Here is a 228,471-nt window from a genome sequence, read left to right as displayed (position 1 = left end):
GCGCGGCCGGAGGTTCCGGTGGTGGTTCCGGTGCCGGTGGCAGCGCGGCCGACGGCGGGGCGTCCGGTGGGGGAACGTCCGGCGGTGGGACGGCCGACGGCAAGGCGTCGGAGGAGGGCGCGCTCGCGGAGTTCTCCGAGGCCCTCGCCTCCGGCGACCCCGCGGCGATCCTCGATGCGCTGCTCGGCGACCGCGGCAGCCCGCTCCAGCAGGCGCTCGCCGAGCTCCTGGACACCCCGGAGGGCCAGGCGGGCCTGCTCGCGGGGCTGCTTGGCGGGCTCATCGGCTCCGCGCTGAGCGACATGCTCGGCGGAGGCATGGGCGGTGCGGGCGGCGAGGGACTGGACCTCGAGAGCTTCCTCGCGGGCGTGGGCGCCGGGATGGGGCTCGCGCAGCTCCTCTCCGGTGCGGGCGGCGGGCTCGGCAGTGATCTCGGGGCCGGGCTCGGGGCCGGGGACGCCCTGGGCATCGGCGACGAGCTCGGCGCCGGCGGGGGCGGCTGCACGGGCTCCGCGGGCGGCGGCTCTGCGGAGGGCTCCGCGGGCGGCGGCTCTGCGGAGGGCTCCGCCGGTGGGTCCTCGCAGGAGGGTGCGGGGTCCGAGGGATCCGGTGGCTCGGGCGGGGGCTCCGGTTCCGGTGGGGGCTCCGGCTCCTCCGGTGGTGGCTCGGGCGGCGGCTCCGGCTCCGGCGGTGCGGGCGACGGCGGCGGATCGGGCAGCGGGTCCGGCGGTGGCGCGTCCGGCGGCGCCGGCGGCGGAACCGCCGAGGGCGCCGGCCAGAGCGGCGGCAGCGTCGCCTCCCACGTCGGAGTCCGGACCGAGGAGGGCGGCATGAGCCTGCTCGAGCGGATCCTGCAGATGATGGGCGAGGCCATGGGCCCGGGCAGCTCCCGCGCCGGGGGCGCCGGGGCGGAGATCGGCCGCTCCTGAGCGTGCCCGGCCGGGTCTACCCTGGACCCGGCCGCGCGCACCCCCGCGGCCGCGCCGACAGGAGGAACCGATGACGTCCACGCCCGCCGTCCAGCCCGGCACCGACCAGGCCCGCCCCGAGGGCGCCGCACCCGCCCCGGTGCTGATCCTCGTCGAGGGCGCCTACGGTCCCGCCGCCGGCGGCGCACCGGACTTCCGCGAGGCGGACCCGTCGGCCGCGCAGCTCCTCATCACCGACTACGTCGCGACCCGCGGCGACGGGGTCTTCGAGACCCTCGGCGCTTTCGACGGCACCCTCGCGAACGTCGGCCCCCACCTGGACCGGCTCACCCGCAGCGCCGCCATGATCGACCTCGCGGGCCCCGACCACGACGTGCTCCGCGCCGCGCTCGAGGCGGCCGTCGCCGCCCACCCGCCGGTGCCCGAGCTGACCGTGCGCCTCTCGCTCACCCGCGGCGTCGAGGGCAGCGGCGTGCCCAGCTGCTGGATCCACGCCCGGGTCGCGGACGACTACGCCCCCGCCCGCGCCGGGCTGAGCGTCGTCTCCCTGGACCGCGGACTGCCCACCACCGCGCCGGCGTCGAGCCCCTGGCTGCTCGCGGGCGCCAAGACCCTCAGCTACGCGGTCAACATGGCCGTGCTGCGCGAGGCGCAGCGGCGCGGCGCGGAGGAGGTCCTCTTCGTCTCCTCCGAGGGCTACGCCCTCGAGGGGCCGACGTCGACCCTGCTCGTGCGACTCGGCGACCGCTACGTGACGACCCCGGTGGACGCGGGCGTGCTGCCCGGCACGAGCGTGGCCAGCGCGTTCGCCCTGCTGCGGGCCGAGGGCGCCGAGTGCGGCGAGGAGCTGCTGACCATCGAGCAGGTGCGCGAGGCCGACGGCGCCTGGCTGCTCTCCTCGGGCCGTCTCGCCGCGCCGATCACGCAGCTCGACGGCGTGGACCTGCCCGTGGACGCCGCGCTCACCGCCCGGCTCGGCGACGCGATCGCCGGCCGCGCCTGAGCGCGGAGGAGGAGGTCAGGCCCGCTCGAGCATCGCCCGGGCGAGGTCCGTGTCCACCACGAGCGTGTGGATCGCGCCAGAGCGCAGCACGCCGATGACACCCGGGGCCTTCTCCGCGCCCGCCGCGACCCCGAGCACCTCGGGGACCCGCAGCAGCTCGGAGAAGGTCACCGCGAGCACCCGCTGATCCGTGGGCGCGCCGAGCGGCACGCCGTCGCCGTCCACGAAGCGCCCGCACACGTCCCCCGCAGGGCGCTGGGCGAGGAAACGCTCGCGCTCCGCGGCGTCCAGGCGCATGAGCTCGACGATGTGCGGGGAGGAGTGCACCCCCGCGGAGCCGATGCCCACGAGGGCGAGCTCCACCTGCGCGGCCGCCTCGAGCACCGAGCCGATGCTCGACTCCCCGCGCAGCGTCGCGACCGCCGTCGCGGATTCGAGCACCGCCGGGGCGTAGAGCGTCTCCGCGCGGGCGCCGAGCCGCGAGGCGAGCGTGCGCAGCACCGACTCGCCCGCGTCGAGCTGGTCCAGGGCGCTGTGCCCGCCCACGAGCGGCAGCACCCGCGGGGCCGGCCGCAGGTGCAGGGACTCGAGCGCCGCGACGACGCTCTGGACCGTCTGCCCCCAGGAGACGCCGATGCTCCCCACCTGCGGCGCGCGCTGGGAGAGCAGCGCCGCGCCCTCGCGGGCCACCGCGTCGATCCCCGGGGTGCGGGGTGCGGAGACCACGTGCACCTCCCGCAGGGAGAACGCGGAGCGCAGCGCCGCCTCGAGCGTCTCGTCGCGGCGGGGCGGGCCGTCCGGGTCGTGGATCGTGATCTCGACGATCCCGCGGTCCCGCGCCTGCGTGAGGATGCGGGAGACGTTCGAGCGGGACAGCCCCAGCTCCTCCGCGACCTCCGTCTGCGAGCGGCCCAGCTCGTAGTAGAGGCGCGCCGCCCGGACGACGACGGCGGTGTCACGGGGCGCGGGCATCGGGGCTCCAGGGGATCGGCGCGGCGGGGACGGGCCCAGAGTACGCAGGGCTCCCCGTCGCGGCGCCGATGGTGCCAGAATCAGGGCACCGCCCGAGGCCAGACGAGGGAGAGCGATGCCGCCCACCGAACCGCGACCGGAACCCCCCGTGCCCGAGGGAGAGCTCGACATCGTCCTCGCGCTCAGCGGCCTGCGCGCCGCGGACGCCGAGGACGCCCTGCGCACCCTCGCCGCGCACCTGCTGGACGAGGGCTCCGTCGCCGAGGGCTTCCCCGCCGCGCTGCTCGAGCGGGAGCGCAGCTACCCCACGGGCCTGCCGACCCCGCTGCCCACCGCCATCCCGCACGCCGACCCGGCCTTCGTGCACCGGCCCGGCCTCGCGATCGCGACCCTCGCCGAGCCCGTCGACTTCGGCGAGATGGGCGGCGGCACGGGTGAGGACAGGGCGCCGCGCCGCCTGCCGGTGCGGCTGATCGCCATGCCGCTGCTCACCGACGCCCGCGCCCACCTGCGCGCCCTCCAGCACCTCATGGCGGTGCTGCGGGACGAGGCGCAGGTGACCCGGCTGCTCGACGCGGCCGACGACACCGATCTCGCCGGGCGCGCCTCGCGCCTGCTCGCCGGGGAGGAGGACGCATGAGCTCCCCGCGACTGGGCGTGAAGGCGCTCGTGGTCCGCGACGGCCACGTCCTCATGAACCAGGTCCTCACCACCGACGGCGAGGAGCTGTACGGGCCGCCCGGTGGCGGTCAGGAGCACGGCGAGACCCAGGAGCAGGCACTGCGGCGCGAGTGCCGCGAGGAGATCGGCGCCGACGTCGACGTCTTCCAGGTGGCCTGCGTGTACGAGGTGCAGCTGGGTCGGAGGATCGTCGACGGCGCCCCGATCCCGCCGTTCCACCAGGTCAACGTCGCCTACTGGTGCGGCCTCGCGGAGGGGGAGGAGCCGGGGCTGGGCACCGATCCCGATCCCGGCCAGGTGGGATCGGTGTGGCTGCCGATCGACCGGCTCCACGAGTACGACGTGCGCCCCCGGGAGCTGGGGGCCTGGCTGCAGGACGATCCCAGCAGCCGGCCCGTCGGCATCGGCCCCACCGCTCCCTGAGGACCGGACGGTCGGAGTTTCCTGGGAGCGTTCCCGCCGGCGTGGCTAGGGTGGATCCCGTACCTGCTGATCACCATCGACGTTCACGGAGGACACCCCCATGACCACGACGCCCCGCATCGATTTCCACGACGGCCGCTCCATCCCGCAGCTCGGCTTCGGCGTGTGGCAGGTGGGGAACGACGAGGCCGCCGAGGTGGTGGGCACCGCCCTCGAGACCGGGTTCCGCCACATCGACACCGCCCGCGGCTACAACAACGAGCAGGGCGTGGGCCGCGCGCTCGCCGCCTCCTCGCTGGCCCGCGACGACATCTTCGTGACCTCGAAGTGCCCCAACCAGGACCAGGGCCGCGACGCGACCCTGCGCTCCTTCGACGCGACCATGGCGGATCTGGGCCTCGACGAGCTTGACCTCTACCTCATCCACTGGCCCGCGCCCGGCAAGGGCCTCGCCGTGGAGACCTGGAAGGCCTTCGTCGAGCTCCACGAGCAGGGCCGCATCCGGTCGATCGGCGTCTCCAACTTCCGCGCCGAGGACCTCGAGAAGCTCGAGGCGGAGACCGGCGTGCTGCCCGTCCTCAACCAGATCGAGCTGCACCCCTACTTCACCCAGCCCGAGCTGCGCGAGCTGCACCGGAGCAAGGGCATCGTCACCGAGTCCTGGTCGCCGCTCGGCCAGGGCGGCGGCGAGCTCGAGGACCCGGTGATCGGCGCGATCGCCCAGGCGCACGGGGCGAGCCCGGCGCAGGTGATCCTCGCCTGGAACCTCGCGCTCGGGAACGTCGTCATCCCGAAGTCCGTCACCCCGGAGCGCATCGCCCAGAACCTCGCCTCCCTCGACGTGGAGCTCACCGAGGAGGAGATCGCGCAGATCAGCGCCCTCCACAAGGGCGAGGACGGCCGCCAGGGCCCGAACCCCAGCGAGTTCGGCGGCCACCAGGGCGCCTGAGCCGCGAGCAGCATCCGCAGCACCGAGAGCCAGGAGGATCAGATGAGCGAGAACCCGTACGACGAGGTCACCACCGACGGCGGCGAGGACCGTCCCGACGTCGACCGCGACTTCACCGGCCCCGACGGCGTCCAGGACGCCGACGCGATCCTCGAGCTCGAGCGCGAGCGGGACGCCGAGGAGCGCACCGACTCCGCCGCGGACTTCCCCGTCGAGCTCGGCGAGGAGGACGTGGCCGCCGCGGAGCAGGGCAACCGTGACGGCGACGAGATGGTCGCCGAGGGCGAGGACCCGCGCGAGGTCGCCGAGCTCGACGGCGACGACGAGGACGTCGACGCCTTCGAGGACGAGCCCTTCACCGAGGACGACCCGCTGCGCCGCGAGCGCTGAGCGGCCCTCGGCCACACCGATGGCACCCCAGGGAGCATGACCCGACCGGCATGCTCCCTGGGGTGCCATTTCTTCGCGGGTGCGGGCCCGTCGGCCGTAGGGTCGAGGCATGAGCGCCGAGGGAGCGGGAGAGCTGATCCATGTCGCGGCACCGCCGGGCACGGGCAAGAGCACCGTGCTTCCCCACCTCATCGCGCTGGCCCGAGGCTCCGCTGTCGTCGCCGACATCGACGAGGTGCTCGAGGACGGGGCCCTGCTGGGCGTCCGGATCGCCGACCCGTCCGCGGCACCGGTCTGGCCGGCCTACGACCGCCACTGGGAGCGGATCACCGCCCTGGTGACGCGCGCAGGGTTCGACATGGTGCTCCTCGTGCAGGTGCCGGACGAGCTCCCGCCGCCCGATCAGGTCACGGTCCTCGGCTGGGAGATCGACGACGCCGCCCGGGCATCCCGGCTCCGTGGCCGCGGCGAGCCGGAGTCGCTCGTCGCCGATGCGCTCTCGGACGCCGCCGCGCTCCGCGAGCTCCTGCCGCCGGCGTCGATCGTCCGCACCGAGGGTGACACGTCGCCGCAGGACTGCGCCCGCCTCCTCTGGGAACGGGTGGAGCGTCTTCTCCGCGGGCCCGTCGGCCGTAGGGTCGAGCCATGAGCGCCGAGCCCCTGCCCACCGCCGCCGCGAGCACCGAGGAGCACGTGGCCGTGTGCCTGCTGGACGGGGCGGGCCGCGTGCTGCACGAGCAGGATGCGGACCGTGCCTTCTACGCGGCGAGCACGATCAAGCTGCACGTCCTGCTCGCCGCGCTGCAGGCGGCGCAGGGCGGCGCGCTCGACCTCGACGACGAGGTCCCCGCGACGCGCGGCTTCGTCGGTGCCGACGGCCGCCCCTTCACCCTGGGCGGTGACCACCTCGACCCCACGCACCCGGCCGAGGGGGCGCCGATCGCGGTGCGGGAGCTGCTCGTGCGGATGATCGACCGCTCGAGCAACGAGGCGACGGACCACACCGTGGCCCTGCTCGGCGGCGGCGTCGGCGCACCCCCGGAACAGGGCCTCGCCGCTGTCGCCGGCACCATCGCGCGCCTGGGCCTCGCGGCGACGCGCGTGGAGCGGCTCATCGGGGACGCCTCCGCGATCACGGCGGGCGCCACGAACGAGACCTCCGCCCGGGACCTCGCCCGCACCGTGCACGCCCTCGCCGGGGACCCCGACCTGCTCGGCGACGACGCGCGCACGCTCGCGCTGGACGCCCTGCGCGCCCAGCGGATCCGCGTGATCACCACCGTGCTGCGGGACGGCGTGGACGCCGGCTCGAAGACGGGATGGGTGGAGGGCTACCGTCACGACGTCGCCGTGATCGGCGAGGCGGGCTCGCCCGAGCGGCGCGTGCTCGCCGTGCTCACCTCCGGGCTGCCGCAGGACGAGGCCGATGCACGGATCGTCGCAGCGGCGCGGGAGCTGTTGCCGCAGGACGTGCTGCGGCCCGCCTGACCAGGGGAACGGCGCTCTCAGCCCACGGTCGCGGCGGCGGCGATGTCGACGAGGTCCTGCTCCATGACCTTCCGCGTCGCGGCGAGACCGATCCGGCCGAGGAGACCGCTGATCAGCCCGCGCAGCCCCGGGCGCTCGGGAGCGTCCGCCCCGAAGACCATGGCCAGCTCGGTGCGGCCCCCGGGGCGCTCGGTGAGCGTGAAGACCGTGCGATAGGTGACCTCGCCCTGCTCGGCCGTCACGACGGTGCGCCGCTCGGGCCGCACCTCCGCCACGACCATCTCCTCGGTGGCGCGCATGCCGAGCATGCGGCGCGTCTCCCGCCAGCGCAGGCCCACCGCGTACGGGCCGGGGGTGAGCACCTCCACCGCCTCGATCCCGGAGAGGTGCGACGCGGCGCCCTCGATGTCCGTCAGCACCGCCCAGACCGCGGCGGGCGGCGCGTCGACGAGCTGGGTCAGGCGGATCTCCGGTGACGTCATGGGCGCCAGTGTAGGGACCGGACAGGGCCCGCGGACGGTCGATGACCGGCCACGGGCCCCGTGCGTCCCTGCCCCGGGTCAGCCGGCGAGCGGGACGCGGCGGGCGCCCGCGTACTCGCCGTCCGTGTCGTACTCCTCGAGGGACATGATCTCGACGCTGCGGGACGCGTTCGGCGCCTGCATGATCATCCCGTCGCCCACGTACATGGCGACGTGGCGGATCGAGGTCGCGCCCGGCTCCGTCAGGAAGAACACCAGGTCACCGCGCTGAAGATCCTCGCGGGCGACCTCCTCGAGGCCCGAGTCCTTCATCTGCGGCCCGGCATCGCGGTTCAGCGTGATGCCGTGGTGGTGGAAGAGCGTGTACGTGAACCCGGAGCAGTCGAAGCCCCACGCGCTCACGCCCGCCCACAGGTAGCGCAGGCCCAGGAACCGCTCACCGGTCGCGATGACCTCGTCGGCCGTGGGCAGCGGCGGCGTCTCGCCCGGCTCGCGGACGACGACGTCGGCCGCGGGGAGGTAGGCGGGCTCGCCGCCGGGGACGGCGACCTGCACCGCCTTCGCGGTGCGCTTCAGCACCGGCAGGACCGTGTCGAAGGAGACGGGGATCCCCGGGTGGTTGCCCGACGGGGTGCCGCTGAGGCGGCTGGTCAGCGCGGTCACGGTCGCCGTCGGCGCCGATGCGGCGAGCTCGAGGAACTCAGGATCGGGGACGAGCTGCGCGAGCGGCACCCAGCCGGGGTAGCCGCGCTCGTCGCGCGGGGTGGGCTGCGCGGTGACGACCACGTGCGCCCAGTCGTCGTCGACCTCGTCGACGATCACGCGGCTGCCGAGCACCGCCTGGGACTCGAGCTCGCCGGTGAGCCAGCGCCGCGTCTCCGTGTCCTGCATGTTCGCGTTCCACGCGTCGAGGTCCACGGGGTTCGTGAGGGACGGGTCGTCGATGCCGGGCCGGTTCGTGCGCGGATCGACCCAGAGCGTGGCCGCGGAGACTGCGACGACGGCCTCCTCCCCGGCGCGGGGAGCGCGGGTGGTGGTCGCCGACGGGGCCGTGGTGGCCGACGGGGCCGCGAGGGCGCTCGAGGCGCCGGCGGCGGTCGCGAGGCCGGCCGCGCCGAGGCCCGCGGCGCCGAGCGCGGCGGCGCGCAGACCGGCACGGCGGGAGAAGCCGGCGTCGGTGCCGGTCAGGGGACGGGTGCTGCGGGGAGTGCTGTCGTTCGGGGACATGAGAGGTCCTTCCGGTGAGGCCGCGGCGGGGGGTCCGCCGCGGCGGGGGTCGGGATGAGGTCCGGGTTCCAGGTCCTGCGGGAGGGGGTCAGTGCTCACCCCCGTCAGGGTCGCTCGACGGGTCCAGGAGGTCGAGGCCCAGCCCGGGGCCGCCCAGCAGGCGGAGACGAGCGCCGTCCTGGGCGTAGCCGCCGCCGGGCAGGGGGGAGGCGAACCAGGCGGGCGGGTCGAGGTCGATGAGCGTGATCGCCGGGTGCGCGACGGCGAGGTGCGCGGCCGCCGTGATCGAGATCCGCGGCTCCATCATCGCGCCGATCATGCAGGTCAGACCCGCCTCCTGGGCGACGTCGGCGATGGCGAGCGCCTCCCGGACCCCGCCCGTCTTCGCGAGCTTGATGTTGAGGAGGTCCGCGGCGCCCGCGTCGACGAGACGGCGCGCGTCGGCCGCCGTCCACACGGCCTCGTCGGCCATGATCGGCAGACCCACCGCGGCCCGCACCCGGGCGAGGCCGTCGACGTCCGCGGCCGGGACCGGCTGCTCGACGAGGTCGATGGGCAGGGCGTCCGCCTCGAGCCCGGTGAGGATGCGGATCGCCTCCTCGGGGCTCCAGCCCTGGTTCGCGTCCAGGCGCAGGCGCACCCCGGGAGCCGCCTCGAGGACCGCGTCGAGCCGCCGACGGTCCTCCTCCGGGTCGCGGCCCAGCTTGATCTTGAGGATCTGCTCGCCGGTGTCCACGGCCTCGCGGGCGCGCCGCGCCATGACCTCCGGCTCCTCGAGGGAGACGGTCATGTCGTTGAGCAGCTCGCCCTCCGTGGAGCCGCCCAGCAGCTCCACGAGCGGGACCCCGGCGGCGCGGGCGGCCGCGTCGTGCAGGGCGACGTCGAGCGCGGCCTTCGCGCTCGTGGCCCCGGCCACGCGCGACGGCCCCGTCGGGCCTGTCGTGTCCGTCGCCGCGATGAGCGCGGCGAGCTCCGGCAGGGTGCCGCGGGCCCCGGTGAGGGCCGCGCCGAGCGGGCCCGTGAGCGCCTCATGGATCGTGGCGGCGGACTCGCCCGTGACCGCGACGGTCTCCGCCGCGGAGCCCTGGCCGACGACGCCGCCGTCGAGCTCCACCTCCGCGACGACGAAGGCGACCGAGTCGGTGCGGCGGGCGGCGGTGACGAAGGGGCGCAGCAGCGGGGAGCGGTGGCGGTGCGCGCGCACCGCCACCACGTGCAGGGGAGCGGCGTGGGAGTGGTCGTCGATGCTCACAGCGCGGACATCACCTGCGCCGCGATGAGCCCCACGAAGGTGCCGATGAACGAGCCGATCAGCGCGAACAGCACGCCCACGGGCACCAGCTGCCGGTTGAAGGCGCTCGCCACGACCGGCGCGGAGGCGATGCCGCCGATGTTCGCCGTCGAGGCGACGGCGAGGGAGAACAGCTCGACCTTCGCGATCTTCGCGTAGACCAGCATGATCGCGATGTGCACGACGAGCACGAGGGCGCCCATCAGCAGGTACAGCGGCGCCTCGGTGATCGCGGAGAAGTCGGAGCCCGAGGCGATCTGGCCGATCACCACGAACAGCATGAGGCTCGCGATCTCGCTGGACCCGGCCGTCGTGCCGAGCGGCGTGAGCGCCACGACGAGGCCCAGCACGGAGACGATGAGGATCGACCAGGTGGTGCCGTTGACGACCGCGCCGAACTCCGGCAGCAGGCCGCCGATCCAGATCGAGAGCGTCGAGACGAAGATGGCGCCGAAGGCGACGATCGCGAGGGAGGTGCCGGTGATCGGCTTCTTCTCCTCCTCAGCGGCGCCCGCGTGCACGTCGAGGTAGGCGGTGTTCGCCTTCGTCCAGCGGTTGAAGCGCGGCGAGATCGCGACCGAGGCGAACATGAGCATGAGCCACACCGAGTACATGATCGTGTCGGTGATCAGGGCGTAGCCGAAGATGTTCTCCGGCGCCTGCAGGATGTCCTGCACGGCGACCATGTTGGCGCTGCCGCCGGTCCAGGAGGCCAGCAGCGCGCCCAGCACCTTCCACGCCTCGGGGTGCAGGGCTCCCTGGAACAGGGCGTACACGAGCACCATGCCGATGAACAGGGACGCGGAGGCGACGAACATCGTCAGCAGGAGCTTGGGGCCGAGCTTGATGATCTTGCGCAGGTCGCAGCCGAAGAGGAACAGGAAGATCATCGCCGGCAGCAGGACGTTCTTGACCTCGGTGATGGGGGCGCGGGTCGCCTCGTCCTGACCGAACACGCCGATCGAGTTGAGGGTGGCGCACAGCAGGTACATCAGCACCATGCCGGGGACGTACTTGAACAGCTTCCAGCCGGTGGTGCGTTCCAGGAAGATGAGCACGCACGACAGTCCGAGCAGGACGCCGAGCATGAGCAGGCCGTCGGTGATCACGGGGACTCCTCAGAGGGGGGAAGGGCTCCGACCGGTTCCGGGGACAAAAAAATCGGAAGCATCGCACAGGGCGCCGCGAGGGCGCGCTGCGGATGCTTCCGACGGGTTCCGGTTCGGTGAGGTCCCGGGCGGACGGAGCGGATATGCGGTTGTGGTCAGACGGAGGAGCCGGCCGCCAAGTCGCGGTACTTCGCTGCTGCGCTGCGCACGGAGGCGGCGAGCGCCCGCTGCGAGGAGCCGTGGTACCTGTCGGTGATGGTTCCCACCAGGGCGTCGTCGTCGAGGAGGGAGCGCCCCACCAGGAGCTCCCGCACGAACTCGATCGTCAGCGGGAGGGTGGCGGAGCAGTCCGCAGCTCGTATGACGTGGGTCTCAGTATCGACGACGAGGCCCACGAAGAACAAACCCCACTGCGTCGTGATCGGATTGTTGCTCGGCGCCTTGGCCTCGCCGGTCAGATAGATCGTGGTCCCCATCCCGCGAGTCTATGCAGGTCCGAGACTGTCCAGTCCTGTCCCGTCCCGTCCCGTCCCGGCTTCGCCTGGCCTCGCCTGGCCTCGCCCGCGTCGTCCCATGGCACCTCAGGAACTCTTGGCACCTGAGAGAGCATCAGCGGCTCAGGATGCTCTCTCAGGTGCCACGATCTCCGTGCCGCTCGCTCGCGCACCGGCGGGCAGGAGAGGGCGCGGGGTCGCCGGGGCACCGGGGCGCCGGGGTACCAGTTCAGCGAGGTGCTGGGTCGCCGTGACACCGGCTGCCAGCGCACCAGGGTGCCGGATCACCGGGGCAGCGGTGTGCCAGGACATCGGATCGCCGGGTTGTCCGGGGCCTGCGGGGGTGTTGTCGTGGCGTTCCAGGCGTGGCCGATTTTTGAGCCATAGCCCTGGCCCCCAGGCCCTTGGCTCGTTTTCAGGCCATCTCTGGAGCGTCCCGGCACAGGCACAGGCACAGGGCTCGGCGCCGACGGCGGCACGGGCATCAGCATCGGGCGCGGAAATCAACACTGGCTCTGGCTCTGGCTCTGGCTTTGGCTTTGGCTTTGGCTTTGGCTTTGGCTTTGGCTTTGGCTTTGGCTTTGGCTTTGGCTTTGGCTCAGGCACTGGCACTGGCACTGGCACTGGCACTGGCACTGGCACTGGCACTGGTGCTGGTGCTGGTGCTGGTGCTGGTGCTGGTGCTGGTGCTGGTGCTGGTGCCGGTGCTCGACCGTGCCCGGGAGTCCTGCCATGTCAACCGGCGCGGATCGCGCCGGCCGGACGTTCCAGCAGGACGGTGCGGAAGGTCGGGAAGTCCTTCGCGCCCACCTCGGTGAAGCCGAGCGGCAGGTAGTAGGGGAGGAGATGCGGCGCGCAGTCCAGGCGCAGCAGTCGTCGGGACCGACGCTCGGCCTCCGCCTCGGCGAGGTCGAGCACCAGTGCGCCCAGGCCTCGGCCGGAGGCAGCCGGATCGGTCATGAGCCCGTGCGCGTAGAGCGCGGGCTCCGCGGCGCGCTCGTGCTCGCCCCAGAACAGCGGGTCCGCGTCGACCAGGCGCACCGCGGCCTCGAACGCGCCGGGGCCCGTCGGCCCACCGGCGTCGAGGGCGTGCCACTCGGCGCGGCCCACCTCGGCATGGATCCGGGTGTCGTCGAGCGAGCCGACCGCCCACTGCACCACGCCCCGACGCTCCATCCACCGCTCCCGTGCACGACGCATCGCCGCGAGGCGAGGCACGTCGGCGGGGGAGCAGCGGCGCAGGGAGGCGGTCCTCTCCGCCGGCGTCACAGGGGCAGGCGCACGTAGGTCTTCTCGAGGTACTCGTCGAGCCCCTCGTGCGAGCCCTCACGGCCGAGGCCCGACTCCTTCACCCCGCCGAAGGGGGCGGCGGCGTCGGAGGCCACGCCGAGGTTCACGGCGACCATGCCGGACTCGATGCGGCCCGCGACCGCGGTGACCTCGGCGAGGTCGGAGCCGGCGACGTAGCTCATGAGCCCGAACTCGGTGCGGTTCGCGGCGCGGACCATCTCATCCACGTCGTCCATCACGGTGATCGGGGCGACCGGTCCGAAGATCTCCTCGCGGTGCACGCGCGCCTCGGGCGGGACGTCCGCGAGGACCGTCGGCAGGTAGTAGTAGCCGCCCTCGCAGCCCTCCGGCAGCTCCTCCGGGGTGGGGCGTCGGCCGCCCGCGAGGACCCGGGAGCCGCGGTCCACGGCGTCGGCGACGAGCTCCTCGATCTTCTCGAGCGCCTTCTCCTCGATCATCGGGCCCATCGTCGTGCCCTCCGCGATCCCCGGCCCCACCTGCAGGGCCGTCGTGCGCTCGGCGAGGCCCGCGGTGAACTCCTCCGCCACCGAGGAGTGCACGTAGAAGCGGTTCGCGGCCGTGCAGGCCTCACCGTTGTTGCGGAACTTCGCCGGCACGGCCGCCTCGAGCGCCGCCGCGGGATCCGCGGAGGGCAGCACGAGGAAGGGCGCGTTCCCGCCCAGCTCCATCGACGCCTTCAGCACGTGCTCCGCCGCCTGGCCCAGCAGGGTGCGGCCCACCCCCGTGGAGCCCGTGAAGGAGACCTTGCGCAGGCGCGGATCCGCCATGAGCGTGCTCGAGAGGCCCGTCGAGTCGGAGGTGACCACGGCGTTCACGGCACCGCGGGGCACGCCGGCGTCGGCGAGGATCTGCATCAGCGCGAGGCTCGTGAGCGGTGTGAGCGAGGCGGGCTTGAGCACGACGGTGCACCCGGCCGCGAGGGCCGGGGCGATCTTGCGGGTGCCCATCGAGAGCGGGAAGTTCCACGGCGTGATCGCGAGGACGGGGCCGACGGGCCGGACGGTCGTGAGGATCGCGTGGTCCGCGGCGGGCGCCCGACGGAACTCGCCGCCCGCGCGCACGGCCTCCTCCGCGAACCAGCGCAGGAACTCCGCCCCGTAGACGACCTCGCCGCGGGCCTCCGCGAGCGGCTTGCCCATCTCGAGGGTCATGAGCAGGGCGAGGTCCTCCGCCCGCTCGTGGCACAGCGTGTAGGCGCGCTGCAGGATCTCGGCGCGCTCGCGGGACGTGGTCGCGGCCCACTCCGCCTGGGCGGCGGCCGCGGCGTCGAGGGCGCGCAGGCCCACCGTGGGGGCGTCGGCATCGACGACCTGGGTGAGGGGGCGGCCGGTCGCGGGGTCGACGACGTCCAGCGCGGGCGTGCCGCCCAGGAACGCGCCGTCCACGAAGGAGCTGCGGGGCGTGCGCTCGAGGAGCTCGGCGATGCGGGCGGGGCTGACGGCGGTGGTCACGGTGCTCTCCTCCGGGACGGGATCGGGCGGACGCCTCCATCCTGCACCCATGACGGCCTGCGCGTCGGACCGCGTGGGAGGTCGGTGGTGCAGCGGGGCCGACGGGCCTGCGGGATGCGAGGGGAGGGATCAGGCGAGGGCCAGCCCTGTCGCGACGATCAGCGGGGCGAGGGTCACGGCGAGGATGAACATCCGCTCGCTCAGCCCGAAGCTGCGGGTGCGCAGGGGCGTCACGACGAGGGACACCACGAGGCACAGGAGCGCCACCGCGCCCACCGTGTGCAGCACCGCGAGCACGTGGAGGACGGCGGGGGCGGGGGACCCGGTGACCTCGGCGAGGAGGCGGGCGGAGGGACCCATCGTCGAGTACGCGATCGTGAACCAGGCGATCGCGAGCAGCAGGTGCAGCCGGCCGCGGGCGGTGGTGGGCTCGCCCGGGCCGTCCGTCGGCACCGCCGGCATGAGCGCGAGCACCGCGCCGAGCACCAGCAGCCATGTGCCGAGGCCCGTGTGCCCGCCGCCGGGGAGCGTGAGGACGGTGGCGCCGAGCAGCAGCCAGCCGCCCGCCGCGGACCACGACGCGACCGCGGCGAGGCGACGGGTCGCCGGGACCGTGGAGGCGGCGTAGTCGCTCACCGTGTGCCGCACGGGATCGATGCCGCCGGGCCGCACGTGCAGGGCGAGGAACAGGATGAGGCGCAGGGCGAGCAGGAGCGCGGCGACGAGGGCGAGGGCGGCGGGCACGGGAGGACCTCCGGGCGAGGAGCGGGATGCCCGGGTGACGTCCCCGAGCGCTGATGCCGGGAACGCTAGAGTCTCAAGCGGCTTGAAGGTCAAGCGGAACCCGGAGGACCGACCATGCGCATCGGCGAGCTCGCCCGGCTGACGGGCCTCGCGCCCTCGGCCATCCGCTACTACGAGGAGCGGGACATGTTCAGCGACGGCCAGGTGCGGCGCAGCCCCAACGGCTACCGCGACTACACGCCCGAGGCGCGGCAGCGGATCGAGCTGATCCTCGCCGGCCGCGCCGCCGGCTTCTCCCTGGACGACATGCGCCACCGCATGCAGCACTGGGCCACGATGGCCGACGCCGAGAGGATCGCGATCCTCACCGAGCAGCAGGACCTGCTCGACCAGCGCATCGCCGCCCTCACCCGCAGCCGTGAGGGGATCGCGCACGTGCTCGGCGTGCTCCGCGAGCGCGCCTGAGCGCGCCGGAGCACAGCGGCGCGCGGCCCCGCTCCCGGTGAGGGGAGCGGGGCCGCGCGGCGGGGGGACGGGTGTCGCGGAGGGGCGAGGGTCAGAGGGCGGCGATGTCCTTCTTGTCCTCGGCGCCCGGCTCGTTCTCCCGGACCACGATCCGGATCGGCTCGAGCTTCGCCCACAGCAGGAAGGCGGCGCCGACGACGGCCATGCCGATCCCGGCCCACAGGTTCGCGTTCATGCCGTCGGTCTTCGCGGACTCCGCCGGATCGAAGGCGAACAGCCCCATGAGCACCAGCACCACGCCGAAGATGCCGACGAGGAGGCCGATGAAGTTGCGGATGTCGAAGGCGCCGGCGGTCTGGACCGTCGCGTCGCCGGGGACGTCGGCCGTCGAGCCGTCGGCCGCGGCGGCGTCGGCCGCAGGGCTCGTGTCCTTGTGCGAGTTCATGTCAGGTTCTCCTTGGTCCGCGGTCACGCGAAGACGACGTTGAGGATGATGACGAGGACCAGGGCGATCCCGGCCATCGGCACCGGACGGCGGAAGAACGGCAGCGCCTTCTCGTCCGGGTCCACGAGATCGGCGCGCGGGGTCTCGGAGTAGACGAGGCCCTTGAGCTCGTGCGCCGGCTTCGGCGTCGTGAACTGGGTGACGATCACCGAGACCACGATGTCCACCACGAAGGCGGTCGCCGCGGAGAGGAACGCGAGGCCCTGGCCGGGCAGCGTGAACACCTCGAAGAAGGTCGAGCTCGCCCACAGCACGATCGCGGAGAGCGTGCCCGCCACGAGGCCCGCCCAACCGGCCGTCGGCGTCATCCGCTTCCAGAACATGCCGAGGATGAACGTCGCGAACAGCGGCGCGTTGAAGAACCCGAAGAGGGTCTGCAGGTAGTCCATGAGGTTCGAGAACTGCCCGGCGATGAGCGCCGTGAAGATCGCGACGATGCAGGCCACGAGCGTCGCGAGGCGACCGATCTTGATGTAGTGGCCGTCCGGCGCGTCCTTCTTCACGTACTGCTGGTAGAGGTCGTAGCTGACCACCGTGTTGAACGCCGAGATGTTCGCGGCCATGCCGGCCATGAACGCGGCGAGCAGGCCCGCGATCGCGACGCCCAGCAGACCGTTGGGGAGCACGTCCCGCATCAGCAGCAGCAGTGCGTCGTTGTAGGTGACGCCCGTGGCGGCGGCGCCCGCGGCGTCCTTCGCGAAGTCCATCTGCTTGAACTGGGCGAGGTCCGTGACCAGCACGCCGGCGATCATGCCCGGGATGATGACGATGAAGGGGATGAACATCTTGGGGAACGCGCCGAGGATCGGCGTCATCCGCGCGGCGGTGATCGACTTGCTGGCCATCGCGCGCTGGACCTCGACGAAGTTCGTCGTCCAGTAGCCGAAGGAGAGCACGAAGCCCAGACCGAACACGATGCCGACCACCGAGAGGATCGGGCTGTCGAAGCCGGAGAGCTGCTCACCGGGCCACGTGTGCAGCTCAGAGGAGCCGAGCATGCCGTTGCCGGCGACCTTCTCCGTCAGGCCCTTCCAGCCGCCCACGCGGTGCAGGCCGATCAGCGTCAGCGGCAGCAGCGCCGCGACGATCACGAAGAACTGCAGCACCTCGTTGTAGATCGCGGCGGAGAGCCCGCCGACGGTGATGTAGAAGAGCACGAACGCGGCGGCGAGGATCAGCCCCACCCACATCGGCCAGCCCAGCAGGCGGTTCACGATCGTCGCGAGCAGCGAGAGGTTCACACCCGCGATGAGCAGCTGGGCCACGGCGAAGCTGATCGAGTTCACGAGGTGGGCGCCGGTGCCGAAGCGCATGCGCATGAACTCGGGGACCGAGCGCACCTTCGAGCCGTAGTAGAAGGGCATCATCACGACGCCCAGGAACAGCATCGCCGGGATCGCGCCCACCCAGAAGTAATGCATGGTGGGCAGGCCGTACTGGGCGCCCGTCGCGGACATGCCCATGATCTCCACCGCGCCGAGGTTCGCGGAGATGAAGGCGAGGCCGGTGACCCAGGCGGGCAGCGAACGGCCGGAGAGGAAGAACTCGATGGAGTTGGAGACGCCGCGCTTGGCGAACCACCCCACACCGAGGACGAAGACGAAGTAGAGCGCGATGATCGCGTAATCGATCCACTGCGCGTCCAGGCGGACGTCGACCATGGGGACTGCTTTCGAGGGAAGGAATGGGGGAGCGCCCTGGGCTCGTGACGCGCTGTTGCGCCGGCCGCGGGGCGATGGCGGGGTGCCGCCGGGCGGCCACGCTACCACCGAGTTCGCTCACAGGGGAGAGTCACATGCGGAGAACGGGGGACACGGACGGGGTCGGGATGGTAGCGCGACGTCGGCCGGCGTCGGTCGACGTCGCGCGGGTTAGCCTGTCGACGGCCGCGATCCCCGGCGGCCGGTCGACGACGACCCCAGGAGGTCCCCCTTGTCCCCCGCTTCCCCCGGCCCCTCCTCTCACGCCGGCCCGCCGCCGGACGCCGCGCCCTCCCCGGGCGCCACGGCCACCGCCACCCCGCCGCCCGCCGCCGTGGACCCCGCCGCGCGCCGCGAGGAGCGCCGCTGGACCCCGCCGAAGATCGCCCTGTGGGTCGGCATCTCCCTCGTCGGCGCGCTCGGCTGGCTCATGCTCGCCCTCGCCCGCGGCGAGGCCGTCAACGCCATCTGGTTCGTCTTCGCCGCCGTCGCCACCTACCTCGTGGCCTACCGCTTCTACGCGAAGTTCATCCAGGACAAGCTCGTCCGGCCCGACGACACCCGCGCCACCCCCGCCGAGACCTCGTACGACGGCAAGGACTACGTCCCCACCGACCGTCGGATCCTCTTCGGCCACCACTTCGCGGCGATCGCCGGCGCCGGTCCCCTCGTGGGACCCGTGCTCGCCGCCCAGATGGGCTACCTCCCCGGCACCATCTGGATCATCGTCGGCGTCATCCTCGCCGGCGCCGTCCAGGACTTCCTCGTCCTCGTCATCTCCATGCGCCGCCACGGCCGCTCGCTGGGCCAGATGGCCCGGGACGAGCTCGGCATCGTCGGCGGCATCGCCGCGTTCATCGCGACCCTCACGATCATGCTGATCATCGTCGCGATCCTCGCGATGGTCGTCGTGAACTCCCTCGGCGAGAGCGCCTGGGGCGTCTACTCCGTGGGCCTCACCATCCCGATCGCCGTGTTCATGGGCATCTACCTGCGCTACCTGCGGCCCGGCAAGGTCTTCGAGGTCTCCATGATCGGCGTCGTGCTGCTGCTCGCCGCGATCGTCTCGGGCCGCTGGGTCGCCGAGAGCGACTGGGGCCAGGCGATCTTCCACCTGGACCGCCCGCTGCTCGCGGTGCTGATCATCGTCTACGGCTTCATCGCCGCCGTGCTGCCCGTGTGGGTGCTGCTCGCGCCCCGCGACTACCTCTCCACCTTCATGAAGATCGGCACGATCGTCATGCTCGCCGCGGCGATCGTCCTGGTGCGCCCGCAGATCGACACCCCCGCGATCTCCGAGTTCGCCTCCCGCACCGACGGCCCCGTCTTCACCGGCGCCCTGTTCCCCTTCCTCTTCGTCACCATCGCCTGCGGCGCCCTCTCCGGCTTCCACGCGATGATCGCCTCCGGCACCACCCCGAAGCTCGTCGAGAAGGAGTCGCAGACCCGGATGATCGGGTACGGCGGCATGCTCATGGAGTCCTTCGTCGCGATCATGGCGCTCGTCGCCGCCGTCTCCATCGACCGCGGCATCTACTTCGCCATGAACTCCTCCGCCGCCGCGACCGGCGGCACCGTCGAGGGCGCCGCCCAGTTCGTCAACTCCCTGGGCCTCATGGGCGTGAACCTCGACCCCGCGACCCTCGAGGAGACCGCGAAGCAGGTGGGGGAGGAGTCGATCGTCTCCCGCACCGGCGGCGCCCCCACCCTCGCCGTGGGCCTCGCCGGGATCATGCACCGCCTCATCGGCGGCCCCGGCATGATGGCGTTCTGGTACCACTTCGCGATCATGTTCGAGGCGCTGTTCATCCTCACCAGCGTCGACGCCGGCACCCGCGTCGCCCGCTTCATGCTCTCCGACGCCCTGGGCGGCATCAACCAGCGCTTCCGCGACCACTCGTGGCGGCTCGGCGCCTGGCTCACCACGGCGATCATGGTCGCCGGCTGGGGATCGATCCTGATGATGGGCGTGCTCGACCCGCTGGGCGGCATCAACACGCTGTTCCCGCTGTTCGGCATCGCCAACCAGCTGCTCGCCGCGATCGCCCTGTCGATCTGCCTCGTCGTCTTCGCCCGCAAGGGCCGGCGCCGCTCCCTGCTCGTGATCGCCGTGCCCCTGCTGTTCACCGCGATCGTCACGATCACCGGCTCGTTCCAGAAGATCTTCTCGACCGATCCGAAGGTCGGCTACTGGGCCAACCACGTGGCCTACCGCGACGCCCTCGCCGCCGGGAAGACCGAGCTGGGCCTCGCCAAGACGGTCGACGACATGCAGGCCGTCGTCTTCAACACCGCCGTGCAGGGCTCCCTCTCGATCCTGTTCGTGGTGTGCACGATCATCGTGCTGCTCGTGTCCCTGTGGCGCACCCTCCAGGCCCTGCGCGGCGTGAACCTGCTGGACACGGAGGCACCGTACGTGGAGTCCGAGTACTTCGCCCCCTCCGGCATGGTGCCGACGCCCGCGGAGAAGGAGCTCGGCGGGCAGTGGAAGGCGTACCTCGCCGAGCACCCGGAGAAGGACCTCGCCGGGGGAGGTCACTGATGAGCGGGGCCGGGGGCGAGGCGGGAGCCGGGACGACCGTGCCGGGTGCACCCGGGCCGACGGATGCCGCCCCGTCCCGGGGTGCCGCGCTGGTCGCGGCGCTGCGGGCGGTCCGACGGGTCGCGCGCGGGGTCCTCGGCTCCGACGCCTACGACCGCTACCTCCACCACCACCGCATCACCGGCTGCAACCACCCGCCGCTCACCGAGCGCGCGTTCTGGCGCGCGAAGTACGCCGAGCAGGACGCGAACCCCGGTGCCCGCTGCTGCTGAGCGGCGCGGCGTGAGGCCGGGCCGCAGCCGGTGGGCGGCGGGGCGCGGCGGGGCCGCTGAAGGCACGGGACGTCATCGCGCAGGTCCCCGCCCTGAGGGGCACATCTGCGCGAGGACGTCCCGTGGCCTCTGAAGCGGCCGGGGCTCTCGGCGTACGGGACGTCTTCGTACGGGTCCCCGCCCTGAGGGGCCGACCCGTACGAAGACGTCCCGTGGCCGGTGCGGCGGCGGGGAAGCCGGGGCCCGGGGCGGTCAGCGGAGCTCGGCGAGCACCTCGGGGAGCACGCGCCCCTCGTGGTCGAACATGGCCTGGTTCTCCCAGGCGTTGCCCGAGGCGGGGTCGTGCAGGTCCCAGCCGGCGCCCTCGACCGCGGTCCAGGCGGGCTCCCAGTAGACGGCGCCCCGGCCGTGGCCGCCCGCGGCGGAGACGGTCACGTCCTGCACCGCACGGAAGAACGCCGCCTGCCCCGACGGGGTCGCCGGATAGCCCTCCGGCAGCGGGGTCTCCTCGGTGACGATGTTCGGGTAGGGCACGCGCGGGTCGTCCTCGAGGGTGAACGGGTAGGCGGTCTCGACGACGATCACGTCCCGGTCGTACCGCGCGCCGAGCACGGCCACCGCCTCCTGCAGGTCGGCGAGCGTGCCGTGCCAGTAGGGGTAGTAGGAGAGGCCGATGAGGTCGAAGGGCACGCCGCGGCCCTGGGCCTCGTCGAGCCACCAGGTCAGGCCGTCGATGCCGTCGTGGATGTTGGTCAGGTGCAGCATCACGGCGGCGTCGGGGTACACCTCGGTGACGGCGCCGGAGCCGGCCGTGAGGAAGCGGGCGAGGTTCTCCCACTGGGCGCCCGCGACGCCGTCGGACTCGTCGACGTCCCAGGTCTGGCCGAGCGGCCACAGCATCCCGGGGTTGATCTCGTTGCCGACCTGCACCATCGCGACGTCGACCCCGGCCTCGCGCAGCAGGGTCAGGGTGCGGCGCGTGTGCTCGGCGACGGCGGTGACGAGACCGTCCGCATCGAGCCCCGCCCAGGCCGCGGGCACGTGCTGGGCTCCCGGGTCCGTCCACTCGTCGGAGTAGTGGAGGTCCACGAGCACGTCCATCCCCGCCGCGCGGATCCGGCGCGCCATCGCGAGCGTGTGCTCGGGGGTGCAGTAGCCGTCCGCCGGATCGACCCAGACCCGCAGCCGGCCCAGGTTCGCGCCGTGCGCACCGAGCACCTCGACCGGGTCCACCGCGGCGGAGCCGTCCGCCGTCGCGTACTCCGCGCCGTGGGCCTCGTTCTTCGGCACGCCGGAGAGGTCCACGCCGCGCACGGAGCGCTCGACGACGCCGGCCCCGAGCCCGAGGTCGTCGAACTCCGCCCATGCCCCGCCGCGGCCCGTGACGGTGAGGGACACCTCGAGGGTGCCGCGCGTCTCGGGAGCGCCCACGGCGAGGTCCAGCCAGAGGCCGTCGTCCCCGGTCACCGGCACGGAGGTGCGATGCACCCGGCCGCGCGTGCGCAGCTCGAGAGCGGCAGCGCCGCCCTCCCCGCCGGCGCGGACCCGGGCGCGCAGCACCGTGTCCCCGCCGCGGCCCGGCTGCACCCGCTGGCGGGCGGTGACCTCGGCGCCGTCGGCAGGCTCGAGGCGGAGCACGTCGGCCCGACGGTCGCCCGTCGGGCCGCCCGCGCCGACGGAGGCGGCCGACGGCGCGCCGGAGACGCTCCAGCCGGTGAGCCCCTCCGCGAACCCTGCGTTCACGAGGCCGGATCCGCCCCCGGGGCCGGGACGCACGGACGGGGGAGCGGCGAGGGCCGTGCCGTCGACAGCGGCCGTGGCGCCGATCGCCGCGGCGCCGCCGACGGCGAGCCGGGACAGGTCCCGGCGCGAGATCGAGGAGCCGGGGGAGCCGGTCGGGGTGCGGTGGGCGGGGTGCGGGGTGGACATCATCGTTCTCCCTCGGTGCGGTTCTGCGGTGGAGCGGTACAGGGCTGTCAGGCGCCCGCGGCGAGCCGTGCCGTGGCGACGCCGCCGGCAGGGACCTCGAGCCGGTCCCCGTCGCCGACGGGGATGCTCGCCGGCTGCGCGGTGTGGTTGATCGCGATGAGGTGGCGGGCGCCGTCCTCGTGGATGCGCTCGAGCAGCTCGACGTCCTCGGGGAGATCCCGCACGGTGAGGCCGGCGGCGGCGTAGGGCTCGCGCAGCACGGCCGCGAGGTCCTCGACGTCGACGTCCGAGGCCACGTACCAGGCGTGCCCCTCGCCATGGGCGTGGTGCGTCGCGGCGACGCCGCCGGGCACGGGGCCGTCGACGTAGGTGCCGACGGGCTCCGCCCCCTCCAGCTGCAGGTCCTCGCACCAGATCCGGGCGCGCAGCGGGCTCCCGTCGAGGACGATCCGTGCCTCGTCGCCCTCGCGCAGCGGGCAGAACTCGTGCACGGCGACCCCCAGCACGGGGGCGAGCGCGGCGTTGAGACCGCCGGCGCGCACGCCGTCCTCCGCGTCGACCACGCCGGAGAACGGGCCCACCACGAGGCGGCCGCCCTCGCGGACGTAGCGGTCGATGTTCGCCGCCGCGGCGTCGGTGAGCAGGTAGGAGGCGGGAGCGAGCACGAGGCGGTACCGGCTGAGGTCGTCCTCGGGGTGGGCGAAGTCGACCGCCAGGTGGTCGCGCCACAGCCGCTCGTACCAGGTCTGGATCTGCGCCCGGTGGCGGAGGGCGTCGGAGGGGCGCCAGGGGAGGTCCTGCGCCCAGTGCGACTCCCAGTCCCAGAGGATCGCGACATCGGCCTCGACTCGCGACCCGCGCAGATCGGCGAGCGCGTCGAGGGTCGCGCCGAGCTCGGTGACCTCGCGCCAGACCCGGCTGCCGGTCCCGGCGTGCGGGAGCATCGCCGAGTGGAACTTCTCGGCGCCCTTGCGGGAGGCGCGCCACTGGAAGAACATCACCGCGTCCGCACCGCGGCCCACGTGGGACAGCGAGTTGCGGGCCATCTCACCGGGGGACTTCGCGACGTTGCGGCCCTGCCAGTTCACCCCGGAGGTGGAGTGCTCCATGAGCATCCAGGGGCGCCCGCGGGACAGCGACCGGGTGAGGTCGGCGTCGAGGGCGAGCTCGACGAAGTTCCGCTCGTCGGCCGCGACGAGGTAGTGGTCGTTGGCGACGACGTCGACCTCGTCGGCCCACTTCCACAGGTCGATGCTGGGGCAGGTGTGCGCCATGAAGTTCGTGGTCACGGGCACGTGCGGGGTGACCTCCCGGAGCACGTCCCGCTCGGCGCGGAAGCAGTCGAGGATCTGCTCGGAGCTGAAGCGGCGCCAGTCGAGCTCGAGCGAGGGGTTCTGCATCGAGGGCGTGGGCAGCGGGGCGTGGAGGTCCTCGCGGGTGCCGAGCACCTGGCCCCAGAAGGCCGTGCCCCAGGCGGCGTTCACGGCGTCGAGGGAGCCGTGGCGGGCGAGCGCCCAGTCGCGGAAGGCCTCCTGCGCGGCGTCCGAGAAGCTCTCGCCGACGGGAGCGCCGTACTCGTTGTGGACGTGCCAGAGGGCGAGCGCCGGATGGTCGCCGTACCGCTCGGCCAGCGCACGGGTGATCCCGGTGGCCGCGGCGCGGTAGGCGGGGGAGGAGGGGCAGGCCATGCCGCGGGACCCCGGCCCGAGGGCCCGGCCCTCGCGGTCGATCACCCGCGCCTCCGGGTGGTCGCGGAAGAACCACGCGGGCGGGGCCGCGGTGGGGGTCCCGAGGTCGATGCGGATGCCCTGCGCGTGCAGCAGCGCGAACACCTCGTCGAGCCACTCCCAGTGGAACTCGCCGCGGCGGGGCTCGAGGGTCGCCCAGGAGAAGATCCCGACGCTCACGAGGTTCACGCCGGCCTCGCGCATGAGGCGGGCGTCCTCCGCCCAGGTCTCCCGGGGCCACTGCTCGGGGTTGTAGTCGCCTCCGTAGGCGAGACCGTCCAGGTCCAGCGGCCAGGAGGGGCGGGCGGGGTCGCGAAGGGCGCCGGCGGCGCTCGGCGTTCCGACGGGCGTCACGGGGGTCGTGGGGCCGTCGGACTGGAAACGATCACGGTACATGGTGCAGGACTGTGGCACGCGGCGGGTCATTAAGCAACCTCCACGCCTGCCGCTTGACTGTAAACGATCACAGTCCTACGCTTCCCGCCAGCGCCGCTCGATCCCGAGCGGTGCGCCCATCGCGAGGAGGCGACGATGACCAGTGCCCCACCACACCGGCCCGGCCGCGGCACGTCACGCCGCTCCCTGCTGACCGCGGGCGCCGCGCTCGCCGGGACCGCCGTCGGCGCCGCCGGGCTCGCCGGGTGCGGATCCGCATCCTCGGGCTCCGCCACCGAGCTCACCTTCTGGACCTGGGCGCCCGGCATCGAGGACGTCGTCGCGGTGTGGAACGCCGAGAACCCCGACCTGCAGGTCGTCGTGAGCCGGCAGGACGCGGGCGACGCCGCGGTCACCAAGCTGCTCACCGCCGTGCGCGCCGGCAACGGCGCCCCCGACCTCGTGCAGGCCGAGTACCAGGCCATCACCTCGCTCGTCTCCGCGAACGCCGTCGCGGACCTCTCCCGCGACCTCGCGCCGGGCACGGCCGGCCACTTCGCCGAGGGGATCTGGTCCTCCGTCCGGCTCCAGGGCGACAGCGTCTACGCGATCCCCCAGGACACCGGCCCCCTGCAGTTCTACTACCGGGCGGACGTCCTCGACGAGCTCGGACTCGCCGTCCCCACCACCTGGGACGAGTACGCCGAGACCGCGCGCGCGATCCACGACGCGGATCCGTCCCTGTCGCTGGGCACCTTCTCCTCGACCGACCCTGGGCTGTTCATGGGACTCGCCCAGCAGGCGGGCGCCTCCTGGTGGGAGATCGAGGACGACCGCTGGAAGGTGACCGTCGACTCCGAGCTCACCCGCCGCGTCGCCGAGTTCTGGGGCGGCCTCGTGGAGGAGGGCGTCATCGCCCGCGAGCCCATGTACACCCCGCAGTGGAACGCGGCCCTGAACAACGGGACGCAGGTCGGATGGGTCTCCGCGGCCTGGGCGCCCGGCGTGCTCGCCGGCAACGCCGGATCGACCGCGGGCGCCTGGCGCATGTCGACCCTCCCGCAGTGGGAGGCGGGGCAGACGGCCACCGGGAACTGGGGCGGCTCCACCACGGCCGTCACGGTGGACTCCCCGCACCGCGCGGAGGCCGTGCGCTTCGCCGAATGGATGAACACCTCGGCCGACGGGGTCCGCGCGCTCGTCGAGAGGAGCGGCGTGTTCCCCGCCGACCAGGTCGGCGCGGCGGACGCCCTCGCCGCGCCGCCCGAGTTCTTCGCCGAGCAGCCCGACTTCTACGAGCTCTCCACCGCGAACGCCGAAGGGGTCCGCCCCCCTCACCTTCGGCCCGAACGTCAACGTCGCCTACTCGATCTTCAACGACGCCTTCGGAGCCGCGACCCAGCAGGGGACCGCCGCCGCCTTCGTCGACGCGATCGCCACCATCCAGGCGGGCACCGTCGCCGACCTCGAGCACCAGGGGTACGACCTCGCATGAGCTCCACGAACGCCTCCACCCTGCGCCGACGCACGGACCGGTTCGGCTACGTCTTCGTCGCCCCCGCCGCGGTGTGCTTCCTCGCCTTCCTCGCCATCCCGATCCTCTACGCCCTCTACGTCAGCGTGCGCCGCGAGCAGGTCGTCGGCCTCGGCCTCGGCGAGGGCGGGCGCCACCAGGAATGGGCAGGGCTGCGCAACTACGCGCAGGTGCTCGCCGATCCCGAGTTCCTCGGCAGCGCCGGCCGCGTGCTCCTGTACGGCCTCGTGCTCGTGCCGGTCATGCTGGGCCTCGCCCTGCTCTTCGCCCTGCTGCTGGACTCGAGGCGGGCCCGGCTGCGGCGCATCGCCCGGATCGCGATCTTCCTGCCCTACGCCGTCCCCGCGGTGATCTCCTCGCTGCTGTGGGGCTTCCTCTACCTGCCCGGCACCAGCCCGTTCCACTTCGTCGCCGACGCCCTCGGCGGCAGCCTGCCGGACGTGCTCTCCCCGCAGCTCGTGCTGCTCGCGATCGCGAACATCGGGATCTGGGGCGGCACCGGCTTCAACATGGTCGTCCTCTACACCTCGCTGCGCTCCGTGCCCGGCGAGCTCTACGAGGCGGCGACGCTCGACGGCTGCACCGAGCTGCAGATCGCGCTGCGGGTCAAGGTGCCGATGATCCTGCCCTCGCTGATCATGACCTGCGTGTTCTCGATCATCGCGACGCTCCAGGTGTTCGCCGAGCCGATGCTGCTGCGCCCCCTGACGAGCTCGATCTCCACCACCTGGTCCCCGCTCATGCGGATCTACCGGGACGCCTTCACCGAGAACGACATCTACTCCGCCTCCGCGGGATCCGTGCTCGTGGCCCTCGCGACCTTCGTCATCTCCTTCGGCTTCCTCCGCCTCGTGCGCGGGCAGGCCTTCGCCCAGGAAGAGCGGTGAGCACTCCCATGAGCACCTCAGCCATCACCTCGACCGGCCCGTCGGCCGCCACGACCCCGTCCACCGCCGGGGGCGGATCACCGTCCCGCGGCGGGCGGCGCGCCCCCGCCCGCACCGCCCCCTCGGGCGGCGTCGGCGCCGAGCGCCCCTCGCTCCTCGCGACCGGGGTCCTCCTGCTGGGCGCCCTGTACTGCCTGCTGCCCGTCGTGTGGGTGCTCGTCGCCGCGTCCAAGAGCCCCGACGAGCTGTTCTCCACTTTCACGCTCGCCCCCTCGACCCACCTCGTCGAGAACCTCCGCGACCTCCTCGCCTATCGCGACGGCCTCTTCCTGCGCTGGGCCGGGAACACCGTCCTGTACGCGGTGGGCGGCGCGCTCGTCTCGACCGTGGTCTCCGCCGCCGCCGGCTACGGCCTCGCCCTGTTCGACTTCCGCGGCAAGAAGCTCTTCTTCAACGTCATCCTCGCCGGCGTGCTGCTCCCGGCCGTGATCCTCGCGGTCCCGCAGTACCTGCTGTTCGCGGAGGTGGGCCTCGCCAACACGTACTGGGCGGTGCTGCTGCCCAGCATCCTCAACCCCTACGGCATCTACCTCGCCCGCATCTACGCGGGGGCGTCGATCCCGCGGGAGATGATCGAGGCGGCCCGGACGGACGGCGCCGGGGAGCTGCGCATCTTCGCCCGGTTCGCCGTGCCGATGATGATGCCGGGCCTGGTCACCGTGTTCCTGTTCCAGTTCGTCGGCGTGTGGAACAACTACATGCTCCCGTACATCATGCTCGGCGACGACAGCCTGTTCCCGATCACGGTGGGCCTGTCCACGCTCATGAACCAGGGCGCCTCCCAGCCGGCGATGTACACGACGGTGGTCACCGGGGCGCTCGTCTCGATCCTGCCGCTGATCGCCCTGTTCCTCCTGCTGCAGCGCTACTGGCAGTCCGATCTCACCGGCGGCGCCGTCAAGGGCTGATCCGCGGGCGGCGCGCCGCTGGGCGATACTGGCGAGCGGACGCCGCCCTCCCCGCGGCACCCGCCCCGAGGAAGGAGCCACGTGGCCACCCCACGACCCAGCGGTTCGGGCAAGCGCCCGACGATCACCGAGGTCGCCCGTCGCGCCGGCGTCTCCACGGGCACCGTCTCCCGGCACCTCAACGGCGGGCACTGGGTGTCCCCGGACTCCGCCAAGGCCATCGCCCGGGCGATCCGCGAGACGGGCTACGTCGCGAACTCGACCGCGCGCCGGCTCCGCACCGGCCGCAGCGGCACCGTCGCTTTCGTGATCGACGAGCCGCCCGCGAGCTTCTTCGAGGACCCCACCTTCGAGTCCCTCGTGATCGAGGTGGGCCAGGCCCTCGCGGCCCGCGACCAGTCGATGGTGCTGCTCCTCGCGGGCGACGAGGACAGTGCCAAGCGAGCGGAGAACTTCCTGCTCACGAGTGGTGTCGACGGTGCCGTGACGGCCTCCGCGCAGCCGCAGCACCATCTCTTCGAGCGGATCCAGGCGGCCGGCATCCCGCTGGTCAACGTGGGCAGCCCGGCGGGCCTCGAGGACCGCGTCGCCTTCGTCGCCGCGGACGACCGCGAGGGCGCCCGAATGATGGCCCGGCACCTCCTGGAGCGCGGGGCGCGCCGTCTCGCCGTGATCGCCGGCCCTGCGCACACGCCCGGCGGCAGCCTGCGCCCCGAGGCGTTCGCCGACGCGGTCCGGGACGCCGGCGGGGCCGGCGGGCCCGGTGGGGCCGACGGGACGGGCACGGCCGATGGGTCCGAGGGGGCCGACGGGTCCGTCGCGGAGGGGGCCGCGGCGCGGATCGTCACCGTCCGCCACGGGGACTACTCGGAGCGCAGCGGAGAGGACTGCGCCGCCGAGATCCTCGCCGAGCACCCCGACGTCGAGGCGATCTTCGCCGCGAACGACCGCATGGCGCGCGGGGCGATCGCCGCCCTGCGCGCGGCGGGCCGTGCTGTGCCCGGCGACGTGCTCGTGGGCGGCTTCGACGACTCCGCCGGTGCCGTGGCGGAGGACCCGCCGCTCACCACCGTGCGTCAGGACTTCCGACGGATCGCCGTGGAGCTGGTGGACGCCCTCGGCAAGCAGATCGACGGTGGGGTGCGCGCGAACGTCGTGGTCCCGGTGCAGCTCGTGGTCCGCGACTCGACCTCGCCGGCCCGGCCCTGAGGGGCGCCTCCCTGGGCCCGGCCCGTCCCTGACGGGCGCGCCCCTGGGCCGGTGCACGGCCGCGCGTCTGGGCGCACGGGACCTCTTCGTACGGGTCCCCGCCCTGAGGGGACGACCCGTACGAAGAGGTCCGGTGGTCGATGGGGAAGCCGGGGGCGGCGCGGTCAGGCGCGGGCGGCGGCGAGGGCGTCGACCGCGCGCACCAGGCCCAGGTGGCTGAACGCCTGGGGGAAGTTCCCGGCCATGCGACCCGCGGTGACGTCGTACTCCTCGGCGAAGAGGTCCAGGTCGTTCCCGCAGGCCAGCAGGGTCTCCAGGAGTCGCTCCGCATCCTTCGTGCGGCCCGTCGCGGCGTACTGCTCGACGAGCCAGAAGCTGCACACGAGGAAGGGGTGCTCGTCCCCGGGCAGGCCGTCCTGGCCGCGGGTGCGGTAGCGCAGCAGGAGGCCGCGCTCCGCCGCCGCGCCGCCTGCCGGGCCCGCCGTCGGCCCCGTCATCAGCTCGGCCTCGAGACGGGCCACGGTCGCGAGCATGCGGGGATCGTCGGCCGCGACGAGGCCCGTGCGCGGGATCTGCAGGGCGGAGGCGTCCACCTCGGTGCTGCCGTAGGACTGGGTGAAGGCACCGTCCGGTCCCACGCCGCGCTCGAGGATCTCCGCGCGGAGGCGCTCCCGCAGCGACCGCCAGGTCTCGAGCTCCGCGGGATCCGCCGGGCAGCCGTCCCGCTCCACGGCGGTGATCGCACGGTCGAAGGTCGCCCAGACCATCGCGCGGCCGTGCGTGAAGAAGGCCGGCTCGCCGCGCATCTCCCAGATCCCCTGGTCCGGGGTGTCCACATGGGCGACCGTGAAGCGCACCAGGGCCCGCTGCAGCGGCCAGGACCAGGCGGACTCCTCGACCCCGGCGTCGCGCATCGCGGCGAGCGCGATCATCACCTCGCCCACGACGTCCGCCTGGTACTGGGCGGCGGCGCCGTTGCCGATCCGCACCGGAGCCGATCCCGCGAAGCCGGGCAGGTGCGGCAGCTCCCGCTCCACGAGGTCCCGGTCGCCGCTGACCGTGTACATGATCTGCAGGTCCTCGGGGTCCCCGGCGACCGCCCGCAGCAGCCACTCCCGCCAGGAGACGGCCGCATCGACGTGGCCGTGGGCGAGCAGCACCTCGAGGGAGAGGGCGGCGTCCCGCAGCCAGCAGTAGCGGTAGTCCCAGTTGCGCACCCCGCCGAAGTCCTCCGGAAGGCTCGTCGTCGCGGCGGCGATGATCCCGCCGGTGCCGCGATGGGTGAGGGCGCGCAGCACGAGCAGCGCCCGCTCCACCGGGCCCGCGTACTCCTTCGCGACCTGCACCTTCCCGAGCCAGCCGGACCACTGGGCGCTCGTGCGGGCGGTGATCGCGGGGACGTCCGGGGCGGTGGGCGGGGCCTCCCAGGAGGGGAACCGGGTGAGCACCCAGTCCGCACGGCCGCCCTCGCGCAGCACGTGCTCGCCGCGGTGGAGGCGCCCGTCGGCCCGCAGCGCCGGTCCGTGCAGGCAGACCCCGTCGCCGCCGGCGACCGCGAGGAGCACCTCCTGCCCCTCGGCGTCGCGGCCGCGACGCATCCAGGGCGTCGCGCGCCCGTACTCGAAGCGGATCCGCAGCTCGCTGAGCACCTCGACCTCGCCGGAGGTGCAGACGACGGAGCGGATCAGCTGCGCGCAGTCGTCGGGATCCGTGGCGACGCCGCCCGCCCCGCCGCCGTGGCTGTCGGTGCCGCGCAGGGGCATGAGCTCGGTGACGGTCGCGGTGCCCGCGGGCCCGCGCCAGGTCGTCTCGAGGATCATCGTGCCGGGGAGGTAGCGGCGGGAGAGCACCTCGCCGCCCGCGATCCGCAGCGACCAGCGGCCGTGCTCGGGCCGGCCCAGGAGCGAGGCGAACAGCGCCTCGTCGTCGAAGCGCGGCAGGCACAGCCAGTCGACGTCGCCCTCCCGGGTGACGAGCGCGGCGCCGCGCTGGTCGGAGAGCAGGGCGTGGTCCTCGATGCGGGCGCCGGATGCGGTGGGGCTCATGAGGAGGGTCTATCACCTCGGACCGGGGGAGGGCTCACGACGCCGTCGTGCGACGCCGCGGGGACGGTCGTGGCGCCCCGGGGTCGCGGATGCGGAGGCGCCGCGGAGGTGCCGTGCGCGCGTGGTGGAGCGATCGTGCGGAGCCGGCGCCGACCATGTGGACGTTCCGCCTGTGACGATGCTCATCGGCTGCATCGATGCAGGTCAAGGTGGTGATCGCAGGGCTGTCAGGGTTCTCTGAGGAAGGCTCTGGGGAACGCTGACGGAAGCGATCCACGGTGGTGGCATGTCCCCCTCCGTGCATCACCAGACGTCGCCCGCCGCGAGTTCCGAGTCCGCCCGGCCGCCCGCCATGGTGGTCGTCGGGCACGGGGATACGGCACGGGCCGGGACCGCCCACACCACCGGCGGGAGGCCGAGCGGCCCGCCTCCCGGGCACGGGGCGGGCGGGACGCCCGCACCCGACGGCGGCGACCGCAAGGAGCGCGACTCCGCGCTGCGCAGCCTCTCGCCCACGAGCCTGCTCGCGGGCGGCGCCGCCGCGGCCACGGCCTCCGTGGTGGGTGGCCACCTCGGGGTGGCCGGCACCGTCATCGGCGCGGCGCTCACGTCGGTGATCTCCGCCGGGGCCGTCGCGATCTACACGGACTCCGTCAAGCGCAGCGCGGCCGCGCTGAAGACCGTCCAGCGGGTGACGACCCGGCGGGGGCGACGGCAGAAGGGCGCTGCCGGGCCGACGGGCGGGACCGAGGCCGACTCCGCCGCCGGGGCGGCACCGACCGGCACGACCGACGCGTCCGAGAGGGAGCGCTCCTCGCGCAGCGCCGAGGACGGGCTCGCCGTCCTCGACGCCGACGGTCGCCCTGTCGAGGACGATGCCCGGAACGCGACCCGGTCGCCGCGCCGGCGCTGGACGACGATCGCCGCGACCACCCTCGCCATGGGGCTGATCGGTCTCGCCGCCGTCTTCGGCGTGCAGCGGGCGATCGGCGTCGAGCTCTCCCCGGGGACCGGCGAGATCCAGCGCTCCGTGACCGGCAGCGACGCCGTGCAGTCCCGCACGAGCAGCGACGACTCCGGCAGCACGGACGACTCGAGCGGCACCGGGGACGACGGCACGAGCACCGACGGCACGAGCACCGACGGGACCGATGAGGACTCCACGAGCACGGACTCGTCCACCACGGACGGCACGAGCACGGACGACCCGGGCTCGGGTTCCTCGACCGACGGCTCGAGCTCGGGCTCCTCGAGCACCGACGCCACCGGCACGGACGACTCGAGCTCCGGCTCCACGAGCACGGACGGCTCCGGCACGGGCGACTCGAGCTCCGACTCCTCGAGCGCCGACGGCTCGAGCACGGACAGCGGCTCGAGCACCGGGGACTCCGGCTCGTCGAGCTCGACCGACAGCGGCTCCGGCGCGGGCAGCAGCGGCTCGAGCTCCTCGAGCGGATCCGGCTCCTCGGGCAGCTCGAGCAGCGGCAGCACCCAGGATGGGTCGGCGACCGGGTCCGGCAGCAGCTCCGGGACCGCCGCGGACTGACCCGGCGAGGTGGCAGGATCAGCCGTCGACCCCGTCGACCCCGTCGGCCCGTCGGGCTGTTCGGATCAGGCGCCGACGGGCCCGCGGACGAGGTCCGCGAGGTGCTCCGAGAGCGCGAGGCGGCTCGGCTCGTGGCAGTACATCATGTGCCCGGCCTCGTAGTACTCGACGCGGATCCGCTGCTCGGCGACCTCGCGCGGGACCTGCAGATGCGCGAGCACGTGCTCGCTCGCATGGAACGGTGTCGCGGCGTCGTGGTAGCCGTGGGAGACGAGCACCCGGGTGTGCGGGCTGCGGCGCAGCAGTCGGGAGAGGTCCGTCGCGACCTCGACGGAGCGGCCCTCGAAGTCCTGGTAGCTCCACGGGTGCACGCGGCCGGCCATGATCTCGTAGACCACGTCGTCGCGGTAGCCGAGCTCGGTCGCGAGGTACTGGTTCAGCGCGCCCGTGTAGGCCGGGGCGAGCTGGTCGATCGACGGGTCCGTCTCCATCTGCGCGGCGTTGCGGTCCCCGGCGGGGGCGGTGAAGCGACCGTCGATCCGTCCCGTGACCAGGCCCTGGTCCCGCAGCAGCTCGGCGAGGAAGGCCATGTGCTCGACGCGCAGGTCCGCCTGCTCCACCCAGTCCGGGTCCACGCCGATCAGCGCGCCGATCCGGGCGGCGGCCTCGGCGACCTGCTCCGGGCCCAGGCGCAGGCCCGCCGCGAGCAGCGCGGGGTACTCCTGCTCCGCGAAGGCCTCCGCCTCGTCGACCACGTCCTGCAGCAGGCGGCCCTCGTGCTTGCCGTGCGCGTGCGCGATCGCGGCGTAGGTGGGCAGGTAGTGCACGAAGGGCCGGTCGTTCCCCGCCGTGAACTCGAGGGTTCCGAAGTCCAGCACCGGGGAGATCAGCGCGATGCCGGCGACCGCGACCCAGTACCGCTCGAACAGCCGGGCGGCGACCGCGGCGGCGCGTGTGGTCCCGTAGGACTCGCCGGCCAGGTGCACCGGCGAGCTCCAGCGGTCGTGCCGGGTCAGCCAGTCCACGACGAAGGAGGCGATGAGGTCGCGGTCCGCGGTGAGCCCGTGGTGGCGGTCGTGCTTCGCGCCGGGGACGGGGCGGGAGTAGCCCGTCGTCATCGCGTCGACCATGACGAGGTCCGCGTCGCGCAGCAGCGTCTCGGGATTGTCGACCAGGCCCCACGGCGGGCCGACGGGGGAGCCGGCGTCCCCGGCGACCACCCGGCGCGGGCCCAGCACGCCCAGGTGCAGCCACACGGTCGAGGCGCCCGGGCCGCCGTTGAAGGCGAAGACGACGGGCCGGGCGGCGTCGGCAACGGTGCCGTCGGCCCCGTCGGCCCCGTCGGCCGGCCGGGCGAGGTAGCTGACCGAGAACATCTCGGCGTAGGCGCTCGCGCGGCCGTACTCGCCGCCCTCGGGCTCCTCGCGCAGCACGACGGTGCCGGTCACGGCGCGATAGCGGAGGGGGCCGCCCGGGAGGTCGATGCTGTGCTCGGTCGTGACGAGGCGGTCGGCCGGGGTGCTGCGGTCGGTGCCCGACGTCGCGGCCGACGGACCCGTCGACGGGCCCGCGGAGGCCGAATCGGCTGTGCCGGGCGCGGCGGCGTCGCGGGAGGGAGCGGCGGGGGAGGCGTCCTCGGCGGGGGAGGGGGTGGCGGGCTCGACGTTCACGGGGCTCCTTCGCGCGGGTGGGTGCGGCTCGAGCCTACGACGGCCCGCGTCCCGGGTGCGGCGGGGCCGCGCTGCGACGGGCCCCGCGTGGTGAACGTTCCCGAACCGTGACTCGGGCCCGGCCGGGCAAATAGTGCATGCACACGGATTCGTGGGTAGGGTTGCCGCGACCTCGAGGACGAGGAATGAGAAGGAGAGCGATGAAGCCCCGTCTGACCCGGCGCTCCGCGCTGGTGGGAACAGGAGCGGCCCTGACGGCCGCCCTGGCCGCCTGCGCGCCGCCCAACCCCGGCGACGTCAACGCCGAATCCACCATCCCCGCGAGCGACGGCCCCGTCACCATCACCTACTGGGCCTGGCTGAAGGACCTCCAGAAGGTCGCGGACGTCTACAACGCGAGCCAGGACCGCATCCGCGTCGAGACGACCTGGATCCCCGGCGGCAACTCCGGCGGCTACGCCAAGATCCTCTCCGCGGTCTCCGCGGGCGGCGGTCCCGACATCGCCCAGGTCGAGCTGCGCTCGGTGCCCGAGTTCGCGCTCGCCGGCGCCCTCGTGAACCTCTCCCGGTACGGCTTCGACGACAAGCTCTCCGCCTTCGACCCCGGCGCGATCAGCCAGGCCAAGGTCGGCGACAACGTCTGGGGCGTCCCGCAGGACACCGGCCCCGTCGCGACCTTCTACAACCGCGAGGTCCTCGAGGGCGAGCTGGGCCTGAAGGCGCCCTCCACCTGGGACGAGTTCCGCGAGACCGCGGGCGCCGTCCAGGAGGCCGGGAAGACGCTCATCACGCTCGACCCCTCCGACGGCTCCCACCCCGTCGCCTGGGCCATGCAGTCCGGCGCCGTCTGGTACAGGCCCGAGGGTGACGGCTGGATCGTGAACATGGTCGACGACGCCTCCATGCGCGTCGCCGAGTTCTGGGACGGCATCCTCAAGGACAAGCTCGTCGGCACCGGCTACGGCGCCATGACCACCCCCTGGTACGCGGCGGCCGGCGACGACAAGGTGCTCGCCTCGATCTCCGGCTCGTGGTCCGACGCCCTCATCGAGACCGTCCCCGGCGGCTCCGGCAAGTGGGCCGTCGCCCCGATGCCCACCTGGGAGGACGGCTACGCCTCCGGCGCGCACGGCGGCTCCTCCGCCGCGGTGCTCTCCACCGCGAAGCACCCCGTCGAGGCGCTCGAGTTCCTCACCTGGATGTGCACCGACCCCGCCGGGATCGACGCGATGATCAAGTACTCCGGCATCGGCTGGTCCCCCGCGAAGGACTACATCGGCAAGATCCGCCAGGAGCCCTCCGAGTTCTTCTCCGGCCAGAACTACAACGAGGACGTCATCGTCCCCATGGCCGAGGGCCAGAACCTCGAATGGACCTGGGCGCCGCTCATGCAGCGCGCCATGGCGATCATCGGCGACGGCATGACGAACGCGGTCAGCGGCGAGGTGCCGCTCGTGGACATGCTCCCCGCCGCGCAGAAGGAGATCGTGGAGATCATGCAGGGCATGGGCCTGAACGCGGAGGAGGCACGATGAGGTCGAAGACCGCACCCTGGATCCTCATGGCACCGTTCCTGGTGCTCTTCATCGGCACCGTCGTGGTGCCGATCATCATGGCCGTCGGCTACAGCTTCACCACCGTGGAGCGCAGCGGGCTGCTGGGCGAGGACGGCGTCAAGAGCGTCTTCGCCGGCTTCGAGAACTACGCCGCGGCGCTGTCCAACGCGAACTTCATCGCCTCGATCGGGCGCATGATCCTGTTCGGCGTGGTGCAGGTGACCGTCATGATCGTCGCCGCGACCGTGCTCGCGCTGCTGCTCGAGAGCGCGAGCGCGAAGTGGCCGGGCTTCTTCCGCTCGACCTACTTCCTGCCCTACGGCATCCCGGGCGTCATCGCGACGATCCTGTGGTCCTTCCTCTACATCCCGGGCCTCAGCCCCATCGTGGACACCCTCGGGATCATCGGGATCGACGTCGACTTCCTCGCCCCGGGCGTGGTGCTGTGGTCGATCGCGAACATCGTGACCTGGACCTACACGGGCTACAACATGCTCATCATCATCGCGCAGCTGAAGGCGATCCCCGGTGAGCTCTACGAGGCGGCCCGCATCGACGGCGCCGGCACCTTCCGGGTGGTCAAGGACATCCAGCTGCCGCTGATCCGCCCGGCCCTCATGCTGACGATCATCTTCTCGATCATCGGCACTTTGCAGCTGTTCGCGGAGCCCCGCCTGCTGCAGACCATGAGCGCGGGCATCACCTCCGAGTACACGCCGAACATGTCGGCCTACGCCTACGCGTTCCAGTACAACGAGATCGGCATGGCGGCCGCGCAGGCCGTGATCATCGCCGTCTCCGCCTTCGTCCTCTCGGCCGTCGCCCTGGGGATCTCGCAGTGGATGGAGAAGCGCCGATGAGCACCACGACCAGCCCCCGTCCCGCGCAGAAGCCGGCCAAGCGCCGCACCCCCGCCGAGGACGGCCGCTCCGGCAGTCGCTCCGCGGGCCGCAGCCCGGCCGTCACGATCATCGTCACGGCGATCCTCGCGATCGTCGCGATCTACTTCCTGGTGCCCGTGTACTGGGTGATCGTCAACGCCACGAAGTCCACCGACGCCCTCTTCGGGACGAACGGCTTCTGGTTCGGCGGCGGCTTCCAGCTGTTCGAGAACCTCGGCAACGTGCTCACCGCCAACGGCGGGATCTTCCCCCGCTGGGCGCTGAACTCGCTGATCTACTCCGGCCTCGGCTCCGCGCTCGCGACCTACTTCGCGATCGCCGCCGGCTACGCCCTCGCGAAGTACGACTTCCGGGGCAAGAAGCTCGTCTACGCGATGGTGCTGGGCGGTGTGCTCGTGCCCGGCACGGCGACCGCGCTGCCGCTGTTCTTCCTGTTCAGCTCCGTGGGCCTGACCAACTCCTACTGGTCGGTGCTCATCCCCTCGCTCGTGAGCCCCTTCGGCCTGTTCCTCTCCTCCATCTACGCCAACGCGGCGGTGCCGGACGAGGTGCTCGAGGCCGGGCGGATCGACGGCGTGGGCGAGATCGCGCTGTTCCACCGGATCGCCCTGCCGCAGCTGGTGCCGGCGATCGTCACCGTGCTGCTCTTCCAGTTCGTGGGCATCTGGAACAACTACTTCCTGCCGCTGGTCATGCTCGCGGACGAGAAGCTGTACCCGATCACCCTGGGCCTGGACAACTGGCGCGCGCAGACGGACCGCCTGCCCGAGTTCTACCAGCTCACCGTGGGCGGCGCGCTGCTCTCGGTGATCCCGCTGGCGATCCTCATCCTGGTGCTGCAGCGCTTCTGGCGCGGCGGCCTCACGGAGGGCTCCGTCAAGGGCTGACGCCCCCGGAGCCGACGGGCAGCGCTGCGAGGCGGCGCCGCCCGTCGGCCCGCGCGCTGGGCGGCGCCGCCTCGACGCACACGAATTGGCGCCTGAGGGAGCATGATCCACGGATCATGCTCCCTCAGGTGCCAATTCTGTTGGAGGCAGCGGGAGGCGGCGGGAGGCAGCGGGAGGCCGCGGGGGCAACGGAGCCGCGGTGCCTGCGGGAGCACCGGGCGCTCCGGGAGGTCGCGGCGGCGTCGCGTATCCACCGCCCCGGCGCACGGGTGTGCGCGCCGGGGCGAGACGGGCAGGATGGGGGCATGGACGCCGCACTGCTGCCCTCCACCCGCCCCTCGCGCACACCGCTCGCGACGGCCCGACGGCGCAGCGTGCTCGGCGCCGGGCTCGTGCTCCCCGCCCTCGCGCTGGGCCTCGCGGCCTGCGGCGACGAGGGCTCCGCCGCCCAGCCGGACCTGCGCGCCGAGGTGGACCGCGAGGCGGCGGGCCCCGCGGAGGAGGTCGCGGCCGCTGTCCTCCCCTTCACCGCCCGGCTGCTCGCCGCGGCGGACCGCGAGGCCGTGAACCTCGTGTGCTCCCCGCTCTCCGCGCAGATCGCGCTCACCATGGCCGCGCTCGGCGCCGCGGGCAGCACCCGGGAGCAGACGGAGCAGGTGCTCGGCGGGGACGCCGAGACCATCGCCGCCGCCGCGAACACCCTCGACCAGGTGCTCGCCGCCGTGGGGGAGGAGGAGCGCGAGGAGGACGATCCGGACGCGGCGGAGCCCGCCGTGGCCTCCCTCGCCTGCGCCACCTGGGCGCAGGAGGGCTTCGACGCCGGGCAGGACTACCTCGACGCGCTCGCCCGCTGGTTCGGCAGCGGCGTCTGGACCGCGGACTTCACCGCCGACGGCCCCCGCGAGAAGGCCCGCACCCGCATCAACGACTGGGTCGAGGAGGAGACCGCGGGCCTCATCGAGGAGCTCGTGCCGCAGGGCATGCTCACCGAGGCCACCCGGCTCGTGCTCGTGAACACCCTGCACCTCAAGGCCGCCTGGCCCAGCCCGCTCACCCTCGAGGACGGTCCGTTCACCCTCGACGGCGGGGAGGAGGTGACGACGCCGATGCTCCACGGCGACGCGCGCGGCTGGTACGAGGACGAGCTCTGCACCGCGACCGCCCTGCCCACCGAGGGCGACGACCTCGGTCTCGCGCTCGTGCGACCCGCCGGCGCCGCGCAGGAGCTGCTCGACGCGTGGGCGGAGACGGCCGACGGCGCCGCGGATCCCACCGCCGAGGGGCTGGGCGCGGTGCTCGCCGGGATCCGCGGCACCTCGGACACGGTTGCCCTCACCGTCCCGACGATCGACCTCGGCTGGGACGGGGACCTCGTCCCGGTGCTGCAGGAGCTCGGCATGGAGGCGCCGTTCACCGATGACGCGGACTTCTCCGGCATCACGTCGGAGGAGCAGCTCCGGATATCCGGTGTGGTGCAGAAGGCCGTGATCACCGTCGACGAGGAGGGCATGGAGGCCGCCGCGGCGACGGCAGTGAGCGTCGGCGCGACCTCCGCGCCCGCCGAGCCGAAGGCGCTCGTGATCGACGCGCCCTACGTGCTCGTCGCCTTCGAGAGCTCGACCGGCGCGCCGCTCGTCGTCGGCCGGGTCGGGGACCCGCGCGCGACGCGCTGAGCGCCCCGTCCCCGCCGGGTCCCGTCGCCCGGTGCCGACGGGTGTCGGAAAAGCGGGAGCGTCCGTCGGCCCGCTGTGAGAGGTTCAGGCCGTGGGCATCTTCGCAGTGGGGGCATGGAGCATCCGGCAGGCGTGGGCGGCGGCGCCGCGCATGGTCGTGGGCGCGGTCGTGCTCGCCCTGCTCGTCGCCGCGGTGCCTTCCCTGCAGGTGCTGCTCATGGCGGACTTCGTGGGCGCACTCACCGGGGCCGACGCCTTCGCCGACGTCGCCGCGCCCTTCGCGGGCCTCGTGCTGCTCATCGCCTTCACCGGCCCCGTCGAGGCGATCGCCGGGACGCTCCAATGGCGGGTCGTGGACCTCATCGGCCTGCGCGCGAAGCGGGAGGTCGCCGCGACCCTCGCGACGCTCCCGCCCACCGTGCTCGCGGACCCGGCCGCGGCGGCGGAGATCGAGGCCGGCAACAAGGCCGCGGAGGACGAGATCTCCTTCCTCTACCCCTTCGTGCTGAGCCTCGTGCGGGACGTGCTCTCCGTGCTCGGCGTGTTCGTCACGCTCGCCACGATGAGCCCGCTCGCGGCGGTGTTCGTGCTGGTCTCGCTCGTCCCGATGCTCGTCGCCTCGCAGCGGATCACGCTCATCAGCTCCCGCATGTGGGACGACGTCGGCAAGCTGTACTGGCGCTCCCGCTACCTCCACCAGCACCTCGTCACGACCGCCTCCTCGATCGAGCTGACCTCGCTCGGCGCGAACGCGAAGATCTCCGCGCAGGTGGCGGGGACGGTGGGCCGCATCACCGCCCGCAAGGCGCAGACCTACCTGCCGATGCTCTCCTGGCGCCTGCTCGCGGGCCTCGCGACCTCGCTGCTGCTCGCCGGGGCGCTCGCCGCGCTCGTCGTCGGCGTGCACTACGGGCCCGCCGCGGCGGGCGGCGTCTACGGGGTCATGGCGGCGATGGGCGCCGTGGGGTCCCTCGGCCAGAACCTCGGCAACATCGTCGAGGGCGGCGCGCCGTTCGAGCGCTACCGCACCCTGCTCGCCATGCGGAGCGAGGAGCGCGCGCCCTCGGTCGCCCCGGAGGCGCGCTCGCTCGTGGTCCGCGGCGTCACCCACACCTACCCGGGGAAGGAGACGCCCGCGCTGCAGGGCCTGGACCTGCGGATCGACCGCGGGAGCATCGTCGCGCTCGTCGGCGTGAACGGCGCGGGGAAGACGACCGCTGTCGGCGCGATCGTCGGCACGATCGACCCGGAGTCGGGGGAGATCGAGATCGACGGCCGCCGCCGCGAGGACATGCCCTTCCAGGACTGGGTGGGGCACTTCGGCACGCTCACGCAGGAGTTCGGCCGCTACGAGCTGACGGTGCGGGAGTCGCTGGTGCTGGGCACGCCCCGCACCGACGTCACCGACGAGGAGCTCTGGGCGGCGCTCGAGGCGGCGAACTCCGCGAGCATGGTGCGGGGCTTCGAGGGCGGGCTGGACCAGCAGCTCGGCTCGCAGTGGGAGGGCGGCGTGGGCCTCTCCGGCGGGCAATGGCAGCGGCTCTCGCTCGCCCGGATCCACCTGCGCGCCGCCCCGATCTGGATCCTCGACGAGCCCACGAGCGCGATCGACGCGGAGGCCGAGCAGGAGATCTTCCGGGAGCTGCAGCGCAGCCGCTCCGAGCGCATCACGATCGTCGTCTCGCACCGCGCGTGGACCCTGCGCGGCATGGACGAGATCCTCGTGGTGGACGAGGGGCGGGTCGTCGAGCGGGGCCGCTACGACGAGCTGCTCGCGAGCGGCGGCCGCTTCGCGGAGATCTTCGCCGAACAGGCCGCCTGAGTCGAGCGCAGAGCGCTGACCTGGGTCGATGCAGGGCCACGGGTCGATGTACGGATGCCCCTTCCAGGCGGAGGGGCGGCCTGCTACGGTCCCGCAGCAAGCCGGTGACCGATGAGTAACGTGGCTCTCGGATGCTCCCGGCGGACCAGGAGATCACCATGACCGACCCGTCCCCGACCCTGCCCCGACCGCTGCTGCGACGGCGTCCCTCGCGCCCGCTGCTCGCCCTCCTCGCCGCGATCGTCGCCGTCCTCGCCCTCGCCGCCGCGCCGACGACGCGCGCCGACGCCCTCGGCATCAGCCCGCCCGGCGCGAACGACTGGGACTGCGTCCCCTCCGCCGAGCACCCCGAGCCCGTGGTCCTCGTCAACGGCACCTTCGAGACCATGGCGAAGAACTGGTGGACCCTCGCGCCCGTCCTCGCCGACGCCGGCTACTGCGTCTACGCCTTCGACTACGGTGTCACCCACGTCGTCCCTGCGACGGGCCCCGTGCGCGACTCCGCGACCGAGCTCGGCACCTTCGTGGACCGCGTGCTCGGCGCGACCGGCGCGCAGGAGGTGGACCTCGTGGGCCACAGCCAGGGCGGCATGATGCCCCGCTGGTACATCGGCTTCCAGGGCGGCGCCGCGAAGGTCGACGACCTCGTCGGCATCGCCCCCTCGAGCCACGGCACCCAGGGCCTGATCGTCCGCGACGACGACGGCGAGGGCAGCGCGCTCGCCCACGCCGACCAGGGCGTGGCCTACCGGACCTGCGCCGCCTGCATCGACCAGCAGGCCGGAAGCGCCTTCATGCAGGAGCTCGCCTCGATCCCGGACACCGTCCCCGGCGTCGACTACACCGTCATCTCCACCGAGCACGACGAGATCGTCACGCCCTACACGTCGCAGGCGCTCGACGGCCCCGAGGACCAGGTCACCAACCTCGTCCTCCAGGACCTCTGCCCGCGCGACCCCTTCGCGCACGACCAGAGCCCCAACGACCCCGTGGTGCACCAGATCGTGCTCGACGCCCTCGACCAGGACGGCCCCGCGAGCAAGGACGTGAGCCCCACCTGCTGAGCGTCATCGGTCGACGGGACCCCGCTCGTGCGGGGCCCCGTCGGCCGGTGGGTGAGGTCGCGGATCAGCCGAGCGTCGCGGGACGCTCCGTGTGCTCGCCGCGCACGTGCTCGTCGAGGAAGGCCAGGAAGGTCTCGTACCAGACCTGCGCATTGCCGCGGCCCAGCACCCAGTGGCCCTCGTCGGGGAAGTACAGGAACCGGTGGCGGGTGCGGCCGTGCTCGTCCTTGGGCGTTGCGGAGAAGGTGAGCAGGTCGTACCAGAGGGCGTGGCCCTGGGAGATCGGCACCCGGTAGTCCTTGTCGCCGTGGATGACGAGCATCGGCACCTCGATGTCGGCGACGCTCGCGCTCGGGTCGAAGCGGTCGTTCTGGGTGCGCATCGGCGGCTCCCAGCCCGCGTTGTCCGTGGTGCGGCCCATGACGCGGGTGTCCCACAGGGACGCGTGGGTGACGATGCAGCGGAAGCGGTCACCCGTGTGCCCGGCGACCCAGTTCGCCATGTAGCCGCCGTAGCTGCCGCCCGCGAAGGCGGTGCGCTCGGCGTCGACGTCCGCCCGGGCGATCGCGGCGTCGGTGAGCGCCATGACGTCCGTGAACGGGGCGCCGCCCAGCTCGTGCTGGCCGCGCTCGATCATCGACTGCCCGTAGCCGGTGGAGATGGCCGGGTCCGGCAGCAGCACCGCGTAGCCGGCGGCGACGAACGGGTCCGGGTTCCAGCGCCAGGTCCATGCGTTCCACGACCCCCAGGGGCCGCCGTGCGCGAAGACGACGAGCGGGTGCGGGCCCTCGCCCTCGGGGAGCCGCAGCCAGGCGCGCACGCCCGTGCCGTCCTCCCCGGTCGCGGTGACCTCGGTGAGCGTGCCGGGGGAGACGGGCTGCGGGGAGTGAGCGCCGGCGGGGTGGGGGAGCTCCGTGACCGCGCCGGTCGCGGGATCCACCCGCACGGGGCGCGGCGCGGAGGCGACCCCGGAGACGGAGGCGATGATCGCGCCGCCCGCCACCGAGATCCCTGCGGGGCTGAGGTCCTGGTCGGGGCCGAAGGCGAGCAGGCGCGGAGCGGCGTCCTCGAGGCCGCCGATCCACAGCGAGCCGCGGCCGGTGTCGTCGCTCTCCGCGACGAGGGTCGTGTCGTCCAGCCAGATCGGCTGCACCCAGCGGTCCAGCTCCGGCCAGAGCTCCGTGAGGTCCCCGGTCCCGAGGTCCAGCAGCAGGGGGCGCACGTCGAGGGAGGCGCTCCCGCTCCAGGTCTGCTCGCGGGAGACGACGGCGCGGCGGCCGTCCGGGCTGAAGGAGACGGGGGAGTGCTCGACCTCGGCGGTGCCAGGGACGATCAGGCGCGGCGCCTCGGCACCGGTGAGGTCCACGAGGTGCAGGTCCGGCACGCCCAGCAGCTCGCCCACGGAGTCCTGCATCGCGACGAGGGCGCGGGTGCCGGCGTCGTCCGCGACCCAGTCGACGAGGCGGCCCGGAGGGAGGGTCACGTGCCGGAAGCGCAGCACCGAGCGGGAGGTGTCCTTCTCGTCGGAGCCCTCGGCGTCCGTGTCGCCGTCCTCCTCGACCGCCGCGGCGGTCCAGAGGTCCCGGGGGAGCTCGGCGACGGCGAGCACCTCGCGCGCCGGGCCCAGGTCATCGCTCCAGTAGCGGGTGGGGAAGCCGTCGTGCAGTACGGCGGTGACCTTCGCGTCCTCGCGCCTGCTCGACAGCTCGCGGTGCTCGGCCTCGGTCGTGGCCTGGGAGTGCACGGAGAGCTGGGCGACGAGCGCGTCCTTGCCCAGGTGCAGGTCGCCGAAGCCTCCGGGTCGGGAGGCGAGCTCGCGGGCCTCGCCGCGCGGCGGCAGCGCCCACAGCTGGGCGTCCTCCGCCTCGGAGCCGTCCTCGCCGGTGCGCTTCGCGGTGAAGAAGGTGGTGCCGTCCTCCGCGAGGGCGACGGATCCCACGGAGGCGTCGCCGCGCGTGAGGGTGAGCAGGCCGGCGTCGGTGATCTCGACGAGCCCTGTGCGATAGGCGGTGCCCTTGGCGTCGGGGCGGGAGACCTTCGCGACGACCCTCCCGCCCCGGGTGGTGAGCAGCGCGCCCAGGCGGGCGGCATCGAGCAGAGCGGTGAGCGGGCTGGATGACATCGGGGGTGAGGACCTCTCCGGAGCGACGGCACTGACCCGTCGACACTACGACCGACGGCCCGGCGGGGTGCGGGCGCCCGGGGGACCGTAACCACTCCGGGACCTCGGGCGGTGGGGCCGACGGCGCGGCGGAGGGTCCCGGCCGGATCGCGTGGGCCCGCGAGCCTCGGGAGGATCCCGGCCGGATCCCTTGACCGCCCCCGGGAGCGCCGATAGCGTCGCGTGAAAGGTTTTGCGCCAGCCGGTGCGATCCGCCGTCGGACGCAGAGAAGGACCTCGCCATGACCCCGCTCGACCCCGCCGCCGCAGCCGAGCCCACTGAGGACCTGCGCATCGGCGTCATCGGATTCGGCATGCGCCACTCCGTCGCGCTCCACGCCCATCGACCGGGGGACGGGTCGCGGATCACCGTGGTCGCCGATCCCAGCGAGCGCGGCCGCGAGACCGCGCGGGAGGAGATCGGCGCCGAGGTCGCGACCGTCGGGAGCGTCGAGCAGCTGCTCGCCGAGCACGAGGTCGACGCGGTCATGATCCTCACCCCGGACTTCGCGCACGCCGAGGTCGCCCTCGCGACCCTCGGCGCGGGACTGCCCACCTTCTGCGAGAAGCCGCTCGCGATCCGGCTCGAGGACGCGGACGCGATGCTCGCGCTCGCCGCGGAGAAGCGCGCCCGGCTGTACATCGGCCACAACATGCGGCACATGCCCGTGGTGCGGCAGATGAAGGCGATCGTGGACTCGGGGCGGATCGGGCGGGTGCGCGCGATCTGGTGCCGCCACTTCGTGGGGACCGGCGGCGACTTCTACTTCAAGGACTGGCACGCCGAGCGGGCGAAGGCGACGAGCCTGCTGCTGCAGAAGGGCGCGCACGACATCGACGTCATCCACTGGCTCGCAGGCGGCTACACCCGCCGCGTCTCCGGCATCGGTGACCTCGCCGTGTACGGGGACGTCACGGACCGCCGCGACAACAGCGACCGCCGCATGTGGGACTGGTACGACGAGGACTCCTGGCCGCCCGCGGCGCAGAAGGAGCTGAACCCCGTGATCGACGTCGAGGACATCTCCATGCTGCAGATGACCCTGGACAACGGGGTGCTCGCCTCCTACCAGCAGTGCCACTTCACCCCGGACTACTGGCGGAACTACACGGTGATCGGGGACGCCGGGCGGATCGAGAACATGGGGGACGGCAGCGGCGACCAGATCCACATCTGGGAGTCCCGCCGCTCCGGGCCCGGCCGGCCGGACGCGGTCGAGGTCGTCGCACGGGCGGAGGACACCGACGGGGGCCACGGCGGCGCGGATCCGCGGCTGGTCGCCGAGTTCCTGCGCTTCGCCCGCAGCGGCGGCGCGACCGACGTCTCCGCCCTCGCGGCGCGCGAGGCCGTCGCGACGGGGATCCGCGGCGCGGAGTCGATCCGCAGCGGCGGCGTGCCGCTCGAGGTGCCGCCCGTGCCGGAGGAGCTCCGCGCCTACTTCGACGGCGGGCAGGCCTGAGCCGACGCCCGTGCGGTGAGGCCCGCTGACGTGCCCGCATGACGGGGTGCGTCACCCTGCCTTCAAGGTGGGCTTGGGGGAGTGCTAACGTGCGCTTCGGGCGACCGGGAGGTCGGCGACGGCGCTCCCGCCGCCCCGCCGTGACCGCACCCGGAAGGACCCGCCCCGTGACCGCACTCGACACCGAGCCCCGCAACGCCACCAGCGTCCCCCTCGCCCCGCTGCTCGCCGAGCGCTGGAGCCCCCGCGGGTTCGCGACCGGTCACGAGCTGAGCGACGACGAGCTCACGAGCCTCGTCGAGGCCGCCCGCTGGACGCCCTCCTACTTCAACCAGCAGCCCTGGCGCCTCGCGGCCGCCCGCCGCGGCACCGCGCTGTTCGACGGCATCGTCGCCACCCTCGCCGAGTTCAACCAGCTGTGGATGCGGCGCGTCTCCGCGCTCGTCGTGCTCGTGACCGAGACCGAGCGCGACGGCGAGGCGGTCCCCTACGCCCTCTACGACGCCGGCCAGGCCGCCGCGCACCTCAGCGTGCAGGCCGCCCACCTGGGCCTCTGGGCCCACCAGGCCGCCGGCTTCGACAAGGACGCGATCGCGACCCTGCTGGACCTCGACCCGGCCCAGCTCCCGCTGACGGTCATCGCGATCGGTGAGCACACCACCGCCGAGGACGTCCCCGAGAAGATCCGCGAGCGGGACGCCGCCCCGCGCGCCCGGCGCCCCCTCGACGAGGTCCTGCTGGCGCCGCTCGCCTGAGCTCAGACGCCTGCCGCGGCGCCGTCGGCCGCCTTCTCGTACCGGAACCACTTGCCGGTGACCGCCTCGACGGGGTCGATGCCCCTCTGCACCGCGTAGACGAGGCACATGCCGAGCACGTCGCCCACCTCGTCCCGCAGGGCCTGCTGCTTCGCCGCGTCGTCGAGCCCGCGCTCACGGCTCTGGCCGGAGGCGTTCAGGTGCGCCTGGGCGAGCTCCCCCACCTCCTCGGTGAGCTTGAGCAGCGCCCACTCGGCCGAGCGGTCGAAGCCGTGGACCTCCGCGTACTGGGTGGAGAGCTTCTCGATGCGGGCGGTGATCTCGTGGAGGTCCATGACCGGACCCTATGCCGGGCGCCCCCAGCACGGGCGACGGCGCCGCGGGCGGCCCGCCGTCAGCCCCGGAACCCGTAGGCCGTGAGCGCGGCGGTGACGTCGGAGGTCGCGGCGGCGCCCGCATGCAGCGGCCAGGCCGCCGCGACATAGCCGTCCGGCCGCACGAGGTACAGCGTGTAGGAGCGGAGCCGGCCTCGCGGATCCGCCGGGAAGGCGAGCGGGCCCTCCACGGCCTCCGGCACCGCAGGGCGCTCGGCGATCGCCCCGCCGTAGGTGTGCAGCTGCCAGCCGCCCGATCGCAGCGCCTCCCGGTTCACCGCGAGCACCGGCAGACGGCGCCCCACCGCGGGATCCGAGGCCCACTGCGGCAGCACCGCCCCGCGCGGCACCGGGTGGTAGTGGATCCGGTACTGGCCCAGCAGCCCGCCCAGCCACGGCCCCGCCGCCGAGCGCAGCACCCGCGGGGCGAGAACGGCGATCACGTCCCGCGCGCGCCGGCGCACGAAGGCGGTGCCCCTGCCCGGGCGTGCGATGAGGCCGAACGCGCGGTCCACGGCCGTGATGAGGGCGAGCGCGACCGGCCGGCGCTCCTGCTCGTAGCGCGCGAGCTGGGCGGGATCGCGCAGGCCGGAGGCGATATCCGCGAGCAGGTGCGCGAGATGGTGGGCGTCCTGCAGGCCCGTGTTCATGCCCTGCCCGCCCACGGGGGAGTGCACGTGCGCGGCGTCCCCGGCGAGGAACACGGGCCCCACGCGGAAGCGGCTCGCGAGGCGATGGTGCACCCGGTAGGCGGAGAACCAGTCCACGCGCCCGTAGCGGATCCCCAGGTCGTCGCGCGCCCCGGCGAGAGCCTCCTCCTGATCCGGATCGGTGCCGCCGTGCAGCCAGATCAGGCGCGCATGACCGCCCGGGCCCAGCGGGAACAGGATCGCGAAGCGCTGCTCACCGACGTGCGCGGAGAGCGCATCGTCCGGGGCGCCCTCCACGTCGTGGAGATCCGCGACGCAGAAGGTCGCCTCGTCGGTGTCGCCGTCGAAGGAGAGGCCCAGGTGGTGGCGCACAGGGGAGCTCGCGCCGTCCGCGCCGATCAGCCAGCGGGCGTGCACGCGCGTCGCCGTGCCGGTGGCATCGGTGGGGGAGGGGGCCAACCGCGCCTCGACGCCCTCCTCCGCGGGGCCGTCGGCCGTGAAGGACTCGAGCTCCACGCCGTAGCACACCGGGCAGCCCTCCGCGGCGAGCGCCTCGGAGAGCAGGGCCTCGGTGCGGGACTGCTCGAAGATGCGGGCGCCGGGGAAGAGGGTGTCCCGCTCCTGCGCACGGGCGAAGTCCGCCTCGACGGGACGGTCCCCGCCCTTGATGCGGAGGCGGCCGGCGAGCTGCGCGCTCTCGAGCACGGGGCCCGCGAGCCCCAGCTGGTCGAGGATCTCGACGCTGCGCGCCTGCACCACGATCGCGCGGGATTCCCGCGTGGGGCCCGGCTTCGGATCCACCACGAGCACGCGCAGGCCGCGGCGTTGCGCGACGAGCCCGGCCATGAGGCCGGTGGGCCCGGCGCCCGCGACGAGCACGTCGACCTCGGCGGGAATGGCGTCCGCGGTGCGCGTCATCGGGGCCTCGTCTCGGATGGAGCGGGTGATGCGTCCACGGTAGACCCCGGGGCGGGCCGACGTCGGCCCCGGTCGTGGGCCCGGCGCGACGGCCGGGCCCACGTCGGCAGGGCGTCAGCCCTTCTGGCGGCCCTTGAAGCGGGGCTCCTGCTTGTTGATGACGTAGAGGCGGCCGCGGCGTCGCACCACCTGCGCTCCCGGGCGCGCGGCCAGGGAGCGCAGGGAGCTGCGGACCTTCATCGGGCGCTCTGCCCGTAGCGGCGGCGGAACCGCTCCACGCGGCCGGCGGTGTCGAGCACCTTCGCCTGGCCCGTGTAGAACGGGTGCGAGGCGGAGGAGACCTCGACGTCGATCACGGGGTAGACTTTGCCGTCCTCCCAGGTGATCGTGCGCTCCGAGGTCGCGGTGGAGCGGGTGAGGAAGGCGAAGTCGGCGCTCGCGTCGCGGTAGACGACGGGCCGGTAGTCGGGGTGGATGGACTGCTGCATGGGGTGTCCTCCTGTGAGGGTGGGGTGAGCGGGGCTCACCAGCTGGACGTGGTGATTCCGGGCAGCTCGCCGCGGTGGGCGAGCTCCCGGAAGCGCACGCGGGAGAGGCCGAAGGTGCGCAGGTGGCCGCGGGGGCGGCCGTCGACCGCGTCGCGATTGCGCACCCGGGTGGGGCTCGCGTCCCGCGGGAGCCGCTGCAGCGCCCGCTGGGCGAGCAGCTTCTCCGCGAGGGGGACGGCGGGGTCCTTGATCGTGCGCTTGAGGGCGTCGCGCTGCTCGGCGTGCCGGGCGACGGTCGCGCGGCGGCGCTCGTTCGCCGCGATCTTCGAGGTCTTCGCCATCTCAGCGCTCCTCGCGGAACTCGACGACGGCCCGCACCCGCGGATCGAACTTGCGCATGGTGAGCCGGTCCGGGGTGTTCCGGCGGTTCTTGCTGGTCATGTAGGTGAATCCGGTGCCGGCGGTGGAGCGCAGCTTCACGGTGGTGCGCACGTCGTTCTTCCGGGCCATGGGGGCCTCCGTTCAGGGGTGGGGCGGGGTGTCAGATCTTCTCGCCGCGGGCGCGGATCCGGGCGACGACCGCCTCGATGCCGTGGCGGTCGATGGTGCGCAGGCCCTTGGCGGAGACCTGCAGGCGCACGGTGCGGCCCAGCGAGGGGACGTAGAACCGCTTGGACTGGATGTTGGGGTCGAAGCGCCGCGGGCTGCGGCGGTTCGAGTGGGAGACGGACCGGCCGAAGGTGGGGACCGCTCCCGTGACTTGACAGCGCATGGACATGACCCGGGATACTAGTAATGAGAATGATTATCGTCAAGCGAGGAGGTGCTCGGATGACCGGGAGCCAGAAGGACGGACGTCGGGCCGACGGGAGCCGGGCCGGGACGGGCCCGACCGATGGGGGACGGGCTGGCGGGGAGCGGGCCGAGGCGGGTCGCGAGGCCTGGACGTCGGCCGACGGGGCGGCGACCACAGGTCGCGAGATCCCCCAACGGTCCGCGGGCCCCGCGCATTCCCGGGACGGCGCCGCACCCACCCTGCCTGTCGCCGTCGTCACGGCGATCGACCCCGTGCTGCGCGGCGGGCTCGTCGCGAGCCTGCTGCTGGACGTGCCCGGCGCCGTCGAGCTGCGCTACACCGTGGACGCCGAGGCCGGCTCGCTGCGCCGGCTGATCGTCTCGGCGGCCGGCGTGATCGAGGAGCAGGAGGTCGAGCTGGACCACCCGTGCGTCTCCTGCGCCATGCGGGAGGACGCCGTCCCCGCGCTCGACCGCCTCGCCGGGGATCCGCGGATCCAGGCGGTGCTGCTCTCACCGCCGCTGAGCGCCGAGCCGGAGATCGTGGTCGGGACGCTCCTCGCCCACCAGCGCCGCTGGCACCTCTCCGGCGCCGCCGCCGTGCTCGCCGCCGCGAGCGCCCGCGAGGACCTCCTCGGCGACGACACCCTCGCCGAGCGCGGCGTGACCTGGGCGCTCGAGGACCATCGCAGCGTGGGAGAGGCGCTCGCCGCCCAGCTCGAGTACTCCCCGCTCATCGTCGCGGACATCGCCCCGAGCGCCGAGGCGGAGGCCGGGCTCGAGCTCGTCGAGCACCTCCGCGCCGCCGATCAGCTGCTCGTCACCGACCCCTACGCGGTGGATCCCGCCCTGCTGCTCGGCGGGCTGCTCGACCATGCCGCGGGGCTGCGCCGCCGTGACCCCCGCAGCGTCGAGTCCCACGGCGGGCCCACGGCGCACGGCACCTGGACCCTCGACCTCTCCTCCGAGCGCCCTTTCCACCCCGAGCGGCTGCTCGAGCACATCGAGGCCCTCGGCGGGGGAGCGCTGCGCAGCCGCGGGCGCTTCTGGGTGCCGGACCGTCCCGGCACCATCGCCCGCTGGGACGGCGCCGGCGGCCAGGTCTCCGTGGGCGCCCATGCCGACTCCGGCCGCGACCTGCCCACCACACGGCTCGTCGTCACCGGGGTGGTGCCGGCGGACGCCGACCGGGTCCACCGCGCCTTCGTGCGCAGTCTCGTCACCCCGGAGGAGTGGGCGCGCGGGCTCGCGCCCTGGATGGACCGGGAGGACGTGCTCGCCCCCTGGCTCGGGGAGCGCGGCGCCCGCGTCTGAGCGAGTGGCGCGGGGTGGGTGACGCCGGCCGTCGGCGCCCCCGCCCCGCCCTCGCGCGCCCGAATGTGACGGCGTGTGCACAGGTCCTCGCGGGATCCGTCGCGGCGCCCCTACTGTCTCTCTCGAACCACCACTTATGGCGCACATAAGCACACCTGCGGTGGCGAGCGGGGCCGGAGCGATCCGGCCGGAGACGGAAGGGGAGCACGATGCGATTCGTGGCCCGGCGCCTGCTGCACGGCGCCCTCGTGGTGTGGGCCGCCTACACCGTGACCTGGCTGCTGCTGTTCCTGCTGCCCAGCGACCCCGTCTCGATCATGCTCACCGGATCCGGGAACGCCTCCCCGGAGACCCGCGCCGCCCTCGAGGCCAAGTACGGCCTGGACCGGCCCCCGTTCCTGCAGTACCTCCTGCTGCTGGGCCGCGCCGCGACCGGTGACCTCGGCGACTCGATCGAGTACGGCCGCCCCGTCACCGACATCGTGCTCGGCGCCGTGCCCTACACCGTGCAGCTCGGCCTCGCCGCGCTCGCCGTGAGCATCGTCGTGGGCCTCGGCGTCGCCCTCCTCGCCAACACCGCCCGGGCCGCCTGGCTGCGCACGATCCTCTTCTCGCTGCCCTCGGTGTTCCTCTCCTTCCCCGTGTTCCTCACCGGCCTGCTGCTCGTGCAGGTCTTCGCCTTCTCCCTGCACCTCCTGCCCGCCGTGGGCACCACCGGCTGGAAGTCCCTGCTGCTGCCCGCGCTCACCTCCGGCATCCCCGCGAGCGCCGCGATCGCCCAGGTCACCACCGCCGCCATCCGCGACTACCTCGAGTCGCCGCAGGCCTCCTACCTGCGCGCCCGCGGTGTCACCCGGCCGCAGATCCTCCTCGCCCACGCCCTGCGCAACGCCCTCGTCCCCGCCATGACCATCCTCGGCATGCAGGTGGGCGGCATCCTCGCCGGCGCCGTCATCACCGAGACGGTCTTCTCCCGGCAGGGCCTGGGCCGTGTGCTCCAGGCGGGCGTGCTCAGCCAGGACATCCCGCTCGTGCAGGGCGTCGTCGTCCTCTCCGCGCTGCTGTTCGTGCTCAGCAGCCTCCTCGTGGACCTCGTCCACCCGCTCATCGACCCGCGCGTGAGGAAGGCCTGAGATGACCGAGCGCACCCTGCTCCTGGACGGCGAGGCCCTCGTCCCCGCGACCGAGGACCGCCTCCCGTCGGCACCGACGCGGACCGCCGCGACCGCCGCACCGGCCGGGGAGGCCTCGACCGCGTCGGCCCGTCGGCCCCGCGCCGACCCGACCCTGCGCCGCGAGCTGCGCTCCCCGAGCCTGCTCGCCGCCCTCGCACTCCTCGTCGCGATCCTCCTCGCGGCGATCTCCCCGGGGCTGTTCACCTCCCACGACCCGTACACGACGGACGTGCTGCACAAGTTCGGCGCCCCGAGCGCCGCGCACTGGTTCGGCACCGACGGCCTGGGCCGCGACCAGTTCTCCCGCTTCGTGCACGGCACGGCGAACACCCTGGTCGCCTCGATCGTCGCGGTCCTGATCGGGGTCGGCGTGAGCGCCGTGCTCGGCGTGCTCGCGGGCTACTTCCGCGGCGTGCTCGACGAGGGCGTCTCCCGCCTCGTGGACATCTTCCTCGCCGTGCCCGGCATGCTCGTCTCGCTGCTGCTGGTCACCGCGCTCGGCTTCGGCACCGCCCAGATCGCGATCGCGGTGGGCGTCGGCTCGATCGCCTCCTTCACCCGGATCCTGCGCTCCGAGGTGCTCGAGGTGAGCGGGCGGGACTTCGTCACCGCCTCGCGGGTCAACGGCCTGCCCTGGCGCCGCACGCTCACCCGCCACGTGCTGCCGCACTCCCTGGGACCGATCCTCGCGCTGGTCCCGCTGCAGTTCGGCGAGTCGGTGCTGCTGATCTCCTCGCTGAGCTTCCTCGGGTTCGGCGTCCAGCCGCCCGAGCCGGAGTGGGGCGTGATCGTGGCCGACGGTCGCACCTACCTCTCCACCGCTCCCTGGCTCGCGCTCATCCCCGGCGCGCTGATCGCGCTCGTGGTGCTCTCCGCCAACCGCCTCGGCGTCTTCCTGGGAAGGACCCTCCGGCCGTGACCACCACCGACGCGCCCCTCCTGCAGGTCCGTGACCTGCACGTCTCCTACCGTCGCCACGGGGTGGAGGTTCCCGCCGTGCGCGGCGTGGGCCTCGCGCTCGGGCGCGGCGAGCGGCTCGCCGTGATCGGCGAGTCCGGCTCCGGGAAGTCCACGCTCACCCAGGCGCTGCTCGGCATCCTCCCGCCGAGCGCCTCCGTGCACGCCGAGGCCGTGACCCTCGACGGCGTCACCGTGCAGGACGGCGAGCAGGGCCTCCCCGAGAAGGAGTGGCTGCCGCTGCGTCGCGGCCGCATCGCCTACGTCCCTCAGGACCCGAACATCGCCCTGAACCCGGTGGCGCGGATCGGCCGGCAGCTCGCCGAGGCGATCCGCCTGTGCGAGCCGGAGCTCGAGCGGGCCGCCCGGCCGCGCCGCGCGGTGCAGCTGCTCGAGGAGGTGGGGATCGAGGACGCCGCCCGTGTCCACGACGCCTACCCCCACCAGCTCTCCGGCGGGCAGCGCCAGCGGGTGCTGCTCGCGGCCGCGCTCGCCGGCGACCCGGTGCTGCTCGTCGCCGACGAGCCGACGAGCGGTCTCGACGTCGAGGTGCAGAAGCGCGTGCTCGATCTCCTCGACGAGATCGTCGAGCGCACGGGCGTGGGCGTCGTGCTCGTGACCCATGACCTCGCCGTCGCCGCCGGCCGCTCCGACCACCTCGTGGTGCTCGAGGGCGGGCGGATCGTCGAGCAGGGCCCCACCGCCCAGGTCGTCGCGGCCCCGCGGCATGCGACCACGCGCCTCCTCCTCGACGCCGTGCCGCGCCTGCGGGTGCACGAGCGGGACGCGGCGCCGGAGCCTGCCGGGGCCGACGGCGGCGCGGCTGCCGGCGGTGCCGGTGCGACGGTGCGCGTCGAGGGGCTCACCCGCACGTACCACGTGCGCGATCGCCGGGGCCGACGGGCCGTGCACGCGGTGCAGGGCGTCGACCTCGAGATCCCCGCGGGCACCACCTACGGGCTCGTGGGCCAGTCCGGCTCCGGGAAGTCGACCATCGGCCGCCTGCTCGCGGGCATCGACCGGCCCGACGCCGGCGACGTGCTCATCGGCGGTCGCGCCCTCACCCGTGGTCCCCGCGAGGAGCGGCGCGCCGCGGCCCGCGCGGTGCAGTACGTCTTCCAGAACCCCTACGGCTCCCTCGACCCGCGCCACACGATCCGGCGGATCCTCGCCGAGCCCCTCGAGGGCGCCGGCCTCCCGCACCGGGGTGCCGAGGCGGAGGCGCGGCTGCGCGAGGCGGTCGAGGCCGTCGCGCTCCCCACGGCGACGCTCGACCGCCGCCCCGGTGAGCTCTCCGGCGGGCAGCGCCAGCGCATCGCGATCGCCCGCGGCATCATCACCCGCCCGGCGCTGCTCGTGCTCGACGAGCCGGTCTCCGCCCTCGACGTCTCCGTCCAGGCGCAGGTCATCGAGGTAATCGGCCGGGTCCAGCAGGAGGTCGGCATGACCTGTCTGTTCATCTCCCACGACCTCGCGGTCATCAGCGAGATCTCCCACCGCGTGGGCGTGCTGCGCCGCGGCGAGCTCGTCGAGGAGGGCACCCCCGTCCAGCTCCTCACCGCCCCCGCGCACGAGTACACGCGCCGCCTCGTCGAGGCCGCGCCCGTGCTCGCCCCCGCCGTCTGACCCGACCCGCCCCGCACGTCCACCCCGCACGACCCACCGCATCCCCCTGCCCGGAAGGACCCCTCATGACCACCGATCGGCCCACCCCGCTCCGCCTGCCCCTGCTCACCCGCCGCGAGGCCGGCGGCCTCGGCGCCGCCGTGCTCGGCGCGCTCGGCCTCGCCGCCTGCAGCTCCTCGAGCGCGGAGGACGCGGCCGGCGCCTCCGAGTCCGATCGCGTCGACGGCGGCGACCTCACGATCTACCACGCGAACATCACGGTGCTCGACCCCCGCCAGAACCACGGCATCGTCGGCCGCGCCCTCGCGGACTCGCTCGTGGACGCGGATCCGGGGACCGGGGAGATCCTGCCCTGGCTCGCGACGGAGTGGACCACCTCCGAGGACGGCCTCACCTACACCTTCACCCTCCGCGACGACGTCACCTTCTCCGACGGCACCCCACTCACCGCCGAGGTCGTGAAGACGAACCTCGACCAGTCCGCCCAGCAGGTGACCGACGGTGAGGGCTGGTACTACCAGGGCCTCTTCGACCACTACACGGGCACCGAGGCGACCGGTGAGCACGAGGCCACCGTGACCTTCGAGAAGCCGAACCCCTCCTTCCTGCCCACCCTCGCGACCGGCCAGCTCGCGATCCTCGCGCCCTCCGCCTTCGACCTCACCTACGAGGAGCGGGACAACGGCGAGTACGTCGCCTCCGGCCCGTTCGTGCTGGACTCGTACACCCCCAACGAGGGCATCGTCCTGCGCCGCCGCGAGGACTACGCCTGGAACGCGGGCGGGGCGAGCCACGAGGGCGCCGCGAGCGTCGAGACGATCACGATCTCCTTCGTGGACGAGCAGAGCGTGCGCGAGAGCGCCCTCCAGGCGGGGGAGACGCTCATCGCCCAGAACCCCACGACCGCCGTCGCGGACCAGCTCGAGGCCTCCGGCTACGCCCTCACCTACCGGGCGCAGTCCGGCATCCCCTACAGCCTCGTGCTGAACCTCGCGACCCCGGCGCTGCAGGACATCGCCGTGCGCCGCGCGCTGAGCTCCGCGATCGACCGCGCCGCGATCGCCTCCGGCGTGACCGGGGAGCGCCAGCCCGCCTCGACGAGCGTGCTCACGCCGATCACCACCGGCCACGCGGACGTCTCCGACCTGCTCGGCTACGACCTCGAGGGCGCGAGCGCCCTGCTCGAGAAGGCCGGCTGGACCGCCGGGGCCGACGGCATCCGCGAGAAGGACGGGGAGCGGCTGAGCTTCGAGCTGATCCTGTGGTGGGAGCCGCAGGAGGTCTCCGATGCGCTCCAGCTCATCAAGGAGCAGGTCGCGAAGGCCGGCATCGAGATCACCGTGCGGGAGGACATCGGCGGCGCGGGCGGCTCCTGGCGCGACGGCAAGAGCCAGCTGCACCTGAACAACGCGACCCGCGCGGCCGGCGAGCTCGCCCTGTACTCGCAGTACACGAACGAGAACTTCGAGTCCGCGAGCCTCATCGAGGGGGTGGACTTCGGGCGCACGCTCGACGAGTTCACCGAGGCGGGGAACCTCAGCGAGCTCGTGACCAAGCAGGTCACCGAGGCGGATGAGGCCACCCGGGACGACCTGCTCGCGCAGGCGCAGCGGATCATCGTGGGCGACGCGATCCGCATCCCGCTGTTCGACAACATCAACAGCGAGTCCGGCTTCTTCGCCTCCGCGCCCACCGTGCACGGGCTCCGCTCGAGCACGCTCTCCGAGCTGGTCCTCGCCGACGTCTGGATCAGCGAGGGCTGAGCCCGGCGGGGCGCGTCAGCCCGGATGGGCGCGGCGCGCCTCGCGGTCGAAGACCATCACCACCTCGCAGGGGCGGGAGTCCGCGGCGCCCAGGGCGTGCGGGAGCATCGTCGGGAACTCGGCCACGTGGTCCCGCTCGACCCGCACGCTGCGGGTGCCCAGGTGCAGCAGCGCCGTGCCGGAGAGGACGAGCAGCCACTCCCGACCGGGGTGGGCGCGCTGGGCGGAGGTCATCGTGGCCGGTGCGCCGCTCGCGGCGCCCGGCGTCCCCGCGGGGGTGCCGGGCGGGGCGGTGAAGCGGCGGCGCAGCACCGTCGTGTCCGGGCTGTCGCGGAGCGTCCAGCGCAGCCCGCCGTCCTGGCCGTGGTCGCGCACGGGGGCGATGACGACGTCCTCCGCCTCCGTCGCGACGAGCTGGTCCAGGCTCGTGTCCAGGGCGCGGGAGAGCAGCACCAGCTGGTCCAGGGCCAGGCGGCGGGAGCCCGTCTCGAGGCGGGAGAGGGTCGCGGGGGAGAGGTGCGTGCGCTCGGCGAGGTCGCCGAGGCTCAGGCCGCGGGCGAGGCGCAGCGCCCGCAGGCGTTTGCGCACGAGGTCGTCGACGACCGAGGTCTCTTGCGTCATGCGCAAGAGCGTAGTCCTGTGGCGCAATCCGGGGCTAGCGTCGGAGCATCCGCCCGTCGCCTCAGGAGGCCACCATGACCGCACCCGTCCCCACCACCGCTCCCGCTCTGCCCGAGCTCGTCGACGTCGCCGTGATCGGCGGCGCCGCCGCCGGCCTCAACGCCGCCCTCATGCTGGGCCGCTCGCTGCGCAGCGTCGTCGTCCTCGACGCCGGCACCCCGCGCAACGCCCCCGCCGCCGGCGTGCACGGACTCCTGGGTCGCGAGGGCACGCCGCCACTCGAGCTGCTCGCCCGCGGCCGCGAGGAGGTGCGCTCTTACGGCGGCCTGATCCTCGAGGACGCCGTGCTCGCCGCCCGCCCCGCCGATCCCGTCGACGGCGACCTCCGCTTCGCTCTCGACCTCGCCTCCGGTGCCCGCCTCACGGCCCGCCGGATCATCGTCGCGACCGGCGTGCGCGACGAGCTCCCGGAGCTCCCCGGCCTCGCCGAGCACTGGGGCCACGGCCTCGTCCACTGCCCCTACTGCCACGGCTACGAGGTGCGCGACCGCGCGATCGGCATCGTGGGCGTCGGCCCCGGCTCCGTGCACCAGGCGCTCATGTTCCGCCAGCTCAGCGAGGACGTCGTCTACCTCGTGCGCGGCACCGAGCTGCCCGAGGACGGCCGCGCCCTGCTCGCCGCGCGCGGCGTGCGGATCCTCGAGGAGGACGTGGTCGAGGTGCTCGCCGCGGACGACGCCGACCCCGTCACGGGCTCCCGCGTCGCCGGGGTGCGCCTCGCGAGCGGGGAGACGCTCGCGCGCGAGGTGCTCGCCGTCGCGAGCCGCGTGCACCCCCGCCTCCACGGCCTCGAGGGCCTCGGCCTCGGGATCGAGGAGATGCCCGGCGGGTTCGGCGAGAAGGTCCCGACCGCCATGGCCGGCGTGACCGCGGTGCCGGGCGTCTGGGCCGCCGGCAACGTCGCCGAGCCGATGGCGCAGGTGGGCGCCTCCGCCGCGGGCGGCGCGCTCGCCGGCGCGCACGTGAACGGCGACCTCGTCATGGCCGAGGCGCAGGCCGCGGCGGTGTCCGCGCCCTCGGCGGCCTGAGGCGGTCGTCTCCGCCGACGACCTACTGGCCGGAGCCGGGCAGCGCGGCGATCAGCAGACCGATCGTCAGCGCCGTCCCGGCCAGCAGGTTGAGCACCAGGAAGCGACGCCAGGCGGCGTGGGCGCGCGGGCTCTCGGCATCGGGCAGCGACCGGAGCGGCCAGGCGCTCAGCGCGTAGGGGAGCACCAGCAGCGCGGAGAGCCGGAGCGGCCCCGGCAGGGTGACCAGCAGCGTTCCGGCCACGAGATACAGCGCGATCGCGCCGCGGACCGTCCAACGGGCGCCGAGGGCGGTCGCGACGGATCCGATCCCCGCCGACCGATCGGCGAGGACGTCCTGGACCGCGCCGAGGGCGTGGGAGGCCATGCCCCAGGCGAGGAACGCGGCGAGCACGACGAGCGCCGTCCGGCCGATGCCGCCGTCCGCCATCAGCAGGCCCACGAGCGCGGGTCCCACGAAGTGCACCGACGAGGTGAGCGAGTCGAGGACCGGCCGCTCCTTCAGGCGTACCTGCGGCGCCGAGTAGCCGACCACCGCCGCGAGCACCGCCACGAGGGCGAGGGACGACCACGGGTTCCCGACCGCGAGGAGAGCGAGGACGAAGGGGACGCAGACGAGGCCGGCGACCCAGAGCATCGTGCGATGCAGCCCGGGATCCAGGACGATCCCCTCGACCCCGCCCTTGCGAGGGTTGCGGAGGTCCGACTCGTGGTCGAAGACGTCGTTGACCCCGTACATGAGCAGGTTGTAGGGGAACAGGAAGAACAGGGTGCCGACGGCGAGCACCGCATCGACCCGGCCGCCCCCGGCCAGGTAGCCGAGCGCGAAGGGGTAGGCGGTGTTGACCCAGCTCAGAGGGCGGGACGAGGCGAGCAGCCGGAGGGCGGCACCGGGGGTGAGGGTGGTCGTCATGAATCCTCCGCGGGGGCGATCAGCAGGTGCAGGGCGGGCAGGAGCAGGCCGGCGGCGATCGGCCAGGCGAGGTCCTCGAGGGGCATGAGACCGATCCGGACCCCCAGAAGCAGCGAGGGCTCGAAGCGGAACAGATCGGCCGCGATCATGAGGTTGTCGAACACCGTGGTGAGCACGAGCAGGCCCATGATCGTCGCCGAGGTCGCGATCCACCACGACGCACCGGGACGACGTCGGTGCACGGCGAGGGCGAGCACCAGGAGCGGCGGCAGCAGGAAGCAACCGGCGAGGGCGGCGTAGGTCATCGCGCGGGGCTCGGTGCGCGCCGACGGGCGAGTGCACGCGCGACGAGGGCGTGCAGGACCAGCGTGGTGTAGGCGAGGACGACGACGAAGACGAGCTCCTCCACGGGCAGATGGGGTGCGAGCATCAGCCCGCTCAGGGCCGGGCTGCGCCCGAGCCCGTAATGGCCCGCGGCGATGGCCGCCAGGTCCCAGCTGAGGAAGTACACGGTGCCGACGGCGAGGACGGCGAGGGCGGGCCGCGCCGCGCGTCCCAGCACGAGGCGGTACCGCGCATCGAGGGTGCCCATGCCCAGCAGCGGCACGCACAGGCACAGAAGGTACAGCCCGCCGATCATCGTTCCCCCTCCTGTGCCGCGGCCGCGCCCGAGCCGGCCGCCCGGGGGGAGGGCTCCGGCAGCGGCGAGGCCGAACGGTCGCCCCGTACCCGTTTGACCACGAGCTCCGCGCTGATGAGGCACATCGGTACTCCGATCCCCGGGATGGTCGAGGACCCGGCGTACAGCAGCCCCTCGACCTTCCGAGAGGTGTTGCGTGCCCGGAACATGGCGCTCTGGCTGAGGGTGTGCGCGGGGCCCAGCATGCTGCCCCGCCAGGCGGAGAGGTCCGCGGCGTGGTCCCCCGGTCCCACCGTGCGTCGCACCACCACGCGTGAGGCCAGGTCCGGGATGCCTGCCCACGCGGACACCTGCGCGATCGCGTCGTCCGCGATCGCCTCGATGCGCGGATCACCCCCGCCGTCGATGCCGCCGTGGCCCAGCTCGGCATCGGCGGGCACGGGGACCAGCACGAACAGGTTCTCGTGCCCGGTGGGCGCGACCTCGGGATCAGTGGCCGAAGGACGGCACACGTAGCTCGAGGCGGGATCGGGGACACGCCCCTGCGCGATCGCCCCGAAGTTCTCCGCCCAGTCGCGGGTGAAGAAGAGGCTGTGGTGGGCGAGCTGCGGGAGCGCCCCGCGCACGCCGAGCATGACGAGCACGGCGCCCGGCCCCGGTGTGCGGCGGCGCCACCAGCGCTCGGGATAGGTGCGCAGCGCAGGGGGCAGGAGGGCGGTCTCCACGTGGTGGAGGTCAGCGGCGGCCACGACGAGGTCCGCGGGGATCTGCTCGGTGCCGCCCTCGGCATCCACCTGCACGCCGGTCACGCGAGGTCGTCGCCGGGTCCTCGCGTCGACGAGGATCTGCTGCGCGCGAGCGCCCGTGCGCAGGTCCACCCCCTCCTTCCTCGCGAGCGAGGTCATCGCCTCCACGACGTGAGCGAAGCCCCCGAGGGGGTACTGGACCCCACCGGTGAGGTCGAGGGCGCTCATGAGGTGGTACATGCTGGGCGCGCGGTCGGGGGAGGTCCCCAGGAAGACGGCGGGATATCCCAGCACCTGACGGAGGCGTCGGTCCTGGAACCGCCGCCCGACCAGGGAGTCCAGCGGCTCCACGAGCAGACGCACCAGGGTCGGCGCATGCCGCAGCACCTCGGGGTGAGCGAGGGACACGGGGGAGTCGAACGAGGTGTAGAGGAACCGTCGCAGCGCCATGTCGTAGGTGCGTCGGGCCGAGGTGAGATGGCGGTCCAGGGCTCGTCCCGCTCCCGGCTCCCTCCGCTCGAACGCCTCGGCATTGCGCGCCGCGGAGCGGCTCACGTCCAACGGCTCCTCCTCGCCCTCGAAGCGCACGCGGAAGGCGGGCTCGGGATGGCGGAGCTCCAGCTGCTCGGCGGCGGAGGTGCCCAGCAGGCGGAAGTAGTGGTCGAACACCTCGGGCATGAGATACCAGGAGGGGCCGGTGTCGAAGCGGAACCCGCCCTGCTCCCACGTGCCCGCGCGCCCGCCCAGCTCCTCGCGGGCCTCGAGCAGGGTGACCCGGTGCCCGTCCCGCGCGAGCAGCGTCGCGGTGGCGAGTCCCGAGACGCCCCCGCCGATGACGGCCACGCGGCGCGCGCCGGGCAGCTCCCCCCGTGCGCTCATCGGCCACCGTCCAGGAGCGCGGCGGCGAGCACGCGGGCCTTGACAGGGCCCGGGACGCGCACGCGCCGCACCCGGATCTGTGCGGAGGGGGTGCGTCGCAGTCGGAGCGCCAGCTCGCGATACAGGCCGTGCGCGGCGGCGACGGCACGGCGGCTGCTCGGGGGGAGCTGCGGAATCCCCTGGGCGGCGGATCGGAGGTCGGCGTCGACCTGGTCGAGGACCGCGTCGCGTCGGGCGTCGTCGAACACGTCGAGGTCCAGCTCGGGCCCGTACGTGCGGCCCAGGTGGGAATGGTCCTCGGAGAGGTCGCGCAGGAAGTTGACCTTCTGGAAGGCGGCGGCCAGATGCACCGCCGGGTCACGGAGCCGGGTGTAGGAGCTCTCGTCGCCGTCCACGAAGACGCGCAGGCACATGAGTCCCACCACCTCCGCGGAGCCGTGGATGTAGGTGTCCAGACTCGCAGCATCGTGCGCGGTCACGGTGAGGTCCGCCCGCATCGAGCGGAAGAACGGGTCCACGAGCTCCGCATCGATGCCGTGCTCCCGGGCCGCGAGGGCGAAGGCGTGGACCACGAGGTTGGTGCTGCGCTCGCCGGCGAGGGCGGCACCGGTCTGCTGCTCGAGCTCCGCGAGGAGACGGGAGCGGTCCTCCGGCCGGAGCCGTGGATCCGGGTCGTCCACGATCTCGTCCGCGAGGCGCACGAGGGCGTAGATGCTCCGCACGTCGGTGCGGACGGGCTCGTCGAGCAGGCGACTCGCCCAGCCGAAGCTCGTGGAGTAGCCGGCGATGACCCGGGACGCGCTGTCCTGCGCCACCCGGTCGTAGAGCGTGCCGGGTGCGGCATCGGGTGAGCTCATGACGCGTTCCGGATCGCGCGGATCCGCTCCTGTGCCGTGGTGATCCCGGCGATGACCAGCCCTGCGGCAGCGACGGCGGCCGTCCCGCCGACGAGCGTGGAGGCGGGCTCACCGGCCAGGCGCCCCACGGCGATCCAACCGAGCCCCCACCCCACCGCCAGGACGGCGGCGAGCGGGGCGAGTGTGCCGGCGGAGCGGCGGCCGGAGAGCGCCAGGCCCATACCCACGGCGGCCGCGACGATCACCACGCCGACGGCGAGCGGGCCGGGTGATCCTGCACCCGTCGTGGAGAAGCCGCGGAAGCCCGCTCCGAGCAGGGCCGCGGCGATGTTCGCGCAGGTCGCCACGCACACCCATCCGAGGTAGAGGCCGAAGGTGCCGTGCAGGGCGACCGCCTCGACGGGCCCGCGGGGAGCGCTCGCGGTGAGGCGGCGGACGATCACCGCGAGGACCGTGAGCAGCACGACGATGACGAGGACGGACAGGGAGAGCATGCCCCCCTGCACGACGAGGATCCACAGGGCGTTCAGCAGCATCGAGAGGATCGCCGCGACCCGGATCCGGTGCCGGTCCGTCGGGTCCCACCACTGGACGATCGTGTAGGCGGCGAGGCCCAGGTAGATCAGCGACCAGATGGAGAAGGCGCCGCCGGCGGGCGCGAGCGGGGTCGCGTCGGCCGAGAGCAGCCCGCCTCCGGCGCCCTGGACCGGCGTGCCGCCGAACGCGCCGACACCCACGGCGGTGCCGACGACCGTGAGGGCGAGCGCCGCGGTGGTGGCGAGGCGGGGGAGGACGCCGTGCGGGCGGGGAGCGCGTGGCGCCGTGGACGTGGTCATGAGCGGTCCTCCGCGAGGGAGAGGGGACGGGGGTGGCGATCGTGCGGGGTCATGCGCCGACCTCCCGCACGCCCACGAGCTGTGCGTGCGCCGTCTCGAGCATCCGGCGGCGCGTCGCGTCCAGCACGACGACGAGCCCGTCCGGCACGCCGCTGGAGATGGCGAGCTCGACGGCGAGGTCCAGCTGCTCCTCGGCGAGAGCCTCGGTGCGCGCGCGGGCCCCGCAGTCCTCGAGCAGTCGGCGCGCCTCCTGCAGGGAGCTCTCGTCCGCATCGGGGTCCCCGATGAGGGGGAGGAGCAGCGGCCAGGCGTCCGTCGGCTCCGCATGGGCGATCAGACCCGTGCGCGCCCCGTCCCGGAGGTCGGAGAGCGCGCTCTTGCCGGTGCGGGACTCGTCACCGAAGATGCCGACGAGGTCGTCGAGCAGCTGGAAGCCGATGCCGAGCGGGCGGCCGACGGCGGCGAGCGCCTCGTCGACCTGCTCGTCGGCTCCGGCGAGCACGGCTCCGGCGCGCAGCGGCAGCTCGGTCGTGTAAGCGGAGGTCTTGAGGGCGGCGACCCGCACGGAGGCGGTGACCGGGGTGGGCGAGGGCCCGCCGGCAGGCGCGACGGCCGTCGGCGCGACGTCGGCGAGCTCGCCCGCGGCGCTCGCGTGCACCGCGCTCTCCAGGAGATCGACGAGACGGTCGACCGTCGTCGCGGGAGCGCCGCAGCGCAGGACGGCCGTGAGCGCGGTGATCAGCCCGAGGTCCCCGGCGAGGGTCCCTCCGGCGTCGCCGTAGCGTCGGGCGCTGCGCAGGGGAGCGCCCTCGGCGAGAGCGGCGGTCGTCAGCGCGGCGTGCGCCGTGGGGGCCCCGCGGCGGACGGGATCGGCGTCGATGACGTCGTCCTGGAGGACGAAGGCGGCGTGGAGGATCTCGATCGCGGCGGCGACGCGGAGGGCGGGGCCGTCGGGATCGCCGCCGAGGGCTCGGCAGGTGTCCAGCAGGAGGTGCGGGCGGAGCCGGCCGCCGCCGCTGCACGCGTGGGACAGAGCGGCCATGAGCGCGACGTGCTCGTGGTCGGATCCGGGGGCGGCGCGTCGGGCCGTGGCGGTGAGGGTCTCGGCGATGGTGGCGTCGAGAGAGGGTCGCTGCGACCGCGCGTCCGTGCTCATCGATCGGTCCCGGAGGCGGTAAGGTGCGCACCGAGCAGCGGGACCTGGGCGGCGCACCAGGGGCTGAGGGTCCAGGGCGCGGTCCGCACGAGCTGGTGGAGCTCGCCCGGAGTGACCCAGCGCAGGTCCATCACCTCCTCGGGGCGGGGGTCGGGTGCGGTCGCGCAGCGTGCCACGGCGACCGGGCAGAACTCGTTCTCGACGATGCCGGAGGCATCGGTGGCGACGTAGTGGAAGTCGGGGAGGACCGTCCTCGGCGAGTGCAGCGCCATGCCGAGCTCGTCCTCGGCCCGTCGGGCGATGGCGTCGGGGAGCGACTCGCCAAGACGCGGATGGCCGCAGAGGGAGTTCGTCCACACGCCCGGCCAGGTGCGCTTGCCCAGGGCGCGTCGCGTGAGCAGCACTCGGCCGTCGTCGCCGATCACGTAGCAGGAGAAGCCGAGGTGGCGCGGGGTGCTGGTCGAGTGCACCTCTGCGCGAAGCGCGAGCTCCCCCGTGGGACGCCCGTCCACATCGACCAGGACGACGTGGTCGTGAGTTGCGGTGACGGTCATGATGTCTCCTCTCCGATCGGATCCGACCTCGGTCGAGATGGGCAGAATAGATAGCCTGGCTATGTAAATGGAGCGTAGCATCGGTCGTCATGGATGCGCGCACGATCGCCGGCGGCCCTCGCGGCGCCGGCTACTGGTACGACGACGAAGGAGACGCCTCTGCGGTCGCGATGCTCGCTGCGGTCCGCCGTCTCCGCCACGCCGATCATGAGATGCGTCGACGCATCAGCGCGGGCATGGACATGAACACCACGGACCTTGAGGCGCTCCGACACGTCATCGCCCACGAGTCCGTTGAGGACCCCCTGACGCTGCTGCGTCTCGCTCGGCTCCTCGGCATCTCCGGGGCCTCCACCACCAAGCTGCTGGACCGCCTCTCCCGCTCGGGGCATCTGCGTCGCGCCCCTCATCCCACCGACCGTCGTGCGCTCGTCGTGCGTGCGACGGATCATGCCCACGAGGAGGTCCGCGACCGCCTCGCCGTCATGCACGAGCGCATGCTCGAGGTGGCCCAGCAGGTCCCCCTGCACTCACGCCGCGCGGTGGCGGAGTTCCTCGACGCCCTCGCCGAGCATCTCGATGAACAAGCGGCTCCCGACCCCTTGACCCCGGCGCCGCGCCGCTGACCTTGGCCTCCCCAGCTCATTTCGGCGCCGCGCCGCCGGGGATCGGTGGGTGAGCAGATCGCGAGGGCGGCCCCGCCGTGCGGGACCGCCCTCGCGATGAACCGGCGCGAGCGCTGGCAGAGCTGGTTCGTCAGTCGTTCTTCAGGCCCTTGAGGGCGCCGGTGACGGAGTCCTTCGCGTCCTGGAGCTTGTCCTTCAGACCGGCCTTGGTCTGGTCGACCTGGCCCTCGGCCTCGAGCTCCTTGTCCCCGCTCAGCTTGCCCAGGCCCTCCTTGGCCTGGCCACCCAGCTTCTCGCCCGCGTTCTCGAACTTGTCCTCGGTGCTCATGACTGCCTCCTCGACGTGGTCCACCGCCGGGTCCGGCGGTGCTGCGAGTGTAGACACGAGAGGACGGGACGTGCAGTGCTCATGACGCACTGCGACCGGGCGGTCGAGGCCTCGCCGTCCACGCTCTCACAGGTGCTCAGGTGCCCACGCTCGCGTCGGGGCGTCGAGGGAAAGGGATGCTCGCCACGTCCGGGGGCCATCCCCGTGGTCGAGCGTCCGGGAGCGGGCGTACATTCTCAGAGGCACCCGCGCCGGGCGCCCCCAGCACGTCCCCCGGAGGTCCCCATGGCCGAAGCCGCCCCGTCCGTCGCCGAGTCCGGGCAGGCGGAGCGCGACCCGCGCCTGGACCGGCCCTGGCCCGCCCTGTGGTCGATCGTCCTGGGGTTCTTCATGATCCTCGTGGACACCACGATCGTCACCGTCGCGATCCCCCGCATGCAGGAGGACCTCGACACCGAGCTCTCGAGCCTGCTGTGGGTCACGAGCGCGTACCTGCTCGCCTACGCCGTGCCGCTGCTCATCACCGGCCGCCTCGGCGACCGGCTCGGCATGAAGACGATGTACATGGCCGGCCTCGCCGTCTTCACCCTCTCGAGCCTGTGGTGCGGCCTCGCCGGCAGCGTCGAGATCCTCATCCTCGCCCGCGTGGTGCAGGGCCTCGGCGCCGGCATGATGACACCGCAGACGATGTCCATGATCACCCGCATGTTCGCCCCCAAGGACCGTCCTCAGGCGATGGCCCTGTGGGGCGCCACAGCGGGTGTCGCGACGCTCGTGGGCCCGCTCGCCGGGGGCCTGCTCGTCGACGGCCCCGGCTGGGAGTGGATCTTCTTCGTCAACGTGCCCGTCGGGATCATCGGCCTGCTGCTCGCCGCCCGCAACGTGCCCCGCTTCTCCCGCCGCGCCCACTCCTTCGACTGGCTCGGCGTGGTGCTCTCCGCCGCGGGTCTGTTCATGCTGGTCTTCGGCATCCAGGAGGGGGACACCTACGACTGGGGCACCATCACCGACTCGCTCGTCATCGCGGGCGTCGACACCCACCTCCCGATCTCCGTGGCCGGGCTGATCATCGCGGGCGCCGTCGTCATGGTCGCCTTCATCGTGTGGCAGGCCGTGAACCGCCGTGAGCCGCTCGTGCCGCTGCGCCTGTTCCGCGACCGCAACTTCTCCGTCGCCAACATCGCGATCGCGATGATGGGCGCGACCGTGCTCACCCTGTCCATCCCGATCACCCTGTACTTCCAGCAGGTGCTCGGCATGGACCCCACGCAGGCCGCCCTCATGACCGTGCCGATGGCGCTCGTCTCCGGCGCGCTCGCGCCCTTCGTGGGCCGCTGGATGAACCGCGTGAACCCGCGCTGGCTCGCCGTGGGCGGCTTCGCCTCGCTCGCAGCGGGCCTCGGCTGGCTCGCCCTGATCATGGAGCCCGGCACCGCGATCTGGCTGCTCCTGCTGCCCTTCGTGCTCGTGGGCCTCGGCAACGCCCTCATCTGGGGCCCGCTGTCGATGACCGCGACCCGCAACCTGCCGCCGTCGCTCGCGGGCGCCGGCTCCGGCGTCTACAACGAGACGCGGCAGATCGGCTCCGTGCTGGGATCCGCCGCGATCGCGACCCTCATGAGCACGCGCATCGCGGACCGCATCGGCGAGGTCGCCGGCGGCGCCAGCGGCGAGGGCGGGGCGGGGGCCACGGCCGAGGGCGCGCAGACGGGCTCCCTGCCCGAGTTCCTCCACGCCCCCTTCGCGCAGGCGATGGCCGACTCCCTGCTGCTGCCCGTGCTGCTCTCCCTCGTGGGCGTCGTCGCCGCGCTGTTCATCGGCAAGCCCGTCGAGACCGGGGCCTGGGAGCAGGACGAGTAGGGACACCGCACCCACGGGGGGAGTGAGCGGTCCGCCCGGGGGTGGACCGTCGGTCTGCCCGACGGGCCCGGCGTGGGACGCCTGGTCAGGGCGCTGACCGGGAGCATCGAACGCATGACCGGCCACCCCACTCATCCCACCGTCCCCGCCTCGTCCCCGGCCGTCGCCGACGACGCCGTGGTCACCCCACCGCGGGAGCGGATGCTCGTGCTCGACGTGGTGCGCGGTTTCGCCCTGTGCGGGATCCTCGTCGCCAACGTCGGCCCGCTGCTCGGGGTGGTCGTTCCGTGGGTCGACGGCGCCCCGCCGACGACCAGCGTGCTCGAGCAGCTGCTCGTCCAGCAGCGGTTCTTCCCGATCTTCTCGCTGCTCTTCGGCGTGGGCTTCGGCATGCTGTGGGCCTCCGCCTCCCGGCGCGCGGTGCGGCCGCGCGTGGTGCTTCTGCGGCGCCTGGTCGCGCTCGTGCTGCTCGGCGCGCTGCACCAGCTGCTGCAGGCGGGGGAGGCGCTGCTGCCCTACGCGATCGTCGGGACCCTGTTCCTCCTCCCGCTGACCTTCCTCCCGGAGCGGGCGCGCACCGTGGTCGCAGGGATCGGGGGAGCGGCGCTCACCGTCGTCGGCGCCTCGTACGGCGGGCTGATGCTCGTGCCCGGCATGTTCCTGCTCGGCTTCGCCGCGGCCGCGATCGACCTGCCGCGACGGTTCGAGCGCTCAGCCCGGCCCGGTCTCGTGCTCGCCGCCGTCGCGGCCGTGGTCGCCGTGCCGGCGGTGCTCCTCCAGCTGCGCAGTCCCGCCGCGGCGGGCTTCGACACGGTCAGCGCCGTGGCCGGTCTCGCGAGCGGCATGGCCCTCGTGGGCGTGATCGCCGCCCTGCTGCACACCCCGCTGCGCCCCCTGCTCGCGGCGGTCCTCGCGCCGCTCGGCCGGATGGCGCTCACGAACTACGTCTCCGCGACCCTCGTGGTCGTGGGGGCCGGCCTGGCCTTCTCCGTGCCGCCGCAGCTCGTGCGGGGCGAGGCCGCGCTCGTGCTCGACGACGCCGGGATGGCCGCGATCTGGGGTGGCTGCGCGCTCCTGCTCGTACTCCAGGTGCTCGTCGCCCGCGCCTGGCTGGCGCGCACGGCCCAGGGCCCGCTCGAGCGGCTGTGGCGCTTCGCGACCTGGCACGGGGAGCCGCGCCGGGTCGCGGGTCAGTAGATCCCGTCGTGGGTGGGGGTGAAGTCCTTCGCGACGCTCGACCAGATGCCGGCGCCGCAGGAGATCGGCGTGCGCGTGTAGCCGGAGGTCGTCGAGAACCGGGTCGTGGTCACGGCGGTCGCGACCTCCCAGCGGATGTTGGGGCTGCAGCCCTCGCCGTTCGCGTACCACCGCGCCACCCTCGAGGAGTAGTGCGCGTAGGCGCTCGCGCACTCGGCGCTCGAGGCGGCGGTCAGCTCGCTCCACTGCGGGGCGGCCATGCCCAGCGGCACGAGCCGCACCGCGTTCGTGAGGCGACCGGAGGAGGTGCGGCCGTCCTGCCAGGAGATCTGCAGGTCCATGTCCTCCCCGGCGTCCACCGAGCTCGCGCGCACCACGTTCCAGCGGGTCGAGTAGACGGTGCGGGAGGCGCCCGCGACGGTCTCCGTCCCGGCGGCCTCCCAGGTGCTCTCCGTCTTCACACCAGCGGTGCGCACGCCCGGCTGGCTGAGCCGGCTGAGGTAGCCGTAGCTGTTGGTCGCCGTGAGGCTGCGCTGGAGCGTGGTCGCGCCGTTCGGGTTCCGGTCCGGGCCGGAGAGGTTCGCGATGTCGAGGCGGAACGCGAGCGGGTAGGCGGTCGTGTCGATCGCGCAGGGGTTCTGGTTGCGCACGTTGATCGTGGAGGTCTGCAGGTACCCGTTGAGGCCGCCGGGGCCGTCGTACCAGATCGTGAAGGTGGGGCGGGTGGTGCCGGAGCAGCCGTCGTACGCGGCGACCTCCTGCGTGCGGGCCGCGAACAGCGCGTCGATCGCGGCGGTCGAGGGGCAGGCGGCGCTCGCCGCGACGGCGGGGGCGGCCGTGGCGACGACGGCGGTGGGGAGGGTCCAGGCGGGCGCCGCGCACGAGGGCGCGGCGGGACAGCGAGGCGGTGCTCATGGGGTTCGATTCCGTCGAGGAGTGGTCGGAAGAAGGAGCCCGTTCGTGCAACGCCGACGTTCAACCAGGGGACCCGGTGACCGTAGGGGCGCGCACAGCAGTACCGCCCCAGGAATGGCCTCCCGGGGCGGTGAAAAGTGTGAGTCACGGGTTGTCGGGGTGAACGTGCAGGTCAGCGCCTGGTGAGCTGCGGCGCACCGACCGCTTGTGCGGTGAGCGGGGTCTCCTGCCCTGCCCTGGGTGCGACCCCCGCGGAGCTGACTCAGCAGGCCGCGGGCACCGGGGCGTCCTCCACCACGGTCGCCGCGACGGCGCGGCGGTGCACCAGCAGCGACGCGCCCGCGATCCCGAGGCCCAGCACCGCGAGGACCACCCCGGTCCACGCCGGGGCGAGCAGGCCCCATCCGGCGGCGAGCACCGCCGCGCCCAGCGCCGCCCCGAGCGAGTTGCCGATGTTCAGCGCGGAATGATGCAGGGCCGCCGCGAGCGAGGGGGCGTCCGGGGAGGCGTCGAGCAGGAACAGCTGCAGCGAGGGGCCCATGAGCTGCGAGGTCACCGCGATCGCGAACAGCAGCGCCATCCCGGCGATCGCGTGCTGGGCGACCAGCGCGAAGATCGCGAGCGTGATCGCCATGCCCACGAGGCCCATGAGGATCGTCCCGTAGATGCTGCGGTCCGCGAGCCGGCCCGCGATCACATTGCCCACCGTCATGCCCACGCCGAACACGAACAGCGCGACCGGCACGGCGCGCTCGCCGAGGCCCATCACGCCCGGCACGATCTCGCCCACGTAGCTGTACACCGCGAACATGCCGCCGAACCCGATCGCACCGATCCCGAGCCCGAACCACACCTGGCCGCGGCGCAGCGCCCCCAGCTCACCGCGGATCGAGCCGGTGCCCGTGGAGCCCTCCGGCTCCGGCACCAGGCGCCAGATCGCGAGGGTCGACGCCGCTGCGAGCACCACGACGATCACGTACGCCGAGCGCCAGCCCACCGACTGCCCGAGCGCTGTCGACGCCGGCACGCCGAGCATCGTCGCGATCGTCAGGCCCAGCATCACGAGGGACACCGAGCGGGCGCGCCGCCCCGGCGGGGACAGGCGCGAGGCGACGAGCGCCGAGACCCCGAAGAACGCGCCGTGCGGCAGCCCCGCCACGAAGCGGGCGAGGGCGAGCACCGTGAAGCTCGGCGCGATCGCCGAGGCCAGGTTCCCGAGGCCGATCAGCGCGATGAGCACCACCAGGAGCCTCGCCCGCGGCACGCGCACCGCGGCGATCGTCACGAGCGGCGCCCCGATCACCACGCCCAGCGCGTAGAGCGTGATGAGCATGCCCGCCTGCGGCACGCTCACCTCGAGCGAGCGCGCGATCTGCGGCAGCAGACCCATCGACGCGAACTCGGTGGTGCCGATCGCGAAGGCGCCGAGCGCCATCGCGAGGATGACCAGCCGCAGCCGGCCCGGGGGCAGGGGAGCGGGGGCCGCAGGCGGCAGGGTGGTGGTCGAGGTGCTCAACAGGGGCTCCAGCGCGGGGTGGTTCAGGGCATCGCTGCCGACGCTGGCACCGGTGGGGACCCCTCGATCCTACGGGCGAGCGGGCACCGATGGGGAGGGCAGGTACACCGTGCCGCCCTGCTCGCGGAACTCCCGGGACTTCGCCTCCATGCCCGCGAGCGCGATCCGCTCCTGGGCGGGCATGTCCCCGTAGGTGTCGCGGATGTCCTGCGAGATCCGCATCGAGCAGAACTTCGGCCCGCACATCGAGCAGAAGTGCGCCGTCTTCGCGGGCTCCGCGGGGAGCGTCTCGTCGTGGTACTGCTCCGCGAGCTGCGGGTCCAGGGACAGACCGAACTGGTCCCGCCAGCGGAACTCGAAGCGGGCCTTCGAGAGCGCGTCGTCGCGGTCGCGGGCGCCGGGGTGGCCCTTGGCGACGTCCGCCGCGTGGGCGGCGATCTTGTAGGTGATCACGCCGGTCTTCACGTCGTCGCGGTCGGGGAGGCCCAGGTGCTCCTTGGGCGTCACGTAGCAGAGCATCGCCGTGCCGTAGCGGGCGATCTCGGTGGCGCCGATCGCGGAGGTGATGTGGTCGTACGCGGGGGCGATGTCCGTGACGAGCGGGCCCAGCGTGTAGAACGGGGCGCCGTGGCACAGCTCCTGCTGGCGCTCCACGTTCTCCCGCACGAGGTGCAGCGGCACGTGCCCCGGCCCCTCGACCATGACCTGCACGTCGTGCTCCCAGGCGCGGGCGGTGAGCTCCGCGAGCGTGTCGAGCTCCGCGAACTGGGCGGCGTCGTTCGCGTCCGCGAGGGAGCCGGGACGCAGCCCGTCACCGAGGGAGAAGGAGACGTCGTAGCGGGCGAAGATCGCGCACAGCTCGTCGAAGTGCTCGTAGAGGAAGTTCTCGCGGTGGTGGGCGAGGCACCAGCCGGCGAGGATCGAGCCGCCGCGGGAGACGATCCCCGTGACCCGCTCCGCCGTGAGCGGCACGTGCCGCAGCAGCACGCCCGCGTGGATCGTCATGTAGTCCACGCCCTGCTCGCACTGCTCGATCACCGTGTCCCGGAAGATCTCCCAGGTCAGGGCGTTCGCATCCCCGCCCACCTTCTCGAGCGCCTGGTAGATGGGGACCGTGCCGATCGGCACGGGGGAGTTGCGCAGGATCCACTCGCGGGTGGTGTGGATGTCCTCCCCGGTGGAGAGGTCCATGACGGTGTCCGCACCCCAGCGGGTCGCCCACTCGAGCTTCGCGACCTCCTCCGCGATCGACGAGGTCACCGCCGAGTTGCCGATGTTCGCGTTGACCTTCACGAGGAACGCGCGGCCGATGATCATCGGCTCCGCCTCCGGGTGGTTCACGTTCGCGGGGATGATCGCGCGGCCCGCCGCGAGCTCGCTGCGCACGAGCTCCACGTCGCAGCCCTCGCGCAGCGCCACGTACCGCATCTCCGCGGTGATCTCCCCGCGGCGGGCGTAGTGCATCTGCGTGACCCGTCGGCCCTCGAGGCCGCGCAGCGGCTCCCGCCGCGCACCCCGCCACTCCGCGCTCGCCTCCCCGCGGCGCACGGCGCTGCGGCCGTCGTCCTCGAGGCTCCGACCGCGGCCCGTGTAGTCCTCGACGTCGCCGCGGCCGCGGATCCAGTCCGCGCGCAGCGGGGCGAGTCCCTCCTCCGGCTCGCAGCCGGGGCCCGCGGTGCGGTAGACGGTCACGGGCGGGTTCTCCGCGCCGCTCGGGGCGGGGTCCTGGGAGATCCGGGTGACGGGCACGCGGATGCCGTGCTCGGGATCCTCGAGGTGGTCGAGGGTGTGGGTGGGGTAGTTCTCAGGGCGTGCGGACATGCAGTCGCTCTCCTTCTTCCTTCGCCGGCATGACCCGGGCAGGTTCGGTCGGTACTCGGACCGCGACAGTCCGATCTCAGCCCGTTGCGACGGGCACCCGAGGGATCGGCGAGCACCGTACCCCAGGAGCGGGAGGGCCGGCGGCGCCGTCCGTCGGCGGGGCCGACGGGCCGGTCTGATCGCGACGGACCTGCGGGCCGACGGGCCGACGAACCTGCCCGATCGGCTGTGCTCCGCGACCGCGGCGCCTACAGTGGGCCCCTGCCACCGCGGGACCACCAGGAGCGACGATGACCCAGCCCCAGCCCGGCCTCCCCGAGCCCCGGCCCGGCTTCCACGGGCCGCAGTTCGGCGCGCCCGTGCCCGCCCCGGACCGTCGCGAACGGCGGGACGGAGCCCGCTACGGCATGGCCCTCGTCGCGACCGTGATCGGCTCCTACCTGCTCGCGCAATGGTCCCCGGTCGGGTTCGTCGGCTTCGACGACCCGCTGCTGAGGCTCCAGGGCATCGGCCAGCTCGGGATCGGCCTGCTCGTGCTCGCGGGCGGCCTCGCCCTCGCGCCCACCGCCCTGTGGCGGGCGGCGCTCGCCGTGCTGGTCGTCGTCGTGCCCGTCCTGCTCGGGACGGTCCTCGTGATCCCGTACCTCCGGGGCGACCTGGACATGCCGCAGCCCTTCCCGCGGATGCTGGACCTCTCGATCCTGGGCCCGGCCGTGGGGCTGCTGGGCTGGCTGATCGTGCGCGGACGCAGCCCCGTGACGTACGTGCTCGTGCTGGGCTTCCTGCTGATCCTCCCCGCGCAGTGGGCGGTCATGTTCTACGGGATCCCGAGCCCTGTGCTGTGGGGCGTCGAGCTCGTACTCGCCGCGGTGATCGGGATCGGCGCGGCGTGGCTCGCGGCGCTCGGCTCGCGATGGCTGCTGGGGACCGTGCGGCGGTGACCTGCCGGAGCGGGCCGCTCAGGGGCGCGTGACGAACCCCTGCTCGACCATGAAGTCGAAGGCGACGTCCGCCGGGAGCTCGCCGCCCTCGTCGACCCGCAGGTTCAGCGCCCGCAGGGCGTCGTCCGTGATGGCGGGGGAGATCTGGTCGAAGACGTCCGCGAGCTCGGGGTGCTTCTCGAGCGTCGCGGTGCTGAGCACCGGGGCGACGTTGTAGGCGGGGAAGTAGCCCTTGTCGTCCTCGAGGATCGTGAGGTCCAGGCTCTCGATGCGGCCGTCGGTCGTGAAGACCTCGCCGAAGTTGCAGGCGCCGCGGGCGGTCGCGGTGTAGACGGCGCCCGTGTCGTAGATCGAGATGTTCTCCTCGGGGACGCCGTCGGCGGCGTCGCGGGGGATGCCGTAGTCCTCCAGCAGCGGGATCAGGCCGTCGGCGCGGGAGTTGAACTCGGGCTCCACGCAGATCGTGCGGTCCTCGACGGGGAGGTCAGCGATCTCGCTCAGGGAGCTGATCCCGCCCAGCTCCTCGACGGCGTCGGAGCGCACGGCGAGGGCGTAGGTGTTGTTCAGCGGAGCGGGCGGCAGCCAGGTGAGCCCGTTGGCGACGTCGGCGTCGCGCACGGCCTCCCACTGCGCCTGCTTGTCCGGGATGCCCTCGGTCTCGCCCATGTAGGTGAGCCAGGCGGTGCCCGTGTACTCCCAGGTCATGTCCGCGTCGCCGGAGGTCATGAGCTCGCGCACGGGGACGGAGCCGGGGACGTTGGTGAGGTCGTCGACCTGGAACCCGGCGGCCCGGGCGGCGATCACGCCGATCTTGCCGAGGATGAGCTGCTCGGTGAAGTTCTTGCCGGTGACCGTGAGCGAGGCGTCGGCGGGGAGGCCCTCGATGGGGGTGATCGAGCCGGGGGCGACGTCCGGCGTGTAGGCGGTCGCGGGGCGCAGGCCGCAGCCGGCGATGGGCAGCAGGGCGAGGCCCGCGAGGGCGCCGAGGTGCCGGCGGGAGATGCCGCCGGGGTGCGGCGCGGAGGGGGCCGCGGGGGTGGAGATGCGGGGCATGGTCACAGTCCCTTCGGCCGGGCGATGTGCTCGACGACCCGGCCCACCCAGTCCACGATCAGGGCGAGCAGGGCGATGAGCAGGGCGCCCGCGATGAGCACCGTGAACAGGTAGAGGTTCACGCCGGTGGTGATGAGCAGGCCCAGGCCGCCGCCGTTCACGAAGGCGGCGAGGGAGGCGGTGCCGACCAGCAGCACGAGGGCGGTGCGCACGCCGGAGAGCATGACGGGCACGGCGAGCGGGAGCTCCACGCGGAGCAGCACGGACAGCGCCGTCATCCCCATCCCTCGGCCGGCCTCGACGAGCCGCTGGTCCACGCCGCGGATCCCGATCATGGTGTTCCGCAGCACGGGGAGCACGGCGTAGAGCACGAGCGCGATCACCGCGGCGCGGAACCCGTCCGGCACGAGCGCGGCGATCAGCACGATGAGGCCCACGGCCGGTGCCGCCTGCCCGAAGTTCACGACCGCGAGGATCGGCTCGGCGACCCGCCGGAACGGCTTGCGCGTGAGCAGGACCCCGAGGGGGATCGCGATGACCAGCACCAGCACGGTCGAGACGAGGGTGAGCGCGAGGTGCTGGCCCGTGAGGTTCAGCAGCGTCGCCGGGTTCAGGGTGTTGCGCTCGGTGTCGCTCAGCGGGGCCACGGCGAGCCAGACGGCGAAGCCCGCGAGGATCGCGAGCAGCACCGCGATCTGCACGCCGAGGGCGCGCCATCCGCGCCGGGTCTCCTCCGCCGCGGCGGAGGTCCCGGTGGCGGCGGAGGCGTCCGACGGGACCGGGGCCGCGGGAGCCGTGCTCGTGGCGGTCTCAGACATCGGAGGCCGCCTCGCGGCTCTCGTCCGGCTCGTCGTCCGGAACGGCCTCGACGGCCCCGGTGTTGGTGCCGACGGGCGCATCGCTGGGGCGCTCGGCCGCGGCGTCGCGGGCCGCGGAGATCGCGGCCATCACCGTCTCGACGTCGACGACGCCCTCGAAGACGCCGCCGCGCCCGGTGACCAGGGTCGCGCCCGCGCTCGAGACGAGCATCGTGTCCAGGGCGTCGTTGAGCGTCGCGCCGGAGCCCACCACGGGCAGCGCCGGGTCGAGCTCGGTGGGCAGCGTCGTCATGCGCGAGAGCGCACGGCGGTGGGGCCAGGCGATCGGCCGGCCGCGGAAGTCGGTGACCACGACGTGACCGTGCCCGGCCTCCTCCGCGCGCCGCAGGGCCGCGGCGGCGTCCCCGCCGGCGTCGGCGACGACGGCGTCGGCCACCTGCACCTCGCGCACACGTCGCAGCGCGAGCTGCTTGAGGGCGGCGCCGGAGCCGATGAAGTTCTCGACGAACTCGTCCGCCGGCTCGGCGAGGATCCGCTCGGGCGTGTCGTACTGGACGATCTGCGCGCCCTCCCGGAAGACGACGATCCAGTCGCCGAGCTTCACCGCCTCGTCGAAGTCGTGCGTGACGATGACCATCGTCTTGCGCACCTCCTGCTGGATGCGGATCAGCTCGTCCTGCAGGCGCTGGCGGGTGATCGGGTCCACGGCGCCGAAGGGCTCGTCCATGAGCAGCACCGGCGGATCCGCGGCGAGCGCCCGCGCCACGCCCACACGCTGCTGCTGGCCGCCGGAGAGCTCCTTGGGGTAGCGGTCGCGGTACACCGCGGGCTCGAGGCCCACGAGGTCCAGCAGCTCGTCGATGCGGGCGCTGATCCGCTCCTTGTCCCACTTGAGCATCTTGGGGACGATCGCGATGTTCTGGGCGACGCTCATGTGCGGGAACAGTCCGCCGGCCTGGATGACGTAGCCGATGCGGCGGCGCAGCTCGTCGCCGTCGATGCCGGTGACGTCCTCGTCGCCCAGCAGGATCCGGCCCTCGGTGGGCTCGATCAGGCGGTTGATCATCTTGAGCGTGGTCGTCTTGCCGCAGCCCGAGGGGCCCACGAGCATGACGACCTGGCCCTCGGGGATCTCGAGGGTCACGCCGTCCACGGCGGGCCTCTCCTGCCCGGGGTAGCGCTTGGTGACGGCGTCGAGGTGGATGGACCGTCCGGTGATCGGGCGGTCCTCCGGTGCGGGGTCGACGGCGGGGGCGGTGGTGCGGGCGATGTCAGACACGGATGCCCTTCGAGGTGGTGAGCCGGCCGATGCCGAGCAGGACGAGGTCGAGGACGAATGCGAGGAGGATGACGCCGACGGTGCCGGTGATGACCGACTCGAGCGCGCCGGCCCCTCCGAGCCGGGAGAGGCCCTGGAAGATGAAGCCGCCGAGGCCGGGGCCGAGCACGAAGGCCGCGACGGCGGCGACGCCCATGACCATCTGGGCGGAGACCCGCACCCCCGAGAGGATCACGGGCCAGGCGAGCGGCAGCTCGACGCGCAGGAAGGTGCCGAGGCGGCTCATGCCGATGCCGCGGGCGGACTCGACGAGGGCCGGGTCGACACCGCCGAGGCCGACGATCGCGTTGCGCAGGATCGGCAGCATCGCGAAGAACACGACGACGATCACCGAGGGGAGCACGCCGAAGCCGAACGGGGCGACCATGAGCCCGATGAGGGCGAAGGAGGGGATCGTCAGACCGATCGCGCTGACGGAGTTCGCGGCGCCCCGGGCGGCGGGGCTGCGGTGCACGAGGGCGGCGATGAGCACGGCGAGGACCGTGGCGAGGACGACCGATTGGACCACGAGGCTCAGGTGCTGGAAGGAGGCGAAGAGGATCTCGCCGGATCGCGATCGGACGAAGTCGCCGATGTTCACTGAATCGCCTCAGACATGGTCGCGGGTGATGGCCGTGTGCTCGCTCGTGGAGCAGTTCCGGCGATCTCCCGTCGGGCCCCTGGCTGCGTCGACGCTAGGCGGGACGCCGGGTGAGGGCAAGCCGACGGTGCTGGTCGCGGGGCCTGTCAGCCACATGGAGGGAAAATCGCCCCCCACCGGGATCGGCGCATCGGTGCAGGTCAGGTGCCTGCTGTCGAGGGGCCGTCCCGGAGGGGGTCACGAAGGCGTAACGAAGCGGGGGTGCCGGGCCGCGGGCGTCGTCAGCCCTCGATGGGGAGCGCGTTCGCACGGGCGATGCCGCCGTACCAGCGGGCGCTCGGCTTCACGGTCCGCTCGAAGGTCTCGGGGTCCCAGCTGACGAGCCCGAAGGTGGGCCGGTAGCCGCTCGCCCACTCGTAGTTGTCCAGCAGCGACCAGTACTGGAAGCCGCGCACGTCGATCCCGTCGGAGATCGCACGGTGGATGCCCTCGAGAGAGCCCTGGACGTAGGCGCGGCGGCGGGTGTCGTCCCCGGTCGCGATGCCGTTCTCGGTGACCATGAGCGGCACGTGCCCGCTCAGCTCCCAGGCGCTGCGCAGCCCGAGCTCCGCGGCCTCGGGGAAGAACTCCCAGCCGGTGAGCGTGGTCTCCACGTCCTCCTCGACAGGGAGCGGGCCGTCGGGGCCGATGAACGTGCGGGTGTACGCCTGGACGCCGAGGAAGTCGTCGCCCCGCGCGTTCTCGAGGTACCAGAAGTCCCGCGGGTAGCCGTACTCACGGAGCATCTCCTCGCTGCCCGGCTCGCCGGTCGCGTGGAAGGCCTGGGTGGCGATCGTCCAGCCGGAGAGGATCTCGGGGCGGCGCGCGAGCACGGCGCGGGACGCCTGGTGCGCGGCGAGGAGCTGATCGGCGACCTGCAGGTCCGGGGCGGGCAGGCCGTGGGCGACGAGGTTCTCCGCGTTCTCCCCGCCCGCGAGCATCGCGGCGATGTTGGGCTCGTTGATCGTGCACACGTAGCGCACGCCGTCGAGGATCGGCAGCACCGTCTCCGTGTAGCGGGCGAAGAGCGCAGGGGCGTCCTCCGCGCGCCAGAAGCCGTCCCGCTCGAACCAGCGCGGCACCGTGAAGTGCATGAGCGTGACGACGGGTTCGACGTCGTGCGCGAGGCACGCCTCGATCATGCGCCGGTAGTGCGCGAGCTCGGCGCGGGAGACGAATCCGCGCTCGGGCTCGATGCGCGCCCACTCGATGCTGAAGCGGTAGGTGTTCAGCCCGAGCTCCGCGAGGATCCGGATGTCCTCCTCGAAGCGGTGGTAGCTGTCCGCGGCGTCGCCGCTCGGCTCGACGACGGGGGAGTCGGGGCGGTGCTCCATCTCCCACCAGTTCGCGTTCACGTTGTTGCCCTCGATCTGGTGGGCGGCGGTCGCCGCGCCCCAGAGGAACCCGTCGGGGAAGGGCAGAGAGTCTGGTGAGGTCACGGGAGGTCTCCTGGGTCGGGTCGGGCGCCGTGCACGCGCGCCGGGTCGGGGATCGCGTCGAGCAGACGGATCGTGTACTCGTCCTGCGGATGCCGCATGACCTGGGCGGTGGGGCCGGACTCGACGACGCGGCCGTCGTGCAGGACGAGGATGTCGTCGGTGATCAGCCGGGCGCTGAGCAGGTCGTGCGTGATGTAGAGCAGGGACATGCCGGTGCGCTCGCGCAGGTCCCGCAGCAGGGCCAGCACCCCGGCGCGCAGGGACACGTCGAGCATCGAGACGGGCTCGTCGGCGATGATCACCTGCGGGTCCGCGGCGAGCGCCCGCGCGATGACGACGCGCTGCCGCTGCCCGCCGGAGAGCTGGTGGGGCAGCTTCGCGGCGAACTGCGCGGCGGGGCTGAGGCCCACCGTCTCGAGCAGCTCGTGCAGGCGCTTCCGCAGGGCGCCGCCCCGCAGGTCGGTGAGGTTCGTCAGCGCCCGGGTGAGCGTGTACTCGACGGTGCTGAGCGGGTTCAGCGCCGCGTACGGGTCCTGGAACACCATCTGCACGCGGCGGCGGAGGTCCCGCAGCTCCTTGCGGCGCAGGCTCCCCACCTCCGCGTCGCCGAGGTGGATCGTGCCGGCGGTGGGCTTCTCGACGCCCGTGATGAGCTTCGCGAGCGTCGACTTCCCGCTGCCGGACTGGCCGACGAGCGCGGTCGCCCCGCCGGCGGCGAGGGTGAAGCTGACGTCGTCGACGGCGAGCACGGGCTGCGCCCCGCGGCGCGGTGCGCCGAAGGACTTGCTGACGCCCTGGACCCGCAGCTCGAGCCCGCGCGAGGGGGCGGGGGAGGCGGCCGACGGGGCCGACGTGCCCGGGGCCGTCGGCACCTCCGAGGATCCCGCCCCCGTCGGCGCGGCGGGCGTCGCAGTCCCGGGGACAGGCGCCTCGAGGCCGGGGAGCGCGACGTGCTCGGCTCGGGGATCCGCGAAGTGGCTCAGCAGCATGCGGGTGTACTCGTGCTGCGGGCGGCGCAGGATGTCCTCGCTCGGGGCGTCCTCGACGACCCGGCCGTCGTGCATCACCATCACGCGGTGCGCGGACTCGAGCACCACGCCCAGGTCGTGGCTGATGAGGATCGCCGTGAAGCCCTCCTGCGCCTGCAGCTCGCGGATCGTGTCCATCACCGCGTGCTGGACGAGGACGTCGAGCGCGGTGGTGGGCTCGTCGAACACCATCAGCTGCGGCTCGAGGGAGAGCGCGAGCGCGATCGTCACGCGCTGGCGCATGCCTCCGGAGAGCTCGAAGGGATAGCGGTCCAGGACCTCCGGGCCCAGGGACACGCGGCCCACGAGCTCCGCGGCGCGGTCGTCCCGATCGGCGGGGGCGACGTGCCGGTGGGCGGCGAAGATGTCGTGGAAGTGCTTCCGGATCGTGCGCACGGGGCTGAGCGTGTTCATGCCCGCCTGCAGGACCATGGCGAAGCCGCCCTGGCGCTGGGTGCGCAGCTCCTCCGCGCTCATCGAGGCGATGTCGACGTCGCCGAAGAGGATGCTGCCGGACTCGATGCGGGCCGGCGGCTTCGAGAGCGCGGTGAGCGCGAACCCGAGGGTGGACTTCCCGGAGCCGGACTCGCCCACGAGGCCCACGAACTCGCCGCGGCCCACCTCGAAGGAGACCTCGCGGACGGCCCGGGTGGCGGGCGCCCCGACCGGCTCGTAGACGACGGAGAGGTCCTGGACCCGCAGCAGCGGCTCCTCCGCTCCGGGGGTGGACGGGGTGGTGCGGTGCGTGGCGGTGCTCATCGGCCGGTGCTCCCTTCCCGCAGACGGGGATTGCTGATCCCGTCGATGCCGAAGTTGATGAGGGTCAGCGAGGTGGCGAGCAGGGCGATGCACAGGCCGGGCGCGAACAGCAGCGCCCACTGGCCGGTGAGGAGCGCGTTGGAGTTCTGCGCCCAATAGATCATCGTCCCCCAGCTGATGACGGTGGAGTCGCCGAGGCCCAGGTACTCCAGGCCCGCCTCGGCGAGGATCGCGGCGGTCGCCGAGCCGAAGAACCCGCCCGCGATGAGCGAGGTCATGTTCGGCAGGATCTCGCGGAAGACGATCCGCGGCGCGCGCTCGCCGGAGAACCGCGCGGCCTCCACGAAGTCGCGCCCGCGCAGGGTCCGGGTCTGGCTGCGCAGCACGCGCGCGCCCCAGGCCCAGCCGGTGATCGCGATGACGGCGACGATCACGGAGATGCCGCCGTTGCTGAGGTACGTGGCGACCACGATCATCAGCGGCAGGCCCGGGATCACCAGGAACATGTTGACGACGAAGTTGATGACGTCGCCGAGCCAACCGCGCACGTAGCCCCAGCTGAGGCCCACGAGCACGGAGATCACGGTGGCGATGCCGCCCGCGCCGAAGCCCACGAGCAGGGAGATGCGGGAGCCGAAGATCAGCTGGCTCAGCACGTCCTCGCCGGCGGCGGTGGTGCCCAGCCAGTGCGCGGCGGAGGCGCCCTGGTTGCGCTCGAAGCCGTTGTCCTCGGGGCCGTAGGGCGCGACGAGCGGGGCGAGCACCGCGAGCACGACGAACAGCCCGAGGATGATCAGGCCGATCCGTGCCTTGCGGTTGCCCCAGACGGTGCGGATCGAGGCGGTGAAGGTGGTGGTCAGGGCAGTGCTCATCGCGCTCATCGCCTCGTCCTCGGGTCGAGAATGCCGTACATGATGTCCACGAGCAGGTTCGCGACCAGGACGCTCACGGTGATCATCAGGAAGATCGCCTGCATCAGCGGGTAGTCCTGGCCGGTGACGGCGTTGAACAGCAGGAAGCCGATGCCCGGGTAGCCGAAGACCTGCTCGACGAGCACGGAGCCGCCGACCACGCCGCCGAGCGCCATGCCGAAGCCGGTGAGGTTCGGGAGGATCGCGTTGCGCGCCGCGTACTTCAGGGCGACGGTGCGACCGGGGATGCCGTTGGCCTCCGCGAAGGTCACGTGGTCCTCGCCGAGGGTCGTGATCATCGCGTTGCGCATGCCGATGATCCAGCCGCCGAGGGAGGTGACCAGCATCGTCGTCGCGGGGAGCGCCGCGTGGTAGAGCGCGTCCTTGAGGAAGGCCCAGCTGAGCCCGGGGACCGTGGTCGCCGAGTAGGCGCCGAAGGTGGGGAACAGGTGGCCGACGTAGCCGAGGAAGAACAGCAGCAGCAGGGCGGTCCAGAAGTAGGGGAAGGTCCCCAGGAAGCTGCCGCCCACGGCGGGCAGGGCGTCCATCCAGGTGCCCCGCTTCCAGGCGGCGAGCACGCCCAGCAGGGTGCCGATCACGAACGCCGCGATCGTCACGAGCCCCACGAGGATGAGCGTGTAGGGCAGGGCCTGGAGGACGAGGCCCGTCACGGGCTCGGGGTAGAAGGCGTAGGAGACGCCGAAGTCGAGCGTGATGACCTGGTGGAGGTAGTCGAGGTACTGCTGGAGCAGGTTGCCGTCGGGCACGCCGAGCTGCGCCTCGACGGCCTTGCGGGTCTGCTCGGTGACGGGGCCGTTCTGCGCGAGCTTCGCGAGGGCGGCGTCCGCCGGGGAGCCGGGCATCATGCGCGGCAGCAGGAAGTTCAGGGTGATCGCCGCCCAGAGGGTCAGCAGGAACCACCCCGCGCGCTGGAGCATGTACCTCATGAGGCGCCTCCGTTCTGGACGCGGCGCACCCGGGTGAGGACGCGCAGCGGAGAGGACTGGTAGGTCTGCAGGGGCGCGTAGGGGTCCTCCGCGCTGGGCCAGCCGGTGAAGCGGCCGTCGTTGTACAGGCCCCAGAGGCCGCCGTAGTAGAGGGCGATGACGGGGAGGTCGTCGTAGAAGATCTTCTCGAGCCGCTGCAGGATGCGGCCCTGCTCCTCCTCGTCGACGCTCGCGCGGTAGTCGCCGATGAGCTGGTCGACCTCGTCGTTGCGGTAGCGGATCCGGTTGTTCTGGTTCGCCTCGCCGATGGGGGCGTAGTACTCGCCCCACAGGAGGTTGGAGTAGCCCTGGAAGGCGTCGGACCCGTTGGAGGAGCCCATCGCGACGGCGAAGTCGCCGCTGGTCAGGTTCGCCTCGTAGGCCGCGGGCTGCGGGGTCTCGATGGTCGCCTCGATGCCGACGCCGCGCAGCTGGCGCTGGACCTCCTGGGCCGCGCGCAGCCAGTCGGTGTAGCCGTTCGCGGTCGTGATGGCGAAGGTGAAGGGTTCGCCGTCGGCCGTGCGCAGGGTCGCGCCGTCGTGCCGGAAGCCGGCCTTCTCGAAGGCGGCGATCGCGGCGTCGACGTCCTGGGCGATGATGCCGCGGTCCGGGATCTCCGGGTTCAGGAGGTCCTCCTGGTTGGGCAGGAGCAGGCCAGACTGGCTGGCCTCGTCCATGTAGCCCTCCGCGGCGACCTCGCCCACCTGCTTGCCGTCGAGCGCGAGGGACAGCCCGCGGCGCACGTCGAGGTCGTCGAAGGGGGCGACGTCGTGGTTGAGGTGGAGGCCGATGATGCCGCCCGGCGGGAACCAGTACCTGTTGTGCGGGTTCGCGGCGACCCAGGTGTTCTCGACGTCGCTCATGTAGGCGTACGCCCAGTCGTAGCCCTTCGTGACCAGGTCCATCTCCTCGCTCGCGGCGGGGTAGACGAGATGCTCGACGTCGATCTGGTCCGCCTGCCAGTAGCCCGCGTAGCGGTCGAGCGTGTACTGGAGGGAGGTGAAGTTGCCGAGCTGGAACGGGCCGGAGCCGATGGGCTCCTCGTTGCGCCAGGTCGAGGGGTCCTCGACTCTGGACCAGATGTGCTCGGGGACGATGAGCATGGCGCCGATGACGGGTAGGGCGGGGGAGTCCGGGGCGAGCAGCGTGATCTCGACGGTGGAGTCCGTCGTCCCGACGGTGTCGACGCGGCTCCAGACGCCGCCGGTGTCGTTGGCGGGGTGCTCCTTGAGCATCCGGAAGGTGTAGTCGACGTCCCCGGTGGTGAGCGGGGTGCCGTCGTGCCAGGTGGCGTCGCTGCGCAGCGTCAGCACGATCTTCTGCGGGTCCGGCTGCTCCCAGCTCTCGGCGAGCCACGGCACGAGCGTGCCGTCCAGGGGGTTGATCCAGATCAGGGGCTCGTAGACGATCGCGGCGGCCTTGCGGGCGTTCGCGTTGAAGGGGTTGAAGTTCGCGGTGAACGTGGGTGTGCCCTTGTCCCCGGCGATCAGCAGGGTGTCGTCACCGATCGTGGGATCGGGCTTGCTGGTGATCTGCAGGCTGCAGCCGCTCGCGAGGAGCCCGGCCGCGAGCGCGGTGCCGCCCAGGAGGGTGCGGCGGCGCAGCGGTGCCGCGTGGTCGAGGGGGCCCGGCAGGCCGGGCCGGGGTGGTGGTGTGGAAGCCACGGGGTGTCACGTCCTCACGCCGTCGTATGAACCTGCCGCCGGTCGGCGGCCGAGGCGCCGGCGTCGCGGGCTCCTGGGATCGGGGTCCGGCGGACGGCGCCCGACGAGTGTATGCGCTTACATCGAGAGCGCAACTCAGGGAGCCGAGGCGTGGACGAGACGTATCGACGACGAGGTCGCGCGCAGGGGGAGCGTTCACGCGACGGGCCTGCGGATCCGGCGGATCCAGCGCAGCGGGGGCGTCCCCACGCGGGACGGACCGGCGGTCGTGCCGGGCGCGACGGTCGAGGGGAGGTGCGCCTCAGCGGTGCGGGCCGCAGCTGTGCCGCAGCAGCACGTCCACCGGCAGCAGGAGCTCCGTCGACGGCGCCCCCGGATCGGCGATGCGGCGCAGCAGCAGCTCCACCGCCCGCACGCCCAGGTCGAGCATCGGCTGGCGCACCGTGGTGAGCGCGGGCGTGCTCCACCGCGACTCGTCGATGCCGTCGAAGCCCGTCACCACGCAGGTGCCGGGCACGTCCACTCCGCCCTCGCGCAGTGCCGCGAGCGCGCCCAGGGCGCTCTGGTCGTTCGCGGCGATCACCGCGGCGGGGGTGTCCTGCTCGAGGTGCGCGGCGACGGCGTCATGGCCGCCCTGCCAGGTGAAGTCGCCGAGCGCCTCGGACCAGGCGGTCCCGTCCCGGCCGGTGACGTCGCTGCCGGCACCGTCCCCGCCGATCGCGTCCCGGAACCCCGCGGCGCGGCCGGTGGCGTCGGGGGAGTCTGGTGGGCCGGCGAGGTAGAGCACCGGCCCCGGCGGCTTCACGGCGAGCACGTGCTCCACGAGCGCGCGCATGCCGCCGCGGTTGTCCACGCGCACGGCGTCGGCCGTGGTGCCGACGGCGCCCCGGGGCCCCACGCCGTCCACGGCCCCGTCGGTTCCGTCGGCCCCCTCGGCTCCGCCTGCTCCCTCGCTGCCGCCGTCGGCCCCGTCGCCGTCGGCCGTGCTGTGCCCGGCCACCAGCACGAGCGGCGTGCGGCCGATGCTCGTGCGCAGCAGCTCGTCCGGCACCGTGCGGGAGACGGCGGCGAGCCCGTCGACCCGGCCCGCGAGATCGTGCATGACCACCTCGCGGCCCATGTCCCGGCCGGCCGCGACCATGAGCGCATAGCCCTCGCGCCAGGCGGCGGCCTCGGCCCCGCGCACGAGCTGCTCGAAGTAGCGGTTGCGGTACGGATCCGCGGCGGAGCCGTCCCGGTCGTCGATGAAGGCGACCTCGCCGGTGACGGAGCGGGCGTCCTCTCGGTCGCTCGTGGTGGGCAGGTCGTGGCCCGGGATGAGCAGGCCGAGCACGCCGGTGCGGCGCCCCGCGAGGCCGCGCGCGCTCGCATTGGGGACGTAGCCGAGCTCCTGCACCGCGGCCATCACGCGCTCGCGGGTCGCGGCGGCGACCTTGTCCGGCCGCCGCAGCACGCGGGAGACCGTCGCGATCGAGACCTCGGCCTGGCGCGCGACGTCGTAGACGGTCGGGGACTTGCTCTCGGGCACGCCGGGCATCGCCTTTCGCTGAGGAGCCGTACGGGGAGGGGCACGGGTCGGGCTAGGGCACCGTACCTGACCAGGCGTCCACGGGTCCCGGGTCGGATGGTCGGGACATGCGCCGCGGACCCGACCGGGTCTGCGGTGCGGTCCTGCCGCTCCCGGGCGGATCCGCCGCCCCGTCGTGCAGGTCCCGTCCAGCGCTCCCGCGCCGTGACCGCTACGCTGGGGCGACCGCCGATTCCCACGTGCTAAGGATGCTCCGCCATGACGACGCCCGCCGCCGCCCATCCCCGCCCCACCCTGCGCCGCGAGGCCTGGACGGACCTCGACGGCGCGTGGGGCTTCGCCCATGACGACGAGGACCGCGGCCTCGCCGAGCGCTGGTACGCCCCCGAGGCCGCCGGCCGCTTCGACCGCGAGATCACCGTGCCCTTCGTGCCGGAGAGCGAGGCCTCCGGCATCCATGACACGGCCTTCCACCCCGTGCTCTGGTACCGCCGCACGATCACCGCCGCCGCCCGGCCCGGGCACCGCACCCTCCTCCACCTCGGCGCGGTCGACCACACGGCGGACGTCTGGGTCGACGGCCACCACGCGGGCCGCCACGTCGGCGGGCAGACGTCCTTCACCCTCGACCTCACCGACCTGCTCGATGCGGGGGAGGAGCACGTGCTCGTGGTGCGCGCGCTCGACGACCCGCTCGACCCCGAGCAGCCGCGCGGCAAGCAGGACTGGCGCGAGGAGCCGCACGGCATCTGGTACCACCGCTCCACCGGCATCTGGCGCTCCGTGTGGCTCGAGGAGGTCGCCGCGCAGCACATCACCGCCGTGCACAGCACCTTCGACATGCGGCGCGCCCGCGTCGAGCTGAGCGTTCGCCTCGCCCGCCGCCCCGCTCCGGGCACGACCGTGCGGGCGTCCCTGCGCGCAGGGGAGGAGGCGCTCGGGAGCGTCGAGGTGAGCGCGCACGAGACCCGCATCGAGCTCGTGGTCGACGTGCCCGCCGTGCGCAACACGCAGGACCGCGACCGCCTGCTGTGGAGCCCCGAGCACCCTGCGCTCGTGGACATGGACCTGCAGGTGCTCGAGGGCGGCGAGGTGCGCGACGAGGCCGCGAGCTACCTGGGCCTGCGCACCACGGGGATCGACCGCGGGCACTTCCTGCTCAACGGCGAGCCCTACTACGTGCGCTCCGTGCTCGAGCAGGGCTACTGGCCCACCTCCCACCTCACCGCGCCCAGCGAGGACGCCCGGCGCCGCGAGGTGGAGCTCATCAAGGAGCTCGGCTTCAACGCCGCCCGCATCCACCAGAAGGTCGAGGACCCGCGGTTCCTGCGCTGGGCGGACGAGCTGGGCCTGCTGATCTGGGGCGAGACCGCGAACGCCTACGCCTACAGCCCGCGCGCGGCGGCCCTGATCACCGCGGAGTGGTCGGAGATCGTGGAGCAGTGCCGGTCGCATCCGAGCGTCGTCACCTGGGTGCCGGTCAACGAGTCCTGGGGCGTGCGGGACCTCGCCGACTCGCTCCCGCAGCGCCAGCTCACCGTCGCCCTGACCGCACTCACGAAGGCCCTGGACCCGAGCCGGCCTGTCGTCTCCAACGACGGCTACGAGCTCATGGGCGGGGACGTCATCGCCCTGCACGACTACACGACCGACGCCGACGCCCTGCGCCGCTCCTGGGCGAGCGAGGACTCCGCCGCCGCGCTCATCGCCGGCCGCGGCCCGCAGCGCCGCCGACCGATCGACGACGCCGCCGTGGACCTCCACGAGGGCGCCCCGGTCATGGTCACCGAGTTCGGCGGCATCGCCTACGCCGCCCAGGGCACCTGGGGCTACGCGACGGTCTCGTCGCCGGAGGAGTACCAGGAGAAGGTCGCCTCCCTCTTCGACGCGCTCCACGCGAGCGAGGTCGTCACCGGGTTCTGCTACACCCAGCTCACCGACACCCTGCAGGAGGCGAACGGCCTCGCCGACGCCGACCGCAAGCCGAAGCTCGACCCGGCCGTGATCAGGGCGTTCGTGACGGGTCACCGGGAGGGCTGAGAAGAGCGGGCCGGGGCCGACGGGGCCGACGGGGGCTCAGGGCCCCGCGGTCGTTCCTCCCCAGCGGGGCGGGGTCCACATTCCGCGGCGCCCGCTGGCCCGCCGGCGCGGGCGGGGCGAGGGTCTCGGCATGACTCTCATCGACCATTCCGACGGCGCCCCCGTCGCCGACGCCCCCCGTCCCGCCCCGCGCCCCTGGTTCCTGGGCGACGTCCCCGTCCCCGAGGCCGTCGACCCCGACGACCCCGAGGGGCGGGCGCTCCTGCGCAGCCAGCTGCCCGCCTTCGACTGGCCCGGCCACCTGCAGGACCTGCTCGACTTCGTGGGGGAGGGGCGCCGCGTCACCCGCACCGGCACCTTCTACGTCGCGGACGTCCGCACGTACCGCCGCGGCGGCGGGTCCCCGGCCCGTCGCCGCGACCGCTGGAGCACCTGGGACCCCGCCCCGGGGCTCGACGAGCGGGCCCGGATGCTGCGGGGCCTGGGCTGGGTGGAGATCGTCGACCACGTCCTGCAGCCCACTGCGCTCTGCCCCGACCGGGAGGCTCTCCGCGACGCGGCCGGGACGGCCATGCTCCAGGCGATGCGCGACGGTCTCGCCGCGATCCTCGCCCAGCGCCTGCAGCGCCAGGGCCACGACCTGTGGCTGCGCGCCGAGGACTCCCCGCGCGAGCCCCTCACCGAGGCGCTGCTCCTCGCCACCCGGCCCGAGGGACTGCTGCTGCCGTGGGCGCCGATGGACGGCGACCTCGACCACTGCCGCCAGGTGTGCGAGTACCTCGCCGGCCTGCTCCAGCACCCCGCCATCCGCTCCGTGCCGCTGGACCCGTACACGGGGCACCCCCACCCGGCCGCGCTGCGGGAGCTCGCGCACCTCGGCGCGGTGCTCGAGGACCTCGTGCGCTGGGGCGTGCTCAGCGCGGAGGGCGGCGACCCCGAGCTCGACCGCTCCGTGCGCGCCGGCATCGCCACCCGCTTCCGGGCGCCGATGGTGCTGCGCGCCGCGATCGCGGAGGTCGAGGCAGGGATGTGGTGAGGCGGCGGTGCCCCGTCAGCCGTCGGCCTGCAGGCCCGTGCCGAAGGGCGCTGCGGGATCCGCGATGGCGACGGCGAGGGTCGTGTCCGACTGCCCGTAGTAGGCGAACCACCTGCCGCGGAACTTCACGAGCCCTTCGACGAAGGTGACGTTGGAGACCAGGCCGTGGGTGTCCTCGTAGGTCTGCGGGCGCAGCCACGGGTCCTGCAGGCGGGCGAGGACCTTGGTGGGCTCGGCGGGGTCGATCGCGATCTGGCCGCAGCGGTAGTCGACCTCGACGGTGCCGTCCTCGTGGACGGTGCGGGTCGCGCCGTTGGTGAGCATGACGAGCAGCCCGTTGTCCGTGAGCACGGGGGAGGTGCCGATCTCCACGAGCGCCTCGTCGAAGGTGCCGGGCGTGGGCGAGTACATCGGCTCGCGGTCGCTCGTGCCGGGCGTCCAGTGGATCAGGTCATCGCTGGTCGCCCAGTAGATCGATCCCTCACCGAAGTACATCCACCACGTCCCCTGGATCTGCTGGGGGACGATGACGCCGGCCTTGGACCAGGTGCGCCCGCGCGGGTTCGTCGTGGTCGCGAAGGTGTCGAAGTCCTCGAAGAGCGGGCCGTGCTTGGTCCAGGAGCGCAGGTCGGTCGAGGTGGCGAGGCACAGCTGGGCGCTCGTGCGATCCCAGCCGGTGTAGGTGAGGTAGTAGGTGCCCTCGATGAACGCGATCCGCGGGTCCTCGCAGCCGAACCTCTCGTAGTCGTGCTCGGGGGAGAGGATCGGGGCGTCCTCCCGCTCGAAGGTGACGCCGTCGTCGGAGAACGCGATGCCGATGTGGGACACGATGTCCTCCGCATGGGCGCGGTAGAGCAGCACCACCCGGTCGTCGACGACGAGCGCGGCGGGGTTGTAGAGGTTCGCGGACTCCCACGAGTCGCCCTTGGGGCGCAGGATCGGGTTGCTCTCGTGGGGGACGAACGGGCCGAGGGGGAAGCTGGCGCCGCCGAAGAGGGACACGGTGGACATGGTTCTCCTAGGGGTAGGGCGTCGAGGGTGGGGCGTCGGGTCGAGGTCGGGCGGATCGGGGACGGGCAGGCGCGGGAAGGCGTCAGCCCTTGATGCCGGCGCCGATGTCGGAGGGCCGGAAGTACTTCTGGAACAGGCAGAACAGGAGGACGACGGGGAGCGCGAGCGTGCAGGCGCCGGCGAGGATGACCCCGTTGGGGTTGGCCTCGGAGCGCGCGGCGTTGGAGATGAAGTTCGCCAGCGCCACCGCGAGCGGCTGCATCGAGGCGTCCTTGGTGACGAGGAAGGGCCAGAGGAACTCGTTCCAGGGGCCGATGAAGGTGATCAGCACGACCGTGGCGATCGCCGGCTTCACCATGGGGATCGCGACCGACCACAGCACCCGCAGCTCGCTCGCCCCGTCGATGCGCGCCGCCTCGAAGATCGACTCCGGGAGCGAGCGGAAGAACTGCCGGAAGATGAACACCGCGGTGGTGTTGATGAGGAACGGCAGGATCATCCCCAGGTACGTGTCGCCGAGCCGGTAGTACGACGCGACCTGCACGTACAGCGGGATCATGAGCAGCTGGAAGGGGACCATCTGCACGCCGAGCATCACCACGAACAGGCTCGTGCGTCCCCGCCACCGCAGGCGGGCGAGGGAGTAGCCGGCGAGCAGCCCGAAGGTCAGCGTGCCGACGAGCACCCCGAGCGCGAAGACGAGCGAGTTGACCAGGGAGCGCAGCAGGGAGATCCGCTCGTTGATGTCCCCGAAGTTCTGCAGCGTCCAGCCGTCGGTGGGGACCATGCCCGCCGGGCTGTTGGTCGGGTTCTCCTGGAAGGCGCCGACCAGCATGAAATAGAAGGGGGCGAGGAAGGCCAGGGCCATGAGCGCCAGCACCACGTACAGCGCGACACGTCGGAGGGTGCGAGGCATGTCAGGACTCCTTCGTGAGACGGGCGGAGAGCAGGGAGAGCAGCCCCACCCCGATCACCAGGAGCACACCGATCGCCGAGGCGACGTCCGGGTTCCCCTGCTGGATGCCCTTCTGGTAGATCATCAGGACGGGGGAGCTCGACGCGCCGTCGGGCCCGCCGCCGTTGGTGAGCAGGTACGGCTCGGTGAAGAGGTTCGCGCCGGTGATGATCGACAGGATGAGGACGATCAGGGTCGTGGAGCGCAGGCTCGGGACGGTGATGTGCCGGAACCTCGTGACCGCGCCGGCGCCGTCCATCGAGGCGGATTCGTAGAGCTCCCGCGGCACCGACTGGAGCGCGGCGAGGTAGAGCAGGACGTAGAACCCCAGCTGCTTCCAGGTCACGTAGAGCGCGATCGACGGCATCGCCAGGGCGCTGTTCGTCAGCCACGACGGTGACGGCGCGAGCGGGCCGAGGACGGTGTTGACCAGCCCCTCCTCGGAGAAGAGCAGCATCCACACACCGATCAGGGACACGCTGGCGGTGACATAGGGGACGTAGAACGCGACGCGGAAGGCGGCGGCCCAGCGGGTGATCGAGTTCAGCGCCGAGGCGAGCACCATCGACAGCAGCACCGTGAGCGGGACGTTGATCAGGAGGAACACGGCGATGTTCACGAAGGACTGGCGCACCCGCGGGTCGCTGATCGCGGCGCGGTAGTTCGCGAGGCCCACGAACTCGTGGTCGAGGCCCATGCCGGGCGCCGCGAAGACGTAGTCGTAGAAGGAGATCCACACGGCGTAGGCCAGCGGGTAGGCGAACACCACCGCGAGGAAGACGATGTAGGGCACGGCGAGCAGCAGCCCGAGCGGCTGGCGGCCGAGGAGGCGAGTGATCATGATCCGGCTCCCAGCAGGTCGTCGATGTCGTGGGCGACGGAGGAGAACTCCTCGCTGACGCCCCGCTTGCCGAGGATCACCGAGGCGACGTACGCGTCCCGGAACCGCTGCCAGATCTCGATCGACCCGCGGGCGGTGGGGACGTCCGCGACGCGCGAGGCCTGCTCCGCGAAGACGCGGTAGGCCGGGTTCTCCTCGAAGTACTGCGGGTGCACGTCGAGCAGGCCGGTGCGCATCGGCATCTGGCCGGTGAGGTCCAGGAGGGTGCGGTCCTGCTCGACGGCGGTGGCGAAGCGGAGCACGTCCCAGGCGGTCCGCTGGTGGCGGCTGGAGGTGAAGATCGCGGCGTTCTTCGCGTCGGCGAAGGTCGTGATCTCCTCGGCCGGGCGGCCGTCCTGCGTGGGGATCGGCATGATCCCGAAGTCGATGGTGCCCTGGTAGGAGGCGATCGCCCAGGGGCCCGCCATCTGCATCGCGGTGGTGCCGACGGCCATGGCGTTGTCCGTGGAGGTCTCCTGCGGGGCGAGGCGCCGCGCGTAGATCTCCGCCCAGAACTCCCCGGCCGCGACGCCCTCCGGCTCGTCGAAGGTGGTCGTCCCGTCCTCGATGAGCCGGGTGCCGCCGGTCTGGGCGAGCTGCAGCGGGTAGAAGTCGAACCAGGACTGGAAGAACTCGGCCGTGGGCGCGGGCCAGATCGCAGAGCGCGAAGCCCCCGAGTCGACGATCTTCTGCGCGCCCTCGAGGAACGACGCGTAGGTCTCCATGCCGGGGTCGTCGGGGTCGATGCCCGCGGCCTCGAACAGCTCCCGGTTGTACATGATCATCACGGGGTTCGACTTCCACGGCACCTGGTAGTAGTCGCCGTCCTCGTGGGCGTAGCCGGAGGCCGGCTCGCCCACGCGCTCCTCGATGTACGCGGCGCCGTCCTCGAAGTCCGAGAGGTTCACGAGCCCGCCCTGGCGCACCCAGTCGGTGGTCGCCGCGGGGGAGACGGCGAACAGCAGGTCCGGGGTCGTCCCGGCCACGATCGCCGCGGTGATGGCCTCCTCGGTGCTCGCTCCGGCCGGGACCTCCTGGAGGCTCACCTGCTCGTCGGGTTGCTCGGCGTTCCAGGCCTCGGCGATGGCGCGGCCCCAGGCGAGCTCCTGCTCGTTGTTCGAGGTCCACATGGTCACGGGGCCGCGGGACTCCCGGGCGGCGGCCTGGTCCGCGACGACGGGCCGGGAGCAGGCGGCGGTGGTGGCGAGCGCGGTGAGCCCGGTGAGGGCGAGCGCGCCGCGGGCGACGCTGCGGCGGCTGGGGCGCGGGGGACGGAGGGACGTCATCGTTCTCCTCGGGGGTGGTCCCGGCGAGCGGGACGGCGGTGGGGTCAGAGGGTCTGCGGGGGCGGTCCGACGGTCTCGCGACGGACGACGACGGGGGCGTCGGAGCGGACGGCGGTCGGGGCGTCCCCGGCCAGGACCGCGAGCAGCGTGCGCACGGTCATCGCCCCGGCGGCCTGGGCGCCGGTGGAGACGCTGGTGAGCCGGGGGGAGAGGTGGGCGGCGAGATCGGAGTCGTCGAAGCCGGTGAGGGAGAGGTCCTCGGGGATGCGGAGCCCCTGGCTGCGGGCATGGGAGAGTCCGGCGATGGCCATGACGTCGTTCGCGTAGAGGATCGCCGTGGGGCGCGGCGTCATCCGCAGCAGCTCGGCGGTCCGCTCGCGGCCGGAGGCGGCGGTGAAGTCGCCCTCGACGATCATCGAGGGGTCCAGCCCCTGGGCCGTCATCGCGGCGATGAAGGCGTCCCGGCGGTCGACGCCGTGGACGTACTGCAGCGGGCCGGAGACGTGGGCGATGCGGCGGTGGCCGGCCTCGACGAGCAGGTCGACGAGCTCGTGGACCGCGGAGGCGTTCTCGGCATGGACGGCGGGGATGATCGCGGCGGCGTCGGGCTCGGGGGAGTCCGCGTCGGAGAAGGAGCCCGGTGCGGCGGGGGAGGCCGAGGGGTCGAGCCGGACGGCGGGCAGCCCCAGCTCGGCCATGAGCCGGGGGCGGCGGTCGTCGACCTCGAGGTCGAGCAGGATCACCCCGTCGACCCGGCCGGCGGCGTAGCGGCGGTAGGCGGCGGTCTCGTCCTCCTCGGAGGCGACGACGCTGAGCAGGAGGCTCATGCCGACCTCCGCGAGCACGGTCTCGCAGCCGGCGATGAACCGGGGGAAGAACGGGTCGGTGGAGATGATCTCCGGCGGCCGGGCGATGACGAGGCCGATGGCCCCGGTGCGCGAGGTGGCCAGGGCGCGGGCGCTCTCGCTCGCCGTCCAGTCGAGCGCGGCGGCGGCCTCGAAGATGCGGCGGCGGGTCTCCTCGGAGACGGGCCGCTTGCCGGAGTAGGCGAGGGAGACGGTGGCCTTGGAGACGCAGGCGCGCTCGGCGACGTCGCCGATGGTGGCCTTGCGATGCTGCGTCATCGCGGCGGTCCTCCTCGTGGGTGTTCCCGGAGGGGCCGACGGGCGCAAACCGGTTTGACGAGGTGCCATCAAACCGGTTTGCGGAGGGTGTGTCAAGAGGCTGCGGTCAGGAGGGGTGGCGCCCGGGGGAGGCCGCGACCGCGGATGCCGCCGGTCGCGCCGGTGCTGCGGAGGAGGGAGTGGTGCTGGTCAGCGATCGGTGCGGCGGACGGCCGCGTGGACCACGGGCTCCGCCTCCTGGCCGACCACGACGACGAAGGCCGTGGAGCCCTCGACGCCCTCGGCCAGGCGATCGCCCTTCTTCTGCACACCCTCGCCGAGCCGCTCGACCGCCACGGCGAGGTCGTCCTTGTACGCCTTCGACTCGATGCCGCCGGGGAAGCTCGCCTCGACCCAGGCCTCGATCTGCTCGGCGCTGCCGGAGAAGGTGACGACCTTGCTCCACGCCTCGTCGCCTTTGAGGACCCCGTCCTCGACGCTCGCCTCGGTCTCGGGAGCGGCGAGTGCGGCGGCGGCCAGGATCTGCTCGGCATCCATGGGGGTCTCCTCAGCGTCGGTGTCGTCGCAGGCGCTCAGCAGCGCCCCGGCGAGGGTGAAAGTGGCCAGGTGCAGGATTCCGCGTCGGTTCACGGGACCGTCCCTTCGGTGTGCTGCGAGGAGGACTCCCCCACGAGGTTGTACTCCCGCGCGATGCCTCCGCGATGGAGAGCGGCCAGGGTCTCGTCGGAGACCGTGAACGGGCCGATCTGGGTCTGCTTGCCGCCATCCCAGTTGTAGCGATCGCGGAAGTTGACCTGTGAATCGACCTCGTAGCGCCAGTCAGGATGATCGGCGTCGGGGGGATAGGCGGTGACCGTCCCCGTCTGGTTGTGGTTGAAGCTCCCGGAGGCGTAGAACCAGTCGCCGTCAGCGGTGTAGTCGCTCCACGGAGTGCTCAGCGGGTAGGTGACGGGACCCGTCGCGCCGTCCGCCTGTGCTCGGGCGACCGCATCGGCGCCGGCCTGATGGCGCCGGTCCTCCGCCTGGGTGGCGAACCCCGGCTGGTCCTGGATCATGCTGTCGACGTCCGCCGGGTAGTCCTCGCCGGTGTTGTCGAGGAAGTGGTCGAGGTGCTCGGACGCGTTGGGCCAGTCCCCACGCTTGATGTCCGCGGCCTCCCGGGCCAAGGAATGGGCGGAGTGGTCGATGGGGCCGGCGATCTCCGAGTCGTACTCACCGGCGCCGTCCGGCGGGGGAGTCCATCCCGGAGGTGCGGGGCTGTCCGCATCCGTGCCGGGGACGCCGGTACCGAGGCCGCTCTCGCCTGGGGGTGTGGCCTCGGGGCCGGGAGTCGAGTACTGCGCGTTGGGATTCTCCGCGTCAGGATCGTAGGAGTCGTCACCGTCGGTGCGAGGGGTGTTCTCCCTCCCCTGGCCCCGTCGAGCGCTCCGTTCGTCGCCGCGGTTGTCCCAGAAGCCGAGTGACGCGGAGGCCGAGGGTGCTCCTCCTGCGAGCGCGGCCTGCGGACCCGGGAGGAAGTCGCTCGTGCCGAGCGGACCTCCGCCGTGGTCGGCGCCGTCGGTGGAGGATGCGGTGTCCTGCTGTTCCGCTTCCGCGGCGAGCGTGGTTGCGAGAGCGCTGAGGGCGGAGGCGGCGGACCTGATCCGAGGGCTCACAGAATTCATGTAGGTGTCACGGAAGGCGTCGGCGTCGGGGCCGGTCCACGAGCCCTCCTGCAGCACGAGGGGGTCGAGCGCCGAGAGAAGATCGCCGATGCGTGAGGCGTCGGACGTCATGCTGGATCCGAGTCGGCGCACCTGATCCGTCTGTGATCCCCAGAATCCTGTCATCGTCCCTGCTCCAGCCGTCGTCCTACCGCGCATTCAGCACGGTAGAGGAAAGCTGCAGGCCGATGCCATGGGGAGAACTGCCCTGTGGACGGAGTCGGACGGCCGTCGGCCCCGTCGCTCAGCCCCGCTGCCGGCGGTACTCGCGCGGGGTCGTGCCGCACGCGGCGGTGACGTGCTCGTAGAAGCTGCTGAGGGAGCCGAAGCCGGCGGAGTCCGCGATCTCGGTGGTGGTCATCGCGGTGGTGAGCAGCAGGCGCTGCGCGGTCCCCACCCTGGTCATCGTCACGTACTGGCCCAGCGTCACGCCGGTCGCGGAGCGGAACACGGTCATCGCGTGGGAGGGGGTGAGGTGTACGGCGGCGGCGATGTCCGCGACGGCGAGCGGGCCGCGGTGGTGGTCCATGACGTGCTGGGCCATGGCGGAGACCTGCCGCAGCCGCCCCGCGGGCACGGCGCCGGCGCCGGGGAGCGCGGCGCCCGCGCCGGGCGGGGCGGCGGCGTCGGGGCGGGTGCCCACGCGGAGGATGCGGCGCACGGCCGCGCGGATCTCGAGCTGGGCGATCTCCGCGTCGCCGCTGTCCTCGTGGTCGTCCTCGGCGTCCGGGACGGCGCCGGGGATCTCGTGCACCCAGCGCTCGGCGAGGTGCGCGACCCGCTCGGCGAGGCCGGGCGCGCGGGTGATGAGCGGGCGGGCGCTCAGCAGCGGGGCGGTCTCCGCCTCGGGCAGGCCCCAGCCGAGCATCGTCGCGAAGGGCACGTGGATCCAGCAGGCGTCGCCCGGGTTCGCGCCCACGAGCCCGTGCGGCTGCGCCGCCCAGAACACGGCGATCTCGCCCGCGTTCACGGTGAGCGGCCGGCCCGCGAAGAGGTAGTGCATGCTGCCGCGCAGCACGAGGTTGATCTCCACGTCGTCGTGGCGGTGCAGGGCGCCCATGTGCGGCGGGGCGCCGCGGCGGATCCACAGGCCCGCGCGCTGCTCCTCGACCATCCCGTCGGCGTCCCACCCGATCGTCTCCGTCATCGCGCCAGCGTAGTCACGGATCGAAGGATCCTGGAACAACCACCGAGGATCCCGGGAGACCTCCGGGACGGTGCGCCCCTAGCGTGGCGGCATGGCAACGACGCACCTCAAGAACCCCAAGATCACCCTCATCGGCGCCGGCGGATTCGTGTTCCCCTTCCGGCTCGTTGGCGACATCCTCAGCTTCCCCGCCCTGCAGGGCGCGACCCTCTGCCTCATGGACGTGAACCCCGAGAAGCTCGGCCCCGTCGCCGCCGCGACCCGCGAGCTCGTGGCCCACCACGGCCTGCCCACCACGGTCGAGGAGACCACCGATCGCCGCGCCGCCCTCGAGGGCGCGGACATCGTCATCATCACCTTCCAGGTGGGCGGCGTGGAGTCCTACCGCCACGACGTCGAGATCCCCCGGAAGTACGGCATCGACCAGACCGTCGGCGACACCGTCGGCCCCGGCGGCGTGTTCCGCTTCCTGCGCTCCGTCACCGCCTACGACGAGATCGCCGCCGACGCCCTCGAGGTGTGCCCCGACGCGACCTTCATCAACTACGCGAACCCGATGGCCATGGCGACCGCGTACCTGAACGCGAAGGGCCTGCGCACCGTGGGTCTCTGCCACAGCGTGCAGGGCACCACCCGCATGCTCGCCCGCACCCTCGACGTGCCCTACGACGAGGTCTCCTACCGCTGCGCCGGCATCAACCACCAGGCCTGGATCCTCGAGTTCATGCGCGGCGACGAGGACCTCTACCCGCAGGTGCGGGAGGTCATGGCCGCGAAGCACCAGGTGGGCCGTGGCGCCCAGGACCTCGCCGGGGACGACGGCGACCACTCCGGGGCGGCCGACGCCGCGAGCACGTACGAGGGCGGCAACGAGCAGGTGCGCACCGCCATCATGAACGCCTTCGGCTACTTCCAGACCGAGTCCAGCCACCACGCCTCGGAGTACCTGCCCTACTTCCGCAAGACCCCCGAGCTGGTGGAGCAGTACATCCCCGAGCGCTGGGACTACTACGAGATCTGCGTGGCCCACGACGACCAGGGCGACATCGACACCCAGCTCGAGAAGCTCAAGGGCGAGCTCGCCCCGAGCGTCGAGTACGGCGCGAGCATCGCCAACTCGATCGTCTCCGGCACCCCGTCGGTCGTCCACGGCAACGTCCCCAACGGCGGCGCCCTCATCACGAACCTGCCAGACGACGCCTGCGTCGAGGTGCCCTGCCTCGTCGACGCCCGCGGCGTGCAGCCCACCGCGATCGGCGACCTGCCCCCGCAGCTCGCCGCGCTGAACCGCACGAACGTCAACGTGCAGACCCTCGCCGTGCGCGCCGCGCTCACCGGCGACGTCGAGAACGTGCGCCATGCCGTCGCGCTCGACCCGCTCACGGCCGCGCTGCTCACCCTCGAGGACGCCCGCGCCATGACCGACGAGCTGCTCGCCGCGCACGCGGACCGCCTGCCGGAGCGGCTGCAGCAGGGCTGACGCCCCCGCCGCCCCCGCCCGTCGCATCGCTCAAAGGAGAGTGATCCCGTGAGACCCCCTGCCCCCACGCGCCGCCAGATCCTGGCGGTGGCCGGCATCTCGGTTTCCGGTGCCCTGGCCGCCTGCAGCGGTCAGGACACCGGCACCCAGCACCTGCGGCTGTCCTCCTGGAACATCCCGACCGACCTCGCGGCGTACCAGACGATCGCGGACCGCTTCGTCGCGGAGCATCCCGGGACGTCGGTCGCGGTGGAGGTGACCACCGGCTCCTTCCACCAGTGGTTCATCACCCGCCTCGCCGCGGACCTCGCCCCGGACATCATCCGGATCACCCCGCAGCAGATCGGGCGCTACGCCGCCAACGGCAGCCTCGTGGACCTCAGCGGGGCGATCCCGGCGGACTACCAGGAGGACTGGAGCGAGCCGTTCTGGGCGATCGGCCAGCGGGAGAGCGGCGTCTTCGGGATCTTCCAGCACACCGACAACTTCATCACCTTCTACGACAAGGAGGTCATGGAGAGGATCGGGGTCACCCCGCCCACCGCCCTCGCCGACGCGTGGACCTGGGACCAGTTCCTCGAGATCAGCGCGGAGGTCAAGAAGGCGACCGGCAACTACGCCTTCTCCTACGGCTGGAGCGGGGCGGACACCGCCTACCGCTGGATGCCGCTGATCTACCAGAACGGCGGCGCGTTCCTCGGCGAGGACGGCCTGACCCCGTCCATGGACTCCGACGCCGCGATCGAGGCGCTCGCCTTCGGCCGCCGCTGGTACGAGGACGGCCTCGTCAGCCCCAGCAACATGAGCAAGTCCGGGGGAGGGCACGTCGACTTCGACCTGTTCACCACCGGGCAGGTGGGGATGGCGCTCACGAACCCCGAGGCGATCGCCGCCTTCGAGGAGGCCATGCCGGACCGGTGGGGCACCGCGCCGATGATCCGCAACGTCGGCGAGGCCTCGGACCTCGGCGGCAACGCGCTCGCCGTGACCCGCTCCTCGACGCACCCGGAGCTCGCCGCGGAGCTCGTCGCCTACCTGACCAGCCGCGAGAACATCCAGGAGTTCTGCCACGAGGGTAACTGGATCCCCTCGCGCAGCTCGCTCAGCGCGGAGGACGTCGGCTACGCCGCCCACTCCGACGTCATGCAGCAGTTCATCGACCAGGGGACGACGATCCCGCTGTCGATGGTGAAGGCGCAGTCCGGGGAGTTCTTCAGCTCCCTGAACGCCGTCTTCGCGGACTACCTCGACCTGTGCCTCCTGGGGCAGCTGTCCCCGCAGGAGGCCTCCGCCCAGATGATGGAGGCGATGCTCAGTGTCACGTCCCGCTGAGAGCACCGCGCGGAGGCCCGGCACCGGGCGCCGCCTCACCCCCTACGTGTTCATCGGCCCCGCGGCCCTGCTGTTCGCAGCGTTCTCGCTGATCCCGATCGTCATCGCGATCACGCTGAGCTTCCAGGACACCCAGACCCTCGGCGAGGGCCGCTGGGTGGGCGTGGACAACTTCGCCTCGATGGGATCGGACCGCCTGTTCCGCACCGCGCTCGTGAACACGGTGCTGTTCACCGTGGGCACCGTCCCCACCGCGATGGCGATCGGCCTCGCGCTCGCCGTGGCCCTGAACCGGCCGCTGCCCGGCCGGGGCGTGCTGCGCGCGATGTTCTTCGTGCCGATGGTCGCCGCGGGCGTCGTCGTCGGCGTGATCATGTCCTGGATCTTCAACGTCGACTACGGCGTCGCGAACAACGCGCTCGCCGTGCTCGGGATCGGCCGCCTCCCGTGGCTGACCTCCCCGAACCTCGCGATGATCACGCTGATCATCGTCGTGGTGTGGACCCGGATCGGGTTCTGCATGGTCATCTACCTCGGTGCGCTGCAGTCGATCCCCGCGGAGCTCAAGGAGGCCGCCGCGATCGACGGCGCCGGCCGCTGGGCGCGGTTCCGCTCGATCACCCTCCCGATGCTCACCCCGACCACGTCGATCCTGCTGATCCTCAACGTCGTGTTCTCGCTGCAGGCCTTCGACGTCATCTACGTGATGACCGGCGGCGGCCCCGGCTTCTCCACGACCGTCCTCATCCAGTACGTGTTCCGCTCCGCCTTCCAGGACGGCCAGATGGGCTACGCCGCCGCCCTGGGCCTGGTGCTCGTGGGGATCCTGCTGGTCTTCACCCTGCTGCGGCAGGGCGCCTCGAAGCGAGCGGAGAGCTACCTATGAGCACCGTCCGGACCACCCGCCCCGCCCCTGCCGAGGCCCCGCCGGCCGCGGAACGTCGGCCCCGCCGGAGGCAGTCCCCGCGCCGCTGGCTGCTGCTCGCCGGCCTCGCGATCCTCGCCGTGCTCATGGTGTTCCCGCTGTACTGGATGGTGGTCTCCGCGCTCACGCCCGGCGGCCAGTCCCAGAGCTCGCAGTTCTACCTGTGGCCCGCGGAGCCGACGCTCGCGAACTTCAGCGAGGTGTTCTCCACCCAGCCCGTGTGGCGATGGATCGGGAACTCGCTGCTCATCTCCGTGGTGACCACCGCGATCTCGGTGTGCGTGTCCCTCGGCGCCGGCTACGCCCTCGCGAAGTTCTCCTTCTTCGGGAAGGGCCTGCTGTACACGGCGTTCCTCGTGACGATCATGATCCCGATCCAGGTGACCCTCGTGCCCTCGTTCCTCGTGGTCGCGCGGCTGGGCCTCGTCGACTCGCCGTGGGCGGTCATCCTGCCCACCGCGTTCGACGTGGTCGGCATCTTCATCGCCCGCCAGTTCATGCTCTCCGTCCCCAACGCCCTCGTCGAGGCCGCGCGGGTGGACGGCGCCGGCGAGTTCCGCGCCTTCTTCCAGGTGGTGCTGCCCACCTGCGGCCCGCTCGTGGGGGTGCTCGTGATCCTCGCGTTCATGGCCCGCTGGAACGACTTCCTGTGGCCGATGGTCGTGCTGCAGGGCAACGAGAACCTCACGGTGCCCGTCGCCCTGTCCACCCTCACCAACAACCCGGCCTTCGCCTCCCCGTGGGGTGCGGTGATGGCCGTCGCGACCGTGACGGTGCTGCCGATCCTCGTGGTGTTCCTGGCCTTCCAGCGGCAGTTCGTGCAGGGCATCTCGAGCACCGGGATCAAGTGACGGCGGGGCCGACGGGGGCGCGTGATCCGCGCGCCCTCGTCGGCCTCTGACCGCCCGGCTCAGCCCTGCGCCAGCTCCTCCCGCGCCGTGCGCAGCACCGCCTCGGTGAGCGCCTCGAGCAGGGCCGACGGCGCCTTAGCGACCTGCCAGAACAGGGGAGTGGTGACGGGCTCCCCGCCGAGGTCCACGAGGTCGCCGCGAGCGAGCAGGGGCTCCGCCTGCATGGTCAGCAGCATCGCCCAGCCGAGGCCCTCGACGACGGCGTCCGCGAGCTCATGGGTCGAGGGCACGAGGTGCCGCGGGGCGAGGGCGGGATCCACGCCGCGGGCGCGCAGCCAGTCGGCCTGGAGATCGTCGGAGGCGTCGTAGTCGATGCGCGGGGCACGGGCGAGCACCTCGGGCGTCACGGCGCCGCCGCCGTCGGACCCGGCCCAGCGCCGGATCCAGACGGGCGCGGCGACGGCCCGGTAGACGAGGCTCCCGAGCGGCAGGGAGCGGTAGCCGGGCGGCGCGACCGGCGCGGAGGTGACCGCCGCGAGCGCCGCCCCGCTCGTGAGGAGGCGCGCGGTGACGTCCTGGTCCTCGCGCTGCAGCTCGAGCTGGGCGTCGTGCTCGCGGGTGAAGGCGGCGAGCGCGGGGACGAACCAGGTGGCGAGCGAGTCGGAGCTGACGGCGATCCCGATCCGCGGGTGCTCGCCCTGTGCGTCGAGGCCCAGCTCCGCGAGCGCCTCCTGCTCGATGAGCGCCTGTGCGCGGGCGAGGCGCACCACCACCTCGCCGGGCGCGGTGAGCCGCACGGGCTTCGCGCGCACGAGCAGCCGCTGCCCCACGGACCGCTCGAGCTGCTTCACCCGCTGGCTCACGGCCGACGGCGTCATGTGCTGGCGGCGGGCGGCGGCCTCGAGGGTGCCCTCCTCCGCGACGATCCGCAGGGTCCGGGCGAGGGACGGGTCGATCGACATGGGCCGAGCCTAGATGAAGCGCTGCTTCAGGAGCGTGAGGAATCCTTGCTGGTGCTTCACTCCGTGCCGCCCTAGCGTCGGGCAGATGACCCCCGCGCTTCACGGCTTCCTCTCCGGCCTCTCCCTCATCCTCGCCATCGGCTCCCAGAACGTCTTCGTGCTGCGCCAGGGCATCCGCCGTGAGCACGTGCTCGCCGTGGTGCTCGTCTGCATCCTCTCCGACGCCGTGCTCATCAGCGCCGGCGCGGGCGGACTCGGCGCCCTCGTGCGCGCCGCACCGGAGGTCGTCGTCGTGGCCCGCTGCGCCGGGGTCGTCTTCCTGCTCGCCTACGCGGCCCTCGCCGCGCGTCGTGCGATCCGCGGCGGGGAGTCGATGCAGATCGAGGCGGGAGGGAGCCGCGGCAGCGCCCTCGCCCCCGTGCTCGCCACGACCCTCGCGCTGACCTGGCTGAACCCGCACGTCTACCTCGACACCGTGCTCCTGCTCGGCTCGATCGCCGCGACCCACGGCGGGCAGGCGTGGCTCTTCGCGATCGGCGCCGTGGCCGGCAGCACCGTCTGGTTCACGGCGCTCGGCGTGGGCGCGCGGCGCCTGGGCCGGCTGTTCTCGAGCCCGCGCTCGTGGCGGGTGCTCGACGGGGTCGTCGCCGTGACGATGGTCGTGGTCGCGGGGATGCTCGCGCTGGGCTGATTCCCCCTGCGCGCCTCAGCCCATGAGCTGCGGCGCCGCCGCGTAGCTGATCACCGTGACCGAGTTGTTGACGGCATGGACCACGACGCCCGGCCACACGGAACCGCTGCGCCGGCGCAGCTCCGCCGTGATCACGCCGACCACGAGCGCCGCCGGGAGCACGAAGTTGATGCCGTGCGCGAGCGCGAAGACGACCGCGCTGCCCAGCGTCGCGACGATCGGCGCGAACCGCATGAGCCAGCTCGTGACCACGCCGCGGAAGAACAGCTCCTCGCCGATGGGCGTCAGGATCACCAGACCGATCGCGGTGAGGACGAGGGCGCCGATGCTCCCGCTGGCGCCCGCCACGTAGGAGTCCTGCATGGAGGTCTCGAGACCGAAGAGGCTCATGGTCAGCGGCACGATGAGGATCTTCGCGAGCATCCCCACCACGCCGCCGGCGACGCCGATCAGCAGCAACCGGGGCCGGACCGCGCGCACGCCGAACGGACCCCAGGCGCGCAGCCGAATCGAGGCGGCCGCGGCGAAGGCCGCCGCACCGGCGATCCCGGAGAGGAGGGATGCCGCGACGCCGACGCCCTGCAGGTCGCTCACGAGATGCGGGAGCACGAGCCGGGGGACGGCGACGGTGAACAGGATCAGCACCGCGAGCCCGACGAGCACCTCGGGCAGGCCGGGGAGAACGGACGATGGTCGCTCCCCGCTCCCGGGCGGAGTCTCCGTGCTCGTGCGGGGGGTGTCCATCCGTCTCTCCTGTCGTCGACCGTCAGGGACCCGTCCCGCCTCCACCGGATCATCCGTCCCGGACGCCTGTCAACGGGTGCGGGCGCGGCCCGTCACCGCTCGTCGCGCCCGTGGTGCCAGGCCTCCCAGAGCACGGCGAAAGGACCGTCGCCGCGCACGAGCGCGCCGGGGGTGCCGGTCTCGACCGCGCGGCCGTCCTCCATCACCACCACGAGATCCGCCTGCTCGGCATGGCGCAGACGGTGCGCGACGACGACCGCGGTGCGGCCCGCGGTCACGGCGGCCACGGCCCGGTCCAGGGTGCCGTCGGCGCCGGCCTCCGCCGTCGCCTCGTCGAGGACCACCACCGCGGGATCGGCGAGGAGCACCCGGGCGAGCGCGATCTGCTGGATCCGCGCCTCGTCGAGATCGGCGGGCGGCGGGCCGGAGAGGTCGCCGACGTCGCCGTCACCCAGCGCCCAGCGGGCGCCGACGGCCGCGAGCGCGCCCCGCAGCTCCTCCGGTGAGGCCTCGGGCCGCGCGAGGCGCAGGTTCTCCGCGATCGAGCCCGTGAACAGGTGCGCCTCCTGGCTGACGAGCAGGACGGCGGGCCGCCCGCGATGGCGCGCCGCGCGGGCGTCCTGGCCGCCGATCCGCACGGTCCCCGCCTCGGCGTCGAGCGAGCCCGCCACGATCCGTGCGAGGGTTGACTTCCCGGAGCCGGAGGCCCCCACGAGCACGGTCGTCGAGCCGGCCGGGAGGTCGAGGTCCACGCCGTCGAGGGCGCGGCGGTGCCCGGGCGTCCCGGCCGGGCCCGCCCCCGGGTAGCTGAACGCGAGAGCGGAGACCTCCACGCGGGCGCCCTCGATCTCGCGGCCCGCCGGGCGGTCCGGTCGCGCCGCGAGCACGCCCACCAGGCGCTCGAGCCCCGCCTGCGCGCGCTGGAGGTCGTCGATGCTGGTGAGGAGCGAGCCGATGGGGCCGAACAGCCGATGGAAGAACAGTGCGGCCGCGGTCACGGCGCCCACGGTGATCCCGTCGGGCCCCACCCTCAGGAAGCCGGCGGCGAGGACCGCCGCGAGGCCGATCAGCTCCGCCGCGTTGAGGCCCGCGTAGAAGCGGTTGCGCGCCGAGGCCTGCTCGAGACCGGTCCGCACGGCGGCGATGCTGCGATCGGCGATGAGCTGGAGGCGGTCCTCGGCGTGGTCGTGGGCGCGCACGGTCCAGGAGCCGGCGACGGTCTCGATGATCGCCTGCCCGCGGGCGGCCTCCTCGTGCCGGATCCGCACGTACAGGGGGCGTGAACGGCGGAGGAAGCCGCGGGTCGTGAGCACCTGCAACGGCACGGCGAGCAGCGCGGCCCCCGCGAGCCACGGGTCCAGGGCCGCGAGCCCCACGGCGGTCAGCGCGATCGTGAAGGCGGCGCCGATCACGCGGGGCAGCACCCCGGAGGCGGCCTCGGTCACCGCCTCGACGTCCCCGGTCACGCGGGAGACCACGTCGGAGCTGCCCGCACCCTCGACTCTGCCCGCGTCGAGGCCGAGGGCCGCTTCCATGACCTCCTCGCGGAGCTCGGCGAGGGCGTCCTGGAGGCACGCGACGAGCAGCCGGCCTCCCCACCAGGTCGCCGCGGCGGCCACGAGTCCCGCGGCGAGCACGAGCAGGCACACGAGGAGCACGGGGCGCAGGCCCTGCCCCTCGGCGGCGAGGTCCACGATCCTGCCCAGCGCGGGCGGGATCACGAGCGACGCGGAGGCGCCGGCGAGCAGCAGCACCGTCGTCCCCGCCAGGGGGAGGCGCCGCCGGCCGAGCAGCCGGGCGGCCGTGCGCGCGGTCTCCCGTCGGCCCGCGATCGGGAGCGAGGCGGCGGCCTGCGGCGCGGTCTCCGCTGCGGGGACGGTCGTCGCGGCGCTCATCGCACGGCCTCCGCGGGCTGCGGGGCGCGACCCGCGGTTCCCATCCCGGCCGCGGCCGGGCGGAGGTCCACCACCTCGTGGCAGGCGGCGAGCAGCGGCGGCTCGCCGGTCACCAGGAGCAGCGTGCGGCCCAGGCCGCGCACGCCGGCGGCGACGCGGCGGGCGGTGAGGGGGTCCAGCGCGGTGGTCGGCTCGTCGAGGACGACGAGCGCGGCGTCGTCGTGGAGGGCGCGGGCGAGCAGCAGCCGCTGGCGCTGCCCTCCGGAGAGCCGGCGCCCGCCCTCGCCCACGGGGGCGTCCGGGGAGCCGAGGTGCGCGATGACGTCATCGAGGGCGGTCGCGGCGACCACCTGCGCGTCGAGGGGACCGTCGCCGAGGGTGACGTTCTCGCGGAGCGTCCCCGTGAAGACGGTCGCGTCATGCGGCGGGGCGAGGATCCGCGTGCGATAGCCCTCCGGGCCCAGGTCCAAGGCGTCCGCGCCGTGCACGCGCAGCTCGCCGCGCGCGGGGGCGGTGCGGAGGGCGAGCCGTGCGGTGACGGCGCGGGCCTGCGCGGCGCCCTCGACGTGGAGGCCGATCATCCGCCCGGCGGGGACGTGCACGGCGGGTCCGTGCTCGGGGCGCCACTGCAGCGGCGCCGCCTCCGGGGAGGGGGAGCCGGCCTCGGCCGTGCCGGCGGGGAGCAGGAAGTCCTCCGCGACGAGGCCGTGGAGCCGGCGGGCGGAGGCCCGCTTGTGCGACCAGTTCGCGCCGAAGGTGCCGATGTGCGCGAGCGATCCCTGCAGGAACTGCGCGAGCCCCACCACGGTCACGAGCTCGCCGGGGGTGATGCGCCCCGTGACGGCCATCGCGCCGGCCGCGAGGGTCAGCAGGGTCATGGCGAGCACGGAGACGGCGCTGCTCACCGCCTGGTAGGTGAGCAGCGAGCGGGCGGCGGCGACGGCCCCGTCGCGGGAGGCGGCGCTCGCCGTGCGGTAGCGGCGCAGCATCTCCTGCTGCGCGCCGAGGCCGTGGAGCACGCGCAGCCCGGCGATGGCGTCGGTCGCGACCTCGCTCGCGGAGGCGACGGAGGCCTGCTCCGTCATGCCGAGCCGCTCGAGGGGGCGGGCGAGGGCGCGCATCCCCCACAGCACCGCCGCGGCGCCGAGGAGCACGCCGAGGCCGAGCGGCACCGAGATCACCAGCAGGGCGATGCTGCTGGTGAGGAGGGCCATGACGGTCGAGGCCTGCTGGGCGATGGTCCAGGCGACCCCGGCCACCCGATAGGTGTCCGAGGTCGTGACGGAGAGGATCTCCCCGGTGGGGCGCGGGGTGTGCGCGCGGTGGTGGAGCACCCGCTGGGCGACCAGCTGGCGGAGGTCGTGCTCGCCGTGCCCGTAGACCGCGACCATGCCGCGCGAGGCCCGCTGGTAGCTGAGGGACAGCACGACGAACACGGCGGCGAGCACGCCCAGCCACAGGGCGAGGGCGGAGGCGTCCCGGGGGAGCACGGCGCGATCGATCACGACGCCGATGAGGATCGGGACCGCGGCCTCCGCGGCCTGGTGGAGCATGAGCCCCGCGGTGCTCAGGGCGAGGAGGCGGCCGCGGCGGTCGCGCGTGAGCGCGAGGCGGAGGACGCCGCCGACGCTCAGCGACGGGGGAGAGGCGGGGAGGAGGGTCACCCCGACGACGCTAGGCGTGTCCGGTGCGGGGTGGAGGACGAGCGGTGTCGTGCAGCGGACACGAGCAGGTTAGGGTGGCCTCACCGTTTTACGCAGCGGCCGCCTTGCGAAGAAGAGCGGCCGGATCCGATACGGGAGAGACGATGACCGCCCTGCTCGCACGCCCCCTCCCCTCGGCGCCGGGGGAGGCCGACGGCCCCGCGATGCGCCCGCCTCAGGGCGGCGTGATCCCGGAGGGCGGGTACCTCCTCACCACGCGCTTCCTGCGGTACGTCTACATGGACGACGACGCCTCCTCGTGCGTCGACGTCCCGCACGTGCACCGCGAGCACGTCGTGCTGTGGTCCGCGCGAGGCACGCACGACGACCTCGAGGCGGAGGGCGAACCGCGCCGGCTCGCCCCGGGCCAGGGCCTGTTCGTGCCCGCCGGGGTCCCGCACGCGGCGAGCCGGGCCGCGACGACGCCCCTCGCCGCGGTGTTCGTGGACCCGGCGCGCTGGGAGCAGGCGCCGCCGGGGGTGGCCGCGGTCGTGGTCAACGACGCCGTGCGGGAGCTGCTCACCCACCTCCACGTGCACGCGATGCCCAAGGATCAGCGGCTGCGCGCGCAGCGGGTGTGCCTCGAGCTCATGACGGAGGCGCCCGCCCCGAGCCTCTCGCTGCCCGTGCCGCGCGATCCGCGCATCGCGCCCGTCGCCCGCGCGATCCTCGCCGACCCGTCGGACGACCGCTCCCTCGAGGACTGGGCGTTCCGCACCTCGGTGAGCACCCGCACCCTGGTGCGCGCGTTCCGGGCGGAGACGGGGATGACCTTCGCGCAGTGGCGGGCGGCGGCGCGGATGTCCGCCGCGGTGCGCCTGCTCGGGGACGGGGTGCCCGTGGGCACCGTCGCGCGGCGCGTCGGCTATGCGACGACGAGCGCCTTCAGTGCGGCCTTCCATCGGATGCTCGGCCGGCCGCCGCACCGCTTCCTCCCGGGGAGCGGCCCCCTCGCGTGACCGCGCCGGCCGGCCCGCCGCGGAGGGCGTGACCGACGCCACGCCCTCCGCGGGGCCGATGTCCGCTGCGCGACACGAGGTGTCCGCCCGCCGACTGCGACCCTTCCTACGCTGAGTAAGGGTTGCCTGGCCTTACCCGGATCGTCCCGGGTCGAGCCGGCCACGGAGCCCGCCCCCACGTCCCCTCACGTCGCCCGCGCCCGCACCACCGGGCCGCCGCCGAAAGGTCCACCACATGGCCGCCCTGCGCCGCTCCACTTTCCTCCTCGGCCTCGCCGCCTCCCCGCTCCTCGCCGCCTGCGCGACGAGCACGGGGGCGAGCAGCACCGACGCCGCCGGCAGCTCCGACGCGGGCGGGGCCGACGCCTTCCCGGTGACCCTCGAGCACGTCTACGGCGAGACCGAGATCCCCGCGGCCCCGGCCCGCGTCGTGACGATCGGATGGATGACCCACGACATCGTCGCCGCCCTCGGCGTCGCCCCCGTGGGTGTGAGCACCAGCTGGGGCGGGGACGAGGACGGCTTCACCCCCTGGTTCCGCAGCCAGGTCGAGGAGACCCTCGGCGCGGAGCTGCCCACGGTCCTCACCGAGGAGGACGGCCCCGACTACGAGCAGATCCTCTCACTCGCCCCGGACGCGATCCTCGCCCCGCACTCCGGCATCACCGAGGTGCAGTACCAGCGCCTCACGGAGATCGCGCCGACCGTCGCCTTCCGCGAGGGGGCGTGGTCCTCCGGCACCTGGCAGGAGCTCACCGGCATCGTCGCGACGTCCCTGGGCCGGAGCGACGCCGGTGACACGCTCATCGCGCAGACCGAGAAGGCCCTCGCCGACGAGACCTCCCGGTACCCCCACCTCGAGGGAGCGCGCTTCGCGTACACCACCACCCTCTCCGCGTCCGACGGCGGCACCGAGCTGGCCCTCTACGTCACCGGCGACCCCCGCGTCGCACTGCTGCACGAGCTCGGGATGGTCGACACCCCGGCGCTCGCCGAGCTCAGCGAGGGACTCGACGTGGACGCCTTCTACACCGGGGTGAGCCTCGAGCAGCTCGACACCGTCGAGGCGGACGTGGTCGTCGCCTGGTCCAACAGCGCCGAGGACACCGCGTACACGCTCGAGCACCCCCTCTTCTCCCGCTGGGCGCCGATCGCGGAGGGCGGTTACTGCATCGCCGAGGACGCGACCCTCGGCATGGCCACCTCCGGCCCCTCGGTGCTCAGCATCCCGTGGGCCATCGAGAAGGGTTACGTGAGCGGCATCGCCGACGCGATCGACGGCACCCCCACCGTGCGGCCGGCCGCATGAGCGCGGGCACGGAGCAGTACACGCCGCGGATCCACGCCGCCGAGGTCACCGCCGTGCGGCGGATCGGACCGGGGATGGTCCGGATCACGCTGGGCGGTGCGGACATGCACGACTACCCGACGACCGGCGTGGGCGACGAGTACGTGCGGCTCTTCCTCCCCGACGAGCCCGAGGGCGAGGTGCGGATGCCCTTCATCACCGAGCGCGGCTGGGACTTCCCCGAGGGCGTGGAGCCCGCCCAGATGCGCACCTACACGATCCGTGAGCACCGCGCGGGCGAGGTCGACATCGACTTCGTCGTCCACGAGGGCGGCATCGCCGCGGCCTGGGCGCTGCAGGCGCGGCCCGGGCTGCGGGTCGCCCTGAACCCGCCGCGCGAGCTGTACGACCGCCCCCCGAGCGCCCGACGGCAGCTGCTCGTCGCGGACGAGCCCGCGCTCCCCGCCGCGCTGCGCATCGCCGAGCTCACCGCCGGCGAGGTCGAGACGACGCTGCTGGTGGAGATCCACGGCCGCGGCCATGAGCTCGTCATCGAGCGCGAGGGCGAGGACCCGTGCACCTACCGCTGGCTGCGCGGCACCGGCAACGGCATCGCCCCCAGCGAGCTGATCACCGCGCTGCGCCGCGAGACGCTCGCGGGGCACACCTACGTGTGGGTCGCGGCCGAGACCCGCCTGACCCGCCAGGCCCGCTCCTACCTGCGGCACGATCTGGGCCTCCCCGCCGAGGCCTACAAGTGCGTGGGGTACTGGACGGACCGGGCCGAGCAGTGGCGCGCCCGCTACGAGGAGCTCGGCGAGGACTTCCAGCAGCAGGTCGACGCGCTCTACGCGAGCGAGCGGGACATCGAGGAGATCGTCGACGAGGTGCAGCGGCTCTTCCAGGAGGCCGGTCTGTGAGCGGGGCGCGGCGCCCGGGACGGGGGACCCGCCGGTGACGGCGGCAGGGCCGACGACGGGCCCGGCGCCGGCGGCGGCCGCGGCGTCGGCGGCGGCGCCGGCCCGGATGACGACCCCGGGACCGGCGACCTCCGTCTCCCAGGAGCAGGAGGGCGCGACCGCCGGCCTCGCCCGCACCACCGCCCGCCGCACCCTGGGCCTCCTGCTCGCCGTGATCGCGCTGCTGGCGATCACCGTCGCGAGCATCGCGGTGGGTGCCCGCGGCATCGGCCTGTCGACGATCCTCGACGCGCTGTTCGCCTTCGACCCGGAGCTCGACGAGCACCTCATGATCCGCGAGCTGCGGGTGCCGCGCACCGTCGTCGGCCTCGTCGTGGGCCCCGCGCTGGGGCTGTGCGGCGCCCTCATCCAGGCGTTCACCCGCAACCCCCTCGCCGATCCCGGCATCCTCGGCGTCAACGCGGGCGCCACCTTCGCCGTCACCCTGGCCGTCGGCCTCCTCGGGCTCACCTCGCCGCTCGGCTACATCTGGTTCGCCCTCGCCGGGGCGGGCGCGGTGACCGTGCTCGTGGCCCTGCTCGGCTCGATCGGCGGCGGCCGGGCGACCCCCGCGAAGATGACCCTCGCCGGGGTCGCGCTCAGCGCCGTGCTCGGCGGGCTCACGAGCGCGATCGTGCTCGCGGACCGCGAGGCCTTCGACGACCTGCGGTTCTGGGGCGTCGGCTCGATCGGCGGGCGGCAGCTCGACGTGGTGCTGTCCTTCGCGCCGCTCATCGCCGCCGGGGTGGTCATCGCCCTCGCGGTCGCGCGCCCGCTGAACGCCCTCGCCCTCGGCGACGAGCTCGCCGCCTCGCTCGGCGTGCGGATCGGCCTCGTGCGCGGCGCCGTGATCCTCGCCGTCACCCTGCTCGCCGGGACCGCCACCGCGCTCGCCGGCCCGATCGGCTTCCTGGGGCTCATGGTGCCGCACGCGGTGCGCTGGATCGTGGGACCGGACCAGCGCTGGATCCTCGCCTACACGCTCGTCCTCGCCCCCGCGCTGCTGCTCCTCGCGGACGTCCTCGGCCGGCTGATCCTGCCCAGCGGCGAGCTGCGCGTGGGCCTCGTGACCGCCGTCGTCGGCGCCCCCGTGCTCCTCCTGCTCGCCCGCCGACGGACGGTGAGCGGGCTGTGACCGCCGCGCCCCGCCTCGACCACGGGTACCGCGCGCTCACCCCGCGCCGCGGAAGGGTCTCCGCCCTCGTGCCCGTGCGCTCCGCCGTGGTCTGCGCGCTGCTGCTGCTCGTCACGGCCGCGCTCGGGATCGTCTCGCTGGGCCTCGGCAGCTTCCCGCTGAGCGTCCCCGAGGTGATCGACGCCCTGCTGGGCCGCTCCGACGCGCAGGCGCGCCTGCTCGTCGTGGGCTGGCGGCTCCCGCGGATGCTCGTCGCCGTCCTCTGCGGCGGGGCGCTCGCCCTCTCCGGCGCGGTCTTCCAGTCGCTCACCCGGAACCCGCTGGGCTCGCCGGACATCATCGGCTTCTCCTCCGGCTCCTACACCGGGGCGATCGTCGTCATGCTGCTGCTGGGCTCGAACCGCTATCTCGACGTGGCGGCCGGCGCGCTGACCGGCGGCGCCGTCACCGCGGCCGTCGTGTACCTGCTGGCGCTCAGCCGCGGGTCCGTGCAGTCGTTCCGGCTGATCATCATGGGCATCGGCGTGGGCGCGCTGCTGTCCTCCCTGAACTCCGGGCTCATGCTCATGGTCGACGTGGACACGGCGATGCTCGCCGCGGTGTGGGGCGCCGGCTCCCTCAACGCGCTGGGGCACGAGCAGCTGCGGCCGCTCGCCCTCGTGCTGCTCGTCCTCGTGGTGCTGCTCGCCGCGGTCACCGCCCCGCTGCGCCAGCTCGAGCTCGGGGACGACGCGGCCCGTGCGCTGGGCCTGCGGGCGAACCGGGTGCGGGCGGTCGCCGTCGTGCTCGGCGTCGCGCTCACGGCGCTCGTGACCGCCGCCGCCGGACCGATCGCCTTCGTCGCCCTCGCCGCCCCGCAGATCGCGCGCCGCCTGGTGCGCGGATCGGGGCTGCTGCTGGTGCCCTCCGCGCTCACGGGCGCCCTCGTGCTGCTGGCCTCCGACGTCCTCGCCCAGCGCCTCGGGCTCCCGGTGGGCGTCGTGACCGTGTCCCTGGGCGGCGGCTACCTCGCCTGGCTCCTCGCCGCCGAGTTCCGGAGCCGGCGATGAGCCGGCAGGCCCGACCCCGCCCCGTCGCGGGCACGACCGACCACCCCCCGGGAGGGACCACGATGACAGTGACCGCGGGCGAGGCCGCCCTGAGCACCCGCTCGCTGCGGGTCGGGTACGAGCAGCGGGTGGTCTGCGAGGGGGTGGACCTGCGGATCGAGCGCGGCTCGTACACCGCGATCATCGGCCCCAACGCGTGCGGGAAGTCCACGCTGCTGCGGGCCGCGGCGCGTGTGCTCCCCGCGATGTCCGGCTCCGTGCTGCTCGACGGGACGGACATCCGCACGGTGCCCACGCGGCGGCTCGCGACCCGCCTGGGCCTGCTCCCGCAGACCTCCCTCGCGCCGGACGGCATCCGGGTCGCGGATCTCGTGGCCCGCGGCCGCTACCCCCATCAGGGCATGTTCGACCGGTGGTCCGCGACCGACGAGGCCGCCGTCGTCGCCGCCCTCGAGGCGACCGGCACCGGCGACCTCGCCGGGCGCCTCGTCGACGAGCTGTCCGGTGGCCAGCGGCAGCGGGTGTGGGTCGCGATGGCCCTCGCCCAGGAGACGCCGGTCCTGCTGCTGGACGAGCCCACCACCTTCCTCGACATCACGCACCAGTACGGGCTGCTCGAGCTGTTCGAGCGGCTCCGCTCCGAGCTGGACCGCACCGTCGTCGTGGTCCTCCACGACCTCAACCAGGCGGCCCGCTTCGCGGACCATCTCGTGGTCATGAAGGACGGCGCGGTCGTCGCGGCCGGGCCGCCGGGGGAGGTGCTCACCGCCGAGCTCGTCGAGGAGGTCTACGACCTGCCGTGCCGGGTCATGCCCGATCCGGAGACCGGGGCGCCGCTGGTGATCCCGCGGGCGGCGGTCGGCGTGCGCTGACGCGGCCGGGCGGTCCGGTTGTTCTGCCGGATTCCGCCCGCTCCCGGTACTGTGGAAGAGCCGGTCGCAGCCGCCCGGCGGGCGCGCCCGGCCAGCGGCGCGCTCCCGATCTCGACCCGTGGGGACTGAAGTTGGAACAGATCACCGTCGCCGGACATCCCGAGCCCGTGCCCGCCTCCGAGGTCGCTGCACGGCTTCTCCGGCAGCGCCTGGACTCCGTGCGCGACGAGCGCGGCGACGCCGCTGCGGACAAGCTCGAGAAGCTCGTCGGCCACCGGATCGGCAGCATGCTCGAGGCGGGCACGCCCAGCATCGACGTCGCGACGATGCGCGCGATCGTCGACTACGTGGAGCTCCCCTCGGAGGACGAGGCGGAGCCGACGGGCCTGGGGAGGACCATCCGCGGCATCAAGGACAAGCTCGCCCAGCGGGGCGGCCCCGCGCGCTGACCCGGGCACGCACCCACCTGGAGGCGCAGCGCCGCGCCGAGGAGCTCATACCATGAGGCCGAACGTCCTGCTCATCTCCACCGACCAGCAGCGCTTCGACATGGTCGGCGCCGCCGGGAACCCGGCCGTGAGCACCCCGCACCTGGACCGCCTCGCCGCGCAGGGTGCCCTGTTCGAGAACTGCTACGTGCAGAACCCCGTGTGCTCACCCTCGCGCGCGAGCCTCATGACGAGCAGCTACGTCTCCGCCCACGGCCTGTACGAGAACGGCGTGGACATCGCGCCGGGGACGCGCCTGGTCTCCGCCGAGCTCGCCGAGGCCGGCTACGACTGCGGCCTCGTGGGGAAGCTCCATCTGCATTCCTGCTTCCACGGGCGCACCGAGCCGCGGGTGGTGGACGGGTTCCGCGTGTTCCGCTGGGCGCACGATCCCTACCCCGGCTCGAGCGAGAACGCGTACCACCGCTGGCTGCGGGCCGCGCATCCGGACCTGTACGCGCACGCCCTCGAGGACAACGACCGCTTCGATGCGCTGCCCACGGAGGCCCACTACAGCCACTGGATCGCGGAGGAGACGATCTCCTTCCTCCGCACGGACCGCCGGTCGGATGAGCCGTTCCTCTTCGTCGCGAACTTCTTCGACCCGCACCACGGCTTCGGCGCGCCGGAGGAGTACCTGCGCCGCTACGACGACGTCGAGCTGCCGCCCGTGAACACCCGCGACGGGGAGCTCGAGAGCAAGCCGGAGATCCAGCGCTGGACGTCACTCCACGGGGGAGGAGGCATGCCGAGCTTCGCGGATCTCGACGAGGCGGGGCTCGACGAGGTGCGCCGGGCGTACTACGCGATGGTGACCCTCGTGGACGACGAGGTGGGGCGGATCCTCGCCGCGCTCGAGGAGGAGGGCCTCGCGGAGTGCACGATCGTCGTGTTCACGAGCGACCACGGCGAGCTGCTGGGCGATCACCAGATGCTGCGCAAGGGCCCCTTCCTCTACGACTGCTCGGTGAAGGTGCCGCTGATCGTCCGCTGGCCCGGGGTGGTCCCCGCGGGCCTGCGTCGGAGCGAGCTCGTGCAGTGGGTGGATCTCGCGCCCACCTTCCTCGAGGCCGCCGGGGTGGAGCGGCCCCGCTCCTACCAGGGGGAGAGCCTCGTGCCGCTGCTGCGCGGCGAGGAGGGGGCGTGGCGGGACTGGGCGCTCAGCCAGTACCGCTCGAGCGGGGACCCCGCGAACCCCTCGGCGCACCTGACGATGCTGCGCCGCGGCAGCTGGAAGCTCATCGCCCACCATGCGGCGGAGGGTCGCGAGCGCACGGGGGAGCTGTACGACCTCGAGGCCGATCCGGGGGAGCTCGTGAACCTGTGGGCCAGCGCCGCGCATCGCGAGGTGCGCCTCGAGCTCGCCGAGACGATGCTCGACGTTCTCGCCGCCGTCGAGGACCGGAGGGGCGTGCAGCTCGCCCCCTGGTGAGCCCGCGGGCGGCGGCGGGGCGTCGGGGCCGCGATGGGGCGGGGGCCTCCCGCGAAAACCCGTTACATCATGTACATGATGTAACGGGTTTTCGAGAGACGTACCGTCCTCCGCCGGGGCCGCCGGGGCCGCCGGGGCCGCCGGGGCCGCCGGGGCCGCCGGAGCCGCGGGGGCCGCTGGGGCCGCTGGGGCCGCCGGGGCCGTCGGGGCCGTCGGGCGGCAGGCTCGTCGGAGGTCGAGACCCGGGTCAGCGGGCGGTGTCGACGAGGTGGTCGTGGCCCGTGCCGTCGGAGATGTCCACGCCGATGGTGAGCTCGTCGCCCGTCTCGGTGTTCAGGTAGCTCACGTATACGTGGCCGGCCGCGCCCTCGGCGGAGGTGCGCTGCCAGTGCTTGGCGCCTCCCTCGTGGGCGATGATCGTGCGGCGGGCGTCGGCCGTCGTGTATGTCGCGAGGTCGATGTCGTCGCCGGCGCCGAACGCGCGGATCGTGCGATCGGCGTAGCCGACGGGGCTGATGGCGGTGGTCGTGGCGGCCGTGCTCGAGGCGGTGGTGCTCTGGCTCGCGGCGGGCGCGGTGGCCGGCTCGAGGGCGAGGGCCGACGGGGCGACGGCGGTCCCGGCCAGGCCGATGGCGGCGACGGCGGCGAGATGACGGATGCGGGTCATGGACGATCGGTCCTTCCTCAGTGCCCCGGATCCGTCGGCGCACGCGGCAGCAACCCCCACGTCCGCCAGGCGCTCGAGGCGTCGATGGCTTCCGTTGACCCACTCTTTGCCTGTTGATGGCCATGTGTCAAGGAGCGGGCGGACGCTGATCGGACCGCGCAGGCCCGGCCGCTGGTCGGCGTCAGGCGCCGCCCTCGGTGAGGCTCGCGGAGGGCAGCCAGTCCGCGCCGAGCAGCTGGACGACGCCCTCGAGGCTCTCGGTGTCCCCGCCCACGGTGTCCGAGGCTGCGGCGATCCGCTCCACCATCACCTTGCTGACCTGCTCCTCGACGGTTCCCTGCGCGTAGGCGATGTGCCAGGGGGAGACCTGGTGGTCGCGATGCGTGCGGCCCGTGACCTGCCGGCCCGCGATGCCGGAGAACCGCGCCTGGTGGAAGACGCCCACGCGCGGATCGGTGCTCGCCGACTCCCCGCCGGGCAGCGTCTCCCCGGCGTGCAGACTGATCGAGGCGACCGTCGTGAACACGCAGACGCTCGCCTCGCCCCGCTGGAATCGCAGCCGCTCCGCCTCGACGTCGAAGCGGTCCCGGCCGTAGATCGAGGCGACCTCGAGCCCCGCGTCCCGCAGCCGGTCCGCGATCGGATCCGCCGCCGTCGTCACGAACTCGACCGAGCACGCCACCTGGCGGCCCGCCTCGACCTGCTGACCGATCCACGCGACCGTCGAGTCCACGCGGATCAGGCCCGCCTTCTGCCGGAACCGCAGCAGCGCCGCCCGGCCCTTCGCCGTGTTCCGGCCGCGCCGGGCCACGTCCATCTCGCGGCAGAACTCGCCCCACTCGGCCTCGTAAGCAGAGCGCTCCGCAGGCGTGAGCGTCACCGGCATGCCCGAGATCGGCACCGGCCCCCAGGGCGCCGCGCGGTGCAGCATCGCCGTCGGCCGGGCGTCGGCGAGCCAGCCGCGCACGCGGGCGAGGTCCTCCGAGCGGCGGGTCGCGTCGGCCGTCCACGTCGCCCCGTAGCGGCCCTTCTCCAGCGCGATGCCGTGCCGCTCGAGGGCATCGGCGAAATCCGCCGCCGGCTGCTTCACCGAGGTCCACTCCTTCATCGGCTCCCCGTGCACCTGCGCGTAGGCGGGGGCGAGGTAGGGCAGCTCGAGCGGCGTGTGGCCGGGCGTCGCGGTCGTGACGATGACGAACGGCGCATTCTCGTGCGCGGCGCCATGACCCGAGATCTTCGCCCACAGCTTCCAGCGCTTCGTCGTGGTGCGGCGCAGGGCGTGCGCCTCGTCGGCGATGATCACGTCCCAGTCGTATCCGGCGACCTTCTCCAGCCGGTCCCAGGTGATCACCACCCACTCCAGGCCGCTGTCGCCGAGCGCCGTGATCGTGCGGCACCAGTGGCCGATGGTGATCGCCGCCGGGCGGTCCGCGACCACGAGCACCCGCTCCGCGCCCCGCAGGTCACCCACCGCGCTCGCGCCGAGCACCGCGGAGATCGTCTTGCCGACGCCCGGCTCGTCCGCCAGCAGGAACTGCCGGCCGCCCGCCGCGGCGCGCTCCGCGATCGCATCGGCCGCCTCGTACTGGTTCAGCCGCGGCTCGAAGTCCTCCTCCGGCTCCGGGATCGGCGTGGGGGAATCGGGGTTGAGCTGGTTCTCGAGGAAGCGGCCCAGGGTGTGCGGGCCCGGCGCATAGGGCGCGAGGTGCGCGGGCAGGGTGCGGCCCACGTGCAGGTGCATCCTCACCGCGGGATGCCAGGTGGCGCCCTCGACCTGCGTGCCGTACGGGACGTCGAGCACCCACAGCCGCTCACCCGGGCCCGCGAAGGGCAGCGGCCGGGTCGAGGAGCTCGATCCGCCGCGACGGGAGGGCCGACGGCGGCGGGTGCTGGAACGGCGGGAAGGGGGCACCGTGCGAGGTTACCCGTGCACGCTCTCTAGACTGCGAGCGCCCCTCCGCCCTCGGACCCGGGAGGCCGCATGATCCTCGCCCTCCATGCCGCCGCCCGACGGAGCCGCACATGAGCGCCCCGGCGCCCCGCCGGAAGGTCAGCATCTGGGAGCTGATCGGGCTCCTCGTCGACCGGACGTTTCTCCAGCTGCTGCGCGGTGCTGCTCTCCGGGAGCTGAACCGCGCGGACGTCCGGGTCGCCATGAGGCGGGCGTGGGGTCGGCTCAGTGACCGTAGCCGCCGCTCTCGCCGGCATCGGTGTCCTGTGCTTCGGCAGGCCCGTCGTGCTGGGCGGCTTCGTCCTCGGAGAGACGCTTGGTCTCCTCGTCCACCGGATCGCCGGTGCTGTGCTTGTCGTGGTGGGCTCTGCCCTGGTCCTCCGGGACGGGCTGGGTGTCGTCATCGGGGTGATGCATGGGGGTGCTGGTCATGGTGATCCTCCTGTGGTGAGTTCTTCATGGGCCTGCGAGTCCTCGTCGCCGTCGGATCCGCAGCGAGCGAGGCCGTCTGCGTGCTCGACGTTCGACGAGAACCGTTTCGCCAGGCGTGCTCAGGGGCTCGGGGTTCCCCCGTTCACATTGAGAGTCTCGCCGATGACGTAGCTGGACTCCGGCGAGGTGAGGAAGACGTAGGCGGGCGCGAGCTCGGTGGGCTGTCCGGCCCGGCCCAGGGGGGTGCTCTTCCCGAAGTCGGGAAGTGCGTCCTTGGGCTGGCCGTCAGAGACCTGCAGAGGGGTCCAGATGGGTCCGGGGGCGACGGCGTTGACCCGGATCCCCCGAGGTGCGAGCTGCTGCCCGAGACCCTTGGTGAAGTTGTTGATCGCCGCCTTGGTCGAGGCGTAGTCGAGAAGATGAGGTGAGGGGTTGTAGGCCTGGATCGAGGTCGAGTTGACGATCGTCGATCCCGGTTCCAGGTGTCGCAGCGCCGCTTTCGAGACCCGGTAGATCGCCCGGATGTTCACCTCGAAGGTCGACGTCCACTGCTCGTCGTCGAGATCCTCGACGCGCTCGACCGAGATCTGTCGGCCCGCGTTGTTCACGAGTGCGTCGAGGCCGCCGAGCCCGGCGGCCGCCTCGTCGACCACGGCTCGGCAGTACTCGGGGTCCGCGAGGTCGCCGGGCAGCCGGAGAGCCGTGCGGCCGCTCTCCTCGATGACACGACTGATGTACTGCGCGTCCTCCTCTTCCGCAGGCAGGTAGGACAGCGCGACGTCAGCACCTTCGCGGGCGAAGGCGATGGCGACCGCTGCTCCGATGCCGGAGTCCGCTCCCGTGATCAGCGCACGCCGACCCTCGAGACGTCCGGTGCCGCGGTAGGAGTGCTCCCCGCGATCGGTCTGGGGCACGAGCGCCGCATCGAGGCCCGGCTCGGGCTGGTCCTGCTCCGGAGGGGTGATCTCCGGGAAGCGCTCGACCGGATTCTGGAAGGTCAGCTGGTCTGATGCCATGGTCATTCCTCTCTTCGACGATTCCCGTGAGGCCACGAGCTGTGGTCAGCGACGTCCGGGGTCCAGCACGACCTTGATGCAGCCGTCGTGCTTCTTCTGGAACAGCGCGTACGCAGCAGATGCCTCCTCGAGAGGCAGGCGATGGGTGACGAGGTCCGTCACTCCCAGCGGATCGTCGGCGTCCTCCACGAGAGGGAGGAGGTCCTCGGTCCACGAGCGGACGTTGCACTGGCCCATCCGGAGCTGGATCTGCTTGTCGAACATCGACAGCAGCGGCATCGGGCTCGCGGTACCACCGTAGACGCCGCTGAGCGACACCGTCCCGCCTCGGCGCACCAGGTCGATGCTCGTATGCAGCGCCGCGAGACGGTCCACCCCGACGGTCTCCATCGCCTTCCTGCCCGCCGCCTTCGGCAGGTGGCCCACGATCTGGTGTGCGGTACGCGCGATCGGGCTGCCATGGGCCTCCATACCGACGGCGTCGACCACGGCATCCGGCCCTCGTCCCGCGGTGGCCTCCCGGATGGCCTCGATCCCCTCCGGGCCTTCATCGACGACCTCCACCCCGTGACGCGCCGCCATCTCGCGGCGTTCGGGGACTGGATCGATGGCGAGCACCCGGCTCCCGAGGTGCACTCCGATCCGCGCGGCGAACTGTCCCACGGGGCCGAGGCCGAGAACGGCGAGCGTTCCTCCCTCGGGCACATCGGCATACATCACCCCCTGCCAGGCGGTGGGAAGGATGTCGCTGAGGAAGAGATACCGTTCATCGGGGAGGTCGGCGCCGACGGTGATCAGGCCATAGTCCGCGTGAGGGACCCTCAGGTACTCGGCCTGGCCGCCGGGGACCTGTCCGTAGAGCTTCGAGAACCCGAACAGGGCTGCGCCTGATCCGTGGTCGGTGACCTGAGTGGTCTCGCACTGGGACTGGAGCCCGCGGGTGCACATCCAGCACTCTCCGCACGAGATGGTGAAGGGGACGACGACGCGATCGCCGGGGCGCACGCGCGTCACCCCCGGGCCGACCTCCTCGACGATCCCCATCGCCTCGTGCCCGAGGACGTCGCCCGCCGTCATGTACGGGCCGAGAACCTCGTACAGGTGCAGATCCGAGCCGCAGATCGCCGTCGACGTGATCCTGACGATCGCATCCCCCGGCGCCTGGAGCGCAGGATCAGGGACGTCCTCGACGCTCACCTCGGTCGTCCCCTGCCATGTCACTGCTCTCACGGGAGATCCCTCCTGGTTCGCGGTTCCCCAACGTAACGGGGATCACCCGTAAGGGCCAAGGGTGCGTCCGACCGGTCGGTACCACGGCTCTTGCGGGGGCATCTCCGGCGGAGGACTCCGGCAGGGCCTATCCGGATCTCTTCGAGGAGCGTGTCGTCGTCGAGCCCTTCTTCCCCGACGACCTCTTCTTCGTCGTCGAGCCCTTCTTCGTCGTCGGGGACTCCTTCTTCTCCGTCGCACCCCGCCGTCTCTGCACGCTGCGCTCGAGGGCGTCCATCAGGCTGATGACCTTCCCGTCGTCCGCGTCGTCGTCGGAGGTGTCCTCGCCGAACGTCGCCTCGGTGTCGACGGAGTCGCCCTCCTCGAGCTTGGCGTCGACCAGCTCGCGCAGCTGCTCCTGGTACTCGTCGGTGAACTGCGCGGGGTCGAAGTCCCCGCTGAACTGCTCGACCAATGCGGCGGACATCTTCCGCTCCTTCGCACTGATCGTGGTCCGGGACGGGCCGAATTCGACGTCCTTCAGGTCGGTCGGCCAGCGCAGCGTCTGCAGGGCGAGCAGGTCCTCGTGCACCCGCAGCACCCCCAGGCGGGTCTTGGAGCGCAGGGTGAAGGTGACCACGGCCGTGCGCTCGGTGTCCTCGAGGGTGCGGCGCAGCAGCACGTACGCCTTCGAGGAGCGGCCCACGGGCTCGAGGAAGTAGGAGGTCCCCAGCAGGATCGGGTCCACCTGGTCACCGGGGACGAACTGGACGACGTCGATCTCGTCGTTGTCCTCTGCCGGCAGGTCCGCGAGCTCCTCGTCGGTGAGCACGACGGTCTTGTCCCCGTCGTCATAGGCCTTGTCGATGTGCTCGTAGTCGATCTCGCGCCCGCAGACCTCGCAGGTGCGCTGGTACCGGATGCGTCCCTGGTCCTCGTCGTGGACCTGGTGGAAGGAGAGGTCGTGCGACCGGGTCGCCCCGTAGAGCTTCACGGGGACGTTGACGAGCCCGAACGTGATCTCACCGCTCCATATCGCGCGCATGCTCCATGGCACCACGTCTCGCGTCGCCTGGCCAGTGGTGCGGGGCCGAGGGGGAGGGGACCCGTGACGGATCGCCGGGGGAGGGGCACAGTGGAGGCATGGCTATCGGTGAGCAGAAGGTCGAGGTCGGCGGTCGCCCGCTGAGGGTCTCGCACCTCGAGAAGGTCTTCTACCCCTCCACGGGCACCACCAAGGGCGAGGTGCTGGACTACTACCGGCGCGTCGCCGGGGTGATGATCCCGCAGGCCGCCCGCCGCCCCGCCACCCGCAAGCGCTGGGTCGACGGCGTGGGCACCGCCGAGCATCCCGGGAAGGTCTTCTTCCGCAAGGACCTCGAGGACCACGCCCCGGACTGGGTGCCGCGCGCGGACATCGAGCACCGGGACGGCACCTCGACCTACCCCCTGGTCGACGAGCCGGCCGTGCTCGTATGGCTCGCGCAGCTGGCAGCCCTCGAGATCCACACCCCGCAGTGGCGCTTCGACGCGGATCTCGCACCGTCGGACCCCGACCGACTCGTGCTGGACCTCGACCCGGGCGAGGGCGCGGGGTTGGCGGACTGCGCCCGTCGCCCGCTGGTGCCGCGAGATCCTCGACGGCATGGGGATGGCGTCCTTCCCGGTCACCTCCGGCTCGAAGGGCATCCACCTGTATGCGCCCCTGGACGGCTCCGCGGCGGCTGAGGAGGTCGCCCGGGTGGCCCACGAGCTCGCCCGGTCCCTCGAGGAGGATCACCCCGACGAGGTCCTCAGCGACATGACGAGGTCGCGGCGCGCGGGCAAGGTGCTCGTGGACTGGTCCCAGAACAACGGCCACAAGACCACCGTGTGCCCGTACTCGCTGCGGGGGCGTCTGCGGCCCACGGTCGCCGCGCCCCGCACCTGGGAGGAGATCGAGGACCCGGAGCTCGAGCAGCTGGAGCTCGAGGAGGTCCTGCGGCGCGTCGAGGACGGCGTCGATCCGATCTCCGGCCTGGGACTGACCGGCGACGGCTCGCACGCCGACGAGGATCGTGGCACGCGGGACCGCCTGGAGGTCTACCGCTCCAAGCGCGACGCCGCTCGGACTCCCGAGCCCGTCCCCGAGCACGGGCCGGGCACCGAGGCCGCGCAGCACGCGCTCGATGCGGAGGAGCCGATGTTCGTGATCCAGGAGCATCACGCCTCGAGCCTGCACTGGGACGTGCGCCTCGAGCACGACGGCGTGCTGGTCTCCTGGGCCGTGCCCAAGGGGCCGCCGCTGGATGTGGACGTGAACCGCCTGGCCGTGCAGACGGAGGACCATCCGCTCGAGTACGGCACCTTCGAGGGCAGCATCCCGAAGGACGAGTACGGGGGCGGCGATGTCACCATCTGGGACACCGGCACCGTCGAGATCGAGAAATGGCGCGAGGGGGAGGAGATCATCGCCGTCTGCCACGGCCGCGAGGACGGCGGGCTCGGCGGGGTGCCGCGCCGCTTCACGTTCGTGCACACCGGCGGCATGGGTGGGAAGGGGACGAGCCGGGCGGCGAAGGAGAAGGCGCGCGCCCAGTGGCTGCTACACCTCATGAAGGACCAGCCCGGGGCCGAACCCGCCCGCGCCGCGTCCCCCGATGCGGCATCCGACGAGGGAGCCGGTGCGGTGACGATGGGGGAGCCGATCTCTCCGATGCTCGCCACCCTGGGCAGCCGCGAGGACATCCGCGACCAGGACGACTGGGCCTTCGAGATGAAGTGGGACGGCGTGCGCGTCATCGCGACCGTCACGGCCGGCGCCGTGCGTCTCACCAGCCGCGCCGGCACGGACCTGACCGCGATTTTCCCCGAGCTCGCCGAGCTGGAGGGCGTGATCGACCCCGATGCGCTCGCGGCCGGCGAGACCGTGCTCGACGGGGAGATCGTCGCGCTCGACGCCCGCGACCGGCCGTCCTTCCCTCGCCTCCAGCAGCGCCTGGGCCTGACCCGTCCACGGGACGTGGAGCGGGCCCGCCAGGACGTGGAGGTCCATGTGATGCTCTTCGACCTGCTCGTGCGCGGCGGGGACTCGCTGCTGCGCACCCCGTACCGCGAGCGCCGGGACGCCCTGTTCGACCTGGCCGAGCCGAGCGGGCACGTGCAGCTGCCGCACGCGGACCACGGCGACGTCGACCATGCGATCGCGCTCTCGAAGGAGCTGCAGCTCGAAGGTGTCATGGCGAAGAGGGAGACGAGCGTGTACCGGCCCGGCAAGCGCAGCCGCACCTGGATCAAGATCAAGAACGCCCGGCACCAGGAAGTGGTCGTCATCGGCTGGCGGCACGGCAAGGGCAGCCGGGCCGGCGGCATCGGCTCCCTGCTGCTGGCCGTCCCCGACTTGGACGGCGAGCTGCGCTACGCCGGACGCGTGGGCACCGGATTCAGCGATCGCGAACTCGAGCAGATCGCCGCCACGCTCTCCTCCCGGACTCGGAAGACGCCTCCGGTCGATGACGTGCCCTCTGCGGACCGGCGCGACGCCGAGTGGGTGCGCGCGGACCTCGTGGCCGAGGTCCAGCACACCGAGCGCACGGCCGACGGCCGCCTCCGCCACCCCGTCTGGCGCGGGTGGCGGGAGGACAAGACCGCGGGCGAGGTGCGCTGGGAGGAGTGAGGCGAGGCCGACCGGCGCTGAGCCTGCTCGACTGATCGCTTCGTGCATCACGAAGAGGTCACGGTCTGCGGGACCGCTTCCCTGCACACGTTTGCATGGGACTGTCGCCCCCATCACATCGCAGATGAGAGATGAGGGAGCACCATGGCTGTCCTGGACTGGTTCGTCATCGCCGCGTACTTCGTGGTGATGGTGCTGATCGGTGTCTATGCGAAATCGAAGATCAGCGACGCCTCTGACTTCTACGTCGCAGGCGGAAAGCTCCCGGCGTGGCTCGTGGGCATCTCCCACCACATGTCGGGCTACTCGGCGGCGGTCTTCGTCGGTTACGCGGCGCTCGCCTACACCACGGGCTTCGCGGTCTACGTCTGGTGGGCCCTGAGCATCACCGTGGCCTGCAGCATCGGCGCATGGCTGTTCGCGCCCCGCTGGCCTCGGCTCCGCCGGCGACTGGGCATCATCTCCCCGCTGGAGTACCTTGCGAAGCGCTTCAACGTCCCCACGGAGCAGCTCCTCGCCTGGTCCGGTGCTGTGCTCAAGGTCTTCGACGTCGCCGCCAAGTGGGTCGCCAGCGCGATCCTGCTGCAGGTCTTCGCGGGCCTTCCGATCGCGTGGGGCATCCTCGTCGTCGGTGGCGTCACGATGGTCTACTCGACGATCGGTGGCATCTGGGCGGACGTCCTCACCGATCTCGGCCAGTTCATCATCCAGCTCGTCGCCGCCCTCGCGATGCTGGCGATCGTCATGGTGAAGCTGGGCGGCATCTCGTCGCTGTGGACGATGTGGGACCAGCTTCCCGAAGGACACGCCCTCCCGTTCAACGGGGACCTCACCGTCTGGTTCTTCCTCGCCTACTGCGTGATCTCGACGCTGTCCTACAACGGCGGCACCTGGAACCTCGCCATGCGCATGATCGCCACGGAGAACGGCGCAGCCGCCCGTCGCTCGATGATCTTCTCCGGCGTGCTCTACCTGATCTGGCCTTTGGTGCTGTTCGTGCCCATGTGGGCCGCGCCCCTCTTCCTGCCGGACCTCGCGGACCCCGAGCAGTCCTATGCGCTGCTCGCCCAGCAGCTGCTGCCTGCGGGACTCATCGGTCTGGTCCTCGCCGGCATGTTCTCCCACACCATGGCGATGACCGCGTCCGACGCGAACGCCATCTCCTCCGTCGTCGTGCGTGACATCATCCCGGCCCTCCGGCGCGATCGGGGCTTCCTGCCGGAACGCAGGGAGCTGTTCATGGCCCGCCTGACGACCTTCCTGTTCATCACCCTCTCGATGGGCATCGCCCTCACCGCGGACAGCTTCGGCGGTGTGCTCGGCCTGCTCATCGCCTGGTTCGGCGCGCTCGTGGGTCCCATCGCCGTCCCGATGCTGCTGGGACTGCTGCCGGCGTTCCGCCGTTCCGGATCAGCCGCGGCGATCACCTCCTGGGCCGTGGGACTCACCGTCTTCGCGCTGAACAAGTACGTGCTCGCCGGACCGATCGACGCGCTGGGGACCGCCTCCGCACAGGCCATCACGGTCGCCGCCCCCGTGCTCTGCTCGATCATCGTGTTCATCGGCTACGGGTTCGTCCGCCCCGCCCACAGCGCCGAGGTCGACGATCTCGTCGACTCCCTCGGCAGCGACGCGCCGGCTGCACCCACGTCGGCAGCCGCGGCAGCTCGATGAGCGACCTCCGCGCCCATCTGGAGACGGACGTCCTGGAATGGTGGAGCAGGGAAGGGGCCGACGACGCGCTCGGCGGCGTCCACACCTGCTTCACCAACCGAGGCGAGCTCCTCAACCGCGAGAAGTACACCTGGTCCCAAGGACGTTGGGCCTGGACCTGTGCGCTCGTGGCCGACGAGATCGACCTCGGCCGCGTGAGCGGTGACAGCGCCCTCTGGCGGGACCGCTCTGCGCGCACCGCTGGGTTCCTCGCCGACCACGCCTTCCTCCCCGACGGCCGCACCAGCTTCCGCCTCGATGATCACGGCCGGCACCTCGCTGACGAGCACGGCGAGTACGCCACCAGCGTCTTCGCGGACCTCTTCGCCGTCCTCGGGCTCGCCGGCGCTGCGCGGACCTCGGCAGCCGATCCCCGTGCATGGATCGACCAGGCAACACGGACGCTGGAGCAGGCCGCCGTGTCGATCCGCCGGCGCACCGCGAAGAGCGAGCCCTACCCGGTCCCCACCGGGTTCCGGGACCTCGCCGGCCCGATGACACTCCTGCACGTGGCTGGAGAGCTGGAGCGGGCGGCGCCGAATGAGAGCACCCGCCGCATCATCGACCAGGCGCACCACGATCTGCTCGGGGACGGGGACACCTTCCTCGGAGCGGATCACTGGTGGGAGTTCCTACCCGATCAGCCCTCCACCGACGACACGCTCCTGGCACGTCACGTCACGCCCGGACATCTGCTCGAGCTGCTCTGGATGCTCGTGCACGTCTCCGACCGCAGCGACCAGATCACCGTCCCCGACGCGCTCCTCACCTCACTCGCCCTCTGCGCCCTCGAGACCGGGTGGGACCACCAGGAGGGAGGCCTGCTCCGATACACCGATCGCGAGGACGGAGGCAGACCCGTCGGCCGGCTCCTGGAGACCCCCTACGAGGCCCTCGTGCAGCGCACCTGGGACACCAAGCTCTGGTGGGTCCACGCCGAGGCCGTGTACGCGACCGCCCTGCTCGCGCGGCGCACCGCCTCTCCCGAGCTCGCCAGCTGGGCGCGCCGGGTGCGCGAGTACACCTTCGCCACCTTCCCCGACCCCGACGGGCGCGAATGGATCCAGATCAGGACCAGGGACGGGCAGCCCCTCGACGACGTCGTGGCGCTCCCGGTCAAGGATCCGATGCACATCGCGCGATCGCTGCTGCTGCTGAACGCGCTCGAGACCCCCCGGACGACAGAGGAGACCCCGCGTTGACGACCCCCGACCACCCGCTCACGGTCCACGCCCACCCGACGCTCGACGAGATGGGGGCGGCGGCGGCACGGGCCGCCGCACCCGTGCTCCGCGATGCCATCTCACGCCGGGGCAGCGCCCGCCTCATGCTGGCCGCCGCCCCCAGCCAGTCCGCGACGCTTCACGCTCTCGCCGCCGAGGACATCGACTTCTCCACGATCGACTGCTTCCACATGGACGACTACATCGGACTCGCCCCCGATGCCTCACAGGGATTCGGGAACTGGCTCGAGCACGAGCTCTTCCGTCGCGTCACGCCCCGCAGCTTCCACCGCATCGACGTCACCGCCGACCCGGAGCAGGCGGCCTCCTCCTACCGGGAGACGATGGGCGACGAGCCCTTCGACGTCACGCTGTGCGGGCTGGGGGTCAACGGCCACCTCGCCTTCAACGATCCCCCAGCGGACCTCGAGGACCCCTTGACCGCTCGCGTGGTCGAGCTCGACCTGGTCTCCCGCCGGCAGCAGGTCGACGAGGGTCACTTCTCCTCGGTCGACGAGGTGCCCGCCCACGCGATCACCGTCACGATCCCGCGGCTGCTCCACGCCCGTCGTATCGTCGTGTCCGTACCCACGGCCGTGAAGCGCCAGGCGGTCCACGATGCCGTGCACCAGCCCATCTCCGGGAACCATCCGGGGACCGCGCTGCGCACGCACCCCGACGTCCACCTGTTCGTCGACCAGGAGGCGGATCCCCGATGACCGATCAGCCCGCCGGTGCCCTCGCCGATGCCTACCTGGACGCGGTCACCGATCTGATGAGCCGCATCCGCCGCGAGGAGAAGGAAGCCGTCGCCGCTGCGGCGGACGTCCTCGCCTCGCACATCGCCCAGGACCGCCTGGTGCACGTCTACGGCCCAGGAGGTCATTCGAACCTCGCAGCGCAGGAGGTCTTCTTCCGTGCGGGCGGTCTCATGCATGTCGCCGCGATCCTCGACGAAGGGACCCTCCTCTCCGGGGGTGCCCTGCGCTCCATGGCGATCGAGCGCAACCCCGGATACGGCAGGATCGTCATCGAGTCCCACCACCTCGGGACCGGCGACCTGCTGATCCTCGTCAACGCGTACGGGATCAACGCCGCCCTCATCGACGCCGCGCTCACGGCGTCGGAGCGCGGATGCACGGTCATCGGCGTCTCGAGCCGACTTCACGCGGACTCGACCGCCCCGGAGCATCCCGCACGTCACCCCACGAGGAAGAACCTGCACGAGGTCGTCGACCTGCACATCGACACGAAAGTGCCGGTGGGCGACGCCGTCCTCGAGATCGACGGCGTCGCGGAGAGGACGGGAGCCGTCTCGACCTTCGCGAACGCGTTCACCATGAACTGGCTGATGGCGACCACCGTGGCGCTGCTCGCCGAGCGAGGCATCGACCCGCCCATCTGGCGATCCGGCAACGCCCCGGGCGGGGACGAGGCGAACAACAGGTTCATCGCCGACTTCACCGGCCGGGTGAGGTGGCTGTGACCACCACGATCCACGGCCTCGATCCCGCGACCGGTGACGTGCTCGAGCTCCAGGTCGACACCGCGATCACTCGGATGACCCGGCGCCCGCAGGAGGCCGGGGAGGACCTCCCCTTCCTCGCACCGGGCCTCATCGACCTCCAGGTCAACGGGTTCGGCGGCATCGACATCAACGGTCCGGAAGTCTCGGCGGAGCGGATCACGGCGATGAGCGACGCGCTCGCCGGCATCGGTGTCACCACCTGGGTGCCCACGATCGTCACGGCGTCCGAGGAGGCCATCTGCCACGCGCTGCGGTGCATCGCCGAGACGCGTGCGTCCTCCCCGGCCCTCGCCCATGCCATCCCCTTCGCCCATGTGGAAGGGCCGTTCCTCTCCGCCGAGGACGGCCCACGCGGGGTCCACGACATCGAGCAGATCCGGCCCCTCGACGCCGACGAGGTCACCCGATGGCAGAGCGCGGGACCCGTCGGTCTGGTCACGGTCTCCCCGCACACGGACGACGCCCCGGAGCAGATCGCGAGGATCGTCACCGGGGGCGTGATGGTGGCCGTCGGGCACACCCATGCGAGCACGCCGCAGATCACGGCCGCCGTGGACGCGGGAGCGTCGCTCTCCACGCACCTGGGGAACGGGATCTTCCCCCGTCTCGCACGGCACCCGAACCCCATCTGGACCCAGCTCGCCGAGGACCGGCTCACCTGTGGGCTCATCGCCGACGGGCACCACCTGCCGCCGGAGACCCTCGAGGTGATGCTGCGCGCCAAGGGACCCGACCGCGCCTTCCTGGTCTCCGATGCCACGGAGCTCGCCGGCCGGGAGCCGGGTCTCCACCGCACCGCTGTGGGCGGGGAGGTCGAGCTGACCGAGGACGGTCGCCTCTCCTACGTCGGCACCGAGATGCTCGCCGGGGCCGCCTCCGATGTCGCCGCCGGGCTCCGATTCGTCCTCCGCTCCACGAGCCTGTCCCTCCACGACGCCCTCGCCCTCGTCACCAGGACGCCGGGCCGAGTCCTGGGCCGGGACACGACCTTGCGCACAGGCGCCGTCGCCGACCTCGTGACGCTCACAGCCGACGGGACCATCCAGCAGGTCTGGCGGCACGGCGCCCTGATCGAGCGCCCATGATCGACGTCGGCGCGGCGGTCCAGCCGCTGGGGATCGCGTCGCCGGTGCCGATGTCCGGCTTCGCCGCGCGGACCGCTCCGAGCACGGGTGAGCACGACGAGCTCGGCGCCCGCGCCCTCGCTCTCGACGAGGCGGTGATCATCGCCGTCGACGTGTGCGTGCTCGAGGAGAGCACCTGTCGCTCGATCGCCGAGACCGTCCGTCCCGACCAGCCGGATCTGGTGATCGTCACTGCGACCCATACGCACGCCGGTCCGTGCTCGGCCCCGCACCGGCTCACGCCCTGCACCCCGGAGATCGAACGGACGATCGTGCTGGCAGCGGCGATGGCAGGCCTGGACGCCCGCGCCGCCCGGCGGCCGTGCACGGTCGCACTGCAGTCGGCGCACGGGGTGGGCGTGGCGAAGAACCGGCGGCACCCCGGACGGGAGATCGACCCTCCCGTCACGCTGGTCCGCTTCAGCTCCGAGGGGCGCGTCGTCGCCGCACTGGTCTCCTACCCCTGCCACCCCGTGGTGCTCGACGGCACCAATCAGCTGCTCTCCTCCGACTACATCGACGCGGTCCGACGCCGTGTCGAGCTCGAGCATCCCGGAGCGGTCGCCGTGTTCACCACCGGCTGCGCAGGCGACGTCAACACCGGCCACCGGGCCGAGGCGTCCTACCGCCTCGAAGGATCGAGCACCCGCACCTTCGCGGAGGCGGAGCGGGTGGGCACGGCCATCGCCGAGGCCGCCCTCTCCTCGACGCCGGCACCCGTGGAGCTCGACGGGCTCGGCATCTGCTCACGTCCGGTGATGCTGGACTTCGACCTCCCTACCGGACAGCAGATCGAGGCCGACCTCGCCGCCTGGATCGCCGAGCGGCCCGCGGCGGAGGCTGGCCGTGCGGCGCTTCTGGACATCTGGATACGCTGGGCCCGCCATAGGCCCGGGGGCACCGCATGGCGGGGACGCATCAGCGCGCTCCGGCTCGGGGGACTGACCATCGTGACGCTGCCGGGCGAGCCCTTCCTCGACGTCGCGGCCGCCATCGAGGTGCAGGTGGAAGGGACGTGTCTGGTGCTCGGCTACGCCGACGGGTGCCCCGGATACGTGCCGACGGCGGGGGAGTACCGGTACGGCGGCTACGAGGTCGAGGACGCCCACCGCTACTACGGGATGCCCGGGCCCTTCGCGGCGGGCAGCGCGGAGACCCTGGTGGAGGAGGCGATGACGGCATGCCGGGCGGTCGGGTGAAGAAGGCTCCCACGATCGTCGAGATCGCCCGCGACCTGGGGGTGTCGTCCTCCACCGTCTCCCGGGCGTTCACCGCTCCGCGCCTGCTCAGACCGGAGACGGTCGAGAGGATCCGCGCCGCCGCCGCGGAGCGCGGCTACATTCCCAATGTCCACGCCCGCGCTCTCAGCACTGGCGTGCCTCGCACCATCGGGCTGATCGTCCCCGACATCGCGAACCCCTTCTTCCCGCCGATGATCCGCGCCGCCCAGCGAGCAGCCGAGGAGACCGGGCACACGGTGCTCATCGCCGACACCGACGGGGACGTGGACCGGGAGAAGCGCATCATCGCGCGCCTCGCCGCCCAGTCCGAGAGCCTGATCATCGCCAGCTCCCGGCTCCCCTCGGACGAGCTCGTCGAGCTCACGGACCGGCGCCGGGTGCTGTTCATCAATCGCGACGAGCCGGACACCGCACGCATCCTCGTGAGCGCGCGAGATGCCCTGAGCCAGTGCATGGATCGCCTGCTCGAGCTCGGCCACCGGCGGTTCGCGTACGTGGGCGGTCCCGCCGGGTCCTGGTCCGACGGGGAGCGGCACGGCGCCGTGCTCGCGGCGCTGCAGGGGAGCGGGGCGCATCTCCATTCGCTCCGCATCGAGAGCGGCACCTACGTGGACACCATGGTCGCCGGGGACGAGATCCTCAGCGCCGGCCCCACAGCGGTGATCGCCTTCGACGACGTCATCGCCCATGGGGTGATCGACCTGCTCCACCGTCGAGGGATCTTCGTCCCTCAGCAGATCAGCGTCGTGGGCTGCGACGACGTCCTCGCGCTCACCACCCAGCCTCCGCTCTCGAGCGTCGCCCTGAAGGCTGTGGAGGCCGCTCGTCTCGCCGTCCGCATCGTCGTAGAGGGGCAGGTCAGCGAGATGCTCTCGCCTCAGCGCATCGCACTGCAGGGAGAGCTCGTGGAGCGGGGAACGGTGGCCGTCTCGCCCGAGCGGCCCTGTGTGTGACCCGGCGGTGCGAGGCGGACCGACGCCGGGCTGATCATGATGCGACGAGGGGGTGAGGGGTCAGCCCTCGTCCGCCCCGCCCGCGAGCATCTCGACCACGGTCTGCGCGAGCAGCACTGCCCCGTCTCGCACGGCCCTGTCCGCGGCCGGCGTCGCAGCGGCGGCCGCGAACTCGGGCTGGTGGTTCACCGCAGGCAGGGAACCGATGCCGAGGTAGGGGTGGATCGCGCGGACGTGCTGGGACACGTTGCCCATGTCCGTCGAGGCGGTGGCCATGCCGCGAGGGCCGTCCTCGGCGAGGTCCATGTCCCGTCCCTGCGCGGCGGCGAGGCGGGTGAAGATCTCGGCGAGCTCGAGGTCGTTGCGGAACTCCGCATAGCGCGGGCTCGTCTCCCGCAGCTCCCACGAGCATCCCGTGGCGGTCGCCCCGGCCTCGAAGCAGGCGCGCACCCGCTCGAAGGCCACGTCGAGCTCCTCAAGTGTGTCCGCGCGGACGTACCAGGAGCCGCGGGCGCTGCCGGGGATCGCGTTCGGCGCCGTGCCCGCCTCCTGGACGATGCCGTGGACGCGGATCGTGTCGGGGAGCTGCTGGCGCAGCAGCCCGATGGCGACCTGCGCGACGGTGAAGGCGTCCGCGGCGTTGACGCCGAGGTGCGGGTAGGCGCCGGCGTGGGAGGCCATGCCCTGGTACTCCACGTCGACGTGGGCGACCGCGCGAGGACGGGCCAGGACGGCGTCCGCCGGCCCGGGGTGGATCATCATGGCGAGCTCGAGACCGTCGAAGACTCCGGCCTCGAGGAGGGGGATCTTGCCGCCTCCGCCCTCCTCGGCGGGCGCGCCGATGACGCGGACCTGCAGGTCGAGCTCGTCCGCCACCGCCTGCAGGGCGTGGGCGGCGCCGAGCGCGGCGGCGGCGATGACGTTGTGGCCGCAGGCGTGTCCGAGCCCCGGGAGGGCGTCGTACTCGGCGACGAGGCCGATCGTGCGGGACCCGGTGCCGTGTTCGGCGACGAAGGCCGTGGGGAGCCCGGCGACGCCGCGCTCCACGGTGAATCCCCACTCGTCGAGGCGAGCCGTGAGGAAGGCCGCGGAGTCGTGCTCCTGCCAGGCCGTCTCAGGATGCGCGTGCAGGTGGTGGCTGGTCTCGACGAGCGCTTCCCGCAGGTCGTCGACATCCGTCTCGACGGCCTGCAGCAGGCTCGAGGAGGTGGGGTCCCCGTCGTGGCCCGGCGCGCTGATCTCGGGCATCACTCGTCCCCCGGGACGCCATAGGAGGGTGCCGCCGTCGGGTCGAGGGCGCGGGTGCGGTAGTCCGCCTTCTGCGGCATCCACAGCTCGAGCAGGCGGGAGATCTCCGCGAGCGGATCCTCCGCGTCGTCCACACGGAGGTCCGTCGTGCGCCAGGGGACGTCGTCGACGACGGCGAGCCCGGCCGAGCGGATCTCACCCGCCTCCCCGCCGGCCTCGACGGCGGCGCGGAAGGCGGCGAGCAGGCGGTGCTCGAGCTGCTCCCCGGCACTGCCCTCGAACGCCGTGACCATCGCGGGGACGACGGCTTCGTCGGCGAGCAGGTTGCCCGCGGCGACGCACTGGTCGCCGATGGCGCTCGCGCGCGTGCCGAGGGCGTTCTCGCCGGAGTGCTCCGCCGTGCCGCCGTGCGCGTCGACGACGGTGAGCTGGCGGTACGAGGCGTGCGGCTCCTGCTCGATGACGGTGGCGAGCGCGGCGCTCGCCGGGAGCCCGGCCTCGAGCCGGTCCAGGAGAGCGGGCCCCAGAGCGGGATTGGTGACGTTCTGCGAGGCGACGGCGCCGACGCCGGCGCGCAGGTGCAGGCAGCGCGAGGCGACGGCGGGGCTGGACGAGCTCACCACCATGCCGAGGGCGCCGGTGCGAGCGTCGCGGGCGACGATCGAGAAGGTCATGCGCCGGCCACCTCGTGGTCGTCCTCCGGGTCGCTGATCACGGCGGTCGCGTCGATCTCCACGAGCCACTCGGGGCGGGCGAGGGCCTCGACGACCAGCCCGGTGGAGACGGGGTGCACGCCCTTCAGCCAGCGTCCCATCACCCGGTACACGGTCTCCCGGTAGCGGATGTCGGTGAGGTAGACGGTCACCTTGACGACGTCCGCGAGTCGGCTGCCAGCCTCGCGCAGGAGCATGTCGATGTTCGCCATGGCCTTCTCCGCCTGGGCCTCCACGTCGCCGATGCCGACGGACTCGCGGGTCTCGAGGTCCTGGCCGATCTGCCCGCGGAGGTAGACGACACCGCCGGCGACGACGGCCTGGCACAGGTCGTTGTCGAGGTTCTGCTCGGGGTAGGTGTCTTTCGTGTTGAAGGGGCGGATGCGCGTGTGCGTGGTCATCGGGTGATCTCCTCCAGGAGCTGCTGAGCGGGATGGGACGGGGCGGGCGAGGTCGGTGAGGCCTGCGCCGACGGCGCGTACTGCGCGTACCGGCGGCGGGTGGCGATGTGATCGGCGACGTGCATCGCGTCGTGCCAGGTGCCCCAGATGAAGCTGGAGCCGCGACGCGACAGCCATGGCAGGCCAAGGAAGTAGATGCCGGACTCCGTGGAGACGCCGCGCAGGTGCGCGGGCCGGCCGGCCCCGTCGAAGGCATCGACCCGGAGCCAGCTGAAGTCCTGGACGTAGCCCGTCGCCCAGATGATCGAGGAGATACCCGCTGCGCGCGGGTCGAGCGAGCGCATCGGGTCGGTGACGCAGTCCGGCAGGGGGCCGAGCTCGTGCAGCTCGGGCTCCTCGGGAAGATCCAGCCCGTTCGCCTCGACGTAGGCGTCGGCCTCCGCCAGGAGCTCGAGGAGGTTGGCGTCGCCGGCGGTGATGTTGCCCTGCAGGTCGTCGGCGAAGCGGAGGGTGCCGTCGAGTGCGGGCTCGGTGCGTCCCACGAGCGTGATGCCGGCGGCGGCGAGCTCACGGAAGTCGATGGTGTGGCCGCCGCGGGCGCCGCTCACCGCGATGGTGACGTGGTCCGATTCCGGTGCGGTGGCATCCCACTTGCCGAGAACGCCCAGCCACCAGACGAAGTCGCGGCCCCGGTAGCTGCGCGGCGGGCGGTCGTGGGGGCCCACGGAGAGGTGCACCTGGCGCCCGGCCGCGCGGAGCTCCTCGGCGATCTGGGCGCCGGAGGATCCGGCGCCCACCACGAGCACGCCTCCGTCGGGGAGCTGGTCCGGGTTGCGGTACTCCGCGGAGTGGATCTGGTGGGGGATGAGGTCCTCACCGATGATGCGGGGGAAGACGGGCACCTGGAACGGGCCGGTCGCGGCGATCACGTTGCCCGCGGCGATGGTGCCCTCGCTCGCCTCCACGAGGAACCCTGGGGCGCCCTCCCGCCTCGAGACCGAGAGCACCTCGACGCCGGTGCGCACGGGGGCGTCGAAGCTGCGCGCGAACGCGCCGAAGTAGTCGGCCATCTGGTCCTTGGTGGCGAACTCGTCGGCACCCACCTCGGGGATCTCCATGTCGGGGAAGCGATCGTGCCAGGCGGGTCCGTTGGCGACGAGGGAGTCCCAGCGGCCGTGCCGCCAGCGATCGGCGACCTCGGCCTTCTCGAGGACGAGGTGGGGGATGCCCAGGCGGGTGAGGTGGGCGCTCGCGGCGATGCCGGACTGGCCGGCGCCGACGACGACGACCTCGGTGGACTCGACGGGGGCCGAGTCGCCGGAGGGGGACGAGGTGAGCATGGAGAGGGCCTTCCTCTTCAGAGGTGCGATGGGAAGCGGGTGGTCGCGTGTGGTGTCAGGCGAGCGGCGCCGCGGGCGGGGCCTGGGGGAGCGTGGCGGCGCCGGGGGCGTCGGCCGACGTCGGTCGTGCGGTGCCGAGGTCCTCGGCCTTCATGAGGTCGATGCCGCGCGACTCGCGGATCGTCGCGACCGTCACGATGCCCACCATGCCGACGATCGCGAGGAAGTAGCCGGGCATCATCGTGCTGCCGGTCGTGTCGATCAGCCAGGTCAGCAGGTACGGGGCCGTGCCGGCGAAGAGCGCCGCGGTGAGCGCGTAGGCGATGGAGAGGCCCGTCTGCCGGGTGCGGGTGGGGAACAGCTCGACGACGGTCACCGCGTGGGTGCCGAGGATGATCGCGAGGATCAGCGCGAGCCCCATGGTCGAGGTGAGCGCGGCCCAGGTGGTGCCCACGCGCATCAGGGCGAACAGCGGCACCGAGAGGACGGTGAGCGCGATCGCGGCGGTGAAGAGCACCGGCCGGCGGCCCACGCGGTCCGACGCGGCACCGGCGAGCGGCACGACCACGAGCGCGAGCGCGGAGCCGAGGGTGGACAGGAGGGCGGCGCGGCCGGCGTCGAATCCGAGGTTCACCTCCTGGTACGTCAGCAGGTAGACCAGCACGACGTAGAAGGTGACGTTCATGAAGATCTCCATGCCGCAGGTCTTGAGGAACTCGCGCCAGTTGGAGCGGAACACCTCGCGCACGGGGGAGGAGGAGACGGTCTCGAGCTCCTGGAGCGCTCGGAACTCGGGGGTGTCCTCGATCCGACGACGGATGTAGAACCCGATGAGGCCCAGCGGGACCGTGATGAGGAAGGGGATGCGCCAGGCCCATCCGGTGATCTGCTCGCTGCTGAACGCGGTCTCGAGGATCAGCACGCAGAACGAGGCGAGGAGGAAGCCGAGCAGGCTTCCGAACTCGAGCCAGCTGCATCCGAACCCGCGCCGCTTCGCGGGCGAGAACTCGCCGAGGAACGCGGCGGCGCTGCCGAACTCGCCGCCGGCGGCGAGGCCCTGGACCACGCGCGTGGCGATGAGCAGGATCGGCGCGAGGATCCCGATGGTCGCGTACCCGGGGAGGACTCCGAGCACCAGTGTGGACAGGGCCATCGAGAGGATGACGACCGTGAGGGTCGTGGTGCGGCCCAGCCTGTCGCCGAGGCGGCCGAAGATGATCGCACCGATCGGACGGACGAGGAACGAGATCGCGAAGACCCCGAAGGTGGCGAGCAGGCCGGCGGTGCGGTCCGCGTCGGGGAAGAAGACGGCGGAGATCGTGGTCGCCATATAGGCGTAGACCGCCCAGTCGAACCAGTGGACGAGCACGCCGATCGATCCGGCGATGGTGCTGGTGCGGACGGCGCGGCGGTCCACCTGGGACCGGCGGGGGTCCGGGACGGCGGGGGCGGTCATGGTGAATCCCCTTCCTCGGGGCTGATGGGTCCGACCAGAATCGGGACCCCCGAGGAATCACGCAAATAGAGGAACGTGAGGAAGTTCTTCTGTTCTCGAGATATAGCCGGGCGATTTTCGCCGTGACCAAAGCGTGATGAGCGGTCTCATCAGCCGTCGTCCGTGCTCGCCCCGGAGCTGCCGGGAGGCAGGGAAGAGAGTGAATGATCGGCCGTTCATGCAGGTGAAGAAGGTGAACTGGGGTCCTCGGATGCCGTGGTGCCGGCGATCACCGCACGGCACGCCTCCGCGAAGGCGCGCGCCCGGCGGGTGGGCAGCGCGCCGTCGTCATTCCACGCCAGCACGATGTCGAGAGAACGCGTCTGCTCGACGATCGGAATGTGGTAAAGGCTCCCGCCGGAATAGGTGGATTCGATCTTCGGCTGCTGGTTCAGCAGCGTGAAGCCGTGTCCCATGGCGACCATCGCCCGCACCGCCTCATAGCTCTCGAACCGGTAGCGCACCGTCGGCTGGAGCCCGTGATCGGTGAAGGTCCGCAGGAAGTAGTCGCGGCTGAGCGGAAGGTCCAGCAGCACCAGCGGCTCGGTGGCGAGCTCGGCGAGGCTCACCGCATCGCGGCCCGCGAGCGGATGGTCCTGGGCGACCGCGGCGTACAGCGGCACCTGCGCGAGGGTCTCGAGACGCACCGTCGAGTCCAGCCCGAGGTCGTACGTCAGCGCCACCTCGATCCGGTGCGCGGCGAGGGCGGGGGCGACCTCGTCCGCCGTCAGCTCGGTGACGTCCACGTGCAGCCCCGGCGCCCGCTCACCCAGGTCCCGGACGAGGGTGGGGAGGAAGAACGGCGCCAGGGTGCGGAAGCAGCCGACGCTGACCCGCCCGCTGAGGGACTCGGAGTGCACGGATGCGACGGCGTCGTCGAGCTCCGCGAGGATCTGCCGTGCACGCTGGAGGAAGTCCTCGCCCGCGGCCGTCAGCTGGAGACCCTTGGCACGCTGGCGGATCAGCAGCCGCACCCCCAGCTGCTGCTCGAGGTGCGAGATCGCCGTCGAGATCGCGGACTGCGCGATGAACAGCTCCTCCGCGGCAGCCGTCATGCTGCCGCGCTCAGCGGACTCCACGAAGTAGGTCAGCTGGGTGAGGGAGATGTCCCGTCGCCTGATCGGCATGCGTCCTCCTGGCGCGAACGAGGTGACAGCAAGCGGATCGCGCATCCGCTGGTGGGTCATTCTCCTCGTGGCGCCGTGAACCCGGCCCTACCCGTCGGACCGCGAGAACGTATTCGTCATGTGGTTGCTCGCGGTGAGCAGCACGTCGCCCAGCAGGGCATCGGTCGCGGTGCGGATCTGCTCGGCGACGGCGGTGTTCGCCTCGGCGAGCAGACCGGGCACGGCGGCGCCGTCGGCCGCATCGGCGGCCTTCGTCGCGGCGTGCACGGCCGCGTGGCCGAGGGCGAGGGTGCGCTGCTGGTAGCGCTCGATCGCGGGGATGACCTCGTGGAAGTGGGCGTCGGCGAGGGCGGCGATCATGCGGGAGGCCCAGTAGAAGCTGTCCGTGCTGACCCTCGCCTCGGTGGTCCCCAGGTACGCGGGCGCCTCGTCGACGTTCGTGAACATCGGGATCAGCGTGTTGAAGGGGTTCGACGCGTAGGCGACCCACTGCAGCGCGCGATGCGACTCGGGCAGGTCCGGGCGGATCTGCAGAATCGCGAGGGCGTTGTGCCGGTTGATGCCGACGGGCCGGAACGCGCGACGCTCCGCCGCGGTGCCGTGCGTCGAGTACGGGTCGAAGACGGTGCCCTGGTAGTGGGAGCTGAGCACGTCCTTGACGTCCTCGACGGTGAGCAGGCGCTCGGGCCGGCGGCTCCACGGGAGGTCGTCCGAGTCGGGGCTCGCGCCGGGCAGGCCCGCGTCCCAGTCCTCGCTCGCCGGGTTCAGGGTGCGCTGCATGTACCAGGCGCGGGGCGTGTTGTAGACGTGGTCGGCGTCGCTGTGGGAGCCGAACGCCTCGCGCGGGTTGAACACCGACGGCGCCGCCTCCTCCGCGTCGCGCTGCGTGAGGTCGAGGTGGTGGGTCGCCAGGAACTCCCGCAGGTCCGGGCTCGCGAGGTGGTCGCGGCCGGCGCCCTCGGCGTCGTCGAGGTCGAAGGAGTCGATGCCCAGCTGGTTCGGCATCGTCACGTAGTGGTCCTCTGGCACGCGCCGCGCGATCCAGTGGTGCCCGCCCACCGTCTCGAGCCACCAGATGTCCTGCTCGTCGCTGAACGCGATCCCGTTCATCTCGTAGGTGCCGTGCTCGGCGAGCAGCGCCCCCAGCCGCTCCACGCCCTCCCGCGCGGAGCGGATGTAGGGCAGCACGAGGGTCACGAGGTCCTCCTCGCCGAACCCGCCCGGCGTCCCCGTCGCCGGGTTGTGCTCGACGAACGGATCCGCGCCGAGCACCCGCGGGTTGCTCGTGATCGTCTCCGTGGCGCTCATGGCGACGTTCGCGGCGTTGATCCCGGCGCAGGCCCAGACCCCCTGCTGGGGGACGGCGTCGGGGATCGCGGTGTACCGCAGGGGATCGCCGGGCAGCTCGATCGTGCGCTTGCCGATCACCGAGGTGTAGGTGCGCGGCTGGTCGGCCGGCTGCACCACGACGACCTTCTTCGGGTCGAAGGTGCCGTTGCCGGAGTCCTCGTTGCGGGCGACGATCGGCGACCCGTCGGCGCTCGCCTTGCGGCCGACGAGGAGGGTGGTGCAGGGCATGGCGAGGACTCCTGGTGCGAGAGTGCGAAGGGTCCTGCCACTTTACGACCGGGCGCGGCCAGGGGCGGGGCCGGTCGGGATCAGCGCGGGGAGGGCATCCACACCTCGGCCTGCGAGTCCTCGTCGTAGTAGTGGCCGGAGGGGATCGTCTGCAGCTCGATCAGCATCCCCCACGGGGCCTTCACGTAGACGCTGCCGTTGCCGGGCGAGTCCTCGTGGCGGCTGTTGCCGTGCACCTCGGAGAGCGCCGTGCCGCCGGCCGCAACCAGCCGCGCGAGGCTGCCCTCGATGTCGTCGCAGTACAGCGAGATGTGGTTCAGCCCGAAGTCCGCGAGGCCGGACGCCGCGCGCTGCTCCCCGCTGATCTCGAACACCTCGAGACCCGGCCCCTCGCCGATGACGATCATCCGCTGGCGATGGATGGCGGCGCCGGAGGGCAGTCCCAGCTGGCGCTCCACCTCCTCGCCCTGGCGCGGCTCGTCCTCGGGGGTGAGGCCGTCGTAGGCGACCTTCGTGCCGAGGCCCTCGACGAAGAACGTGGTGGCGGCGTCGAGATCGGGGACGGTCACCCCGATGTGCTGGATGCCGCGGGGCAGGGGGCCGGCGGCGGGAGCGGGGGACTCTGACATGGGGGGGCGTCCTCTCTCGGGTGATGCGCGGTGCGCGCGTCCACGGCCAACGTACTCGCGCGGCCTGGGGCGGCCGACGTCCCCTGTTCCGGCTCCGCGGCGGTGACCCTCTGCCAGACTCGGCGCATGGCAGACCTCGACGCGTTCCCGCACCACGTCTTCGACGCCCTGGGCACCGAGCCCCTCGTCCTGGAGGAGCGGATCGGCGGCTCCGTCATGGTCGTCGAGAAGCATCCCGAGAACGGCCCGATCACCCTCATCACCGCCGGCGCCTCTCGGATCCCCACCGACTCCGGCGAGCGGGTCGAGCTCGCGGTGGAGGTCCTCGACGGCCAGCAGGGCGCCGCGCTCGTCGCGATGCGGATCGTCTGCGACGACATCGCGAACAACCGCCGTGTGCCGCCGGTCGGCTCGCCCTGGCGCAACAGCGAGCCGTTCCTGCGCGACACGCAGATCTCCGCGATCCTCGCGACCACCTCCCGCTGGGGCGCCGCCTTCGACGAGGTCCGCTCCGAGAGCGGCGAGGTCCTGGGCCATGTGTGCACCCTCCGCCTCATCACCGATGAGGAGGCGAGACTGGTCGCCGCGCAGGGATGGGACGCGCTGCAGGCCGCCGTCGGAAGCGCCGACGCGCTGCTGGACGTGACGCGGAGGAGCGCCGTCGCAGGCGCCGAGGTGACCGCATCGATGCCCGTCTTCCTCACCAAGCTCCACGCCGAGCGCCCGCCGCGCTGGGTCACCTTCACCGGCCGCGAGATCACCTCGGTCACCGGCCTCGAGTCACCCGAGTACATGGCGGACAACAGCAACCACGAGCTGCTCTCCGTCGACGTCTTCCTCGACCGCTTCCCCTTCGTGGGCGCCTTCCTGGAGAGCGCCACGCCGGGGCAGACGGCGCTGTTCACCGACGCCTCGGGGGAGTTCGTCATCGAGGAGGACTGACGTCCACCGTCGCGCTGAGTACGGCCGACGGGCCCGCGCTCTAAACGGCCGCCTTGGCCTCCAAGAACAGATCCATCGGCATCTCCCGATCGAGCTTCCAGACGATCTGCATCGGCTTGGATCCGGTGGCCTGCTGGAACCGGACGGTGCCGAGGCAGGTGTAGGGCTCCGTGCCGAGGTCGCCTGTCTTGGAGCGGCGTACAAAGAGGATGACGTCGGAGCCGCGGGAAGCGTGGTTGATGTAGCGCTGACCGGTGGCGCTGTGCGCGCCCGTGGTGCTCTGCGATTCCCAGTGGAAGTGGTCCTGGTTGATCGCGTAGTCGCGGTACATCGTGGTGGGGGAGTAGTCGGTCTCTGACTTCTTGAGCGTGACGAGGAGGGCGTCGGCCTGGAGGGTGGGGAGCCACTTCACGCCCTCGCGGATGGCGCCCGGCATCCCGGCGTCGTGCGTTCCAAGGCCCAGCCCGGCAAGCAGCTCTTCGCGGGAGTAGGTCGCGTGGGAGCGCAGCGGTGTCGCCGAAGAACGGCCGCTGAGGGGCTCCGGGCGTACGCGGCCGGCCTGAGCCTTGTACTCCAGCAGGTTCAGCAGTTCCCGCACGACGAGCGGCCGTGAGCGCAGCTCTTCCAAGCCGGCGCGAATGCTCTGGGTGCCGGTCGACCAGATCGAGAAGTAGAGCATCGCGGCGTACAGGTTCGTGTCGACGCCAGCGGGAAGCTCGCGCGCGGCGAGGAGTGAACGGTAGGCGGCGATCCGGTCGGCGTCGTCCACGTGGGTGAGCGTCCTGACGCGTCGGAGCAAGACGTCATCCTGGACAGACAGTTCGCCCTGTACCTCAGCGTTGGGAAAAGCCCAGTCCACGAGCGCTGACCAGGACGATGCCCGCTGGTTCCCGCCGAACGTACGCGTTGGCGGGGTGTAGACATCTGCGAGAGATCGCTCGGCGATCTCGAGGTACGTGCCGAGGTTGTAGTCCTTCGGGGCGACATCCTCGGGCAGATGCTGGCGCACATCCGCGACGAGGTCCTTGGTGGAGAGCTTGAGCTGCTTCTTCACGTTGCTCAGCACGATGTCCTGGGCGACCGCATCAAAGACTATCTGGGAGCCGGGCGGAAGGAATGGGAAGCCCTCTTCGATGTTGCGTTGGAGCTGATTCCGGGAGAGTCCGGTCAACGCGCGGTACTTCAGATCAAAGCGGAAGGCTTCGTTCTGTAGGCCCACAAAATCGAGCACGGTGAGCACGGACTTGCCCTCCGCGCGGCGCAGGCCGCGGCCCAATTGCTGCAGGAAGATCGTGGAGGACTGCGTGGGTCGCAGCATGAGGACCGTGTCGATCATCGGGATGTCGAGGCCCTCGTTGAACAGGTCGACCGCGAACAGGCAGGTCACTTCGCCGTTGCGCAGGCTTTCCAGACCACGTCGTCGTTCTTCAGGGTGTGACTCCCCGGAGAGGGCGAGGGCCGGGAGCCCTGCGTCGTTGAAGACGCGTGCCATGTAGCGCGCGTGTTCCACGCTGACGCAGAACCCCAACGCCCGCATGCTCTGGGGATCGGTGACCTTGTCCTCGACTGCGGCGAGGATCTTCGCGGCGCGTGCGTTATTGCCGGTGAGGGCCTGCTCCAGTTGGCCGGTGTCATAGCGGCCGCGGGAGAAGCGCAGGGAGCGGAGGTCCACGCCATCGCCGATACCGAAGTAGTGGAAGGGCACCAGAAGATCGGCCTCGAGGGCGTCCCAGAGTCGGAGCTCGCTCGCGGCTCGTCCGTCAAAGAACGCCTGGGTGACGTTCACGCCGTCTGCCCGCTCTGGTGTTGCCGTGAGGCCCAGCAGCTCCGTCGGGGCGAAGTGGTCCAGCACGCGCCGGTAGGAGTTTGCATCGGCATGGTGGAACTCGTCGATGACGACGATGTCGAAGTGCTCAGGGTCCCACCGCTCGAGCTCCTGCGTACGCGCCATCGACTGGATCGACGCGAAGACGTGCGTTCCCTTCAGTGGACGGTGCCCGTCCACCATGAGCTCACCGAATGCCTCTTCCTTGAGGACGTCACGGTACGTGCGCAAGGACTGCTCAAGGATCTCCTTGCGATGCGCGAGGAACAGGAGGCGAGGCCGCTGCTGCGTCGAGGGGCGCAGCCGCTTGTAGTCGAGTGCGGCGACGACCGTCTTCCCGGTGCCGGTCGCAGCGATGACGAGGTTCTTGTGCCGCCCGCGGGTCTCGCGCTCGGATTGGAGATCGTCGAGGATCTCCTGCTGATGCGGGTAGGGGCGCACGTCGAGGCTGCTGATGCCGAGCAACGTGCTGCGGCCGCGGCCTCCGTTCTTCGCGAGAAGCGCGTCAAGGTACTCGGCGTCCGCGTCGGGGTTGTAGGGAGCGAACTCCCTGCTGTCCCAATAGGTGTCAAAGGTGGACGCGAACTTGTCGAGCAGCGTGGAGGTCACTTGGCGCGAGAGCTTCACGTTCCACTCGAGGCCGTCCACGAGCGCGGCACGGCTCATGTTCGAACTGCCGACGTAGGCCGTGGTGTACCCGCTGTCGCGGTGGAACATCCACGCCTTCGCGTGGAGATGCGTGGACTGCGCGTCGTAGTTGATGCGCACCTCGGCACCCAGTGCGCGCACAAAGTAGTCCAGTGCGCGGCGGTCCGTCGCCCCGATGTAGGTGGTGGTCAGCACCCGGATCGGCGCGCCGCGGTCGGCAGCGGCGTTGAGGGAATCCTCGAGCACCCGGATCCCGCTCCACTGCACAAAAGCGCACAGCAGATCGATCCGATCAGCACTCGCCATCTCCCGGCGCAACTCCGAGCCGAGCTGCGGGTCATTACGGGCGTTGGTCATGAGCGCCACGTCGCTGAGCCGTGTCGCTGGCCGGTCTAGCGGAACTGCGCCGGGCCGGGACACTTCGGTGAGTAGGCGCGGCCCGGGCGAGACCTGTCCCTGCTGCCCCGCGAGCGGCAGAGCGCTCAACACCGAGTTGGCAAGGTCAATGCGTTGTTCCGGCGGAGCCTCGCGGAGCGCTTGTGCGACGACGGTACTGATGTGCTGCGTGAGGACGTGGGTGACCTCGGCAGCGTCCACTTCCGTCGTGGGCGCGGTGAAACCGTCAGCCTCGGCGGTTGTGATGAGGTCGGCGAGGCCGGTGGTGACGAGGAGTTCATACAGGCCCGGATCGAGTCGCTCCGCGGGGATCACTTCGCCTCACTCTCGTGAGCGCGGAGGTCGCGGATTCTCTGTGGCAGCCCGGGAATGATCGGAACGTCGCCGGGCGCCCAGTCCCATTGGTCCAACTCCGTGAGGGGAATCCATTGCATCGCGTCGTGATCCGTGCTCGCGGAGGGCTCGGCTCCGGTGAGCTGGGCCAGGTAGCAGGCGAGCTCGATTCTCTTCTCGCCGACGGTGCTGAGGCTGCGGTCCACGAGCGGGCCCACGGTGACCGTCACGGACAGCTCCTCCTCAAGCTCGCGGGCGAGCGCCTGCTCCGGGGCCTCGCCCGGCTCCACCTTGCCGCCGGGGAACTCCCACAGGCCGCCCGCGCTGCGCTCGGGGTTCCGGCGCGCCGCGAAGACGGTCTCCTCGCGGACGATGACGGCGCCGACGACGCGCACGACGGGGACGGCGTTCACAGTGGGCTCCTCAACAGGCGGGTAACGCGACTTGGGCACTACTGAATCAGTGTCCAACTCTTCAAAGGTGCCGCTGGCTGAAACTGTCGGTCGTGCTCAGAATGGAACGGATTCGAGCCCGCAGTGATGGGTCCACGACGTACACATAGGTACCCCGCATCCCCCGAGTCAGCAGCACTCGGTACACGTTGGTGATGTAGCGAAGCAGGTCCTCATCGGAGGTGGTGCGGCCGCGCATGGTGTTGTTGGCCTTGCCCTTGGCATCGAAGTAGTTGCTGCGGCCGGCGACGAGCTTGCCGGTGTCGGGATCGATGCGGAGGTCGCCGCCGATGATGACGCCGGCGTAGTTGAGGTCGTAGCCCTGCACAGTGTGGATCGAGCCGACCTCCTCGAGGGAGGTCTTCGAGGCGATCCAATCGACGTCGGAGACGTTCCAGTCCAGCGCGACGCCGTCGAGCTCGATGTCGTGCAGTCCGCTCTTGCCCTTGCTGCGCCACTTCCAGGCGTAGCCGGCGACGAGCCGGGCGAGACCGTGCTCGGCGTCGCGCTCCCGGATCCGCTGGTGCATCGCGCCGAGGTCGTCGAACAGCTCGAACTCGTAGTCGCCGAGGTCGGGCATGACAGTGGGCGGGTCGTTAGAGATCAGGGCGCGAGCGAACTCGAGATACTCCTTCCCGCCCTTCACCCGCATCTGGGTGTCCAGCGGATAGAGCCGCTTCTGCTCGCGGGTCTCGGCGAGGACCTTCTCGAACACCTCGGGTTCGATGTCGATCGGGCGGACGCTCTGGGCCGTGTCGAGCAGCAGTATCGTGTGGCGCGAGCGCTTCCGGATCCAGTCGAGCTGGTTGATCGAGAGGTCGTCCACTCCGAAGAGCCTGCGCGTCGTCTCCCCGTACCGCTTGGTGAGCGTGCCGTGCGCCTGGGCGCCGCGCTGGGTGAGGCGGTGCGCCTCGTCGACCACGATGACGTCGAAGTCCTCCTCGGCGTCGGCGACGTCGTACGGGGTGAGCACCTGGGTGGAGCTCAGCGCGGGCACCTTCCGGAACACCTTGCTGATGGATCTGCGGAGGGACTTCTGTGGGATGACGAGGCCGATCCGCAGCCCCTGGAACAGCTCGCGGTTCCCTTCGACGAAGAGGTCGGAGAACATCGAGTCACCCTCGACCTCGTCGGTGGGGTCGAAGACGGCGAGGTCCCGCATGAGCTTCATGAGGTAGATGCCGACGATCGTCTTCCCGGTGCCGGGGTCACCCTGGATCGCGGCGATCGTGTGCACCTCGGGATGGCGGAGGTCCTCGACGAGGCCCTCCATGATGTCGAGGACGGCGACGCCCTGCTCCGTGTTGAGCGCCTTGTACGGGGAGAGCTTGAAGAGGTCCGAGTTCTCGATCTCGGGGATCGACCGCTCGAAGTAGCCGCGAGCGCGGAGCTCCTCGAAGATCTCCTTGAAGGTGTCGTTGTACTCGCTGCGCTGGAAGTAGTCCTGGTTGGTGATGCCCTCGTTGCGGTTCAGGACGTCGAACTTGCCGTCGCCGCCGAGCAGACGGATCAGCAGCGACTCGAGGTCCAGGCACGCGGAGCCGTTGAACCGCTCGTCGAAGACGATGCGGACCTCCTTGAGGTGCTCCTTCTGGCGCGACTTGAGGTGCTGCCGCATCCTGCGGTCTGCACTGCCGGTCTCGCCCACGTAGATGTCGTGCCCGTCCTCGATGAGGTAGACGACCGGCCAGTTGGTGAAGCGGGGGAGTCGTCCCCTCGTCTCCTCGACCGACTCCGGGGTGAAACGGAGCTCCTCGATCTCAAAGGCGGTCATACTTCGTGCTCCGTCCCTTCGCCTTCTCGACGGGGTACTTCTGCCCGGTGCGCTCGAGCTTCGCGCGGACGATCTGCTCCGGGTCCAGCTGGAGCTTGTCGGCGAGCAGCAGCGCATAGGTGAGCACGTCCGCGAGCTCGCCAGCGACCTCGTCAGGGTCCGCGTCGCCGTTCCACTGGTAGCACTCGAGCAGCTCGGCGGCTTCTATCGAGATCGACTTGGCGAGGTTCTCGGGGGAGTGGAACTGGCCCCAGTCGCGCTCGGCCATGAAGGAACGAAGTGTCGCGATGAGGTCCTCGCTGGTCATGGGGTCAACCTAGCAAGTCCGGTGTCAGGGCTGGAGGCGTGAGGACACATCGTGGCGCGGTTGCTCGGATTCCACCTGCTGCCGCAAACCTGCTCGAAGACGGCGTGTGTTCAGACGCCAGGACCTACGCCGAGATAGCTGAGGGCGTGCTCGCTCAGGTCAACGGCGCCGGCGGTCCAATCTCTTGAGCTGCAGCCACGTCTGCCCGCGCGGCCCCCGTATAGGTTCGCCGCATGAGATCGGGCAGCGGAGGCCGGGCCGAGGAGCCGTATTGGGAGGAGTACCCGATCGGCGTGGTGGGGGAGCTGCTGCGCACGGTCTCGGGGGTCCTCGTCGGCCTGCTGATCGGGCTCGGCGTGACGTTGGCGCTGATCATCGGGATCGGCCTGATCGTCGAGAGCTCCTCCGGCGAGGTCGCGAGCATGTACGACCAGCTGGCGCGCGCGTCGATGTTGCCGCTGCTGATCGTGACGCCGTCGGCCGCGGTGCTGTGGGCGATCAGCGGGGACGTGGCGGATCTCGCGACGGTCCGTGCGATCCGTCGCGCCGCGGAGCGCGGTGCCCCGGTGGAGGCCGTCCCGCACCCGTACCAGGTGCGGGTGGTGGTCGAGCCGCCGCTGACCCGCGTGTTCGGGGTCCTGTTCTTCGTCCTCGTGACGGCCTGCCTGGGCGTGGTGACCATGGTGATCATGCCGTTCACCGAGGGGCACGTCGACGACTACGTGCCGATCGGGCTTCTCGGATCGCTGGTCGTCGGCGCCCTTGCCGCGGCCGGGATGTACGGCAGGAAGGTCTACCGCGTCGGCTACAGTGCCCGCGCCGCCCGATCGCCGAGCACTGGCACCAGGACATGGAGGCCCGCGCCTGGAGGCGGGCGCGCCAGGGCACCGACGGCAGAAAGTCGAAGGGGCGCGGCGCGCACAGCAGGGCGGGGCGCGACGCCGGAGACGGCCGACAGCCCGCTGCCGCCGCGCCAGGTGCCGCGCGCATGCGCAAGGCCGCGGGAGCCCTCGACGGCGCGGCGATGGCCGTCGTGAGCCTGTCGCTCCTCATCCTGCTCCCGGCGCTGGGACTGCGCTGCAGCGCCGTCCCCGGCGGCACGCCGGGCCAGGAGTGCGACAAGACGTTCTACGACTCCTCGCTCCTGGAGACGCTCATCGTCTCCGGTTTCACGATCTTCGCCGTGGGCCTCGCCCTCGCTGTCCTGCTCGGTGTGGCCGGCGTGGTGCTCGAGGTGGCGGCGACCCGCACCGAGACCTCCCGCCTCCGCACCGCCCTCGAGGACCCGCACTCGCCGCGACCCGAGCGGGCCCTGCTGCAGCGCCACACCGAGCGCCGCACCCCGCTGGCCGCGCTCCTCGCCGCCGCGCTCGCCGGCACCGCCACCCTGATCGGGCCCGGGATCGTCGCTCTCGGCTCGGGGGCGATGGAGGACGTCGCCACCCTCTATGAGGACGCCGACGAGCACTTCGCCGCCTACGTGCCGCTCGGCTGGGGCGTGGTGGCCACGGCGATCCTGCTGCTGCTCCTCGCCCTCGCCCTCACCGCCGGTGCCGGCGTGCTCGGGAGGCCGATGCGCAACGCCCTCATCCGCCGCTGGCCCACCCGGCCGGAGGTGAAGCACGTGTCCCAGGGCGAGGACAAGCCCTCGAAGCCCGTGCCCGCGACCACGGGACCCGTGCTGCACACGCTGCTGAAGAAGTGAGCGGCGCGATGCGGGCTCGTACACCCGGTGCCGCGTCCTCCCTCCCGCGTGCGGCGCCTCGATCCACAGCTAGCGTGGCATGGCCGCGAAGGCCGAGGCGATGTTGAGCACGGTGCCGCGGCGACGCTCGAGCATGCCGGGCAGGGCCGCGTGCATGAGCCGCATCGGCACCTCGGCGTGGAGCCGCAGATGGCGGCCCGGGACCGGCGATCGACGTACGTCAAGGACAGGGAATGCCCCACGTTCCCTCGTCGTTCGAGCGTGGACGACAGGTTCGAGGCGAGGAGACGCTGATGCTGGCATGGACGACGGACCCCGGCGCACCCGGCGGGCTCACCCTCGGCGAGGTGCCGGAGCCTGCGCCGCTCCCGCACGAGCTGCTGGTGCAGGTGGAGGCCTTCGCCCCGAACCCCGGGGACCTCGCGGCGCTCGACGGCGCGCCCGCGGGCTCGATCCCCGGCTGGGACGGCGCGGGCGCGGTGCTCGAGCCTGCGGCGGACGGCCTCGGCCCGCAGGCGGGGGAGAGGGTCCTCTTTCTAGGCCTCGCCGCGCAGGGATGGGCGCAGCGCCGCGCGGTGCCGCACGCGAGCACCGCCGTCGCACCGGCCGAGGCATCGCCCGAGCACCTCGCGACGCTCCCCGTCCCCGCGACGAGCGCCCTGCGGGCCGTGCGCCGGCTGGGCGCGGTGCTGGGGCGGCGGGTGCTGATCGTGGGAGGGACAAGCGCCGTCGGCCGCTTCGCCGTCCAGCTCGCCGCCCGCTCGGGCGCGCAGGTCATCGCCATCGCGCGGGACGAGTCCCGCCACGGCGAGCTCCGTGCGCTCGGCGCCGCCGAGGTCCACGCGACCCTCGCCGGGGTGACCCGGCCCGTGCACGGCGCGATCGACATGATCGGCGGGCAGCACCTCGTGGACGCCTACGCCCTCCTCGAGCAGGGCGGCACGGTCATCGCCCTCGGCCACGCCGCCGGCGCTGACGAGCACTTCCCCTACGGCGCCTTCGTCGCCGACCCTGCGACCTCGGACCGCAGCATCACGAGCTTCTTCCTCGGCACCGAGCCGGGCCTCCCCGCCGAGATGGCGCTCCTCGCCGCGGACGGCGCCCTCGATGCGGGCCCGATCGACGTCCAGCCCTGGACGGAGCTCGCCGCCTGGGTCGAGGGCGGCGCGGCCCGCGGCGCGGGCCGGGTCGTGCTCCGCGTGGACCACGCACCCCGCCCGCGCTGAGGGAGGCTCAGACCTTCTCGACGCCGGAGGGGGAGAAGGAGACGACCTTGCCGCCCAGCTCCTCCTTCACGGCGTTGACGAAGGCGAGGTCCTCCTCGTCTTCCGCGGCGGGGCCCGGCCTTTTTTCGGACACACGCACACCCGCGCGTCGGGACGTCAGGCGCGAGGCGGGCCGTCGTGCCTGCGGAAGAAGTCCAGCAGCGCGCGGTCGAGCCGCTCGTGCGCCTCCATCGGCAGGGAATGCGTGGTGCCCGGCCACACCGCCGCCTCCACCACGGGCACGTGCGCCCGGGCGCGCTCGACGGCCCGCGTCGCCCCACCCATCACGCTGCGCTCCGCCATCGCGAGCAGCAGCGGCGGCCGCAGCCCGGCGAGCTGGGCATCGGTGAGCGGGCGGGGCACCGGCAGCTCGGCATGGAAGCCCTCGGAACCGGCCGCGATCATCGCCGCGAGCGGATCCTCGCGGTCCAACGCCGACTGCCCGCCGATCCGGGCGAGCCCCGCCTCCCGCCAGCTGCGCGGCAGGAACGGGAGCGACGCCGGCAGGCTCAGCAGCAGGATCTCCGCCCGCGGCCTGCCGAGCACGAACACCGGCTCAAGCAGCGCGAGCGAGGCGAGACGATCCGGGTGGTGCAGCGCGGTCGCGGTGGCGAGCGCCCCGCCGAAGGAGTGCCCCACCAGATGCGCGGGCCCGACGGCGAGGGCGTCGAACATCTGGGCGACGTAATCCGCCTGGTCGCGGATCGAGGTGAAGGGCCGGGTCTGCTCGCTGAGGCCCGTGTCGCCGATCGCGTCGAACAGGACCACCTCCCGCTCCGCGCACAGCGCCGGCAGGTTCGTCGCCCACATCGGCGCGCCCGAGGAGCGTCCCGGGCACATGACGACCGGCCCCCGGCCCTCGACGCGCTCGCCGAAGGTGTAGACGCGCACCGTGCCCCAGCCGGTGGGGAGGTCGACGGTCTCGCGCGGCGCGGGCAGGAGCCGCATCGCCTCCGCGTATCGCGCCTCGAAGGCCGCGCGCGCCTCGCGGCTGCGCCATCGGCCGGTCCTCCGTGCCATCCCGCCTCCGTGATCCGCCGGTCCGTCGGGCTCGGGGCGATTCTGCCGCGCGGTCGCGGAGGTGGCCAGGGGCGGTGGGTGATGGAGGTGGGATCCTCCGACCCTGCTTCGTGACCGCTTCGTGTCCTTCGTGCCGCTCTTCCCGTCTTGGGTGGTCTGCCCCGTCTCCTACGATTCGAGAGGTGGCCGGCGAGAGCGCCGACCCGGAGCGGACCGGCAGGTGACCGGCCAGAATGGAGAGTCAACGGTGGTCGATGTGAAGCGCGGAGCGATGCGGGCATGGGGAGCGATGCTCGCGATCGCCGTGATCGTCGGAGCGGGCGTGGCGGCGCAGGCCCCGGCCCTCGCCGAGGGCCGCGAGGTGGGCGGCTCGGGCTCGCAGTACTACCTCAACGACTCCTGGTCCTCGAAGGCCAACCACGAGTTCAACTACGGCAAGACCGGCGACCGCGTCTACACCGGCGACTGGAACGGCGACGGCAAGGACTCCCTCGCCGTGCGCCGCGGTCAGACGTACTACTTCTCCAACTCGCTCGGCGGCAGCGCGAGCACCGTCGTCAACTACGGCAAGTCGACGGACACCGTCCTCGTCGGCGACTGGGACGGCGACGGCAAGGACACGCTCGCCGTGCGCCGCGGGCAGACCTACTACGTCACCAACAGCCTCTCCGGCGGCAAGGCCAGCAACGTCTTCACCTACGGCCGCGCCGGGGACACCGTCCTCGTGGGCGACTGGAACGGCGACGGCAAGGACACCCTCGCGGTGCGCCGCGGCAACGTCTACTACTTCTCCAACACCCTCAGCGGTGGCAAGGCCAGCACCGTCATCAACTACGGCCGCTCCTCGGACAGGGTGCTCGTGGGCGACTGGAACGCCGACCGCAAGGACACGCTCGCCGTGCGCCGCGGCAACGTCTACTACATCTCCAACAAGCTCAGCTCCGGCGCCGCCTCGATCATCCAGGCCTACGGCCGCACCACGGACACGACCCTCGTGGGCGACTGGAACGGCGACCGCAAGGACACGCTCGGCGTGCGGCGCGGCGCTGCGACGAGCACCTCGGCCCCCAGCAAGCCGGCACCGAGCAAGCCGAGCCCGACGCCGAGCAAGCCGACCAGCACCAAGCCGTCGGGCAAGAACTGCCCCTCCTGGGCGCCGATCAAGGGCAACAACAGCAGCTCGGGCGAGAAGATCTACCACGTGCCCGGCGGCGCGTTCTACTCCCGCACCACCCCGGAGAAGTGCTTCTCCACGGAGTCGGCGGCGAAGGCCGCGGGCTACCGCGCCTCGAAGCGCTGAGGCGCGCGAGCCCCGGGGGAGTGCCGCTCTTCGGGGCTGCGGAGATGATCCGCGCGGGGGCGGCCGGCTCGGCGCCGGCCGCCTCTCGCGCGCCCTCTCGGCGCCGACCGTCGGGTCGGTCGTCATCCTCCAGGGACCTGCTGGTCAGCCCGCAGATCGCCGTTATTGAACCGTGCTCTTCCATCGCCCATTCCGGACTCCCCGTACTCGCTCCTTCTCTTACGCTTCGCCTGAAAAGCCGGCAGTGGGGCCGGCGCGGAGCGGGCCGACACATGGCGGCCAGATCGGAGTGTCAGCAGTGGGCAAGGTGACGCGTGGAGCGGTGCGGGCATGGGGTGCACTGCTCGCCACCGCAGCGGTGGTCGGCACGGGCATGGCGGTGCAGGCGCCGGCGCTCGCGGACGGCCGCGAGGTGGGCGGCTCGGGCTCGGCGTACTTCCTCAACGACTCGTGGTCCTCCAAGGCGAACCACGAGTTCACCTACGGCCAGGCGAAGGACCGCGTCTACACCGGGGACTGGAACGGCGACGGCAAGGACTCCCTCGCCGTGCGTCGCGGGCAGACGTACTACTTCTCCAACTCCCTCGGTGGCAGCGCCTCCACCGTCCTCAACTACGGGAAGGCCACCGACACGGTGCTCGTCGGCGACTGGGACGGTGATGGGAAGGACACGCTCGCGGTGCGCCGCGGCCAGACGTACTACTTCACCAACAGCCTCCGCGGCGGCAAGGCCACCACCGTCCTGAACTACGGCAAGGCGACGGACACGGTGCTCGTCGGCGACTGGAACGGGGACGGGAAGGACACGCTCGCGGTGCGCCGCGGGCAGACGTACTACTTCTCCAACTCGCTCACCGGCGGCAAGGCCAGCTCCGTCATCAACTACGGCAAGGCGAGCGACAAGGTCCTCGTGGGTGACTGGAACGCCGACGCCAAGGACACGCTCGCCGTGCGACGCGGCAACGTCTACTACATCTCCAACCGCCTCAGCGGCGGCGCCGCATCGATCGTCCAGGCCTACGGCCGCGCCACCGACACCACCCTCGTCGGCGACTGGAACGGTGACCGCAAGGACACGCTCGGCGTGCGCCGCGTCGCGGAGGCCTCGGGGCCGACGGCCGCGCAGCGTACCGCGATCGCCGCCGCCCGCGACTACCTCGCCGATGGCTACTACTCCCGCAGCGGCCTGATCAGCGAGCTCGAGTACGACGGGACCAAGGCCGCCGACGCCGAGTACGCCGTCGACTACCTCGCGAGCAAGGGCGAGGTGGACTGGGATGAGCAGGCGCTCGAGACCGCCTACTTCTACCTCGAGGGGATGGCGTTCTCGCGGGACATGCTCCGCGACTTCCTCCGGCAGGACGGCTTCACCGTGTCCCAGGCCGAGTCCGCGCTGACCTACCTCGAGGACAGCGGCGAGATCGACTGGCGCGAGGAGGCCGTGGCGGCCGCGCACGAGTACTACGACGAGGATCCGAGCTGGACCCGCGACGAGCTCGTCGCCCAGCTCGTGGAAGAGGGCTTCCCCGTCGATGACGCGAACTACGCGGCGGATCAGCTGGGGCTCTGACCCGAGGTCCGGTAGGCAGAGCGAGGGGCGGTCGGCACGCAGCTGATCGCCCCTCGTCTTCGTGCCTTCGGCAGTCTCCGCGAGCCCTCGGCCACGCCCGGCGAGCGCAAAGCGACGCGCCGCGCACGCCGCGGAACATCTGAGGACCAGGACAGTCCGGGTCAGTACGCGTAGTCCTTCCCGGCCTCCCAGTCCGGGAACTCCCAGTCCGTGCGGTCCACGGCGGCGCCCTCGGCGGCGGCGCCGGCGATCGCGTCGTCGAGGGCGCGGGAGCTCGCATCGCTGAGGTCCACGAGCGCCTGCTTCAGATCGCTGATCTCCCCGCCGAGGTAGCCCTGGATGACGTCGCCGAGCTCGGGGGTGACGGTGGAGCGCCGGGCTTCCGCCTTCGCGACCTCGACGTTCCGCACGATCGCCTGCGGGGCGCGGAACACGTGGGTCGAGAAGTCCCCCACGAGCTGCGCGTACGGTGCGATGACCTCCGCCTTCGCCACGACGTCGAGCAGGATCGGCGGCTGGTCCATGCCGGAGGCGAGGGCGGTCTGGTAGTCCTCCTGGGTGAAGGACTCGATGAGCTGCGAGGCCTGCTCGGCGAGCTGCGTGGAGCCGGCCATGACCCAGTCCGCGCCACGGGCCCCGCGGGTCGCGACGACGTCCTGACCCTCGGGGGTGGGCATGCCGGCCACCGCCATGAGCGGCAGCATGTCCGGGTTCAGGGAGCGCACGGCGCCGGGGGAGTAGGGCCCGTCCATGTGGAAGCCGATGCCGCCGGCTGCCCATCGGCCGCGGGCGTCGGGGATCTGGAAGCCGGCGCTGCCCGGGAGCAGGAACCCCTTGTCGCTGATCTCCTTGTACAGCTCGATCGCGGCGAGGTAGGCGTCGTGGTGGTACTCGAACTCGCCCGTGTCGTAGCGCTGCCCCTGGTACCCGGGGAAGCCGCCCGCCTGTGCGAGGTCGTCGATCTGCTCGCGCATGCGGCCGGGGACCCCGAGCGCCATCGTCATCGGCGTGTGCTCGCCGTGGTCCGCGATCGCCTGCAGCGCCGCGATCAGGTCGTCGTAGCTGGTGGGCGGCTCGAAGCCCACGGCCTCCGCGACCTCGGTGTTGTACCAGGCGAGGCCCACGTACTGCTTGTCGCTGAAGGCGGGGAGCCCGTAGATCTTCCCGTCGAGCTGGGTGAGGCCCTCGACGAAGGCGCCCTCGGGGAGCCGCGCCCGCGCCTCGTCGGAGAGGGTGATCTCATGGACCCATCCGGAGTCGACCAGCGCGGGGAGCGGCAGGCCCACGAGCGCGGTGTAGACGTCCGGCAGCTTCCCGGCCTGGTTGGCCAGCTGCAGGGCCTCGGTCGCCGCGGAGGGCTCGTTGTAGGTGTGCTCGACGGTCACGCCGATGCTCGCGCCGACCTCCTCCGCCCAGCGGGTGTGGAGGTCCTGGAGGCCGCCGAAGTGGTCCCACCAGCGCAGGGCGCCGTCGGCCCCGCCGCTCCCTTCCGCCGTGGGTGGGGCGCTGGTGCCGCAGGCGGCGGCGAGGGTCGCGAGGCCGGCGGCGCCGAGTCCGGCGAGCGTGCGGCGGCGGGTCAGGTGGTGCATGGTGAGCTCCTCATCGAGATCGTGATGCAGGGGTGGGGCAGGGGACTGCGGGGGACTGCAGGGGTCTTCAGGACGTCGGGGGTCTCAGGACTTCACGGAGCCCGCGATGCCCTCGACGAAGTAGCGCTGCATGAAGGCGAACAGCGCCACGATCGGGATCAGGGAGATGACACCGGCGGCGGCCATGCCCGGCCAGTCCGTCGAGTTCTCCCCGACGAACGCCTGCATGCCCACGCTCACCGTGCGCAGCGCCGGGTTGCTGAAGGAGAACACCAGCGGCAGGAAGAACGCGTTCCAGGTGAACAGGAAGGTCAGCACGCCGACGGTCGCCGTGACCGGCATCGACAGCGGCAGCATCACCTGGGTGAAGGTGCGCAGGAAGCCCGCGCCGTCCACCACGGCGGCCTCCTCGAGCTCGGCCGGCAGCCCGCGGAAGTACCCGGCGTAGATGAGGATCGCGGCGACGTTGGCGCCGCCGGAGAGCGCGAGGATCATCCCGGCGAGCTGATCGAGCAGTCCCAGCTCCATCGAGAGCTTCACGATCGGGATGATCGTGTAGCCGGTGGGGACGAACAGCGTCGCCACGAGGATGCCGAGGATCAGGCGTGAGCCGGGGAAGCGGTAGCGGCCCAGCACGTAGCCGGCCAGCGCGCAGCGCACCACCACGATGACGACCGTGCACAGGGTGACCACGGCCGTGTTCACCAGGTAGCGGTGGAAGTTGCCGTCGGTCCACGCGCGGGCGTAGTTCTCCCACCGCATCTGCTCGGGCAGCAGCCCCAGGCCCCCGGCGAAGATCTCCGCCGGGGACTTCAGAGAGGCGGAGAGCATCCACAGGAACGGGTAGATCCACAGGATCGCGACGAGACCGAGCCCGGCGACGAGCGCCCACCAGGGGAGCCGGCGGCGCCAGCGGGGCCGGCTCGGGACGGCGGCGCTCATGCGCGGGCCCTCGATCGGCGGGCGAGCATCGTCAGCCACAGCTGGATGCCCACGACCACGAGCACCAGCAGCCCGAACAGGACGGCCGCCGCGGAGGCGAAGCCCAGCTGCGGGATGGTCGCCGCGAACGCGTAGCGGTAGATGTAGATCTCGATGATCTCGGTGCTGAAGAACGGGCCGCCCGCGGTCATGGTCTGCATGAGGTCGAAGGCGTGGAAGCAGTCCTCGACGGTGAGCACGGTGATGATCAGGAGGAACGGGATCAGCAGCGGCAGCGTGATGTGGCGGAAGGTCTGCACGGCGTTCGCGCCGTCGATCCGCGCCGCCTCGTACAGGTCCCGGGGGACCGTCTGCAGGGCGGCGAGCCAGTAGATCAGGGTGATCCCGAAGAACTTCCACACGTAGATCAGGGCCGCGGTGACCAGGGCGGTGCCGGAGGAGCCGAGCAGGTCGACGGGGCCCAGCCCCAGGGCCTGCGAGACGACGGAGAGCGGACCGCTCGCCGGGTCCAGCACGAACCGCATCACCACACCCACGATCGCGGTGGTCGTGACCACGGGCAGGAAGTACATCGTGCGGAAGAAGGCGGAGAACGGGAGCTTCGGCGAGTTCAGGACGATCGCGAGCAGGAAGGCGCCGAGCACGCGCAGCGGGGTCACGATCAGCATGAACACGAGCGTGATGCGCACGGCGGACCAGAACATCGGATCGGCGAGCACGGCCTGGTAGTTGGCGATGCCGACGAACCGCTGGTCCGAGGTGAAGCCGTTCCACTCGACGAGCGAGTACCAGTAGCTCGCGAGCATCGGGTAGAGCGTGTACATCCCGTAGAGCACGAAGGTGGGCAGCAGGAACGCGTAGATCCACACGTTCCGGCGGCGCAGCCGGGAGCGCTGGGCGGGACGACGGTCGGGCCGGCCGGGGGCGGGGGCGCGGCCGGTCCGGGCGGCGGGTGGGCGGGCGAGCACGGAGGATCCGGTCATCGGAGGGCCTCCTTTCGGGGGAGGTCGGGGTGGAGGGCGAGCAGGAGGCAAGGGCGGTCCGGTCAGCGGATCTGGCTGATCGAGAAGGTCGCCGGGTCGTTGCCGATCCGGTGGCCGCGGTCCAGGGCGTCGATGGAGGCCATCTGCTCCGTGGTGAGGGTGAGGGCGCCCACGTCGAGGTTCTCGACGAGGCGGTCCCGCGAGGTGGTCTTCGGGATGACCACGAATCCGTGCTGCACGTGCCAGCGGAGCACCACCTGCGCGGGGGTGGCGCCGAGCTCCTCCGCGAGGGCGGTGATCTCCGGGAGGGCGAGATCCGCGCCCTGCCCCAGCGGCGAGTAGCTCTCCACTGCGATGCCGAGCTCCGCCTGCAGCGCGACGAGGTCACCGCGCGCATGGGTGGGGTGCAGCTCGATCTGGTTCACCGCGGGCGGCACGGAGGCCGTGCGGCACAGCTCCCGCAGGTGCTCGGGGAGGAAGTTGGAGACGCCGATCGCGCGCACCGTCCCCTCCTCGTGGAGGCGCTCGAACGCCCGCCAGGTCTCCGGCCAGAGGCCCGCCTCGGGGTTCGGCCAGTGGATGAGGTAGAGGTCCAGGTGGTCCAGGCCCAGCCGGTCCAGGGAGTCGGCGCAGGCGCGGAGGGTGCTGTCATACCCCTGGTCCCCGTTGCGGAGCTTGGTGGTCACGACGACCTCGTCCCGCGGGAGGCCGGAGGCGCGCAGGGCGGCGCCCACCCCGGACTCGTTGACGTAGGCGGCGGCCGTGTCGATGTGCCGGTAGCCGACGTCGATCGCCTCCTCGACGACGCCCTGGACCTGGCCCGGGGGGATCTGGAAGACCCCGAGACCCAGCTGCGGCACGTCGACGCCGGGGCCGACGGTGGTGCGGTCCAGGAGCGGCGTGGCGGGGGAGGCGGTCATCGGCGCGGCTCGAGCACGAGCAGGGACACGGACGGCAGCGGCAGCGCGAGGTCGAGCGAGAGGGAGCCGTCGGCCCCGACCTCCACCTCGCGGGGCGCGTCGATCTCCTCGAGACCCTCGCGGGCATGGATCCGGGCGAGCTGCTCGGGGGAGGGGTCCTGCGGGGATCCCTCCGCCTGCCACACGGTGTGCGCGTTGGAGTGCGCGGCGTCGATGCGGTGGTGGGTGAGCAGGTGCGTGCCGGCGCTCAGCCCGCTCACCGTCACGGTCACCGGCGTGGCCTCCTCGGCGGTGCGGTACTGGTCGTCGGTGTGGCGCCAGAGCGCGGCGGCGACGCGGCCGTCCTCGTGGCGGGAGGCGAGGACGTCGACCTCCTCGGGCATGGCGCGGCCGTCGGCCTCGTCGAGCAGCTCCACGCCGTGGGCGGCGTCGCTCGCGGCATGGACGCGCGTCCCGCCCAGGTGGGCGAGCAGGCGGTAGGCGTTCAGCAGCGGCTTCTCGATGCGGTCCGCGGTGAGGAAGGCGCGCGTGCCCTCGAAGAAGCGCTCGCCCTCGAAGTAGAAGCTCCAGGAGGTGGCCTGCTGGATGTTCGCGGCCTCCTGATCGCTGAGGTCCAGCAGCTTCTTCATGAGCTTCACCTGGAACACCGGGTAGTACTCGGTGTTCTGGAAGCGGAAGTTCGCGTTGTCGTAGAAGGAGAAGTGCGCAGGCACCCCCGCGTCGCACTCGTCGATGATCGCGGGCAGCTCCCGGTACTGCGGGAACTGCGCCATCACGCGCAGCATCGAGCGCACCTCGTACAGCATCTTGTGGGCGGAGGGGCTCTGCTGCTCCGGGGCGTCGCCGCCGGTGGGCCCGTACACGCGCCACGGCGTGAAGCTCGACCCCTTGGTGTGGAAGGAGACGAAGTCGAGCGGGAGCTCGTGCTCGTCGGTGTACGTCAGGAAGCCGTGGAGGAACTCGGTGCCGCCGCCGGTCACGGCCGGCCCGCCGACCTTCGCGGTGGGCAGCACCGCGCGCACGCCCTCGACGGTCGCCCGGTAGAGCTCGTGGAACTGCTCCGGGGTGCCGCGCCAGTAGAAGATGTCCGGCTCGTTCCACAGCTCCCACAGCCAGGTGTCCACCTCCTCCGCGCCGTACCGCTCGAGGCAGTGCGCGGCGAGGGCGCTGATGAGGTCGCGCCAGCGGTCGTAGTCGCGCGGCGGGTAGGACCACTGGCCGGCCTCGTACGCCGAGTAGACCGTCGGGCTCGGGGTCACGGTGAGCTCCTCGGCCTCCGGGGGGAGGAGGTCCCGCGGGGTGAAGCCGATCTCGACGAGCACGTGGTGCCCGGCCCCGACGATCGCGTCGTAGGTCTGGTCGAGGATCGTGAAGTCGTAGTGCGGGTTCCCGTCCTCGTCCTCGTGGTAGACGTTGCCGTTGCCCCAGTGCGGGATGCCGAAGCCGGAGCCGGAGCACAGGGCGTAGTGGGGGCGGATGTGGTAGCCCGTGCTGGTCAGGTCGCCGAAGGTGCGCAGCAGGTGACGACCGGTGGGCGTGTAGGTCCAGTTGATCTCGTCGAAGCCGACGCTCTCCCAGAGCCGCGTCAGCGAGCCGGTCTCGCGGGAGGCGTCGATCTCGATGCTCGCCGTCGCCACGTGCGGGGCGTCCGGGTCGCTCGGTGCGTTGGGCGGGAAGGCCCGTGCGCTGGTGAGGTTCTCATGGGTGGGCTGGGCGGTCGTGGACACGCGGGTCACTGCCTTTCAGGGCTCGCGGCTGCTGGCGGGGATCGGACTGCTCCGGTGCATCACGGGGGAGGAGCAGCGGCGGGGCGTTCATGCGGGTTCCGGCCGGTGGCGAGGGTCTGCCCGTCCTGCCGGCGGGGTGGGTGCGGCGACTGTGCCGATCCCGGGGCCCGTCGCGGATGCGACGAGGTCTCTGCGGCGAGCCTAGAGTCCCGGATTGCAGGTTGTCAACAATCTACGACGACAGCTTCGCGCGTGTCGATCGTGACGACCGAGCGGGTGAATGTCGGGTGTCACCCCAGGTCAGAGCCCGGTCTTGCCCTCGGGGCCGGGGCCGGAGAGGGGGCTCGTCTCCTGCGGGTCGTGCTCGAGGGCGCGCATCTTGCGGATCTGCCGGAGGGTCCAGCCGATGTGCTTCTCGATCGAGGCGACGGCCGCGACCGGGTCCTCCAGGGCGAGCACGTCCCGCATCTCCTGATGCTCCTCGACGAGCTTCGCGCGGAAGTCGCTGCGATCGGTGCGGGCGCTCAGGAACATCGCGACCTGGCTGCGCAGCGTGATCCACGTGCGCCGGAGCCGTGCATGATCCGCCGCCGCGTAGACGAGATCGTGGAACTCGAGGTCGAGGCGCACGTGCGCGTCGTCCGCCGCGTCGGAGGAGATCGTGCGCATCCTCCCGATGACCTCGTCCATCCCCGCGAGCACCTGCGGCGTGATCCGCTCCGCGCAGCGCTCCATCGCGAGCCGCTCGATCGCCAGCCGCATCGAGTAGATCTCCTCGATGTCCGCGTACCCCAGGGTGATCACCCGTGCGCCGCGATGCCGCTGCGACTCCGCGAGCCCCTCGCGGGTCAGCTCGGAGATGGCCTCGCGCACGGGACCGCGGCTCACCGACATCGACTCCGCGAGCTCGACCTCCTTGAGCCGCTCCCCGGGGGCGAGCACACCGCTGGTGATCATCTCCCGCAGCCGGTCGGCGATCACCGTGGAGAGCGCGGGCGGCATCTCCACGCCGGACAGGAGCCTCTGCGTCGTCATCGAGGCCTCCTCCTGCCGGGGTCTGGGGTGGGGAACTGCGGATGAGTGTAGTGGTGCCGTGTCGAGCCGACGCGCGTGGGACCGCGACCTCCGTCGCTCCTGCCCCTGCCCCGGCCCTCCCGTATCGTGGGCTCGAGCGAGTCGAGAGGAGGGGCGATGGCGACGAGGAGCATCACGACCCGAAGCGGGAAGGTCGGGGCGATCGTCAAGGTCCTGGCCGTGGCGGGCCCGATCGCCATGCAGGTCGTCCAGCATCTGAAGGAGAATCCCGAACTCCAGCAGAAGCTCATGGAGCAGGCGAAGAAGCTGAAGCGCCAGGACAGGTCCACCCCCGCGGCGATGCTCTCCACCCTCGAGGTGCTGCGCGGGCAGGTGCGTGCGCTCGCCGACTCGGCCGACGATGCCGAGGAGACGGCCCGCGCGGCCGCATGGTCGAAGAAGCTCGACGCCGCGACCCATGCGGCGGAGCTGCTGAGCGCACCGGGATCCACCGCCAAGCAGCGCAAGGTGCTCAAGAAGCAGGTGGACGGACTGCGTGAGGGGATCTTCGCGGCGTACGTGACCGAGCTCGACGAGGACGCGCGGAAGGATGCCGGCGCCGCGTCCTGACGTCGGCTCTCGGGTCAGCCCGCCCGGCGCACGCTCCGGGCGATCGTCTCGGCCACGCGCTCGGGCATGGACGCGATGTCGATCGTGCGTCGCCCGGCGATCTGGACCGGGATGAACTCTTGCCAGCGGCGGCTCCACGCCAGCAGACGTTCCATGTCCGCGGCCGGGTCCACGCGGTGCCCCGAGAGCTCCTCGTAGTCCTCGAGGAACGCCATCGCGGCATCGGCGCCGATCAGCACGGCGAGGTTCAGCCGGCAGTGCCCCACGTCGAGGCCCCGATCCGCCAGCCCCACGCTCGGCCAGTCGACGACCGCGGAGACCTCCTCCTGCTGCCACAGCACGTTGAAGTGCTGGAAGTCGCCGTGCGAGAGCACCGGCTGCGCGGGAGTCCCGGTCCGGGCGGCGAGCTCGCGGGCCGCTCGGGCGAGACCCGGGTCCGGGGCCAGGTGCTCGGTGAGGTCCTCCGGGTCCTCGGTGGACCACCGCTCGCAGGGCGCGAGCGGCGGGGCGGGCACGGCGTGGAGCCGGGCCAGCACGGCGGCGAGGCGCCGCACCCATCGGCGCTCATCGGCGGGGTCGAGCTGGACCTGCCCGCGCAGGAACGTCGTGACCGTGGTCGGCAGCCCGGACGCGGAGCCGTCGGCATCAGCTGCGACGGGGCGGGGGAGGGGGATGCCGCACCCCTCGAGGGCCGCCAGGCCGGTCATCTCCCGGTCGACGAGCGCGCGGTGCTCGGCGCGGTCGTCGGTCCACCGACGCACCACCAGGTCGTCGGAGCGGTGCGGCCGGACGTGCAGGATCTCCCCGGTGATCCCGCCGTCGAGGGCGCCGACCAGGTCGACGGGGCCGACCTCGCGCTCGAGCCACGAGCGCAGATGGGGATCGAGGGCGGCGGCGGTGCTCATCGGCCCATCGTGGCAGGACGAGCGCCGCGCCGCATACGGACGCCCCCGCGCCCCGCGCCCGTGCACGGCACAGTATCCGGACGCCGTTTCCCGGTGCGCGGTGCGCTCGTGGGCCTGCTGCTCGCGGCGGGCTGGGGCTATCTCGCGGGGTCCATCGCTGCGCTCCTCGGCAATCAGCTGCTGGGGATCGTGGTGGGCATCCTCGTGGGCCTCGTCGTCGCGGGCCTGCACCTGGGCTACCGGCGCTGAGCCCGCCCCCGCCTCACCCCCGGCCGAGTCCGAGCATCCGCTCGAGGTAGTCGTTGCGGAGCTTCCCGGTGGGGTCGGCGTCCTCGGCCAGCGCGCGGAACGCCGGCAGCTGCGGGTACTGCTCGCGCACGGCCTCGCCGGGGAGGGTGGACCACTTGCCCCAGTGGGTGCGCGGGGCGAAGGGGGCGAGGGCCGCCTCGATGAGGGGCAGCACCTCGAGCACCGCGGCGGGATCGTTCGCCCAGGTGAGGTGGATGCCCAGAGAGTCGCGGCCGTGGGCGGGGCTCAGCCAGAGGTCGTCGGCGGCGACGGTGCGCAGCTCGGAGACGAGCACGAGGGGGGCGAAGCGCTCGGCGTGCTCGCGCAGGGCGGCGAGGGCGGCGGCGCCGTCGCGGCGGTCCACGAAGTACTCGGTCTGGATCTCGTCGCCGCGGCTGGGGTTCGCGTCGGGCCGGAAGTGGGGGAGGCGCTGCCACCAGGGGCCGGGCGCGCCGCCCTGGTCGGTCTGGTGGGGGAGCTGGCCCTCGGCGCGCTCGCCGTGCGGGGTGCGCGCCCAGCGGGCGCCGAAGCGGGCGGGGTCCAGGGCGTCGTCCCAGGCGTCGGTGCGGGACTTCAGCCAGACCTTGCCGGCTCTCTCGCGCGAGCTCCAGTCCGGCATGACGGAGACGCTGTAGGCGGCGCCCATGATCTCCTCGAGGTGCTCGAGCAGTGCCGCCCAGGGCAGCTCGAACCACACGTCCTGGCGCACCTCGAAGGAGGGCACGAGATCGAGGGTGAGGGCGGTCGTGATGCCGAGGGCGCCGAGGGACAGGGCGCGTCCGGCGAAGTCCGGGTCCTCCTCGCGGGTCCAGCGGCGCAGGGTGCCGTCGGCCGTGACCGCCTCGATCGCGCGCACGGCGTCGGAGAGGTTCCGGTGCTGCACGCCGGAGCCGTGGGTGCCGGTGGAGACGGCACCGGCGACGGAGATGTGGGGGAGGGAGCCCATGTTCGCGAGGGCCCAGCCGGTCGCGCCGAGGCGCTCGGCGAGGCGGGCGTAGATCGTCCCGCCGGAGACGGTGACGGTGCCGCCCTGCTCGTCGATCTCGATCCGCTCGGGCAGGCCCTGCACGGTGACGAGGCTGCCGTCGGTGTCCGCGACGTCGTTGAAGGAGTGGCGGGTGCCCAGCGCACGGATCCGCGTGGAGGCGGCGACGGCCTCCTGCAGCTGCTCGATGCTGCGGGGGCGCAGCAGCTCGCGGGCGGCGAAGGTGTGGCAGCCGGACCAGGTGGCGCCGGCCTGCTCGACCGGGAGGGCAGGGGTGCGGGTCATCGGTGCTCGAGCTCCTCGGGTCGGGGTGCGGGGACGGTCTGCTCGCCGGAGGGATCGGCGAGGTCGTTCCCGGAGGTCTCGCCGGCCCACCAGATGCACAGGGCGCTGATCACGCACGCGAGGACCAGGTAGGCGCCGGCGGGCCACCAGGAGCCGGCGGCGGCGGTGAGGGCGACGGCGATCATCGGCGTGGGGCCGCCGCCGATCAGCGCGGAGCCCTGGTAGACGATGCCGAGGCCGGTGTACCGCACGCGGGTGCCGAACAGCTCGGCGAACAGGGCGCTCTGGATGCTGAACATGAGACCGGTGCCGATCGCGTGCACGAGCACGATGATCGCCCAGGTGGACAGCGCATTTTCGAGGGAGATGACGGGGAAGTACAGGAGCCCGCCGCCGATCGCGCAGATCCCGATGCCGGTGAGGTAGACGGGCCGGCGCCCGATCCGGTCGGAGACCCGCCCGGCGGTGGGCAGCACGATCAGCTGCACGGCGGAGGAGATCACGAAGCCGGTGAGGATCAGGCGGCTGTCCATCCCGAGGGTGCGGGTCACCCAGGAGACGGCGAAGACGTTGATGATGTTGAAGGTGACGGCGTCGGCCATGCGGGCGCCGATCCCGATGAGCACCATCCTCGGCTGCTCGCGCAGGAGGGACAGCAGCGGCGCGGTCCTCTGCTCGCCGGCGTCCTCGGTGAAGGCGGCGGTCTCGGGCAGGTTCCGTCGGATGTAGAAGCCCAGCAGCAGGAACGGCCCGCTGAGCAGGAACGGGATGCGCCAGCCCCAGCTGAGGAGGTCGCCCTCGGGCAGCAGGGTCACGAGCGCGAAGATGCCGGTGGAGGCGAGCAGCGCGGCGGGCGTGCCGAGCTGGTGGAAGCTGCCGGCGAGCCCGCGCTTCCCCTGGGGTGCGTTCTCGAGCGCGAGCAGGGAGCCGCCGCCGTACTCGCCGCCGATCCCGATGCCCTGGACCAGGCGCAGGAGCACCAGGAGCAGGGCGCCGAGGCCGCCGGCCATCGCGTGCGAGGGCAGCACGCCGATGAGGAAGGTCCCGCCGCCGATGAGGAACACCGTGATCAGCAGGACGGGCTTGCGGCCGATCCGATCGCCGAAGTGGCCGAAGATGATCGCGCCCACAGGCCGGGTCACGAAGGCGACGGCGAAGGTCGCGAAGGATTCGAGGGCGGCGACGGTGGGGGAGGCGCCGGCGAAGAACACCTGCGGGAACACGAGCGCGGCGGCCGTGCCGTAGATCCAGAAGTCGTACCACTCGAGGAAGGCGCCGGTGAAGGCGGCGAAGGTGGCGCGCCGTGAGGTGAGCGCGGTGGTGGGAGGGGGAGCGGACATCGTCGTCGACCTTCTCTCGTCAGGGCCCCGGGAGCGGGGGGTGGCGGCGGCGTCGCCGGCCACGATCCCCTGGACGCTAAGAGGGCCGATTTTTTCCGTCAAGACGTCGACAGAAAGCCGGTGACGACGGCCGACGGCGGTTCGGGAGCGCCCTCGCGGATCTTTCTGCCGGAGGGTTGTCGGAATAAAAGGGCCTTCCTAGCCTGGGGTCATGTCCACCACCGACGGAGGTCCGCCGCTCATGCGCTGGCGGCACGAGGAGCAGGTGCTCGCCGCGCTCCGGGACCGCGGCGCCCTGCGCCGCGCGGAGCTCGGCGCGCTCGTGGGCCTCTCCCGCACCACCCTCTCCGAGATCGTCGGCGACCTCCTGCGCCGCGGCGCGATCACCGTGGTCTCCACGGACGCCGAGCACCGCCGCGGCTCCGGCCGCCCGGCGGAGCTCATCGCCCTGGACCCCCGCTCCGGGCAGTACCTCGGCCTCGACTTCACGCACGCCGCGATCCACCTCGAGGTCGTCGACGCCGGCTACGCGGTGATCGCGACGCTGCGCAGCGACCTCGGCGCCGACGCCCCCTGGCCGGAGCGCATCGAGGCGGCCCTGGGCCTCGTCGACGAGCTCGAGGCCGGCGGCACCCACCTCGGCGCGCTGCAGGGCGTGGGCGTGGGCCTCCCCGGCCCCGACTCCCCGGCCTGGAGCGGTGACCACACCGCCGCCCGCGAGGCCTCCTCCCGTGCCCGGCTCGCCGTCGAGCACGCGGTGCAGGAGCGCCTCGGCCTGCTGCCGCTGCTCGACACCAACACGCGCCTCGCCGCGCTCGCCGAGGCCGTCCCCGCCGGGCGCGCCGCGGACGGCGACGGGGCCGAGGAGCAGGTCCACGAGGACCTCGTCTACCTGCGGCTCGCCGCCGGGGTGGGCGGGGGAGTGGTCGTCGGCGGCCGGCTCGTGCACGGCGCCCGCGGCCTCGCCGGGGAGCTCGGCCACGTGGGCGTCCGCGAGGGCGGGCACCTGTGCCGCTGCGGCCGGCCCGGCTGCCTCGAGACCGTCGCCTCCCTCCCCGCCGTGATCGAGACCTGCCGCGAGCGCGGGCTCGACCTGCCCGGCGACACCGACCGCGAGCGCGCCGCCGCCCTCGGCGAGGCCGCCGCCCACGAGGACCCGATCCTCGAGGAGGTCCTGCGCGAGGCCGGCACCGCCGCCGGCCACGTCCTCGCCGCGACCGTACTCGCGCTGAACCCCGCGGAGGTCGTCGTGGGCGGGACGCTCCCGCAGCTCGCCCCCGCGATCCTCCGCCACATCGCCTCGACCCTCACGGACGAGGTCCGCACCATCGACGGCGCCCGCCCCCGCGTGCGCGCCTCCCAGCGGGGCGACTCCGGCGGCGCGACCGGCGCCATCATCGCCCTCGTCCACCGCACCTCCCTGCTCGCCGGCTACCCGGGCGGGCGTCCCGTGCTCGCCTCACCCCGACTCCGAAGGAGCCCCGCATGACCACCCCGCAGCGCAGCAACATCCTGTTCCTCATGACGGACCAGCATCGGGCGGACACGCTCGGCGCCTACGGCAACCCCTGCTCCCTCACCCCCGCGCTCGACGACCTCGCCCGCACCGGCACCCGCTTCGACCGCTGGTACACGCCCACCGCGATCTGCACCCCCGCCCGGGTCAGCCTGCTCACGGGCCAGGCCCCGTTCCGCCACCGCGTGCTCGCCAACAAGGAGCGCAACGTCGGCTATCTCGAGGACCTCGACGAGGGCACCTTCACCTTCGTCGACGCGCTCCGCGGGTGCGGCTACAACACGGGGCTCGTGGGCAAGTGGCACGCCGGCTCCCAGACCGAGGCCCGCGAGGCCGGCTTCGACGGGCCCGGCCTGCCCGGCTCCGCCTGGCACAACCCCGTCGACGCGCCCGACTACCTCGAATACCTCGCCGAGCGGGGCCTCCCGCCCTACGCGATCAGCGACCGGATCCGCGGCACCCTCCCCAACGGCGGCCCCGGCAACCTGCTCGCCGCGCGGCTGCACCAGCCGCTCGAGGCGACCTTCGAGCACTACCTCGCGACCCGCACGATCGAGATGCTCGAGACCTACGCGGAGGACCTCCGCACCGGCGGCACCCCCTTCTTCCTCCAGCTGAACTTCTTCGGGCCGCACCTGCCCTACGTGCTGCCGGACGAGTACTTCGACCTCGTCGACCCCTCGCAGGTGGAGCTCCCGCGCTCGATCGCGGAGACCTTCGCCGCGAAGCCCCCCGTGCAGGCGAACTACAGCGCCCACTGGACCTTCGACACGATGCCGCTCGAGACGACCCGCAAGCTCATCGCGATCTACTGGGGCTACGTCGCGATGATCGACCACGAGATCGGCCGGGTCATGGAGGCGCTCCAGCGCCTGGGCCTCGTCGACGACACCGCGGTCGTCTTCAGCAGCGACCACGGCGAGTTCACCGGCTCCCACCGCCTGCACGACAAGGGCCCCGCGATGTACGAGGACATCTACCGCACCGCGGGCCTGCTCCGCGTGCCCGGCGGCGTGCCCGGGCAGGTGCGCCAGGAGTTCGTGAGCCTCCTGGACTGCACCGCGACGATCCTCGAGCTCGCCGGCCTGGACCCCGAGCCCGCCGTCGACTCCCGCAGCCTGGTCCCGCTCGCCCGGGGCGAGCAGCCGGAGTGGGACGAGGACATCGTGTGCGAGTTCCACGGCCACCACTTCCCCTACCCCCAGCGGATGCTGCGCACCGACCGCTACAAGCTCGTGGTGAACCCCGAGTCCGTCAACGAGCTCTACGACCTCAACACGGACCCCGACGAGCTGCTGAACCTGTACACGCTCCCCGAGATGGCCGAGGTGCGCCGCGAGCTCACCGCCCGCCTGTACCGGAAGCTCCGGGACCGCGGCGACAACTTCTACCACTGGATGACGACGATGTTCGAGGTGGGCGAGGTCGACCACGACCCCACCCAGTCCGGTCTCGACGAGTCCACCTACGGCAGCGCGCCGGCACCCACCGCCTGAACGGCTCAGGCCCGGTACCGCCCGGGCCGGTGGTTCAGCGCGAGCACCACGTTGAGCACCACCCCGCCCAGCGCCGAGAGCAGCACGCGCGGCACGTCGAGCACGAGCAGGGACAGCAGGATCACGGCGACGTCGAGGGCCATCTGCACGTAGCCGGCGCGCAGGCCGGCCCGCTCCTGGAGGATCAGGGCGAGGATGTTGAAGCCGCCGAGGCTCGCGCCGTGCCGGAAGATGATCAGCAGCCCCACGCCCACCAGCAGGTTCCCGCCGATCACGGCGTACAGCAGGGGCACCTGCTCGAGCGGCAGGAAGCGCGGGTGGATCAGGCTGAACACGGAGATGAGGCCCACGCAGATCGCGGTCCTCACCGTGAATGCCACTCCCTTCTTCCACAGGGCGAGCGCGAAGAACGGCAGATTCACCAGGGCGAAGAGCACCGCGAACGGGGTGCTCAGCGCATGGGTGAGCAGCAGGGCGAGGCCTGCGGTGCCGCCGGTGACGGCGCCGGCGCTCTGCAGCAGGTACAGGCCCAGCGAGGCGAGGAAGGTGCCGGTGAGCACGCCGAGCACGTCCTCGGTGGGGCGGTGCGGGATGACGGCGTCGATGGGCGGGGTGTCCGCCACGGGGGAGCCGGGTGCGACGTCGGTCGGGGCCGGGGTCTCCGGTGCGGCCGACGCATCGGTGTCAGGGGACATGGCGTCACTGTAGAGCCGGCTCAGCCCGTGATGCGCACCCGCACGGCATCGGCGGGAGGCTCGAGCACGGGCTGCGTCCACAGCTCGACCTCGGCCGGCACGGCCCGGGGCGCTCCGATCGCCCAGGAGCCCAGGGCGTCGAGCCCGAGCGTGATGACCTGCTCGCTCACCCCGCGCGGCACCTCCGCCCGCGCCGCCGCGAGGACGGTGCGGGTGCGCGGCAGGATCCCCGGCTCGTGGCGCCGGCCGTACAGGAGCACGGGCACGGAGACCGTCCCGGCTCGCTCGCTCTCGATCCGCACGCGCACCTCGAGCGTGGCCCCGGCGTCGAGGTCGCCGGCGGTGATCCGCCGGTCCCCGCCGAGCATGCGGCAGCGCAGCCCGGAGGGCAGGCCCGCGCCGAGCAGCGGGCCGCGCACGGCGCGCTGATCGACGTAGCCGCGGGCCGTCTCGAGCCGCTGGTCGTGGGAGACGGGCGTCGTGCCGCTCGCCGCGGGCAGCGTCGCCGGCAGCAGCCCGTGGGTGCCGCCGTCGAGCAGCGCCTCCGCGATGGCCCGGCCGCCCGCGGGACCGGGGAAGGGGACCAGGAGCAGGGCGTCGACGAGGCCCGCGAGCTCGTCGAGGGCGCGCGGGCGGCCGTCGACGACCACGGCGACCACGGGCCCGCCGGCCTCCCGGGCCGCGCGGACCACGTCGATCTGCGCCGCGGGCAGGGCGACGTCGGCGAGGTCGACGCCCTCGCCGTTCGTCGTGTCCGCGGCGGGGCCCTCGACGGCGCCGTTGGCCGCGAACTCGTCCTCGTAGGAGCGGCGGCTCGTGCCGCCCAGCACCGCGATCGTCACCTCCGCCTCCTCCGCGGCGCGGGTCACCGCCGCGAGATCGCCGGGGTCGGCGGGGGAGCGGAGGCGGCTGCCGCGCGCATGCAGCACCGCCTCCTCGCCGAGGCGGGCGGCGAGGGCGGCGCGCACCGTGAGGGCCTCCGGATCCTCGGGGAACGGGGGCGGGGTGTAGTCGCCGAGCAGGGCGTGGAGATCATCGGCGTTGGGGCCGACGACCGCGACCCGCCGGGCGGTGAGGGGCAGCAGGTCGCCGCCCTCGAGCACGACGACGGCCTCGCGGGCGGCGCGCGCGGAGAGCGCGACCGTCTCCCGTGAGCGGGCCGACGGCCAGGTCGCGGGGGAGCGGCGCTCGTCGTCCGGCCCCGTGTTCTCCGGTCCGAGCAGCCTGAGCCGCTCCTTGAGTGCGAGCACCCGACCGGCCGCGCGGCGCAGGGTGGCCTCCTCGACGAGTCCCGCCTCGATCGCGGTCCCGACGTGCGTGTACGCCTGGTCCCAGAGGCTGAGGTCCACGCCGGCGTGGAGGGCGAGGGCCGCGGCCCGCTCGAGCCCGCTGCCGCCGTCGGACCGCCTGCCGTCGGCCGCACCCCCGTCGGACCCGCCGCCCGCGGCCGGGACGAGGCGGTCGATCGCCCCGCCGTCGGACATGACGATCCCCTCCCATCCCCAGTCCTCGCGGAGGGTGCCCGTGAGGAGGTCGCGGTTGCCGGTGCAGGGCACGCCATCCACGTCGTTGTACGCCGACATGAACCCGGCGACCCCGGCGCGCGCGGCGGCGAAGGCCGGTCGCAGGTGGATCTCGCCGAGCTCGCGCGGGCCGATCGGGGCCCCCGAGCCGTTGCGGCCGCCGATCCCCGCGCCCTGGCCGGCGAGGTGCTTGGCGACCACGGCCACGTGCGCGGCGTCGATGCGCTCGCCGGCGCCCGCACCCTGCAGACCCCCGATCGCGGCCTCGACGAGCAGCGCGGCGATCGCCGGGTCCTCGCTGTAGCACTCCTCGGCGCGGCCCCAGCGGGGGTCCCGCAGCACATCGAGGCCGGAGATCAGCAGCAGGTGGGTGCCGCGCTCGCGGGCCTCGGCGGCGACGGCGGCGCCGAGCTCACGGGTGAGCTGCGGATCCATCGCGGCGCCCTGGGCGAGGTTCACGGGGAGCATGCTCCCGCCGAGCGCCATGAGCCCGTGCGGCGCCTCCTCGACGAACAGCACGGGCAGGCCGTCGCCGTGGCCCATGACGTGCTCCTGGACGGCGGCGTAGGCCTCGGCGCTGCGCTCGGGCGGCACCCCCGTGCCCCAGCGCACGGCGGACCACGGATCCGCGCGGAGCACGCCGTAGAGGGCGCCGATCCCGCCGAAGGCGTCCACCTCGGCGCGCAGCACGTCGGTGACCTGCGGCGTGCCGTCCACCCAGCGCACGGCCTCCCAGCCCTTGAGGCGCTGGTTGACCTGGCCGGCGAGGCCCGTGACGTCGAGCCCGTCGAGGGCGCCGGGTGCGGCGGCGCTCATCGGGCGCCCGGGGCGGTGCGGCGCACCTCGTCGAGGTAGCCGTAGGTCGTCACGCGGGAGACGCCGAGGCGGGCGGAGACCTTCTCGGCGGCGCGCTTGATGTGGAAGGCGCCGCGGTCCTCGAGGAGGCGCAGCACCTCGATGCGGTCCGCCTTGGACATGGCGGCGGCGGGCTTGCCGACGGCCGTGATCGCCTCGCTGATCATGTCCTCGAGCACGCTCGAGACGTCCGGGGAGACGATCTCGTGCGGGGCCTCGTCGGCGGTGCCGGGCTGCTCCTGCGGGGCGAGGCCGGTGAGGGCGGCGATCGCGGTCTGGACGGGGGAGAGGTCCCGGTTGATGCACAGCGCCGCGATGATGTGGCCGTCGTGGTCGCGGTAGTAGACGGAGGAGCTGACGAGCTCGCGGCCGTCCGTCGTGAGGCCCCGGTAGCCGTAGGCGTTGTGGTCCTTCGTCTCGTCGCGCAGCACCTCGGCGCCGAGGTTCGTGGACGGCCCGCCCACGCTGCGGCCGCTCACGTGGCCGTTGACGATCGCGTAGACGGAGTGCTCGAGGTCGCGGGAGGAGAGGTCGTGGAGGACCACCTCGCAGTGCGGGCCGGCGGCGGCGGCGATCGCCTCCATGACGGGCGCGAGGGTGCGGTGCACCTCGGCGATGTCGGCGAAGCGGGTCATCGATTCAGGTTCCGGCTCCGGCGCCGGGACCTGCGACGGAGCAGGGGAGGGCGGGGTCGCGGCGGAGCGCGAGGTCGGTGAGGGGGTCACGGGCAGTCACTCTCCGGGATCGGCGGTGGATCCATGATCGCATCTCGGATACATAACGTTGGTCAACTAACGAGAATTTCTGTATGGTCCCCCGTAGCGTTCCTCGGCATCGGTGCCGGGACGCCCGCGCCAGACCCGTCGTCCAGCATCTGCGCCCCGGGGCACCGACGCCCCGCCCGCCCGCGCAGAAGGAGCCACACCCATGACCGCACCCCAGACGCAGGACATCCCGTGACCGCCGCGCCCCCGAGCCGCGCCCAGCGGCGCACGATCGCCGGCGGCGCGATCGGCACGCTGATGGAGTACTTCGACTACTACCTCTACGGCCTCGCCGCCGCGGCCGTCTTCCCCCACGTCTTCTTCTCCGGCGACTCCCCGCTCGTCGCCCAGCTCGCCTCCTTCGGCAGCTTCGCCGTCGGCTTCCTCTTCCGCCCGCTCGGCGGGATCGTGTTCGGCGCGATCGGCGACCGCATGGGCCGCAAGGTCACCCTGCTCGTCACCGTGATCGGCATGGGCCTGTCCACCGCCGCGATCGGGCTCATCCCTTCCGACGCCTCCATCGGCATCCTCGCCCCGATCCTCCTGGTCAGCATGCGCATGCTCCAGGGCCTCTTCGTGGGCGGCGAGATGGGCGGCGCCGCGACGATGGTCGTCGAGCACGCCCCCGCGGGCCGCCGCGGCCTCTTCGGCGCCTTCCTCATCAGCGGCGCCGGCATCGCCAACGTGCTCTCCGCCGGGATGATGGCCGGCCTCGGCGCCGGGCCCGAGTCCTTCTTCATGACCTGGGGCTGGCGCCTCCCCTTCGTGTTCTCGCTGGTCCTCTCGATCGTCGCGATCCTGCTGCGCCGCCAGCTCCACGAATCCGCCGAGTTCCAGGAGTCCCAGGAACGGGCCCGCCGCGCCGCCGGTCCCCGCCGCTCCCCGCTGCTCGAGGTGTGCCGCCACCCGCGCAACACGATCCTCGGCATCCTCATCGGCCTGCCGCAGTCGATCGCCGGCTACGTCGTGCTCACCTACGGCCTCGCCTACATGGTCTCCGGCGGCATCCCCGCACAGGTCGGCTTCATCGGCACGATGCTCGTGGGCCTGCTGCAGATCGTCGTCGCCCCCGCCTACGGCGCCCTCTCCGACCGGGTGGGCCGGCGCCGCGTCTACATCGCCGGCTGCCTCGGCTTCGCGCTGCTCGTGTGGCCCGCCTTCCTGCTCTACGGCACCGAGCAGCCGGGCCTGATCTGGCTGGGCATGATCGTGGGCTTCGTGATCCCGGGCGTCGCCATGCAGGCCACGCTCTCCACGATGCTCACCGAGATGTTCGACGTCGAGCAGCGCACCACCGGCGTCAACATCGGCTACCAGCTCTCCAACACCCTGGGCGGCGGCCTCGCCCCGCTCATCGCGACCGCCCTCGTGGGCTGGGCGAGCGGGCAGATCTGGCCCGTCATCGTCTACGTCGCCGCGGTCTGCCTGATCGGCGCGATCGCGACCGCCTGCGCCTCCTTCCGGGCCGATACGGTGGACGCCCCGAGGCTCCACGAGGAGGTGGCCGCATGACCGGGCTGCTCCTGCGCGGCGGCCACGTCCTCACCGGTGACGGCCGGCCCCCGCTGCGGGCGGACGTCCTCGTCGAGGGCGACCGCGTGACCGCCGTCCTGGCGGACGCGTCCGACGAGGCTGTCATGTCCGACGGCGCCGACGCGACTGTCGCTGTCGGCGACGTCCCGCCCGGCGTCGAGGTGATCGACGCGAGCGGCCGGCTCGTGCTGCCGGGCTTCGTCGACGCCCACTCCCACGCCGAGGGCGTCGTCTTCGACGAGCAGGTCCAGCTCGCCCTCCTGCGCCAGGGCGTGACCACCGTGATCGGCGGGCAGGACGGCGTCTCCTACGCCCCCGGGGACGGCACCTTCGCGAGCCGCTACTTCGCCCCCATCAACGGCGCCCACCCCACCTATGCCGGGCCGCGCGTGGCGGACCTCCTCGCGAGCTACGACGGCCGCGTGCCGCTCGGCGTCGCCTACCTCGTCCCCGCCGGGACGGTGCGCCACGAGGTCATGGGCGGCGCGCGGCGTCCCGCGACCGCGGAGGAGATCGCCTCCATGACCGCCCTGGTCGCGGAGGGGATCGAGGACGGCGCCGTCGGCCTCTCCACCGGACTCGACTACGCCCCCGGCATCTTCGCGGATGCCGCCGAGATCGCCGCCCTGTGCGCGCCGCTCGCCCCCGCCGGCCTGCCCTACGTGACCCACATGCGCGGCGGCTACGAGCTCAACGCGCAGGTGGGCGTCGAGGAGGCGGCGGCGATCGGGCGCAGCGCCGGCGTGCCCGTGCACCTCTCCCACTTCCACACCCCGGCCGCGGAGGCCGCACGGCTCATGACCTGGCTCGAGGGGCAGGGCGTGAGCGGCAGCTTCGACGCCTACCCGTACACGCGCGGCTGCTCGCTGCTCGCCATGACCATGCTGCCGCCGGAGTGGAACGCCCTCGATCCGGCCGTGGCGATCGAGCAGCTCGCGGACCCGGCCCGCCGCGAGGAGCTGCGCCGCGACTGGTTCCCGCAGGTCGCCCGCAACCCCAGCCTGGGGCCCGGATGGGCGGAGCTGATCACACTCGCCCACACCGCCGCGCCGGAGCTCGACTGGGCGCCCGGGCTCACGCTCGCGCAGATCGCCGAGCGCCGCGGCACCGATCCGGTGGACGCCGCGCTCGACGTGCTCCTGCTCTCGCGCCTGGACGCGAACGTCGTCATGGCCGTGCAGGACCAGCGGCCCGTCGCGGACCTCGGCGCGCTCATCGCGCACCCCGCGCACATGGGCGGCTCCGACGGCATCTTCATCGGCGCCCACCCGCACCCGCGGGCCCGCGGCACCTTCGCCGCCTACCTCGCCACCTACGTCATCGAGCACGGCCACCTCGACTGGCCGAGCGCCGTGCAGCACCTCGCGACCGCCCCGGCGGACCGCTTCCACCTCGGCGACCGCGGGCGGATCCGCCCCGGGGCCGTCGCCGACCTGATCCTCGTCGACCCCCATCGCGTGCGGGAGGCGGCGAGCTACGACTCGCCCCTCGAGCTCGCGGAGGGGATCGACGACGTCGTCGTCGGAGGGAGGCCCGTCCTGCGCGGCGGCCGCCTCACCGGCGAGACACCCGGCGGCGGCGTGCGCGCCACCGCCGCCCCCTGACCGCACCACCCCATCACCGAGGAGAACCATGAGCACCCAGAAGCCCGTCAAGCAGGCCGTCGTCACCGACCGCGCCCCCCAGCCCGCCGGCCCCTACAGCCAGGGCATCGTCAGTGGGGACCTGCTGTTCACCGCCGGTTTCGGCCCGCAGGACCGCGCGAACGACAACGCGGTCGCCCCCGACGTCGCCGAGCAGACCCGCCAGGTGCTGCGCAACATCCAGGCCGTCCTCGCCGAGCACGGCGCGACCCTCGACGACGTCCTCAAGACCACCGTGCACCTCGCCGATCTCGCCGACTTCGCCGAGTTCAACGACGCCTACCGCGAGTTCTTCACGGAGCCGTACCCGGTGCGCACCACCGTCGGCTCGCAGCTCGCGAACATCCTCGTCGAGATCGACGTCGTCGCCCGCATCGGGGCCTGAGCGATGCACGCGCGGGACAGCGGACCGGGGGGCGGCGGGGCACGGGACGTGGACCTGCTCGCGATCGGCGAGACGATGGCGCTCGTGGCCCCGCAGCGCCCCGAGCGGCTCGAGGCGGCGGAGGACTTCCACGTCACCGCCGGCGGCGCGGAGTCCAACGTGGCCTGCCACCTCGCGGCCGCGGGCCGGCGCACGGCCTGGTTCAGCGCCCTCGGCGAGGACGCGCTGGGCCGGCGCGTGCGCGACCATGTCGCCTCCGCCGGGGTCGACGTCTCGCGCGTGCAGCTCGACCCCGAGGCGCCGACGGGCCTGTACCTCAAGGACCCGGGGCACGGCGTCGCCTACTACCGCCGCGGCTCCGCCGCCTCCCGCCTGGGACCCGCGGACCTCGAGCGGATCGACTGGGAGCGGGTGCGGATCGTGCACCTCTCCGGCATCACCCTCGCGCTCTCCGCGAGCTGCCGGGCGCTCGTGCACACCGCGATCCGCGCCGCCCACGCGCACGGGGCGATCGTGAGCCTCGACGTGAACCACCGGCCCGCGCTCTGGTCCGGGCGCGAGGAGGCCGCGGCGACGATCCTCGCCGCGGCCGAGCAGGCGGACGTCGTCCTCACCGGCCGCGACGAGGCCCAGGGCCTCTGGCGCACCACCACCGCGGACGACGTGCGGGCGCTGCTCCCGCGCGTGCGCCATCTGGTCGTCAAGGACGCCGAGGTGGAGGCGGTGGAGTTCACGGCCGACGGGGGAGCGGCCGACGGGGGCGCTGTCGATGAGCGCACCGCCGTGCCCACTCCCAAGATCGAGGTCGTCGAGGCCGTGGGCGCGGGCGACGCCTTCGCGGCCGGCTGGATCGACGGCCTCCTCGACGGCGCGCCCGCCGCCGAGCGCCTCTCCCGCGGCCACGCCCGCGCGGCCCTCGCCCTCACCAGCACCCATGACATGCCGGCGCCCGTCGCCGCCCAGCCCGAAGGAGCACCGACCGCATGAGCAGCACCGCGGCCCCCCAGCCCACCACCAGCGCCGCCCCCGCCAGCACCGCTTCCACCAGCGCCGCCTGGTTCGACGCGGCCTTCGACGGCCAGCCGCTCATGGCGATTCTGCGCGGCACGGGCGTCGAGCGCAGCCTCGAGCTCGCCCGCACCGCCTGGGACCTCGGCATCGACGCCGTCGAGATCCCGCTGCAGAGCGCGACCGACCTCGAGGCGCTCACCGCCGTCGTGCGCGAGGGGCGCGAGCGGGGCAAGGAGGTGGGCGCCGGGACCGTGCTCGACGCCGCGACCGTGGGGGCCGCCGCGCAGGCCGGCGCCGCCTTCACCGTGAGCCCCGGCCTGGACCTCGACGTGGTCCGCGCGAGCGAGGCCGCCGGCATGCCCTCCCTCCCCGGCGTCGCCACCGCGACCGAGGTGCAGCGCGCCTACGTCGCCGGCCTGCGCTGGCTGAAGGCCTTCCCCGCCTCCCTGCTGGGGGAGAGCTGGTTCGGGGCGATGCGCGGCCCCTTCCCGGAGGCCCGCTTCGTCGCGACCGGCGGCATGAACGCCCGCAACGCGACGGCCTACCTGGACGCGGGCGTGCGGGTGGTCGCCGTGGGCAGCGCCCTCGAGGACCGCGCCGAGCTCGACCGCCTCGCCGAGGTGATCGCCCGATGACCGCCGATGCCCCGCGCGCCGTCAGCCCGCAGGACAAGTCCTTCCCCGCCGCGCTGATCGGCCGCGCGGTCGAGGACCTGCAGGCGCCGCTCGCGGAGTTCTCCACCCCGCTGCTCGCCCTGCAGGACTCCGCGATCGCGCACAACCTGCAGGTCATGGCCCGCTGGGTCGCCGAGCGCGGGCTCGAGCTGATGCCCCACGGCAAGACCACCATGGCGCCCGCACTGTGGCGCCGGCAGATCGGGGCCGGCGCCACCGGCATCACCGTCGCCACCCCCTGGCAGGCGGAGGTCGCCTTGCGCGCGGGCGTGCCCACCGTGCAGATCGCGAACATGGCGCTCGACCCCGGGGGCCTGCGCCGTCTCGTCGCCCACCTCGCCGCACACCCGGAGCAGGAGCTCGTGTGCTGGGCGGATTCGCTCGACGCGGTGGACCTCATGGACGCGGCGCTCGCGGGAGCGGGCTCCGCAGCCGCCTCGATCGGCGTGCTCGCCGAGCTCGGCGCCGTGGGCGGCCGCACCGGCGCCCGCGACGAGGCCGAGGCCCTCGCGATCGCCGAGCGGGTGATGCGCAGCCCGCACCTCACCCTGCGCGGCGTCGCAGGGTACGAGGGGGCCCTCGGCCACGACCGCAGCACCGCCGCGCTCGCCGCCGTCGAGGAGTACTGCACCCGCCTCGCCGCGCTCGGGCAGCAGGTGGCCCCGCTCGTCGAGGGGGACGCCTGGATCACCGCCGGCGGCAGCGCCTACCCGGACCTCGTCGCCGCCGCGATCGCCGGCATCCCCGGCACCCGCGGGATCCTCCGCTCCGGGGCCTACCTCGTCCACGACCACGGCTTCTACCGCGGCATCTCCCCGCTGGACCGCGACCGCGGCCTGGCGGAGACCGAGGCGCTGCTGCCCGCGATGCGGGGTTACGCCCGGGTGCTGTCACGGCCCGAGCCGGGCCTCGCCCTGCTCGACGCCGGCAAGCGCGACCTGCCCTTCGACGAGGGCCTGCCCGTGCCGCTCGCGGTGGTCGACGCCCCCGGCGGGGTGGAGCGGCCGCTGCAGGCCGAGGTCACCGCCCTGAACGACCAGCACACCTTCCTCCGCTGGGAGGGGGAGGCGCCGGTCGCCGTCGGCGATGTCGTGGTGCTGGGCCTCTCGCACCCGTGCACGGCCTTCGACAAGTGGCGTCTCGTGCCCGTCGTCGACGACGGCGGCACGGTCATCGAGGCCGTCGAGACGCTGTTCTGAGCTGCGTGACCTCCGTCCGGGCGCGGGCGGAGGTCACGATCGCGCGCGGCCGTGGCGGTGCGCCGTCGGCTCGTCGGCCCCGTCAGCCCTGCGCGATCCAGGTGGTGAGCTTGCCGGGGTTCACCTGCATCCAGACGTCGGTGACGATGCCGTCCCGCACGCGGATCGTCGTGAGCGCGTGCAGGTGCCCGCCGTCCCACAGCGACACGGCGAGGCCGTCGCCCGTGCGATGCCGGCGCAGCTCCGCCTCCGGATGCTTGCGGTGCACGCCCACCAGGAACCGGGCGACATGATCCGCGCCGAGCACCGGCCGGCGGGCCGCGGTGACCACGCCGCCGCCGTCGGCCAGCAGCGTGACCGACGGGTCCAGCATGCCCATGAGCCCCGCGAGATCACCCTCCGCGCAGGCCGCCGTGAACGCCTCCATCACCCGGTCGTGCTCGCGGGTGCTGCCGGGCAGGGCGTCCTGCTCCCGCACCCGCGCCCGGGCGGAGGAGGCGAGCTGCCGCACCGCGCCGGGGCTGCGGCCCACGATCTCCGCGATCTCCGCGAAGGGCAGGGAGAACACGTCGTGCAGCACGAAGGCGACCCGCTCCGCCGGGGTCATCCCGCCCATCACGACCAGCAGCGCCATGCTCACCTGGTCATCCAGGGTCGCCTTCTCCGCGGGATCCGCCGGGGAGCCGCCCGCGAGGTGCGCGGAGCCGGCGAAGAGATCCTCCGGGACCGGCTCCGGCAGCCACTCGCCCACGTAGCTCTCCCGACGCGACCGGGCCGAGCCCAGCACGTCCAGGCACACGCGGCTCATGACCCGCGTGAGCCAGCCCTGCGGGTTCGCGATCGCCTCCCGCTCGGCGTCCTCCAGGCGGTACCAGCGCAGATAGGTCTCCTGCACGGCGTCCTCCGCCTCGGCGAGGGTGCCGAGCATGCGGTAGCCGATCGCGAGCAGGCGGCGACGCTCCGCGGCCACCTCCTCCAGGTTCTCCCCGGGGGAGGGTGCCGCGTCGCCGCCTGCGCTCTGATGCATCGGGGTCGGCCTCAGGGAGCGACCGGGTAGGCGCTCGCGATCGCCACCCGGTTCCACGCGTTGATGACGACGGCGACCCATGAGATCGCCGCGACCTGCTGCGGGGTGAGATCCGCGCCCGTCGCCTTCTCGTGGCTGACGGTGTGCCGGTCGCCGATGCCGGTGATCCGCTCCGCGATGAGCAGCGCCTCCTGCTCCTCGGCGGTGAAGTACTGCGACTCCCACCAGGCGGCGACCACCGCGAGACGATCGTCCGTCTCCCCGGCGGCCTTCGCGTCCCGCACGTGCATGCGCAGGCAGAACGCGCAGCCGTTCAGCTGCGAGGCCCGGATCTTCACGAGCTCCACGAGCTTCTTGTCGAGCCCCGCCGCCGTGGCCTCCGCCTCCGACTGCGCCGAGAGCGCTGCGAGCGCCTCGTAGCTCTTGGGTGCCAGCTTGCTGAGATTGACGTGGTCCATGTCCCCTCCTCAGGGTCCGCTGCGGGCGCCGATCTGCGCCCACACCCCACTGACGACGCAGCCGCTCGCGATGTCAGGTCACCCCATCGTGCCCGGTCGGGAGGGCGGTGTCTGCAGGGAGGAGACCCGGTGCCGCCCCGGTCCCAGCTCGTGCTCCTTGCCGTCCCAGCGCAGCCGGCAGCGCGTGCCCTCCGGCACGCTCACCCGCACGGCGCGGCCGTCGGCCTCACGGCTGACGTCGATCTCGATGAGCCCGGCGACCGTCGGCACCGAGGCGCCGAGGTGCCCGATCTGCGCAGGGACCTGCGGCGCCACCGCGAACTCCGTGTAGCCGGGCGCGAGCGGGCGCAGGCCCAGCAGGTCCTCGACGACGAGGAACAGCGGGGAGGCGCCCCACGGGTGCGCGCAGGAGACGTTGGGCTTCACCTGCTCGTTCCAGGCCTCCATCGTCGCGCCCGCACCCGCCTCGATCATGCCGAGCCAGGAGCGGTCCCCGGCCCCGACGAGCAGGTCGAACGCGGCGTCGGCCCTGCCGCCGCGCAGCAGCGCCCGCAGCAGGAACGGCGCCGCGTAGACGCTGACGGGCATGCCGAGCGGGGCCAGGTGCTCGGCGATCCGGGCGGCGCGGTCGGCATCCGAGACGCCGAGGGCCGAGGCGAACGCACCGGCGTGCGCGGCCGCGTGGGGGAGCGGGGTGCCGCCCGCGTCGAGCCCGTCGACGAAGGTGCCGGCCTCCTCGTCCCACAGCAGCGCGTTCATCGCCTCCCGCAGACGGCGCGCATGCTCCGCGTGCACCGGCGCATCCGGGTGGCCCAGCAGCTCGTCGATCCGCGCCATCGCCGCGAACGCCCCGTGCGCCACGGCGTTGACGACCGTGTTCACGGGGCCGAACAGGTAGCCGTCCCGCTCCGACGGCGGCCAGTCCACGATGTCGTGGTCGACCACGCTGGCGCTCCCGTCGCTGCCGTGGAGCTTGCGGATCAGGCCCGTCGCCGGATCGATCCAGTCCGTGGGCAGCAGGGCGGCGAGCTGGTCGCGCCGGGCGGCGAGGGCGTCGAGGTCACCGCCGCGCTCGGCGTGCTCCGCGGCGAGGAGCACCAGATAGAACGGCCACTCGGTGGGCCAGGTGCGCCGCTGCAGCAGATAGTCCAGTGAATATCCGGCGAGCTCCTGCTCCGCGCTGAGCGCCGCATTCGCCTTCGCCTGCAGGTAGGCATCCGCCTCGTAGGGCTCCCGCTCGCGGCTCCAGGAGTCCACGAGCAGCGGGCCGTTGGTCTGCACCATCGTGTGCTCGCACAGGTCCAGCACCCGCCGCAGCCGCGGATCATCGGTGCGGAACCGGGTGCGCTCGCCGAGCGGATGCACGTGCCCGAGCGCCCGCACCGACTCCGCCGCCTCGGGCGGGAGGCCGTCGATCTCGAGGTACCGGAACACCCGCAGCCCCCAGGTGCGGATCTGCGGCTCGTGCCCGTCGAGCTCCCAGCGGTCCTCGTAATGGTTGCCGGTCGCCATGTGCGCGCGCACCCGGCCGTGCTCGTCGAGCAGCTCGCCGAAGCGGAGTGTCAGCTGCGCGGGCCTGCCGAGACCCGACAGGGACAGCCCGCCCACATACGTCCCGCCGAAGTCGAAGCGCAACGTCCCCGGGCCGACGGCGGCGATGCCCACCGGTGCGGCCTCGCAGGTCGTGACCGTCGCCGTGGGATCCGGCACGAGCGTCGTGAAGGGTTCCTTGGTGGCCGCCGGGGCCCAGGCACTGTCGTCGAAGCCGGGCTGATCGAAGCCCCACGGGTACTCGCGGCCCACCAGATGCTCCTGCGGGGCGACGAAGTAGTGCGTGCCGATGCTGCCCGACGGGCGGTAGGCCCGCTCGCCGGGCAGCCCGCGCCACGCTTCGGAGGAGCCGACGCTGGCCGATGTGCCGTCGCAGAAGCGGACCTGCAACTCGACCCGGACCCGGTGGTCCTCGAGCGTCCACGCCACCACGCCGATCGCGTTCGGCCCCGGGACCAGCGCGTCCGTCGCATCGAAGCAGGAGACACGATGCTCCCCGGCCACTGCGCGCACGGGCCCCTGCCCCAGCTCGCTGCCGTTGACGCTCACGCGGGCGACGAACTGCCGGCCCGGCTCCGGCGACGACGCCGCGAGGTACAGCTTCGCCGATTCCACGTCGCGATCGAGCACGACCTCGTGGCGGAGGAACGCCCAGTCAGGCGTCTTGCCGCCGGAGCCGGCGGGTGCTGGCCAGATCGCGTCGGGGGTCGTGGTCCGTGAGGTCGAGGTGCCCATGCTCGGATGCTCCTTCATCGCCGGAGATGTCACCGGCGCGAGCCTACGGGGCGTCTGAGCGCCGCCGAGCACGGGGCCGTGTACGGAGATGCTCCCAGGATGGTCGCGAAACGAGCCATGGTGTCAGCAGCGAAGGTGCAGGTCAGGCAATGGCTCGGTTCTGCGCCACTCCTGGAACGCCGCAGCACCCACACCTCTGGGAAAGCGCCCATCGCCCTGCGCTCAGTCAGTCGCGATCACCACCCGCACGTCCCACGCGCCGAGCTCGAGCTGAGTGCCCTCGTCCAGCAGGTCGCCGCTCACGGCGTCCCGGGCGGCGGCGGGCAGCGGGAAGGTGCTCGGCTCCCACGACCAGTTGTGGATGACGTGGACCTGCTCGCCGGCGCCGTTGGTGGAGCTCGAGACGGTCTGGCTGGTCGTCGCGGGGCGCCACGCGGGCGACCCGCCGCCCACCCGCACGGCCCAGTCCATGAGGGCGGCGGCGAGCGGCTGATCGGGCACGGTGCCCACGGTGGTGACGCGGCCCGTCCCGTGCTCGCGGGTGGTGACGGCGGGCCAGCGGCCGTAGTGGGGGTGGTCGTACCCGGCGAGCACCTGCGTCTGCTCGTCGGTGACCTGGAGGCCGTCCGCCCACAGGGTGCCGGTCGCATCGTCGGGCAGGGCGAAGCCGGCATCGCCGGCCGCGGCGCCGAGGGTGAGCGGCAGCGGTGCGCGGAGGTTGCTGAACTCGTCGTACCAGGCGCCGGCGGCCGTATCGAGCAGGGCGGGCTTGCGCTCGAGGCGGGCCCGTCCCTCCTGGTCCTCGTACCCGGTGCGGATCCCGAGCACGAGATGGCCGCCGGCCTCCGCATAGTCGCGCAGCCAGGTGAGGTCCTCGTCGGTCGCGATCGTGAAGGAGGGGACGACGAGCACGGGTCGTTTCTCCGCGAACTGCGCCGGGGTCTGCTCGCGCAGCTGGTCGATGTGCACGGCGTTGCCCTGGAGGCCCGCTTCGATCACGCCGCGGGAGAACGCCTCGTAGACGGTCTGGAACGCGCGACGATCCGGGCCCCCGTCCGCATCCGCGAGCGCCGGGTACTGGGCGGCCGCCCACTTGCTGGGGTTGTCGAAGAGCAGGGCGACATCGGCATGGGGCGTGAGCCCGGTGACGGAGGCGCCGGCCGCGCGGAGCTCCTCGCCGATGCGGGCGAGCTCGCGGTAGACGCGCCCGGGCTCCTGGGAGTGGGGGAGGATCCCGCCCCAGTAGGTCTCCGCGCCGGCGTGGAGGGTGTGCCAGTGCCAGTACTCGATCATCGCGGCGCCCCGGGAGACGAGCGCCCACGCGGCCTGGCGCCACTGACCGTCGAACGCGGGCTCGTTCATCCACGGGAACCCGATGGCCTGCGCGTTCGTCTCCGTCACGAGGAACGGCGCCTGCTTGGTCCCGTACATGCGATCCGCGTGCGTGAACAGCGACCACACCCCGGTGGTGGTCCAGAACTGGGCGTCCTTGCCGGTGCTGGGGAGAGCGAAGGAGTCCTGCATCCGGTAGTAGGGGTTCCCCGCGGTGACGTCGAGCGAGCGCGCCACCTTCTCCTCGTCCAGCGTCGGCCGGTCGTAGGAGATGCAGGTGGTGACGAACTGCCCCTCGCGGGCGTGCTCGCGCACCACCTCCGCCTGCCATCCGATGAAGTCGGTGGTGAGGCTCGCCTGGAACCGGCGCCAGGCGAGCGTGTACTGGGGCTGCACGTTCGCGTCGGGCCGCCAGAGGTCCGCCCAGTCGCTCAGGCGGTGGGACCAGTAGGTCAGGCCCCACTCGCGGTTGAGGTCCTCGACGGTGCCGTAGGTGCGGCGCAGATGGTCCACGAACTTCTGGAACACCTGGTCGTTCGCGAAGATCTCGTTCCCCGGCTCGTTGTCCACCTGGTAGCCGATCACGGCGGGATGCTCGGCGTAGCGGGCGACGATCCTCCGGATCAGCCGCTCGGCGTGGAAGAGGAAGGCGGGGTGCGCGTAGTTGATCTCCTGCCGTGCGCCCCAGCCCATGCGCTGCCCGCTGCTGCGCTCGACGTTGATCTCCGGCACCTGTCGCACCAGCCACATCGGCGCGGCATAGGTGGGGGTGCCGAGGATGACCTGGATGCCGTGCTCGTGGGCGGCATCGAGCACGGGCGCGAGCCACTCGAGATCGAAGACGCCGTCCTCCGGCTCCCAGGTGGACCACACCGATTCCCCCACGCGGATGACGGTGAAGCCGGCCTCCTTCATCTGGCGCATGTCGGTCTCGAGGCGGGGCGTGGGCTGGTACTCGTGGTAGTACGCGGCGCCGAAGAGCACGTGGTCGGGCAGCTGGGTCATGGGGGAGTCCTTTCGAGGGACGGTTCAGGGCTGAGGGGGGGGGAGACGCGAGAGGTGGGGAGGGCCGACGGCGGCGACCGTCGGCCCTCCTCCTCACCCCTTCACGGCTCCCGCCACGAGGCCCTCGAGCAGCTGCTTCCGCAGCAGCACGAAGACGAGGATCGTGGGGATCGAGGCGAGAACGGCGCCCGCGAGGACCAGGTCGAAGCTGCGGTTCTCCGAGGCGTAGAGGATGTTCAGACCCAGCGGGAGGGTGAACTGCTCCGTGTTCGAGATGATCACCAGCGGCCACATGAAGCTGTTGTAGCTCTGCAGGAAGCTCCACACGCCGAGCGCCCCGAGCGAGGGGCGCAGCAGCGGCAGCACCACCCGGCGGAAGGTTCCGAACTCGCCGGAGCCGTCGATGCGGGCGGATTCGAGCAGCTCGTCCGGGATCGCCTGCACGATGAACTGCTGCATCATGAAGATCCCGAAGGCCGGTGCCACCCACGGCACGATGAGCGCGAACCACGGGTTCGCGAGCCCGCTCTTCACGACGAGGATGAACAGCGGGATGAGGATGACGGCGAACGGGATCGACAGAGAGCTGAACATGATCGCGAAGAGGATCCGCTTGCCGCGGAACCGGAACTTCGCGAAGCCGTAACCGGCCATCGCGCACACGAACACCGAGACCACGGTCGCGATCACGGAGGTGCCGATGCTGATCGCGAACCACGACCAGAACGGCTGCGTGGTGAGCAGGTTGCGGTAGTTCTCCAGGGTGGCGGGGTCGGGGATGAGGCTCGGCGGGGTCGCGAAGATGTCCCCCCGCTGCTTGAAGGACCCGCTCAGCGCCCACAGCAGCGGCAGGATGAACACGACCAGCAGCATGATGAGGGTCAGGTACAGCAGGCCGCGGCGGGCGAGGCCGGTGCGGGGCGTGGCGATGGTGCTCATGAGTCCCTCCCGATGCCGAGGAGCCGGTTCAGGCCCTGGCTGACTGCGAAGACGATGGCGAACAGGACCACGCCGGCGGCCGCCGCATAGCCGAACTGCTGGCGCTCGAAGGCGGCGCGGTAGATGAACATGGCGACCGAGATCGTCGACTCTCCCGGCCCGCCCTTGGTGAGCAGGTACGGCTCGTCGAACAGCTGCGCGGCGCCGATGAACGAGGTGACGATGACGAACGCGGAGATCGGCTTGATCCCCGGGACCGTGACCGCCAGGAAGGTGCGCAGGCGCCCGGCACCGTCGAGCGCCGCCGCCTCGTACTGCTCCGCGGGGACGTTCTGCAGCGCCGCGAGGAAGAAAATCGTCAGGTAGCCGACGGTCCGCCACAGCAGCACGAACCCGATGGCGCCCTTGGCGAGCGTGGGGTCCCCGAGCCAGTCCACGTGCGGCAGGCCGAACAGCGCGTCGAGCGTCGCGTTCAGCAGCCCGTAGTCGCGGTCGAAGATCAGGCTGTAGATGAGCGCGATGACGATCGGGGAGAGCACCATCGGGACGAAGAAGGCCACGCGGAACAGGTCCCGGAAGCGCAGCCCCTTCGTGTTCAGCGCCTGGGCGATGAGCAGGGCGCAGGGCACGACGACGAGCACCGCGACGAGCGTGTAGATCAGCGAGTTGCCGAGCGCCGTCGCGAAGCTCGCATCGGTCGCGAGGTTCAGGTAGTTCGTGAGGCCGACGAACCTCGGCATCCCGAGACCCACCCATTCGGTGAGGCTGAGGACGACCGCCGCGATGATCGGCACGATCATGAACAGCACGTAGAGCAGGTAGAACGGGGCGATGAAGGCGTAGGGCGCCGCGCCGCCGCGCAGGTTGCGACGGCGTCGCTCCCCGTCGTGCGAGGCGGCACCGCCGGGGACGAGGCGCGCTGGCGCCTGCTGCGGAGCAGAGATCGTGGGGGAGTTCTGGGTGGTCATCTCTCAGCCCTTCGCCTGTCCACGGAAGTCGTCGGTGGCATCCGCGAGCGCCTGGGCGGGGCTCACGTCTCCCTTGAAGGCGCGCAGCACGTGACCGGACAGGACCGTGGTCATGATCGAGCTGTCGGCGCTCTGATGGAACTCGGGGACGTCGTCGACGATGTCGCGGAAGACCTCGAAGAGCTTCTGGCCGCCGAAGTACTCGTTCTCCAGCCCCTGGAGCTCCGGGTCGTCGTACACCGAGCGCAGGGTGGGCAGGTAGCCCATGTCCTTGTAGCGCTTGACCTGCTGCGCCGGGTCCAGATAGGCGCTGACCACGAGGTTCCTCGCTGCCGCCGTCGCGGGCTTGTCCCGCAGCGCACCGAAGCCGGTGCCGCCGCCCACGCCCGTGCGATGGCCCCCGCCCTCGAAGACGGGGAGCGCGGCGACCCGCCACTGGCCCGCCTGCTCGGGGACGTTGGGCTGGATGCCGTAGCTCGAGTACCAGGATGGCATGTTGATCGCGAGGATCTTCCCGGCCTTCAGACCGCTCTGGATGCTCGGCCCGTACATGTCCGCGACGGTGGTGAGGAATCCGCTCTGCACGCCGTCGACCAGGAAGGCGAGCGCCTCCTCCGCCTCCGGGGTCTGCAGGGTCGCATTGCCGTCGGCGTCGAAGAGGTCACCGCCGCGCTGCAGCAGGTGGATGTGGAAGCTCTGCACCGTGCCGCCCGGGTCGTTCACCGCGACAGCGCCGAGGGAGAGCCCCTCGTTCTGCGCGAGGGTGCGCCCCACCTCGGCGAAGTCCTCCCAGGTCCCGAAATCAGGGTCGAGACCGAGCCTGTCGAACTCGTCGGAGCGGTGGTACAGCACGGTGACCGGGGTGTCCGAGTCGAGGGCGTAGAGGGCACCGTCCTTGCTGAACGGCGTGAGCCGCGCGGCGATGAGGTCATCGGCGTAGGACTGGACGTCCTCGGAGAGGTCCACCAGCAGCTCGGGGGCGATCTCGCCGCGGAGCATCCGGGAGAAGGCACCGATCTCGAGTCCGGCGACGTCCGGGATGCCGGTGCCCGCGACCGCCTGGGCGATGAGCTTGGTGACGAGATCCGCCGCCCCGATCTTGGTGACGGAGACGTCGTAGGTGAAGTCGGAGCTGTCCTCGGCGACGGGGACCGCCTCGGTGAAGAAGTCGATGTAGCCGTCGTCATGGGTCCAGAGGCTGAGCGGGACCCGGCCCGATGCGATCGCGGCGCTCGGGCTGCTCGCGCAGGCGCCGAGCGTCCCGGCGATGCCGGCTCCTGCGGCGGTGAGGGCGCCGGCTCGGAGCAGGTCCCGACGGCGGAGGCCGCGGGCTGGGGAGAGTCGTGATCGGCCGAGGGCGGGTGGTGAGGGCTCGAGAGGGATCGGGGGCCGTGGCCGAGCCGATCGTCCGACGGTGCGTGGGGACATGGAATGCACTCCTGACTACGCTGTCAATGCGGGGCACAAGCAACCGCCGAGGGGTGGTGGCGGCGATGAGGCGGACGCCGGATCTGCGGGTGGCAGAGGCGCCGGGACGACCTACCGGGAGGTGGCCGGTCGAGGGGGAGCCGTGGTCGATCGATGCACGAACGACAACGGCACGAGGTCCTGGGTGCGGCGCGGCTCGGCGCCGTCGATCGCCGCGATGAGCTGGTTCATGCCCTGATGCGCCGCGACCGCGAACTCCTGTCGGAGCGTGGTGAGCGGCGTGGGCAGGAACTCCGCGACGTCGATGTCGTCGAAGCCGACGATGCTCACGTCCGCCGGGCTCGAGAGCCCGGCGTGCTGCAGTGCGGAGAGCGCCCCGATCGCCATCTGGTCGTTGCTGACGAACACAGCCGTGGGTGTGATGGGCAGGGCCAGGAGACGGGTCATCGCCTCGAATCCGCTGCCCGGGGACCAATCGCCGTGGACGACCTCCGGGATCTCGGCGTCGTGCTCGGAGAGCACGGAGCGCCAGCCCTCGCGACGCAGCTGGCTCGAGATCCATGCCTCCGGCCCGGCGATGTGGTGGACCGTGCGATGCCCGAGGTCGAGGAGGTGCTCCGCGGCGAGACGTCCTCCGGCTGCCTCATCGGCGCCCACCACGAGCTCATCCGGTCGTGCGGTGAGCCCGCGCGCCCCGAGTGTCAGGACGGCGACGTCCTCACGGATCCGCAGCGGCGCACCCTCGAGGTGCATCGGCTCGGAGAGCACGATGCCTTCCGCACCGTCGTCGAGGAGCGTGTCCACGGCGCGCTGGATCTCGTCGCGGTCCGTCGACTCCGTGCGCATGACGCTCAGCGAGTACCGGTCTGCCCTTGCGACGGATTCGAGGGCGGCCAGGGCGGAGGTCGGTCCGTGCAAGGTGGTGCCGAGGGCGACCACCCCGATCCGCCGCGTGCGGCGGGTGACGAGCGAGCGTGCGGCGGCGTTCGGTCGGAAGTCCAGTTCCTGGATCGAGCGGAGGACGCGTTCCCGCACTTCCTCGCGCACGTGGGGTTCGCCGTTGACGACGCGGGAGACGGTCTTCTGGGAGACCCGGGCGTGCGCCGCGACGTCCATCATCGAGGTGCCCCGGCGGGTTCTGCGGCTCATGGGATCAGCAGTCACGGCACCTCCTTCATTGGTGGTCGGCCATGTTGCCGGGAGCCTAGACACCGGCTGACTACGTAGTCAAGAGGTGGTGCTACGACATCGCGCGACCCGCGCCCCGCCAGCAGCGGGTGCGCAGGCCGGCCTGCGGTCAGATCTTGCGGTGCGTCGCTTCGGGGTCCTGTGGGCCGTCGGTCGAGGAGGAGCGCTCGGGCTTCCATGGGTCCTCGCTCTCGTCGGGCGCCTTGTCGCCGTCGACGAGTCGGGACTCGAGGGACTTGGAGTAGATCGCGATCGGCTCGGACTCGACCTCGATCGTGCCGTCGATGGGCTGCCATTCGCCGCCGTTGACGGAGAACTCCCCGGTGAAGGTGGTGGTGAGCGTGACGTCGTACCAGCCCTCGTAGGCGTAGGTGGAGCTGATCTCCTCCGAGGGGTAGGGCTTGCCCGGCTTCTCGGTGTCGATCGTGTTCCCGTCGCCGAGGTCCCAGTGATAGCTCTGTGCGGTGGCGCGGACTGAGACCGGGGTGTCGAGGAGGGTGGTGTCGAGGACCTGGGGCTCAGACTCCGCGTGCAGCACGTTGGGCATGCCGGCAGGCAGCCAGCCGTCGCTCGGGCCGGCGTGAGCCACCGCAGGCTTGACGGGCAGCTTCGCGAAGTCCTCGCGGGTCACGGTGATCACGATGGGAGCTGCGGCCGGTTGAGTGGTGTTCGAGCCGATCTGCCCGCGCTCCTGGCACCCGTATCCGAGGAACTGGCGGTTACCCGTCGCTCTCTCGACCCTTTCTCGAGCGACCGTCACCATGTCGGTGCCGGTAGAGCCTCGGTTGCCACGGGCAGGATCGGCGACGAAATCTCCCGACGCGGTCGAGTAGTTCGCCCCACTCTGGCATTGACCAGATGGGATTGAGCAGTTTTGACCCCCTCTGGCGAGCCCAGTGCAGTTGTAGCCTCCGCCTCCCTTAACGGCCTTTGAGGTAAAGAAGAACGGAGGCAGGTCTTTGGCGTTGACGCCCTCAACTTCGTCCGAGAAGAGGCCGGCAAGATACTTAATTGCAGAGAGGCCGCTCTTCGCTTCGGAGCGGAATCCACTCTTATCGCTCGTGGTCGTGATGTCGGCCCGCGCCATTTCTGCCTGCAGGCTTGAGCCGAGTAGAAATATCAGAAGAGCGATCATGCAGGCGACGACGCGCCTGCTGAGGCTAGCTTTCGTCACTCTCGACCGAGACATCGGCCAGCTCCCAGTGATCGCTTACCCAGTTCAGTCCACCTGCAAAAGAGTATAGAGTTTCGTTTCGCTGAGTGGACTTTCCGGTCTCGAGGTTGGGCTCAGTGTGTGCCGAAACGGACAGGCCGTAGTTCACTGCCGTGTTGTAGCCGTCGAAGTCGATCGTCTCAAGTCTGAGTTGTTCGGTTTCGACGCTAGACCAATACCTACCGGCTGATTTGTGCGCCTCAATGTCGCCGATAATCTCCTGACACCCCTCGCAATCGTCCGATGTAGATCTTTCAAGGGTTTCGGTGTTCCCGGTTTGGAACCCCCAGATCGTGACGTCTACGTAGTACTTGAACGCCTGCTCCGCCCCCTCGTCGGTCTCCTCGTCCATCCCCGGGTAGTCGGCCGGGTCCGGGGCGGGGATATCAGGCGCAGCCTCGGTGCTGCCGCCGTCGTCGGAGACTCCACCGGTGCTGCCGCCGCCGTCGGACGCGCCTGTCCCGCCCCCGTCGGAGGCTCCGCCGTCGTCGCTGGCGCCGGTGGCGATGGTGGAGGGCGGGTCCGTGATGGTGCCGCCGGTGTCATCGCCGCAGGCGGCGAGCCCGAGGACGAGCGCGGCGGCCGCGGAGGCGGTGAGGAGGCGGCGGGTCATGCGGGGCCTTTCGACGTGCAACAGATTCCGCCCACCCAAGCAGACGGGCCCGCGCGGCGCCACGGACTCGGCGGGATTGTGGACAGCCGTGCCCAGGTTCGGTGCCCGGCGCGTCTGCGGCCCCGGCCCTGGGACGTCGCTCCGATCCCTCACGTGACCTGCTTACTCTGGGCTCATGATCGGCCTGCTCTGCCTCGACCTCGGCACCTCCTCGGCGAAGGCGGCGCTGGTCGACCTGGACGGGCGCACCCTCGCCGTGGGCAGCGCCGCCTACGCCACCACGTCCTTGCCGGGCGGCGGTGCGGAGCAGGACCCGGAGGACTGGCGCCGCGCGGCCCGCACCGCGATCGGGCAGGCCAGCACCGCCGGCATCGAGGTCGCGGCCCTGTGCCTCACGGGCCAGATGCAGGACCTCGTCCTCGAGGGCGAGCACGGGGCCCTGCGCCCGGCCGTGCTCTACACGGACCAGCGCGCCGCCCCGGATGCCCAGCAGCTCCGCGCCGCCCTCGCCGTGGAGGGCACGGACTGGGACGCCGTCACCGGCAACCGGCAGGATCCGAGCAGCTGTGCGGCCATGTTCCGCCGCCTCGCTCGCACGGAGCCGGAGACCACCGCCCGGGCGTACGGGCTGACCTTCGGCCCTGCCGGCCACCTCGCTGCCCGCCTCGGCGCGGGCCTCTGGTGCGACCTGACGACCGCGTCGACCACGGGCCTGCTCGATGGGACGACGAGGGACTGGCACCCGGGCGTGGCACGGGCGGCGGACCTGGATCCGGCACTGCTGCCGCGCCTCACGCGCGGGCATGGCCAGGCGGTGGGTCGCACCGATGCCCGTGCCCGTGACCTGCTGGGACTCGAGGCGGGCGTGCCGATCGTGCTCGCCCCGGGGGACGCGGGCGCCGCGGCCCTCGGCGTCACCGGGACCGCGACGGGCACGGACCACGCGTCGCTCGGCACGAGCGGCTGGATCGCGAGCATCCGCCCGCCCGCCACCACCCCGGATGCCTCGCAGGGTGCCTCGCACCGTCTCGCCCTCGGGGAGGACGAGCTGCTGATCTCCGCCGTGCTCGCCGGCGGAGCGGCCGCCGCCTGGGCGCGGGACGCGTATCTGGGCGGCCGGGATGCGCAGGCCGCCGATTCGCTCCTCGCCGAGCGCGAGCGGACCCACGGCCGGGGGCCCACGGGCCTGTTGGTCCTGCCCTCCCTCGGAGGGGAGCGGTTCCCGGTGCGGGACGACGCCCTGCGCGGCGCCGTGCTGGGCCTTCACGCCGCCACCGGGCCTGCGGAGCTCTACGCGGGCACGCTCGAGGGCGTCGCCCTCGCCCTGTCCCATGCGCTGGATCCCGCGAGAGCGGGCGAGGAGCTCACGGTCGTCGGCGGGGGAGCGGCCTCCGCACCGTGGCGACGGATCCTCGCGGACGTCACCGGCCGCCCCGTCCGCTCGCTCTCAACGCCGGGGGCCGACGCGACGCTGCTGGGCACCGCGATCGCGGGCGCCGAGGCGCTGGGACTGGATCACGACATCGCCCCGCTCGCCGAGCGCGACGGCGAGCTCACCGTCCCGGATCCGGCCGCGGCGCAGGCCTACGCGGCGCTGCGACCCGCGCACCGGGCGCTGTACGACGCGGCCGGGCGGATCGGGGATCTCGCCGCCCGAGCCTGACGGCGGCGCCTCTCCCCGGTCCCGTCGGCCCCGCTGGTCCTGTTCAGTCTGCGTAGACCCGCAGGTTCACCACGTGCGCGGAGGGCGCGCCGTTCGTGTCCTCGACGACGAGCCGCAGCGCGCGCGTCGCCACCGCCTCGTCGAGCCGCACGCTCCAGCGGCGCCGGCGGTTGTCCTCGAGCCGGGCGAGCACCCGCACGTCTCCGCCGTCGTGCGCCTCGAGCCGGGCGGAGCGCACGAGGGTCGGCATGACCTCCGCGGCCGTGCGGTGGTGGTGGAGGTTGATGAGGTCCTCGTTGACGTCGTCGTCGAGGATCACGTCCACCTGCCGCACCTGCCGGGCCTGCTCCCAGGCGAGCTCCACCCAGGGCTGCGGGTCCTCCGCGGTGGGGGCGGAGGCCCACAGGTTCGGCCCGCCGTAGGGTCGCGCGTACCCGCCGCGCACCTGCTCGGCGCGGAACGCGGCCGTCAACCCGGAGAGACGGAAGCAGATACCGGTGCCGTGGAGGGTCTCCTTCCAGGGCCGCCACTGCTCGGTGTAGCGCTCGGCCTCGGGCATGTCGCGGTGGATCAGGGTGACCGTGCCGGGCGCGGCGGCCTCGCCCTCGTGGAGGGACAGGCCCGCCGCGGCATGCAGCACGAGCACACCGTTGCGGGCCCCGCCCGGCGCCCAGGCAAGGGGGAGGTGCACCCAGGAGCGGCCGGCGGGGACCGGCGCCGTGACCTCCTCGACCAGCTCCGCCGGCAGGTAGTTCTGCGGCTTCGACGTCGCATGCAGGGCGGCGCGCAGCTCGGAGGGCCGTTCGGCGTCCACGAGCACGTCCACCCCGTCGATCGCGGGATCCGCCGGGAGCACGAGCGCGAGGTCGTGCTCGAGCGGCAGCGGCCCACGCCGGCGCGTCGAGGCGAGGGAGTCGAGCACGGAGGAGCTTCGGACCTCAGCCTGCAGGGCGAGATCCGCGGGGTCGTCCTGCTCGATGCCGAGCACGGAGGCGTCCGCCCGCAGCATCGCCCGGCGCAGCGTCACCACCTCCTCGTGGGCGAGGGCGGCAGCGGGCACCCCCAGCTCCTGGGTGAGGGCCGCGCCGATCCCCGCCGCCTCGCCGAGCACCGCGCAGGTCGCCATGACGCGCGTGGAACCGAAGGCGACGTGGCTCGCGCTGATGTTCCGCCCGGCCATCCACATGTTCTCGACGTTCGCGGAGAACAGGCTGCGCAGGGGCAGGTGGTAGTTCCCGTCGGGGTGCCAGTGCCGGGACCCGGGCTCGGTGGCGTAGACGCCGCCAGGGGGATGCAGGTCGATCGACCAGCCGCCGAACCCGATCCTGTCCTCGACCTCCGGCTGCTCGAGGACGTCCGCCTGGGTGAGCACCTTCTCGCCCACGAAGCGGCGGTACTCGCGCTTGCCGGGCACGGCGCCCACCCACTCCAGGGTGAGGGTCTCCGCGTCGAACTCGCCGGAGTTCTTGATGTGGTCCCACAGCCCGTAGCAGACGCCCTGCAGCTCGTCCCGGATCCGCTCGTTGTCGTGGACGACGTCCAGCTCGCCGCCCCATTCGATCCACCAGAAGGCGCAGCCGTTCATGTCCTGGCGGATCACGCGGTGCTCGGGGATGCCGGCCGCGGCGACGTCGACCGCGAAGGCCGGGGTCACGAACTTCGAGGGCACGCCCGTGTCCTTCGCGTAGAAGAGGATCGTGCTGCCCAGCATGTTCTGGTCCGGCACCTCCGGGGCCCAGGACTCCCCGAACTGCTCCCGCGGCTCACGGCCGGTCATGTGCTGCGCCCCGGCGAGGGCGCCCAGCAGGCCGTCGCCCGTGCAGTCGATGAAGGTGGGTGCCTCGAGGGTCACGCGGCGCTCGGAGCCGCTGGTCCAGCCGTGCACCCGGCGGACCACGCGGGCATCGGCGGGACCGTCGGCCTCGACCTCCGTGATCTCCGTGTTCAGCAGCAGGGTGATGTTCGGCTCCGCGCGCACGGTCTCGAGCAGCAGGAGGTCCCAGTAATAGGGGTTGCCCTCGGGGTTGCGGAACTGGTTCTCGACGAACAGCTCGCCCATGATCCCGGTCTCGCGGGCGAAGAGATGGATGCCGTGCGCGGTCGCGCCGCACACCCACACGCGCACCTCGCTCGAGGAGTTCCCGCCCAGCACGGGGCGGTTCTGGACGAGCACCACCCGGCGCCCGCGGCGGGCGGCGGCGACGGCGGCGCAGATGCCGGCCAGGCCGCCTCCCAGCACGGCGATGTCGGTGCGGAGGGTCTCGTCGATCACGGGGGAGGGCCTTTCGGGGTGGGGGATACGCAGAGGGGAGCGGAGCTCAGCGGGGGTCGCCGAGCACGCCGGTGTCGATGAAGCGGCGGGAGTCGTCCGCGGAGCGCAGCTGGGCGACGAGCACCCACAGCAGGCTCGCCACGAGCGTGTCGCTCGCGCGGCCGGAGTAGTACTGCGTCCATACCTCGCCGTTGCGGATGCCGGTGAACACGCCGATCTCCGCGGCGCGCTCGATGGCGCCGCCGGGGAGGCCGTGGAGGCCGACGGTCGCGGCGCCGGCGGCGCGGGCCTCGGCCAGCAGCGAGGTCGCCGTCCCGTCCTCCCCGGAGCGGCTGAGCACCACGAGCACGTCCCGGTCGGTGAAGGTCCCGGCGAGGGCGTGGAGGGCCGACGGGCCGCCCTCGAGGAACCAGGCGGCGACGCCGATCCGCTGCAGGCGGATGTGCAGCTCGCGGATCGCGATCGCGTCGCCCCAGTCGCCGTGCAGGTGCACCCGCTCCGCCCCGGCGATCGCGCGGGCGGCGCGCTCCACCTGCGCCACGTCGATCACCGCGGTAGCGTCCCGCAGCGCGCGGGCGGCGGCGCCGGCGAGGGTGGACAGCACCTCCGCGGCGGAGTCCTCCGGGGAGATCGCGCCGCCGATGTCCCGCTCCCAGTCGGACTGCGCGTTGCGGCCGTTCTCGAGCGCGATCGCGGAGCGCAGCTCGGGGTAGCCGCCGAAGCCCAGGCGCGCGGCGAGCCGGGACACGGTCGCCGGGTTCACGCCGGAGCGCTCCGCGATCGCGGTGATGCTCGCGGAGCCGGCGGTGAGCGGGTCCTCGAGGATCGCCTCGCCCGCGCGGCGCATCGTCGCGGGCAGCTCCGGCAGCGCCTCGCGCAGGGACTGCAGGACGGGCCGGGCGGTGGGATCGGGGGCCTGGGCGGGGGTGCGGGTCATCGTCGCTCTCACGTGTAGAACAGCTGGGCAGAGGCCATCGTGTCGGAATCGGGGACGACCCGGATCCAGTGCGCGCTGAACCCTGGCGCGAACACATGGGTCACGAGCTCGCCCGGAGGCACGTCCACGTGCGCGGTGCGGGAGAAGTGCCCGTCGCCGTGGACGTCCACCTCGACATCGAATCCGACGTCACGCTCGCCGTGGTTCTCGAGGTGCAGGCACTTCTGGTCGAAGCCGGTCATGAGGTAGGGATCCGACGCCTCCCCGGCGCGCACCTCCGCCCGCCACCAGGGGCCACCCCAGCCGCTGGGCTTCCCGAAGCCCCAGAGGTCGTCCGTCTTGCCGAACCAGAGACCGGACTGCGGCTCCGCCGTCGTCACGTTCACCCCGTGGCTGGGGGAGGCGTTGTCCGCCCCGAGCACGAGCATGCCCTTCCAGGAGCAGAAGTCGCCGAGTACCCACAGGTGCGTGGAGATCGGCCGGAGCCCCCAGATCCTGCCGCCGTAGGCCCACGGCGAGAGCTCGTAGAACATGCCGTGGTGGTCCACGAGGAGTCGCTCGTGCTCGGTCTCCCGGATCCTCGGCCACTCCGTCTGCCATTTGTGGTCGAAGGTATGGGATGCCTTGGGCAGCCGGTAGCGGGTCCAGCGGCCGTCCCGCGCGGTGAACACCTCGAGGATCGCCGAGGCCTCGTCCCAGCCGGTCGCGAAGATCGTGTCGGTGAACTCGCCGCGGCCTCCGATCGCGGTGAACGGCTTGTGCTCGATGATCCGCCACCGCGTGCCGTCGAAGTCGGCGAGCCGACCGCGGGCCTGCCGACCCGCCCAGTCGTCCTCGCCGTACTCGTTCGAGCAGACGACGAGCCGACCGTGGGCGGAGTAGCAGTCCTTGTAATGGACCTTCCACTCGCCCTCGGTGGCGAGCTCCTCGTTGAGGTCCCACATCTGCCGCGCCTCGCGGGTGGCGAGCTCGAGCTCGAACACCAGACCCTCCATGGTCAGCACGTACACGTGGGTGTCAGGCCGGGTCAGGTGCCGGGCGGTGCCGCACAGCCGGTGGCCGGCGAGCTCATCGACGGTGTGCACGGTGTGGTCGGGCTCGATCACGTGCGGCCCGATGACCAGCAGCCCGGTCTCGTAGTGCACGAGACGGTTGGTGTAGGTGCCGTCGACGCCGATCGCCTCCGGCACCTGATGCAGGGAGAAGTCGCCGCCGACGCGACGCAGGCTCACGCCGGTGCCGGACTCCGCGCGGTGCGAGGAGTAGTTCTCGATGTACAGCGCGCCGTTGTACGGCATGAGTGCGCCGACGCCGATCTCGCTGCGGGGCGGGCCGAAGTCGGCGACCTGAGCGAGGTCGGGCGCGACGCCGGAGACGGTGCGGGGGACGTTCACTTCAGGGCACTCTCTGTCATGGCCTGCACGAAGCGGCGCTGGAAGATGAGGAACACGACGAGGATCGGGATGATCGAGATGACCGCCGCGGCCATGGAGATGCCGGGCGCCATCGCCCCCGTCTCGTCGGTGAAGGCGGTGAGCGCGAGCGGCAGGGTGAACGACTCCGGGGAGGAGATGAACACCAGCGGCGTCTCGTAGTCGTTCCACGACCACACGAAGGTGAGGATCGCGAGCGCGCTGATCATCGGCAGGGCGTTCGGCAGGTAGATGCGGGAGAAGATCTGGAGCTCGTTGGCCCCGTCGATGCGGGCGGCCTCGGCGAACTCGCCGGGCTGGCTCACGAAGAACTGCCGCATGAGGAAGGTGCCGAGCACCGTGAACATGCCCGGCAGGATCAGCGCCCACAGCGAGTCGTAGAGCCCCAGCTTCTGGAAGTACACGAAGCGCGGCACGAGCAGCAGCTGCGCGGGGATGAGGGAGGTCGCGAGGTAGCCGACGAACACGAGGTTCCGGCCGCGGAACCGCAGCCTCGCGAAGGCGTAGCCGGCGAGGGTCGCCGTCGTGAGCTCACCGAGCACCCGCAGCAGCGCCACGAGCACCGAGTTCCCGAACGCGGGGAGGATCGAGCTCTCCCCGAACAGCACCTCGGTGTAGTTCTCCCAGCGCACGTCATGCGGGATCCATCGCATGGGCACGGCGAAGGCGTCGGCGTCCGGCTTGAGCGAGGTGGAGATCATCCAGGCGAAGGGGAGCAGGAAGGCGAGGGCGAGGATCCACATCGGGATGCCCCAGGCCCAGCGCTGCAGGCGTCGCCGGCGCGCGTGCTGGGCCTGCCGGGCGGCGAGACGGTCCCCGGCCGGGTGACGGGGGCCGTCGGACGACGATCCTGCCGCGGGGAGGTCCGCGGCGCGGGGGTGCAGGGTGTCAGTCATGGAGAGCCCTCCCTCGCTGGGCCCGCCACATCACGAGCATCAGCACGAAGATTCCGAGGAACGTCACCAGGCCCACGGCGGAGGCGTAGCCGAAGCGGTAGAACTGGAAACCGGTCTGGTACATGTAGAACGACAGGGTCGTCGTGGAGGCGCCGGGGCCTCCGTTGGTGATGAGCGCGATCATCCCGAAGCTCTGCGAGATCCCCACGAACAGCGTGATGAGCAGGAAGATCGTGGTGGGGAGCAGGGAGGGCCAGGTGATCGAGCGGAACATCCTCCACCGTCCCGCGCCGTCGATCCGGGCGGCCTCGTAGAGCTGCACCGGGGCGTCCTGCAGGGCGGAGAGGTAGATGAGGCACGCGTAGCCGGCCTGCGCCCAGACGGTCACGAGGATCAGCGCCGGCAGCGCCCAGCGGGAGCTCGCGAACCAGCCGGGCAGGGCCTCCGCGCCGAAGAACCCGAGGAACTGGTTCAGCAGGCCCGCACCGGGGTCCAGCAGCATCATCCAGGTCATGCCGATCGCGACGACGTTGACGATGTACGGGATGAAGAAGCAGGCGCGCAGCGCGGCGCGCCCGGGCAGGTCCCGGTTCAGCGCCATGGCGAGGGCGAGGCCCGCCACGAGAGTCAGCGGCACCGCCGCACCCGCGTAGACCACGGTGATCAGCAGGCTGCGCCAGAACACGGGGTCCCGCAGCACGGAGACGAAGTTGTCGATCCCGAGGAAGCGGATCCCGTCGATGCCGGAGACGAGGTTCCACTCGGTGAAGGACAGCAGCACCACGGAGACGAGCGGCACGAGCGTGAACAGGGCGACACCGATGAGGTTCGGGGCGATGAACAGCCAGCCGACGAGCGGCTTCGGGTCCGACGGAGCGCGGCCGGTGCGGCGCGTCGTCGCGCGGGGCGCAGAGGTCCCGGTGGTGGTGGTGGGGGAGGCGGTCGTCATCTCTCAGTCCTCCCGGAAGCGCGTGATGAGCGCGTCGGCGTCGGCGGCGATCGTCGAGATCGCCTTCTGCGGGGTGCGCTCGAGCAGCCAGCACACGTCCCGCTGCTGCTCGTAGGTCTGCGTGATCTCGGCGACCGCGGTGAGGTCGGTGTCGGTGAGCAGCTTCGGGTCGTCCTCGAAGAGGACCCGTCGGAAGGAGTCGACGTCGAAGTAGTCGTCCTTGTCCTCGCCGAGCAGCGCCTCGAGCAGCGCGTCGGGGTCCACGGTGTCCAGGGTGGGGATCTTCCCGCCGGCGGCCATGTCGGCCCCGCCCTCGAGCAGCCAGAAGGCGACGAAGTCCTGAGCGAGCTCCTGCTTCGGGCTCGTGGCGCTGACCTGGATGTAGTTGCCGTAGACGCCGCTGTTCCAGTCCGCCCCGTCGACCGTCGGCATCGGCGCGCAGCTGGTGAGGAAGTCGTGGGGGTAGGCCTCGGGGTCATGGAGGAACCGCAGGCTGAAGGGGGCGGTGCCCCACATCGCGAAGTCCCCGCCGATGAAGTTGTTCTGCTGGTACGCCTCGATCTGGCGGGCGAGCACCTGGGACCACGGGAAGATCCGGCCCTCGCGGATCAGCTGCGCGGTGAGCTCGAAGTGGTGCAGGAACGAGGGGTGCTCGAAGTTCGAGCCGCCGCCGTCGGCGTACCAGTAGTTCGGGCCCAGCTCGATGCGGGGGAGATCCGGGAGCTTGTAGGTGCCGTAGCGGTCCGGGCCGCTCAGCGCGTCCACCGCCGCGAGATACTCCTCGAGGTCCCAGGCGCGCGGCAGGTCGAGGCCCACCTCCTCGCGCACCGTCTCGTTCAGGAGCAGGAGGTTCGGCTCACGGGTCGTGGCGAGGGCGGTGATCGTGTCCCCGTCGATGAGCGCCTTCGGCTCCTCCGTGTCGAGGAACGGGGCGAGCTCCGGGGTGGAACGGACGAGGGGGCCGAGGTCCGCCGCGAGACCGGAGAAGGCGCGCATCGCGAGGTTCGAGGTGTCGTACGTGAAGTACACGTCGATGTCGACGCCGCCCTGGAGGGCCGTGTTGACCTTGAGGTTGCCGCGGTCGTCGTTGACGAAGCGGGTGTAGGTGACCTTCCGGTCCGGGTGCTGCTCGAGGTAGCGGTCGATGAGCGCCTGCGGGCCGTTCTCCGGCGGGACGCCGCCCCACACCTGGAGCGTGCTCATGTCCCGTGCGGTGCTCGAGGACCCGCATCCGGCGAGTCCGGCGGCGGAGGCGCCTGCGAGGCCGGCGAGCGCGCGGCGGGTGACGGGCCGTGACAGGGCGCGGGGGAGCGCGGGGGAAGGGGGCCGCCCGGTGCTCCGGGGCGGGGTGGATCGTCTGTGCATGGGTGTCCTCCGACGCGACGTTGCGTGCTGGGGCGAGATGAAGCTGTGCACAAGATTCGCAGTGTGCTGCGTCCGCGTCAAGCGGTTCTGCAAAAGATTTGCTCGCGCCGCTCGGCACAGGACGGCCGACGGGGCCGACGCGATCGACACTGACCCCGTCGGCCCCGCCGTCACTCCCGGAGGATCTCGTCGACCCGCTGCAGCGCCCGCAGCTGCGCCGGATGGTAGAGCTCCGCGATCGCATGGGCGAGCACCATCGCGCCCTGCTCGTCGCCCAGCGGAGAGCCGGTCATCGGCCGGTTCAGCTGCGGCCGCTCCGTGCGCGCCGCCGCCACCGTGGGCGCCATGCGCCGGGCAAGCGCCTCGATCGTGGCGTCGTCCGCCTCCGGGGAGAGGTTCTCGAAGTCCTCGTCCACGTCGTTGCCGGTCACGAGCGCGTCGCGGAACTGGGCGAGCGCCGCGTCCCCCATGACGGTGGAGAACACGGTGAGCAGGGACCGCTGGCGCTCGCTGAGGCCCGCGGCGAGGTCCTCGAAGCCGGAGGGGGTGTCCGCCCGGGCGCGGTGCGCGCGGATCGCGGCGAGCTCGGCTCGGGCGCGGGCCAGGCGCCGCATCGATGCCTTGAGCTCGGCGTCCACCTGCTCGAGGGCCAAGGCGGAGTCCTCGTCCTCCCGCAGGATCGTCGCGACCTGGGCGAGCGGGACGCCCCGCTCGGCGAGGCGCCGCACCTGCAGCACCCGCACGAGGTGCGCGACCGTGTACTGCTTGTAGCCGTTGCTGCGCCGCTCGGGCTCCGCGAGCAGGCCCAGCCGGTGGTAGTGGCGGATCGTGGGGGTCGAGGTCCCCGTGAGCCGCGCGAGCTCGCTCGTGCTCCAGGCCATCGCGCCTCCTCGTTCCGTCGGCCCCGTCAGCCGCGCAGCATCACCGGCACCAGGTAGCGCAGGGTCACGGCCTCGTAGACGGCGCCGATCACGAGCAGCGCCAGTGCGGCGACGCCCAACCATCCCAGCATGCGCAGCCCCTGCGCGTAACCCCCGCGGCGGGTCCCCGCGCCCAGGTAGGTGGGGGTGAGCCAGCCGCGGCCCAGCAGGTACGCGCCGAGCACGAGCAGGACGTACGCCTGGAACTCGATGACCAGGGTGAGCGAGTGCGGGATCAGCGCGATCCACGTGGCCGGCTCCGTGGGCGCGAGGGTCACGCCGATCACCACGGCCCGGTACGCGAACACGGCCACCCCCGCGAAGGGGATGACGAGCGAGGGCAGCACGATCGAGAACAGACCCACCGTGATGACGTTGACGCCCAGGATCGTCACCGCGAACAGCCACCAGTGCGAGAACACCCGCAGGACGAGGTCCGTGGTGCCGTCCTCCTGCATCGTGCTCGCCCGCTCGGCGGAGAGCTCCGGCACCGCGAGCCCCAGCACGAAGCCGGCGAGCACGAGCCCGTACAGGAGGACGTTCGCCCACAGGTAGGGGCGTGCATGGGCGCGGATGATCTGCAGCGGGCGGCGTGCGAGCACCATGGAGTCTCCTGAGCGGCGGGCCCGGCGGTTCCGGGGCATGCCCCGATCCCAGACCCTGCTCCAGGAGCAGGGTCAAGGTCAGGAGCGTCCCGTGATGGCGGGGGTCACGCGGCCGACGGTCCCTCGCTACGCTCGGGGACGACGATCGATCGAGGGCGGAGGGACCCGATGACGACGACCCAGGAACGGCGCGCGGGGGCCCGGCCGATCGCCCGGCGCAGCTGGCTCGGTGCGGCGCGCCCGGTGGTGGCGCTCACGGCCGCGGTCGCTGCGGGAACGCTCTTCGTGCTGACGCGGCTGGTCGGAGGGCTCTCCGAGGGCGCGACCGACGATCTGCAGCGTCTGGCGACGGAGCTCGGCACCTCTGCGAGCCCCCATCTCGCGACGGCGCTCGGCGTGGTCGCGACGGTCCTGTTCGGCATCCTCATCGCGATCATCGGCAGCCAGGTGGTGCTCGGGGACGCCGAGGCGGAGACCAGTGTGAAGACCGCCCTCGGGCTCATCGCGACGCTGTCGCTGCTCGCGCTCGTGCCGGCGATGACCGTCGCGCTGATCGCGGCGGTGGGCTCCCCGGAGCTGCGCGGCGCCCTGCTCGTGAGCGTGCCCGTCTTCGTGGCGCTCGGCGCCCTCGTGGTCGTCATCCACACGATCGAGCCGGGGGACGACCCCACGCTGCTGCGCATCGCGGAGCGGGAGCGGCGGCAGGCGGGCGAGCGGCTCGACCGGCTCGCGGGAATGCCCGGGACCGGGACGGGGCAGGCGGTCGTGGTCACCTCCGCGGGGCTCGCGGTGATCACCCTGCTCGTCGCCGCGATCGTCCTGCTCGTGGACGGCGGGCGGGCGGTGCCCGATCCCTCGACGGCGGTGCGCGCGCTCGTGATCGCCGTCGTGTTCCTGGCCGCCGTCGTGTCCGTGCTCATCGCGGTCGATGCGGAGCTGAAGGCCGAGGCCTCGCCGGTGCGCACCGCGAACGCCGCGGGCTACCTCCTCACGGCGGCCGGGCTGTACGGGCTCGGCATCACCACCGCGGGGGCTGTGAGCGGGCCCGTCGGCCTCGGGATGGCGGGCGCCGGTGCCGCGCTCGTGCTGCTGACGCTGCGGGTGCTGCAGGAGGCGCGGGCCGTGCGCGACGGGCGCGTGACTGCGGCCGACGCCTGGTGGAACGGCGGGCCCGTCGTCCGGGCCGGCACCGGCACCGCACGTCGTGCGGCGCAGCGGACGGCCGACGCCGCCCAGGGCCGCGCCGAGCAGCTCCGGCTCCGCCTCGCCGAGCGCACGCCTGCGCCCGAGGCGGAGGCGCCCGCGACCGCGCCCGACGTCGCAGTGCCCGATGCCCCGGAGGTCGCCGAGCCCGCGCCGGGCCTCCGCCGGCGCCTCCGTCGCGCGATCGCAGCGCTCGTGGACGAGGGCTGATCACCCCACCTCCCCGCGGGCCCGCGTCCAGCCCGTCCCCAGCCGCGCCCCTTACCCTCGCCCGTGCAGAGGGAGTACTTCACCTCGGCGCGCTCGTCAGTACGGCCTGCTCCTGCGGGCCCGGGCCGTCGGTCCCGTGTTCTCGGGGCGAAGGAGACTTTGGCGTCCGTCCTTCGACCCCCGGTCCCTGGAGGCCCCCTGTGGAGATCACCCCTCTCGTCTGGGCGATCACGATCGCCGTCACCATCGGATTCTTCGCGTTCGAGTTCCTCGTGCACGTGCGCACGCCCCATGAGCCCGGCATCGGCGAATCCGCCCGCTGGTCCGCGTTCTACATCGGCCTCGCGCTGCTGTTCGGCGTGGGCATCGGCCTCGTCTCCGGCTGGCAGTTCGGCGGCGAGTACTTCGCCGGCTACCTCACGGAGAAGGCGCTCAGCGTCGACAACCTCTTCGTCTTCCTCATCCTCATGACCGGCTTCGCCGTGCCCCGCATCTATCAGCAGAAGGTGCTGATGATCGGCATCGTCATCGCGCTGGTCATGCGCGGCGCGTTCATCGCCGTGGGTGCGACCCTCATCAGCAACTTCTCGTGGATCTTCTACCTCTTCGGCGCGCTGCTGCTGGTCCTCGCCTGGCGGCAGGCCTTCGGCGACCACGACGCCGATCCGGCCGACGGCCGCTTCATGCGCCTGGTCAAGCGGGTCCTGCCGGTCACGGACGAGTACCACGGCGACCGCCTGAGCGTCCGGAAGGACGGCCGGCGCTTCGCGACCCCGATGCTGCTGGCGATCATCGCGATCGGCTTCATCGACCTCGTCTTCGCGGTCGACTCGATCCCCGCGATCTACGGCCTCACCGACCAGGCCTACATCGTCTTCACCGCGAACGCCTTCGCGCTCATGGGCCTGCGCCAGCTGTTCTTCATGCTCGGCGGGCTGCTGCAGCGCCTGGTCTACCTCGCGCAGGGCCTTGCGGTGATCCTCGCGTTCATCGGCGTGAAGCTCGTGTTCCACGCCCTGCACGTCAACGAGCTGCCCTTCGTCAACGGCGGCGAGCCGCTGCTGTGGGTGCCGGAGATCCCGATCTGGTTCTCGCTGCTGTTCATCGGCGCGACGGTCGCGGTCGCGACGGTCGCGAGCCTGCGGGCCACGCGGAAGCAGCCGGAGGAGGTCACGGCCGACGCGCCCTGACCCTCCCCGCACGACGGACGGCGCCCGTCCCTGCCGAGCAGGGGCGGGCGCCGTCACGCGCCGGGGATCACGCCTCGACCATGCCGTTCACCTCGCTGAGCGTCTGCTCGGCGGCCTCGGCCGGGGTGATCGCCCCGAAGCGCACGTCGCCGAGGAGGCGGGTGAAGGTGTTCTGCGCATCGGCGGTGCCCATCGGCTGCACGGCCGGGGCGCCGCTGATCTCGGGGCCCACGGCGGTGAGGAAGTCGACGACGTCCTGGTCGGTCGCGGTGAGGGCGTCGCCCATCGCCGCGACGGCCGCCGGGTCCGAGGGGACGCCGCGGTTCAGCAGCTGGATCCTCTGGGCCGCGGGGTCGTTCACGAGGAAGTCGACGAGCTGGGCGGCCTGCTCCCGGTGCGTGGAGCCCTCGGCGATGGACCAGTACATGGTCGCCTTCTTGAACAGGCCGTTCTCCGATGCCTTCCCGGCGAGCGACGGCGGCCGCAGCATGACCACGTCGTCGCTGCCCACGGCGTCGCGCAGGGACTGCAGCTGGTTGGTCCAGGTCCAGGTCATCCCCGCCTTCCCGGTGGAGAACGCCTGCTGCTCGAGGGTCGCCCCGGCGTCCTCGACGGCGGCGTCCGCGGCGAGCGTCGCCCCGGACTCCTGGAGGTCGAGGTAGAGCTGGTACCAGGCGGTGAGGGACTCCGCGCTGCAGCCCATCCCGTCGGCCTGCCAGAGGTCCTCGCCCTTCTGGCGCAGGAAGATCGTGAGGTCCGCGTAGCTCGCGCCGCCGGTCACGCCGGTCACTTCACCTGCGTCGGAGATGCGGCGCGCGATGTCCTGGAGGTCGTCCCAGGTCCAGGTGGAGTCGTCGGGCAGGTCCACGCCGGCGGCCTCGAAGACGGCGGGGTTCGCGGCGACCACCCCGGCGTTGGAGCCCGTGGAGAGGCCGGTGAGCACGCCGTCCACGCGGCCGTTGTCGAGATCCGCCGCGTCGATGCCGGAGAGGTCGAGCCCCTCGAGCGCCTCGAGATCGGCGAGGATCCCGCGCCCGGTGTACTCGGCGAGGTACTTGCCGTCCATGTTGATGACGTCCGGCGGGGTGCCGCCGGCGACCTGGGTGGCGAGCTTGTCCCAGTAGCCGTCCCATTCGGAGGGCGTGAGGGTGACCTCCGCGTCGGCGTGCTCGGCGCGGTACGCGTCCACCATCTCGCCCGTGAAGTCCTGGTAGAAGGTGGGCCCCCAGAAGGTGAGCACGACCTCGTTCGAGGTGCTCGCGCTCCGGGCCGAGGGGCCGCACGCGGCGAGCAGGAGCGAGGAGGCGAGACCCCCGGCGAGCAGGGTGCGCCGGCGAGGGCCGCCGAGGCCGTGGCGTGCGGCGCCGGTGCCCGATCCGGCGCGGAGCAGCGGCGTCCGTGCGGTCGTGCAGCGCGGGGCCGCGGCGAACGGGTGCCGGGCCCGCGGCGCGACGCGGGCCGGGGCGGCGGGGGAGAGGACGGGCATGGTGGGCTCCTTCGAACGTCATCGGTCGCTGGCGGTGGCCGGAGCATAGGGCGACCGGGGAAGCGCTGTCCACGGTCCTGCGGGGTGCCCGGCGAAACCTGCAACGCGCACGTGGGAACGGGCCCGTGGTTGCAGGAATTGCCGGAACGGGCGCCGCAACACGGGCAGGGCCGACGGGCCGACGCGCGGGGCCGTCGGGCGGTGCCGACGACGGGCCGACGGGTGCAGCGCGCGTGGCCCGCCCGGCAGGATCAGCCCCGGCGCCCCTCGCCGTCCGTGCGCAGCACCGTCACCGGTCCCTCGTCCGGCCCGGGCGGCTCGAAGTTCTCGTGGTACTGCTCGGCGAGGCCGGGCGGGAGCGCGAAGTCGTCCGCATGGGCGCCCGCGCGCTCGCGGAGCCGGGCGAGCGCCGTGCCCCGATCGGTGACGACATGGAGGATCTCGACCGTGGCGTCGGTGGGGGCGAGCAGCGCCCGCCACTCCTCCCGCATCGCCCGCGACCAGAAGGAGAGGTCCACGACCACGTCGCGCCCCGCCGCGACCGCCGCGAGCAGGCGTCGCTGCAGGTCCGCGACGATCTCCTGGCCCACGTCATCGGGCAGCGGCATGCGGCGCAGGCCCCGCTCCCAGGCCTCCACGTCCACGGACAGCCGCAGCATGCCGCGCGCCTCGAGCTCCCGGGCGGCGGTGGACTTCCCGGCGCCCGCCGCGCCGCACATCAGCACCACATGGCTCATCCGGCCAGGATAGGAGTCGGGGACCTGGGACACTGGGGGTCCCGATGGGACGGTCCCGTCGCGAGGACGCTCCCCGTCGGGCCCGCCCTCGCAGAATCCCAGGAGCTCTCGATGACGATGGTCCGCTGGACCGAGCACGGCACGGAGCGCACCGCGCGCTGGCACTCCGAGAACGGTGCGCCCGCCCCGAAGCGCCTCACCGTCGTGGACGACGCGATCACCGCGAACGCGGCCCTGCGCCGGCTGCGCGCGGGGGAAGGGCTGCTGTGGCGGGGCGACTTCCCCGGTGCCCGGCAGCTGCTGAAGGCCGTGAGCCGGCGCATGGACCACGGCACCGTCCCCGCGCACATCGACCTCGCCAGCCGGTTCCGCGCGCACCGCGAGGACCGGGCGCAGCGCTCCCTCGTGCTCTCCGGGCTCGTGGTGCTCCTGGACGAGGAGCTGCGGCTGGACCTGCGCCGCGCCCCGGACACCGCGGAGGCCTGCCGCGAGGCCTACGGGGACCTCGGCGAGCCGAGCCTCGTCGCGCTCAACGAGCTGCAGGGGGTGCTGAGCGCCTGGCAGTGGCACGTGCAGGGTGTGCCGGTCCCCGCGCTGGGCGCCCGCGTGCACCCCCGCCACGGCGTGTTCTCCCCCTCCCGCTCGGAGTACGTGGACCTCGTGGCCCGCGCCCCGCTGCCGCGGGAGACGGGCCTGACCGCCTTCGACCTCGGCACCGGGACCGGCGTTCTCGCCGCGGTGCTCGCCCGCCGGGGCGCCGCCCGCGTCGTCGCGACGGACATCAACCCGCGCGCCGTGGAGTGCGCGAAGGAGAACGTCGAGCACCTCGAGCTCACGGACCGGGTCGAGGTGCTCGAGGCGGATCTCTTCCCCGAGGGGCGGGCGGATCTCGTGGTCTGCAACCCGCCGTGGCTGCCGGGGGAGCCGACCTCCCCGCTCGAGCTGGGGATCTACGACGCCGACTCCGCGATGCTGGGGCGCTTCCTCGCCGGTCTCGCCGATCACCTGAGCCCCGGCGGCGAGGGCTGGCTCGTGCTCTCCGATCTCGCCGAGCACCTGCACCTGCGCGGCCGCGGCGAGCTCGAGCGGAGGATCGAGGCGTCGGGTCTGCAGGTCGTGGGCCGGGAGGAGACGGCGCCGCGGCACCCGCGCTCGCAGGACGAGCTGGACCCGCTGCACGCCGCCCGCTCGCGCGAGGTCACCTCGCTGTGGAGGCTCCGCCCCGCCGCCTGATCCGCGGGCCCCTGCTCAGCCGCGGTGCCGGTGCCACCACAGCGCCGCCTGCACCCGCGAGTCGAGGCCGAGCTTCCGCATCGCGTGCGTGAGATGGGACTTCACCGTCGTGATCTCGACGAACAGCTCCTCCGCGATCTGCTGGTTGCTGAGCCCGCGGGCGACGGCCCCGAGCACCTCCTCCTCGCGCGGCGTGAACTGCGGCGGCGGTCCCGCGAGCGCGGGGGCGCCGACGGCGGCCTGCGCGGGGCCCGCGGCCGGCTCGCGCAGCGCGGCGACGATGGCGCGGGTCGCGGCGGGGGAGAGGACCGCGTCGCCCCGGTGCACCGCGCGCACGGCGGCGAGGATCGCAGCGGGCTCCTCCGACTTCACGAGGTAGCCGTCGGCCCCCGCGGCGAGCGCGCCGAGCACGAACTCGTCGAGGTCGAACCCGGAGATCACCAGCACGCTCGCGCCGGTCTGGCGCAGCTGCGGGGTCACCTCGATGCCCGTCGCCCCCGGCATCCGCACGTCGGTGAGCACCACGTCGGGTCGGTGCTCGCGGGCGGCCGCGAGGGCGGCGGGGCCGTCGGCCGCCTCCGCCACGACCTCCACGTCCGGTGCGCTCGAGAGCAGCGCGACGAGGCCGGAGCGCACGGCGGGATGGTCCTCCGCGACGACGACGCGGATCGGGCCGGCCGTGCCGGGCACCGGGACAGGACCGGGCGAGGGGGCGGTGCTCATGCGGGGATCCTTCCGGTCGCGGGGAGCCGGGCGCGGACGCTCCAGCGGGTGGGGGTCGACGGATCGGGCGCGCTGCGGGCCTCACCGCCCACGGCCCCGGCGCGCGCGGTGATCGCGGTGCGCCCCACCCCGTCGGCCCGGGGTTCCGGCGCTCCCGGTGGGATCGCGTTGTCGAGGGCGAGCAGGAGGTCCTCCCCGTCGAGGGCGACGGTGAGGGAGGCCGGCGCGGCGCCGTGCCGCACCGCGTTCGTGACCGCCTCCGCGCCGATCCGCAGCAGCGCGGCCTGCGCGGCGGGCTCGATCCCCGGGGACCCGGGCGCGGCGGCGTCCCCCGCTGCGGCGGCGTCGAGCGCCGGGTCGATCCGGACCTCCGCCCCGGGCAGTCCGCCGCGCAGGCGCTCGCCGAGGGATCCCCAGGAGAGGGTCGCGGTGGGGGCGGCGCCCTCCTCCGCGGTGAGCACGCCGATCATCGAGCGCAGGTCCCGCAGGGCCGCGCGGGAGGAGTCCCGGGCCGTGCGCAGCGAGCGCTCGCGCGAGGCCGCGTCCGGGAGGCCCGCGGCGAGGGAGGTGTGCAGGGAGACGGCGCTGAGGTGACCGGCGATGACGTCGTGCAGGTCGTGGGCGATGCGCCGGCGCTCGGACTCCACGGCGAGGGCCGCGCGCTCGGCGGCGAGCTCGTGCTCGAGGGAGGCGAGGGACTCCGCGGTGGCGCGCGCCTCGCGGTGATGGCGCACCTCCCACCCCCACAGCAGCGGCACGAGCACCACCATGGAGAGCACGACCGACACCCCCAGCAGCGCCTCGAGGTCCCGCACGAGCAGCCCCGCCGCGAGGATCAGCACCCCGCCCACGGCGGCCGCGGCGAGCGTCGTGACGTGGGCGAGGCGCAGCCGGCCGTGGACGACGGGGCACCACAGCGCCTCGAAGAGCAGCACGTACGCGGACATCTGCCCGCCGCCCAGGAGCTCGGCGACCACGAGCGGCGCGCCCACGGCGAGCGTCACCGCCGGCGCACGCCGCCGCCACAGGGTGCTCGCGGCCGCGACGAGCATGAGCGGCAGCGAGACGCCGAGCGACCAGGGATCGTCGGGCCGCAGGAACGGCTGGTTGACCAGGCCCATCGCCGCGAGCGCGAGCACCGCGACGGCGTAGCCGGCCGCCGCGCGCACGTCGAGCGGCTCGTTCTCCGCTGCGCCTGAGGCCGGGACCGGATCTGAGGAGGAGGGCACGCGTCGAGCCTACGGGCGCGGGGGGCGCCGTGAGCAGGGCCACGGCCCTCATCGGCACCTTCGGAGGAGGACCGCCCGCCCCGGCCCGCGCGAGCATCGGAGCATGGAGTTCACCCCGGAGACGCTCACCCCGCCGGCCCTCGTGGGGCTCGCGCTGCTGGACGGCACGTCGATCGGGACGCTCGTCGTCCCGCTGATCCTGCTGGTCTCCGGGACCGGCGGAGCGCGGCGCGTGGTGCGCGGGACCCTGCTCTACCTCGGCGTCATCGGCGTCTTCTACCTCGCGCTCGGTGTGCTGCTGCTCGCGGGCCTGCTCCCGCTCGCGCAGTCGCTGCGCGGCCTGCTCACGGGGACCGTGGGCACGGTGCTGATCGCCGTGGTCGGCGCGGCGCTGCTGTGGGCGTCCTTCCGCACGGACCCCAAGGCCGTGCGCCGTCGCGGCGGGGACCCGGAGGCCTCGGCCCGGAGGTGGACGGAGCGGGCGGGGCGCGCGCTCGGCAGCCCGCGGGCCCTCGTGGGGCTGGCCCTGCTCGCGGGGGCGGTCGAGGCCGCGTCGATGCTCCCGTACCTGGCGGCGATGGGGATCCTCGCGGAGCAGGAGGTGGGGCTCGGCGTGGGCGCCCTCGTGCTCACCGGCTACTGCCTGCTGATGATCGCCCCGGCGCTCGTGCTGTGCGGGATCCGCCTGCTGCTCGGCTCCCGCGCGGATCGCACCCTGGAGCGCGTGCACACGTGGGCGGTGGGCAGCTCCGCGAGCGCGCTCTCCTGGGCGCTCGGCATCATCGGCGTGATCCTGCTGCTGCAGACGGTGGGTCCGATCATCGGGGCCCTCGCCCGGTGATCCTCACACCGGAGGTCACGATGCGGAGAAGGCCCGGGGCCGGGGCGTGGGGCGCCGTTAGCATCGAGGGTGGGCGCCGGCTGCGGCGGCTTCGGGGGCGACGCCGGGGGAGGGCGAGCATGAGCACGGGGACAGGCTCCGGACGATCGGCGCGGGGGCGCGGCCGCACGACCACCTTGGCGGATGTCGCCCGACGGGCGGGGGTCTCGATCGCCACGGCGTCGTTCGTGCTGTCCGGGCGCGGGGGACTGCGTTCCGCCGGCTCCCCGCGCACGAAGGAGCGGGTGCGCGCCGCCGCGGAGGAGCTCGGCTACGTCCCCAACCGGCACGCGCAGGCGATGCGCACGGGCCGCGGCGGCGGGATCGTGCTCGCGCTGAGCGCCCTCGGGGACCCGTGGGGCGTGAGCCTCACCCGGCAGGTGCGGGCCACCGCGCTCCCGCACGACCTCTCCACCCTCGTCCTCGCGGACGAGCGCTGGTTCGAGTACCTCCAGGGCGCCTCCGCGGATGCCGCGCTCATCACGAGCATCGACCTCACGCCGGACGGCCCCTCGCTCACGCGCCGGCTCGCGGCGGGCTCCCACTCCGGCATCGTCGCGTTCACCGCGCAGATGGAGCCCGAGGGCTTCGACGTCATCGCCTCGACCCCCTTCGCCGCGATGCGGGAGGCCTATGCGCTCCTGCGCTGCCGGCACCCGGTGGTGCACCTGCTCGCGCCGCACCCGGTCCCGGTGGGGGACGAGCCGCCCCGACCGCGCCTGGGCTCCTTCCTCGACGCGGCGCGCGAGCACGGCGACGGGCCGCCCGAGCGGCTCGTGCGCACCACGGAGGCGGGCGACCGCGCCACGTACCTCTCCGCGCTCGACTGGCTCGCCGGCCCGGACCGGCCCGCGGCGGTGATCTGCTACACCGGCTACCAGGCGATCGCCCTGCAGCGCGCGGCGGACAGGATCGGCCTGCGCACCCCGGAGGACCTCGAGATCATCTCGATCGGCGACGTGCCGGAGGAGTCGCTGTACTTCGGCGCGATCAGCTACTTCGGCGTCCAGGACGTCTTCTCCCGGATCGCGGAGGTCGTCGTGGACCGCGCCCGCGACCGCACGGACCGTCCCGGGGCCCTCCACACCTTCGAGTGGGAGTTCTTCCCCGGGTGCACCAGCCGCGACGGCGCCGGCATCGCCGACGGGGACGCCGACGCCGCGGTCCCCTCCTGACCTGCGGCCTACGCTGGGTCCATGAGCGCCACCACCTGGTCCCTGCCCGGACTCCGCCTGTCCGACGTCACCCTCCCCGTCCCGCTGGACCATGCGGACGCGGCCTCGCCGCGGATCGAGCTCTTCGCCCGCATCGTCACCGCCCCCGGCGGGGAGGACCTGCCCTACCTCGTCTTCCTCCAGGGCGGTCCCGGCTCCGAGGCCCCGCGCCCTCTCGACGCCTCGACGCCGGGCTGGCTGCCCCGCGCGCTGCGCGAGTTCCGCGTGGTGATGCTCGACCAGCGCGGCACCGGCCGCTCCACCCCGGTGGGCCTGGACGCGCCGCTGCCGGAGGGGGTGGCCGACGGCGCCGCGACCCTGCGTGAGGCGAGCCCGCAGCAGCAGGCGAAGTACCTCACCCATTTCCGGGCCGACGCGATCGCCCGGGACGCGGAGCTGCTGCGCGAGCACCTCGGCGCGGAGCGCTGGAGCCTGCTCGGGCAGTCCTTCGGCGGCTTCACGGCGCTGCGCTACCTCAGCGCGCACGCGAGCTCCGTGGAGACGGCGCTGTTCACGGGCGGGCTGCCGAGCGTGGGCCCGGACATGGAGGCCGCCTACCGCCTCACCTGGGAGGGCATGGCGGTGCGCTCCGAGCGCTACTGGGACCGCTTCCCGGGGGACCGGGACCGCTTCCGCGCGCTCGCGGACCGCGCCGCCGCGGGCACCCTGCGGGTCCCCGGCGGGACCGTGGGCGTGGAGCGGCTGCGCCGGCTGGGGCACCTGCTGGGCGCCTCCTCCGGCCAGGAGAGGCTGCACCTGCTGCTGGATCTGGACCCGGACTCCCCGGCCTTCGCGCACGACCTCGCCGCGGCGCTGCCCTTCGGCGGGCGGAACCCGCTGTACGCCGTGATCCACGAGTCCTGCTGGGCCGACGGCACCGCGACCGCGTGGACGGCGGAGCGCACCATGCCCGCGGCGGTGCGGGAGGACCCGACGCTGCTCGCGGGGGAGCACATGCACCACGAGGCGATCAGCGAGGATCCCGAGCTCGCGCCCTTCGCGGAGGCGGCCGAGATCCTCGCCGCGCACGCGTGGCCGCGGCTGTACGACGAGCAGGCCCTGCGCGCGGCCGAGGTCCCGGCCGCCGCGGCCGTCTACTTCGAGGACGCCTACGTGCCGCGGGAGGCCTCGCTCGCCACCGCGGCCCTGCTGCCGCTGATGAGGACCTGGGTGACCAGCGAGTTCGAGCACAACGGCCTCCGCGCGAGCGGCGAGGGCGTGCTCGACCACCTCCTCGACCTCGCGGCAGGCCGCCGCGCCGCCTGAGCCGCGTCCTTCGCACCACCGAGCGCGGCGTCGCCCTTCCGGGGCGGCGCCGCGTCTCGCTACGCGGCACGAAGCGATGTGCGCTCGCTCACGCTACGAGAAGGGCGCCGCAGGTCATGGAGGGGTCGATCGGGAGTCCGCGACGGAAAACCAACCACTGGACGGTTCGGTCTCGACAAATTAGTGGCATGGAACTAATAATCTCCTCCAAGTCGCAGTGAGCGACTTGCAACGACGCATGCGCGCCACGTGACGAAGGAGTCCTCTCGTGACCTCTCATGACCCCGGCACCGGGTTCGCCCCGGATCCGACGATCGACCTCCAGGGCAGCCCGAACCTCATCGGCCCCAAGCTCCCGATCCCGCACCTCGGCATCAAGCCGGACACGAAGAAGCCGGTCTGGTACGTCGGTGCCGTCTTCCTGGGGCAGTTCGGCCTGTTCGTCGCACTGCTCGCCCCGGTGATGGTCTCGCTCCAGCTCAAGGTCGCGAGCCTCACCGACGACCCGGCGCAGCAGGCCTCCATGCTTGCGACGATCCTCCCCGGCGGCGCCCTCGCCGCCGTCATCTTCAACGCGGTCGGCGGTCGCATCTCCGATCGCACGATCGGCCGCTGGGGTCGGCGCCGTCCGTGGATCGTCATCGGCGTGACGGGGCTCGCCGTGGCGCTGCTCGTCATCGCCCTCGGCACGAACACCCTGACCCTCGCGGTCGGCTGGTTCCTGGCCCAGGCCTTCGCGAACACGGGCTTCGCGGCCTACACCGCCTCCCTCGCCGACCAGCTCTCCGAGGAGCAGTACGGCAAGACCTCCGGCCTCGTGGGCATCGCCCAGAACGTCGGCATCATGGTCGCCACCTGGATGGGCTCCTTCTTCACCGAGAACATGCTGCTGCTGTTCATGGTCCCCGCCGTCATCGGCTTCATCGCGATGGTGATCTACGCGCTCGCGATCCCCGAGCCGGTGCTCGTGAAGAACAAGTACCCGTTCAACCTCCGCGAGCTGCTCTCCACCTTCTGGACCAACCCGATCCGGTACCCGGACTTCGGCCTGGCCTGGTGGGGCCGGTTCATGATCATCTTCGCGTCCTACCTGTTCACCTCGTTCCGCCTGCTGTACATGCAGAACCACCTCGGCCTGGACACGGCGAGCGCCGCCGGGGCCGTTGCCCTCGGCGTCACGATCTACACCGTCGCCTCGATGGTCGCGAGCCTGGCCGCCGGCTGGATCTCGGACCGGATCGGCCGCCGCAAGGTGATCGTCGCCGTTGCGATCCTCGTCTTCGGCATCGGCACCTACATGCTGCTCCACGTGGACTCCGTGAGCATGTTCTACGTCGTCGAGGCGATCCTCGGTCTCTCCTACGGCGCGTACCTCGCGGTCGATCTCGCGCTCGTCTTCGAGGTGCTCCCGGACCGCATGAACACCGGCAAGGACCTCGGTGTGTTCAACATGGCGAACGCCCTGCCGCAGTCGCTGGCCCCGGGTGTCGGCGGCTTCCTGCTCGCGAACCTCGGCGGCGGCACGGACTTCACGGCGCTCCTCGTCCTGGCACTCGCGGCGGCCGTTCTCGGCGCCGTGCTCACGATGTTCATCCGCTCCGTGAAATAGTGAGCCCGTACCAATGAACCGGTGCCGGAGCGGCCTCGCCGCTCCGGCACCGGCGTCCCCGGGGGTCGATGACGATCCCTCCCGTGCCGAAGGGTCTCCCATGACTGCTGTCCCGCAACGAGGCAGGACCGCCCGCCGTCGCCCCGGTCGTCCCCGGGGCCAGGACTCCGCCGTGATCCGGGAGAGCGCGCTGCGTGCCGCCGTCGATCTCATCGCGCGCCAGGGCTTCGCAGCGACCTCCATGTCCCAGGTCGCGGAGGCCGCGGGGATCTCCCCCTCGGGCCTCGCCCACCACTTCCCCTCGAAGAAGGCCCTCCTGGGGGCCGTGCTCGCCTACCGCGACGTCATGGACAACGAGGGCGGCCTGCGGCTCGACGACGAACCGTGGACCTGCTTCGACCAGCTCGTCGACGTCGCCGCCGTGAACTCCACGCGGCACCAGCTCGTGCTCCTCTACACGACGATGGTGGGGGAGGCCGTCACCGAGGACCACCCCGCGCACCCGTGGATGGCGGGGCATTTCCGGGATGTGCTCGCCTCGCTCTCCGCGTGCCTGATCCGGGACCAGGAGCTCGGCCGCGTGCGGGCGGACGCCCCCGTCGGCACGATCGCCCGCCAGATGGTCGCGCTGATGGACGGTCTCCAGGTGCAGTGGCTGCTCGACGATTCCGTCGACATGGTCGCGATCCTCCGGCAGTACGTGGACGACCTCAAGGCGACCTGGGGTACCACCCCCGCCGCCTGAGTCGTCGGAAGGAACTTCCACCACGGCGGCCGACGGGCGGGGCGCGCCGCGCGCCTGCGGTGTCGCGGCGACCCTTGTCCGCCGGCGTCACCCTTGCTAGCGTGACCATCCATCCCGCACCTGATCGGCGACGAGGCCGGTCATGCAGGGTTCCCGGAGGTCGGGCAGGCGAGACGGCCGTCGGGGTCCCCGTTCCCCGAGGTCCTCCAGGAGTCCCCGTGGCATCACGCAGCATGGAAGAAAGTTCCGCATCCACCGCGTCCCGCCCCGGTCGTCGCCGGGTCCTCACGAGCCTCTCCGCGCTGCCGGCCGGCGCCGTGCTCGCGACCGCGGGAGCGGCCGCCGCGGCACCCGCCGCGCCCGCGAAGGGGAACGGCAAGGGGAAAGGAAAGCACCGGTTCCGGCTCGGCGTCGAGAACCTCCTCGAGGGCGAGCAGCTCTCCCTGCTGGAGGGCGCGAAGGTCGGCCTGGTCACCAACCCCACCGGCACGGACTCCACGCTCACCTCCACGATCGACCTGCTCTTGGGCGCGCAGGAGAAGGGCGGCTTCGAGCTCGTCGCGCTCTTCGGCCCCGAGCACGGCGTGCGCGGGGCGGAGCCCGCCGGCGGCAGCGTCGAGGACTATGTCGACGAGCGCACCGGCCTGCCCGTGCGCTCCCTCTACGGTGCCACGCAGAAGCCCACGCCGGAGATGCTCGCCGACGTCGACGTGCTCGTCTTCGACATCCAGGACATCGGCGCCCGCTTCTACACCTACATCTGGACCCTCTACTACCTGCTCGAGGCCGCCGGCGAGAACGACAGGCGGGTGGTGGTGCTGGACCGGCCGAACCCGCTCGGCACCGTCGTCGAGGGCTTCCTGCTGGACCCCGCCCTCTCGAGCTTCGTGGGGCTGAAGGAGATCCCGCAGCGCCACGGCCTGACCGTCGGCGAGCTCGCCACCTACTTCGCGCAGGAGTTCCTGGACGGCGCCGTGCAGCTCGACGTCGTGCCCATGACCGGCTACGACCCGGAGGATCCCGCCGCCGCGGCGGCGCGGCTGCCCTGGGTGCTGCCCTCGCCGAACGTGCCCACCCGGGAGACGGCGATCGTCTACGCCGGCACCGGCCTCATCGAGGCGATCAACGTCTCCGAGGGCCGCGGCACCACGACCCCCTTCCTCTGGTTCGGCGCGCCGTTCCTCACCGAGGAGCTCGTGGACGCGGTGATCGCCGCGCTCGACGCGGCGGAGCTCCCGGGTGTGCGCTTCCGGCCGATGTTCGCGACGCCCACCACCTCGAAGCACGCCGGCGAGTTCTGCGGCGGCGTGCAGATCCACCTCGTCGACGAGGAGGCCTACGAGCCGGTGCGCACCGGCATCCACGTGCTCTCCGCCCTGCTGCGCGAGGTCGAGGAGGTCGACTGGCGCGAGGGGGAGAAGTGCCGCACCGAGGCGGACGTCTGCTGGATCGACAAGCTCTCCGGCACCACCCGCACGCGGCTCATGCTCGACGCGGGCGAGGACCCGGAGACGGTCGTCCGCGCCTGGCGCGAGGACGTGCGCTCCTTCGAGCGCGCCTCCCGCCGTCACCGCCTCTACTGAGCAGTCCCGTCCCCGCACCTCCCTCCCCACCCCAGGAGTCCCCATGACCAGCTCCCCTCAGCTCACCCGTCGCGGCCTCGGCGCCGCGGCCGTGCTCGGCGCCGCCGCCGTCCCGCTCGCACCTGCCGTCGCCGCGCCTGCGAAGGGCGGCCACCACGGGGGAGACCTCGACACCCAGGTCGAGGAGCGGCTCGCCGCGATGAGCACCGAGCAGAAGATCGGCCAGCTCTTCATCGCCGTCGGCTACGGCGCCACGGTGGACGAGGCGCGCGAGGAGAACACGACGAGCGCGGGCGTCGCCAGCACCGCGGAGATCATCTCCACCCACCACGTCGGCGGGCTCATTGCCTTCGCGTGGTCCGGGAACGTCGACTCGATCGAGGCGGCCGCGGGCTGGACCGCCGGCGCGCAGCGCGCCGCGGCGGAGGCCGGGGAGGTGCCGCTCATGATCGGCATCGACGAGGAGCGCGGCGTGGTCAAGCGCCTGCCCGCCCCTGCGACCGCCCTGCCCGGCGCGATGGCGCTCGGCGCGAGCCGCTCCGAGGTGCACGCCCGCAAGGCCGCCCGCATCACGGCCGACGAGCTCGCCGCCGTCGGCTTCACCCAGAACTACGCCCCCATCTGCGACGTCAACGTCAACGCGCAGAACCCCGTGATCGGCGTGCGCTCCGTGGGCGCGAATCCCGAGCTCGTCGCCGATCTCGCGAGCGCCCAGCTGCGCGAGGCGCAGAAGCGCGGCATCTCCGCGACCGTGAAGCACTTCCCCGGCCACGGGGACACCGCGACCGATTCGCACGTGGGCCTGCCCGTCATCGACCACAGCCGCGAGGAGCTCGACGAGATCGACCTCCCGCCCTTCCGCCGCGCGGTCGAGGACGGCGTCGACGCGATCATGACCGCGCACATCGTGGTCCCCGCGCTCGACGACTCCGGCGTCCCCGCGACCCTCTCCCACCCGATCCTCACGGGCGTGCTGCGCGAGGAGATCGGCTTCGAGGGCGTCATCGTCACCGACTCCCTCGCCATGGAGGGCGTGCGCACGATGTTCGGCGACGACCGCGTCCCCGTCGAGGCGATCCTCGCGGGGGCGGACCAGATGCTCATGCCGCCGGATCTCGCCGTCGCGATCGGCGGAGTGCGCGCCGCGGTCGAGTCGGGGGAGATCACCGCGGAGCGGCTCGACGCCTCCGTGCGCCGCATCCTGCGCCAGAAGGCGCGGCGCGGTCTGCTCGACGGCGCGCCCGAGGTGGACCCGGGGCGTGCGGAGCGGGAGCTCGGCTGTCGCGACGCGCTGCGCACCGCGGAGAGGATCGCCGGGGACGCCGCGACCCTGCTCGTCGAGGGCTCGGCGCTCCCGCTGCGCCGCGGCGCGAGCGTCATCGTGCTCGGCGCGGGCAGCGCCGCCGTGCAGGACGCCCTCGTCACCGCGCTCGAGGACCGGGGGCTCGAGGCCTCCCGCGGCGCCGCGGCCGACGCCGCCGGCGCGGACCTCGTCGTGGCGCTGACCTCCTCGAGCTCCTTCGTCACGCCGGCCGCGCAGGTCACGGCCGTGAAGGAGGCCGCGGCGACGGGCACGCCGGTGCTCCACGCCTCCCTGCGGAACCCCTACGACGTGGTGCACGTGGGGGAGGTGGACACCTCGATCGCCCTGTACTCCGACGCCCTGTGCTCCCTGCGCGCGCTCGCGGGGATCGTCGTCGGCCGGGTGAGCCCGGCGGGCCGACTCCCCGTCGCCATCCCGACGGCGGACGGCACGGGGGAGGCCTTCGCGTACGGGGCCGGTCTGGGCTGACCGGTCCCGCCACGAGCGGGTGGGGGAACATGGCGCCGGGCGGGTCGGGGGACCTGTCCGGCGCCACTGCGTCGGGCGCGTCGATCGGGGCGTGACCTGCGCGGATACTGGGCCGCGCCGAAGTTCTCCACAATGCTCACGTGGGAGAGTGGGCTGTGGCACACTGCGGTAATCGATTCCCCACGGGCGTGCTGGGCAAAGGAGCCCCGGCTGCGGTCGTGCCCTCGGGGGCTTCGCGAAACGAGGCACGCATGACCTCTCCCTCCCCCTCTTCCTCTTCGTTCCGTCCGCACCTGGACCGCGACGACGTCGTCGCCTACCAGCTGAGCCGCCGGGGCCTCCTGGCCGCCGGCGGCGTCGCCGCGACCGGACTCCTCGCCGCCTGCGCGGGCGGCTCCTACACCGACAACGGCGGCACCAAGGGCGGCGGTGAGGAGGTGCAGATCGCGAAGGCGAACATCCCCACGCCGCGCGAGGAGACCGTCATCTTCGTCGACGGCGCGGACTTCCAGATCTTCGACAACTGGAACAACCTCATCCCCAACGGGGCACCTCTCGGCAGCGGCTTCCACGCCTCCTGCATGGAGTCGCTGTTCTACCTCGACCCCGTCTCCGGCGAGACGATCCCGTGGCTCGCCGAGAAGTGGGAGTTCAACGAGGACTTCACCGAGTTCACGATCGCCCTGAACCCCAAGGCCGCCTGGAGCGACGGCGAGCCCGTCACCTCCAAGGACTTCGCCTACACGATCGGCCTCGCCCGCGACCACGACGACCTGCTCCGCGGCGGCGGCGACTACAAGGACATCACCGACGTCGCCACACCGGACGACCACACCGCCGTCCTCACCCTGAAGAACCCCAACCCGCGCTTCCACTACCTCTTCGTCAACGTCCTCATCGACGCCTTCGACATGAAGCCCGCCCACATCTGGGAGAAGCAGGACCCGGCGACGTTCATGGACAACCCGCCCGTGCGCACGGGCCCCTACACGCTCAAGCAGGCCATCCCTGACCAGAAGATGTTCGTCTGGGAGCGCAACCCCGACTACTGGAACGCCGAGAACCTCGACCCCAAGGCGAAGTACGCCATCTGGCACACGATCCCGCCGCAGGCCGACGCCGCCGCGCTGCTCTTCGAACGCGCGCAGACGGACTACGGCTCCGTCGACGCCGAGTACGCCGCCCAGCTCGAGGCCAAGGGCTACCCCGCCCTCGTCACCGCGACCTTCCTGGACCCCTGCCCGCGCGGGCTCTGGGTGAACTCCGCCGCGGAGCGCGGGGTCGTCGGCGACCCGAAGATGCACTGGGTGATCAGCTGCCTCGTGGACCGCGAGACCATCGCGACGAAGGTGATGCCCGTGGTCACCGAGCCCGCCCAGTGGCCGTGGGCGAACTACGAGTCCACCTCGAAGTTCAGCTTCCCCGAGCTCGCGGAGAAGTACCCGCTCACCTACGACCCCGAGAAGGCCGCGGCCCTGCTCGACGAGATCGCCCCGAAGGACTCCGGCGGCACCCGGATGTACGACGGGAAGAAGGCGAGCATCGAGATCATCACGACGGAGGCCGTCGGCTCCCCGCTGTTCAACGTCGGCGAGCTGCTGCGCAAGGAGCTCGTGGACCTCGGCGTCGCCGCGACCTACCGCAGCGTCGCCCCGGCCGTCTACGACGAGGCCGGCAAGGCCGGCGAGTTCGACGTCCAGGTCGGCTGGTCCTGCGACTTCCGCAACGACCCGCGCGACGTGCTGAAGCCCTACCCGAAGGAGGCCATCGCCCCGCTCGGCAAGGAGGCCACCGAGGGCAACAACGTGCGCCTGGACGACGAGGAGATGGAGGACGTCGTCGAGAAGCTCGGCCAGCTCGACCCCGCGGGGGACGAGGCGATGGAGCTCTACCGCCAGGGCATGGAGCGCTACTTCGAGCGCCTCCCGTTCGTGCCCGTCGTGCAGACCCCCGGCACCCAGTACTTCAACAGCACCTTCTGGAAGAACTGGCCCGCGGGCGACGACATGTACGCCCTGCCCTTCCCCTGGTGGGGGCACTTTCTCTTCGGGCTCGGCGGCATCGAGTCCACCGGCCAGAAGGCACCCGAGTGACCATCCCGGGCTCCGTCGGCACGGAGCACGTGGACCCGGACCCGGCAGCGGAGGCCGGGCCGGGCGGCGCCCCCGCGGGCGCCCCCGCCGTGACCGGGCGCGCCGCCCGCGGCGGCCGTCGCGGCGGCGAGTTCCTCCGCTACGCCGTGCGCCGCCTGGGGCTGTTCGTCGTCGAGCTGTGGGGAGCGGTCACCCTCACGTTCTTCTTCTTCCGGCTCATCCCCGGCGACCCGGTGCAGACCCTCCTGCTCACCCTCGAGCGCCAGTACGGCAAGGACTCGAGCGCGAGCCAGGAGGTCATCAAGCGCTACCGCACCGAGTTCGGCCTCGACGGCAACCTCTTCGAGCAGTACCTGCGCTACATGAAGAAGCTGTTCATCGACGTCGACATGGGCCCCTCGCTGCTCGCCTATCCCACGCCCACCCAGGACCTCATCCTGCGGGCGCTGCCCTGGACGATCGGGCTGCTCGGCGTCTCCGCCGTGCTCTCGTGGGTCATCGGCATGGCCCTCGGGGCGCTCGCCGGATGGCGCCGGGGCAAGGCCGACGCGGAGTTCGCGACCAACGCCTCGATCGTGTTCGGCCAGGTGCCGTTCTACTTCGTTGCGCTGATCCTCGTGTACGTCTTCGCCTACGTGCTGGGCTGGTTCCCCTCCCGCTCCGCCTACGACTCCGCCTTCGCGGGCACCTTCTCGCTGGACTACGTGCTCTCGGTGCTGAACCACGCGATCCTGCCGTCGGTCTCGATCGTGGGGGTCGGCGTGCTCGGCTGGCTGCTGAGCACCCGCATGCTCATGGTGCCGATCCTCGGCGAGGACTTCCTCCAGTTCGCGGAGGCCAAAGGACTGCGCCACCGCACCATCCTCATGAACTACGCGGTGCGCAACTGCTATCTCCCGCAGGTGACCGCCTTCGGGATCGGGCTGGGCTTCATCTTCAGCGGGAACGTGCTGGTGGAGCAGCTGTTCAGCTATCCCGGGCTGGGGGTGCTGCTCGTGAACTCGATCTCGATCCTCGACTTCAACACGATGCTCGGCACCACCATCGTCGCGATCATCACCGTGCTCACGGCGAACCTGCTGCTGGACTTCCTGCTGCCCGTGCTCGATCCCCGCGTCACCTACTGGAGGTGAGGACATGATCCGACGTCTGCTCCGCGGGGTGCTCGGCCTGCTCCGCACCAACCGCAAGTTCCTCATCGGCAGCTGCCTGCTCGTCACGCTCGTCGCCGTCGCCCTGCTCTCGCCCGTGATCTCGAGGGCCATCGGCGGCGGTACGGACCCGACGGCGCTCGCCGCCTTCGAGCGCTGGCAGATGCCCGGCGGCCGCAACCTCCTGGGCACCGACCGCTACGGCCGGGACGTGCTCGCCATGGTCGTCTCCGGCACCCGTGTCTCGCTGCAGATCGGCGCCGTCGCCGGGATCGTCTCCACGGTGGTCGGCGTGATCGTCGGCTTCGTGGCCGGCTACAAGGGCGGTGTCATCGACACGGTGCTCTCGGCCTGCACCTCGATGCTGCTCGTGGTGCCCACGCTGCCGCTGCTCATCGCGATGTCCGCCTACGCGAAGGAGGTCACGCTCTTCCAGGTGAGCCTCATGCTCGCGATCTTCGCGTGGCCGTTCTCCGCCCGCACGATCCGCTCCCAGGTGCTCACCCTGCGCACCCGGCCCTACGTGGAGCTCGCGCGGGTCTCGCGGATGGGGGACATGGAGATCATCGTCAAGGAGCTGCTGCCCAACCTGCTGCCGTTCATCGGCGTGGGCTTCGCGTCCTCCGCGCTGGGGGCCGTGTTCGGGCTGCTGGGCCTGCAGGTGATCGGCCTCGGCCCCTCCGGCGTCATCGACCTGGGGTTCCTCATCTTCACCGCGATCGACACGGGCGCCCTCACGCTGGGCGCCTGGCCGCTGTTCGTGGTGCCGATCGTCATCCTCATCGGCCTGTTCGCCGGGCTGAACATGATCAACTTCGGTCTCGAGGAGATGTACAACCCCCGTCTGAAGGGTGCGTGACATGGACCAGGACGACATCCTCACCGTGCGCGGCCTCGACGTCGAGTACGCGACCCCCTCCGGTCCCGCGCGGGTCCTCCAGGACGTGGACCTCGACGTGCGCCGCGGCGAGATCCTCGGCATCGCGGGGGAGTCCGGGAGCGGGAAGACCACGCTCGCCGTGACCCTGCTGCGGCTGCTCAAGGCGCCCGGCCGGGTCGCCTCCGGCAGTGCGACCTTCCGCCCGGAGGCCGGCCCCGAGGTGGACCTGCTCGGGATCGACGCGGGCCGCATGCGCTCCCTGCGCTGGCGGAACATCTCCTACCTGCCGCAGGGGTCGATGAACTCGCTGAACCCGGTGATCCGGATCCGTGACCAGTTCCGGGACGTGATCCTCGAGCACGAGCCGCAGCGGCGCCGCGGCCTGGACGCCCACATCGCGGGGCTGCTCGAGCAGGTGGGCCTGAGCCCCGCCGTCGCGCGGATGTACCCGCACGAGCTCTCCGGCGGCATGAAGCAGCGCGTGCTCATGGCCATGTGCATGGCCCTCGAGCCGGACATCGTCGTCGCCGACGAGCCCACCACCGCGCTCGACGTGACGATCCAGCGGGTCGTGCTCCAGCTGCTCGCGGACCTCGTGGAGACCTACGGCTCGACCGTGATCCTCATCAGCCACGACATGGGTGTGCACGCGCAGCTCGTGGACCGCATCGCCGTGATGAACGAGGGCCGGGTCGTGGAGGTGGGGGACGTGCGCCAGGTCTTCAAGGACCCCCGCGACCCGTACACCCGCTCCCTGATCGAGTCGATCCCCACCATGGAGGGGACCGTCGCCGGAGGTATCGATGCCTGAGCAGACCAGCCCTCCCCGCATCGAGGTCGACGACCTCGTCCAGGAGTTCCGTGCCCGCGGCACCGCGGGCGGCCGCACGGTGGCCGTGGACCACGTGTCCTTCACGCTCGACGCGGAGCCCGGTCGGATCGTGAGCCTCGTGGGGCAGTCCGGCAGCGGCAAGTCCACCCTCGCCCGGAACATCCTGGGACTGCAGCCGCCCACCGCGGGCGCCGTCCGGTACGACGGCCAGGACGTCTACGCCATGTCCCGGCGGCAGCTGGACGAGTACCGCCGGGCGGTGCAGCCCGTGTTCCAGGATCCGTACGCGATCTTCAACCCCGTGTACACGGTGGACCGCGTGCTCCACATGGCAGTGAGGAAGTTCCGTCTCGCCTCGAGCGCGGAGAAGGGCCTCGCGATGATCCGCGAGTCCCTCGCCGCCGTGAAGCTCGACCCGGACCAGGTGCTGGGCCGTTACCCGCACCAGCTCTCGGGCGGGCAGCGCCAGCGCGTCATGCTCGCGCGGGTGCACCTGCTGCGGCCCCAGTACGTCGTGGCCGACGAGCCCGTCTCGATGCTCGACGCGCAGGTGCGCAAGGCGTTCCTCGACATCCTCCGTGCCTTCTCCTCGGAGCACGGCATGACCACCCTGTTCATCACCCACGACCTCGCCACCGTGCACTACGTGGGCGGGGACATGATGGTGCTGAACCGCGGGGTCGTCGTCGAGGAGGGGCCCGTGACGACGGTGATGTCCGATCCGCAGCACGAGTACACGCGGCTGCTGCTGGACTCCGTGCCACGCCCGGACCCGGACTTCCGCTGGAAGGACCGGCTCGACGTCGCGGACGTCCAGGGATGAGAGGCCGACGGCCGATGCCCCCGCCTCCCCGTCCCCGCTCCCGCCCCCGTCCCCGCTCCCGGCGGGCGGCGATGCTGCTCGCGGCCTCGGCGCTGCTCGTCGCCCTGCCCGCGAGCGCCGCGACGATCCCGCCGGCGGATCTGGGCCCGCAGCCGTATACGGAGCAGGTGAGCGTGCGCTCCGGCGAGACGCTCGAGGTCACCGCCTGGACCCGCACCACCGACGCCTCCGCGACGGTGCTCGTGGGCGCCCGCTGGGGCGGCGGCGAGCAGGTGGAGTCCTTCGCCGCCGGGGATCCCGGGGTGCCCGCCGATCACCGGGTCCGGGTGGAGGTGCCCGCCGGCGTGGACGAGCTCGAGGTCGTGGTCGGCCAGGTCGGTGCCGAGGAGGACGCCCTGCTGCAGGTGGACCGGGTCGATCTCGCCGGCGCCGCCCACGTGCCGGGCGCCGGCACCGTCACCACGGAGCAGCGCGGCCACTGCAGCTGCGACGACTGAGCGGGTCCGACGGCTGAGCAGGTCCGACTGCCGGGCGGGTCCGACGGGGCGCCGTCCCTAAGCCTCCCCGTCGGACATCCCGCTCAGCCCGTCGCCTCGAGGGTGACGTCGTCGACCTGGGTCCAGTTGTCGCCGCCGTCGGCCGAGTAGCCCGCGACCACCTCGACGCTGGTGACGCCGTCCGGCACCGTGAAGGTGCTCGTGTAGGGGCGGTACTCGTAGGCGTCCGTCGCGACGGGCAGCGCCTCGATCGCGTCACCGCCCTCCCAGCGCGCCCCGAGGAACTGGGTGGCGACCCCCTCGGAGGAGCGCATCTGCGCGCCCACGGTGTAGGTCTCCCCGGGCTGCACGGAGACCCGCTGGGTCACGAGCTGGCGGCCCAGGTCCTCCGCGGTGCGCATCCAGACGTTCTTCTCCCCGGACTGCGAGCAGCAGCCGGTGTCGATGCCGCGGGCGGAGGTGCCGTCGAAGCGCCAGGCCCCGCGGGTGAGGTCGCTCGTCGCCTCGAAGCCGCCGTCGAGCAGCCGGCCCGGCACGTGCGAGGCGCTGAACTCGGCCATCGAGGTGTAGCGGTGCTGGCCGCCGGCGTTGCCCATGAGGCGCACGCCGGTCGCGGCGGTCGCGGGGAAGACGACCGTGTGGGTCGCGGGCCCGCTGGGCGTCGGGTCGAAGGTGGGGGAGAGTGACTGACCGGGCACGGGCTCCCACGTGCCGTCCACGCGCACCTCCACCCAGGGCACGTCGGTGTACCAGCCGCCGTCCTCCGCGGGGGTGCCGGTCGTGAACTCGACCTGGTTGACGGTGCGGGTGGTGGGCCAGGTGACGCCCCACCAGGAGTGGTTCTTCACCTCGCCGTCCCAGTCGGTGACGGCGGTCGCGGGGTCCCCGTCGGTGAGCGGCTCGAGGGTCCCCTGGAACACGGACTTCGAGACGGGCACGGCGTCCTCGAGGGTCGCGAGGTCCTCGCCGGTGGGCGCGTCATGGGTCGCGTCGTCGAGCGGGGTGAGCGTGTAGGTGCGCAGGTTGAAGTTGTAGTTCGGGTTCGCGTCCGGCAGGCCGCAGCACTGGTTGGACTGCATCTGCATCGAGCGACCGTCCTCGCTCATGAACTTCGAGAGCAGGGAGATGCCGTAGCCCCAGATCTGCACGTCGGGCTCCGAGGTGCGGGTCGTGTCGTGGTAGCTCGCCTCGCGCCACGGGCCCCACGGGGTCTCCGACTCGTAGAAGTGCTGGCTGCCCCACGACCACGAGGACATCAGGTAGCGGTCCAGCACCGGGTTGTAGAGCGTGCCGCCCTGGGAGATGATCCCGCCCTCCATGGAGGGGACCGTGTCCTCGAAGGTGTTGTCGTAGTTCAGGCGGTGGTCCTGGAGCACCGGGGCCTTCTCCTCGATCCTCTTCGAGAAGCGGGGAGCGCCCTTCGCGGAGGCGCCCGTGTAGAACTCCCACGCCTTTCGGTCGTCCACGCGGTCCTTGGGGACGCGCGCGAGGTACACATCGCCGCGGCCGCGCCAGTTGTGGTCCGTCGCGTACGCGTAGGCGTAGTCCGAGTCGTTCCACTCGCCGCCCTGGCCGAAGTCCGCGAACCAGATCGTCGTGAACTCCTCGTCGGAGAACATGGGCTTCGTGGTGTCCTTCGCGGCCCAGGTGCGGCCGCCGTCGGTGGACTTCAC

At 72.6% G+C, this 228,471-nt stretch carries 201 protein-coding genes, 1 pseudogene and 1 riboswitch (1 of these 203 only partly in view); of the genes and pseudogenes, 89 read left to right on the top strand and 113 right to left on the bottom strand.

All coding sequences use genetic code 11. The features are described from left to right. Both NLU66_RS01015 and NLU66_RS01010 read left to right on the top strand, forming a co-directional pair. On the top strand, positions 1-929 hold the 3' portion of the coding sequence (locus NLU66_RS01015) for a WXG100 family type VII secretion target (protein ID WP_259361101.1). The gene continues 373 nt to the left of window position 1, outside the view; 929 of the gene's 1,302 nt are visible here — the last part of the coding sequence; the start codon falls outside the window, past its left edge; its stop codon occupies positions 927-929. 70 nt (positions 930-999) lie between these two features. Beyond that, on the top strand, positions 1,000-1,932 hold the full coding sequence (locus NLU66_RS01010) for an aminotransferase class IV (RefSeq protein ID WP_259361100.1): 933 nt from the start codon (positions 1,000-1,002) through the stop codon (positions 1,930-1,932). A gap of 15 nt (positions 1,933-1,947) precedes the next feature. On the opposite strand, the gene NLU66_RS01005 is transcribed toward NLU66_RS01010, so the two are convergent. Beyond that, the gene (locus tag NLU66_RS01005) at positions 1,948-2,904 is read right to left on the bottom strand and encodes a sugar-binding transcriptional regulator (protein ID WP_259361099.1); all 957 of its coding nucleotides are present in this window, start codon (positions 2,902-2,904) and stop codon (positions 1,948-1,950) included. 148 nt (positions 2,905-3,052) lie between these two features. Here NLU66_RS01005 and NLU66_RS01000 point away from each other — a divergent pair, with 148 nt between their 5' ends. From NLU66_RS01000 to NLU66_RS00975, 6 genes are all read left to right on the top strand, one after another. Next, positions 3,053-3,544: a PTS sugar transporter subunit IIA gene (locus NLU66_RS01000; RefSeq protein ID WP_259361098.1), complete on the top strand. Its 492-nt coding sequence runs from the start codon at positions 3,053-3,055 to the stop codon at positions 3,542-3,544. Beyond that, on the top strand, positions 3,541-4,008 hold the full coding sequence (locus NLU66_RS00995; protein ID WP_259361097.1) for an NUDIX domain-containing protein: 468 nt from the start codon (positions 3,541-3,543) through the stop codon (positions 4,006-4,008). The genes NLU66_RS01000 and NLU66_RS00995 overlap by 4 nt, the downstream gene beginning before the upstream one ends. Positions 4,009-4,108: 100 nt before the next feature. Further along, positions 4,109-4,957, top strand: a complete 849-nt coding sequence (locus NLU66_RS00990; RefSeq protein WP_259361096.1) for an aldo/keto reductase — start codon at positions 4,109-4,111, stop codon at positions 4,955-4,957. A 42-nt stretch (positions 4,958-4,999) separates the two neighbouring features. After that, positions 5,000-5,347 carry a hypothetical protein gene (locus tag NLU66_RS00985; RefSeq protein ID WP_259361095.1) on the top strand — a complete coding sequence of 116 codons (348 nt, stop codon included), beginning with the start codon at positions 5,000-5,002 and terminating at the stop codon, positions 5,345-5,347. 109 nt (positions 5,348-5,456) lie between these two features. Then, on the top strand, positions 5,457-5,996 hold the full coding sequence (locus NLU66_RS00980) for a hypothetical protein (RefSeq protein ID WP_259361094.1): 540 nt from the start codon (positions 5,457-5,459) through the stop codon (positions 5,994-5,996). Further along, a complete protein-coding gene (locus NLU66_RS00975) occupies positions 5,993-6,835 on the top strand; it encodes a class A beta-lactamase-related serine hydrolase (RefSeq protein ID WP_259361093.1) in 843 nt (280 codons plus the stop codon). Before NLU66_RS00980 ends, NLU66_RS00975 begins: the two co-directional genes overlap by 4 nt. 17 nt (positions 6,836-6,852) lie before the next feature. Here NLU66_RS00975 and NLU66_RS00970 read toward each other — a convergent pair whose 3' ends face one another. From NLU66_RS00970 to NLU66_RS00935, 8 genes are all read right to left on the bottom strand, one after another. Further along, positions 6,853-7,317 (bottom strand): SRPBCC family protein, encoded by a 465-nt coding sequence (locus NLU66_RS00970; RefSeq protein ID WP_259361092.1) that lies wholly within the window; start codon positions 7,315-7,317, stop codon positions 6,853-6,855. A gap of 78 nt (positions 7,318-7,395) precedes the next feature. Beyond that, positions 7,396-8,544, bottom strand: a complete 1,149-nt coding sequence (locus NLU66_RS00965) for a C40 family peptidase (protein WP_259361091.1) — start codon at positions 8,542-8,544, stop codon at positions 7,396-7,398. 88 nt (positions 8,545-8,632) lie between these two features. After that, positions 8,633-9,796, bottom strand: a complete 1,164-nt coding sequence (locus NLU66_RS00960; RefSeq protein WP_259361090.1) for a dipeptide epimerase — start codon at positions 9,794-9,796, stop codon at positions 8,633-8,635. Next, positions 9,793-10,944: a DUF819 domain-containing protein gene (locus NLU66_RS00955; RefSeq protein WP_259361089.1), complete on the bottom strand. Its 1,152-nt coding sequence runs from the start codon at positions 10,942-10,944 to the stop codon at positions 9,793-9,795. Before NLU66_RS00955 ends, NLU66_RS00960 begins: the two co-directional genes overlap by 4 nt. 155 nt (positions 10,945-11,099) lie before the next feature. Next, a complete protein-coding gene (locus NLU66_RS00950) occupies positions 11,100-11,420 on the bottom strand; it encodes a DUF3870 domain-containing protein (protein ID WP_259361088.1) in 321 nt (106 codons plus the stop codon). Between the two features lie 753 nt (positions 11,421-12,173). Further along, positions 12,174-12,614, bottom strand: a complete 441-nt coding sequence (locus NLU66_RS00945) for a hypothetical protein (RefSeq protein ID WP_259361087.1) — start codon at positions 12,612-12,614, stop codon at positions 12,174-12,176. An 89-nt stretch (positions 12,615-12,703) separates the two neighbouring features. Beyond that, on the bottom strand, positions 12,704-14,200 hold the full coding sequence (locus NLU66_RS00940; protein WP_416232171.1) for an NAD-dependent succinate-semialdehyde dehydrogenase: 1,497 nt from the start codon (positions 14,198-14,200) through the stop codon (positions 12,704-12,706). A 129-nt stretch (positions 14,201-14,329) separates the two neighbouring features. Beyond that, the gene (locus NLU66_RS00935; RefSeq protein WP_259361085.1) at positions 14,330-14,944 is read right to left on the bottom strand and encodes a DUF998 domain-containing protein; all 615 of its coding nucleotides are present in this window, start codon (positions 14,942-14,944) and stop codon (positions 14,330-14,332) included. A 114-nt stretch (positions 14,945-15,058) separates the two neighbouring features. Here NLU66_RS00935 and NLU66_RS00930 point away from each other — a divergent pair, with 114 nt between their 5' ends. Continuing rightward, positions 15,059-15,409 (top strand): MerR family transcriptional regulator, encoded by a 351-nt coding sequence (locus tag NLU66_RS00930; RefSeq protein WP_259361084.1) that lies wholly within the window; start codon positions 15,059-15,061, stop codon positions 15,407-15,409. Positions 15,410-15,500: 91 nt separating this feature from the next. Here NLU66_RS00930 and NLU66_RS00925 read toward each other — a convergent pair whose 3' ends face one another. Together NLU66_RS00925 and NLU66_RS00920 are read right to left on the bottom strand one after the other, a co-directional pair. Then, positions 15,501-15,854, bottom strand: a complete 354-nt coding sequence (locus tag NLU66_RS00925) for a hypothetical protein (protein WP_259361083.1) — start codon at positions 15,852-15,854, stop codon at positions 15,501-15,503. Positions 15,855-15,877: 23 nt separating this feature from the next. Next, the gene (locus NLU66_RS00920) at positions 15,878-17,575 is read right to left on the bottom strand and encodes a sodium:solute symporter family protein (protein WP_259361082.1); all 1,698 of its coding nucleotides are present in this window, start codon (positions 17,573-17,575) and stop codon (positions 15,878-15,880) included. 373 nt (positions 17,576-17,948) lie between these two features. On the opposite strand from NLU66_RS00920, the gene NLU66_RS00915 reads away from it, so the two are divergent. Together NLU66_RS00915 and NLU66_RS00910 are read left to right on the top strand one after the other, a co-directional pair. Further along, positions 17,949-20,156: a carbon starvation CstA family protein gene (locus NLU66_RS00915; RefSeq protein ID WP_259362516.1), complete on the top strand. Its 2,208-nt coding sequence runs from the start codon at positions 17,949-17,951 to the stop codon at positions 20,154-20,156. Further along, positions 20,156-20,428, top strand: a complete 273-nt coding sequence (locus NLU66_RS00910; RefSeq protein WP_323374434.1) for a YbdD/YjiX family protein — start codon at positions 20,156-20,158, stop codon at positions 20,426-20,428. Before NLU66_RS00915 ends, NLU66_RS00910 begins: the two co-directional genes overlap by 1 nt. Positions 20,429-20,680: 252 nt before the next feature. Here NLU66_RS00910 and NLU66_RS00905 read toward each other — a convergent pair whose 3' ends face one another. Further along, positions 20,681-22,357, bottom strand: a complete 1,677-nt coding sequence (locus tag NLU66_RS00905; protein WP_259361081.1) for a glycoside hydrolase family 53 protein — start codon at positions 22,355-22,357, stop codon at positions 20,681-20,683. A gap of 47 nt (positions 22,358-22,404) precedes the next feature. Further along, complete coding sequence (locus NLU66_RS00900) at positions 22,405-24,480, bottom strand: beta-galactosidase (RefSeq protein WP_259361080.1); 2,076 nt, start codon at positions 24,478-24,480, stop codon at positions 22,405-22,407. Positions 24,481-24,615: 135 nt separating this feature from the next. On the opposite strand from NLU66_RS00900, the gene NLU66_RS17720 reads away from it, so the two are divergent. The 3 genes from NLU66_RS17720 to NLU66_RS00880 all read left to right on the top strand — a co-directional run bounded on the left by NLU66_RS17720 (position 24,616) and on the right by NLU66_RS00880 (position 29,057). Then, positions 24,616-26,880, top strand: coding sequence for an extracellular solute-binding protein (locus NLU66_RS17720; protein WP_416232170.1), 2,265 nt, complete (start codon positions 24,616-24,618; stop codon positions 26,878-26,880). 8 nt (positions 26,881-26,888) lie between these two features. Next, positions 26,889-27,848 carry a carbohydrate ABC transporter permease gene (locus NLU66_RS00885; protein ID WP_259361079.1) on the top strand — a complete coding sequence of 320 codons (960 nt, stop codon included), beginning with the start codon at positions 26,889-26,891 and terminating at the stop codon, positions 27,846-27,848. A gap of 81 nt (positions 27,849-27,929) precedes the next feature. Beyond that, positions 27,930-29,057, top strand: a complete 1,128-nt coding sequence (locus NLU66_RS00880; protein ID WP_259361078.1) for a LacI family DNA-binding transcriptional regulator — start codon at positions 27,930-27,932, stop codon at positions 29,055-29,057. A gap of 164 nt (positions 29,058-29,221) precedes the next feature. Here the strand turns inward: NLU66_RS00880 and NLU66_RS00875 are convergent, their stop codons facing one another. Continuing rightward, positions 29,222-31,102 carry a glycoside hydrolase family 15 protein gene (locus tag NLU66_RS00875; protein WP_259361077.1) on the bottom strand — a complete coding sequence of 627 codons (1,881 nt, stop codon included), beginning with the start codon at positions 31,100-31,102 and terminating at the stop codon, positions 29,222-29,224. 286 nt (positions 31,103-31,388) lie between these two features. Between NLU66_RS00875 and NLU66_RS00870 the strand changes: the two genes are divergently transcribed. Continuing rightward, positions 31,389-32,648: a hypothetical protein gene (locus NLU66_RS00870; protein ID WP_259361076.1), complete on the top strand. Its 1,260-nt coding sequence runs from the start codon at positions 31,389-31,391 to the stop codon at positions 32,646-32,648. A gap of 65 nt (positions 32,649-32,713) precedes the next feature. Here the strand turns inward: NLU66_RS00870 and NLU66_RS00865 are convergent, their stop codons facing one another. Beyond that, positions 32,714-34,318, bottom strand: coding sequence for a S10 family peptidase (locus NLU66_RS00865; protein WP_259361075.1), 1,605 nt, complete (start codon positions 34,316-34,318; stop codon positions 32,714-32,716). Positions 34,319-34,518: 200 nt separating this feature from the next. On the opposite strand from NLU66_RS00865, the gene NLU66_RS00860 reads away from it, so the two are divergent. The 6 genes from NLU66_RS00860 to NLU66_RS00835 all read left to right on the top strand — a co-directional run bounded on the left by NLU66_RS00860 (position 34,519) and on the right by NLU66_RS00835 (position 42,222). Then, positions 34,519-35,853 carry an ABC transporter substrate-binding protein gene (locus tag NLU66_RS00860; protein ID WP_259361074.1) on the top strand — a complete coding sequence of 445 codons (1,335 nt, stop codon included), beginning with the start codon at positions 34,519-34,521 and terminating at the stop codon, positions 35,851-35,853. After that, the gene (locus NLU66_RS00855; RefSeq protein WP_259361073.1) at positions 35,850-36,734 is read left to right on the top strand and encodes a carbohydrate ABC transporter permease; all 885 of its coding nucleotides are present in this window, start codon (positions 35,850-35,852) and stop codon (positions 36,732-36,734) included. Before NLU66_RS00860 ends, NLU66_RS00855 begins: the two co-directional genes overlap by 4 nt. Then, entirely contained in the window at positions 36,731-37,663 is a 933-nt protein-coding gene (locus tag NLU66_RS00850) for a carbohydrate ABC transporter permease (RefSeq protein WP_259361072.1), read from the top strand. The genes NLU66_RS00855 and NLU66_RS00850 overlap by 4 nt, the downstream gene beginning before the upstream one ends. 305 nt (positions 37,664-37,968) lie before the next feature. Next, positions 37,969-39,336 carry a serpin family protein gene (locus tag NLU66_RS00845; RefSeq protein ID WP_259361071.1) on the top strand — a complete coding sequence of 456 codons (1,368 nt, stop codon included), beginning with the start codon at positions 37,969-37,971 and terminating at the stop codon, positions 39,334-39,336. 91 nt (positions 39,337-39,427) lie between these two features. After that, a complete protein-coding gene (locus NLU66_RS00840; RefSeq protein WP_259361070.1) occupies positions 39,428-41,158 on the top strand; it encodes an ABC transporter ATP-binding protein in 1,731 nt (576 codons plus the stop codon). 158 nt (positions 41,159-41,316) lie between these two features. Next, on the top strand, positions 41,317-42,222 hold the full coding sequence (locus NLU66_RS00835; RefSeq protein ID WP_259361069.1) for a lipase family alpha/beta hydrolase: 906 nt from the start codon (positions 41,317-41,319) through the stop codon (positions 42,220-42,222). Positions 42,223-42,286: 64 nt separating this feature from the next. Here NLU66_RS00835 and NLU66_RS00830 read toward each other — a convergent pair whose 3' ends face one another. Next, the gene (locus NLU66_RS00830; protein ID WP_259361068.1) at positions 42,287-44,344 is read right to left on the bottom strand and encodes an alpha/beta fold hydrolase; all 2,058 of its coding nucleotides are present in this window, start codon (positions 44,342-44,344) and stop codon (positions 42,287-42,289) included. 281 nt (positions 44,345-44,625) lie between these two features. Here NLU66_RS00830 and NLU66_RS00825 point away from each other — a divergent pair, with 281 nt between their 5' ends. After that, positions 44,626-45,843 (top strand): Gfo/Idh/MocA family protein, encoded by a 1,218-nt coding sequence (locus tag NLU66_RS00825; RefSeq protein WP_259361067.1) that lies wholly within the window; start codon positions 44,626-44,628, stop codon positions 45,841-45,843. A gap of 167 nt (positions 45,844-46,010) precedes the next feature. Then, positions 46,011-46,598 carry a nitroreductase family protein gene (locus NLU66_RS00820; RefSeq protein ID WP_259361066.1) on the top strand — a complete coding sequence of 196 codons (588 nt, stop codon included), beginning with the start codon at positions 46,011-46,013 and terminating at the stop codon, positions 46,596-46,598. 2 nt (positions 46,599-46,600) lie between these two features. Here the strand turns inward: NLU66_RS00820 and NLU66_RS00815 are convergent, their stop codons facing one another. From NLU66_RS00815 to rpmB, 7 genes are all read right to left on the bottom strand, one after another. Continuing rightward, positions 46,601-46,933, bottom strand: a complete 333-nt coding sequence (locus tag NLU66_RS00815) for a MazG nucleotide pyrophosphohydrolase domain-containing protein (RefSeq protein WP_259361065.1) — start codon at positions 46,931-46,933, stop codon at positions 46,601-46,603. 59 nt (positions 46,934-46,992) lie between these two features. Then, on the bottom strand, positions 46,993-48,540 hold the full coding sequence (locus tag NLU66_RS00810) for an FAD-dependent monooxygenase (protein WP_259361064.1): 1,548 nt from the start codon (positions 48,538-48,540) through the stop codon (positions 46,993-46,995). 114 nt (positions 48,541-48,654) lie between these two features. Then, positions 48,655-48,780: a type B 50S ribosomal protein L36 gene (gene ykgO, locus NLU66_RS00805; RefSeq protein ID WP_137769066.1), complete on the bottom strand. Its 126-nt coding sequence runs from the start codon at positions 48,778-48,780 to the stop codon at positions 48,655-48,657. Beyond that, the gene (locus tag NLU66_RS00800; protein ID WP_259361063.1) at positions 48,777-49,028 is read right to left on the bottom strand and encodes a type B 50S ribosomal protein L31; all 252 of its coding nucleotides are present in this window, start codon (positions 49,026-49,028) and stop codon (positions 48,777-48,779) included. Before NLU66_RS00800 ends, ykgO begins: the two co-directional genes overlap by 4 nt. Before the next feature lie 35 nt (positions 49,029-49,063). Further along, positions 49,064-49,369, bottom strand: a complete 306-nt coding sequence (gene rpsN, locus NLU66_RS00795; RefSeq protein WP_259361062.1) for a 30S ribosomal protein S14 — start codon at positions 49,367-49,369, stop codon at positions 49,064-49,066. A gap of 1 nt (position 49,370) precedes the next feature. After that, complete coding sequence (gene rpmG / locus NLU66_RS00790; RefSeq protein ID WP_137769063.1) at positions 49,371-49,538, bottom strand: 50S ribosomal protein L33; 168 nt, start codon at positions 49,536-49,538, stop codon at positions 49,371-49,373. Between the two features lie 31 nt (positions 49,539-49,569). Next, positions 49,570-49,806 (bottom strand): 50S ribosomal protein L28, encoded by a 237-nt coding sequence (gene rpmB / locus NLU66_RS00785; RefSeq protein ID WP_259361061.1) that lies wholly within the window; start codon positions 49,804-49,806, stop codon positions 49,570-49,572. Positions 49,807-49,859: 53 nt separating this feature from the next. Here rpmB and NLU66_RS00780 point away from each other — a divergent pair, with 53 nt between their 5' ends. The 5 genes from NLU66_RS00780 (at position 49,860) to NLU66_RS00760 (ending at position 56,658) form a co-directional block, all read left to right on the top strand. After that, positions 49,860-51,137 carry a CobW family GTP-binding protein gene (locus tag NLU66_RS00780; protein WP_259361060.1) on the top strand — a complete coding sequence of 426 codons (1,278 nt, stop codon included), beginning with the start codon at positions 49,860-49,862 and terminating at the stop codon, positions 51,135-51,137. A 209-nt stretch (positions 51,138-51,346) separates the two neighbouring features. Then, positions 51,347-52,270 (top strand): ABC transporter permease, encoded by a 924-nt coding sequence (locus NLU66_RS00775; protein ID WP_259361059.1) that lies wholly within the window; start codon positions 51,347-51,349, stop codon positions 52,268-52,270. Between the two features lies 1 nt (position 52,271). Continuing rightward, entirely contained in the window at positions 52,272-53,231 is a 960-nt protein-coding gene (locus NLU66_RS00770; protein ID WP_259361058.1) for an ABC transporter permease, read from the top strand. Further along, positions 53,228-54,895: a dipeptide ABC transporter ATP-binding protein gene (locus NLU66_RS00765; protein WP_259361057.1), complete on the top strand. Its 1,668-nt coding sequence runs from the start codon at positions 53,228-53,230 to the stop codon at positions 54,893-54,895. The genes NLU66_RS00770 and NLU66_RS00765 overlap by 4 nt, the downstream gene beginning before the upstream one ends. 65 nt (positions 54,896-54,960) lie before the next feature. Then, positions 54,961-56,658 (top strand): ABC transporter substrate-binding protein, encoded by a 1,698-nt coding sequence (locus NLU66_RS00760; protein WP_259361056.1) that lies wholly within the window; start codon positions 54,961-54,963, stop codon positions 56,656-56,658. A gap of 15 nt (positions 56,659-56,673) precedes the next feature. Here the strand turns inward: NLU66_RS00760 and NLU66_RS00755 are convergent, their stop codons facing one another. Further along, positions 56,674-57,279: a helix-turn-helix transcriptional regulator gene (locus NLU66_RS00755; protein WP_259361055.1), complete on the bottom strand. Its 606-nt coding sequence runs from the start codon at positions 57,277-57,279 to the stop codon at positions 56,674-56,676. Between the two features lie 74 nt (positions 57,280-57,353). Here NLU66_RS00755 and NLU66_RS00750 point away from each other — a divergent pair, with 74 nt between their 5' ends. Beyond that, positions 57,354-58,367: an NAD(P)/FAD-dependent oxidoreductase gene (locus NLU66_RS00750; RefSeq protein WP_259361054.1), complete on the top strand. Its 1,014-nt coding sequence runs from the start codon at positions 57,354-57,356 to the stop codon at positions 58,365-58,367. A gap of 22 nt (positions 58,368-58,389) precedes the next feature. Here NLU66_RS00750 and NLU66_RS00745 read toward each other — a convergent pair whose 3' ends face one another. Genes NLU66_RS00745 through idi form a run of 8 tightly spaced genes read right to left on the bottom strand, consistent with a single transcriptional unit; the run spans position 58,390 to position 64,948 of the window. Further along, positions 58,390-59,280, bottom strand: coding sequence for a prenyltransferase (locus NLU66_RS00745; RefSeq protein ID WP_259361053.1), 891 nt, complete (start codon positions 59,278-59,280; stop codon positions 58,390-58,392). Next, a complete protein-coding gene (locus tag NLU66_RS00740; protein ID WP_259361052.1) occupies positions 59,277-59,585 on the bottom strand; it encodes a lycopene cyclase domain-containing protein in 309 nt (102 codons plus the stop codon). The genes NLU66_RS00745 and NLU66_RS00740 overlap by 4 nt, the downstream gene beginning before the upstream one ends. Beyond that, positions 59,582-59,920, bottom strand: a complete 339-nt coding sequence (locus NLU66_RS00735; protein ID WP_259361051.1) for a lycopene cyclase domain-containing protein — start codon at positions 59,918-59,920, stop codon at positions 59,582-59,584. The genes NLU66_RS00740 and NLU66_RS00735 overlap by 4 nt, the downstream gene beginning before the upstream one ends. After that, positions 59,917-61,545 carry a phytoene desaturase family protein gene (gene crtI / locus NLU66_RS00730; RefSeq protein ID WP_259361050.1) on the bottom strand — a complete coding sequence of 543 codons (1,629 nt, stop codon included), beginning with the start codon at positions 61,543-61,545 and terminating at the stop codon, positions 59,917-59,919. Before crtI ends, NLU66_RS00735 begins: the two co-directional genes overlap by 4 nt. Next, entirely contained in the window at positions 61,542-62,402 is an 861-nt protein-coding gene (locus tag NLU66_RS00725) for a phytoene/squalene synthase family protein (protein WP_259361049.1), read from the bottom strand. Before NLU66_RS00725 ends, crtI begins: the two co-directional genes overlap by 4 nt. Continuing rightward, positions 62,399-63,238, bottom strand: a complete 840-nt coding sequence (locus NLU66_RS00720) for a tryptophan-rich sensory protein (protein WP_259361048.1) — start codon at positions 63,236-63,238, stop codon at positions 62,399-62,401. Before NLU66_RS00720 ends, NLU66_RS00725 begins: the two co-directional genes overlap by 4 nt. 49 nt (positions 63,239-63,287) lie before the next feature. Next, on the bottom strand, positions 63,288-64,394 hold the full coding sequence (locus NLU66_RS00715; RefSeq protein WP_259361047.1) for a polyprenyl synthetase family protein: 1,107 nt from the start codon (positions 64,392-64,394) through the stop codon (positions 63,288-63,290). Beyond that, positions 64,391-64,948 carry an isopentenyl-diphosphate Delta-isomerase gene (idi, locus tag NLU66_RS00710; protein ID WP_259361046.1) on the bottom strand — a complete coding sequence of 186 codons (558 nt, stop codon included), beginning with the start codon at positions 64,946-64,948 and terminating at the stop codon, positions 64,391-64,393. The genes NLU66_RS00715 and idi overlap by 4 nt, the downstream gene beginning before the upstream one ends. A gap of 89 nt (positions 64,949-65,037) precedes the next feature. Here idi and NLU66_RS00705 point away from each other — a divergent pair, with 89 nt between their 5' ends. Continuing rightward, entirely contained in the window at positions 65,038-65,574 is a 537-nt protein-coding gene (locus tag NLU66_RS00705) for a MarR family winged helix-turn-helix transcriptional regulator (RefSeq protein ID WP_259361045.1), read from the top strand. Between the two features lie 130 nt (positions 65,575-65,704). On the opposite strand, the gene NLU66_RS00700 is transcribed toward NLU66_RS00705, so the two are convergent. Then, positions 65,705-65,902 carry a CsbD family protein gene (locus tag NLU66_RS00700; protein WP_259361044.1) on the bottom strand — a complete coding sequence of 66 codons (198 nt, stop codon included), beginning with the start codon at positions 65,900-65,902 and terminating at the stop codon, positions 65,705-65,707. Between the two features lie 285 nt (positions 65,903-66,187). Between NLU66_RS00700 and NLU66_RS00695 the strand changes: the two genes are divergently transcribed. Further along, the gene (locus NLU66_RS00695; RefSeq protein ID WP_259361043.1) at positions 66,188-67,762 is read left to right on the top strand and encodes a DHA2 family efflux MFS transporter permease subunit; all 1,575 of its coding nucleotides are present in this window, start codon (positions 66,188-66,190) and stop codon (positions 67,760-67,762) included. A 114-nt stretch (positions 67,763-67,876) separates the two neighbouring features. Continuing rightward, positions 67,877-68,959, top strand: coding sequence for a DUF418 domain-containing protein (locus NLU66_RS00690; RefSeq protein ID WP_259361042.1), 1,083 nt, complete (start codon positions 67,877-67,879; stop codon positions 68,957-68,959). Here the strand turns inward: NLU66_RS00690 and NLU66_RS00685 are convergent. The 3 genes from NLU66_RS00685 to thiC all read right to left on the bottom strand — a co-directional run bounded on the left by NLU66_RS00685 (position 68,953) and on the right by thiC (position 73,211). After that, on the bottom strand, positions 68,953-69,609 hold the full coding sequence (locus NLU66_RS00685; RefSeq protein ID WP_259361041.1) for a hypothetical protein: 657 nt from the start codon (positions 69,607-69,609) through the stop codon (positions 68,953-68,955). The genes NLU66_RS00690 and NLU66_RS00685 overlap by 7 nt on opposite strands. Positions 69,610-70,136: 527 nt before the next feature. Further along, on the bottom strand, positions 70,137-71,390 hold the full coding sequence (locus NLU66_RS00680; RefSeq protein ID WP_259361040.1) for an MFS transporter: 1,254 nt from the start codon (positions 71,388-71,390) through the stop codon (positions 70,137-70,139). A gap of 69 nt (positions 71,391-71,459) precedes the next feature. After that, positions 71,460-73,211 (bottom strand): phosphomethylpyrimidine synthase ThiC, encoded by a 1,752-nt coding sequence (thiC, locus tag NLU66_RS00675; protein ID WP_259361039.1) that lies wholly within the window; start codon positions 73,209-73,211, stop codon positions 71,460-71,462. Further along, positions 73,209-73,322, bottom strand: a riboswitch (TPP riboswitch). Its footprint overlaps the gene before it by 3 nt. 179 nt (positions 73,323-73,501) lie before the next feature. On the opposite strand from thiC, the gene NLU66_RS00670 reads away from it, so the two are divergent. Further along, positions 73,502-74,152 (top strand): hypothetical protein, encoded by a 651-nt coding sequence (locus tag NLU66_RS00670; RefSeq protein ID WP_259361038.1) that lies wholly within the window; start codon positions 73,502-73,504, stop codon positions 74,150-74,152. Between the two features lie 18 nt (positions 74,153-74,170). On the opposite strand, the gene NLU66_RS00665 is transcribed toward NLU66_RS00670, so the two are convergent. The 10 genes from NLU66_RS00665 to NLU66_RS00620 form a co-directional block, all read right to left on the bottom strand. Beyond that, a complete protein-coding gene (locus NLU66_RS00665) occupies positions 74,171-75,205 on the bottom strand; it encodes a glycine betaine ABC transporter substrate-binding protein (RefSeq protein WP_259361037.1) in 1,035 nt (344 codons plus the stop codon). A gap of 2 nt (positions 75,206-75,207) precedes the next feature. After that, a complete protein-coding gene (locus NLU66_RS00660) occupies positions 75,208-76,023 on the bottom strand; it encodes an ABC transporter permease (RefSeq protein WP_259361036.1) in 816 nt (271 codons plus the stop codon). Beyond that, positions 76,016-77,293 carry an ABC transporter ATP-binding protein gene (locus NLU66_RS00655; RefSeq protein WP_259362616.1) on the bottom strand — a complete coding sequence of 426 codons (1,278 nt, stop codon included), beginning with the start codon at positions 77,291-77,293 and terminating at the stop codon, positions 76,016-76,018. The genes NLU66_RS00660 and NLU66_RS00655 overlap by 8 nt, the downstream gene beginning before the upstream one ends. Position 77,294: 1 nt before the next feature. Then, a complete protein-coding gene (locus NLU66_RS00650; protein WP_259362615.1) occupies positions 77,295-77,936 on the bottom strand; it encodes an ABC transporter permease in 642 nt (213 codons plus the stop codon). Positions 77,937-78,223: 287 nt separating this feature from the next. Beyond that, entirely contained in the window at positions 78,224-79,420 is a 1,197-nt protein-coding gene (locus NLU66_RS00645) for a glycoside hydrolase family 1 protein (protein WP_259361035.1), read from the bottom strand. Further along, positions 79,417-81,207 (bottom strand): ABC transporter ATP-binding protein, encoded by a 1,791-nt coding sequence (locus tag NLU66_RS00640; protein WP_259361034.1) that lies wholly within the window; start codon positions 81,205-81,207, stop codon positions 79,417-79,419. Before NLU66_RS00640 ends, NLU66_RS00645 begins: the two co-directional genes overlap by 4 nt. Further along, the gene (locus tag NLU66_RS00635) at positions 81,204-82,079 is read right to left on the bottom strand and encodes an ABC transporter permease (RefSeq protein WP_240811182.1); all 876 of its coding nucleotides are present in this window, start codon (positions 82,077-82,079) and stop codon (positions 81,204-81,206) included. The genes NLU66_RS00640 and NLU66_RS00635 overlap by 4 nt, the downstream gene beginning before the upstream one ends. Before the next feature lie 5 nt (positions 82,080-82,084). Next, positions 82,085-83,065, bottom strand: a complete 981-nt coding sequence (locus NLU66_RS00630; protein ID WP_259361033.1) for an ABC transporter permease — start codon at positions 83,063-83,065, stop codon at positions 82,085-82,087. Then, positions 83,062-84,768, bottom strand: coding sequence for an ABC transporter substrate-binding protein (locus NLU66_RS00625; RefSeq protein WP_259361032.1), 1,707 nt, complete (start codon positions 84,766-84,768; stop codon positions 83,062-83,064). The genes NLU66_RS00630 and NLU66_RS00625 overlap by 4 nt, the downstream gene beginning before the upstream one ends. Positions 84,769-85,069: 301 nt before the next feature. Next, positions 85,070-86,296 (bottom strand): LacI family DNA-binding transcriptional regulator, encoded by a 1,227-nt coding sequence (locus NLU66_RS00620; RefSeq protein WP_259361031.1) that lies wholly within the window; start codon positions 86,294-86,296, stop codon positions 85,070-85,072. Positions 86,297-86,554: 258 nt separating this feature from the next. On the opposite strand from NLU66_RS00620, the gene NLU66_RS00615 reads away from it, so the two are divergent. Further along, a complete protein-coding gene (locus tag NLU66_RS00615; protein ID WP_259361030.1) occupies positions 86,555-88,336 on the top strand; it encodes a glycoside hydrolase family 2 protein in 1,782 nt (593 codons plus the stop codon). Between the two features lie 130 nt (positions 88,337-88,466). After that, positions 88,467-89,372: a hypothetical protein gene (locus tag NLU66_RS00610; protein ID WP_259361029.1), complete on the top strand. Its 906-nt coding sequence runs from the start codon at positions 88,467-88,469 to the stop codon at positions 89,370-89,372. A 15-nt stretch (positions 89,373-89,387) separates the two neighbouring features. On the opposite strand, the gene NLU66_RS00605 is transcribed toward NLU66_RS00610, so the two are convergent. From NLU66_RS00605 to NLU66_RS00570, 8 genes are all read right to left on the bottom strand, one after another. Beyond that, positions 89,388-90,383: a glycoside hydrolase family 130 protein gene (locus tag NLU66_RS00605; RefSeq protein WP_259361028.1), complete on the bottom strand. Its 996-nt coding sequence runs from the start codon at positions 90,381-90,383 to the stop codon at positions 89,388-89,390. Positions 90,384-90,465: 82 nt separating this feature from the next. Continuing rightward, positions 90,466-91,299 carry a carbohydrate ABC transporter permease gene (locus tag NLU66_RS00600; protein WP_259361027.1) on the bottom strand — a complete coding sequence of 278 codons (834 nt, stop codon included), beginning with the start codon at positions 91,297-91,299 and terminating at the stop codon, positions 90,466-90,468. A gap of 1 nt (position 91,300) precedes the next feature. Then, a complete protein-coding gene (locus NLU66_RS00595; protein ID WP_259361026.1) occupies positions 91,301-92,179 on the bottom strand; it encodes a carbohydrate ABC transporter permease in 879 nt (292 codons plus the stop codon). Next, a complete protein-coding gene (locus tag NLU66_RS00590) occupies positions 92,176-93,504 on the bottom strand; it encodes an extracellular solute-binding protein (protein ID WP_259361025.1) in 1,329 nt (442 codons plus the stop codon). Before NLU66_RS00590 ends, NLU66_RS00595 begins: the two co-directional genes overlap by 4 nt. Before the next feature lie 44 nt (positions 93,505-93,548). Continuing rightward, positions 93,549-94,628, bottom strand: coding sequence for a LacI family DNA-binding transcriptional regulator (locus NLU66_RS00585; RefSeq protein ID WP_259361024.1), 1,080 nt, complete (start codon positions 94,626-94,628; stop codon positions 93,549-93,551). A gap of 189 nt (positions 94,629-94,817) precedes the next feature. After that, the gene (locus tag NLU66_RS00580) at positions 94,818-95,258 is read right to left on the bottom strand and encodes a hypothetical protein (protein WP_259361023.1); all 441 of its coding nucleotides are present in this window, start codon (positions 95,256-95,258) and stop codon (positions 94,818-94,820) included. Beyond that, positions 95,255-96,403: a hypothetical protein gene (locus NLU66_RS00575; RefSeq protein ID WP_259361022.1), complete on the bottom strand. Its 1,149-nt coding sequence runs from the start codon at positions 96,401-96,403 to the stop codon at positions 95,255-95,257. The genes NLU66_RS00580 and NLU66_RS00575 overlap by 4 nt, the downstream gene beginning before the upstream one ends. A gap of 172 nt (positions 96,404-96,575) precedes the next feature. Continuing rightward, positions 96,576-97,478, bottom strand: coding sequence for a helix-turn-helix domain-containing protein (locus NLU66_RS00570; RefSeq protein ID WP_259361021.1), 903 nt, complete (start codon positions 97,476-97,478; stop codon positions 96,576-96,578). A gap of 91 nt (positions 97,479-97,569) precedes the next feature. Here NLU66_RS00570 and NLU66_RS00565 point away from each other — a divergent pair, with 91 nt between their 5' ends. Genes NLU66_RS00565 through NLU66_RS00550 form a run of 4 tightly spaced genes read left to right on the top strand, consistent with a single transcriptional unit; the run spans position 97,570 to position 102,066 of the window. Further along, entirely contained in the window at positions 97,570-98,958 is a 1,389-nt protein-coding gene (locus tag NLU66_RS00565; protein ID WP_259361020.1) for an alpha-glucosidase/alpha-galactosidase, read from the top strand. A gap of 48 nt (positions 98,959-99,006) precedes the next feature. Then, the gene (locus tag NLU66_RS00560; RefSeq protein ID WP_259361019.1) at positions 99,007-100,290 is read left to right on the top strand and encodes an ABC transporter substrate-binding protein; all 1,284 of its coding nucleotides are present in this window, start codon (positions 99,007-99,009) and stop codon (positions 100,288-100,290) included. Next, a complete protein-coding gene (locus tag NLU66_RS00555; RefSeq protein ID WP_259361018.1) occupies positions 100,274-101,176 on the top strand; it encodes a carbohydrate ABC transporter permease in 903 nt (300 codons plus the stop codon). Before NLU66_RS00560 ends, NLU66_RS00555 begins: the two co-directional genes overlap by 17 nt. Beyond that, positions 101,173-102,066, top strand: a complete 894-nt coding sequence (locus NLU66_RS00550; protein ID WP_259361017.1) for a carbohydrate ABC transporter permease — start codon at positions 101,173-101,175, stop codon at positions 102,064-102,066. The genes NLU66_RS00555 and NLU66_RS00550 overlap by 4 nt, the downstream gene beginning before the upstream one ends. 59 nt (positions 102,067-102,125) lie before the next feature. Here the strand turns inward: NLU66_RS00550 and NLU66_RS00545 are convergent, their stop codons facing one another. After that, complete coding sequence (locus tag NLU66_RS00545) at positions 102,126-103,028, bottom strand: ArgP/LysG family DNA-binding transcriptional regulator (protein ID WP_259361016.1); 903 nt, start codon at positions 103,026-103,028, stop codon at positions 102,126-102,128. Positions 103,029-103,113: 85 nt separating this feature from the next. Between NLU66_RS00545 and NLU66_RS00540 the strand changes: the two genes are divergently transcribed. Beyond that, on the top strand, positions 103,114-103,719 hold the full coding sequence (locus NLU66_RS00540) for a LysE/ArgO family amino acid transporter (RefSeq protein WP_259361015.1): 606 nt from the start codon (positions 103,114-103,116) through the stop codon (positions 103,717-103,719). 15 nt (positions 103,720-103,734) lie between these two features. Here the strand turns inward: NLU66_RS00540 and NLU66_RS00535 are convergent, their stop codons facing one another. The 3 genes from NLU66_RS00535 to NLU66_RS00525 all read right to left on the bottom strand — a co-directional run bounded on the left by NLU66_RS00535 (position 103,735) and on the right by NLU66_RS00525 (position 108,022). After that, the gene (locus tag NLU66_RS00535) at positions 103,735-104,463 is read right to left on the bottom strand and encodes a CPBP family intramembrane glutamic endopeptidase (protein WP_259361014.1); all 729 of its coding nucleotides are present in this window, start codon (positions 104,461-104,463) and stop codon (positions 103,735-103,737) included. 92 nt (positions 104,464-104,555) lie between these two features. Continuing rightward, complete coding sequence (locus NLU66_RS00530) at positions 104,556-106,358, bottom strand: ABC transporter ATP-binding protein (protein WP_259361013.1); 1,803 nt, start codon at positions 106,356-106,358, stop codon at positions 104,556-104,558. Continuing rightward, complete coding sequence (locus tag NLU66_RS00525) at positions 106,355-108,022, bottom strand: ABC transporter transmembrane domain-containing protein (protein ID WP_259361012.1); 1,668 nt, start codon at positions 108,020-108,022, stop codon at positions 106,355-106,357. The genes NLU66_RS00530 and NLU66_RS00525 overlap by 4 nt, the downstream gene beginning before the upstream one ends. Positions 108,023-108,165: 143 nt before the next feature. Here NLU66_RS00525 and NLU66_RS00520 point away from each other — a divergent pair, with 143 nt between their 5' ends. The 8 genes from NLU66_RS00520 (at position 108,166) to NLU66_RS00485 (ending at position 116,243) form a co-directional block, all read left to right on the top strand. After that, positions 108,166-109,020: a helix-turn-helix transcriptional regulator gene (locus NLU66_RS00520; protein ID WP_259361011.1), complete on the top strand. Its 855-nt coding sequence runs from the start codon at positions 108,166-108,168 to the stop codon at positions 109,018-109,020. A gap of 235 nt (positions 109,021-109,255) precedes the next feature. Continuing rightward, a complete protein-coding gene (locus tag NLU66_RS00515) occupies positions 109,256-110,329 on the top strand; it encodes an ABC transporter substrate-binding protein (protein WP_259361010.1) in 1,074 nt (357 codons plus the stop codon). Next, positions 110,326-111,228 carry a siderophore-interacting protein gene (locus NLU66_RS00510; protein WP_259361009.1) on the top strand — a complete coding sequence of 301 codons (903 nt, stop codon included), beginning with the start codon at positions 110,326-110,328 and terminating at the stop codon, positions 111,226-111,228. The genes NLU66_RS00515 and NLU66_RS00510 overlap by 4 nt, the downstream gene beginning before the upstream one ends. A 106-nt stretch (positions 111,229-111,334) precedes the next feature. Then, a complete protein-coding gene (locus NLU66_RS00505) occupies positions 111,335-112,402 on the top strand; it encodes a FecCD family ABC transporter permease (protein WP_259361008.1) in 1,068 nt (355 codons plus the stop codon). After that, positions 112,399-113,451 (top strand): FecCD family ABC transporter permease, encoded by a 1,053-nt coding sequence (locus NLU66_RS00500; RefSeq protein WP_259361007.1) that lies wholly within the window; start codon positions 112,399-112,401, stop codon positions 113,449-113,451. Before NLU66_RS00505 ends, NLU66_RS00500 begins: the two co-directional genes overlap by 4 nt. 62 nt (positions 113,452-113,513) lie before the next feature. After that, positions 113,514-114,323 (top strand): ABC transporter ATP-binding protein, encoded by an 810-nt coding sequence (locus NLU66_RS00495; protein ID WP_259361006.1) that lies wholly within the window; start codon positions 113,514-113,516, stop codon positions 114,321-114,323. 131 nt (positions 114,324-114,454) lie between these two features. Beyond that, on the top strand, positions 114,455-114,772 hold the full coding sequence (locus tag NLU66_RS00490; RefSeq protein WP_259361005.1) for a hypothetical protein: 318 nt from the start codon (positions 114,455-114,457) through the stop codon (positions 114,770-114,772). A gap of 52 nt (positions 114,773-114,824) precedes the next feature. Then, positions 114,825-116,243 (top strand): sulfatase-like hydrolase/transferase, encoded by a 1,419-nt coding sequence (locus NLU66_RS00485; protein ID WP_259361004.1) that lies wholly within the window; start codon positions 114,825-114,827, stop codon positions 116,241-116,243. A 247-nt stretch (positions 116,244-116,490) separates the two neighbouring features. On the opposite strand, the gene NLU66_RS00480 is transcribed toward NLU66_RS00485, so the two are convergent. The 6 genes from NLU66_RS00480 to NLU66_RS00455 form a co-directional block, all read right to left on the bottom strand. Further along, positions 116,491-116,910, bottom strand: a complete 420-nt coding sequence (locus NLU66_RS00480; RefSeq protein WP_259361003.1) for a hypothetical protein — start codon at positions 116,908-116,910, stop codon at positions 116,491-116,493. Between the two features lie 181 nt (positions 116,911-117,091). Then, positions 117,092-118,822 carry a helicase gene (locus tag NLU66_RS00475; protein ID WP_259361002.1) on the bottom strand — a complete coding sequence of 577 codons (1,731 nt, stop codon included), beginning with the start codon at positions 118,820-118,822 and terminating at the stop codon, positions 117,092-117,094. A gap of 264 nt (positions 118,823-119,086) precedes the next feature. Next, a complete protein-coding gene (locus tag NLU66_RS00470; RefSeq protein ID WP_259361001.1) occupies positions 119,087-119,293 on the bottom strand; it encodes a hypothetical protein in 207 nt (68 codons plus the stop codon). A gap of 119 nt (positions 119,294-119,412) precedes the next feature. Then, positions 119,413-120,309: an SDR family oxidoreductase gene (locus NLU66_RS00465; RefSeq protein WP_259361000.1), complete on the bottom strand. Its 897-nt coding sequence runs from the start codon at positions 120,307-120,309 to the stop codon at positions 119,413-119,415. 45 nt (positions 120,310-120,354) lie between these two features. Further along, entirely contained in the window at positions 120,355-121,539 is a 1,185-nt protein-coding gene (locus tag NLU66_RS00460; RefSeq protein WP_259360999.1) for a zinc-dependent alcohol dehydrogenase, read from the bottom strand. A gap of 127 nt (positions 121,540-121,666) precedes the next feature. Then, the gene (locus NLU66_RS00455) at positions 121,667-122,563 is read right to left on the bottom strand and encodes a Ku protein (protein ID WP_259360998.1); all 897 of its coding nucleotides are present in this window, start codon (positions 122,561-122,563) and stop codon (positions 121,667-121,669) included. 98 nt (positions 122,564-122,661) lie between these two features. Here NLU66_RS00455 and NLU66_RS00450 point away from each other — a divergent pair. From NLU66_RS00450 to NLU66_RS00415, 8 genes and pseudogenes are all read left to right on the top strand, one after another. Then, positions 122,662-125,173 (top strand): annotated as a pseudogene (locus NLU66_RS00450) (ATP-dependent DNA ligase). Positions 125,174-125,317: 144 nt separating this feature from the next. Beyond that, a complete protein-coding gene (locus NLU66_RS00445; protein WP_259360997.1) occupies positions 125,318-126,847 on the top strand; it encodes a sodium:solute symporter family protein in 1,530 nt (509 codons plus the stop codon). Continuing rightward, positions 126,844-128,088, top strand: a complete 1,245-nt coding sequence (locus tag NLU66_RS00440) for an AGE family epimerase/isomerase (protein WP_259360996.1) — start codon at positions 126,844-126,846, stop codon at positions 128,086-128,088. Before NLU66_RS00445 ends, NLU66_RS00440 begins: the two co-directional genes overlap by 4 nt. Then, a complete protein-coding gene (locus tag NLU66_RS00435) occupies positions 128,085-128,828 on the top strand; it encodes a 6-phosphogluconolactonase (RefSeq protein ID WP_259360995.1) in 744 nt (247 codons plus the stop codon). Before NLU66_RS00440 ends, NLU66_RS00435 begins: the two co-directional genes overlap by 4 nt. Next, positions 128,825-129,595 carry a sugar isomerase domain-containing protein gene (locus NLU66_RS00430; RefSeq protein WP_259360994.1) on the top strand — a complete coding sequence of 257 codons (771 nt, stop codon included), beginning with the start codon at positions 128,825-128,827 and terminating at the stop codon, positions 129,593-129,595. Before NLU66_RS00435 ends, NLU66_RS00430 begins: the two co-directional genes overlap by 4 nt. Beyond that, positions 129,592-130,722, top strand: coding sequence for an N-acetylglucosamine-6-phosphate deacetylase (locus NLU66_RS00425; protein WP_259360993.1), 1,131 nt, complete (start codon positions 129,592-129,594; stop codon positions 130,720-130,722). Before NLU66_RS00430 ends, NLU66_RS00425 begins: the two co-directional genes overlap by 4 nt. Next, entirely contained in the window at positions 130,719-131,960 is a 1,242-nt protein-coding gene (locus NLU66_RS00420) for a hypothetical protein (protein ID WP_259360992.1), read from the top strand. The genes NLU66_RS00425 and NLU66_RS00420 overlap by 4 nt, the downstream gene beginning before the upstream one ends. Beyond that, positions 131,942-132,955, top strand: coding sequence for a LacI family DNA-binding transcriptional regulator (locus tag NLU66_RS00415; protein WP_259360991.1), 1,014 nt, complete (start codon positions 131,942-131,944; stop codon positions 132,953-132,955). Before NLU66_RS00420 ends, NLU66_RS00415 begins: the two co-directional genes overlap by 19 nt. Before the next feature lie 60 nt (positions 132,956-133,015). On the opposite strand, the gene NLU66_RS00410 is transcribed toward NLU66_RS00415, so the two are convergent. From NLU66_RS00410 to NLU66_RS00375, 8 genes are all read right to left on the bottom strand, one after another. After that, positions 133,016-134,203: an amidohydrolase gene (locus NLU66_RS00410; protein WP_259360990.1), complete on the bottom strand. Its 1,188-nt coding sequence runs from the start codon at positions 134,201-134,203 to the stop codon at positions 133,016-133,018. Then, on the bottom strand, positions 134,203-134,877 hold the full coding sequence (locus NLU66_RS00405) for a DUF1028 domain-containing protein (protein WP_259360989.1): 675 nt from the start codon (positions 134,875-134,877) through the stop codon (positions 134,203-134,205). Before NLU66_RS00405 ends, NLU66_RS00410 begins: the two co-directional genes overlap by 1 nt. Next, entirely contained in the window at positions 134,874-135,317 is a 444-nt protein-coding gene (locus NLU66_RS00400; RefSeq protein WP_259360988.1) for a RidA family protein, read from the bottom strand. Before NLU66_RS00400 ends, NLU66_RS00405 begins: the two co-directional genes overlap by 4 nt. Further along, positions 135,314-136,657 carry a flavin-containing monooxygenase gene (locus NLU66_RS00395; protein ID WP_259360987.1) on the bottom strand — a complete coding sequence of 448 codons (1,344 nt, stop codon included), beginning with the start codon at positions 136,655-136,657 and terminating at the stop codon, positions 135,314-135,316. The genes NLU66_RS00400 and NLU66_RS00395 overlap by 4 nt, the downstream gene beginning before the upstream one ends. Positions 136,658-136,712: 55 nt before the next feature. Then, complete coding sequence (locus NLU66_RS00390) at positions 136,713-138,113, bottom strand: MFS transporter (RefSeq protein WP_259360986.1); 1,401 nt, start codon at positions 138,111-138,113, stop codon at positions 136,713-136,715. A gap of 215 nt (positions 138,114-138,328) precedes the next feature. Beyond that, entirely contained in the window at positions 138,329-139,279 is a 951-nt protein-coding gene (locus NLU66_RS00385) for a LysR family transcriptional regulator (RefSeq protein ID WP_259360985.1), read from the bottom strand. Between the two features lie 87 nt (positions 139,280-139,366). Further along, positions 139,367-140,857 (bottom strand): C69 family dipeptidase, encoded by a 1,491-nt coding sequence (locus tag NLU66_RS00380; protein ID WP_259360984.1) that lies wholly within the window; start codon positions 140,855-140,857, stop codon positions 139,367-139,369. Between the two features lie 80 nt (positions 140,858-140,937). Then, positions 140,938-141,486, bottom strand: coding sequence for a VOC family protein (locus NLU66_RS00375; RefSeq protein WP_259360983.1), 549 nt, complete (start codon positions 141,484-141,486; stop codon positions 140,938-140,940). Positions 141,487-141,612: 126 nt separating this feature from the next. Here NLU66_RS00375 and NLU66_RS00370 point away from each other — a divergent pair, with 126 nt between their 5' ends. Further along, on the top strand, positions 141,613-142,428 hold the full coding sequence (locus tag NLU66_RS00370; protein WP_259360982.1) for a suppressor of fused domain protein: 816 nt from the start codon (positions 141,613-141,615) through the stop codon (positions 142,426-142,428). 40 nt (positions 142,429-142,468) lie between these two features. On the opposite strand, the gene NLU66_RS00365 is transcribed toward NLU66_RS00370, so the two are convergent. The 4 genes from NLU66_RS00365 to NLU66_RS00350 all read right to left on the bottom strand — a co-directional run bounded on the left by NLU66_RS00365 (position 142,469) and on the right by NLU66_RS00350 (position 148,163). After that, entirely contained in the window at positions 142,469-145,609 is a 3,141-nt protein-coding gene (locus tag NLU66_RS00365) for a DUF3427 domain-containing protein (protein WP_416232199.1), read from the bottom strand. After that, positions 145,609-146,043 carry a (deoxy)nucleoside triphosphate pyrophosphohydrolase gene (locus NLU66_RS00360; protein WP_259360980.1) on the bottom strand — a complete coding sequence of 145 codons (435 nt, stop codon included), beginning with the start codon at positions 146,041-146,043 and terminating at the stop codon, positions 145,609-145,611. Before NLU66_RS00360 ends, NLU66_RS00365 begins: the two co-directional genes overlap by 1 nt. A gap of 61 nt (positions 146,044-146,104) precedes the next feature. Next, entirely contained in the window at positions 146,105-147,856 is a 1,752-nt protein-coding gene (locus NLU66_RS00355; RefSeq protein WP_259360979.1) for a DUF2075 domain-containing protein, read from the bottom strand. Then, positions 147,843-148,163, bottom strand: a complete 321-nt coding sequence (locus tag NLU66_RS00350; protein ID WP_259360978.1) for a nucleotide pyrophosphohydrolase — start codon at positions 148,161-148,163, stop codon at positions 147,843-147,845. Before NLU66_RS00350 ends, NLU66_RS00355 begins: the two co-directional genes overlap by 14 nt. A gap of 233 nt (positions 148,164-148,396) precedes the next feature. Between NLU66_RS00350 and NLU66_RS00345 the strand changes: the two genes are divergently transcribed. The 3 genes from NLU66_RS00345 to NLU66_RS00335 all read left to right on the top strand — a co-directional run bounded on the left by NLU66_RS00345 (position 148,397) and on the right by NLU66_RS00335 (position 151,094). Next, on the top strand, positions 148,397-149,200 hold the full coding sequence (locus NLU66_RS00345; protein ID WP_259360977.1) for a hypothetical protein: 804 nt from the start codon (positions 148,397-148,399) through the stop codon (positions 149,198-149,200). Continuing rightward, on the top strand, positions 149,152-149,868 hold the full coding sequence (locus NLU66_RS00340; protein WP_259360976.1) for a hypothetical protein: 717 nt from the start codon (positions 149,152-149,154) through the stop codon (positions 149,866-149,868). Before NLU66_RS00345 ends, NLU66_RS00340 begins: the two co-directional genes overlap by 49 nt. A gap of 293 nt (positions 149,869-150,161) precedes the next feature. Next, positions 150,162-151,094, top strand: a complete 933-nt coding sequence (locus NLU66_RS00335) for a zinc-binding dehydrogenase (RefSeq protein WP_259360975.1) — start codon at positions 150,162-150,164, stop codon at positions 151,092-151,094. Positions 151,095-151,101: 7 nt separating this feature from the next. Here NLU66_RS00335 and NLU66_RS00330 read toward each other — a convergent pair whose 3' ends face one another. After that, positions 151,102-151,227, bottom strand: a complete 126-nt coding sequence (locus NLU66_RS00330; RefSeq protein WP_259360974.1) for a hypothetical protein — start codon at positions 151,225-151,227, stop codon at positions 151,102-151,104. Between the two features lie 23 nt (positions 151,228-151,250). Continuing rightward, positions 151,251-152,153 (bottom strand): alpha/beta fold hydrolase, encoded by a 903-nt coding sequence (locus NLU66_RS00325; protein WP_259360973.1) that lies wholly within the window; start codon positions 152,151-152,153, stop codon positions 151,251-151,253. Between the two features lie 271 nt (positions 152,154-152,424). On the opposite strand from NLU66_RS00325, the gene NLU66_RS00320 reads away from it, so the two are divergent. Further along, a complete protein-coding gene (locus tag NLU66_RS00320) occupies positions 152,425-153,453 on the top strand; it encodes a VCBS repeat-containing protein (RefSeq protein ID WP_259360972.1) in 1,029 nt (342 codons plus the stop codon). A gap of 322 nt (positions 153,454-153,775) precedes the next feature. Next, positions 153,776-155,023: an Ltp family lipoprotein gene (locus NLU66_RS00315; RefSeq protein ID WP_259360971.1), complete on the top strand. Its 1,248-nt coding sequence runs from the start codon at positions 153,776-153,778 to the stop codon at positions 155,021-155,023. 161 nt (positions 155,024-155,184) lie between these two features. Here NLU66_RS00315 and NLU66_RS00310 read toward each other — a convergent pair whose 3' ends face one another. From NLU66_RS00310 to NLU66_RS00285, 6 genes are all read right to left on the bottom strand, one after another. Next, positions 155,185-156,612: an ABC transporter substrate-binding protein gene (locus NLU66_RS00310; protein ID WP_259360970.1), complete on the bottom strand. Its 1,428-nt coding sequence runs from the start codon at positions 156,610-156,612 to the stop codon at positions 155,185-155,187. Positions 156,613-156,696: 84 nt separating this feature from the next. Further along, complete coding sequence (locus tag NLU66_RS00305; protein ID WP_259360969.1) at positions 156,697-157,554, bottom strand: carbohydrate ABC transporter permease; 858 nt, start codon at positions 157,552-157,554, stop codon at positions 156,697-156,699. After that, a complete protein-coding gene (locus NLU66_RS00300; protein WP_259360968.1) occupies positions 157,551-158,537 on the bottom strand; it encodes a carbohydrate ABC transporter permease in 987 nt (328 codons plus the stop codon). The genes NLU66_RS00305 and NLU66_RS00300 overlap by 4 nt, the downstream gene beginning before the upstream one ends. A gap of 62 nt (positions 158,538-158,599) precedes the next feature. Beyond that, positions 158,600-159,457, bottom strand: a complete 858-nt coding sequence (locus NLU66_RS00295; RefSeq protein ID WP_259360967.1) for an aldo/keto reductase — start codon at positions 159,455-159,457, stop codon at positions 158,600-158,602. Then, positions 159,454-161,184: a GH39 family glycosyl hydrolase gene (locus NLU66_RS00290; protein ID WP_259360966.1), complete on the bottom strand. Its 1,731-nt coding sequence runs from the start codon at positions 161,182-161,184 to the stop codon at positions 159,454-159,456. The genes NLU66_RS00295 and NLU66_RS00290 overlap by 4 nt, the downstream gene beginning before the upstream one ends. A 300-nt stretch (positions 161,185-161,484) precedes the next feature. Continuing rightward, positions 161,485-162,219 carry a GntR family transcriptional regulator gene (locus NLU66_RS00285; RefSeq protein WP_259360965.1) on the bottom strand — a complete coding sequence of 245 codons (735 nt, stop codon included), beginning with the start codon at positions 162,217-162,219 and terminating at the stop codon, positions 161,485-161,487. Between the two features lie 156 nt (positions 162,220-162,375). Between NLU66_RS00285 and NLU66_RS00280 the strand changes: the two genes are divergently transcribed. Next, positions 162,376-162,828 (top strand): hypothetical protein, encoded by a 453-nt coding sequence (locus NLU66_RS00280; protein WP_259360964.1) that lies wholly within the window; start codon positions 162,376-162,378, stop codon positions 162,826-162,828. A 14-nt stretch (positions 162,829-162,842) separates the two neighbouring features. Here NLU66_RS00280 and NLU66_RS00275 read toward each other — a convergent pair whose 3' ends face one another. Next, positions 162,843-163,733, bottom strand: coding sequence for a phosphotransferase family protein (locus NLU66_RS00275; protein WP_259360963.1), 891 nt, complete (start codon positions 163,731-163,733; stop codon positions 162,843-162,845). A gap of 93 nt (positions 163,734-163,826) precedes the next feature. Between NLU66_RS00275 and NLU66_RS00270 the strand changes: the two genes are divergently transcribed. Continuing rightward, positions 163,827-163,982 carry a hypothetical protein gene (locus NLU66_RS00270; RefSeq protein ID WP_259360962.1) on the top strand — a complete coding sequence of 52 codons (156 nt, stop codon included), beginning with the start codon at positions 163,827-163,829 and terminating at the stop codon, positions 163,980-163,982. Between the two features lie 13 nt (positions 163,983-163,995). On the opposite strand, the gene NLU66_RS00265 is transcribed toward NLU66_RS00270, so the two are convergent. After that, on the bottom strand, positions 163,996-165,291 hold the full coding sequence (locus tag NLU66_RS00265; RefSeq protein WP_259360961.1) for an FAD-binding protein: 1,296 nt from the start codon (positions 165,289-165,291) through the stop codon (positions 163,996-163,998). Beyond that, positions 165,288-166,631 carry an MFS transporter gene (locus tag NLU66_RS00260; RefSeq protein ID WP_259360960.1) on the bottom strand — a complete coding sequence of 448 codons (1,344 nt, stop codon included), beginning with the start codon at positions 166,629-166,631 and terminating at the stop codon, positions 165,288-165,290. The genes NLU66_RS00265 and NLU66_RS00260 overlap by 4 nt, the downstream gene beginning before the upstream one ends. A 211-nt stretch (positions 166,632-166,842) precedes the next feature. Here NLU66_RS00260 and NLU66_RS00255 point away from each other — a divergent pair, with 211 nt between their 5' ends. Then, positions 166,843-168,120, top strand: coding sequence for an ROK family transcriptional regulator (locus tag NLU66_RS00255; protein WP_259360959.1), 1,278 nt, complete (start codon positions 166,843-166,845; stop codon positions 168,118-168,120). Beyond that, positions 168,117-169,643, top strand: a complete 1,527-nt coding sequence (locus NLU66_RS00250) for a sulfatase-like hydrolase/transferase (protein ID WP_259360958.1) — start codon at positions 168,117-168,119, stop codon at positions 169,641-169,643. Before NLU66_RS00255 ends, NLU66_RS00250 begins: the two co-directional genes overlap by 4 nt. Positions 169,644-169,648: 5 nt before the next feature. Here NLU66_RS00250 and NLU66_RS00245 read toward each other — a convergent pair whose 3' ends face one another. From NLU66_RS00245 to NLU66_RS00235, 3 genes are read right to left on the bottom strand one after another with little or no spacing between them, the layout of a single operon-like run. Next, entirely contained in the window at positions 169,649-170,338 is a 690-nt protein-coding gene (locus NLU66_RS00245; protein ID WP_259360957.1) for a YitT family protein, read from the bottom strand. Between the two features lie 20 nt (positions 170,339-170,358). Then, positions 170,359-172,677, bottom strand: a complete 2,319-nt coding sequence (locus NLU66_RS00240) for a glycoside hydrolase family 3 protein (protein WP_259360956.1) — start codon at positions 172,675-172,677, stop codon at positions 170,359-170,361. Further along, complete coding sequence (locus tag NLU66_RS00235; protein WP_259360955.1) at positions 172,674-173,351, bottom strand: helix-turn-helix transcriptional regulator; 678 nt, start codon at positions 173,349-173,351, stop codon at positions 172,674-172,676. Before NLU66_RS00235 ends, NLU66_RS00240 begins: the two co-directional genes overlap by 4 nt. Positions 173,352-173,672: 321 nt before the next feature. Between NLU66_RS00235 and NLU66_RS00230 the strand changes: the two genes are divergently transcribed. Genes NLU66_RS00230 through NLU66_RS00205 form a run of 6 tightly spaced genes read left to right on the top strand, consistent with a single transcriptional unit; the run spans position 173,673 to position 179,925 of the window. Continuing rightward, a complete protein-coding gene (locus NLU66_RS00230; protein WP_259360954.1) occupies positions 173,673-174,992 on the top strand; it encodes an MFS transporter in 1,320 nt (439 codons plus the stop codon). Continuing rightward, positions 174,989-176,617, top strand: a complete 1,629-nt coding sequence (locus NLU66_RS00225; RefSeq protein ID WP_259360953.1) for an N-acyl-D-amino-acid deacylase family protein — start codon at positions 174,989-174,991, stop codon at positions 176,615-176,617. The genes NLU66_RS00230 and NLU66_RS00225 overlap by 4 nt, the downstream gene beginning before the upstream one ends. A 28-nt stretch (positions 176,618-176,645) precedes the next feature. Then, positions 176,646-177,041, top strand: a complete 396-nt coding sequence (locus NLU66_RS00220) for a RidA family protein (RefSeq protein WP_259360952.1) — start codon at positions 176,646-176,648, stop codon at positions 177,039-177,041. A gap of 48 nt (positions 177,042-177,089) precedes the next feature. Beyond that, positions 177,090-178,028 (top strand): sugar kinase, encoded by a 939-nt coding sequence (locus tag NLU66_RS00215; RefSeq protein ID WP_259360951.1) that lies wholly within the window; start codon positions 177,090-177,092, stop codon positions 178,026-178,028. Then, positions 178,025-178,687: a bifunctional 4-hydroxy-2-oxoglutarate aldolase/2-dehydro-3-deoxy-phosphogluconate aldolase gene (locus NLU66_RS00210; RefSeq protein ID WP_259360950.1), complete on the top strand. Its 663-nt coding sequence runs from the start codon at positions 178,025-178,027 to the stop codon at positions 178,685-178,687. The genes NLU66_RS00215 and NLU66_RS00210 overlap by 4 nt, the downstream gene beginning before the upstream one ends. After that, a complete protein-coding gene (locus tag NLU66_RS00205; RefSeq protein WP_259360949.1) occupies positions 178,684-179,925 on the top strand; it encodes an alanine racemase in 1,242 nt (413 codons plus the stop codon). The genes NLU66_RS00210 and NLU66_RS00205 overlap by 4 nt, the downstream gene beginning before the upstream one ends. A gap of 82 nt (positions 179,926-180,007) precedes the next feature. On the opposite strand, the gene sigJ is transcribed toward NLU66_RS00205, so the two are convergent. The 10 genes from sigJ to NLU66_RS00155 form a co-directional block, all read right to left on the bottom strand. Continuing rightward, a complete protein-coding gene (sigJ, locus tag NLU66_RS00200; protein WP_259360948.1) occupies positions 180,008-180,952 on the bottom strand; it encodes an RNA polymerase sigma factor SigJ in 945 nt (314 codons plus the stop codon). Between the two features lie 11 nt (positions 180,953-180,963). After that, complete coding sequence (locus NLU66_RS00195; protein WP_259360947.1) at positions 180,964-181,410, bottom strand: carboxymuconolactone decarboxylase family protein; 447 nt, start codon at positions 181,408-181,410, stop codon at positions 180,964-180,966. Between the two features lie 78 nt (positions 181,411-181,488). Next, positions 181,489-183,696, bottom strand: coding sequence for a glycoside hydrolase family 78 protein (locus NLU66_RS00190; protein WP_259360946.1), 2,208 nt, complete (start codon positions 183,694-183,696; stop codon positions 181,489-181,491). A 222-nt stretch (positions 183,697-183,918) separates the two neighbouring features. After that, positions 183,919-186,033, bottom strand: a complete 2,115-nt coding sequence (locus NLU66_RS00185; RefSeq protein WP_259360945.1) for a beta-galactosidase — start codon at positions 186,031-186,033, stop codon at positions 183,919-183,921. Between the two features lie 93 nt (positions 186,034-186,126). Then, the gene (locus tag NLU66_RS00180) at positions 186,127-186,972 is read right to left on the bottom strand and encodes a carbohydrate ABC transporter permease (protein ID WP_259360944.1); all 846 of its coding nucleotides are present in this window, start codon (positions 186,970-186,972) and stop codon (positions 186,127-186,129) included. Further along, positions 186,969-187,940 (bottom strand): carbohydrate ABC transporter permease, encoded by a 972-nt coding sequence (locus NLU66_RS00175; protein ID WP_259360943.1) that lies wholly within the window; start codon positions 187,938-187,940, stop codon positions 186,969-186,971. Before NLU66_RS00175 ends, NLU66_RS00180 begins: the two co-directional genes overlap by 4 nt. 3 nt (positions 187,941-187,943) lie before the next feature. Then, positions 187,944-189,368, bottom strand: a complete 1,425-nt coding sequence (locus NLU66_RS00170; protein WP_259360942.1) for an extracellular solute-binding protein — start codon at positions 189,366-189,368, stop codon at positions 187,944-187,946. A 111-nt stretch (positions 189,369-189,479) separates the two neighbouring features. Further along, on the bottom strand, positions 189,480-190,532 hold the full coding sequence (locus NLU66_RS00165; protein ID WP_259360941.1) for a LacI family DNA-binding transcriptional regulator: 1,053 nt from the start codon (positions 190,530-190,532) through the stop codon (positions 189,480-189,482). Between the two features lie 133 nt (positions 190,533-190,665). Then, positions 190,666-191,187, bottom strand: a complete 522-nt coding sequence (locus NLU66_RS00160) for a PKD domain-containing protein (protein WP_259360940.1) — start codon at positions 191,185-191,187, stop codon at positions 190,666-190,668. Between the two features lie 529 nt (positions 191,188-191,716). Then, a complete protein-coding gene (locus NLU66_RS00155) occupies positions 191,717-192,382 on the bottom strand; it encodes a DUF6318 family protein (protein ID WP_259360939.1) in 666 nt (221 codons plus the stop codon). A 175-nt stretch (positions 192,383-192,557) separates the two neighbouring features. Between NLU66_RS00155 and NLU66_RS00150 the strand changes: the two genes are divergently transcribed. Then, positions 192,558-194,045: an FGGY family carbohydrate kinase gene (locus tag NLU66_RS00150; protein ID WP_259360938.1), complete on the top strand. Its 1,488-nt coding sequence runs from the start codon at positions 192,558-192,560 to the stop codon at positions 194,043-194,045. A gap of 43 nt (positions 194,046-194,088) precedes the next feature. Here NLU66_RS00150 and NLU66_RS00145 read toward each other — a convergent pair whose 3' ends face one another. The 8 genes from NLU66_RS00145 to NLU66_RS00110 all read right to left on the bottom strand — a co-directional run bounded on the left by NLU66_RS00145 (position 194,089) and on the right by NLU66_RS00110 (position 203,422). Next, positions 194,089-196,317 carry an FAD-dependent oxidoreductase gene (locus tag NLU66_RS00145; RefSeq protein ID WP_259360937.1) on the bottom strand — a complete coding sequence of 743 codons (2,229 nt, stop codon included), beginning with the start codon at positions 196,315-196,317 and terminating at the stop codon, positions 194,089-194,091. Positions 196,318-196,363: 46 nt separating this feature from the next. Beyond that, positions 196,364-197,254 (bottom strand): MurR/RpiR family transcriptional regulator, encoded by an 891-nt coding sequence (locus NLU66_RS00140; RefSeq protein WP_259360936.1) that lies wholly within the window; start codon positions 197,252-197,254, stop codon positions 196,364-196,366. A gap of 8 nt (positions 197,255-197,262) precedes the next feature. After that, complete coding sequence (locus NLU66_RS00135) at positions 197,263-198,648, bottom strand: hypothetical protein (RefSeq protein WP_259360935.1); 1,386 nt, start codon at positions 198,646-198,648, stop codon at positions 197,263-197,265. Continuing rightward, a complete protein-coding gene (locus NLU66_RS00130; RefSeq protein ID WP_259360934.1) occupies positions 198,645-199,583 on the bottom strand; it encodes a carbohydrate ABC transporter permease in 939 nt (312 codons plus the stop codon). Before NLU66_RS00130 ends, NLU66_RS00135 begins: the two co-directional genes overlap by 4 nt. Continuing rightward, positions 199,576-200,532, bottom strand: a complete 957-nt coding sequence (locus NLU66_RS00125) for a carbohydrate ABC transporter permease (protein WP_259360933.1) — start codon at positions 200,530-200,532, stop codon at positions 199,576-199,578. Before NLU66_RS00125 ends, NLU66_RS00130 begins: the two co-directional genes overlap by 8 nt. A 3-nt stretch (positions 200,533-200,535) precedes the next feature. Further along, a complete protein-coding gene (locus tag NLU66_RS00120) occupies positions 200,536-201,735 on the bottom strand; it encodes an ABC transporter substrate-binding protein (protein WP_259360932.1) in 1,200 nt (399 codons plus the stop codon). A 332-nt stretch (positions 201,736-202,067) separates the two neighbouring features. After that, complete coding sequence (locus NLU66_RS00115; protein ID WP_259360931.1) at positions 202,068-202,778, bottom strand: MerR family transcriptional regulator; 711 nt, start codon at positions 202,776-202,778, stop codon at positions 202,068-202,070. A 26-nt stretch (positions 202,779-202,804) separates the two neighbouring features. Further along, complete coding sequence (locus NLU66_RS00110; RefSeq protein WP_259360930.1) at positions 202,805-203,422, bottom strand: hypothetical protein; 618 nt, start codon at positions 203,420-203,422, stop codon at positions 202,805-202,807. 168 nt (positions 203,423-203,590) lie between these two features. Between NLU66_RS00110 and NLU66_RS00105 the strand changes: the two genes are divergently transcribed. Both NLU66_RS00105 and NLU66_RS00100 read left to right on the top strand, forming a co-directional pair. Next, positions 203,591-204,835, top strand: coding sequence for a hypothetical protein (locus NLU66_RS00105; protein WP_259360929.1), 1,245 nt, complete (start codon positions 203,591-203,593; stop codon positions 204,833-204,835). Between the two features lie 200 nt (positions 204,836-205,035). Beyond that, positions 205,036-206,025, top strand: coding sequence for a TerC family protein (locus tag NLU66_RS00100; RefSeq protein WP_259360928.1), 990 nt, complete (start codon positions 205,036-205,038; stop codon positions 206,023-206,025). A gap of 67 nt (positions 206,026-206,092) precedes the next feature. On the opposite strand, the gene NLU66_RS00095 is transcribed toward NLU66_RS00100, so the two are convergent. Then, positions 206,093-207,511 (bottom strand): ABC transporter substrate-binding protein, encoded by a 1,419-nt coding sequence (locus NLU66_RS00095; RefSeq protein WP_259360927.1) that lies wholly within the window; start codon positions 207,509-207,511, stop codon positions 206,093-206,095. A 251-nt stretch (positions 207,512-207,762) separates the two neighbouring features. Then, the gene (locus NLU66_RS00090; protein WP_259360926.1) at positions 207,763-208,248 is read right to left on the bottom strand and encodes an AAA family ATPase; all 486 of its coding nucleotides are present in this window, start codon (positions 208,246-208,248) and stop codon (positions 207,763-207,765) included. Positions 208,249-208,359: 111 nt separating this feature from the next. Here NLU66_RS00090 and NLU66_RS00085 point away from each other — a divergent pair, with 111 nt between their 5' ends. Continuing rightward, positions 208,360-209,481 (top strand): class I SAM-dependent methyltransferase, encoded by a 1,122-nt coding sequence (locus tag NLU66_RS00085; RefSeq protein WP_259360925.1) that lies wholly within the window; start codon positions 208,360-208,362, stop codon positions 209,479-209,481. Between the two features lie 15 nt (positions 209,482-209,496). On the opposite strand, the gene NLU66_RS00080 is transcribed toward NLU66_RS00085, so the two are convergent. Together NLU66_RS00080 and NLU66_RS00075 are read right to left on the bottom strand one after the other, a co-directional pair. Further along, positions 209,497-210,204 (bottom strand): response regulator, encoded by a 708-nt coding sequence (locus NLU66_RS00080; RefSeq protein WP_259360924.1) that lies wholly within the window; start codon positions 210,202-210,204, stop codon positions 209,497-209,499. Continuing rightward, a complete protein-coding gene (locus tag NLU66_RS00075) occupies positions 210,201-211,433 on the bottom strand; it encodes a sensor histidine kinase (RefSeq protein ID WP_259360923.1) in 1,233 nt (410 codons plus the stop codon). The genes NLU66_RS00080 and NLU66_RS00075 overlap by 4 nt, the downstream gene beginning before the upstream one ends. A 103-nt stretch (positions 211,434-211,536) precedes the next feature. Between NLU66_RS00075 and NLU66_RS00070 the strand changes: the two genes are divergently transcribed. The 13 genes from NLU66_RS00070 (at position 211,537) to NLU66_RS00010 (ending at position 226,798) form a co-directional block, all read left to right on the top strand. Further along, the gene (locus tag NLU66_RS00070) at positions 211,537-212,274 is read left to right on the top strand and encodes a GAP family protein (protein WP_259360922.1); all 738 of its coding nucleotides are present in this window, start codon (positions 211,537-211,539) and stop codon (positions 212,272-212,274) included. A gap of 119 nt (positions 212,275-212,393) precedes the next feature. Beyond that, positions 212,394-213,488, top strand: coding sequence for a LacI family DNA-binding transcriptional regulator (locus NLU66_RS00065; protein ID WP_259360921.1), 1,095 nt, complete (start codon positions 212,394-212,396; stop codon positions 213,486-213,488). 21 nt (positions 213,489-213,509) lie between these two features. Beyond that, positions 213,510-214,793: an alpha/beta hydrolase gene (locus tag NLU66_RS00060; RefSeq protein WP_259360920.1), complete on the top strand. Its 1,284-nt coding sequence runs from the start codon at positions 213,510-213,512 to the stop codon at positions 214,791-214,793. 268 nt (positions 214,794-215,061) lie between these two features. Continuing rightward, positions 215,062-216,402, top strand: a complete 1,341-nt coding sequence (locus NLU66_RS00055; protein WP_259360919.1) for an MFS transporter — start codon at positions 215,062-215,064, stop codon at positions 216,400-216,402. 172 nt (positions 216,403-216,574) lie between these two features. Beyond that, entirely contained in the window at positions 216,575-217,147 is a 573-nt protein-coding gene (locus NLU66_RS00050) for a TetR/AcrR family transcriptional regulator (RefSeq protein WP_259360918.1), read from the top strand. A 233-nt stretch (positions 217,148-217,380) separates the two neighbouring features. Then, positions 217,381-218,730 (top strand): DUF1343 domain-containing protein, encoded by a 1,350-nt coding sequence (locus NLU66_RS00045; RefSeq protein WP_259360917.1) that lies wholly within the window; start codon positions 217,381-217,383, stop codon positions 218,728-218,730. A 43-nt stretch (positions 218,731-218,773) separates the two neighbouring features. Then, entirely contained in the window at positions 218,774-220,522 is a 1,749-nt protein-coding gene (locus NLU66_RS00040; RefSeq protein WP_259360916.1) for a glycoside hydrolase family 3 protein, read from the top strand. Between the two features lie 251 nt (positions 220,523-220,773). After that, positions 220,774-222,615 carry an ABC transporter substrate-binding protein gene (locus tag NLU66_RS00035; RefSeq protein WP_259360915.1) on the top strand — a complete coding sequence of 614 codons (1,842 nt, stop codon included), beginning with the start codon at positions 220,774-220,776 and terminating at the stop codon, positions 222,613-222,615. Continuing rightward, complete coding sequence (locus NLU66_RS00030) at positions 222,612-223,748, top strand: ABC transporter permease (RefSeq protein ID WP_259360914.1); 1,137 nt, start codon at positions 222,612-222,614, stop codon at positions 223,746-223,748. The genes NLU66_RS00035 and NLU66_RS00030 overlap by 4 nt, the downstream gene beginning before the upstream one ends. Before the next feature lie 4 nt (positions 223,749-223,752). Further along, positions 223,753-224,625, top strand: coding sequence for an ABC transporter permease (locus NLU66_RS00025; RefSeq protein ID WP_259360913.1), 873 nt, complete (start codon positions 223,753-223,755; stop codon positions 224,623-224,625). A 1-nt stretch (position 224,626) separates the two neighbouring features. Continuing rightward, positions 224,627-225,457, top strand: coding sequence for an ABC transporter ATP-binding protein (locus tag NLU66_RS00020; protein ID WP_259360912.1), 831 nt, complete (start codon positions 224,627-224,629; stop codon positions 225,455-225,457). Further along, complete coding sequence (locus tag NLU66_RS00015; protein ID WP_259360911.1) at positions 225,450-226,301, top strand: ABC transporter ATP-binding protein; 852 nt, start codon at positions 225,450-225,452, stop codon at positions 226,299-226,301. The genes NLU66_RS00020 and NLU66_RS00015 overlap by 8 nt, the downstream gene beginning before the upstream one ends. Before the next feature lie 14 nt (positions 226,302-226,315). Beyond that, positions 226,316-226,798, top strand: a complete 483-nt coding sequence (locus NLU66_RS00010) for a hypothetical protein (protein ID WP_259360910.1) — start codon at positions 226,316-226,318, stop codon at positions 226,796-226,798. An 83-nt stretch (positions 226,799-226,881) separates the two neighbouring features. Here the strand turns inward: NLU66_RS00010 and NLU66_RS00005 are convergent, their stop codons facing one another. Beyond that, positions 226,882-228,471 (bottom strand): DUF4185 domain-containing protein, encoded by a 1,590-nt coding sequence (locus tag NLU66_RS00005; protein ID WP_259360909.1) that lies wholly within the window; start codon positions 228,469-228,471, stop codon positions 226,882-226,884.

Origin of the sequence: Brachybacterium sp. NBEC-018 (assembly GCF_024860185.1) — a bacterium.
Lineage (GTDB): Bacteria > Actinomycetota > Actinomycetes > Actinomycetales > Dermabacteraceae > Brachybacterium > Brachybacterium rhamnosum.
The sequence above is the reverse complement of the archived record's forward strand: the minus strand, read 5'-3'. Positions and strand labels throughout refer to the sequence as shown.

Bases quoted from the DNA above. Each gene is read 5' to 3' on its own strand.
- NLU66_RS00520 (WP_259361011.1), top strand. From the start codon at position 108,166: ATGACCGCCCTGCTCGCACGCCCCCTCCCCTCGGCGCCGGGGGAGGCC.
- NLU66_RS00225 (WP_259360953.1), top strand. From the start codon at position 174,989: ATGACCGGGCTGCTCCTGCGCGGCGGCCACGTCCTCACCGGTGACGGC.
- NLU66_RS00590 (WP_259361025.1), bottom strand. From the start codon at position 93,504: ATGACGTCCCTCCGTCCCCCGCGCCCCAGCCGCCGCAGCGTCGCCCGC.
- NLU66_RS00945 (WP_259361087.1), bottom strand. From the start codon at position 12,614: ATGGAGCGTCGGGGCGTGGTGCAGTGGGCGGTCGGCTCGCTCGACGAC.
- NLU66_RS00020 (WP_259360912.1), top strand. From the start codon at position 224,627: ATGGACCAGGACGACATCCTCACCGTGCGCGGCCTCGACGTCGAGTAC.
- NLU66_RS00110 (WP_259360930.1), bottom strand. From the start codon at position 203,422: ATGGTGCTCGCACGCCGCCCGCTGCAGATCATCCGCGCCCATGCACGC.
- NLU66_RS00860 (WP_259361074.1), top strand. From the start codon at position 34,519: ATGAAGCCCCGTCTGACCCGGCGCTCCGCGCTGGTGGGAACAGGAGCG.
- NLU66_RS00320 (WP_259360972.1), top strand. From the start codon at position 152,425: ATGCGGGCATGGGGAGCGATGCTCGCGATCGCCGTGATCGTCGGAGCG.
- NLU66_RS00465 (WP_259361000.1), bottom strand. From the start codon at position 120,309: ATGGCATCAGACCAGCTGACCTTCCAGAATCCGGTCGAGCGCTTCCCG.
- NLU66_RS00740 (WP_259361052.1), bottom strand. From the start codon at position 59,585: ATGACCTACGCCGCCCTCGCCGGTTGCTTCCTGCTGCCGCCGCTCCTG.
- NLU66_RS00275 (WP_259360963.1), bottom strand. From the start codon at position 163,733: ATGAGCACCGCCGCCGCCCTCGATCCCCATCTGCGCTCGTGGCTCGAG.
- NLU66_RS00345 (WP_259360977.1), top strand. From the start codon at position 148,397: ATGAGATCGGGCAGCGGAGGCCGGGCCGAGGAGCCGTATTGGGAGGAG.
- NLU66_RS00595 (WP_259361026.1), bottom strand. From the start codon at position 92,179: ATGATCACTCGCCTCCTCGGCCGCCAGCCGCTCGGGCTGCTGCTCGCC.
- NLU66_RS00250 (WP_259360958.1), top strand. From the start codon at position 168,117: ATGACCACCCCGCAGCGCAGCAACATCCTGTTCCTCATGACGGACCAG.
- NLU66_RS01005 (WP_259361099.1), bottom strand. From the start codon at position 2,904: ATGCCCGCGCCCCGTGACACCGCCGTCGTCGTCCGGGCGGCGCGCCTC.
- NLU66_RS00070 (WP_259360922.1), top strand. From the start codon at position 211,537: ATGGAGTTCACCCCGGAGACGCTCACCCCGCCGGCCCTCGTGGGGCTC.
- NLU66_RS00405 (WP_259360989.1), bottom strand. From the start codon at position 134,877: ATGACCTTCTCGATCGTCGCCCGCGACGCTCGCACCGGCGCCCTCGGC.
- NLU66_RS00335 (WP_259360975.1), top strand. From the start codon at position 150,162: ATGCTGGCATGGACGACGGACCCCGGCGCACCCGGCGGGCTCACCCTC.
- NLU66_RS00430 (WP_259360994.1), top strand. From the start codon at position 128,825: ATGACCGATCAGCCCGCCGGTGCCCTCGCCGATGCCTACCTGGACGCG.
- NLU66_RS00875 (WP_259361077.1), bottom strand. From the start codon at position 31,102: ATGAGCCCCACCGCATCCGGCGCCCGCATCGAGGACCACGCCCTGCTC.
- NLU66_RS00800 (WP_259361063.1), bottom strand. From the start codon at position 49,028: ATGCAGCAGTCCATCCACCCCGACTACCGGCCCGTCGTCTACCGCGAC.
- NLU66_RS00150 (WP_259360938.1), top strand. From the start codon at position 192,558: ATGATCGGCCTGCTCTGCCTCGACCTCGGCACCTCCTCGGCGAAGGCG.
- NLU66_RS00855 (WP_259361073.1), top strand. From the start codon at position 35,850: ATGAGGTCGAAGACCGCACCCTGGATCCTCATGGCACCGTTCCTGGTG.
- rpsN (WP_259361062.1), bottom strand. From the start codon at position 49,369: ATGGCGAAGACCTCGAAGATCGCGGCGAACGAGCGCCGCCGCGCGACC.
- NLU66_RS00115 (WP_259360931.1), bottom strand. From the start codon at position 202,778: ATGGCCTGGAGCACGAGCGAGCTCGCGCGGCTCACGGGGACCTCGACC.
- thiC (WP_259361039.1), bottom strand. From the start codon at position 73,211: ATGTCCGCACGCCCTGAGAACTACCCCACCCACACCCTCGACCACCTC.
- NLU66_RS00760 (WP_259361056.1), top strand. From the start codon at position 54,961: ATGACCACCGATCGGCCCACCCCGCTCCGCCTGCCCCTGCTCACCCGC.
- NLU66_RS00385 (WP_259360985.1), bottom strand. From the start codon at position 139,279: ATGCCGATCAGGCGACGGGACATCTCCCTCACCCAGCTGACCTACTTC.
- NLU66_RS00170 (WP_259360942.1), bottom strand. From the start codon at position 189,368: ATGTCCCCACGCACCGTCGGACGATCGGCTCGGCCACGGCCCCCGATC.
- NLU66_RS00470 (WP_259361001.1), bottom strand. From the start codon at position 119,293: ATGACCAGCACCCCCATGCATCACCCCGATGACGACACCCAGCCCGTC.
- NLU66_RS00095 (WP_259360927.1), bottom strand. From the start codon at position 207,511: ATGCCCGTCCTCTCCCCCGCCGCCCCGGCCCGCGTCGCGCCGCGGGCC.
- NLU66_RS00175 (WP_259360943.1), bottom strand. From the start codon at position 187,940: ATGACCACCCAGAACTCCCCCACGATCTCTGCTCCGCAGCAGGCGCCA.
- NLU66_RS00410 (WP_259360990.1), bottom strand. From the start codon at position 134,203: ATGCCCGAGATCAGCGCGCCGGGCCACGACGGGGACCCCACCTCCTCG.
- idi (WP_259361046.1), bottom strand. From the start codon at position 64,948: ATGACCGTCACCGCAACTCACGACCACGTCGTCCTGGTCGATGTGGAC.
- NLU66_RS00485 (WP_259361004.1), top strand. From the start codon at position 114,825: ATGAGGCCGAACGTCCTGCTCATCTCCACCGACCAGCAGCGCTTCGAC.
- NLU66_RS00885 (WP_259361079.1), top strand. From the start codon at position 26,889: ATGAGCACCTCAGCCATCACCTCGACCGGCCCGTCGGCCGCCACGACC.
- NLU66_RS00375 (WP_259360983.1), bottom strand. From the start codon at position 141,486: ATGTCAGAGTCCCCCGCTCCCGCCGCCGGCCCCCTGCCCCGCGGCATC.
- NLU66_RS00495 (WP_259361006.1), top strand. From the start codon at position 113,514: ATGACAGTGACCGCGGGCGAGGCCGCCCTGAGCACCCGCTCGCTGCGG.
- NLU66_RS00585 (WP_259361024.1), bottom strand. From the start codon at position 94,628: ATGACGCAGCATCGCAAGGCCACCATCGGCGACGTCGCCGAGCGCGCC.
- NLU66_RS00970 (WP_259361092.1), bottom strand. From the start codon at position 7,317: ATGACGTCACCGGAGATCCGCCTGACCCAGCTCGTCGACGCGCCGCCC.
- NLU66_RS00550 (WP_259361017.1), top strand. From the start codon at position 101,173: ATGAGCACCGTCCGGACCACCCGCCCCGCCCCTGCCGAGGCCCCGCCG.
- NLU66_RS00355 (WP_259360979.1), bottom strand. From the start codon at position 147,856: ATGACCGCCTTTGAGATCGAGGAGCTCCGTTTCACCCCGGAGTCGGTC.
- NLU66_RS00845 (WP_259361071.1), top strand. From the start codon at position 37,969: ATGGACGCCGCACTGCTGCCCTCCACCCGCCCCTCGCGCACACCGCTC.
- NLU66_RS00010 (WP_259360910.1), top strand. From the start codon at position 226,316: ATGCCCCCGCCTCCCCGTCCCCGCTCCCGCCCCCGTCCCCGCTCCCGG.
- NLU66_RS00665 (WP_259361037.1), bottom strand. From the start codon at position 75,205: ATGCCCCGCATCTCCACCCCCGCGGCCCCCTCCGCGCCGCACCCCGGC.
- NLU66_RS00235 (WP_259360955.1), bottom strand. From the start codon at position 173,351: ATGACCCGCTTCGCCGACATCGCCGAGGTGCACCGCACCCTCGCGCCC.
- NLU66_RS00255 (WP_259360959.1), top strand. From the start codon at position 166,843: ATGTCCACCACCGACGGAGGTCCGCCGCTCATGCGCTGGCGGCACGAG.
- NLU66_RS00090 (WP_259360926.1), bottom strand. From the start codon at position 208,248: ATGAGCCATGTGGTGCTGATGTGCGGCGCGGCGGGCGCCGGGAAGTCC.
- NLU66_RS00285 (WP_259360965.1), bottom strand. From the start codon at position 162,219: ATGACGACGCAGAGGCTCCTGTCCGGCGTGGAGATGCCGCCCGCGCTC.
- NLU66_RS00535 (WP_259361014.1), bottom strand. From the start codon at position 104,463: ATGGACACCCCCCGCACGAGCACGGAGACTCCGCCCGGGAGCGGGGAG.
- NLU66_RS00615 (WP_259361030.1), top strand. From the start codon at position 86,555: ATGACGACGCCCGCCGCCGCCCATCCCCGCCCCACCCTGCGCCGCGAG.
- NLU66_RS00325 (WP_259360973.1), bottom strand. From the start codon at position 152,153: ATGGCACGGAGGACCGGCCGATGGCGCAGCCGCGAGGCGCGCGCGGCC.
- NLU66_RS00985 (WP_259361095.1), top strand. From the start codon at position 5,000: ATGAGCGAGAACCCGTACGACGAGGTCACCACCGACGGCGGCGAGGAC.
- NLU66_RS00610 (WP_259361029.1), top strand. From the start codon at position 88,467: ATGACTCTCATCGACCATTCCGACGGCGCCCCCGTCGCCGACGCCCCC.
- NLU66_RS01010 (WP_259361100.1), top strand. From the start codon at position 1,000: ATGACGTCCACGCCCGCCGTCCAGCCCGGCACCGACCAGGCCCGCCCC.
- NLU66_RS00810 (WP_259361064.1), bottom strand. From the start codon at position 48,540: ATGACGCGCACCGCGGACGCCATTCCCGCCGAGGTCGACGTGCTCGTC.
- NLU66_RS00965 (WP_259361091.1), bottom strand. From the start codon at position 8,544: ATGTCCCCGAACGACAGCACTCCCCGCAGCACCCGTCCCCTGACCGGC.
- NLU66_RS00350 (WP_259360978.1), bottom strand. From the start codon at position 148,163: ATGACCAGCGAGGACCTCATCGCGACACTTCGTTCCTTCATGGCCGAG.
- NLU66_RS00185 (WP_259360945.1), bottom strand. From the start codon at position 186,033: ATGACCCAGCTGCCCGACCACGTGCTCTTCGGCGCCGCGTACTACCAC.
- NLU66_RS00670 (WP_259361038.1), top strand. From the start codon at position 73,502: ATGACCCAGCCCCAGCCCGGCCTCCCCGAGCCCCGGCCCGGCTTCCAC.
- NLU66_RS00515 (WP_259361010.1), top strand. From the start codon at position 109,256: ATGGCCGCCCTGCGCCGCTCCACTTTCCTCCTCGGCCTCGCCGCCTCC.
- NLU66_RS00015 (WP_259360911.1), top strand. From the start codon at position 225,450: ATGCCTGAGCAGACCAGCCCTCCCCGCATCGAGGTCGACGACCTCGTC.
- NLU66_RS00340 (WP_259360976.1), top strand. From the start codon at position 149,152: ATGCGCAAGGCCGCGGGAGCCCTCGACGGCGCGGCGATGGCCGTCGTG.
- NLU66_RS00850 (WP_259361072.1), top strand. From the start codon at position 36,731: ATGAGCACCACGACCAGCCCCCGTCCCGCGCAGAAGCCGGCCAAGCGC.
- NLU66_RS00910 (WP_323374434.1), top strand. From the start codon at position 20,156: ATGAGCGGGGCCGGGGGCGAGGCGGGAGCCGGGACGACCGTGCCGGGT.
- NLU66_RS00180 (WP_259360944.1), bottom strand. From the start codon at position 186,972: ATGAGCACCATCGCCACGCCCCGCACCGGCCTCGCCCGCCGCGGCCTG.
- NLU66_RS00920 (WP_259361082.1), bottom strand. From the start codon at position 17,575: ATGGTCGACGTCCGCCTGGACGCGCAGTGGATCGATTACGCGATCATC.
- NLU66_RS00725 (WP_259361049.1), bottom strand. From the start codon at position 62,402: ATGAGCTCACCCGATGCCGCACCCGGCACGCTCTACGACCGGGTGGCG.
- NLU66_RS00695 (WP_259361043.1), top strand. From the start codon at position 66,188: ATGGCCGAAGCCGCCCCGTCCGTCGCCGAGTCCGGGCAGGCGGAGCGC.
- NLU66_RS00990 (WP_259361096.1), top strand. From the start codon at position 4,109: ATGACCACGACGCCCCGCATCGATTTCCACGACGGCCGCTCCATCCCG.
- NLU66_RS00630 (WP_259361033.1), bottom strand. From the start codon at position 83,065: ATGAGGTACATGCTCCAGCGCGCGGGGTGGTTCCTGCTGACCCTCTGG.
- NLU66_RS00395 (WP_259360987.1), bottom strand. From the start codon at position 136,657: ATGCTCACCTCGTCCCCCTCCGGCGACTCGGCCCCCGTCGAGTCCACC.
- NLU66_RS00080 (WP_259360924.1), bottom strand. From the start codon at position 210,204: ATGAGCACCGCCCCCTCGCCCGGTCCTGTCCCGGTGCCCGGCACGGCC.
- NLU66_RS00505 (WP_259361008.1), top strand. From the start codon at position 111,335: ATGACGACCCCGGGACCGGCGACCTCCGTCTCCCAGGAGCAGGAGGGC.
- NLU66_RS00775 (WP_259361059.1), top strand. From the start codon at position 51,347: ATGCGATTCGTGGCCCGGCGCCTGCTGCACGGCGCCCTCGTGGTGTGG.
- NLU66_RS00925 (WP_259361083.1), bottom strand. From the start codon at position 15,854: ATGAACTCGCACAAGGACACGAGCCCTGCGGCCGACGCCGCCGCGGCC.
- NLU66_RS00715 (WP_259361047.1), bottom strand. From the start codon at position 64,394: ATGAGCACGGACGCGCGGTCGCAGCGACCCTCTCTCGACGCCACCATC.
- rpmB (WP_259361061.1), bottom strand. From the start codon at position 49,806: ATGTCCATGCGCTGTCAAGTCACGGGAGCGGTCCCCACCTTCGGCCGG.
- NLU66_RS00280 (WP_259360964.1), top strand. From the start codon at position 162,376: ATGGCGACGAGGAGCATCACGACCCGAAGCGGGAAGGTCGGGGCGATC.
- NLU66_RS00300 (WP_259360968.1), bottom strand. From the start codon at position 158,537: ATGACCGGATCCTCCGTGCTCGCCCGCCCACCCGCCGCCCGGACCGGC.
- NLU66_RS00125 (WP_259360933.1), bottom strand. From the start codon at position 200,532: ATGACGACCGCCTCCCCCACCACCACCACCGGGACCTCTGCGCCCCGC.
- NLU66_RS00310 (WP_259360970.1), bottom strand. From the start codon at position 156,612: ATGCACCACCTGACCCGCCGCCGCACGCTCGCCGGACTCGGCGCCGCC.
- NLU66_RS00565 (WP_259361020.1), top strand. From the start codon at position 97,570: ATGGCAACGACGCACCTCAAGAACCCCAAGATCACCCTCATCGGCGCC.
- NLU66_RS00900 (WP_259361080.1), bottom strand. From the start codon at position 24,480: ATGTACCGTGATCGTTTCCAGTCCGACGGCCCCACGACCCCCGTGACG.
- NLU66_RS00930 (WP_259361084.1), top strand. From the start codon at position 15,059: ATGCGCATCGGCGAGCTCGCCCGGCTGACGGGCCTCGCGCCCTCGGCC.
- NLU66_RS00245 (WP_259360957.1), bottom strand. From the start codon at position 170,338: ATGTCCCCTGACACCGATGCGTCGGCCGCACCGGAGACCCCGGCCCCG.
- rpmG (WP_137769063.1), bottom strand. From the start codon at position 49,538: ATGGCCCGGAAGAACGACGTGCGCACCACCGTGAAGCTGCGCTCCACC.
- NLU66_RS00390 (WP_259360986.1), bottom strand. From the start codon at position 138,113: ATGACCGCCCCCGCCGTCCCGGACCCCCGCCGGTCCCAGGTGGACCGC.
- NLU66_RS00745 (WP_259361053.1), bottom strand. From the start codon at position 59,280: ATGACGACCACCCTCACCCCCGGTGCCGCCCTCCGGCTGCTCGCCTCG.
- crtI (WP_259361050.1), bottom strand. From the start codon at position 61,545: ATGAGCGCACGGGGGGAGCTGCCCGGCGCGCGCCGCGTGGCCGTCATC.
- NLU66_RS00635 (WP_240811182.1), bottom strand. From the start codon at position 82,079: ATGAGCACTGCCCTGACCACCACCTTCACCGCCTCGATCCGCACCGTC.
- NLU66_RS00445 (WP_259360997.1), top strand. From the start codon at position 125,318: ATGGCTGTCCTGGACTGGTTCGTCATCGCCGCGTACTTCGTGGTGATG.
- NLU66_RS00950 (WP_259361088.1), bottom strand. From the start codon at position 11,420: ATGGGGACCACGATCTATCTGACCGGCGAGGCCAAGGCGCCGAGCAAC.
- NLU66_RS00530 (WP_259361013.1), bottom strand. From the start codon at position 106,358: ATGAGCGCCGCGACGACCGTCCCCGCAGCGGAGACCGCGCCGCAGGCC.
- NLU66_RS00770 (WP_259361058.1), top strand. From the start codon at position 52,272: ATGACCGAGCGCACCCTGCTCCTGGACGGCGAGGCCCTCGTCCCCGCG.
- NLU66_RS00240 (WP_259360956.1), bottom strand. From the start codon at position 172,677: ATGAGCGCCGCCGCACCCGGCGCCCTCGACGGGCTCGACGTCACGGGC.
- NLU66_RS00380 (WP_259360984.1), bottom strand. From the start codon at position 140,857: ATGCCCTGCACCACCCTCCTCGTCGGCCGCAAGGCGAGCGCCGACGGG.
- NLU66_RS00835 (WP_259361069.1), top strand. From the start codon at position 41,317: ATGACCGACCCGTCCCCGACCCTGCCCCGACCGCTGCTGCGACGGCGT.
- NLU66_RS00830 (WP_259361068.1), bottom strand. From the start codon at position 44,344: ATGTCATCCAGCCCGCTCACCGCTCTGCTCGATGCCGCCCGCCTGGGC.
- NLU66_RS00195 (WP_259360947.1), bottom strand. From the start codon at position 181,410: ATGGACCACGTCAATCTCAGCAAGCTGGCACCCAAGAGCTACGAGGCG.
- NLU66_RS00980 (WP_259361094.1), top strand. From the start codon at position 5,457: ATGAGCGCCGAGGGAGCGGGAGAGCTGATCCATGTCGCGGCACCGCCG.
- NLU66_RS00705 (WP_259361045.1), top strand. From the start codon at position 65,038: ATGGATGCGCGCACGATCGCCGGCGGCCCTCGCGGCGCCGGCTACTGG.
- NLU66_RS00140 (WP_259360936.1), bottom strand. From the start codon at position 197,254: ATGACCCGCACCCCCGCCCAGGCCCCCGATCCCACCGCCCGGCCCGTC.
- NLU66_RS00035 (WP_259360915.1), top strand. From the start codon at position 220,774: ATGACCTCTCCCTCCCCCTCTTCCTCTTCGTTCCGTCCGCACCTGGAC.
- NLU66_RS00905 (WP_259361081.1), bottom strand. From the start codon at position 22,357: ATGTCCACCCCGCACCCCGCCCACCGCACCCCGACCGGCTCCCCCGGC.
- NLU66_RS00105 (WP_259360929.1), top strand. From the start codon at position 203,591: ATGACGACGACCCAGGAACGGCGCGCGGGGGCCCGGCCGATCGCCCGG.
- NLU66_RS00220 (WP_259360952.1), top strand. From the start codon at position 176,646: ATGAGCACCCAGAAGCCCGTCAAGCAGGCCGTCGTCACCGACCGCGCC.
- NLU66_RS00720 (WP_259361048.1), bottom strand. From the start codon at position 63,238: ATGACCACGTCCACGGCGCCACGCGCTCCCCGCCCGCACGGCGTCCTC.
- NLU66_RS00750 (WP_259361054.1), top strand. From the start codon at position 57,354: ATGACCGCACCCGTCCCCACCACCGCTCCCGCTCTGCCCGAGCTCGTC.
- NLU66_RS00040 (WP_259360916.1), top strand. From the start codon at position 218,774: ATGACCAGCTCCCCTCAGCTCACCCGTCGCGGCCTCGGCGCCGCGGCC.
- NLU66_RS00870 (WP_259361076.1), top strand. From the start codon at position 31,389: ATGTCCCCCTCCGTGCATCACCAGACGTCGCCCGCCGCGAGTTCCGAG.
- NLU66_RS00025 (WP_259360913.1), top strand. From the start codon at position 223,753: ATGATCCGACGTCTGCTCCGCGGGGTGCTCGGCCTGCTCCGCACCAAC.
- NLU66_RS00400 (WP_259360988.1), bottom strand. From the start codon at position 135,317: ATGACCACGCACACGCGCATCCGCCCCTTCAACACGAAAGACACCTAC.
- NLU66_RS00265 (WP_259360961.1), bottom strand. From the start codon at position 165,291: ATGACCCGCACCCCTGCCCTCCCGGTCGAGCAGGCCGGCGCCACCTGG.
- NLU66_RS00825 (WP_259361067.1), top strand. From the start codon at position 44,626: ATGACCCCGCTCGACCCCGCCGCCGCAGCCGAGCCCACTGAGGACCTG.
- NLU66_RS00455 (WP_259360998.1), bottom strand. From the start codon at position 122,563: ATGCGCGCGATATGGAGCGGTGAGATCACGTTCGGGCTCGTCAACGTC.
- NLU66_RS00600 (WP_259361027.1), bottom strand. From the start codon at position 91,299: ATGCCTCGCACCCTCCGACGTGTCGCGCTGTACGTGGTGCTGGCGCTC.
- NLU66_RS00605 (WP_259361028.1), bottom strand. From the start codon at position 90,383: ATGTCCACCGTGTCCCTCTTCGGCGGCGCCAGCTTCCCCCTCGGCCCG.
- NLU66_RS00815 (WP_259361065.1), bottom strand. From the start codon at position 46,933: ATGGACCTCCACGAGATCACCGCCCGCATCGAGAAGCTCTCCACCCAG.
- NLU66_RS00640 (WP_259361034.1), bottom strand. From the start codon at position 81,207: ATGAGCACCGCCACGCACCGCACCACCCCGTCCACCCCCGGAGCGGAG.
- NLU66_RS00210 (WP_259360950.1), top strand. From the start codon at position 178,025: ATGAGCAGCACCGCGGCCCCCCAGCCCACCACCAGCGCCGCCCCCGCC.
- NLU66_RS00660 (WP_259361036.1), bottom strand. From the start codon at position 76,023: ATGTCTGAGACCGCCACGAGCACGGCTCCCGCGGCCCCGGTCCCGTCG.
- NLU66_RS00060 (WP_259360920.1), top strand. From the start codon at position 213,510: ATGAGCGCCACCACCTGGTCCCTGCCCGGACTCCGCCTGTCCGACGTC.
- NLU66_RS00415 (WP_259360991.1), top strand. From the start codon at position 131,942: ATGCCGGGCGGTCGGGTGAAGAAGGCTCCCACGATCGTCGAGATCGCC.
- NLU66_RS00700 (WP_259361044.1), bottom strand. From the start codon at position 65,902: ATGAGCACCGAGGACAAGTTCGAGAACGCGGGCGAGAAGCTGGGTGGC.
- NLU66_RS00780 (WP_259361060.1), top strand. From the start codon at position 49,860: ATGACCGGGAGCCAGAAGGACGGACGTCGGGCCGACGGGAGCCGGGCC.
- NLU66_RS00045 (WP_259360917.1), top strand. From the start codon at position 217,381: ATGGAAGAAAGTTCCGCATCCACCGCGTCCCGCCCCGGTCGTCGCCGG.
- NLU66_RS00120 (WP_259360932.1), bottom strand. From the start codon at position 201,735: ATGAGCACGCTCCAGGTGTGGGGCGGCGTCCCGCCGGAGAACGGCCCG.
- NLU66_RS00735 (WP_259361051.1), bottom strand. From the start codon at position 59,920: ATGATCGGCGGGCTGTACCTTCTGTGCCTGTGCGTGCCGCTGCTGGGC.
- NLU66_RS00440 (WP_259360996.1), top strand. From the start codon at position 126,844: ATGAGCGACCTCCGCGCCCATCTGGAGACGGACGTCCTGGAATGGTGG.
- sigJ (WP_259360948.1), bottom strand. From the start codon at position 180,952: ATGCATCAGAGCGCAGGCGGCGACGCGGCACCCTCCCCCGGGGAGAAC.
- NLU66_RS00480 (WP_259361003.1), bottom strand. From the start codon at position 116,910: ATGACCCGCATCCGTCATCTCGCCGCCGTCGCCGCCATCGGCCTGGCC.
- NLU66_RS00545 (WP_259361016.1), bottom strand. From the start codon at position 103,028: ATGTCGATCGACCCGTCCCTCGCCCGGACCCTGCGGATCGTCGCGGAG.
- NLU66_RS00190 (WP_259360946.1), bottom strand. From the start codon at position 183,696: ATGGGCACCTCGACCTCACGGACCACGACCCCCGACGCGATCTGGCCA.
- NLU66_RS00755 (WP_259361055.1), bottom strand. From the start codon at position 57,279: ATGACGCAAGAGACCTCGGTCGTCGACGACCTCGTGCGCAAACGCCTG.
- NLU66_RS00420 (WP_259360992.1), top strand. From the start codon at position 130,719: ATGATCGACGTCGGCGCGGCGGTCCAGCCGCTGGGGATCGCGTCGCCG.
- NLU66_RS00130 (WP_259360934.1), bottom strand. From the start codon at position 199,583: ATGACTGACACCCTGCACCCCCGCGCCGCGGACCTCCCCGCGGCAGGA.
- ykgO (WP_137769066.1), bottom strand. From the start codon at position 48,780: ATGAAGGTCCGCAGCTCCCTGCGCTCCCTGGCCGCGCGCCCGGGAGCG.
- NLU66_RS00690 (WP_259361042.1), top strand. From the start codon at position 67,877: ATGACCGGCCACCCCACTCATCCCACCGTCCCCGCCTCGTCCCCGGCC.
- NLU66_RS00155 (WP_259360939.1), bottom strand. From the start codon at position 192,382: ATGACCCGCCGCCTCCTCACCGCCTCCGCGGCCGCCGCGCTCGTCCTC.
- NLU66_RS00085 (WP_259360925.1), top strand. From the start codon at position 208,360: ATGACGATGGTCCGCTGGACCGAGCACGGCACGGAGCGCACCGCGCGC.
- NLU66_RS00205 (WP_259360949.1), top strand. From the start codon at position 178,684: ATGACCGCCGATGCCCCGCGCGCCGTCAGCCCGCAGGACAAGTCCTTC.
- NLU66_RS17720 (WP_416232170.1), top strand. From the start codon at position 24,616: ATGACCAGTGCCCCACCACACCGGCCCGGCCGCGGCACGTCACGCCGC.
- NLU66_RS00370 (WP_259360982.1), top strand. From the start codon at position 141,613: ATGGCAGACCTCGACGCGTTCCCGCACCACGTCTTCGACGCCCTGGGC.
- NLU66_RS00065 (WP_259360921.1), top strand. From the start codon at position 212,394: ATGAGCACGGGGACAGGCTCCGGACGATCGGCGCGGGGGCGCGGCCGC.
- NLU66_RS00510 (WP_259361009.1), top strand. From the start codon at position 110,326: ATGAGCGCGGGCACGGAGCAGTACACGCCGCGGATCCACGCCGCCGAG.
- NLU66_RS00570 (WP_259361021.1), bottom strand. From the start codon at position 97,478: ATGACGGAGACGATCGGGTGGGACGCCGACGGGATGGTCGAGGAGCAG.
- NLU66_RS00260 (WP_259360960.1), bottom strand. From the start codon at position 166,631: ATGTCCGCTCCCCCTCCCACCACCGCGCTCACCTCACGGCGCGCCACC.
- NLU66_RS00540 (WP_259361015.1), top strand. From the start codon at position 103,114: ATGACCCCCGCGCTTCACGGCTTCCTCTCCGGCCTCTCCCTCATCCTC.
- NLU66_RS00575 (WP_259361022.1), bottom strand. From the start codon at position 96,403: ATGACGTCCGACGCCTCACGCATCGGCGATCTTCTCTCGGCGCTCGAC.
- NLU66_RS00305 (WP_259360969.1), bottom strand. From the start codon at position 157,554: ATGAGCGCCGCCGTCCCGAGCCGGCCCCGCTGGCGCCGCCGGCTCCCC.
- NLU66_RS00295 (WP_259360967.1), bottom strand. From the start codon at position 159,457: ATGACCGCCTCCCCCGCCACGCCGCTCCTGGACCGCACCACCGTCGGC.
- NLU66_RS00995 (WP_259361097.1), top strand. From the start codon at position 3,541: ATGAGCTCCCCGCGACTGGGCGTGAAGGCGCTCGTGGTCCGCGACGGC.
- NLU66_RS00975 (WP_259361093.1), top strand. From the start codon at position 5,993: ATGAGCGCCGAGCCCCTGCCCACCGCCGCCGCGAGCACCGAGGAGCAC.